This is a genomic window from Pseudoalteromonas lipolytica, assembly GCF_001306915.1.
GTDB lineage: Bacteria > Pseudomonadota > Gammaproteobacteria > Enterobacterales > Alteromonadaceae > Pseudoalteromonas > Pseudoalteromonas simplex.
The window spans coordinates 519,045-749,730 of record NZ_LJTC01000002.1; the positions used below are offsets into that span (position 1 = coordinate 519,045).

The following is a 230,686-nucleotide window of genomic DNA, read 5'->3' on the forward strand; positions in this document are numbered from 1 at the left end:
GAGTTCACCCAAGTTAAGCTTATAAAACGGGTGACTGAGAAAATAAATACTCAAAAACTCATAAAGCCAGTGTTCAAAAAAGGATGTTATTTAATCTAGTAACTTCTGTCGTTCTCTTCTTTTTTATATATGTAAGTTTGTTGAACTTTAAAACCAAGAGGTTCATCACTCACTAATTTTATTTCTCCATTTTCAATAGTTAAACCGGGTCCATTTACCCCTTTGACTTTAAATGGGCTTTCTTCACCTACGATTTTGGGTCCAACAGTCATAAATTGGCTTATCTTTATTTGCTCAATTTCACCTTCGTAGTCATCACAATAACCATTGCCGTTTGTATCTTTACAGCTGTCAGTTTCGCCAAAAAAGAGTTTTGGGGTGTCTGGTACATCTGTGCCTGTCTTAAACTTCAAGTTATCATATATTTTTGTACCGTAATGAAGATGAAATGCGTATAGGCTTCCGACACCACTTACAACCTCACATTCATTTACCTTATCTTCTAATGAAGGAGGAGTATAACTTGTAAAATAAGCAACCCCACCAATCACAGTACTAGCTGCCAGAGACTTTTCACCTGCAGACTGAAGATTGTAATACCAGCCTTTAAACTGGGCTAACTCAACCTCAAGTTTGACAAATTCATCAACCTTATCAAGTACTTTCCCGAAAGGGTCTGAATTAACATTCATTAAATCAGCTTGTGTAATATGATCAGGTGCATTACCGATGAAAGACTGTGTAACAGTGTTTTCATCTCGAATCATAAATAATTGATCGTTAGTTTCTAAAGATGTCGGTTTTGCTCGGTTACCACTACCAATTAACACTGCATCAAAAGGAGTATCCACACGTGCCGTAATTACTTTACCATTAATCTTTGTTTTTGAGACTTTGCTAAACACACTTCGTGCAATAGTTGAGTTATAAAAGAAACGTCTATCTTGGCTCTTACCCTCACCACCTAGGCTCGCAAATTTAAAGTGGGTCCAAGGTTGCTTTGCATCCTTCGGGTTGTCAGATGGCAAGTCAACACGCCAAACATCTCCTCCAGTGTCAGTAGCGTATAACCTGTCAATAAAGCCATCATAATCTGAATCTAACAGACTGATATCTGAGGCAATACTGTGTTTACCCTTGAATCCATTTTCTGATGGCGTTAAAGCCCACACTTTATTACCCGTTTCAGCATCAACGATATAAATGCCCCGCCCTTTAGTATCGTTACTACGATTCGAGTTATCTTTATTGTGGTCATAACCTGCACCAAAAACTAACAGTGGGCGATCTCTATAACCTTTTATGTCAATATACGTTACTGAAGGCTTAGACCAAGTTTGTGCTAACTCTTTAAAGTCTCCTTGCCCACCAACTATTGGCCCTTTCCACATCAATTTAGGTGAATTTGGCTTTGTAATATCCAAGCCATAATACTCAGTTCCACCTCGTCTTAGACCAAAAAACACCCAAACTCTGTCAGCGCCATTTACAACTCCATCATTATTTCCATCATCAAAGAAAACCGACATAGACCCATCTATACCGTAAACTTTAGCCCCTTCTTTATTATCTCGAAGAGGTTTAATAATTTTATACAAGCTTCGGGGTATAAAGGCCCAGCTTTCCTTGAGTACATCATTTTTATCCTGAAACATATGCAAATAGCCTGCATTGGTTCCAATCAAAATACGTACGTCATCGTTGCCATAATCGATTGTTGTTGGCTTTGAGTGAAGCGGATCTCCAAAGATATTTGGACGGGTATCATCGGTTGAACCATCACTATTTTCATCATCCACATCGCGGCCTCTAGACCAGTCAATAAGATCAAACACTTCATCTGGATCAGACTCAAAATCCTCTGCAGCTTTAAAACGATTTCCGTAATGGATAATGACCCTATAGTCAGTGAATGGAAGCATTCGACCACCAGAGACATTTGTCAAAACCTTCCTGTCTTTATTCGGTATGCTTGATTGTTGAGATAAATATGAATTGACTCCTCCATATTCAACAGCATTGCCGTCAGCTTCACCGCTACCGTCTGGCCAAAAGGTGTGAGCATCTTTGTTTATTTGCCCATTTTCATCTAGTGCTAGATTACCTTTAAAATCAACGATAGTATCACCCGATACTTTTAATTTTTTCAGATTGCCGCGCCAGCGTGCGCTGGTACTTGGGTAAAACATTGTGTAGTATAATGAATCTCTACTACGTGTTTGATCAGCGTTATTCGAAGCCACCGAAGGGGACGTAAAAGTTCCAGCTTCAGCCCTAAGACCATTAAATGTTTGCTCTAAAGAATCAGCTAATTCTTTTGGGTTTTCTGCTTTGAAGTAGCTTCCCCCCCCTTCATTCGCGGTCTTTTTTAGTAATGCTTCACCTCTTTCTAAAAGCCCATCACCAAAACCTATTGTATTGATAAATACCTTGTCTTTAATCTTCGCCGTTTTTGGAAATATGTCTATATCCACATCATCTGTGCCATGCATAACTTTAGCAAGGGCTGCTAAGTAGCTGTTTGCATTGTAATCATCAAGGATAGGCGTTGCGGGCTTTCCAAAAAATTGCCGGTGCAACAAATCTATTTCATTATTTCTAGCATCATCAAAGTAAGGGGAACCATCGGTAATAATTAAAACATTCACACTGTTATCACAACGTTCATCTTTTGTGAGTCTAGAGTCAAAAGGAGAAAGATATTTTTTACCAATTTCTGCCGAAGTATCGCGCAACGAAGGATCTATAACGCTTGCAAAATCAACTTTTTGCCCAGTTAGGTACATGTATGTTTCCCACAATGTTTCAGTAATAGGCGTGGAACCACCAGCAAACGTATCGCTTATAATTGATTTTAACTTACTATGCTCTGTGCCAACTTTGGCTCTAAAATACCCACCTTGATTTGGCGCAAATCTCACAAACCCGTAATCAAGGTCAGGGTTATTATTTATTGTTTTTATGATTGTATCTTTTGCTACCTTCATCCGGCTGTCAGGACATGGAAACCAATAACCATCGGTCGGGTGAAAACATTTGTCTCCTGTATTAGCAGATTGCATCATGCTTCCAGATGTATCTAAAATAAATATTACACGACCCTTTTCTGTAAGGTCTTTATCGTAATTAACATACAGCTCTGTATCATCGGCATAGCTTTTGCCATCCAAAAATAGAGAGCAAACAACTGAAAGACAAAGTAATAAATTTAAGCTTTTCATAGCGACCTCCTTATCAACCACCCGTATTCAGGCTCGCCATTTCCTGGGCAACCCCTGTTGTAATCGTCAAAGTATGCTTACTTTTAGTGCCATAGGTAATGGTGGTATCAACTTGAACCATGTTGCAGGAGATACCTGCAGTGAAGTTAAATTTACGCGGACAAGGTAAATCAAGAACACCGTTATTTAAATTTGTCATCGTATTGGTTGCGCCACCAACCTCTCCCATAGCAAATCCACCATCAGGGATTTCTGCTGCTTTCATTAAAAATGCACTGTTGCCACCCGCGGCAGCTTCGTTTGCAATAACTTGCTGAACAGTTCCTATTAATTCATTTTCTGCTGTTTCTCGCTCTTGGGCTGCATTAGTAATTTTAATATCTATGCTACTACTACTCATCAAGGAAACGGCAATACCTGTAACAGCTACCACCATGATCAAAGCAACGATTAACACCACCCCTTGTTGTTTCTTTTGCAAGGTTAAATGCGCCATAAATTTGCTCCAACATTATTTAAACGAATCGTTGTAGTAAACACCGCCCGACGATAATTATCTGTAAATGTTAGCTCTTTTCTGCTCGCATCTTCACCAAGCGTATATTTTTGATTTTTGACTTTTAGATTCGGGTCAGGCAATAGCGATCTAACTAATAAAAACACTTGCACTGTCAAAATACCACGGCGGTTCTCCCAGTCATTGTTCGTCATTTGACCAATACTTCTATAAGTATCTACACGGCTGTTGTTCGTAGTATCTAGACCAAATACAAAATGCATATTCTCCACGCCTTCCATCACGCTTTCAGTTCTCATCGTTTGGCTAGTAGTTAACCTTTTTCGGCGTAAAATGGGAACTTTAACTGATTGATCATTTATCGTGTATGAGTCTTCAAAGATGTAGTAAACATGATGACGGTAACGCCAAATCGTCGCATTACCATTGATAGTTGAGGCCGCGATTGGGCCTTGTCTAAATTCAGCCCGTTCTTGCTCAGCAATGAAGTAATAATAGTCATTGCTCGTCTGATTAGGTTGGATCTGCAGCCCTTCAAGAAACTTCATCTGTAAAACTTCAGTATTTTTCTTTGCATTGTTGATACAACTAAGCGCAGAACCATCTGAGTTTTCTACAGCATAAACCGAGCGAAAATTACTAGTTGCACTGTCAGCAGGGAAGCTCGCATTATTGAGGCCTTCTGAGCAGTCACCTGCAGGGTTCTTTACATTATCCCTATTGGTATTTTCATCTGAGAATGAGTCTTCATAGAATGTCCCCCAAAAGCCAATCTGTTCTATATCACGCTGCATGATATTTAAAGCTAACCGACCTGTTTCCTGCAATTCACCAATTGTCATGGTGTCTCGTGTTGTTACTTTCATACTTAAATAAGTAAACATCACCCCACCAAGCACTATGCCGCCAATGAATAAAGCGACAATCATCTCAACAAGTGTAAATCCAGTTTGCTTTTTCATCTTATGACCTTAAGTATATGTAGCTTTCAAGCACGACTAAACGGCGCTTGTCGTTTTGTGTTCCACAATCAATAGCAGCTGTCGCATTATTTGCTTTTTGCTCCTGCCTACCTTGCCAGCTGATCACCACCCTTATATTAAATTCACTCGCATTTCCTGCTGCGACTGGGGTGTTATTTATACACACAGTGGCATTATCTAAAGCACCCGTATTTTCACGAGCTTGAATTGCGCGGATCCATTGTTGTTTATCAAACTCAGCTATATTTTTTGCAGTACAAGCGGAATTAAAACATGTCTGAGCTTTGTCGGCTGCTGATTGACTACTAAACTCTCCATTGTATAAACCGGCAAAACCCGAAGAGTCGTTTGCTCTCATACGTTGGATTATGTCATTACCAAGTGCCACAGCAGCTGCACGCTGCATTGAATCAAAGCTAGCTTGTTTTGCTTTAGCTTGTAAGGCCACGGCACCTAATAAACCAAAACTCAAAATAACAAAGGCAATAAGCACTTCAATAAGCGTAAAACCTTTCTGCTCAGAATGTTTAATCATGGTGAAGTTCATTGATACTTTTACATACCATAAGAATATTACGATACAGATAAATAACAATCTGTATATGGACAAGCGGTCATAATGCGCGATAAACGGTACTGGAACTTTCTTCAGAGCAAAGTAATAAACAATAAAGAAGCTGGGACTTTAGGAGATAAGCTGCTGCATTGAGAGTTTTTATTTTTTACCCATTACAGCTTTTACATTTTTAAGCTCTCGACGACTAACAGACAAAGGCTCTTTAAACTGCTTCATCGTGACTGTATGTCCACCAGAAGAAGGACTATTAAGGCTTACAATTTGTTGCTTATTGACAAGTGTATTACGATGAATTCTAAGTAGCTGAAGCGGATAGGTTTGCTCAAGTTGTTTTAAACTTTGCTCAACAAGTGCCTCACCTTCAAAAAACACCACCCGCGTGTATTTTTGCTCTGCAATACAGCAAATAACATCATCTATATTTACTCTTCTTAATACGCCTGCAAGTTGATAACAAATATAGTTATTTTCAGGTGTTAATACTTGAGTTCGGTTTAATTTACTAAGCTGCGCCATTGCTTTTGTTAAAGCTTGCTCGGATACAGGTTTAACTAAATAGCCATCTACAGCGAGCTCAAATGCAGTTAACGCATACTCAGGATGCGCTGTTAAAAACATCACTGCTGGGGGGATCGAAAACTGTTTTAGTTCAGCAGCTACTTCAAGGCCCGACTGCTTGGGCATATTAATATCCAGCATCACTAAATCAGGCTGGAGCTGCTTACAAAGTTCAATCACCTGTTCGCCGTTACTGGCTTCACCTACTACTGTGCAAAGTTCGTTAGTAGCTAATAAACGTTTAATACGCGCCCTTGCTAAAGGCTCGTCATCAGCAATTAAAATTTTTATCATGCGTTTCTCTTAATAGGTATCACCAGTTTCACCCTAAAGATCTCATCACGAACAGTCGTACTCAGTTGCGCTTTTTGATGATAGAAAAGTGCCAAGCGCTGGCGGATGTTTTCAAGTGCCATACCGTTGCCTGCTCGTGAATGGCTCCCTTGCTTCGCTACAGGGTTAGTTATAATAAAAGTATAAGCTTTGTTCGATTGATGCATCTCGACAGAAATGTTGCCCTGCTCTGCTGACTCTACGCCATAAAAAACCGCATTTTCAATAATCGGCTGTATTGTCAGACACGGAATATCTATATCTGGCAACTCGTCAGGTAATTGCCAGCTTAATGCTAGGCGTTCGCCATAGCGCCAACGTTCAAGTGCCACATACTGCTGGCATAAAGTGATTTCATCAGCAAGCTTTATGGCTTTACCGCTGCGCATTGCGGCCTGCGACAGCGCCGCCAGCGCCAAAATTGCTTGTTCAGCCGCCTCAGCATCATAATGGGTAAGCTCAGCAGCAGTGTTTAAACTATTAAACAAAAAGTGAGGGCGTATTCTTGCTTGTAATGCATCAAGCTCAGCCTGCGCTAACGCTTTCGTTTGTTGCTCTTTTTGATTATGAATAAGCAGGAATTGGCTGAACAACGCGGTGACCAAAAATATGATCAGTAAATTACTGACAATAAAGTTAGCTCTCGACTCCATAGCGAACACATCTGAAAACACAGACAAAAACAGCCAGCTAAAAACAGAAGTTAATGTCAGTAAAGTGGATATCAAAATGAATAACTGTTTAGGGTGCGACAGCTTTGTAAGTAGAGCCCGGCATACATACAGTAACGACAAGCTTGAAAGAAAAATTAGATGTAAAAAGCAGCTAAATATAGCTAGACGTAACCAAACATCACCTGAGCTCATTGGTGAAAAGGCGAGTAAAATAGCAATGACTTGGCTGACGATCAGTGTGGCAAGGACACCACGAGATTGAAAAAGAGCCGCAATCAGCAAGCCGTTTGAATTAGGCTGTTTGCTCATGGGCTCCTCTTTTAACTGTTGACTACTATTTGCTTAGATTAGCGTAGCTCAACAGGAACGGCAAATACTATGTTCTCTTCTTCGCCAGGATTTTCAACAACTTGATTGCCACCCAATTCTTTTAGGCGAGCAATAACTTGTTGAACTAAAACTTCTGGTGCAGATGCACCTGCAGTAACACCCACCGCATTTACATTGTTGAACCAATCAGCTTCAACATTACTTGCATCATCAATCAAATAAGCCGTAGTGCCCATTTTATCGGCAAGCTCACGTAAACGATTAGAGTTAGAGCTATTTTTAGCCCCAACTACAAGCAATACATCCACTTTATCAGCTAAGTCACGCACTGCATCTTGACGGTTTTGCGTAGCATAACAAATGTCATCTTTACGCGGGCCATCAATTGCTGGAAACTTAGTGCGTAATGCATCAATCACATCTGCTGTATCATCTACAGATAACGTTGTTTGGCTACAGTAAAACAGGTTCTCAGGGTTTTTAACCGTTAAGTTTGCAACATCTTCTGGCGTTTCTACTAAGTAAATACCACCGGCTTCGTTGTCGTACTGCCCCATTGTACCTTCTACTTCTGGATGACCATGATGGCCAATTAACACACACTCAGTACCTTTACGGCTTGCACGTGTTACTTCCATATGTACTTTTGTTACCAACGGGCAGGTTGCATCAAATACTTTAAGGTCACGACGCTTTGCCTCGCTTCGAACAGCTTGTGATACACCATGCGCACTAAAGATAACAATGCTGTCGTCAGGAACCTGATCTAGTTCTTCAACAAAGACTGCACCGCGATTTTTTAAGCCATCAACAACATATCGGTTGTGAACGACTTCATGACGCACATAGATTGGCTTTTCAAAGATATCGAGTGCGCGCTCCACAATACTGATTGCACGGTCAACGCCTGCGCAAAAACCACGTGGGTTCGCTAATAAAATATCCATTAACCTGTTACCTCTAAAATATCGACTTCAAAGGTTAAGCGTTGCCCTGCTAGTGGGTGGTTAAAGTCAATCGTAACTGACTCACCTTGCACTTCACGAACAAGACCTGGTAACTCAGTACCATCAGGCTGAGTAAAGGCAATAATATTACCTACTTCAGCAGGCGTGTCTGCACCAAACTTGCTGCGGTCAACATAGTAGATGTTATCTGGATTTGGCTGACCAAATGCATCTTCTGGCTCTAATGCAAATGACTTACTTTCACCAGCCGCTAAACCGAGTAAGCACTTTTCAAAGTTTGCTGTCAGACTGCCATCACCCATTCGCAATTTTGCAGGTTTATTATGTACTTTAGTTGAATCGGCTGCTGAGCCATCTTCTAACTTAATTGAGAAATGAAAGATCACTTCAGAGTTTTCACCAATTACAGCTTGGCTCATGCTTGTTGCTCCTTAGGACTTTCGCCTGTGAAGGCATCAAATAAAAGTAATGCGGCACCGATACAAATCGCACAATCGGCAATATTAAAAACAGGAAAGTGCCAGTTTTCGTAATATACATGCAGGAAGTCAATAACATAGCCATACGCGATTCGGTCGTATAAATTGCCTATTGCACCGGCTAAAACTAACGCATAAGCAGAACATAATACCTTGTTAGACGCAGGTAAACGTTTCAGCCACCACACTAAAAGCACACTGATCGACACTGCAATCAAACTAAAGAACCAGCGCTGCCAGCCACCTGAATCACTCAAAAAGCTAAATGCCGCACCATAGTTGTGTACATAGGTGAAGTTAAAGAATGGCAGAATATCTATCGACTCTTGATAGGCCATGGTATTAACGACAAGTGATTTTGTCGCATAGTCTACTACCAAAAGCAGTAGACTAAGCCATAACCAAACCAAGCCACTTTTTCCGGCTAGTTTGCTCACAAACAACTCCTATGCGAACTGACGCTGTTCACCATCGCCGTCAACATTGCTTACACAACGGCCACAGATTTCAGGGTGTGCAGGATCAGCACCTACATCATCACAGTAATGCCAACAACGCTCACATTTTTCAGCGGTTGTTGCGGCAACTTTAATGTATAAGCCATCAATTTCTGTAGCTTGCGTATCCTCTGGCTGCGTAGTCACAGTTTCAACTGTCACGCCTGAAGTTAATAGTACAAAGCGCAGTTCATCACCTAATGCAGCTAATTTCGCGCTTAGCTCTTCACCTGCATAGATGCTTACGTTTGCTTGTAGAGTTGCACCAATAACTTCTTCTTTACGCGCCGCTTCTAGCACACGGTTTACTTCATCACGAACGTTTAGGATTGTTAACCAATCATCGTTGCTGAACTTACCTTGTGAAGAGGCTTGCAAGCCATCGTACCACACTGAGGTGAATACAAACTTGTCACGCTCACCTGGTAATGCTTCCCAGATTTCTTGCGCAGTGAAGCTTAAGATCGGTGCCATCCAACGGGTCATTGCTTCGGCAATGTGATAAAGCGCAGTTTGACATGAACGACGCGCATGGCTGTCGCTTTTCGCTGTGTATTGACGATCTTTGATTACGTCTAGGTAGAACGAACCAAGCTCACCAGTACAGAAGTTCATTAGCTTTTGCGTTACAAGTAGCATTTGGTACTTGTCGTAAGCCGCTAAGATTTCATCTTGCAGCTCAGCTGCACGGCCCACAATCCAACGGTCAAGCTCAACCATGTCTTCAATAGCAACTTGATCTGTTTTTGGATCAAAACCACTTAAGTTCGCAAGTAGATAACGGCTCGTATTACGAATACGACGATAACGGTCTGCTGAACGTTTAAAGATTTCATCAGATACAGTCATTTCAGCTGTAAAGTCAGTTGATGCAACCCATAAGCGTAAGATGTCAGCACCTAGTTTGTTCATCACGTTTTGTGGTGAAATTACGTTGCCTAATGACTTAGACATCTTACGGCCATTTTCATCAACCGTGAAACCATGTGTTAGCACTTGCTTGTATGGCGCATGACCATTGATAGCAACCGATGTCATCATTGACGACATAAACCAACCACGGTGTTGATCAGAACCCTCTAAGTAAAGATCAGCAGGACCGGTTAAATCTTCACGTGCATCAACCACACATGCGTGAGTCACACCTGAGTCAAACCATACATCTAGCGTATCTTGAACTTTCATGTATTGCTCAGCGTCATCGCCAAGCAAAGTAGCTGGGTCTAAGTCATACCAAGCTTGAATACCTGACTTTTCAACTAATTTCGCCGCTTCTTCGATAAGTTCTTGTGTATTCGGGTGAAGCGCACCAGTGTCTTTATCAACGAATAATGCAATTGGCACACCCCATGTACGTTGACGTGAAATACACCAATCAGGACGGCCTTCAACCATGTTTGCAATGCGGCTCTCGCCCCACTCAGGTAACCACTCAGTCTTTTTGATTTCGTTTAATGAATCTTGACGAAGGTTAGCTTGGTCCATACTTACGAACCACTGTGGCGTAGCACGGAAGATAATAGGTGTTTTATGACGCCAGCAATGTGGGTAGCTGTGCGTAAGCGCATGATGATGCAATAACGCATTGTTTTCAGTTAATACGTCAATAACGCTCGCATTCGCTTTAAATACGTGCTGACCTGCAAACATTGGTGTGTCAGGTAAGTAAACACCGTTAGCACCAACAGGGTTAGCTACTTCTAAACCATAAGCAAGACCTGCCGCGAAATCTTCTTGACCGTGACCTGGTGCAGTATGAACAACACCAGTACCAGAATCAGTCGTTACGTGATCAGCCACAATCACAGGCACTGTGAAGTCATAGAACGGGTGAGCAACCTGTAAGTTCTCAAGTGCAGCACCTTTTACATAACCGAGTACGTGGTAATGTTTGAAGCCATAACGGTCCATAGCATCTTTAACTAGCTCAGAACCTAAAATTAGACGTTGCTGTGCACCTTCGTCATCAATTTGAACAAGGGCATACTCAAGCTTTTCGTGAACGGCTACTGCACGGTTAGCTGGTAATGTCCACGGTGTTGTCGTCCAGATAACAGTACTAACTGCACCGGTACCTTCATGGCCTTCAGCAAGTTCAAACGCATTGATTACAGCATCTTGATCAGCAAACTGAAAACGTACATCGATTGCTGGAGACTGTTTATCTTGGTATTCAACTTCCGCTTCAGCAAGTGCTGAACCACAATCTGTACACCAGTGAACAGGCTTAGCACCTTTGTGTAAGTGACCATTTTTAATGATGCGACCAAGCACGCGAATTGCGTTCGCTTCAAAGTCAAAGTTCATTGTTAAGTAAGGCTTGTCCCAGTCACCGAATACACCAAGACGTTTAAAGTCTGTTTTTTGACCCTCGACTTGTTTTTTGGCGTATGCGCGACATTTTTCACGGAACTCAGCAGCAGACACTTTCACGCCTGGCTTGCCTACTTTCTTTTCAACCATTAATTCAATTGGTAAACCGTGACAGTCCCAACCCGGCACGTAAGGTGCGTCGAAGTCAGACAAGGTTTTTGACTTAACAATAATATCTTTAAGAATTTTGTTTACCGAGTGGCCTAAATGGATATCACCGTTTGCATACGGAGGGCCGTCATGCAAAATGAAGGTTTTTTTACCTTTTTTAGCGCTGCGAATTTGACCGTAAAGATCGTCTTCATACCATGTCTTAAGCATCTTTGGTTCACGTTGTGCCAAATTGCCGCGCATTGGAAACGCTGTTTCCGGTAAATTCAAAGTATGTTTGTAGTCGCTCATTAATCCTACTTTCCGTATCGGCTACCTAATTTAAACCAAAACACTGCTTAGCGGCGGTTACATCATCTGCAATCTGCGCCGTCAGTTGTGTTAATGTCTCGAATTTTTTCTCATCGCGAAGCTTTTTAATTAGCTCCACGTGCATAAATTGTCCGTAAATGTCTTGCGCAAAGTCGAAAATATGAACCTCTAACAATGCGCGTGTCCCATTAAATGTGGGTTTGTTGCCAATATTTGCAACCCCATATAATTCTTTATCACCCACTTTTGCTCTTACCGCAAATACCCCATTTACTGGGCATACTTGGCGTTTTAGCGCTATGTTGGCCGTTCTGAACCCTAATTCACGACCTTTCGCCCAGCCATGAATAACACGCCCAGAAATCGCATAGCCATGACCTAACATGGTTTTTGCATCTTCCAATTGCCCTGCAGCAAGCGCATGGCGAATAAGGGTACTACTTACTCTATCATTGAGTCTGCGAAAACTTGCAGTACTTTTCACATCCATGTTCAGCTCAGCGCCCATGGTTTTTAGTAACGCAAAATCGCCACGACGACGTTTGCCAAAACAAAAGTCATCACCAACAGTTAATGCTTTAACGCCTAGCTTTTCAACCAGTACTTGGCTGACAAACTGTTCTGCTTCCATGTTGGCAAATTGCTGATTGAAGCTAATACAAATCACTCGTTCCACGCCTAATTTAGCAAGCAAACTGAGCTTATCACGTAGTCGAGTTAAACGCGCAGGTGCATTATCTTTGGCAAAAAACTCTTGTGGCTGAGGCTCAAATAACATCACGGTACTTGGCAATTGATGCTTTTCTGCGTCTTGCAGCAAGCCTTTAATCACTTCTGCATGACCTAAGTGCACGCCATCAAAATTACCAATGGTCAACACACAGCCATAATGCTGCGCGCGAATATTGTGAATACCTCTAATTAACTCCATGCCACCTTTTTGCCTTTATCAGCGAGCCCAAAACATTGATATCGGGCTTGAAGCGCCGATTATAATCTTTTTTTTAGTTTGATTCAGTAGTTGCAACACTTTTTATCGTATTTAGTCGCACACCTAGAATGAATAAGGCCGCAAAGTAAACAAAAACCGCCAGCACTAATAATCCACTCAACAGCAGCACTTGCTCAGTAAAGTGCCATGCTTTCCAGGCAAATTGCTGGCCCACATACCATACAGATGCGGCCATTAATAAACTTGAAAACAAACACTTAAAGGTGAAACCAAGGCTCATCGCAGAAAACTGATAAACGCCTTCTTTACGTAGTTGATGATACAACAAATAGGCATTACAACTGGCCGACATCGCGGTTGCTAACGCTAACCCCAAATAGCCAATAAATGGAGCTAGCATAATGTTAAACACCATATTTAACACCAGTGTTTTAATACCAATTTTTACGGGGGTTTTAGTATCTTGACGCGAATAAAAGCCCGGTGCTAACACCTTGATTAACATAAAGCTAACCAGTCCAACTGAGTAGGCCATGACACCGTAACTTACCGCTTTTACATGATCAATTTCACCGTCCTGAAATGCACCATGATCAAATAAAACCGTAATAATGAGCGGGCTTATCACCATTAAACCAAACATAGCAGGCAAGCCTAAGAAAATAACAAATCTCACCCCCCAATCCAGGGTTAGCTGAAAATCTTTTGTGCTTTTAGTGCTATGTAGCTTAGACAATGCGGGTAAAATTACCGTCGCGATACCGATACCGAATAAGCCAAGAGGAAACTCAATTAAACGGTCTGAGTAGTAAAGCCACGCGATAGAACCGGTCATCAACATTGAGGCAATCATGGTGTCGAGCAACAGGTTTATTTGACTGATAGACACGCCAAACAAGGCTGGTAGCATGAGTTTTCGCACTTTTTTAACGTTTTCATCTTGCCAGCCCCATTTTGGGCGGCTCAGCATACGGGCACGGTACAAAAATGGCAACTGGAACAATAACTGTACTACCCCCCCAACAAATACGCCGATGGCAAGGGCATAAGCCCCAACTGAAAATTTATCGTGCAATAAAACTGCGCAGCTAATAATCGATATATTCAACAGCACAGGTGTAAACGCTGCAACAGCAAAGCGATTATAGACGTTCATGACCGCACCGCTCAGGGCAACCAAACTCACGAAAAATAAATAAGGGAAAGTCAGCTTTAACAGTGCACTGGCCAGTACGAACTTTTCGGCATTTTCGCCTCCTTGCCACCAATCAATAAACCAGCCAGTTCCAAATAAGGCCGCTATAACTGGAGAAGCAATAACTCCGAACAGGGTAACAATTAATAAAATAGTTCCTAACGTACCGGCTGCTTGAGCTACAAACAACCGGACTTTGTCATCGCCTTGTTGTTCTTTTATCTCAGATAAAACCGGCACAAATGCTTGGGCAAAGGCTCCTTCAGCAAATAAGCGTCTTAGGAAATTAGGAATTCGATTGGCAAATAAAAACACATCCGCAGCAGCACTGGCACCTAGGAGATTCGCCACAACCGCATCTCTTACTAACCCTAAAATACGCGAGATCATCGTCATTGCACTAACAATCATCCCAGAACGAAATAATCCTTTTGCCACCTTAAACCCATTATCAAAAAACTTCTAAGATGGGCGATTATGCCTAAAATATCTTTAAAGCACTAGGCTCGAACCCGACCCTTTGTTACAATGGCGATATTAACTGCTAAAGCGGCAAATTGATGTTCGTTATAAGGAGCAGTTTTTCTTGAGATGTCAAAATTTCGTTGACATTCATGATAAAAACAGGCATATTCCACGGCCTTTAAATTAAGCTTATTTTAAGATTGTTAGGAGCAAACCTTGGCTAACATCAAGTCTGCAAAAAAACGCGCTATTACGAGCGAAAAAAATCGTCAACATAACGCAAGCCGTCGTTCAATGATGCGTACTTACTTCAAAAAAGTAGTTGCTGCAATTGAAGCGGGCGACAAAGAAGCTGCACAAGCGGCATTCGCTGTTGCAACACCTATCCTAGACCGTTACGCAACTAAAGGTCTAATCCACAAGAACAAAGCAGCTCGTCATAAGAGCCGTTTAGCAGCTAAAATCAAAGCGCTATAATTTGTTTTTGATGAATATGAAAAACCGGCTTTTGCCGGTTTTTTTTTGTTTGTAATTTAACAAGGCACTTTTCTAAATGCCCCAATAGTTAATTAGCTAGACAATTTCTAGTTCTGGGTAAAACTTTTTCAGCATTGCCGCAATTTTCTTAGGTGTAAACGGTTTTACTACAAATCCTTTAGCGCCCTTTTCAATTGCTTCTTTAACGTTTTCTACTGTTGAATGAGCCGAAACCATCACGACATTCGCTTCGGGCGAAATTTCATTTATTTGCGTGATAATCTCTTTACCATCTCCATCGGGTAATTCAATATCTAGAAAAATTATATTGAACTCTTTCTCTTTACATGCGCTTAAACACTGTGCGGCTGTAGAAGCTTCACGTACATTATCGATACCAAGGTGCATTAATGTTTGATTTAGAAAACTGCGGACCGTACCTACGTCGTCCACAATTAGAATTGAAAGCTGCGTATCCATACTATTCCTCTTAAACTATGAAGATAAACACTCATTGCACTGTAGAGTGTAACGCATTTAAGCTATGAGTGATTTGAATTTGACTATTATATCAAAAACTTCGTTATAATCTCATTATAGAGACCTATATTTAAAAGGCCAGATAAGCTTTATGTCTAATAAAATAAAAAAACAATCTTTACTTGGTAAAGCTCCTGCACGAAAGAAACCAACACAAGCAAAGCGCCAAAGACCAGTAAACCAACAACAAGCGCGCGCACAAGCTGCTCAGCACAGTGCTCCTGAAGTAGAACTTAAGAAAAGCAAAACACGGTGGTATGCACTCGCAGCAGTTGTATTAATTCTGCTAATTACGCCAAAACCCGTGTTAATCACTTACGAAAAGCTAGGTATGGTCTCACAAAGTATATTTTGGCCCGGGGTTTTTGGTTATGGTGCAAACTTATTTGATTCTACTCTTAGCCCCCGTGCAGACCTAAGCCGCAACATTATTTACCTGTGCCAAGATAAGCGTAAACCAGACACCTGTCAGAAGTACCGAGTTACAGAACAAAATGGATTTTTTGCAGCGATGAAAAAACTGATAATGGATTAAAAAATCTAATCCGAAAATTTAAAATTACTTGGTTGAAAGCTGTGTAAAAGATCACCATAATGGCGCTCCTTTTTCAACACAGACACGATCAGATACGACCATGCTAAACGAGCTAGATTGGCTTTTAAACTTAACGTTACTTGCACTAGGACTAGGTGCATTTTTTATTAACCAGCTAACATTACTGCGTTTTGCAGCGATTAGCGCGTGTAGTTTATTATTTTTATCGTTTAGTTTAGATCTGATGTCATCAAGCGTAATATCAAACATGAGCTTGGTGTTGATCAACACATTTTATTTATTCAAGGTCTACACATTTGGCCAGTTGAATATCAATCAAGGTTAATCTTCCCCTAAGATAAATTGATAGAATAGGCTATATCATCTATCAGCATTTATGCCCAAGCAGTCCCCTGCTTGGGCTTTTTTTTTACTTACAAAATGGTTGAACTGAGATACCATTAATGGCGTATATATACCCAAGCCACCTCAAGATGCAGAATTCAGCGTTTCACAGGTGCTTAATATCAAGGCGTTACTTTGCAAGAATGGTGGTCCCTTTTAAGAAGTAACAACGATGAGAGTAAGTGCCTGTGAAACGCCCAGAGGGTTGGTTTAAAAGCGATTTATACTGCGTTATTGATTTTAACAATAGAACCACTATTATTTGCAATCAATGCCTTGCCTAAATCGCTTTTAATTCCAACTGAAACTCGCACCTTGAGGTGGTTTGGGTATAATTAATTTGGAGGTACCTTATGTCATTAAACGACTTCGACTTATTTCTCTCATCTATGGAAGACGTAAAACCTCTTAAGCATGACACTGTTCAATTTGATTCCACCAAGCAAGGCCCTTCTTTAGCGCAACAAGAAAAACGTAAAGCAGCTGAGTGTGATTTAGCAATTGATGAAAACTATTTGCGCAGCGAGTTCGTCGAGCTGTTAGATCCTCATGCCATATTGGCATTTAAAAAAGATGGCGTACAAGGCCAAGTATATAAAAACTTACGTTTAGCTAAATATCAACTCGATGCCACGCTTGATTTGCATGGTCAGCCTCTTCAACGTGCACGTAGTACGTTATTTAATTTTATCGATGACTGTCATAAACGAAATATTCGTGTCGTACTTATTCGCCATGGGATTGGTATCAAAAATAAATCACAGCCAGGTATTTTAAAGAGCTATACCAATAAGTGGCTGCAAGAAATTCCAGCGGTTTTAGCCTTTCACAGTGCTCTTAAGCATCATGGTGGTAGTGGTGCAACGTATGTGATGATTAAAAAATCTGACGAGAAGAAACACGAGAACAGAGAAATCCACTCAAAAAGAAGTTAGTTGAATAAGCGATTAAAGTGCAGCATCTAAACGTGCTGCACTCGATGAGCATGCTGTGTGGTTATGATTGACTAACTTCAATGTCCTGAACTGGTTGCTCCGATGCATTAGCTTGGTTAAACCATGCTGACACACCTAAAACGATAACTGACACGACGACCAGACTAAATTTAGCTCCACTTTGATTAGATTTCATAACGCCTCTTTTATTATTGTTTTTTTATTGAGCAACTCCAGAATAGCAAAATTACAGATGTTAACAAGACGTTTATTAAACAAATTTACAATGTGTCAATAACCTTTTGTTCTATCAACCTGATTTATTAGTTCTTTACCTTCAGTTAATCTTTTAGCATTACCTGCAATTTGCAACGAGACAGACTCTAAATCTGAAATTGCAGCACAGTGAGGCGTTAAGGTCACCTTTTGATGAGACCAGTAAGGGTGCGCCTGAGGTAAAGGCTCTTCGCTGAATACATCAAGGGTGGCGCCACGTAATTGCTCACTATTAAGTGCCTCGAGTAAATCTTCATCGACAACATGTTTGCCTCTGGCAACATTAATTAGCACCGCATGGCTTTGTAGTTTACCCAGCAGTGATTTATTGATAATGCCCTGAGTGTGTTGGTTAAGTGGTAGTAAGCACACGAGATAATCAATTTGACCAAGCATGTCATCTAACCCCTGCTGTGAGTAATAGGTGCTTACTTCAACGTCGTGTTTTTCACTATTAGACCAAGCACTCACTTGAAAACCATTTGCGAGTAAACGCTTTGCACAGGCTTTGCCTAGTTCACCGTAACCTAAGATACCCACATGTTGATGTGAATACGCTCGCTTTGGCTTCCAAGTACCCGCTGATTGTTTTAAATAATATTCTTTGAGTCTCAGCTTGTGCGCCAATACATGACCCAATACATACTCTGCCATATCATTAGCAAGGTTATCATCAACAATTCTAACAACAGGAACATGCGCTGCTATCTTTGTTAAGTCGATGCTATCAACGCCTGCACCAAATGAAGAAACTGCTTTTAAATTTACCAGCTTAGGCCATAAATCAGCGGGCGCATTCCAGGCCAGTACAAACTCTACGGCTTCGTAGTCTGTGCACTCAGACCAAAGCTGTACGTCAATCTCTGGTAATAACGCTTGTAATCGGGCAATTAATTGGCTGCAATCTCGGCCTGTTACAGCTACAAGTAAAATCATTGTCTTCTCCATTTTAGCCTCGAACACGAAGCGCTCTTTAAAAAGTCACACAACTGCAACCTAACTGTCACAGCGAACTCTTACCCTAACCTCATCGCTAAATGCGTTTATGTTTGAGGTTTGTATGATCAGTGTTGATAAAGTAATAGAAGCAAATTTACCACAATTAGAAAATTCGCCAAAAGTAAAAGGTTTAGTAAAGAAAGGCCTAGGTTATTTATTACATGAGCAAGAGTTTGTTGCCTTTGGTGATGCATACCCACACTTACAGGGACTTGAATTTGTAGAGCAAGTGCTTGATGAGCTTGACTTTGACACGCGCTACAAGCCAAAACAAATGGAACATATACCAAGTGAAGGTAATGTCGTTATTGTCGCTAACCACCCTATCGGCTCTCTTGATGCATTAGCGCTGATAAAAGTCTTATCAAGTGTACGCCCCGACTTAAAAGTCGTTGCAAACCGCATGCTGATGTCAATCACTCCGATGCACTCGTTACTCCTTCCCGTTGATAACCTCTCTGGTACGAGTAAAAAGAAAGAACTCGCTAATATCCAGCAACACTTAAAATCAGACGGTGCATTATTAATCTTTCCTGCAGGTGAGGTATCGCGCTTAAGTCCAACGGGCATTAAAGACTGTAAGTGGAACAGCGGTTTTTTACGTATGGCAAAAAAAGCCAACGCACCTATTTTGCCTATTTACATCAAAGCGAAAAACAGCCCGTTATTCTACGGCACCTCAATGATCTACAAACCCTTAGCCAGTTTGTTATTAGTCAAAGAGATGTTCAAACAACGACAAAAATCATTAGAGTTTGAAATTGGCGCGTCCATCCCACCTGAGTCATATTTAATCGAAAATTTAAAAGATAAAGAAATAGCTCAGTTGATAAGAAAACAACTGTATCGACTTATCACAAAAAAACCTCTGCCGTTAAAAACGCAAACCCCCATTGCCAGTCCTGAAGCAACGAAAGACCTTAAAAAAGCCATTGAAGAGTGTGAGCTATTAGGTGAAACCTCTGATGGTATGAAAATTTATTTATATCAATACTGTGGTAGCTCACCGATTTTCCGTGAACTAGGACGACTTCGTGAAATTGCGTTTCGGGCAGTCGGTGAAGGCAGTGGTAAACGCCGTGATATAGATAAATACGACATGGATTATCAACACCTCGTTCTGTGGGATGCTAAGCAACTTGAACTAGTCGGCGCATACCGACTTGCCTGCGCACAAGACATTATAGAAAAACATGGCCGCAAAGGTTTATATACTGACAGCCTATTTAGCTACAGCGATGATATGGCGCCGTATTTTGAAAAGGGCATTGAGCTCGGTCGCAGCTTTGTGCAACCCAAATACTGGGGTAGAAAGAGCCTAGACTATTTGTGGTTTGGCATTGGCGCATTTGTGAACCGGTACCCGCAATACCGCTATTTGTTTGGCGCAGTTAGCGTATCTAACGCGCTCCCCGAGCAAGCTAAATCGCTATTGGTTCACTATTACCAGCATTATTATGGTGCTAAAAAAGTGTTAGCTATCCCCAATAATGAATATCGCCATACCGAATCACAAAAAGAACAATGTGCTCAGTTATTTGCTGGGGATGATATTAAAGAAGATTTTGTTGAACTTAAGCATGTGCTTGCCAATATTGGTGCGCAAGTCCCAACCTTATTCAAACAATACACAGAGCTTTGCGAGCCAGGAGGCGTACAGTTTTTAAGTTTTAGCATCGACCCTGAGTTCAATAATTGCATTGATGGATTAGTGCTTGTCGACTTAGATAAAGTAAAAGCGAGTAAAGCCAAACGATACTTAGGGCAGCCACGCGAATAGTCGTTAAAAATAGCTTAAAAAAGTCGGCATATTCGCCGACTTTTTCTTTTTAATTAAAGATATTTCTAAGCGCAGCTAAGTATATTTGCTCAATAGTTTTTAAATCTGCGATAGGAACATGCTCATTAACTTGATGAATGGTATGGTTTCGCACACCACATTCAATCACTTGCGTGTGCTCATTGGCAAAAAATCGCCCATCTGATGTGCCACCACTGGTACTAAGCATAGGGAAGCTGCCTGTTACTTCATGCACGGCTTGTTCAAGCTGCTGCAACAAGCAATTGCTCGCCTGATGCAAGGTATAAAATGATTCGCACGGACGCTCCCAAACAAGCGTTAGCCGCAATGCTAAATCTGCCAATGCAAACTGAATTTCTTCTTTAACGTCTTTACTTTTGTAGCCATGACTATAACGTACGTTAAACGTGATCTCACATTGAGCAGGCACAAGATTATCGACCACATTGGCTATATTAATGCCGGTCACTTGCAGTGTTGTTGCCGAGCTTGTTTCATCTTTGTGCCAGCTAATTGCCGTTAAGCGCTTTACGACCTCTGCACTTAAATGTGCAGCGTTTATGGTGTTTTCAGGGTAGGCAACATGCCCTGCTTTACCTTGAATAGATAATCGAGCAGACAACGCGCCTCGCCTGCCATTTTTAATGGTATCACCCACATGCTGATGACTCGTCGGCTCGCCAACTAGGCAACCATCAAGCACAACACCTTGTTTGGCTAGACGCTCAGCAATTAACAAGGATCCGTATTCAGCTTCGCCCTCTTCATCTGAGGTTATTAACCAGTAAAATGTGCCGCCTTTATTGCTATTTTGCGCTAAAAAACGTTTTGTTGCGCAAAGCATCGCAGCAACACCGCCTTTCATATCTGCTGCGCCACGGCCATAGACACTGCCATCGACTATCTCGCCACTAAAAGGATCAACTCGCCAATCACCTTCTGCAGCAGGGACCACATCAATATGGCCAGAAAAAGCAACGATAGGGCCTTCACCAAAGGTGATTTTAGCAATTAAATTAGTAACATGATTAAAGCTAAATACCTCACAATCAAAGCCGAGCTGGCTTAAGTTACCTTCAAGCCAATCAATTGCACCAGCTTGAGCGGGCGTTACCGATTTAAATCGGAGCAAGGTTTGTAATGTTTCAACCACCTCAGATTGCACCGACTGGTGCGTTACTAACTCTGCATTTGATATCAAACTCATAATAACCCTAATCAGTTAGAAAGCTTAGGTTATTACAACGAGAGATTATGACCGCAGTGTGAAACTTAAATTAATGATTTCCTTCTTCAATAAGGGTTTCTTGAGTTACCTTGGCAATGTCTTTGTCTTCTTTGGTTAATTGTGTTCGTTGCCAACGACCAGCTGCGAACCAAAGATAAGTAATGATTGCCACAAGTACATTGGTGATAGCAAAGGAATACCATATGCCCTGTGGTCCCAGTGAAGTATGCTTAGACAAAATATACGCGGCAGGAAATTGAATAACACATTGTGAAAGCAGTGACACAACCATCGCATTTAGCATGTTGCCTGAAGCCCTAAATGCAGCGACTACACAAAGCTGCACGCCTATTCCGCCCCAAGTTAAGCACATAACCCGAATGAACTCTGCACCACCCGCTATCACAGACTCATCATCAGGAATGAAAAAGGCCACCAAGTATTCAGCAAACAGATAAGCAACAACACCCACTATTGTCAGGCCCAGCAGTCCCCAAAGTGAGGCTAATCGAGTTATTTGTGCTGCACGCTGTGGATTTCCCGCCCCCATGTTTTGACCAACCAAAGTCGAAACAGCCATTGAAAGACCCATTGCCGGGATCATCACCATTTGTAAAATATTAGATCCAACACCATAAGAGGCAATCGTGTGCGTACCAAAGCTAGCTACCAAAAACGACATAATAATTAAACCAAAGGCTCGCGCAGAGAGTTCAACCGAGCCAGGCGCTCCTAAAAAGAAGGCTTGCTTCATATACTGCCAGTCTGGTTTAAAACTAGAGAGTTTAAGTTGAATGCCGTGACGCCCTCGCAAAAACACCCATACCCCGATTGCAGCCGCTAAGCTTTGCGTGATAAGTGTGGCTAGTGCAGCGCCCATTACGCCAAAACCCGAAAAGTCACCAAAACCAAAAATCAGTAAGGGGTCAAGCACAAAATTGAGTAACACAGTACCGCTAACAATATAGAGCGGCACCTTGGTTTGCCCGATACCACGCATTAAGGCTTGAAACATGGCATAAATAAATACAAACACAACGCCGATAAAAGATACATGCATAAATTTAAGGGCATCACCAAACACTTGATCTTCAACACCTAATAAAGTCAAAAAATATGGTGAAAGCATATAGCCTATTAAGCCAAGTATGGTTGCGGTAATTGTCACCATTAACATAGTTTGGGCAGCAACGTGATTAACCTTATCTTGCTGACCCGCTCCCATGTATTGAGCGGATAAAATAGCGCCCGCCATTGCCAACCCAGAGCCAATAGCAATCACTAAAAAAGTGACCGGCATACTGACAGAAACGGCAGCTACTTGCTCTGCCCCTAAGCGGCCTACCCAAAATGCATCGGTCAGTTGATAAGCCGACTGCAAAATATTGATTAAGATGATCGGGATACCTAATTTAAGTAGCGCTTTTGAAATCGAGCCATGAAGAAATAAGTGCTGAGGATCAGCCATGCAAAACACCTAATAAGCAAATAACACCGTTAGTTTACCAGCCGCAACTGAATATAGAGTCAATAAGAGTCAATCTTTTTTTGATCTTCCCATTTAAAAACTTAATCTAAATCAAAAAATGGCTTCACCTAGTTCAAACATTTTTGAAACTTTGATCTAGAACAGGTTTTGTCCGCTGCAACTTAGTAATAATAGCCTCAACCAAATAAGACAAGTAGTTCGCGGAGAACAACATGAAAACTAAATTAAGCATTGCATTACTTACTTCACTATTAGCACTCTCTCCTGTTGCAAACGCAAACTTAAGCGTGAATGTAGGTGCAATTAATGTAAACCCTGATAACGACAGCTCAAAAATCAATGAAGCGCCAACGTTAGGACTTCGTGGCGATGACAATACCCAATTAGGTATTACGATTGATTACTCTTTTAATGACAACTGGGTTCTTGAATTAGTTGCAGCGACACCATTTAGCCATGATGTTCAAGGAACTGGTGGCTTAGCGGGCAATAAAATTGCCGATATTAAACAATTACCACCATCACTAATCGCCCAGTACCACTTCTTAGACTCAACTTATAAGTTCCGTCCTTTTGTGGGTGTAGGTATTAACTATACAACCTTCTTTGATGAGAAACCTTCTGCGGCTTTAAAAGCAACATTAGGTACTGACGATGTAGAAGTGAAACTAGATGATTCATTTGGCTTTGCAGCTCAAGCTGGTTTTAACTACATGATGAGTGAAAACTGGGGCCTACATGGCATGGTTTCACTAATCGACATCGATACAGACGCAACAGTTTATGCTGACGGCGCAAAGGCATTAACTTCGACGGTAGAAATTGACCCAGTTGTTGCTATGTTCGGTGTTAAATACAAATTCTAACTTTCATTTTGTGAAAGCCCATACGCACAAAAAGGCCATTTAATGGCCTTTTTTTTCATCTTCATTTAGTCGATTACAAATTTATTCTTTAACTCTGGCATCATATTTGTTAAACCCTAGTGAACAAATTATATTTTTGAAAAAAAACATTTTTTTGAGCTAAACTTCAATTTAAGACGTATTTATTTTGCTAAATTTCAAGGGACTAAGAAATATCTGAATTTTCAGAGCCAGCGGTTATTGTTCCCGATAACCAACAAAGATACAATATAGCAATAATAATATTGACCTATACAATGTAAAAAAAATGATAACGAGGCTTGCCTTTTGAAAAAGATTATCAACTATTTACTTATAATTTCATGTTTAACCTTAACAGCATGTAAAGTGAAAGACCCTGATGAAGATAAGCCGCAAGAGCAAAAGCAAGATTCCATCAGTGCTAGAGAAACTTTACTTGCTGGTAAGGCTGATTTATCCCTATCAGTGGTGGATGAGAGTAAAGCCAATTTAAGCAATGTTGTCATAAAAGTCGCAGGACAAAGCTACACATCAGATGCCGATGGCAAAGTTAACATTAGCGATTTGCCTTATGGTAACCATGCCTTAATGGTGCAACAAAACGGTTACTTTGCAAAAGCAGGGGTTATCGTTAACCAACCAAATTATGCAACTTCTCAAGTACAATTAGAAACAAAAGCTCAAAACAGTAAAAGCCTGATTTTTGCTGGAGATACTATGTTTGGACGCCGTTATTTAGATCCAAGCTTATCGACTATGGGAACAAATATCCCCGATGTTAAAAATGCACTTATTCGCCCTGAAACAGCTGGGGCAGATAGTGTTGCAATTACTGCCGATGTTGCTGAGCTATTTTTAAATGCAGACTTTGCTTCCGTTAACTTTGAATCACCAGTAACAAGCAATCCTAGTACCGTTCATCCAACAAAAGAGTTTAGCTTTTTTTCTTTACCTGATTCACTCCAAGGACTTTCAGTCATAGGCGTTGACTATTTGGGGCTCGGTAATAACCATGTGTATGACTATTTACAATCAGGTCTTGAAGACACACTTATAGAAGTAGCAAATGCGGGGTTCTTACACAGTGGTGCTGGAATAAATGACACTGACGCTCTTGCACCTGTGAATGCTAGTCTTGGGGACATTAACTTAACACTCTTTGCTGCAACCTCTATCACTGGAGATGAGCATGAATTTAATTATGTTGCAGAGCAGAGTAAAGGAGGAGCGGCAGATCTTACCAATGCAAATGCAGTAAATGATACTCTACAAGCGCTTGATACTAATAATTTTATAATTGCACAAATGCATGGCGGTGATGAATATAGTTACTCGCCAACAAGTTATATAGACGGTCGGTTCCAAGCTCTTTCTTCGCAAAATACTGATTTATTAATAGCTCATCACCCTCACGTTGCTCAGGGTTTTGCTATTTATAATGATATTCCTGCAGTACTCGGCTTAGGTAACTTTGTGTTTGATCAACCTAGATTAGACACTCTATTAGGTGTTGCCGTGATGATTGACCTAAACGCAGACACACAAACAGTAAATCGTGCCTTTGCTTACCCTATTTACATTGAAGACTACAAGCCTCGTTTTACCACTGGCTTTTTAAGTAACTATTTAGTGCGCCGTCTAGCAGAGTTCTCAGATGACTCGGTAACGTTAATACCGCGTGACAATTATGCTGAAGTATATTTCTCTAAAGACCAAGCAACAAAGCGTACTTCACAAGTGACCGTTACACTCGATAGTAGCAGTGACATAATTGACTTACGTCAATATGCACCATCATCCGCTGCATACTTGTCTAATATTGAAGTGACTAGTGGTGAGCTTAGCAATAGTATTTTAGGCCGAGACATCATGGTATTCGGCGATTTCGAAGACTGGGATAACGACTCAGAAGCTTTTGAGGTAAGTCGCTGGGATCATACTAGTGATAGCGTTTTTCCTTGCACCGATAAACCCTACGCTGGGATTCAAGCTCTTTGCTCTAGCCGCGATGAGTTTGACAATACCCCTTCAATCATTCCTTTTAGACACACTATGCGAGTGATGGAATTGATTGACGAAAATGGAGCGCCATTATTGAGTAAAGATTTCTCATTATATGGCTACTTACAATCTGAGAATGGTGGCAAGCTAGAAAGCTTGTTAACTTATACAACCGAAATTGATGATCTTACTTTTTCGGAAAATGAAGTAGTTATCAGCAACGGAGGTGATAACTCGTGGCAAGTATTTAGCCATGATTTCAGCTTACCTTCTGACGACTTTACCCTTGGCCCAAAAAACTTACCGCCTCGTGGTATTAAGCTTCAATTTAGACAATATGCGCCAAGTAATGGCGAAGCAATAACGCGCTTAGACAATATCGCGATGATCACTTGGCAAAACCCAATCAGTCTTGAAAATAAGCAATGGCAAACCAGTAAAATGCATGGATTTGACTTTTTAAAAGTCTCTGCAAGTAATGATACGAGTATAAAGCTCACTTTCACTTTACTTGACTAAGGAGGAGCAGTGGCTGTATTTCAACAATTGTTACGATTGAGGCACCAACGTGCGTTTTGGTTAACAGTTAGCTTATTTGCGATTGTAATGTTCAGCAATTTACTGAACCTATTTCAGGCAAGTAATGCTTTTTTATACCAAGCACTTGAGCCATTAGGTCAAACACAGCAAACTAATATCGTATTAGTCAACAGTGATAATTTGAGCAATAATCACCAGCAGCTGGTAAGTAAACTTCATGATTATAAACCAAAAGCGATTATTGTCTTAGCCGATGAACCTTTGCAGCCCTTACCGATAGAAAATGTATTCTATCCGTACTCAAACAAAAGCTATTGTGTCCCTCATGTAATTGCTTGGGCAACCTATCAGATTCAAATTCCTTCTCAAGAGGGTTTGAATTGCATAAGTATTTGGCAAGAAATATTTGATTATGAAAATAATCAAATAGCCTTGATTGACTTTAAGCTCGCCGTGGCCGCTTTACCAAAATTTAGTGCTCAAAGAGTGCTTAACTTTGATGTTATGAGTGAACAATTAGAAAATAAAGTCATCATTGTGGGTCAAAAAGCTTCCTCATTTAACGTGCAAATACACGCGCCAAAACTTAACGGCTTACATGACCCACTATTACTCACGGCTTACATGGCTGACAGTATTGATAAGAACACTGTAGTAACACTGCTAAAACCAACCTACTCTATTGTTATTGAATTAATTTTAGTGGTGGTTCTGCTTTTTAGTTTTCAGAAACTATCACTCTTTTACTCATTTTTCATTGCCTTCATGAGTATTTTTGTCTGGTGCACAATTGGTTATTTTTTCGTTGAATCAATGCAGATTTATATCCCAATAGGCCAGTACATTATACTTACCTTTATCACCCTTCTCTGGATCCTAGTTGTCCGCAAAGTAACAGAGGATGCAGAGCTTAATGTTGTGGTAAATAATATCCAACAAAAGATGATGGGACGCTTCATACCACAAAGCTTTATAGATCAAGCTTCGCCTTGGGACCCTATTATTCAGTTAATTAGTCAACAATTAGACTTAGAGAAATCAATTTTCCTTGCTCGCAAAGAAGATGATCACCGAGTTGTAGAAATTCGTGCAATGAATTGTAATTTAGATGACATACAAGAAATGCGCAGAGATTATCAACGAACGCCCTACAGTAATGCGTTAAAGTCATTGGGGATAGTGCAAATAACTCGACCTTTTTTTAAGCATGTTAGTGCGAATGAAATTGAATTTATGGTACCGCTTGTTTATGCCGGTGATGTACGCGGTTTCTGGGCACTTTCAGTGATCCCAAATACGCAGTTCAATCAACAAGCCTTTGAAAAGAATGTTAATAGATTTGCTGCTCAAGTCGCTGAATTGCTATTCCATTACCATATTTTTAAAGCCACTGAGAGAAAAAATAAAACTCTAATTAACCAACTACTTAACTTGAGACTGCATGAGCCTACGAGCCAGCGAGTTAAGCGCTCTATTGATGAAATGGAGCAAAAAATGACAACTTTAGAAATGGTATTCAGCCACACTCGTTCTGCTAATATTTTGTTTAACTTATTTGGCCAAGTTATTCAGACGAATGCCGCATTAGAGCAATTTGCAAAACAACATCAAATTGCTGTCTTTGAGATGACTGCATTAGATCTATTATGCCGCTGTTGCAAACTGGATACTGAGGTTGCCAAGGGCAAACTTCGTTATGTGACGTTAAACAAAGCTGAGATAAGTTTACCTGCCAAACTTAATAACCGAAACTATACGCTAAGTATTAAAGCACTGAACACCGACAGTTCGCAAACTGCCTCAGGCGAACCATTTCAAGTATCAGGTATCTTATTTGAATTTATTGATAACCATGCTGTCATAGACGAGCAAGAAGCCACTAAAGAGGACCAAAGTTAATGGACTTTGTACTCGCGCTTTTTCCTGCAGGCACAGGCTTAGGCCAGTCTGTTATTACTACCGTATGGGTAGGTACTGCGGTCGTCTGCTTGTTAAATTTGCGTTTTGGTTTCCCTCTGACGGGGCTTGTTGTACCAGGCTACCTAGTCCCTTTACTGATTATTAGCCCAACCTCAGCTGCGGTTATTATTATCGAGGCAATCGTTGTTTATGCATTAATGCGCTTTAGTGCTCATTATATGATGGAAAAGTTTGGCTATGGAGAAATGTTTGGGCGGGATCGCTTTTTCGCCATAATCTTGCTTAGTATTCTTGTGCGTGTCTGCATGGACACATTGTTTTGGCCTTTAATTGCCGCTCAGTTAAGCCAATGGGATATTACTTTTGATTATGCATCTCAGCTTTATTCTTTAGGCCTTATTATTATCGCACTAACAGCGAACGTGATGTGGAACGGAGGGTTTAAGTACGGGCTTAAAGTAACTTTCATTCAATTACTTATCACTTTCTTGCTAGTTCGTTTTGTCTTAATGCCTTTTACTAATTTTAGTATTGCTAATTTGGGCATTATGTACGAAGCCGTTGCCGCTTCAATCATCGCGGCACCAAAAGCATATATCATACTAGTCATCACTGCATTTATTGCTTCTAGAGCAAATATAAAGTACGGCTGGGAGTTCAATGGAATAATGCTACCGGCATTACTTGCACTGCAATTAACTCAGCCTTCAAAGCTTTTAACTTCTTTTATAGAAACGGCCGTTATTTTAATAATTGGTAGCTCATTGGTGCATTTTACTCGGCTAAGACATGCGAACATTGAGGGTGCCAGACTATTAATGTTCTTCTTCACTATAGGCTTTGTCTATAAGTTAATACTGAATTATGTCGTTGTTTGGTATTTTCCTACGCTCAAAGTGACAGACACATTTGCATTTGGCTACATGCTTGCAACTCTACTGGCACTAAAAATATATCAAAAGAATGCGCTTGGATTAGTAATCAGAGCAACATTTCAAACTTCGGTAATTGGCGGTATTTTCGCTATTACTGTAGGTTTCTTAGTGATGTTAGTGCCCTCTTTGCTGTCTAATCAGGATGTACATTCAGATATCGACAATCCACATGTCATCACCTTAAATCAACAAGTAAGCCAATATAAGAGCTACTTATACACAACTCGGACAGATAAAGTAACAGTCAGTAGTTATAAAGCTAATCAAGCAATTAATGATTTCAAGTATGCTGTTTACCAGTTAAATCAAGCACTTGAGAACAAGCAATCCATAGCAAAGTTTGGTTATTTATTTAGCGAGCTGGGTTTTTCGCTTGAAAGTGATGAGCAATATGTTTACTTGGTAGATACCTACGAAAGTCAGCAAAGAGGGCTATTTATTTTTAATAAAACGCCAAAGTCTCCTTTGTTGATAACTATTCCCTATCCAATTACAGAAAGTCTAGCGAGTGACTCTGCAAGCTTGATTTTTCAACATATGAATAATAAAGCAATGTTATTTGGCACTGCTAAAACGCCACAAAAGACGATTGCAACGGAAGATCAACAAAGCTTTTATTATCAAGCTTTCATTGACGCACTACAAAGTGACGAAATCTTACAAATTCGAGAAGCTAATCGCTTCACGGCAGCACTAGTTGAAAAGCCTTCTAATAAATTCGACAGCCAATATTGGATATATAACCAACTACCAGCTTCAATTAGCCAAAGAGACATTCACCAATTTGTAGGCAGTGAGGCAACTTATTTTGGTGCAGCAACACAAAGCAGTTTGCCAACAGCGAATTACTCGGGCTCTATGCTTGAACTATTTTTAGATAGTGCTAACTATACTAATATTTTGGCTAACATTTATCGCGATAACTATAAGTACAATACCCCCCAAATTAGCGTTATCAATGAAGAAATAAATACTATTGTTGACGAGTTTGCTTATCAAATTAGTAAAAAAGGTAGTTTTGAGTATCAACCTCTATCAGAAAGCCAAATAGCGCTGTGGGAGTATGAAGTTTTAAAGCCACTCTATAAATTAATTACACAGATAGGTAATGCCCCACTGACAGAAGACAAGCTTAATCAGTTAAAGCAAATCAATGGCACAACCGAACTACTTAACTATCAATTGCAACTAATCAACAATAGCAGTGGTCGATATCTATTGTTAAGCCCACTTAAAAATAATGAAGCACGCTCACAAGGGCAAGGCCTTTACGCTTTTAAATTGACTGCTCATGAAGCTATCACACTCAGTGTACCAAGGCCTTTATTTGAAAGTAATACGCTGAGTTTTGCAGCTGAATTATTCTCCGAGGCAAACACTGCCAATTTATTAATTGCGGGGGCTCACCCTTATGCGCACCCTAAAGCTAATGTACTTGGGGCTGATAATATTGACTCTTTATTTAATGTTATTCATCAAAGCTATTTGCGCTTTACAGCTAATCAGCCTAGTTTACACATTCAAATCCGCAGCCATAGCGCGCCGTCATGGGTACGCCCAAATGCAATTGCATTCTCAGCTACGCGCATCAGCGATGTGGCCTCGCCACTAATGAAACAAATCGACGGAAAACTGAATAACTTAGGGGTTGAATATCAAGTAGTATCAGGACAAAAATCAACGCGAGGTCTTGAAATAGGCAGCTCACCTCAATCAGGATACCAACAATTTAATAGCAATAGTGAGCTGGCAACATTATGGCTGGCATCAGACTTTAAAGAACAATTTTCAATCGACCAAAACAGCGTATTGCAACGATTATTGGCAATATCTACCAATACAAAGGTAAAAACTATAAATCTGGCTACCTTGTCGCCACTAAACTGGCAAGCAATCTCGACTAAAGAAAAGCAACGAATTCAAACTCTCGTTAAAAACTATATAGCTCATCAGCGTTTAACATCATTAAGCGGTTTCTGCGAGCAAATTAAAGACTGCTCTTTACACACCATTAAGCTTGAAAATGCAGACAAGTACGCGCTTATGATTAAGTACAATAACGATATTGTGGCAATCTACAATCCAACCAATAACCAGCTTATTGATCTGAGCTTATTTAATAGCATTATGGCTGGAGGCGCATATGTACTTAATTAAACGCCTACTTGCTATTTTAGCAATCACAATTGCTTTAGTGGCACTTTTTTATTTCTCACGAAACATAATGGTATGGATTGAGTCAGCTGAACCCATTGATGCGCGTACTAGTCAAGAAACACGTTCAAATGTACAGTGGCTTAGTAGTCAAAAGCCACTACAGTTTACGTTTTCAAATCAACGTACTCACTCACTACGCATTTTATCAAATGCCGTGTTTGATCAGTCAGTCGTACTTGATCAACCGGTTAATTATGCAATTAAATACGTGCTATATGATCAAGAGGGAGATGTCATTTTAGACAAAGTGTATCATCACGCGTCTAAATTAGTTACGAATTCGCAAGAGCTACAGGTAAAACAAATAATCGAAAACAAACAATCATTGAACGTCGCATCTGGTCAATCTTTCTATTTGCCAATTAGAGACTACCCTAACGCTGCGAGTCTCGATCTAACGCTTATCCCTGAACAAGCCAACTTGCAAGGTGTAGTTGTAAGGGTGCATGCTAAAACTCCAGAACAAAGTATTGATCCACTCAATAGTTGGCTTAAGCGCCCTTTAGAAAGGCGCAGACGCGCAACCGATTACCTGACAATGGGTGAAAATACCCTGACAGATGGCGAAATTCAAAATGCGATGGCCTTTTGGTGGCAAAAGATTGCACCACAGGGAATTCCTGACATAGATTTTAAATCAGACATATTGTATGAAAGTTTACCCTACAATGTAGTCACATATGACTTTAGTGAACAGCAACATGATCTAGGCTCTTATTTCACGAAACCGGGTCTTTGCGCGAGTATTCGCTTAGAGGAAACCGATAGCCTGATATTCAAAACAGACAAACAAGGGCTGCTTCCTTCGTTAATTTGGTATGACAAACTACAGTTTTCCCCTCCTTTACCTGTAAACTTTAGTGCAATAGACGAAGCTAATAGTTATCAAACTGAACCACTTAATCCGGGCTTAGTCACAATCTGCAGCGAAGATAATTTATTAACGCAATGGCGAACATTATCTGGTAATGCAATCTTAACTAGTTACTCAGGCAGTTACTTGGCTAACAGCCAATCCTCTGTCAGTTTTGATATTGAATCGCAAAGTCATTTAAATATTGAAGTTCGAGCTCTTGAGACAAGCCAACTAAATGTCACCTTGTTTGATGAAAGTAACGAGCAAATCGAGAGCTATTCTGTGACATTGAAAGGACAAGCTTCAGAGTTTGATCGTTTGATTGCCGAAAACACACAACGTCAAGATGTTGGTATGTTAGTAACTTACTATTTGCGCTCGCCAAAGAATGCAAGGCGAGTCGAAGTCAAGGCAGATAAAGATGTCTATGTTCGTCTGAAATCCCGCTTTGCTGATTTTAACTACCAAAGAACCTTAACTCACGGCTTGGTGACAGAATCAACTACAAACTTTCATGATATCGCTGCGTGGTATGAACAGCGCGCCAATAATCATTATGAACTTACATTGATGGGGCACTTTTCGAATATTCGGACTTTCACGCCACCAGCAGAGTTAGATCCACAAGTCACATACTATCAATCTAGGGAACTATTTGATCAGCTACCAATTTCAAATGTAGCACTGACACTAAGCCCCAATAAGTACTATCTACCTAAACAACCCGCTCAGGTTTTTAACTACGGTATTTATAATAAGAATAATTATACGCCGTATATTAACTCTGAAGATAACAGCCTAATTTATCGTTTAAAGGGTAATAGTGCTAAAGAAGCTAATATGGCGGATTTATCTGTTTCACAACTACAGCAAATCCAAGACAGTTCTCGCTCAATGTATCAAAATTGGTATGGTAATCGGCCTTGGGTTAAACAACGCCTGTACCAATTAAATAAAAAGACTCCTCTAACACTCAGATTTGATAAGTATCAGCGCCCTATTAGTCTTGTTTTCAAAGTTGCTAAATCAAATAATAAGGCTCCCGTTGAACTTAGTGTCAAACAAAGAGCAAAATACAAGTCAGGACTCACAAGCGAATACAGTATTAAAAAGCAAAAATATCAGCTTTATCCATCTGAACTAATTAATGCTTTTTTGATTCACCCAAAGAATAGCCGACTGAATAGCTATCCAAGTGTCACGCACTTAGTATCAAGTGATATAGATACTTTACACTCAATAACAATCGAGTCATCAGAAACAATCTGGCTATCTATTCTCGATGAATACCCTGCTCAAGAGCAAAAAGTGAGGTGGTGGAATAATGAAAATTAATGCTATGTTACTGGTTTTTTGCACTTTTATGGCGGCATGCAGTGCCGAGGAAACTAGCTTGCATGATTTAACAGAAGATTTTCATGCTTGGCTATTAAAACCGAACACTGAACTAACACACTTCAATTACAAGGATGGTGTTTTTAAAGCAAAAAAAACAATTACCTCCGGTGGCGAGATTCATTATAAGAAGACTGGTAATAACTGTATTGCTTATGCACCTCATCGCTATTTTGATAAACACACGCTAAAAATAGCCAAGGCAGTGTTTGCTGAATGTCAGGTGTTACTCACAAATTCAAAACATAGAAATACCCTTGATCAAAGTAATAATAAACTCGATTTTGGCAAATACAAAGTTAGTAGTGCGAATGCATTTATTCTTGCCTATGCTAAGACTGTAGAATCTTTTTCTATTTATCAGGTACATGGGTTTGCAAAGGAAAAGCGAAAAACTTTACAAGGGCGTAATGCAGATATCATTGTTAGCAATGGCTCTAAAACACCGTCAAAAGCAACTGTAAAAATATCTGAATGTTTAAATAATCAAGTAGGCTCTAATGTTATGCTATTTGGTCGTGATGTTTTTGAGCTCGGAGGGACAAAAAATATACTTACCGACATGGCGCCTGTTAATAGCCAGTTTTTTCATATCGAGTTAAGCCGTCAAATGCGTGAGCGTTTAATAACTAATAGCCAACTTTTAAAGCAGTTTAGCCAATGCCTTATATCATAATAGCCTTAGTCACTTTTACATTATTCAGCATCAACATGGTGTATGCTGCTAAGCCTGAGCATGCGGTTCTTGAGCCCCCTATTTGGTTACAAACCACGCCAAAACTGGCCCCTTTAACGTCTACTCAAGAGTTGCAATTTGATGCCAAGCAGCATCAGTATTTATGGCTACCAGAAGGCCATTGGCTTGAGATAAATCCCGATTTATTAAATCAATTTATTATCAGCGCCGGAAACACACAATACATTCAGCAGCGTTTACAAGTTCATCGGGATCTACTTTGTAATTCGAAACGATGCCAGCTTCCGGCAACAGGCCATAATCGTATAATTGCCATTCAGAATCACCTTGACGAAAGCGCTAGCTTTAGGGCTCTTGTCGGTCACTATCAAGCAAAAAGAGATAGTTTTCGACGTGCACTCAAACTAGCAAAACCATCTGTTTTATTGACCACACAGCAAGGCAATGAGCGTTATTATCAACTGCATAAAGATGAAGAAGTTACGCTGTTTTTTCCTGCAGCAAAAAAATTAAAGCTATCTGTTAGGCAGAATATGCAACTTCCTGATCGAAACGGTGTTGTGTACGCCTATGTTGATAACGTTTTAACAGCAAAAGTGAATACGATTAATAGTCTCGCTGTTGAATATTCAGATAAGAATGTTGGTTTAGTTAACTCAGATTATTTGGCTATCGACGCAGGCCAATACCTAACCATTAAAAGCGCAACAAATTCACTGGTTAAAATAGAGCAAAGCCACCGCGCAATTTATGATGATGGTGCAGCCGCAAAAGAACAAGAAAAGCAACTAATGCCATATTGGCTAAATACTGCCAATGATCATTTAAAATCAATTTACCAAGAGCACTCGTTGGGGCCGTTAAGTAACACTGTTTTTTCTGAAAATGACCCGCTTAACGTAAAGCGATACTATAACTTGCTTTCGATGATGAGCATCGATTCACAACTTGTTGGCAGCTATCGAAACCAATTGCCTGTAGAAAGTAAAAGTGAAACCATCACTGAGCTTGCTGAGCTGCGTTTAGTCGATCACCATTTTTACCCTCGTATCAATCATCAGACTAGACTTTTAACAGCTCTGTCTCAATCTGCACAAGTGTTTGATTTAACGGTAAAAGAACGAGCTACGCCATGGCTTACCCTAATTGCAAAAAGTAACAATGACACACAATTAAAATTCACCGCAGGTGAGCAAAGCTGGCTAGTTAACCTTAAAGCGACAGAACACTTTCAAACATTAACACTCTCTGTGCCTTTAAAAGAAAAATCACTTTCTATACAAGCACTTAAAAACACAACGGAACATATTGATTTTGCACTATACGCAAGAACTCTAGCTGATATCCCCATGGATGAAGTACTCTACCAGCAGCCGAACAAGTTAAGTGCAAAGAGCCCTACCACAGAGCTGATTATTAAAAACTACTTGCACAAGCAGCATGCGGACTATTTAGCTTCAATTGAACCTTATACACCCGCACAGCAGCAATTAAACATAACAGATTGGGAACAGTTGCTAATGACTGCTAATGATTTAGCAGAATCTGCGCCATTGGATGCCCTTCGCTTTTTGAAAAAGCTAAGCCAGCATAGTAACCATCAAGTTGCGGAAAAAGCATGGCAAGCAAGAATTGATATTTTGAGGCAGCAAAAACAATTCCATTTAGCAAATAGCTATCTAGAAGGTTTATACAAAAGTGCAAAACAGGCTCAATTGCAGCATTTTGCAAGTTTAGAGTTGATTAAAATTTACCAAGAGCAGCATCAAGACTACAAGCTATTTGCCTTGTGCGCTGGTAATTTATCGTCAATTTCCAATTGTAGAAAAATCTTGATCAGGCTTGCTGTTAAACAGCAGAAAAATCGTTTAGCGACGTGGCTAGCTCATCAGTCTGATCAGCAAAACATCGCAGAACCAAGTTTCGCAGCACTAAATTTTCAAAGTTTGGTTTCAAATACTAAACAAAATGACCCTTTATACCACTTAGTAACAGCTGAGCAAGCTGGACTTATTGATGGACAAGGCAAAATACAAAATACCGTGCTAAGTGATAAGAAACCGTGGAAATTTACTGCTACGCACCCTATTCATTTAGCGATCAAAGCTCGGGTAGCTGCGAAACAAAATGGTGAATATCAAACGGCTTGGCTAAAAGCCGATAGCCAATATCAGCATAAATTGATGCCAATTTTTAGTGATATTCCAGCAAATATTCAGTTTATAGATAATCAGCAACTAGCATCTATATCGGCAACCTTAATTATAAACTTGCAAGTCGGAGAAACTCTGACTTTGAGCGCTGATCATCTGACATATCTTGATGTAAGCCTGCTCCCTAATGATTTAGTTTCTCAATTTGACTACCAGTCTGATGCTGCCAATAACCTGACTGCAATAGACTTTATGTCATTAGTTTATTCACCTACCGCATCACAGTATGACTTATTAATTAATGGCTTATACCAATTAAGCAAAAGGCGTTTAAACGACAATCAATACACTCAGCTACTGCAACGTCTAGAGACCTTACCAGCAACAGCTAGATCGACCTTCATTCAGAATAGAATTGAAAGTTTTGGTCAGTGGCAACCTATTGAAAGCATGCTAGATTATGCTGGAACTCGACTATTTAAAATGCAAGCTCCTGCACAAAGTAGCTTTGCTGATCGTTTTACCTTGCTTAACACCCAGTCTGCGTCAGAGCAAGGGTTACAGTTACGACCATTCCATACTTTGCATATTGATCTAGCTCAAACTGCTGGACAACAAATCCGTTTTAAATTTCACTTCTCTACTGCAGAGTTAGCACGAGACAATGTCGCAAATGTTTCACTTCGCCTAGCTAATGAACTGAAAATCTGGTCAGTTTCACAACAACAAAGTGTGCCATTTACTTTTACTAAGCAAGAGCTCGATAACAACATAATCAGTATTAGATGGCTCAACCCTTACCTATCGCAATACTTAACAATAGAAGCAGAACAATATCTAGCCGGAAAATGGCAGCACTTAGAGCTACCAACCAAGTTATTATTCTACACGGTAATACCGGACACACCGCTAATAGCAACTTTATCGGCCGACAGGCTGATCAAGTTGGAAGAAATCGACGAACAAAGACGAACAGAACGTCGCTTTTTTCATCCTGCAGGAAAAATCGAAGTTAAAGCTGAAAAGTTGGAATATGTCCGCCTATACAGTTGGCAGTTAAGCGAACATAACAATAAAATTTCTGCTTACTCGCAGACTAAAGCTGCCCTGCCAGAGTTGATCACCTATCAAGCGCCTGAAAAAGTAGAAATCGTTAAGGAGCAAACAGAACTACACGCAGATGAACTCAACTGGCAAGTTTTTGCTCGTTATGATCAACAGCAAATTTTTCAAAGCGCTGAAGATATTCCCACCCGCAAAGAAACTGATATTGGCGCTAGAATTCGGATAAATGATGATAATCAATGGTATCAGTTAGAGGGATATTACTCATTCAATGATACGCAAACTGATATTATTAATTTAAATGGATATTACTCTTGGGAGGATGAAACAACGCCTTGGTATATTGATAGCCAAATTAATAGTCGCTGGCAAATGAGCCGAGAGCAATTTGATAGTCAATACGCGATTGATGCCAGCATTAGTATTGGCCAAATATGGCGACAAGACTCAGTGCATCGCCATCAATGGCAAATAACTCCTTATGTTCGCTACAGCAGCGCTGATTTAGCTGACTACCTCGCTGATGATAAGCTTAACTCAGGTATTTTTAATTTTTACAGAGAAAATCATTCATCTGGTTGGTTAGGGCTCTACCAATATAGATATCAACCCTGGGTCGATAACTACCTTAACTTTGGTGTTTCTTCCGGTTCTAATGATGATTGGAGCAGCTTGGATTATTTACGTTTTAACTCTAGTTGGAATCAATATTATGAAGGCCATATTTTCCAGGTGGGGCTAGATAGTTATTACCGCTTCGCTGATGAACATCGTGCTACTGCCACATGGCAATATATCTCTCGCTTTGCATGGCAAAAGCAGATTGACTTAGGGGGCTTCTCACAAGGCTGGCTTAAAGTAAGCTGGCAACAAGATTGGGTTTGGAATAACCACAATATTAGTGTTGAGTTTTCATCTGGCAATAACTTGCATACGGGCTTTGCTCCCTATGCACACGATGAAATTATTTTTCCAACACTTCAACTTAACCATTTGTTAGAGCTGAGTGACTATGAGCAGTAAAGTTTTAAAAGAGCGCCTTGAGTCTCTACTATTTGCCGATATAGCCAATTTTTGGTTAGACCTTTATCGCCAAAAGTATAAGCAACTCGTTAACGAATTAAGTGAGTGGGAGCTTATAAAGAACCAGCCAGATGATAATGACGAAGATGATTGGTTGTTACTCCAAGCTATTGCTTTTTTAACTCACAAAATTGATAAGCTGCAAAACCAATTAACCAAACTTGATGGCGATCATCGTCGCTTTGTTGAGCGTTTGAGTCATGCGGAATTAAAAGCCGAGAGGCAATTTCATATCCTTGATTATGCAAAAACATTAGGGGCAAGTGAGTTGCAACTGCAAAAGGATCAAGATGCTTTTCAGCGCTGGTTTGATGAAGGGGCAATGATTAATCGTTACCAAGATAAAACCTCTGAACTTGAGCAATCATTAAAGTTTTTGATAGGAAAGCTCGGTGATTTAACAAACCGTTATTTACGTAATCACCAAAATGACATGGCTCAGTCATGGTTAAGGCTCGATTTAGAAGGCTTCTTTTTAAACCTACTAGAAAAAACAGACAATGAAGCAACACGAAACTCATTATTTAGAGCGTTAGCTAATCAGGTAAATTTGCTTAATGAATATGTCGAAGATCCTGAGTTTAATGCAGATTTAGTTGAAAGCTTACTACAGTCATTAGAGAAGCCAACAACACCACACGCAGCAAAAGTCGATATTTTAGAAATACTAATTAATCTTAGACCCACTTTTACTCGCTACTTTATGCGCTCTCATATTGATCTGGACGTTGATAAAAACGGCAAAGTAGATCGCCAGCAGTTATTTTTAATTACTTCATTTGCCAAAATCATCAGCAAACAGTTTTCCTTAAATGAGGCAAACCGTAAACTGATTTTTTTACTTGCTAAACATGCTTACCCTCGTGTTCGTCAAAGTGTTATAGAGCAATGTTCCGTTTTGCCTTGGTCATGTGTAACCGATTTACTCAATGAGCGGATGCAACTTGAAAACAGCCCAGCTGTAAGACTAACATTAATTAAACAGTTATCAGACCCGCGCTTTAGTGAACAGCAATTAGGCTTTAAGTTATGGCAACAACTCCTTGAGGAAACTGATAACTTTGCAGAACAACGTCTATTACTTGAACTCACTCCGAGGATCATGTTTAACCTTCAAGTTGATAATGATAATCATGACTACACTCAAGATATATTTAAAGCGTTTATAAATGTATTAAACCGACAACTTGAAGAAAAAACTAACCTTGCAGTAAAACGTATTATTAGCCGTGTTCGAGAGCAGTTAGTCAGTTTTATGCATCAGCAACAAGTTGCACAATTAGAGGTGAGCTTAAGTTCAGACACATCCATTGACTGTAAAGAAGTAGATGAAGATTTGCTTGGCCGACTACTAAGTAAACAAGCTCAGCATTATGAAGCGTTCAATGTTATCCTGAAGAAAAAGTCATGGCAGGTGCAATTGGGTTATAAGCGTGGCTTTAGAATCTGGCGCTTATGGCATGAATTTAAGAACCCTAGTACCGGAAAAAGACAAAGCTATAACCATTTACAGGCCAGAAAGCCTAGTGCATTTATGCATGTACCAAGTTGTACTGTTGCAGAGATAAGCCAGACAGAAGTACCCGGTGAGCCTCGTTTTGATGAGTATCAATTTAGCTCACGACCACACTTGCCATTACTTGATTTCTTATTAAGTACCTTGTCTCAAGATAATTTAAAAGCGTCAGCTAAATCCTATACACCTGATGGCATTTTGATAGTTTCACCACCAACAAGTTTATTTAAGCGTTTATATGCATACTGTTGGATTTCATTGAACTACGAAAAATTGAATGAGTTACGAAATGGTACTGAAGTAGAACAACAACACTACCTAGAAAACATTCGCAGTAAGGGCTTTACGCTAGACTTCCAACCATATGGAATGTTGTTTGATGTAGCGTTCCCTGTCGAATCAGGTATTGCTAACCTTTTTAAAAAGCTCGCAATTACACCCTTTATTTTTAACATTGGGTCAAGCTTTAAAGAGTATGCGTATTCAATTTACCAAAACAGCATTGGTCAGCTAATATTTTTTGTCATTAGCTTTATCGCTTACTTTTGGGCGAGACATATAAAAATCAGCCGTCAGATTCAATCTGACAGAGCACTTATTCCTGTATCGATTGGCGGCTGGGGAACACGTGGGAAATCCGGAACAGAACGCCTTAAAGCGGCCCTTTTTAGCAGCTTAAGTCTAAAAGTAGTAAGTAAAACAACGGGCTGTGAAGCTACGATGATTTATGCAAGGGCAAGTGGTGAGCAGTTTGAAATCCCCTTATTTCGTCCATTCGATAAAGCCAGTATTTGGGAGCAAGGAGATGTTTTGCACTTTGCTAAGAATGTAAAAGCAGACGTATTTTTGTGGGAATGTATGGGGCTCACACCACGTTATGTGCGTATTCTTCGCAACTGGATGAAAGACAATTTCTCAACCATAACAAATGCCTACCCAGACCATGAAGATATACTCGGTCCGACAGGTATCGATGTTGCAAACGAAACCAGTCACTTTATTGGCGAGAATAGCTTAGTATTTACCAGCGAACAAAATATGGCTCCTATTTTAGACGTCAATGCCAAGCAGAAGAACTCAAGTTTGATCCAGGTGCATTGGGCCGATGGCTTGCAAATTACAGACGATATACGTTCTTTATACCCATACCAAGAACATCCAGCTAATATTGCGCTAGTTTGTAAAATGGCACAGCATATTGGCTTAAGTAAAGACTATGTTTACAAAGAAACATCGGCCAGAATCATTCCCGATATTGGTGTTTTACAACATTTTGAAAAAGCTAAAGTGGGTAAAGTAGAACAATCATTTATTAATAGCATGTCAGCAAATGAACGTTTAGCAACGTTAGAGAATTGGCAACGGTTAGGGATCTATGATTTAAATGACAACCCCAAAAAACAGGTTATTGCTTTAATCAATAACCGAAATGACCGTGTGGCTCGCTCAAAAGTGTTTGCAGATATTTTAAGTCACGATTTGCGTTTCGATAAAATAGTTGTAATTGGTACAAACGTTGATGGGTTTTATAGCTACTTTATTAACGCACTCATTGAGCGATTAGATAAAATTATTGCTAATAATGATCTAGAAGAATTTAATAAACTTTTATCTCAGTTCAACTTTTTAACTGAAGAACAATTAATTGCTCGTTTGAGCGACGCATACGATCTAACTCTTGCTAATAAGCTCATAAAATTAAACGGCGACTCGCTTAAGAAATCTAATATTAACGCTCTTTTGAAAGATGCTACCGGGAACTCAAATGAGGCCGAAGCATCGGCTATTTTACAAAATCTATTTGTTTATCAACAACGTCAAACATTAGAATTGCTTAAGCAAGATATCGTTAACAATAGCGAAAAGCTAAAAGAGGTTATTGTAAATACAATAAAATCTAACGTTGTGTTACATGAAAACAGTAGTTTATCTGCTGATGAACTAACGCGGTCAATTGCCCAATTAGGGTTAGTAAATAACCATCAAGTTATTGTTGGTATGCAAAACATTAAAGGCGCTGGCTTGAACTATGTTTACGCTTGGCAGCAGTGGCAGCGAATAAACCATACTCTTGAACATCTATTTGACCAACAATGTACAGCTAAGGAGTTCAGAACAGCACTAACAAACCTCAACATGATTGTTTCCTTTAATAGGTTAGAAGTGGCCACATTAAAAAAACATTTGAGCACATTGAAAAAAATGCACTTGGCGCAGAATGAGTTCTGCCAAGCAGAAATCACTAATCTACTTGAAAAACTTGAGGCATATAGTTCCGAAGATAACATTGAGAAACAGCAAGCATTGCCTATTCAATATTTAAATCAAGTGGTTGAGTCATTTCTTGATGCAGGAGCAGCTGTTAAACGTAAGAAAAGAGCAAATCAAATTTATAAAGATATAGCTGATCAGAGAATTACCTTAGAAAAGGCGATAAAAATATTAGGCAAATTAAGCCGCAATCAAAAATCAGGCTGGTTTGCTAACAAATCTAAACCCAATTAACTTTTAACCTAGCATAAAAACGCAAGGTAATCCAAAAGGATTGCTTTGCGTTTTTTATTATTTTCCCATCGAAAAATCAGAATTTTCCTACAAACTAAATTATTATTAAAAATCAAATAATTAATATAAAAAATTAAAAAAGTATAAATTTAGATCTATTCCCTATTTGATAAACACCAGCAAAAAGCAGTAAAATGATACTATTAAATATTAATTTTATGTTAACAACTTCGGAGACTGTCATGAAAAGCTTAGTTTCTAAATTAGCAGTGTTACCTTTAGCTATCGCATCTGGTATGGCAATGGCAAGCACAAACCTAGTTGAAAACGGGTCATTTGAAAATAACACTGTAACTGGCCATGGTGGACAATGGCAGTTATTCAGTAATATCGATAACTGGAGCCGTAGTAACAATGCTAAATTTGAGTTACAAACTAATAAATTAGGTATTGTTCCAGCTCAAGATGGTAATCAACTTCTTGAACTAGACTCAACTGCTAACTATTCAATTTCACAGAGCGTAGCTACTTCAGCGGGTAAAAAGTACGAACTTACTTTTTATTACTCTGCGCGTGTTGAAGGTAATGCGACAACAAATGCTGCCAAAGTTTTATGGAATGGTAATGAATTAGCGACCATTAATAGCAGCACAAAAGGCTGGACTAAATATAGCTTTACTGTAGAAGCAAACGATACTAGTTCAGTATTGAGCTTTGCTGGTGCTGGTAAATCAGACTCTTTAGGCGCATTTCTTGATAATGTTTCTCTAACAGAAATTCCAGAACCTTGTGCAGTTGAAACAGGTCTATATGGTATTAATAACTTCGGTTCAGAAACTGAGGGCTATGTTTATCATTTCAACCCAGTTTCAAGCTCTGTCACTATTGTTGCAGGCCTAAATAACACAGCTTCAAATATTGCAAGCAAAGACGGTGTGCTTTATTTCATGGAGCAACTAGATAAGAGCAGCAAAGCATCTAAAATTTACAGCTTAGATTTAGCAACTAACCAACAAGCGGAAGTAGTTGATGCGACTTCATTCCCTATTTACCGCTCAACAGTCACCGCTGATGGTCTTGCTCTTCGTGCAACAAGTAAGACATATATGTACGACTTTGATTTAGAAACAGGTGATAAGACAGTTCTTGGTAAACTATCTTACCCTGGTGATACTTTCTCAGATGGTGATATTGCTTACTCAAATGACTTTAACGTACTTTACGTGTTAACAGGTAAAGCACTTTATACGCTAGATGAAGGTAGCTTAGAATTGACACTTGTTGGTGAGCATGGTGTAAATTGGGCATCAGGTATTGCGATTGCAGATGATGGTACAATTTATGTTTCAGGCCGCGAAAGTGGTGAAAATGCTAAAATCTACTCACTTGACCAAAACACTGCAGAAGCAACGTTTGTAATGGATGGTCCTTCGCATGTTAATGACTTAACATTTGTTAGTGAAGCAGTTTGCGCTGCAGAGTAAACTGTGTTTAAAACCATAAAAATGCCAGCTTAGCTGGCATTTTTTTATTTATCTTGGGTATCACTTATTTGTGAGTTTCTTTTGCTCTAACATTTCTTTCCAGTGCATTACTTCTGTTGGCAAGATAGGAGCTACACCTTCAAACCCAGCAACTTCAAGCATTTCTTCAACGCTCACAACACCTTTCTTACGTTTAAATACCCCTCGTACATAGGCAATCGCATGCAATCCACGCTCAGAGTGAAACTTTTGTTCAATGTAAAAGTATTTATGATCCCAGCCAACTAAACGCGTACTAACAGTGTATTTTTGCATTGGTTTAATATCGCGAATATAGGTAATTGCAGTCGCATTAACGATCGGGAACCAACGACGTTTCATAATATGTTGAAACAACCCTACTCTTTCTGTCATCCAAGTGCGCGCCAAATCCATCATTGCTAAATAACGGGAATTAGTCAGGTGCAAGTTAATATCGCAATCAGTCGGCAGTGCTCTGAATTCAATATCTATCGTGTCGAGTAAACCTTGATAGTCACGATTACGTTTGATTTTAAAAAACAATAATATTAGTCGAAAATATAGATTCACAATAAAGGTCTAACCAGTTGATAATTCACAAAGTGTATCACAGCATATTGCTAAGGCGAATATTCTGCTCTAATCTGTGCATATATTATTATAAAAACAGATAAGCCTAATGAAACTATTCAGTTTGGTAACTCTATTTTCTGCAAGTTTATTTACCGGCTCAGCATATGCTGACTTCAACTTTCCAGGTAACGGTACTTTAAAATACCCAACGGGTGTGGAAAAAGATTTTAAATTTGGTTTTGCTTGGCAACAAACTGCCGAAAAATTCACTATTGGTGATAAAAGCTATGACATGTCTTTGCCTGAGTCATACTCCGTTGCGATTACACTGAGTAAAGACGAACAACAAGTTTGGGTACAAGAGTTTAATAATGGCTTTATTGAAGGCTTCAATTGGCAAATAGCAGATCACTCCTTAAAACTTGAAAAGCGCAAATTTAGCGACTCAGTCAAAGGCGATTATGTTATAAGCCTAGATAACCGAGATTACTTTTTTGCTCGCAATAACATAAGTATTGTTATCAAATTTGACAATGACGGTATCAAAAATATTGCCATTGATGGTGTCACCAAGGATATGGGTACCAAACAGTAGCAAAAAGCTTGGCTTTTCACTCAAGCTTTTTGCTTAATTAACGATTATTGTGGGGGGTTACTTTTAAACCTTCACTGTCTTACGGTTAATGCCATAATCTCGAAGTTTGTTTGCCACTGCGGTGTGGCTCAAACCTAATCGCTTAGCAAGCTGTCGAGAGCTAGGATAAGCCGGATAGAGCTTACGAAGTAAGGTCGCTTCAAAGCGTTTTACCGCTTGATCTAAAGTTCCTTCAAAGTCAGACTCAAGATAACCTAAATCATGAGTAAAGGTTGGTAACTGCAGATGCTCAATACGCAGTTCGTTATCATCTAACAACGACACCGCACGGTAAATCGCATTTTCTAATTGGCGTACGTTACCCGGCCACGGATAATCTTGTAAAAAGCGTAAACAATCTTCAGACATCACAGGCACAGAATGACCATTTTGTTGGGCATACTTTTGAATAAAGTGTTCTGCTAACGGGCCAATATCAGCTTTTCTGTCACGTAATGGCGCAATTTCTAAGGTCAAAACATTAATCCGGTAATAAAGATCTTCTCTAAATGTACCCTCTTGCACCATGGCCGGTAAGTCTTTTTGCGTTGCAGCAACAATACGTACATTCACTTTTACTTCGTTTTCATCACCGACTTTGCGAAATGTGCCATCTTGTAAAAATCGCAGCAACTTAGTTTGCAATTGAGTCGACATTTCACCAACTTCATCTAAAAACACCGTACCACCATCGGCTTGCTCCAAAACGCCACGTTTTGGTGCCGCGTTTTCTTCATAGCCCGCATAACCAAATAACTCTGACTCAGCCACGTCATCAGGTAACGATGCACACGATAAGGCAATAAAGGGTTTTACTGAACGGTTAGATGCATAATGACAAGCCCGTGCAAGTAATTCTTTACCTGTCCCCGTTTCACCAGTTATCAAAATTGGCGCTTCAAGCTGTGCCATTTTGCGAGCTTCACGAACAACACGACGCATTGCAGTGCTAAAATTATGGATTGTCGCAAAACTTTCTTGGCCATATCGACGAAAGGCACTCACTTGCTGACCAAGTCGACTTTGCGATTTAATGTTAATAACGGCGCCTGCTAACACATCCCCTTCAGCACCTTGTGGAACTGAAATAGGAAGAATATCAGCAATAAAATCTTCGCCAGCAACTTCTACACGCGTTGTTTGACCAAGTACTTCTTTACCCTCTAACCAGCGAGTAAAATTAAAGCCTTTCAGCAAGTTATTAATATTAGCGCCTATAACTTCACTTTCAGATAGCTGTAAATCGCGACAAGCTGCATCATTGCATAATCGCACCCAGCCTTTAGCATCAATAGATATCACACCATCAGGCAATGCTCGCAGTAATGTATTTAACTCATTATGCTCTCGCTCAGAAGGTAGAAATGCAGTTGTGCGAACATCCATCACGCCGTCAATTAAGCGAATAGAAGGCATGATCTTTTGGAATTGCTCAAATTCAATAGGAGGAAAACTGACATACATACGACAATTAACCGAATCTACTTCAATACCTTTTAAGTCAACCTGATAACTTACTAAGATATTGAGAATCTCTTGTGCGATACCGATTCGGTCAGCACAGTGGATATCTAAACGCATTACATCCTCAAAAAACGGGAACCTATAGTATGAGAATAATACGCTAACTACTAGCGGCTGAATAGTCTATTGTAAACAATTTTGGACAATTTAAAGTACTTGCTCAGCTATCCAGATGCCAAAAGATCCGCTTTCATTGCAATGAATTACACCTACCCAAACAAAAATAACTCATCACATAAACTTAAAATGAATTGCTAAGTATTACTGACAAGTATCAAGTAATCTTAAATTGGTTGTATTTGGTAAGGTTAAGTTAACGCAACAAATGGTGTACCTACCGCAAGATCTTCCCCTGACCAAGAGGTCTATGTATACTGTAGCGCACTTGTAGCTAGGATAAGGGTGTGTCCTATACCCTTAAGTTCATAACTTGAGCAACAAACCATTATCTTAGCTGCATCAAAAAAACATGGCCACTCATTCATCAATATTAATTAACCAATGAGCAAAGCAATAATATAAGGCCAACGACAATTAAAATTAGGAAGTATAATTCATGAGTTCTCTACCAAAAGCTGGTGACTTTATGGGTCACCCGAAAGGGCTCTTCTTACTGTTCGTTACAGAAATGTGGGAACGTATGAGCTACTACGGTATGCGCGGTATTTTCGTGCTTTATTTATCAACAATCGCAACTGCAGCTGCTATGGGCTGGGATATGGCCTACTTTGGTATTGACCCATTATCTGCAGGTGCTGATGAAGCTTACCAAAAAGCATTAAACTCTAATGCATTGAGTATTTTAGGCCTCTATGCAATGTTAGTTTACGTAACACCAGTTATCGGTGGCTGGTTTGCTGATAATGTATCTGGCCAACGTAAAGCTATTATATTTGGTGGTGTTGTGATGGCTTTAGGCCAATTTGCACTTGGTACACCTCACGGTATGATCGAAGGTCTAGAAAAAGAGTTTTTATACCTTGGTTTAGCATTACTAATTGTTGGTAATGGTTTCTTTAAGCCAAACATCTCAACAATGGTTGGTGACCTCTATACTGAAACTGATAAGCGTCGTGACGGTGCATTCACAATTTTCTATATGGGTATTAACCTTGGTTCGATTTTAGGTTATTTCGTTGTAGGCTCAATTGGTGAAAAGTTTGACTATCAATACGGCTTCTTAACCGCAGGTGTTGGTATGTTAATTGGTGTAATTTTACAGTTAGCATTATCTAATAAATATCTTGCCGATATCGGTAAAGTTCCATCAGCTAAACAAGGTGATGACGCACAGGCTGCAAACAAACCTTTAACTTCTGAAGAGCGTGATCGCGTTAAAGTTATATTAATCATGAGCTTTTTCACTATTGTATTCTGGGCTGGCTTTGAGCAAGCTGCAGGTTCAATGAATTTATTTGCAAAGTATAAAACTGACCTTGTTTTCTTTGGTTGGGAAATGCCAGCAAGTTGGTTGCAAGCTGTTAACCCAATCTTCATTATTATTTTAGCCCCAATTTTCGCAAGTGTATGGATCCGCATGGGAGATAAGGAGCCTGACTCTCCGCGTAAATTTGCTCTTGGTATGTTATTCCTAGGCCTAGGCTTCGTGTCTATGGTAGGTGCAGCCTTACAAATTGGTGATGATGCAAATACAAAAGCGCATGTAATCTGGTTAGTTATGGCATACGTATTCCACACAATGGGTGAGCTATGTCTATCACCAATTGGATTATCAATGGTATCTAAGCTCGCTCCGCTGAAGTTTACCTCACTATTGATGGGTATGTGGTTCCTATTCTCTGGTTTAGGCAACTACGCAGCAGCATCAATTGGTCAGCTTGTAGGTGAAAGTGGCCCTCTAAACACCTTTGGTGGTGTAGCAATTATGGCTTTCATCGCAGGTATTTGTTTATGGCTGTTGGCAGACAAACTTGTTGATTGGATGCATGATGCTGATACCTCTCAGGATGAGTTAGAAATTCTCGAAGAAGAATTAGAGATTACTGCTGACAAACAGTAACCTTAAGCCCCACAGTTTATGCTGTGGGGCTACGTACTTCCCGCCGTTAGATCTTTACTAGTTAACTACACTCGATATCATTTCGTACTTTCGACTTCCCTATTTAAATATTCACTGAAATTGACAACCACTAACTTTGTAAACAATTCGATACATTCACTCTAACTTTATTTGGCGAAAACAAAACGAATAAAATACAAAAAAGCTTATAAATATCAGTTCATTAAATATTTATTAACGGCGCTTTATTTACTCTTTTTGATCTTTATTTTTACTATTTTCACTTCACATGATGAAATTAAAACCATTGTCTCATTAAATTTACAAAAGGGACTTTGGCTAAATAACGCTGTGATCTTCCCCAAATTGAATTTCTGGTTAATCATCCGCTCATTACATAACAATAATTCTTTTTAGCGCAGTGCTTATAATTGCGGGAGTAATGACAATGAGCGAAGTAAATAATCCGTTAGGCCTAATGGGCATTGAATTCACTGAATACGCAACACCTGATGCAGATTACATGGACAAAGTGTTTACTGATTTTGGCTTTTCAAAGCTAAAAAAATTCAAAGGTAAAGACATCGTTTACTATAACCAGCATGACATTCATTTCTTACTAAACAATGAGCGTGAAGGTTTCTCTGCTGAATTTGCTAAAAGCCACGGCCCAGCAATCTGTTCTATGGGTTGGCGTGTAGAGAATGCACAAAAAGCATTCGAGGTTGCTGTTGAGCGCGGTGCAAAACCTGCGACAGACTCAACTCACAAAAACTTACCATACCCTGCTATTTACGGTATCGGCGACAGCTTAATTTATTTCATCGAGCAATTTGGCGACAAAGGTTCTATCTATGAGTCAGATTTTGAAGATTTAAACGAGCAAAACATTGTTGAAGACAAAGGCTTCATCCGTATCGACCATTTAACCAATAACGTTTATAAAGGCACGATGGAAACATGGGCTAACTTCTATAAAGACGTATTTGGTTTTACTGAAGTTCGTTACTTTGACATTAAAGGTCAAAAAACAGCGTTATTATCTTACGCACTTAAATCTCCGTGCGGTACTTTCTCGATTCCAATCAATGAAGGTAAAGATAACAACAACAACCAAATCGATGAGTACTTAAATGAGTACAATGGTCCGGGTGTACAGCATTTAGCATTCCTAACGAATGACCTAGTAAGTTCACTTGATAAGCTTGACCAATCAACGATTGCGACACTAGATATCATCCCAGAGTACTACGACACCATTTTTGACCGTGTGCCTTGGGTTAAAGAAGATAAAGAGAAGATCCGTAAGCATCAAATCCTTGTAGATAGCCAAAGCGAAAACTGTTATCTACTGCAAATTTTCTCGAAGAACCTATTTGGTCCTATCTTCATCGAGATGATCCAACGTGTAGATGACGGCGGTTTTGGTGAAGGTAACTTCCAAGCCCTTTTCGAGTCAATCGAGCGTGATCAAGAGCGTCGTGGTGTAATCTAAACCGCCATATTGCGCTTAAAAAGCAGCGTTTAACACGCTGCTTTTTGTCGTTTTAAATTCTGTTTTAAACTAACTGTTTAAATTGCGTTGATTGCCTCCATATAGATAACTAATAAATCAGCGCGAACCAATAAGGAAAGAGTATGAGCCTAATTAACGAAACCCACGATATTAATCTAAAAAGCTGGGTTGCATCTGCTAACGAAGCGAACTGTGACTTCCCAATTCAAAACCTTCCTTTTGCAGAAGTACGTCGTAAAAATTCAGATGAAGCGTTCCGTGGCGCTGTAGCTATTGGTGATCAAGTTATCGACTTAGCAAAAGTAAATGAACTTGGTTTATTCTCTGGTGATGCACAGATTGCCGTTAAAGCTGCAAGCCAAGCTACACTCAATGAATTTATGGGTCTTGGTCAGCAGTATTGGTCTGCACTGCGTCTAGCGTTATCAAAAGCACTTCGTGAAGGTGCCAGTGAGCAAGCGCAATTAAGCGAAGCGCTTATCGCTCAAGCTGACATCGAATTTGCACTACCGTGCCGTATTGGTGATTACACTGACTTTTATACCTCTATTTACCACGCAACAGCGGTAGGTAGTCTATTCCGCCCTGATAACCCACTTCTACCTAACTACAAATGGGTACCAATTGGTTATCACGGCCGTTCATCGTCAATTGATGTATCTGGTCAAACGTTCCACCGCCCTAACGGTCAAACTAAAGCGCCAGATGCAGAAGTCCCTTCATTCGGCCCTTGTAAACGCCTTGACTACGAACTTGAGTTAGGTATTTACCTTGGTAAAGGTAATGAATTAGGCGATGCAATTGCCATTGAAAATGCTGAAAACCACGTATTTGGATTCTGTGTATTTAATGACTGGTCTGCACGTGATTTACAAGCGTGGGAATACCAGCCGCTTGGTCCATTCCTTGCGAAAAACTTCGCTTCGACAGTATCACCTTGGATTGTTACGACAGAAGCACTGGCACCATTTAGAACAAACTGGACACGTGACGAAAACGATCCACAACCAATGGATTATTTAGAGTCAGCTCATAACCGTGAGTTTGGTGCATTTGATATCAAAATGGATGTGCAAATTGAAACTGAAAAGATGCGTGCAGCCGGCGAAGCACCAACACAAGTATCTAAATCAAGCTTCAAGCACTCTTACTGGACAGTTGCGCAAATGGTGACTCACCACACTGTAAATGGCTGTAACTTTCAACCAGGCGATATGTTAGGTTCGGGTACGCAATCAGGCCCTGAGCACGAAGAAGCAGGTTCATTATTAGAGCTTTCTCGCGGTGGTAAAGAAAAGATCACCCTTGCTAATGGTGAGCAGCGTGCTTTCTTAGAAGACGGCGACAACGTAATTATGCGTGGTTGGTGCGAAAAAGACGGTTTTGCACGAATTGGTTTTGGTTCAGTTGAAGGAACCGTGCTACCTGCTAAATAAAAGTAACTCACTATTTTTATTTACAGAACAAGTGTTAAGGGCATTTTTTGCCCTTTTTTTTGTGCTTTTTCAGCTGAGTTACAATTTTTTGCTGGCTTTTTTAACTGAGGTTGCTATCTTAACTCGGTTATTAGTTAAATTTTGTACGCCATGTTAGTTAAACTTAAGTCTTTTTATCGCACGTTTTTTCCAGCTCGACAGCTGTTGATCCGTCAAAATGGCGAAGTAAAACACTTGGTATTAGCGCCTTGGCTACAATTGACGACCTTAATGGTTATTTTAATAGCCATTGCTTGGCTTAGTATCTCAACACTTCAAATCATTTCACAAGCAGACAAGATAACCAGCATTGAGCAAAAACAGGTTACCAAGCAGCAAGAGTGGAAAAAGCAGCACTTTCAACAGCAAGCTGCCTATGAAAAACAATTAGAGCAACTAGCAATTCTTGAGCAAAAACAAGCGCTATTGCAAAGCATGATTGAATCACTACCAGAATCGATGAACAAACCCACCTTGCCAAACGATGCTGAACCTCTACTTTTACCGATTAAAGAAAATGCTGAAGATTTTCATGCTCCTTTAGAAGATGAGCAGCAACCAAAACAAGTAAAACACTTAGAAAGTATGACTGAGCGTTTGGCACGTCTTGATGCGGCTTATAATCGTAGTTTCGTAGTGCTAGATGAACAAATCAAATTACGCCATCAAGAAATTGTTGCCATGCTCGAAGGGGCTGGTCTTGATAGCAGTCTAGCCAATACCTCAATACTTGAAAGCTCAGACACAGCCCAGGGTGGCCCGTTAGACTTGTTTGACGAATCAAGAATTCCTGCTGAATTTCTAGCAATTGCCGACAACTTACTAGCGTTAAACAACCTAGAAAACTTGCTGAGTGAGTTACCACAAACACTCCCTGCTGCTGACTACTATATTTCTAGCAGTTTTGGCTTACGCAAAGACCCAATGAATGGCCGCCGTGCTTTTCATAAAGGTGTTGATTTAGCCGGTTGGCATAAAACCGAAATTTTTGCTCCAGCCGATGGCACCGTACTTCGTGCAGGTCGTAATGGCGGCTATGGCAACTTTATCGAACTACAACACAAAAATGGCTTCGTTACTCGCTTCGGCCACCTTAATAAAATTAAGGTTAAAAAAGGCCAAACAGTAACTAAAGATGATGTCATCGGTTTAATGGGTAGTACTGGCCGTAGTACCAGTACCCACCTACATTACGAAGTTTTAGTGAATGGCAAACATGTCAATCCAGTTAAAATAACAAAGGCGCTTTCTCGTGTTCGGTAAAAAAAAACAATCAACAGCTAGTTCGTCTGGCTCATCATTAAAAAGAACCAACCATACTCCTTCTATTATTTCTGAAGACGTACGCTTAACAGGTAGCCTTACCAGCCAAGGTGAGGTTCAACTTGATGGTCGTATCGAAGGCGACTTACATGTTAAACACTTAGTGATTGGTCACACAGGTATGATTGAAGGTGTTATCGAAGCAGACAGTGTGGTCGTAAAAGGTAAAATCATTGGTTCACTCATTGCCAACAAAGTGACAATTGAAAGTACTGCTGAAGTCCATGGTGATGTATTTCACGACACTTTAAGTATTGAAGCCGGAGCTATCATTGAAGGCAGCTTAAAACATCGTCACGAAGAAGATAATGTGGCGCCTATTAAGCCTGAAGAACAAACGAGTACTTCAATATTGGCTGATGATGACAACGACTTGTCGTTTGTAAACAAACAAGCCGCTGATAAGTCTTAACGTTTTTTGGCGGTTACATACATAGTAATATCCGCGGTGAAGACAAGTTCATCGCGGCTATTGTAAACCTTAACGGGCACAAGCAAATCCTGCTTTTCTAGCCACTCACTCGGCACGTCTATCTGTGCAACTGCACGCATGTCTGTATCAATTTTTGCTAGGTAGTTCACTGTCATGCCTTTTGGGATCCAGCGATGCGTTTTTGCCGGCACAGTTGCATCAACCATTAAGCCAGCACAAAGCTCTGCCACATTGCACTGTGCAATTGCATGGATGGTACCAATGTGATTATGGATTGCGCGGCGATTTTTAACAATTGCACTGCAATGCCCAGCAGTCAAATTTGTGATCAATGGCTTTATAGACCCAAAGTAAGGTGCTTTAAAGCACACGGCTTTACTAAACAACCAGTTACCTTTCGGCAATGACTGACACTTAGTCCAAATTTTTAATAATGATGATGGTGAGCTCACGACGTTTATCCATTATTTTTATGATGTAAGATAAAAAACTAACACATCAGACCAGATAGCGAAATGGAAATTTTTTGTAAGCAGTTTTAATGATTACGTATGTATTACACTTTTAGCCAAGTGAACGCTTTTCTTTTCCTTTAGGGGCACATAAAATACCGTTTTAAAGGAGAGCGAATGCAGTCACGCCAGCACAAAAACCTCAGCTTACTATTTATTCTTGGCCTTCTGGTTATCTTTAGCCCGTTAGCAATAGATATTTACTTACCCGCATTTCCGACCATTGCAGAACAATTCAGCGCTTCAGAAAAGCAAATTCAGCAAACCGTCGCTATTTTTATGCTTACCGTCGGGCTTGGACAGCTCATTGCAGGGCCATTAGCAGATAAATTTGGTCGTAAGCCTGTGGCAATCACCGGTGTGACAATTTATGGTTTAGCGGCGTTTGGCGCGTATCTGGCACCTGATTTTGCAACCCTGATGATTGCAAGAGCACTGCAAGGTTTGGGGGCCTGTGCCACATTTGTAGTAGCCTTTGCCATTGTAAGAGATCGATTTGGTAGTGAACGCAGCGGCCAAATTATTACTTATCTTAACGGTATCGTTTGCTTTATCCCTGCCCTCGCGCCAATTTTAGGCGCTTGGCTCACAGTACAGTTTGGCTGGCGCATGAACTTTTTATTCATGGCTGTATTTGCACTCATTGGTTTATTCATAACCTTGTTAATGTATAAAGAAACCCGCCCTGCAGATAGTGTATATAGTGGTCATATTCTTGACCTGCGCCGTTTTATGCCAATTATCAGCACGCCATTGTTTTTATTCCATAGCTTAATTTGCTTGGTAACTATGTCGGCTATTTTAGTCTTCGTTACGCTAGCACCTGGCTGGCTTATTACAGAATTAGGTGGCAGTGTTACCGACTTTACTTTCTGGTTTACCTGTAATGCGGTATTGAGCATTGTGGCAAGCTTTATAATGCCACTGTACATCAAACGTCAACCAAAACGCGCGCTAAAAGCAGGACTCCTGCTGCTTGTAATCGCAGGAGCCTTAATGTTGGCCTTTAGCCAACAACGTACTGCGCTTGCGTTGATGTTTCCGATGTTTATTGCTGCGTTTGGTTTTGCACTGACACTTGGCTCATCAGCAGGCCGTGCATTAAGTTTGTTCCCTAAACAAGCAGGTACGGCTTCAGCACTTATAGGCTTAATGCAAATGAGTGGCGCAAGTTTATTAGTGTTTATAACGCAATTGTTAAATTTGACTACACCGGTATTAATTGGCGTACATTTTTTAATGCTCATCCCATTTGCCTACTTATTGATCAAACATAAGCATTTGTCATAAATCAGCGGGCATTGATTGCCCGCTTTTTCTTTTTCTAGAAGCTTGTTAAAATCAACTACCTAGCTTTTTATCTTTGTGCCGATGATCAATCCAGAATTTCTACTGTCGTTTTTAGGCGCCAGCTTTTTAATTGCCGTAGCCCCCGGCCCTTCTAATGCATTTTTAATGGCACAAACCTTTGCCAATGGCCGTAAAGCCGGAATGCAAAGTGCCTTTGGTTTTGCCTTAGGTGGTGTAGTGCATACTTTTTTTGCGGTGGTGGGTTTAACAGCAATCTTAAAAGCATCGACTGTTGCCTATACCACAGTCCAGTATTTAGGTGCGGCGTACCTGTTCTATTTAGGCGTAATGACGCTAAAAGACACCTTTACACAGCCTGAGTCAGAGTGCGACGAAAAGCCTCATGTAAGTACCAGTAAAAAGCAAAATGTGATGCTTCAAGCAATGATGACCGAGGTACTCAATCCTAAAGTCGCCTTATTCTTTATTGCGTTTATTCCGCAGTTCGTCGATCCGAGCTTATCTTCAACGACCTTTCAGCTCGCTTTTTTTGGCTTACTCTACCCGCTTTTTGCTTTTCCGATCGACTGCACGTATATTTATTTCGGCGATAAGATAGCCAGTTATTTTCGTGAGCACCCACAAACCCAAATTTGGATTGATCGGATCACAGGACTGGTGTTTATTGCATTAGCAATTAACCTATTGATATAAGAGCACTTATGGAACAAAAACAACAAGCCTTACCAGCCAAAAAGAATATTGCCCTCGTAGCCCATGATGGCAAAAAAGCAGCTCTTCAGGCGTGGTGTGAAAAACACCAAGACATTTTAAGTAAGCACACGCTGTACGGTACGGGTACAACCGGTCATTTAATCGAACGTACAACAGGGCTTGAAGTGATTAAGCTGCTAAGCGGCCCTATGGGTGGCGATCAACAACTCGGTGCTAAAATTGCTGAACATGAAGTGCACATGCTGGTGTTTTTCTGGGATCCACTTGCATCGCAGCCACACGACCCAGATGTAAAAGCATTACTGCGTTTAGCTGCGGTTTGGAATATTCCTGTTGCTTGTAATGAAGTCAGTGCCGATATGCTATTAAGCTCACCTATGATGGAAACTGAGTTGTGCCGCACGTTGCCAGATTACGAAAAATACCTCGCAACGCGCCAAGTGACTCTTTAGTTCTATAAGTCGATATATCAAAGTGGGGGCTATTAGCTATAAAGCTTGTGCGCCCACTTAGTTAAACCTGCAGTCACACTACCAAAGTGATCTCCGTTCAGCATTGCAATATCACCTAAATGGGCTTTTAACGCAGCCTTGATAAGCGGTGATTGTGCACTACCGCCCGTTAAGTAAATGACATCAGGCGTTGTGCCTGCTTCTTGAATCGCTTGTTTAGCTAGGCTTACTATCTGGCTTATCGAATCATCAACGGCTAAAGCGAGATCTTTTAGCGTTAAGCACTGCGTTAAGTCTGAATCTAAGAAGCGTAAATCTGTAGTAAATTCATTCGCTGACGAGAGCGCAATTTTTGCCGCCTCGCCTTGCTGCACTAATTGATGACCTTGCTTATTTTGCTGCAATTGAATTAAGCGTTTAAAAAGCGCAGGCTCTTTGACTTCACGAAGTTGAGTCAGTAACTCACGATGATGGGCATCGCTATAAAACTGGCTTTGCAGATTTACATCATTGATTTTACAGGCTTGCCAAAACGGTTGATTCGGCAGCGGAAGACCCGATTTAAACTCTGTGCCTAAACCTAGTAATGGCATTAAGCCATGAAAGCTCAGCGCAATATCTAAATCATTTCCACCCACACGCTTACCACTGTGAGCTAAAAAGTCATTGTCACGGCATTGCTTGTCACGAAAGCTTGGCCCCATTTGTACAAATGAGCAATCGCTAGTTCCTCCGCCAATATCGACAACCAACACTTTTTGGTCTTGCTGCAATGAGGTTTCATAATCAATCCCCGCCGCTAATGGCTCATATAATAACGACACCTCTTTAAAGCCTGCGCGTTTTGCTGCTCGCTCTAATATGCCGAGCGCTTGTCGATTAGACTCTTCACCACCGACTGATTGAAAGTTTACCGGTCGTCCAATGACCGTTTCTGTTAATGTGTCTTGCAAAGATTGCTCGGCGCGTTGTTTAATTTTTAAAATCATCGCCGTGGCAATGTCTTCAAAGAAGTTTATTTGCCCTTGCTTTAAGCCTACTGCACCAAAGAATGACTTAGGTGATTTTACAAAGTAACCTTCTTCAGGAAATTGCACATACTCGCTAATTGCTTCGCGACCTATAAATAAGGTCTCATCACCAGCTTGAATATCGAGGTCAGATTTAATACGAGGAATGGTATTTAAAAGCGCTTGTCGCTCAGTTTTAAAATCGTGCTCAAACGGACTACCCGTAAGGTGTTTTGTCACAAAATCGACAACTAATGCACTGTGATGAGTATAAAGTGTTGAGGGTAAATATTGCTTGCCCTGCTCAAGCGGCACTAAAGAGACTTGTTGCTCATTATCCATTACACCGATTGCACAATTTGAGCTACCGTAATCAAAGCCTGCAAACATTCTAACACCTATACATCAATAAAAAGGCCGCGAAATTTACCATAGTCGCAGCCGTTTTTGAATGACGCTATGGCGTTTCATGCAAAAAGCTTGCAAAACGAGGTAGGCCATTTTTAGTAAAGCCATGATATTTGTAGGTAATAGTACTTCCTATCGCTGGAGGTGATGATCTTTGTTGATCGGTAAACCCCGAGCCAATTTTAAACTCGGTCCCATCACTGCTGCGCACCTTGAGTGCACCAAGCATATTTTTATACTTACCCTTTCCTGCGATATAACCGATTACAACCGCTTCAGCGTCAAAATAAGGCTTTAACTTTAACAATGCATCACTACGCCCTGCACTATGCTTTGCAGCTGCTAGATGCAGCATGACGCCCTCAGCACCTTGTGCGATTAGTTCATCCATAAACAAACTAAGTTGCTTGTTATCATTAAAGTGCATTTGCGCAACGGCTTTAATATGCTTACTTTGCAGCTTGTTTACTAACCTTGTGTAGTTTTCATAGCGTTGACTAAATGGCGTTGTCGCATCCGGCATATCAAATATCATGTAATTGACGGTTTGCCATTCTGATTCTACAGGTATGACTTTTCGAACGATCCCGCTCACATTGGCAAAATCTTGGTGCTTAGTCCAAAGCTCGCCATCAAGCCAAACATCTGGCAGCGGCGCGGTAAACCACTTGGGTGCATAAATTGGGTTACCATTTCGGGTTACTAATTGACTCCCAGTCCAAATAGCTCGAATGCCATCATATTTTTCACTAACTAAATAGTCGCTTACATTCACCTTTTCGGCTTGATAGACGTTTGCTAAAAGGACTGAAGGAGCTTGTTGCGCTTCGGCTAAAAAGCCTATAAATAACGTGATTGCGCACAAAAGCGCACGAGTGAATTTAACCATTATTGCTTCCTTGCAAATTTGTAAGTTTTAAAGTGGCTATTCCTGCTTAATCATAACCACTTAACAATAGCTGTTTTGTGATTGCCAGCTAATTATAGTTTAGTTTGTAGCCATTTGAAGAATTCGTTCAAATCAGCAAACACGCCTGCCGCTTTACTAAAATCATGCTCTAACGTGAAATGATTCGGCACAGCAAACACAGCAACACCGGCATTGCTCGCAGCGGTGACACCGGTATAGGTATCTTCAACTGCTACGGCTTCATTAGCTGTAATATTTAACGTATCAAGAGCTAGTTGATAAGGGTCACCAGCAGGTTTAGGATTGTTAACATCATCTTTGGTAACCACACAATCAAACCAATCAAAAATGCCATAGCCTTTTAAAATAGGATAGGCTTCATTTTTTGCACTGCCTGTTACTAAAGCCATTTTTAAACCACTGGCTTTTACTTTCTCTAGCACTTCTTTAGCGCAAGGCATATAGGCGGGTAAATGAGTACTAACAAAACGGCCAAATGCCGCGTACTTATCATCCGTTAACTGCTCTGGATTGATACTAAGCCCATAACTTTCAACAACCTCCTTTGCGGCTTCAAATGTTGGTCTCCCAGAGAAGCGCTTACAAAAAGTAGCTTCATCATACTGCACACCAAAAGGAGCTAATAAATCATTCCAAATATTAAAATGCACACTTTCAGAGTCCACTAAAGTGCCATCCATATCAAACAATACTGCTTTTAAAGTCATCCTCATTCCTTCAAAGTAAAAAGGTGCCATAGGCACCTTTAAATATGATTATTCAGTTAAGCCCGCAGGAGGTTCAGCAAACGCTTCCTCGCCGGTTTCTACATCAACCAGCTCGTAGCCACGTTGCTTTCTTACCACTTTTAAAATTGGCTTAGAAAACGCTGTTTTTAAACGATCTGCATCTGCTTCAAGTTCTTCGACTGTATTACCAAATGGTGCGGCACCGGTTTCTGACCAGTTAGTCACTTTACCATTTAAGTTATATTCAACTTCATGAATTTGATATTGTGCCGCTTCATCTTTTGTTGCTTCACAAAAAATGACACGGTAGTTCCAAAATCCAGCCATAGCTATTCTCTTTCTCTTTAATTAATCCTGCCACTTTAGCAGTTACCAACGCGATTATAAACGAAAAAACCCGCTATACAGCGGGTTTTCATAAGACTTATTTTTCAGCTTAGAAGAAGCTTACTTTAAACTCAGCACCGATGTAACGCTCTTCGTTCACCATTGCTGTGTTGTTATTGAAGTCGATAGCACCGATTGATTGCTGCTCATCGAACATGTTACGTACGAATGCTGATACTTCATATTCGTTGTCGCCTTGTGCCCAAGCATAGCCTGCACGTAAACCAACTTCAGTTAAAGGCTTGCCTTCAAACTCAACTGACTCGTATAAGAAGTAGTTGATTTCGCTGCGGTAAGACACGTCAGCGTAAGTGAAGAATTCACCATCAGCTACTTCGCGGCTATAACGTAATGTAAGGTTAGAGATCCACTCAGGTGCGTGCGGTAAGCTGTTACCGTCAAGAACAGCTTGACCTGCGCTGTTTAATGAATTTGTTACAGTACACTGCGCACATACGTCAACAGCTAAGTCTTTATCTTTAAGCTCAGTGTTGTTGTAGCTTAAGTTAAATGTAGCATTTAGGTTGTCAGTTAATACCCACTCAGTGTCTAACTCAAAACCGTAACCAGTTGTCTTATCAGCATTAACTAAACGGTTGAAGTTTGCACCACCGCCTACAGCTGTTAATTGTTGGTCATCCATTGTGTAGTAGAACACAGTTGCGTTTACACGACCTTGACCGTCAAGTACGTCTGATTTGATACCTGTTTCGAATGACGTCACAGTTTCAGACTCAGCAACAGTAACTTCATCACCGAATAAGATACGACCTTGGATACTTGGTGCACGGAAGCTGTTAGCAACACGCGCGTACCAGTTTACGTCATCGTTGATCTTGTAGTTAGCAGATAAATCCCAGCTAACGTGGTCGTCACTTGGGTTTTCTGTTAGGAATAACGCACCGCCACCTGCTGGGCTTAAAGTACGGTTTGCAGAGAATTCTTTTTCGTCATCTGAGTAACGTAGTCCTGCAGTGATTTTTAAATCATCTGTGATTGTGTAATCTAATGAACCGAATACCGCCCATGCTTTAGTATCTTGCTGCTGGATAACATAGCCGTTTAACTCACCCGGTGTTGAACCGTATGTATCGTAGCTGAAGTTTTCGATTGTTAACGCTTCGTCAAAGTAGAATACACCTACTTGGAAGTTTACGTCGCCAGCATAGTTGCTAGATAAACGGAGTTCTTGCGTATATTGGTCTTGATCTGGAATGCCGTCAGCACTTTCAGAGTAGAATGGGATAAAACCAGGGCCCATATCTGGTAAGTAGCTTGCACCGTAACCACCGTCGATGTCAGCGCGAGAATAGATTTCAGCACTTTCCCACGCAGAGATTGACGTAAGAGTTAAATCATTGATATCCCACTCAAGCTTTAAGCTTGCGCCTTGAGATTCAACTTGCTGTGTCGCACGAGAAGCCGCATCGTGGTAAACCACATCGTGCTCAAAATTATCTACTAAGTCATTTGTACCCGCTTTAATAGCGTTACCACGGAATGCGATTGGCTTACCGTCCATATCACGAACGTGGTAGTTGAAAAGACCTGTGAAATCGTCACCTTCGTATAAAAACTGAATACGTGCCGCTTTTTCAGTGTAACCACCTAAAACGTCATCTTGTTCAAAACCTGGTGCACGATTATCAATATAATCGTCTTTTTCTTGCCAAAGTACAGAAACACGCGTTGATAAACGGTCAGTTAAGCCACCGCCAACAGCACCTTCAAAGTCAACTGCGCCACGGCTACCGTAAGATACTGAACCATAGCCTTCAAATTCTTGTGATGGTTTAACTGTATCAAATTTAACAAGGCCTGCCGGTGTGTTACGACCAAATAAAGTACCTTGTGGGCCACGTAGAACTTCTACACGTGCTACGTCAAATACAGGGAAACCTTTTAAGATTGCATTCTCTTGAACAACTTCGTCTACAACTAACGAAACTGGTTGAGAAGCATTTAGGTCAAAGTCAGTGTTACCTAGACCACGAACATAAAAGCGTGGGAAAGAACGACCAAACGAAGATTCGATTGATAAGCTTGGGATCTTCGCGTTCATAAAACGAATATCCATACCAGCTGAGCTGTAAGCGTCTAAGTTGTCACCTTGTAATGCAGATACAGCAACAGGTACTTCCTGAGCATTCTCTACACGTTTACGTGCGGTGATTTGAATAACTTCTAGTTGGTTGTTTTTTGCTGCTGGCGCTTCGTCTGCAGCAAGAGTTGAAAATGAAGTACCTGCTACGGCAGAGAACAACGTTGCATTGATAAGTGTTGCTAACGTAGATCTTTTCATTGCTTTCATGTCGGGTTTTAACCTTTTTTATGCACTCTTATTCAACGGTGATGATGTTGCGTCAATTCATTTGACGGGCTCGGCCAATTTTTCGCGCCTTGTAATAAGCTGCGCGGACCTCTAAATCGAGAGTGCAAAACGAAGTGAAGAGGCTGAACGAACGCTGACGATTATAACACTTTATGACACTTTTACTGCATTAAAAGTTAGAAATATACAAATTTTTTACAACAATTAGCGGCAACATCGACGCATTTAGAAGATTTTATGCAATTATTTTTCAATAAAGCGGACATATGTCCTGTGCATCTAATTACAACAATGTGTAGACATTATGTACAAATGAGAGCCACTTTCATTTGCTCCTTTTTCAGTAACTAATCGGTAACTCGTGCGAATTCTGGGTTAGCTAATTCGCATTCATGCTCATTTAATAAGCCTAACACTGCTAAATTTAATTCTTCGATTACTTCCATATAGAATGCAAAGTCGACGGTCTCTACGTAGCTTAGTACATCCACTTGTAAAGCCCAAGGCGTAAAGCCTTTAAAGCGAACCCGACACGGTTCAAAGGCGATATGCTTATGTTGTTCTAATAACTCTCTTAGGGCCTGCATAAACGACATAAGATTTTGTTGCTTGGTGTTGGCACTGAGCATCAGTTTAGGTCGATAAGAAATTCGCTCTCGTTCAGAGACGTTCTCAAGCTGCATATCAACAAACTTAGCATTTGCTACATAAATGACAGAGCGGTCAAGGGTTCGGATACGCGTGGCTCTTAAGCCTATTTCTTCCACAGTCCCCAACTGACTGCCAAATTTACATAGATTACCTATTTTTACCGGCGCAGAAATATAAAGGGTGATTGCAGCAATGATATTCTCAACAGTTTTTTGCGCTGCAAGGGCAATAGCAAGCCCACCAATGCCTAAGCCAGCTAACAAGGTAGTAGCATTAAAGCCTAAATTTTCAAACCACATAAATAGCAATGAAATGACAATCAGAGTTTTTGCTACATTGCTTATAGGTCGTAATAAGAAAATCGCTTGTGGCTTATCTTGTTTAATAAAACGCTGGCTTAATCTGTGTTTGGCAAGATCCACAGCACGTAAACAAATCCAACCCCACGCAATTAATAACACAGTTGCGCCATGGAATAGCGCCATTACAGCAATAGTGACATTTGATTGGTCGTTCAATGAACGCGCCATAAACACAGCAAGTAACAGGCTAATTGGCCCATTAATAAAACCAATAACGTCATTTTCTACAGGTACTTTCAAATGTGCTAGGATAAATGTGATTAAGCGAGTAATGATTATCGCGACTAGCAAAAACAACACAAATGAGAAGGCAAAATAAATCCATTGCCAAAGCATCACCCCCAAAAATTCGATGTCTGGCAGGTTATCATATAGCCATTCACCTACTTTGTTATAACCATACTCTTTGGTGAGTAACGGTATTTGACTTACCGTTGCATTTGATATTTTCCAGATCCGATTATCTGTTTTATCATCAGGTACTAGTTGTAATAAAATTTGTACCTTACCTTGTGATGTACTGATTTCCCCCACCAAATCACGATAGCTAGGCACACTTTCTTTTTGTTTACCTTCAGGCTTATTACTCAAGTTATCAACATCAACCCATAAGGTACGATCCAGTACCACCGATAAATTTTCAGCAAGTTGAATTTTTCCTAATGCCTCAACTTCTTTAGGTAAGTTACGATAATCAAGATAATGGCTGGCCAGTTCAAAATCGCGAGCGCGAGCCGCTTTTAAGTAACCCTGCATTGAACTACGTGGCGTTATCCGGTCAAAGGCATCATAGGGCAAGTCATCTTCGAGAGGTTCCTGCGCTTTTTCAGCTGTTGCAGGTGTATTGGTTTCTGATTCTTGTTTGACGGGCTTTTGTTCGACTTGTTCTTCCTTGCTGTCTTTTTCAATTAAGGATTTAACGGTCACTTCTGGTGTGGTTGTTGCCCATAATGGCGCGTTAAACAACAGTAAAAAACACACTAATAATTTACTAAATTGTAATGAAAACTGGGTATTACAACGGCTCACGCTTTATTCCTTGTTAGATAAACATTAAATCGCTGAAATATTCAGCTAATTAAATTAGAGCATGGTTTGTGTAACTGTACAAAAAATAATTAAAAATCTTTGCAAGTAAGCGCTGAGATGTTAGTTATATAGAGACTAAAGCAAAGGAAAACGATAATGCAGATTTCAAGTTCACTCATTCCTCATTGGTCGTCATTGATGATCCATGGCGCCATTGCCATCGTTTTTGGCTTGTGTGGTTGGTTTGCCCCAGAAGCTTCACTAGCGATTCTGATGTTTATTTTCGCCGCTTACTTTTTTGTCGATGGTGCCATTAGGACTTGGTTAGCTATTGCTTCAAAAAATGAAAACCCACTTTGGTGGATGCTATTAGTGGGTGGTTTGATTTCAATTGCTGCTGCACTTGTAACCCTGTTTGCTCCCAACGTAACGGCTATCTTAATGCTCTACTTTATTGCCGCATGGGCCATTGCTATCGGTGTAATTGAAATATTGATTGCGAGTAAACTACGTAAAGAGATCAGTAATGAGTGGCTGCTAATTGGTAGCGGTATTATTTCAATAATCTTTGGTGGCTACCTGATATTTAACCCAGGCGCAGGCATAATCACCCTCCTGTGGCTAGTTGCAAGCTATGCAATCGTGTTTGGCATAATGATGGTGTTACTTGCTTTGAAGCTGAAAAAACTCAATGAACAAGCATAAAAAAGCGGCTTAGCCGCTTTTTTTATTTTTGGCTGTTACGCCTTGTTAAAGCAATTTCACCATCAATATGAATATCGCGCTGCGGGAATGCGATAGTAATGTTGTTTTCAGCAAATACTTTATAGATGCTAAAACGCAGCTCACTGCGCACTTGGCGAAGCGGTGCTTCTGATTCAGCACATACCCAGAAAATAGCGCTAAAAGTTAAAGAGCTATCAGCAAAGTCATCAAACAATACTGACGATGCAGGTGTTTTTAAAATGGCTGGGTGCTCATTAAGAATTTGCTTCATCAACTTTTCAACCAATACCACATCTGAACCATAAGCAACGCCAACATTTACAAACGAACGAGCATTACGGTCAATTAAGGTCCAGTTAGTTACCGTGTTTTCTAATAAATGGCTATTAGGTACCAGCATATGCACACCATCGTTACGACGGATACGGGTTGAACGGGTATTAATAGTCTCGACAACCCCTTTTGCTGTACCTACTTCTAAAAAGTCACCAATACGAATTGGCCGCTCCCACATTAATATCCAACCACTAATAAAGTTATTAATAATGTTTTGCGCACCAAAACCAACACCGATAGCAATGGCACCAGAAACAAATGCAAACGCCGTCAGAGGAATATTGAGCACCTCAAGCGAGGTAAACACGAGCACAGCAATAGTAACAACAAGATAAATACGCGTGAACAGGTGAACTGTGTCAGGACCTAGGTTTTTTGCCTGCAATGCTTTTTTAATTAATCGACCAATCCAGGTGACCACAAACCACATTAAAAACAGTACCAAAGGTACTTGAATGACTTTTAGTACAGTAATTTGCACATCGTTGTAGGTGAACAAGACAAACGATAGTGCAGATTGCAGATCAGCAAGGGTCATAAATTAACATTCCTAGTAAAAAATGAGTTTGATTCAGTTGTGACTAAGTTTAGCACGGCATAATAGGTGAAAACTTGGTAAATACTAAGTTCTTTATGCGCAATATGCGCTAATTATTAACTATTTTAGACTACAGCTGCTATATACATAGAGAGAGCTTGAGGTTTCACAGGCTTTGAATAGCACGAGGAGAACACAATGTCACAAATGACGCTCACACAAAAACTTGCCACTTTACAACCCTTGGTCGATCTAAACTTATTTGAATCAAGTTTAGAGTACCGTAACCGCATCTTAAACTTACTTGCTGAGCAAGAACACTCACTGACTTTAATTAACAAAGAGTTTGGCAACGCTATGCCAGAAAGCTTTGGCTCAGAGAGAAAGTTTGTGTTGGGTTACAACTAACCTATGGTGATTTATTACCAACAAGATTTAAACTGGCAGCTAGTGCCACTTTTTACTTAAGTGAGCCATTAATACACAATTGATGGCTTTTTACGCACATTTATCCCCTCCATCACATTATTTGCGTTCAAATTCCCCATTCAGACGACAAACTTGATTGTTTCTAGCCAAAAATTTGATAAGTTAGAAAAGATTTATCCACATTTTTGGAGCTCTCATGCGTAAGACCTTAGTAGCAACTACGATTGCTAGTGTGCTTTTATTATCTGCTTGTAGTTCACAACAAGCCGACACTCAAACTCAAGTTGAAACTGCCGCTGAAACACAAACAGCTAATGTTGAAAACGTTCTTTTCAAGCCAAGCCCTTTACAATACATGGCCCCTGAGTTTGATAAAATTTCGACCAAAGATTACGAGCCAGCGTTTGAAGCAGGCATCGCACAGCAAAAAGCTGAAATTGCAAAGATTGCAAACAACCCAGAACCAGCAACATTTGAAAATACCCTTGTTGCTATGGAGTACTCTGGTGAGCTATTAGACCGTACATCTGCGGCATTTTTTAATCTATCGGGTTTAATCTCTGACAGTGAGTACCAACGTATCGCCGCGAAAATGGCGCCGATTATGTCAGCTCACACAGATGATATTTACTTAAACAAAGCTTTATTTGCTCGCGTACAAAGCATTTACGACAACAAAGCGTCTTTAAATGCTGAAGATCAACGTCTTGTTGATTACTACTACAAAAAGTTCGTTAACGCAGGTGCAAAACTAACTGAAGCTGAAAAAGCAAAAATGCGTGAAATCAACGCAGAGCTTGCCAAGCTTTCAACTGAGTTTTCACAAAACATCTTAAAGTCATTCAAAGAAGATGTGATTTTAGTTAAAGATAAAAGCGAGCTAGCTGGTTTATCTGAAGGTGAAATTGCAAGCCTTGCAGCTGCTGCCAAAAAAGCAGGTAAAGAAGGTTACATGATCACACTGGTGAACACGACTCGCCAACCTATCTTACAAAGCCTTGAAAACCGCAAGCTTCGTGAAAAGATTTGGACAACGTCTTCAACGCGTGCACAAGCAACAAACAGCCCTATCATCATCAAAGAAACTAAGCTACGTGCAGAAAAAGCGGCATTACTTGGTTATAAAGACTGGGCTTCGTATGTAATGACTAACCGTATGGCGCAAACAACTGAAAATGTTTACGGCATCCTTGATGACTTAGCACCGAAAGCGGTTGCTAAAGCAGAGGCAGAAGCAGAGCAAATCCAGCAAGTAATCAAAAAGTCAGGTGAAACGTTTGCGCTTCAACCTTGGGACTGGGCGTTTTACGCTGAAAAAGTTCGCCAAGAGAAGTACGACTTAGACCCAGCTTTAGTTAAGCCTTACTTTGAAATGCAGTCAGTGATCCACGACGGCCTATTTTTTGCGATGAACAAACTTTACGGTATTACCTTTAAAGAGCGTAAAGATCTACCGGTTTATCACGAAGACGTCATGGTGTTTGAAGTATTTAACGAAGACGGCAGCGCTATTGGTCTATTCTACATGGACCCTTACGCACGTGAAGGTAAACGTGGTGGTGCCTGGATGAGTGCTTATGTTAGCCAAAGCGGTCTTAAAGACACTATGCCTGTGATCTACAACGCACAGAACATTCCTAAGCCAGCTGAAGGTCAACCTACACTCATGACTTTCTCTGAAGTAACGACTATGTTCCATGAGTTTGGTCACGCTGCACACGGTTTATTCTCTGACGTTAAATACCCAAGTTTAGCAGGTACAGCCACTGCTCGTGACTTTGTTGAATTCCCTTCACAAGCACACGAAGACTGGAATATTGAACCAACAGTACTGGCAAACTATGCCAAGCACTACAAAACAGGTGAGCCAATTCCAAAAGCGCTTTTAAATAAAGTACTTGAGTCACAAAAATTCAACCAAGGCTTTGATACAACTGAGTATTTAGCTGCGGCACTGCTTGATATGGAATGGCACTCATTTGGTGTTGATGCTGACGTTACAGACGTTCAAAAGTTTGAACATGATGCATTAGACAAGCACGGTATTGCTTACTACCCAGTACCACCACGTTATAAGTCTTGCTACTTCAGCCACACCTTTGCCGGTGGTTACTCAGCGGGTTATTACGCTTACCTTTGGACTGAAGTATTCGCAGCAGATGCGTTTGCACACATGACTGAAGAAGGTGGTTTAACACGTGAAAACGGTGATAATTTCCGTAAAGAGATTTTATCAAAAGGTAACAGCCGCGACTTAATGCAAAGCTACATTGAGTTCCGTGGTCAAAAACCAACAACAGACGCACTATTAAAGCGTCGTGGTTTAGTTGAATAATCTAAAATTATTCGCAAAATGATGAAAGCCCGCAATTAATGCGGGCTTTTTGTTATAGTGCAATTTTTAAAATTACAAATTAATCGAACATGACCTACTTATTTGCTGTAACCCTGCTTTGGGCCTTTTCGTTTAGTCTTATTGGTGTCTATTTAGCAGGCCAAGTGGATGCATGGTTTAGTGTATTAATGCGTATTGGCTTGGCAACTTGCGTATTTTTGCCCTTTTTACACTGGCGTAAAACGCCTAAAGCCTTAGCCCTAAAGCTCATGGCAATTGGCGCAGTACAACTTGGTGTGATGTACAGCTTCTATTACCATTCGTTTTTGTACCTTAGCGTGCCCGAGGTACTGCTATTCACGGTAATGACGCCACTTTACATCACTTTGTTAAACGATTTGCTTGAAAAACGTTTTAATGCCAAGTTTTTATTCGCCGCATTACTGGCTATTTTAGGCGCCGTTGCTATTCGCTATGAAGGCGTCGATGAGAACTACCTTATTGGTATGTTAATGGTGCAGGCTGCCAATATTTGCTTTGCCACTGGGCAAGTAACCTACAAACGTTTAATGCAAGATGAGCAGCTCCCCCACTCTCGGGTGTTTGCTTGGTTCTTTATTGGCGCTTTAATTGTCGCGCTGATTTGTTACGGTTTATTTGGTGATACCAGTAAGCTACCCACCACAACGACACAATGGGGCGTGTTAATTTACTTAGGCACGATTGCTTCAGGGCTTGGTTATTTTGCTTGGAATAAGGGCGCGACCATCGTCAATGTAGGTGCCTTGGCTGTCATGAATAATCTACTGATCCCAGCAGGGATCATCGTTAACATTGTGATATGGAATCGTGATGCCGATATCATCAAGCTTACCATCGGCGCAGCGATTATCTTATTAGCACTTATTATAAATCAGAAACTTAATAAAACTGCCATGGAGCAATGATAGGCTAAACTCTATTAGATTAGAGGAATGCTGTTATGCGCGCACTGGTTTTATGTTGTTTAGTTTTAATTATTCAAGGTTGTAAGAATCTGCCTGAGGAGCAGGCAGTGCAAGTGGGTGCTAGGCCTTACTATTTAATCGACAAGATGACTGATGGACCTTTAAAGCAGCAACTTGCGACATGCGCTAATGGCCCTTTCTATAAAACTGATTTTGTAATTGGTCATCGCGGTGCCCCCATGCAGTTTCCTGAGCACAGCAAAGAGTCATATTTAGCCGCTGCAAGAATGGGCGCTGGCGTACTTGAATGTGACGTCGCCTTTACTAAAGACAAACAACTCGTGTGTCGCCATTCACAGTGTGATTTACACACCACTACCAACATTTTAGCGATTCCTGAGTTGGCTGCAAAATGCAGCCAACCTTTTACCCCGGCCAAAGGCGGCCAACCAGCTCAGGCTAAATGCTGCACCAGCGATATCACCCAAGCTGAGTTTTTAACCTTAAAAGCTAAAATGGATGGCGCCAATGCAAATGCCAAAACCGTCGCAGAATATATGCAAGGTACACCAAGCTGGCGCACTGATTTATACGCAAACAGTGGCACTGTTATGACCCACCAGCAAAGCATTGAGTTATTCAAATCACTAGGTGTAAAAATGACACCCGAGCTAAAAAGCCCAGAAGTTAGCATGCCATTTAACGGTTTTAGCCAGCAAGATTATGCGCAAAAAATGCTTGATGAGTATCGGGATTTAGGTGTGAATAGCGATGATGTGTATCCGCAATCATTTAATCTTGAAGATGTGAAGTATTGGCTAAACAATCACCCTGAATTTGCGAGCAACAGTATTTATCTTGATGGCCGAGATGAGCAAGCAGACTTTGATGCGATGGATGAAACAACTTGGCAGCCATCAATGCAGGCTCTGTATGACGATGGAGTACGCATTATCGCACCGCCAATGTGGATGCTTTTAAGCCTTGATGAGTCAGGTGCAATAGTGCCATCGCTTTATGCTATTAAAGCTAAACAAGCCGGACTGAACATCATTACTTGGAGTTTAGAGCGCTCTGGTCCATTAAATAATGGCGGTGGTTATTATTACCAGTCGATTGCCCGTGTAATTAAACAAGATGGGCAAATGATGAAAGTGGTAGACGTCCTTGCTAAGCAAGTGGGTGTGATGGCTATTTTCTCTGACTGGCCTGCGACTCTTACCTATTACGCAAGCTGTATGCAGTATCCTGCCTCAAAGGAATAACTGAGCATCAATAAATTTCAAGGGCTTTGACTCGTCCAAAAGGTGGGGCTGAGGTATTATTAGCTAAACCGTTTTTTACAAGGATAAACATGATTATTCAGCACCAGAGCCACGACATAGCGACCAACACAGGCGCAATGCGCACCAGTATTTATCGTCCTGTAGAAGAAGGTAAATACCCGTGTATTATCTTCTATTCTGAGATTTTCCAAGAAACAGCACCAATTGCACGCTCTGCGGCAATACTTGCTGGCCATGGTTTTGTCGTGTTAGTGCCAGAAGTTTTTCATGAGTTAAATCCTATTGGGACAGTACTTGCCTATGATGATGCAGGTAAAGACAAAGGCAATGCCGACAAATGGGCAAAACCGCTTGAGAGCCATGACTCAGATACTGACGCTTTAATTGCATTTGCACGCCAACAAGATTACTGCACAGGGAATGTAGGTGCGATGGGCGTATGTATTGGTGGTCACCTTGCATACCGTGCTGCATTAAACCCAAGTATCAAAGCCGCTTTTTGTTTATACGCGACAGATATACACAGCGATACCTTACCAGCGCAAGCGGGTAATAACTCATTTGAGCGCATGGCAGATATTAAAGGTGAGATCCACTTTGTTTGGGGTAAACAAGACCCTCATGTACCAAAAGAAGGCCGCCTTAAAATTTACCAACAAGCGGTGGCAACAGGCATTAATTACCAGTGGCAAGAAGTGAACGCCCAACATGCGTTTATGCGCGACGAAGGCGACCGATACGACCCAGCTCTTGCCATCAGCATGTATCAACAAGCAGTCGCTTTATTTAATCGCACACTTGTTTAAATCGTCATAGTGGCTACTTGATTAGTAAAATAATCCTTCAAGTAATCAAGTAAAACCCGCAGCTTTTTACTTCCCGCCGCCCCTGGCGGGAATACGCCATAAAGTTCAATATCAGCAGTTTTGTAATCATCTAAGATTGTGCGTAACAATCCTGCTTTGATCCTGGGTAGTGCATCATAAACTGGGATTTTCGCTAAGCCATGCCCAGCTTCTACAAAGGCAGTTCGTGCAGCAGCGTTATTGGTACTTATGCCACCACTAACTGCCACCTCAAAGCGGCGTTTATCTTTTTCGAGCGTGACAACAGCACTACTTGGTTGATACACCACCCATGTATGCTCCGCTAAATCGGCGATGCTCTTTGGTATAGGGTATTTTGTAAAGTAATCGACTGAGCCACATAAGCAAGTAGCCATACTTGCAAGTTTAGTGGCTTGTAAGTTTGAGCTTTCAAGGGCCACGCCTCTAATCGCTAAGTCATAACCTTCTTTGATGATATCAACTACATCATCGCTAAGCTGTAAATCAATATCAATTTTAGGATACAAACGCTTAAACTGAGCCAGTGCCGGTACCACAAGTTGCAAACCAACATTCACCGGACAACTCAATTTAATAACCCCAACCGGTTCACTCTTTAAGTTCTCAAGGTGTAGGTTAGCAGCCTCAGCCTGCTCGGTGATAGCCTGACAACGTTCATAATAAGCCATACCCGCTTCGGTAAGGGTCATGGTGCGCGTTGAGCGATTAAGTAACGTCAGCTTTAATTGCTGTTCTAATTTCTTTAAATGATAACTAACAACAGCCCTTGATAAACCAAGTTGTTGAGCCGCTTTAGTTAAGCTGCCTTGCTGCACAATGTGGGCAAACACCACCATACTTTTTAGCTGCTCAAACGATACTTTCATACAAACTCCTAATCTAACCTGAATCATTGTATCAATTATTAAACCAATGAAGTCAAATTTATCTGCGTTGTTTAATTCAATTCTCACCCCTATAGTGTTATCAACGATGTTTAATTCACAAAAAGGGATTCACTATGTCAGCTAAGAAAATTTTAATGGTACTTACTTCACACGATCAGCTTGGCGATACAGGCCATAAAACGGGTTTTTGGGTCGAAGAATTTGCAGCACCCTACTACGCCTTTATTGATGCTGGTGTAGAGGTAACTTTAGCCTCTGTTAAAGGTGGCCAACCTCCGGTTGATCCAAACAGTGCAGCCCCTGATGCGGCAACCGATGCCACAAAACGTTTTGAGCAAGACAGCGCAGCAAAAACTTTAATGGCTAATACTAAACCTCTTGCTGAAGTTAAAGCCGATGATTTTGATGCGGTATTTTACCCAGGTGGCCATGGTCCGTTATGGGATTTAGTTGATAACCAAGATTCGATTAGCTTAATTGAGCAATTTCTTAACTCAGATAAGCCAGTCGGTGCAGTATGTCACGCCAGTGCCGTATTACTGAATGCGAAAAATGCCGCTGGTAAATCTGTGGTATTTGATAAAAAAGTAACAGGCTTTAGTAATTCAGAAGAAGATGCCGTACAGCTTACCAAAGTTGTGCCATTACTTGTTGAAGATGAATTAATCAAACAAGGTGGTCAGTATCAAAAAACTGATGACTGGGGCGAGCTTGCGATTGAAGATGGCCTACTAATCACAGGGCAAAACCCTGCAAGTTCTGAGCTTGCTGCGAAAAAACTATTAACCAAATTAGGTTAAAATAGGTCAACATCCCCTAGACCTTTAGTAAACACCTTGCATATCAAGGTGTTTACCTTCACTTTTAATAAGTTATACTCATTCGGTCACATTGATTTAAGAGCTGCCCATCATGACTGAAAAAAAAACTGTCAAAATTCCTCCTATCAGTAGTAAGCGATTCGCAATTTTCGGCATTATACTGGTGTGCTTGGTACTGCAAATAGTTAATTCCCTACCCGGCATAAATTTAAACGGTTTAGGTATATTACCAAGGCAGATGTCTGGTTTATCAGGGGTATTTTTTGCGCCATTTTTACATGGTGGCTGGGCACACCTTTTTAGTAACCTAGTGCCATTTGCTATTCTCGGCTGGCTAGTTTGCCAATTTAGCGTTAAACGCTTTTGGCTGGTGTTTGCCGGTACTGCGCTCATTGGTGGATTACTAGTATGGCTATTTGGCCGCAGCAATATTCATGTAGGACTAAGTGGTGTTATCTACGGTTTATGGGGCTATTTAATTAGCTACGGCATTATGCACCGCTCATTCAAAGCCATTTTAATCAGTATTGCGGTTGTTGTGTTATACAGCGGCCTGATTTGGGGTGTTTTTCCGCAGCGCGTTCATATTTCATTCGAAAGCCATTTATTCGGCGCAATCAGCGGCGCATTTATCGGTTATATTATGGCAAAACGTGATAAACAAAAGAGCCCTAAGCTTTAAACTGACAGCTTAAAGCTATAAGTTAGTCTCTTAACTTCATTGTCACCATCACGACGCCATGGTCGGTACTTTGATCATCATAGGCAAACTGTGGGTTGATTAAGTGCTGATCATAGGTGTGATAATCAACTACCTCGAAAAAGCTGCTCTGAAACCCGGCATCAAACTCACGGGATAACAAAATATAATCAAATACTGAGCTGCTACTACCAAAATAGTGGGTGGCTTCTCTGTCGTTCTCAGTGACAACATGGCGCTGATAGAGTTGCCAACTATCTTGTAGTTTAAACTCTGAACGAGATGGGCTATTTTGGCTATGACCGCTAAAACGAAGGTGGTCAGCGATTAAATGGTTAAGCACACCATCGTGTAACTCATTATTAAAGTCCCCCATCACAATCACAGGGTTATTGGTGTGCGCTCTGCGCTTAATAATTTCAACGAGTAACAGCGCTGCTTCACTGCCACGCTGCATACTTGATGCCCAGCGCCCAAGGGCTTGCGATTTTAACTGCATAACTAAGTTTTGCTGTTCGCTGTGGCTTTCATCATTTTGGTGATGGAGCATGCTGCGCTTAGATTTAAAGTGCACTACATAGCAATCGACATGTCCTAAGTGAGGTACTTCAAGTGTTGCGCGAATAATACTGCGGCTAAAGTTAAAATTATCGCTCAAGCCCATCGCTAAAATATCATCTTGCTCTGCCTCAACCTGACTGACAGCAATAATTTTATAGCGTGAGGCAATGGCCACAACCGGATCGCGATAAATAAAGTCATCAATCACCGTTGGCTCATCAACCACTGCAAAATAAGGGTAACCCTCTGCGTTAACTTGTTGTTTTAGTTCATTGATACTGAACACTTCTTGAAAGCCAATAATATCTGGCTGCTGATTTTTAAGGTAATCGGCCAGCCAGCGCTGCTTTTTGGCCCACTGCTCAGCGCTATAAATGCGCTGAAAATCATAAAATGCGTCAGGTGGCGCTAAATAATTATATAAATTAAATGTCGCCACCTTTAATTGGCTGTTTTCTATCACTTAATTCCTTATTCGTGTAACCACTCAGAGGCAATAATCGGGTCTTCAAAGTATTTCACTTCGCCACTGATAAACCAGTTACCCACTTTGCTTGCCACTTGTTGCCAGTGTTTGTTACCAACTACTGCTATACGGCAAAACTCTTTGTTGTGTTTAAGGCCTAGCTTAAAATCATCCCACGCGGCTTGTAACTCCCAGCCTTCTAGTTCAGTAATATCAACATAGGCTCTTATTTTTGCACTCGGAACTGCCGCTACAGCATTATCTATAAGCGGAGTGAGAGTTTTATAATCCTCGTGGGTAAGCTTCCCAACAATTTTCATTGTGAGATAAAAAGTCGTGCCAGTGCGCTCAAGGCCAATGGCTAAACCATGCTTTTTCATGTCATCCTCCTTGTTATTCATAATTAATAACTGTACTTCCCTTGCTCTATCTGATCAACTAGGATGGTAGTCTCGTAATGACATTCATTAAAGCACAATTTAGGAGTTTCAATGAGTAATACCGACAGTTATACGCCACCTAAAGTGTGGCAATGGGATGCAGAAAACGGTGGTGAATGGGCGAAGACGAATCGTCCGGTCTCAGGTGCAACCCACGAGCAAGACTTGCCCGTTGGTAAACATGACCTACAACTCTACTCGCTTGCGACACCAAACGGCCAAAAAGTCACTATCATGCTCGAAGAGCTATTAGAGCTTGGTATTGATGAAGCCGACTACGATGCATTTTTAATTAAAATTGGCGATGGTGACCAGTTCTCTTCAGGGTTTGTAAGTGTTAACCCTAATTCAAAAATCCCAGCCTTAATGGATCACAGTACCACACCCGTTACTCGCGTGTTTGAGTCAGGTGCAATTTTACAATACTTGGCAGAAAAGTTTGATGCGCTGATCCCAAGCGATCACGCCAGTAAAACAGAATGTCGTAATTGGCTGTTTTGGCAAATGGGCTCTGCTCCATACTTAGGCGGTGGCTTCGGTCACTTTTATAGTTATGCCCCTTTCAAAATGCAGTACCCAATTGACCGTTTCACCATGGAGGTAAAACGCCAGTTAGACGTATTAAACCGTCATTTAAGTGACCATGACTACATGGCTGGTAGCGAATATTCAATTGCCGATATCGCTATTTGGCCTTGGTATGGCAGCTTGGTACTTGGCAATTTATACGATGCGGCAGAGTTCTTAGATGTTGAGTCATACAGCCATGTGATGCGCTGGGCAAAACAAATTGAGCGCCGCCCTGCTGTAAAACGAGGTCGTAGAGTCAATAGAACTTGGGGTGATGAAGCTGAGCAATTAGCAGAGCGCCACTCTAAGGAAGATTTTTAAGGGCTTAACGGCCCTTTTTCATAAAAATAAACAGTATGAAAAAGCTCAGTAAAGAAGATATCTATCAACGTCTTAGCAATACCGAAGATGCCCGTGCCTGTAAAGCGATTGATGAAGCTGCTTGTAAAGTGGTACCCGGCAATTTTATTACTTTATTAGTGAGCCAACTATTTAGTAAGTTTGCAGATGCCCTGCTAAACCCTAAAGTGACTCTGCCTTGGCTACTGCAAAGCATTAATGTACCAAGTAGTTTTATTGCTTGGCTTGTGCCTATTCGTGAGTCAGGCTCAATGTTGCCACAACTGGCCATCGCCAGTGCTATTCGTAGGCTCCCAGTTAGAAAGTGGGTTTGGGTGATTGGCGCCATAGTGCAAGCCTTGTGTATTGTAGGCATGCTTATTTGTGCTTTAACACTTCAAGGTGCAACAGCAGGTTTTGCTATCATCGCTATTTTGATTATCTTTAGTCTTGCTCGTGGCTTTAATTCCATTGCTGCAAAAGATGTATTAGGCAAGGTCATACCTAAACAACAACGAGGCAGCATTAGCGGTCTTGCTGCGAGTTTTGCCGGATTTGCAACGCTCACCTTTGGTCTTGGTTTATGGTATCTTCAAAGTCTTGGCTATGAAAATGGGGTGTATGTTGCTTTAATGCTGGCCGCTTTAATGTGGCTGTTTGCAGCGCTCAGCTATAGTCGCATTCAAGAATACAAGGGCGCAACCGAGGGCGCTGAAAACGGCTTTTTGCATGCTTTATCAAAATTAAAACTGCTTTACCAAGATAAGCAATTTGCTCACTTTATTATCACTCGTGCGTTGTTGCTATGTTCTGCTTTGAGCGCCCCGTTTTATATCGTTCTTGCCAGTGAACAGGCTTTCGACTTTTCACTACTTGCTACGTTTATGGCGCTTTCTGGGCTTGCCAGCTTAGTCTCTGCGCCTATCTGGGGTCGACTAAGTGATTTATCGAGTCGCAAAGTATTAGTGTTTGCTGCAATGCTAGTCACTCTCAACGGGTTTGCCGTTTATTTAGTTGCTTATCTGAGCCCACAAACGCTCAATGAGTTTTGGCTATTACCGCTCTGTTATTTTTTACTCACCGTAGCTCATCAAGGGGTTCGCCTTGGTCGTAAAACCTACCTTGTTGATATGGCTGAAGGAAACAAGCGCACTGACTATGTCTCTGTTAGTAATACGGTGATCGGAGTTATATTATTACTGCTAGGTAGCGTCGGCTTACTAAATACCTACTTAACGACTGCTGAGTTAATTTTTTTCTACAGTATCTTAGGCTTACTTGGTGCAATTAGTGCGTGGTTTTTACCCGATGCCTAGACCCTCGGGTAAAAAAAGCGCATAATCGCGCTGATTTTATTTCCAAAAAGGACTTACTATGAAAAAGGCAGCGCTTGCACTTTTTACCCTACTTACACTTTCTGCTTGTAGCACCAGTGTGCCTATTCGTAACTTTGACGCAAACCCTGTACCGCAAATGGCGTCTGGCCAACATGACCTTGAAAGTATCAAAACCAATATTTTAAAAGCATGTATGAAACTAGGCTGGACGTGTCGTTCAAATGCCGAAGGCCAAATCTTAGGTAAACTTGATATTCGTAAACACCAATTACGCGTTGATATTACGTTTAACGAGCAAGAATATTCTATTGATTACAAAGATTCGATCAACCTTGATTACAATGGCAAAAAAATCCACCGCCAATATATCAATTGGGTTACCAACTTAATGCGCAATATTGATGCTGAATTAGCTTATAAATAAAATTGACGCAGAATCAGGTATTAAAAAAGGCGACCTAGGTCGCCTTTTCTTTGCTAATTCTAGTTTTTCAAGTTCTTATCGAAGAACTCTAAAAACGCTTTCAACGTTTTAATTCTGTATGGCTGGTGCGATAAGTAATGATCGCCATCTTCAAGCTCAATGTAAGTAACATCTTTACCTTCGTCTTTAAGTTCATCATCCATTTCACGGCTATGATAAACAGGCACTACATTATCATCAGAGCCATGAACCAATAGCACCGGACGATTAATTTGCTTTGCAAAATTAACTGGTGAAACCTTTTCAAGTTTATCGCCATCAGTTCCAAATTGCTTACGCACAATTTCTTTATTAGTGAAATAACGCGCTTTACTAACAATACGCTCAAGATCAGTAACGCCTGCAAAGCTTGCTGCACATTTGAATGTTTCTGGGTGTTTAACCACCGCCATTAATGCAGCATAACCACCATAACTTGCCCCGCCAATACAGATTTTATCTTTATTAGCGATACCTTCCTCAACAAGCCAATTCGCCGCATCTTGCAAGTCATCTTGCATTTCTTTACCAAAACCTTGAACTGCAGCCATCTCAAATTCATGGCCATAGCCACTAGAACCACGGAAGTTTGGTTGTAGTACTGCATAACCATTATAAGCAAGTAATGCAGTCCAATAGTCAAAACCAGCGTAATCACGAGCCATTGGCCCGCCATGCGGGAACACAATAGTGGGTAGTTTATCGCCTTCTTTGTAACCCACAGGTAAAGTTAAATACCCTTCAATAGTTAAACCATCACGGGCTTTATAACTGATTTTCTTTTTACCGCTGTAAACTGTTTCATTTACATCTGGGAATGCGCTTGCAAATACCGTTAGCTCACTGGTATCGCGATTCCCAATCATGTAAGTTCCAGCACTATCATCACTTGTTAAATAAAGCACATATTGGCGCTGATCTTTACTGGTATCAATGATATCTATGTCAAATTTATCTTTTGGTAAAACAGCGCGTAAACCTGTATAGAGCTTATTTAAATCTTCATTCCAGTAACGGATCCCTTCATCTAATTGAGAGTGTGTAAAGCCTGCTACTTCACCTGTAAGTGGTGAGTAGAAAATATGACCGTCGAAGTCATAATTATCATCGCTGAACACTAACTCTTTTTTCATGGTCGTTAGGTCCATTTTATAAAGCGCATCATAGCCATCTTTAAGAGCTTTGAAATAAAGAATATTAGGGTCTTTATCGAAGCCCAAAACAGTCACTACATCAGGGGTAAATGCTTTATATTTAAATAACGTTTTACGGTTATCTCTATCTTCATCGTAAAGAATATATTCGAATTCGTCTTCATCCATTTTAAGGGCAATACGCACATTACCTTGGCGGTCTGCTGTCCAATCAATCACTTTACTGCGTGAGCGCTGAATTTTTTTCTTACGAAGTGTATTTAAATTAAGTTCATACACGCCAGGGGCATTGGCAACATCAAAGTCACCTTGAACTAAAATTTTATCTTTTTGATCGGGTAAAAAGCTGATGACCTGATCACCAAATTGCGGTTGGCGTTCATCACGGTTAAAGTTCGGCTTTATAGCTAGTTTTGCCTTACCATCACCATTTATATTGTATGTATATAAACGCGTAGAGGTATATTTAGGGCCGCCAAATTGGCGTTGAATGTAGCGGGCTCCAAGTAACAGAACGTCATCATTCGCCCACTCATACCAATCGAAGAAAATAGTGTGATTATCTGAACGAATAACAGCATCTGCTTCTTTAGTTTTGCGGTTATAAACCATTAAAACCAACTCACCATTCACATTTCGAATAAACGATATGTGTTCACCACTAGGCGAAAATTTTACTTGGCTAAAAGCCCGTAAAGAGGCAAATGATTCTACAGGGAGTTGCGTGTTTTCAGCAGCACGGGGCATTAAGCTCAGCACTGCAAAAAATGTAAGCAGTAAGTACTTCATAGTAAAGTCCATTTTTTTATTGTTCCGACAATATTAACATTAAATTACAAAAAAAGACTAACTCAAAAAAACTTAGGCATATCTTTCATTCGCTTAAAACGAACATAACACTCGATTAATAGCATTATTAATTTATTTTTTGATAATTATAATGGCTGCACTACTTCAGTTTTCTTAGGTGACATGATGAAAAAAGTACTTGTGTTAAATTCATCTTTAAATGGTGAACAAGGTAATTCAACCAAACTTAGCCAACAATTTGTTGAGCAACTTGCTAACAACCAACAAATTTCAGTAACAACGCGCGATTTAAGCGACAATGCGATTGCTCACTTAACGCAGACAGAAATGGCTGCTTGGATGACTGATACAAACGAGCGTAGCGATGAGCAAAAAGCACTTGCTGCAATTTCTGACGATTTAATAGCTGAACTTAACGATAACGAACTGATTGTTATTGGTATGCCAATGTACAACTTTGGAATTCCATCAACATTCAAAGCTTGGATTGATCGTATTGCTCGTGCTGGTATTACGTTTAAATACACTGAGCAAGGCCCTGTAGGTTTAATTGCAGACAAGAAAGTGGTGGTACTTGCAGCACGTGGTGGTTTGTATCAAGGCACTGACATAGATACACAAACTAAATACTTAAAAGATGTACTTGGTTTTGTGGGTATGACTGACGTTGATTTTATTTATGCCGAAGGTCTTGCGATGCCGGGTGCAGAGCAAAGCTTAGAAGCAGCACAAAACGAAATAAAGACTTTTGCTGCAGCACTGTAATTAGCAGAGCATAAAAAAGCGGTCATCATGACCGCTTTGTGATTTACGCTGTGACCGATAACAGCGATTCACCTTCAGATAAACCAAACTTTTCTTGCACAGAGGCTAGAATCGCTTCTTTATCTTCTTCTCCCAGTTGATCAGAATATTGCGCTAACAACTCATCTAAATAACTGACAACTTCTTCAGTATCAACCTGCTCAAGTGAGTTACCACTAGGCGGAGGTGGTGGCGGACCAGGAGGACGCTCACCTTCAGGACGACCTAATTCACCGACTTCAGCGGCATCAAAGCCTGCTTCAGCCATAATTGCTTCCATTTCTTGACCCGGTTGAATACCCGCATCTTTAAATGTTTGCATAATAGATTGTGCATCTTCTGCAGTTAAGTTTTCAGGATCAAACTGAGCTAAAGTTTCATTCATTAACTCTGTCTGTTCACTGGTTAACGGCTCTGCTTGCGGTCGTTGCATGGGCTGAAAATTCGCACCCGATGAGACATTGTTGATCATCGTTGATTTTCCTTACGTTTTGGTGGTTTATGGTTGTTGAACTCGTCTTCAGTTACTTCACCATTTTGATCAGTATCCATGTCATTAAAAATGGTTTGCAGCATATCTTCTGGCATAGGCTGTTCACTAAACTCAGTAAAATCAATCACCCCATTGCCATCAATATCAATCGTCGTAAAGTCAGGTCGCTGGGGTGGACCGCCTTGATGGTCGCGAGCAAAGCAAGCGGGCGCTGTGACTAACAACGAAATAGCTAAAACAGAAAGTGCAGATAAATGCTTCATAGCGAACCTCTTATGTCATTCAATTGACCATAAGCATAATCTGAATATCATTCAAAAGTGTGTGGGCAATATGCTACAAATGTGGAAACTTTGTGGATCGTTGTAGCAATTAATCGAAGTTGTAACTTGTTACGTATTAAGAGCAAAACACTTTTTCAACTCCACGTTTATGGCAGACTCAAAAAAACAAAAAGTAAATCTTGTTTGGTTCAAACGTGACCTAAGACTGTCTGATCATCAACCACTTGCCAGTGCGATTGCATCAGACCTGCCTTGCTTACTCATTTATAATTTTGAGCCTCTATTACTCGACGACCCTCATTACAGCTTAAGGCACTGGCGTTTTGTTGCTCAGTCACTAAAAGACATCAACCAACAACTTGAAAAATACAACGCTGAAATCGCCATTTATAATCAAGAAATGATTACCTTGTTAGAAACCCTCAGTGAAGATTTTGATATTGCAGGGGTTTATAGTCATCAAGAAATAGGCCTAAACAATACATTTGAGCGAGATAAACAGGTCACACGCTGGCTAAACAGTAAAGCAATTCCATGGCACGAAACGCCACCTGGAGGTGTAAAACGAGCGCGGCCAAAACAGTTTGATTGGCAAGCACATTGGCATGGCGTGATGAACCAACGTCTTGTAACGCCAAATTGGCAAGCCTTTAATGCAGTGCTGCCTCATAATTACCAAGCCGCGACCTGTGTTAATGATTTTCTAAAGCACGACCCGCAGTTTCAATATGATGGCCCTCATGCAGCTAGAGCTTGCCTACAGAGCTTTGTAGAAGAGCGTGCAAAAAACTACCAAAGTGGCATCTCAAGTCCTTCCAAAAGTAGAGGTTCATGCTCTAGGCTTTCGCCTTACTTAGCTTTTGGCAACCTGAGCCTCAGACAAGTTTATCAAACCCTAAAATACTATTTAGTAAAGCAGCCTTTAAGCTGGCGTCGCTCATTACATGCTTTTGAATCTAGGCTTCATTGGCATTGCCATTTTATGCAAAAGTTCGAAACTCAATGCAGCATGGAGTTTGCACCGCAAAACGCGGGCTACCTACACTACCCCTATCGCGATGATGAACTCGTTGCAGAGCACTTAAAGCGCTTTGAGCAAGGTCAAACAGGTATTCCTATTATTGATGCGTGCATGCGCTGCCTCGCAGCAACGGGTTACATTAATTTTCGAATGCGCGCTATGCTAGTCAGCTTTATGACTCATCATATGAACATTCATTGGCAATCAGTCAGCTTTATTTTATCGCGTTATTTTTTAGATTTTGAGCCGGGTATTCACTACCCACAAATCCAAATGCAAGCATCGGTCACAGGAACTAACACCATTCGTTTGTATAACCCAATAAAGCAATCTGAAGACAAAGACCCAGATGGTATATTTATAAAAACATGGTGCCCTGAGCTTAAAAACTTACCCAAAGAAGATCTCCACCAGCCATGGCAACAACCGCCAATGGAAGCCTTGTTTAATAATTTTAAACAAGGCGAAGACTACCCAGAGCCCATGGTCGATATTGAACACGCAGCCAAACAAGCACGTGAGCGGTTATGGTCATTTCGAGAACGTGATGACGTAAAACGTGGCACAAAAGCCGTACTGAATAAGCATGTGATAAGCCTTAAAAGACAACGCCATGGCTCATAAAAAGCTGAATTTACCCAGCAAAACCTGCCCCGTTTGCGACAGGCCATTTATGTGGCGTAAAAAATGGCAACGTGATTGGCAGCATGTTAAATACTGCTCAGAACGTTGCAAGCGTGAGGCAAAAAGAAATATTGGCGTTTAAGTTGCACTTATATCGTGAACTCACCGTTTTCGGCACAAAACCCTGAAAGCCTTTCACGGTCGTCGAAAAAATTTACAAAGGAGATGACGATGACAATTAAAAAATCTGCACATACGAGTTGGTCTGGTGATATTAAATCTGGCAAAGGCTATATTTCTAGTCAAAGTGGCGCGCTTGAGAAACAGCCATTTGGCTTTAACACTCGCTTTGAAGATAAGCCAGGTACTAACCCTGAAGAACTGGTTGCAGCGGCACACAGTAGCTGTTTTAGCATGGCGCTATCGCTGGCACTAACTGAAGCAGGCTTTGTCGCTGACGACATAACGACCAAAGCAACAGTGAGCCTTGATGAGGTTGATGACGGCTTCGAAGTGAGCCACATTGCACTTGATGTCAGCGCAAAGATAAAAGAAATCTCACTCGAAAAGTTTGAGCAACTTTGTGAGCAAACCAAGCAAGGCTGCCCTATTTCTAAACTGATGAATGCCGAAATATCACTCACCACAACGCTTAATTAATCTCTGTAGGCCAAGCACTGCTTGGCCTTTTCACAAACTAACAGACCCACAACACTTTATTACATTCTTTTTACCGCCTCGTTGTATTATCTTTATAAAGCAAAACCAAATACAACAAGGATATGTATGATTAAAAAATTAGCCCCGATCGCTCTTGCAACACTTGCTTATTCAAACTGCTCAATCGCCACAGAACAACAAGTAAGTAAACAATGGTTCAACAGTATCGAATACACTCATATTAATAATGACTATTATGACTTTGATGGCTATCAATTAGTAAGCCATTACTACTTTGAAGAGCAGCAAAGCTCGGGGGTGCTCGATGATTATGGTTACCTAGATACAGATACAAACTTTCGAGTGAATTACTCAGGAGGAGACTATTACAACGATATTGGTTTATCAGGCGAGTATTTTTTTAACAACTGGTTTGCTGTAGCTGATATGAGGGACGTGAGGGATTTAGACAATTACACGCTAGGACTTGGCTACTTATTTGCCGATGCCTTAAAAGTCTCTGTAAATAGGGATGTGCGTAGCTATGGTGATGATTATTTCCGCTTGAAAGCGCAGTATAACCTCCAAATCAACGATAAGGATTACCTTGGTTTTAGCGCAGAAACAGATGATGAACTCGACGTTTGGAATGTCTCTGCCAGATACTTTAATCATTTAAGCGGTAGCCATTACATTACCGTCGATGTTGGCCATCAAGACAGCCTTTATAATTCAGCAAGCAATGCCATGATCAGCTACTACTTCGGCGATCACTATGCCATAGGTGCAGGGTTGGATGATTCTGAACTCGTTTTACAAGGTAAGTACTTTATTAATGATAAATACTATTTAACCGCGAATTACACTGAAAGCGGCTCTGCTGAACTTTATAACCTTAAGTTTGTTGCCCAATTCTAAATAGGAATGAGTCACCAGTTTTAAACAAAAACGCCGCTATAAAGCGGCGTTTTCAGTTTATAGAATTACATATTACCTAGCTTCATCATCATTGCAGTATACATTTTTAAGTTCAGTGCTAACTGCTCTTCAGTAATAAACTCATGCTCTGAGTGACCTGTGTACTTTTTACCTGGCATTGATGGACCAAATGACACCGCATTATCAAACAGCTTAGCATTTGTGCCACCACCAATTGACACAAAGCCCGCGTCCTTATCGCCGGTAAAGTGCTTAAAGATATCGAGTAATGCTTCTGCATGAGGTGCACCATCTAACAGCATTGGCGTACCAATAATAACTTTAGTGTCTTTTAACGTAGCACCATTAGTGGTTTGCCAAGCACTAAGCGCTTCATTAATTTGCTGCTTAAGCACCGCTTCTTGTTTACCTACCGGACGACGCATATTAATCGACAGTTTAATGTCGTTACCGTCGCGGCTTAATAAGGTAGGCGAAACAGTCATCGGGCCCATAAAGTCATGCTTGTAACCAATTTCACCGAATTGCGCGCCGTATAAATCAAGGCCAATTAGTTGATTGATAAACTCAATGGCTTGACCATCACTATTGTTCTCAAGATCAATACCTTTAAAGATTTCTGCAAGGTGCGCAATGGCATTTTCACCCGCTTCTGGCTCAGATGAATGCGCTGAAATCCCCTTCACTTGGACTAACAAGCCATTGTCTTGCTCTGTCATCGCCACTTTGACGTTTTTAAGCTTAGCGACATTGTCGTGTAATTTAGCCACTGTCGCCACATCAGCGTTATGCACTAACACGCTGGCATCTTCAGGGATTTGGCTAACAAAGGCGCCGCCTTTTAAATCACTGACATATAAGCCTGTTTGTGCTGAGGTCGCAGAGAAAGTCGGCGCAATTAGGCTCCAGCCTTTTTCTGCAACAACCACAGGGTATGAAGCATCAATAGTGACAGCATATTTTGGTTGCTGATAGGTTTTCATGAACTCTTCGAGTGGTGCCCAGTCAGACTCTTCTGCAAGGTAAACCATTAATTCAATACGGTTATTTAAGGTAATACCCTTGTCTTTAATCGCCTTCATTGCATACAGTGCAGTCGCAATTGCGCCTTTATCATCTTCTGTACCACGAGCTATTAGCTTTCCTGGCTCAGAGGTTTTATCCATTTTAAAAGGACTTTGCTGCCATTTACTGGTATCTGCAGGTTGCACATCACCATGGGTTACTATGGTTACTTTGTCAGCTTGGTTACCCATGCCAATTAACACTGTGTAGCCTAAATCTTGATAATCAAAACCAAACTGCGCCGCTTTCATTTTTAAGAACGACTTAAAGCCAATAAAATCTGGGTTATCAGGAGTCGCTAGACCTTCTTTATTTACCGTTGGATACGAAACTAAATTCTCTAAGGTATGAATTTGCGCTTGTTGATATTGCTCTACCGCGTAGCTAGCCAGCTTTTCACTTTGCTCAGACACAGTTGCCTGACTAGAGAAAGCACTTAATAAAAATGCAGCAAGTAATGAATGTTTCAAGATAAGCTCCAGAGTTTAAGAAGGTTTTTAGAAAGTCGCCTTGATTGTAACGCTTATAACGCCGACATAACATCTCTAATTAAAGCAAAATAGATCGCTTAAAAATACCAACAAGGTACAATAGCCACTCACCCTATTAATTCGTTTGTTAGACTCATGAACCGCAGAAAAAAGATCTTTACTAAACTTAAGCAAAAAGATAAGCGTGCCAATGCAAAATTGCATAAAAGCAATAAACCGGCCTACATCTCAAAGGCAGAACGCGAAAAATTAGCACAGCAAGAAGCTGAGCAGGAAAATTAAAATACCTAGCGGTCAGGGGTAAAATTGTAGGCGCGATTTTATATCGCGCAACACTTCTATGATTCACAAAGAGGATAAGAGACGCTTCGCTTTAGAGAAAAACAAAAAAAGTTTTAATATTACTTCCTCATTTTCTTCTCATTAGTTTCTCTTTGTGCAATTTGTTTTAACGCGAAATAAATTTCACGTCTACGGCAAAGACATTTTTTCACAAAGAGGATTAGAGACGCTGCGCTTTAGAGAAAACAACAAGTAATCCAGTGTTTTCCCTCATTACCTTCTCATTCTTTTCTCTTTGTGCAATTTGTTTTAACGCGAAATAAATTTCACGCCTACGTCAAAGACATTTATTTTCACAAAGAGGATAAGAGACGCTGTGCTTTAGAGAATACAACAAGTAATCCAGTGTTTTCCCTCATTACCTTCTCATTCTTTTCTCTTTGTGCAATTTGTTTTAACGCGAAATAAATTTCACGCCTACGTCAAAGACATTTATTTTCACAAAGAGGATAAGAGGCGCTGCGCTTTAGAGGAAAACAACAAGTAATCTATTGTTTTTCCGCATTGTCTTCTCATTCTTTTCTCTTTGTGCAATTGGTTTTATCGCAAAAGAAATTCCACGCCTACGACAGCTTATGTAACATTTATATCGGACACGTGATCTGACTCGCTAACTTTACTCTCGTAACTAGAAACTCTGGTTTTAATCTGAAAGCTGACAGCTCTCTTCACTCTTTACCCTAGCAGCTTGCTAACTTTACTCTAGCAACTCGCTAACTCCCTAACCTAAAACCTATAACTCACACTGGCATTATACGAACGGCCTTGTCCGGCAAGTTGCTCAAAGCCATTGCTCATATCTTGCTTGTAATTAGCAATGCTTACACCGCCAAGTGGCTGTTGGTAATATTCATCAAGTAAGTTGGTAATTGCTAACTTAAAGGTTAAATTTTGCCACGTTTTCTGGCTTGAGATAGCCAGTAACTGATAACTGTCGGTTTGGTTTTCTAAACGGCGCTCATCAACATGAGTTTTACTATCAACCCATTGCCAGCTCAGTGCGTTTTGCCAGCCTTTGTATTCGTGCTCTAGGCTCAGCTCAGTGTGCAGTGGCATAATTTGATATAAGTCTTCATTGCTATCATCACGCTCACCATGAGTACTGGTTAGTGAGCCTTTTAATTGCCATTTTCCTGCTTGCTTTGAGTTGTAAAGCTCTACCAAGCCCGCCAGTTTTGCACCGTAAAGAGTGGCATCTAGGTTCGTAAAAGTAAGAATATTACGCTTGGTATGCGCCATGTCGGTGCGATTAAAGCTCTTAGTCACTTCAGCATCAATATAATCATTTACTTGCGTGTACCAAACATTTGCCGTTACTTGCCAGCTATCGTCTTTGGCAAGTTTGGTGTAGCTAGAGCTTAACGTATGAGCTGTTTCGGCGTCTAAATCTGGGTTACCAATATAACCATTACCATCACCAAACCAACCAATCATGGTGGTTGCCATCGTACCTACACCCCAGCTATAACGCTCATATAAATTAGGGGCGCGGTTTTTACGAGCTAAACCAAATTGTAGCTCATCGTTGTTCGATAATTGATAGCGAGCAAGTAAGCTGATATCAACTAAAGTGTCGTCACGTTTACGGTCTAATTGGTTAAATTCCATCGCAGCTTGGGCGTCGGTTTTTGACATACCCATCATTGAGCCCATATTAGCCATACCGCTCATGCCACCTTCGTTATAAGCCTGCACTTCGCCAGTATCTGTTGTGACTTGCTCAACTCGAACACCTGCCGACACCCACCATGCTTGGTTTACTTGGTTTTGGTACTCAGCAAATGCCGCAAGGCGATCACGTTTGCCATCGTTAATGTTTACGTATTCATTTGGGCCCATCATCATTGACCCTGCAACCGCCGGCCACCAATCATCAATTCGATAACCGTAATATTCTTGCCCTAGCATTAATGATGACTGTTTTGATAAATCAGTGCGCCAATGAACTTGATAACTGTAATCTTGTGCATCGGTATTCATTGGCATCATGCCGGTTTTCTCATTACTGAAAAAACCCATTTCGTGTTTTACATCATGCGCATTCACTTGCACCTGCAAATCACCATTTTCAAGCTCACGTTGATACTGAGCAACGAAACCATAACTGGTGTTATCGGTCATATCCATGTATTGATTAGGAAAGCCTTGGTACGGAATTTTTTGATGCGTCAGCTTAACTACAAGCTGTTGTTTCTCATCACGAACAGCACCCGTTAAGGCATGATTTTGCACTCGATATAAGGTATCAAGTACACGCTCACCATGCCCATCATCATAGCTGTTAGCATCTTCAAAGCTGCCTTGGTAAGACAAGCTAAACTGTTTGCTCGCAAGGCTGGCACCTAGCGCGTATGCTTGGCTATCGTTAACGCTTTTGTACTGGGCGGTAACATAGCCTGCGCGCCAGTTCACTGAGTCTGAATCACTAAATTCAGGGGCAATCGTATTTACCCTAATAACACCGGCAATATTATCCCCGCCACTGCTTACCGGTGATACACCAGCAACAACACTGTAAGAGGCAATTTGATTTGCCGACACATAAGAGAGTGGCGGGTTCATTTGGTTAGCACACGCTGCTGTGACATCAGCACCATCGACTAAAACTTTAACTCTATCGCCCATCATGCCGTTCATTACTGGCAAATTAGACACACCTCCGGCTGCTGAAAAATCAACACCTAAATCTTTCAGTAACGCATCTGCAGAGCCAACTAGTTGATGGTTATTTTGGGCATGACCTTGTACTTCTATCACTTCAATAGAATCATCAGCAAAGGCAGAAATACTTAAAACACAGCTAAGTGCTGCAGCAATTTTGGAAAATAAAAAACCAGGGCGAGAAGATTGCGTGTTCATAACTCTTTTAAAATCAACGGCTATCTTCAAGCATTTTTAAGGTCGTGCTGCCTAAAAAGAACTGCCGCCATTTAGAGTGACCAAATGCGCCCATCACCATTAAGTCAACGGCGTGGTCACTTTTATATCGCCACAGCGCTTGGTAAACATCGCCATCGAGCATACGCGCTCTCACATTAAAGCCGTTTTCAGCCAACCTTGCTGAGGCAGTATCGAGTTTGTCTTGGCTGTGACCGTCTTGTTTATCAACCATCACCAAGTGGCAATCTAAGCCGGATAAAATACCGCCTTTGATAATTTGTGTAATCGCTTTGTCGGTACTTTCGCTGCCATCATAAGCCAGCATAAAGTTTGTAGGCTCATGAAATTGCGGCGGCACAATCGCAACCGGGGTATGCACCTGACTCAAGTAAAGCATCAACAAGACTCATTGAAAGCTGCTGTTGCTCAATCTCGTTTAAGCCTGCATGCTCAGCTTTTTTCATTGCTTCATCTAGCAATAATTGACCATGCTGCGACGCTACTTTGTTGCGCTCTTGTTCAAGTTTTGCCAATTGCTCTAACAATGAAGTTTGCGAACCTAAACCAATAATTGCGGTTAAATCATCACTGCCCTGCGGCAAAGGTGGCTCTAAAGCATGCAGAAAATTAATTGGATGGCTGGAGCGCTTAGAAATCCAAATAGCCGCTTCTGTCACCGCATCGGTCATGCATGAACCGTCGATACAAGCAAATATCTTTTTCATTACACTCTCCTTTAAACCAATTTAATTCACCAAGTATAGTTGGCTTTTTCTCTGTATTTATTTTGAACAGCAAAGACTTAAGAAGTTCAGGTTATTTTCTTATAGCAAACAAATATAGAACGTTCCAAAAAGTACTGTATCAACCCCATTAATTTGTATTACAATAGCGCTGGGCACACATCTCTACTCCAGAACAAAGTATTTGTTACTGGCACTTTCAATTATCAAAAATCTATTTTGTTTTTAAATTTATTTTAAAGGAATTACATGACTAACGTAGCCAACTCCCAAGGCAACGCAAGCACGTTTACCATTCTGATAGTATTGGCTTTAGGCACATTCATTTTAGGCCTATCAGAATTTTCTATGATGCCAATGTTGCCCCTGATCAGCGAAACATTTTCGTCTACGCCAGCGCAAAGTGGTTATGCCATCAGCGCTTACGCGATAGGCGTCGTCGTCGGTGCACCGCTATTTATGATCACAACCGCCAACATGCGTAAGCGCAATGCACTGTTGATGTTTGTCAGTATGATGTTTTTATTCAATGGCTTAAGTGCTTTTGCAAACTCGCTTGAGCAACTTATTTTATTTCGCTTTTTAAGTGGTTTACCACACGGTGCCTACTTCGCCGCTGCTATTTTATTGGCTGCCGACATCGCCCCTGCCGATAAACGCGCAAGCTTTATGTCAAAAGTGTTTATGGGTTTAACCATTGCCACTATCGTTGGTGTGCCCATGGTCACCTTAGTGGGGCAAAACTTTAGCTGGCGTTATTGTTTGGCAGGCACCGCTGTACTTGCGTTAGTTGCCTTGGTATTGATTGTGAAATACGTACCTAACGTAAAAAATACCGCGCCAACATCGATTCTCGATGAGTTAAGTGTATTAAAGAACAAGCTCGTATGGACCATTCTAGGTATCATCATTATTGGTTTTGGTGGTGTATTTTGTGTTTACACTTACATTGCCGACACTATTTTAGAAGTCACCCATACCCCTGCTTACACTATCTCTATTGCTATGATCATGTTTGGTATTGGTTGTACTTTAGGTAACTACCTATTAGGTAAAGCCGCCGACCACTCACCGCTGAAAACCACAGGGGCTGCGCTAATTGGTGCTGTAGTATTTGCAGCCAGTTATGTAAGCGCAAGCCATAATATTTGGCTGTTATACGCGGTGATTTTCTTTATTGGTTTTAGTGTTGGTTTAGGTACCGTGATCCAATCGCTATTAATGGATGTATCACCACAAGGGCATGCCATGATTGGTGCGCTGGTGCAGTGTGCGTTTAATACAGCTAATGCGATTGGCCCTTGGCTTGGCGGCATGGCTATTGCCGAAGGCGCACTCCCTAGTCAAACAGGCTATGTTTCGGCGGCATTATTCTTAGGTGGCTTTTTAATGTGGTCGTTAAGTGCGATGCAGATGAAAAGACAAAGCTGTAAGCCTTAAGCTCTCAGTCTGATAGCTGAAGGCTGAAGGCTATCAGACTTACTCATCCTGAAATATCTCTTCGATACTCAGGTTGAATAAACGCGCGGCTTTAAATGCTAGTGGCAAACTTGGGTCAAATTTACCTTTTTCTATCGCATTAATAGTTTGCCTAGACACATCCAAAAGCTCTGCGAGTTTCGCTTGGGTATAGTTGTGCTCAGCACGAAGCACTTTCAAGCGGTTTTTCATTCTTCGCCCTCGTCGTTTAACTGCTTATTCATCATTAAAAGACTCACCAAATAGGTTAAGCCCATAAAGAGCACGAGGTGCGATATATCTTCTTTAAAGCTTATTAAACCACTTGATTGCACCACCGAGTAAGCTAAACCAAATACCAAGCTTGCACCCAAGGTAATGGCCATTGCATTAAGGTGCATACGCTGCTGCAGCTCATCCATTCCTTGAAGTTGTCGTTTGTTCGATAAAATCATCATGATGCCAACTACTACATTAATTAAGATTGCTACAACACTAAAAATAGCCTGCTCTTGCCATAAAAAATGCGGCCCAAATGAGGCAATTGCTAATGTAATCACCCATGCTGATGTCCATTTAGCGAGGTTTAGCGTGTTCTGCTTATTACGTTGTTTAAAGGTTAATCCTGTTTGATTCATTATTCTCACCTTAAAAGTAAAGTAAACTTGACTAAAGATTAACCTAGCAACACAAAAAGTCAAACAAACTTTACAAAAAGTTTTATATACACGACATCAATATGATTTTTTAATGTCAGAAAAGGCAAGGCGCTTGCTGTTGATCTCATAATATTGTATTAATCAAAGTATCCCGTAATCTAATATAAAATCGGTCCAATCGGACTGCGTTTCTAACAATAACAATGAAGATAACACTATGAATACGGCGCTGTTTTTCGTTGGCGAATGGCAAGTTACTCCGGCTACTAATTCAATCAGACGCGGTGAACAAACAAAGCATCTTGAACCCAAGGCGATGGATGTATTACTGCTGCTTTGCGAAAAACAAGGTGAGCTACTAACAAGTGAAGAAATTATCAGCCACTGCTGGCCAAATGTGGCGCTCGGTGACAACCCCCTACATAAAGTGATCACCCAATTACGTAAAGCCTTTGATGATAAAGCAAGCGATCCGCATTACATAGAAACCATTCGTAAACGCGGTTATCGGGTTATTGCCGAAATCAACTTTCCACTCAACGAAGAACAAAAAGCCAGCCAAACCAGTTGGCAAGGTGATTCGCCCTTTGTTGGCTTAAGTGCATTTGCACCAGAGCAAGCCGATGTGTTTTTTGGTCGTAACAAACAAATTGCCACTTTGCTACAGCGGGTATCGGCTCAAATAGAGTTTGGTCGCGCATTTTGCTTAATTTTGGGAGCCAGTGGTTCAGGTAAATCGTCGTTAGTTAACGCAGGTGTATTGCCCGCTTTAATGTCGAGTAATGGCTACGATGGCATTAGAGTACATAGTTACTGCCAACTCGACTTTGCCGATGTCAGCAAAGAGCGCTTACTGCTTGATTTAGCCTCAACCTTGCTCGATTTAGAAATAAACGACGCACCTGTACTTAGCGATATAAGCGCCAATGCGTTGGCTGAATTGTTATTAAAAGACCCAGAACATGTTATTTCTCGCTGTAAAGCAGCACTTGCAGCGCTAAATGCAGAGCGCACTACGCCCTATTTATTTTTATTTATCGACAGGCTCGAAGTGCTATTGTCATCGCCTTTATTTAGCGATGACGAGCGCAACCAGCTGTTAGCACTTATTGAGCGCTTAGCAACAAGTGGCTGCATGATCATTTTTAGTGCCTGTCGTAATGACTTTTACCCGCAAGTAGTGAGTCAACCAAGTTTAATGGCAGGTAAAGCCAATGGCGCACACTTTGATTTATTAGCGCCAACTCGCTCTGAGCTTAAGCAAATGATCCGTTTGCCAGCACTTGCAGCAGGCTTAAGTTGGCAACATCACCCAGAGCATCACACACCGCTTGATGAACAACTTTGTAACGATACTGCCAATAACCCTGATGCATTGCCGATGCTGCAATACACCTTGCAGCAGCTTTACTTGCAGCGCAGCCCAGACAACGAATTATTGTTTTCTGAATACCAAGCGCTTGGCACCATTGAAGGAGCCATCGGCCAAAAAGCCGAACAGGTATTTTGCCAATTACCCAAAGACCAACAAACTGAACTTGCCGTTGTGCTTTCAAGGCTGATCACGCTAAACCCAGACGGCGAAACACTCACCAGCCGCGCTGCACGTTGGAACGAGCTTACAAACCCCGCACAAACTAAGCTTGTGCAAGCAATGGTCGATAGCCGCTTGTTTGTGTCGCACCTTAAAAATGAGCAAGCCTGTTTTAGCCTTGCCCACGAAGCGCTGCTACGCCATTGGCAACGCGCCATAGATTGGGTGCAAGAACACCAACAAAGCTTAGCAATTCAAAGCCGTGTGCAACTAGCCACCGAGCGCTGGCTGCTTGAACATAAACACAGCGACTTTTTATTAGCGCAAGGCAAACCGCTGCAAGAAGCACACAGCCTAGTTAAAAACCCGATGTTTAGCTTATCGAGCGACGAACAAGCGTTAATTAAAGCTTCTAACAACAAAGCCAAACGTAAAAAACGCATGTTACAAATAACGGCGGCTGCACTTGTTTGCTTAACCTTTATTGCTACATTTATGAGCGTGCGCAGCTATCACGCCGAACAAATAGCAAAACAAAAACGCCAAGAGGCCGAGAGTTTATTGGGTTTTATGGTCGGTGAATTTGCCGATAAACTGAGAAGCGTTAAGCGTATGGATTTACTGGATGGTATTAGCAATAAAGCCCTTGAGTATTTTACCAATCAAGACGAAGAAGCGGCCTCGTTGTTTGACTTTAGCGATAAACAAGCCGAGTTTAATAACCGTTTTCAATACGCTCAAACCTTAGAGGCCATGGGCGAAGTGGCGTACTCGCGCGGCAAAACCGACGAAGCCTTCACCGCCTTTGAAAATGCGCGAACGCGCCTAGAATCATTACTAAAAATTCAACCCAACAACCTTGATGTTTTAATGCTTGCAGGGGCCAATGCCTTCTGGCTTGGGCAATTAAACTTTTATAGCAGTGACTACAATGCCGCCGAGCCTTGGATAAAACGTTACCAAGAGTACAGTGAAAAAATGTACACATTAGCACCCAATGACTTTAACTCGATTGTAGAGCTATCTTATTCACACAATTCACTTGGCTCGCTGTATTTAAAACAGTTTAATTACGCACTTGCAAAACAAAGCTTTACTGAGTCTTTAAAACTTAAAAACCAAGCCCTTGAGCTTAAACCTAATAACAAAAATTTATTACGCGATAAAACAGACACCATTAGCTGGATTGCAAGCACAGAAGAAAGGCTAGGAAATTTAAGCGAAGCATTGACCATGCTTGAGCAAGCTATTAATCAATTAGATTCTGTCCTAAAAATAAGACCTGATGATGCCAGTCTTCTTAGCGACATTTTTAATATTTATATGCAACAAAGCTATCTTTTAAGTTACTTTCCAGATAAACAAGATGCTTATAGGAAAGTAGAAAAAGCATTGTTTGCAATAAACAAAGCACGTTTACAAGATCCTGAAAATGAAAATTTCAAACGCAAATATTATAGGGCTCTTTCATTTCAATTAATGCTATCAGAAGAAAGTAAAACAAATATCGATGAAATAGTTAACTACACTGATAGCAATGGCTTTGAAAAATCTCAAATTATTGAAATCCAATTAAATATCATAAATTACTTAATAAACGTAAAAAACTTCTCCCAAGCAGAGATCCTCTTACTAAAACTTGAGAATAATACTGACTATAAGGAAAGAGAAAGTAATAAAGAAAAAATAGAAAGTAACATTGATTTTATAAAAGTAAGTTTAATAAAAGCAAAACTATCAAAAGATAAACTAGTTAAAAGTTCTATTTGCCGAGATATCATTAATTCAATAAATGAAAACCACTACCGCAGTAAAAGCATAAGAATAACTCACCCCCTTATACAAGCTTACACATGTTTGAATAGGGAAAGTGAAGTCAACAAAATTAAAAGTAAACTAATAGAGTTAGGTATTACTAACTTTGATCTATAAAAAACAACTAGAAGGTAATAACAATGAGCGAAAGTCAAACTTACAACTTTACAGTGAATGTTACACTTAACACTGAAAATGAAGCTGTATTCACATACTTCCAAGACGGTCAGCAAGTTTCTGGTGGCGGTACTGTCAATGAAAGAAACAGCCTAGGTATTTATACACTTGATGACGCAACTGTTGATGCTGGCTTTCAATTTACAGGTGCTAAATTTGCAAACCTTGAAGGTGATTGCGAGCAAGACTTTAGCTTTAAAGTCACTAATGATGGTCAAGCAATTGAAATAGCGGATACTGATGAAAATAGCGGCACTGCGTGTATGATTTTCATCGTTGAGTGCAATGGCACAAGCTATGAAAGTGCCGACCCGCAAATAAAAAATGAAGACTAAAACTAAAAAAACTTCATAAAAAGCTCCTTTCAAGGAGCTTTTTTACATTATAAAACAACAAATTAAAACCAGAAGATTACCGGAAGGTTAATTTGCACTTTTTTAAGTAACTTTATAGACACCAAAATCGTTTGCATCAGCAAAAAGGAAACGAACGTGTCTACTAATAAAAATGAAAAACCAAGCACTGCAAAACCAGAAGCGAAAAACGCACTACCGCAGTCTATCAATTCAGAGCAACTTGCACTGATTGCACAAATGTTTCAGAACATTCCTGAAGGAGTGTTTATCATTAATGGCCAAGGCACGTTTGAATTTGCAAACCCGATGGCAGCACAGCTTTTAGGTGACAACCAAGAAGCGTTAATCGGGCAAAACATTTTACATTACCTACACGACACCGACCGTGATAAATACATGTATAGCCTACTTAGTTGGTTAGACCATAAAGACTCGCCGATAAGCCTTGGGCCAAACGAAGTTAAAATAAACCGCGTCGATAATAAAACCCTTGAGGCGGATTTATGTATATCGAGCCTGCCAAAAAACATTGCCGTTGCAGAAAATTTATTTATTTGTGTATTACACGATTTATCATCACACAAAGAAAAATATAACCGCTTAATTAAACAGGCTACCACTGACCATTTAACCGGCCTTGCAAATAGATTAACCCTTGAAGAGTCATTAAAAGAGCATTGGCAAGAAAGCGTACAAACCAATCAGGCTATTAGCACTATATTAATCGACATTGATTACTTTAAATTATTCAATGACCGATTCGGTCATGTGAAAGGCGATAAATGCTTACAAAAAGTAGCAAGTATAATCGCAGAGTCACTCCCTTCTCGCGATTGTTTAGCAGCCCGTTATGGCGGTGAAGAATTTGCTATTATATTACCCCGTTGTCAAAAAGACACAGCCGCCGCTATTGCTAAACATATTCAAATAAAAATAAATAACATGCCATTTACTGACATAGGATTACCGAGTGATTTTAGAATAAGTGTAAGCCAAGGAATTGCTTGCGAGTTCAATAATCAATATCGTACTTCAGAAGCATTAATTTGCGCTGCAGATACTGCTTTATACCGAGCAAAAACAGAGGGCAGAAATAAAATAAGCATTAGCGCGTAAACATATCAGCAACAATAAAAACATAAATTCAACAACAATTATAAGTAACACATATACTATATTTTAATGTTATTTGTTTGTTCCCGTTTCGTATTATAGACTAAATTCAGTTAGATAAGTCAGATGGGAACAATAATGACATTATTCAAAAAATTACCTTTGCAACTTGCAATCGCAAGTACGTTAGCTGCATCAGCGACTGCAATCGCTGCTGAGCAAAATACAGAAGATACAGCAAAAGATATTGAGGTTATCTCTGTTACAGGCACACGTAGGAGTTTACGTAGCCTTTCTGAAAGTACAGTGCCAGTTGATCTACTAACAAGCCGCGACTTAGCAAGTACTGGTCAGCTTGAAATTAGCCAAGTACTTGCTTCACAGTTACCAAGTTTTAATTACCCTAGCGCCACTCTTGCCGATGGTACTGATCATGCAAAACCAGCCGTTTTACGTGGCCTTGCTCCTGATCACACTCTGGTATTAGTAAACGGTAAACGTCGCCATGCAGGTGCACTATTAAATTTAGGTGGCACAGTGGGTCGTGGCTCGACGGCCGTTGATTTAAACAATATTCCTACTTCAGCTATTAAGCGCGTTGAGATTCTTCGCGATGGTGCTGCAGCACAATATGGCTCTGATGCCATTGCTGGCGTGATCAATATTGTACTAAAAGACGCTGATGAGGGCGGTAGCGTTAGCTACACTTACGGTGAATACGACACGCAAATGGCTGGCTCGCCGCAACTACTAAGCACAAGTGCTGATAACGATGGTAACTTGAGCTTTGCAAAAGGCAGTGATCGTAAATTAAACGATGGTATTTCGCGAACAGCAAGTGCGAATGCCGGTTTTGCTTTAAGTGATAGCGGCTTTATAAACATCTCTATTGAATCTCGCAATAACGAGCCAACAAACCGCTCGGGAATTGATCAACGCGAGCAATACAGTCGTGATGAAAATGGCAACCTAGACTCACGTGAATTTGATTTCGACCGTTACAATCATCGTTTTGGTAAAGCCGATATCGAAGACTATGCACTTTTTTATAATCTAGGTTACGAGTTTGATAACTCACTATCACTTTACTCGTTTGCTAGTTACTCAAACCGTAAAGGTAATTCGGCAGGCTTTTATCGCCGTGCCAAAGACTCTCGTAACTTAACCGAAGTATACCCTAACGGCTTCTTACCTGAAATAGATACGGATGTTGATGACTATTCATTTGCGATCGGTGTTAACGGCGAAACCAATGACTGGGCATGGGATGTAAGTACCAATTATGGTCGCAACGATTTCGGCTTAGGGGTCAGTAATAGCTTAAATACGTCGATGGGTGTTAGCAGCCCAACTGAATTTGATAACGGCGCCCTTGTTTATGAGCAATACTTAATTAACATGGATGCCAGCAATACTCTTGACCTTGGCTTACCTGATGATGTGTTTGTTACCGTGGGCGCTGAGTATCGTCACGAAAATTATCAAATCAAAGCAGGTGAAGAGGCTTCATACATCACCGTATTGGATGACGATGGCAACCCTGTTGCTGCTGGTGGCGCACAAGTGTTAGCTGGTTTCTCTCCAGAAAGTGCAACTAACGAAAGCCGCCATAACATTGCGGTATTTGCTGAGTTTGATACTTACCTAACAACAGATTGGAATCTAGTGTTGGCTGGTCGTTTTGAAGATTACAGCGATTTTGGCAGCACTTTTACCTCTAAACTAGCTACGCGCTACAGCATTAACGAGTCATTGTCGTTACGCGGTGCAATTAGCACAGGTTTTAGAGCGCCTTCACTTGCACAAACTTCTTATAAATCAGTAAGTACTGTATTTGAAAACGGTATTCCAAGTGAGGTCGGTTTATTCCCAGTTGATGAACCTGCAGCCCAAGCTCTAGGGGCACGCAAACTTGATGCTGAAGAATCAGTTAATATGACGGCGGGTTTTATCTTTACGCAAGGCGGTTTTAGCCTGACGCTTGACGCATATCGCATTGAAATTGACGACCGTATCGTATTGTCTGAAAACTTAAGTGGCCCCGAAGTTGAAGCGATTCTAGCTGCAGCTGGTGAACAAAACACTCAAAGCGTTCGATATTTTACAAACGCTATTGATTCACGTACGCAAGGTGTTGATATTGTAGCTACCTACTCATTAGGTTTAGAAAACTATGGTGATTTACGCTTAAGTGCTGCGGTTAACTTTAACGACACAGAAGTCACACACGTTAAAGAAAACCCTGAAGAACTTGAAGCACTAGGTGATAATTATCAATACTTCGCACGTCGTGAAATCACTCGCTTTGAAGAAGGCACTCCTGCTGATAAGTGGAACCTATCTGCAACATGGGATTATAAAAACTTCCAAACGACATTACGTGCAACCCGTTATGGCGAAGTCGTTGACACTTCAAGTACGCCTGAAGGTGATGAAATTATTGATGCTAAATGGATCACTGACTTAGAGGTAGCTTATCGTCCCGATGAGCAGTGGAAATTTGCATTAGGCGCTAATAACCTATTTGATCAGTACCCTCAAGATACTGTAAGCAATATCGGTTATAGTGATTTCAATCAAATTTTTACCTACAGTGCATTTACGCCATACAGTTTAGATGGTCGTTTTGTTTACGGTAACATCACTTATAGCTTTTAAAAAATAGGGCGTGAAAGCAGTAATTGCTAACACGCCCTAACCTACAATGATAAATGAATAAATTAACTAATTTGAATAGTGTGATACGCCAATAAAGTGCCATCGCTATTTTGTGCTGTGTTTAAAATAAACTGCTCATAATCACTACCAAACACATTATCGTTGCTAGCAAGGGTTGTATCTTGTTCACCTCGTGATTTGTACTCGCTGTGAGTAGTACAAATTTCTTTAGCGAACGCATCTGTAAAACAAAACTGACTAATTACATAGTCGTTATTGTTGTTCGACACTTTAAAATGAATATGAATAGTTCGCCCCGAATACCAACCTGGAAAATGCGTTTTAAAGTTCACACGACCACTACTATCTGTGATCAATGAACCTCGGTACCAGGTGCTTCCCTCAGCTTCGGTATCGCCATCAGTACAGAAATCACCCGCAAAACGTGAGCTATCAGAACTACTACTTGTATCACCCGAGTAAATACCGCGGGTATCACAGTGCCAAACCGATATTTCGTAATTTGCTAGTGGGTTACAGTCACTATCAATTAACTGTAAACAAAGCATCATAGGCAAACCGGTTAAGCCATCCGAAATATCTTCGTCTGAATCAGCTTGGAAGTAACAGGGGCCTTCTGTTGTTGCTTTAGTTAGTGCTAACACACATGCGGTGGATGTTTCAAAAAAACTGTCATCCGGAAAGTCATCAGTAATAAGCGCTGTTGTGCCCGATACATATTCACTGTCGTTCGTGGTTGTTGTATCGCCTGTATCAGTGCTGGTGCCTGTGCCCGTTGATGTGTCGGTGCCTGAGGTTGTGTCCGTTGACGATATTGTGTCTGAGTTACAGCCTAAAAATGCCAACATAGGCACAGTAGCAAGAGAAACCCCTAATGTTTTTAGCATTTTCCTACGAGTATATAGTTCAGGTTTTAAAGTCACCTAGTGCCCCTTCGTTAACTTGAATAATTAGCGTCGAGTATAAAGAACAAATGTAGAGACTTTGTGTAGAAAAAGTGGTGCTTTTATAGAGTGATTAGGATGCACATGCCAAAAAATAGACATTTATAGTATATTCAATTTTGGCTATTACATTTTACTATGATACCTATGAAGTTAATTCACAAACTCTTAATTACCAATCTTATTATTACGTTACTGCTGGTACTGACCATGTTTAGTCTTAATGCAATAACTAATAAGCGTATGCTCAATAATGTATTTGAGGATATAGACAACGAAGCATTTAACCTTATAGCCACTGAAATTAGCCAGCAGTACCAGCAAACGGGTTCGATTGGTATGTTTATCGATTCTAAAGCTCTGTGGTATGAGCTAATTAACCGCAATTTTCACTCAAGCCGTTTATTGTTTTCGCCGAACAGACCAAAACCAAGAGAGCCCAGACCTTTTTCACTAGAAGGCCCCCCTCAAAAGCACATGCAAAATGAGGGAATGCCACCACCTCGCAATAAACCGATGGCTGATGACTTTATGCCTTTTGAAAAACGCCTCAGCTTGCTTGATGCAAAAGGCAAAATATTGATTGCAGGCAATACCGATACTGAGGTCGTGAACGAGCAAGAAATCACTCACAATGGTGCCGTTGTTGCAGTGCTGCAGTTGCATGCTAACGGTAACCATGTCAGCGCGCTTACTCAGCATTACCTTAATACACAAATTAATATCAGTTTGTGGACAGCGGGGATTGGTTTATTAATTGCTTTATTGTTTAGTTACTTACTCGCACGTCATTTTACTAATCCTATTTCACAACTAAAAGAAGGCGCAAAAGCCCTTGCTGAGCGCAAGTTTGAGACCAAAATTACAGTAAATAGTAGTGATGAATTCGCCACCTTAGCGGAAGATTTCAACCGTATTGCTACAGAGCTTAGGCGTTTTGAATCGCAGCAAAGTCAATGGATTATGGATATTTCTCATGAACTGCGTACGCCTTTAACTATTTTAGAGGGCGAACTTGAAGCAATTAACGATGGCATTATCGAACCCAACCAAAAAGCGATAAGTTCACTACAAGAAGAAGTGGCGCTGTTAAGTCGACTTGTGAACGACTTACATAAAGTCAGCACACTTGACAGATACAGCTTCAACTACCAGATGGAAGAGATTGATTTTAATACCTTAGTAACTTTACAAGCGCATAAATATGCCTTTAAATTTCAATCAAAAAACATCACCCTCAATGCCACCTTATCTGAGCAACCCGTAATAATTTTGGCTGATCAGAATCGTATTACACAAGTACTACAAAACATTTTAGAAAATAATTTACGCTATACCGATGAACAGCAAAAAGTCTGGTTAGATTTAACCGTGTCTAAGCATCATGTATTTTTGTCGATAGAAGATTCTGGCCCCGGTGTCCCCGATGAAGCCCTTGAAAAACTGTTTGATCGTTTATATCGCACCGATAGCTCTCGCAACAGAAAAACCGGCGGTTTTGGCCTAGGCTTGGCGATTTGCCAAACAATTATTGAAGCTCACCATGGAAGCATAGATGCAACTAAAAGCCGTTTAGGCGGTCTGTGTATAACGTTAAAACTCCCGCTTGCAGAGGCGTAATAATATGTCAGAAACCATAGCAAAACAGCATATTCTCGTTATTGAAGACGAAGTTAAAATTGCCGAATTAATAGAAAAGTATTTATATCTTGAAGGGTTTAAAACAAGCTTAATTCACGATGGTACCTGCGCACTGGATGCTGTTAATGAGCTAAACCCTGACCTCATTATTCTCGATATCATGTTGCCAGGCACTAACGGCATCGAGCTGTGTAGCAAGATAAGACAATACAGTGATGTGCCTATTATTATGCTTACGGCACGGGTTGAAGAAATTGACCACTTAATTGGTTTTGATGTCGGTGCCGATGACTATGTTACTAAACCATTTAAACCAAAAGAGTTAATGGCACGTGTAAAGGCTATTTTAAAGCGCCGCCGAATGCCAACTACCGCACCAAATACGCTCAAAGCGGGCAATATTATTGTTGATCCGAGCGAATACAAAGTACTGGTAAATAATGCAGAGCTAAAACTAACAATTAATGAATTTAGCTTATTAAAAATATTAATTGCCTCACCCAATAAGGTTTTTTCACGCCAAGATTTATTAACCATGACCCAAGGGAAGTACTTTGAGAGCTACGAGCGTAGTATTGATTCACACATTAAAAACTTGCGTAAAAAGCTGACACAAGCCGACCCTAATAGTCATTACATTGAGTCAATTTATGGTGTGGGATATAAATTTAAAACTTAAACAACCTTTTTCATACTTGCGACGACTAACTAAATAACATAACCCTGTAGGATATCATTATGAATTTAGTACGCATCAGCGCAAGCGCACTCTTAATTGCTGCCACTACCGCTTGTATCGGCCTCTCTAATGCCAGTACAGCGAACGACCAAGGTGATTATCGCGTTATCACTTTTAAAGACTGTAAAAAGGTGAGCGAAATTACCCTCAATAACGAACAGATTGCTGCATACCTAGAGCTTAAACATGAGCAAGTAAAACTAGAAGCGCTAGAGCAACCAATTAGCAACATAGAACAACAAGTGACTGAGTACTCTGAGCAAATAGAAGCGATCGCCGAAAAAGCTATTATTGAAAACGAGAATCACCTGCGAATTAATAAAAGCTTATTAAAAGAGCAAGATAAGTTGGCTACAGAGCTCAATAAACTGATGGCTGCTCATGATGCCGATTTTAAAGCGCTAGAGCAGCAAGCAAAGTTAATTGAACATGCCGCTAAGCAGTTTGATAAAACTATGAAACCTTTGATGGAGCAAGGCGATTCAACCCATCTACAAATTTTAGCGCCAGGTGAAGATGAAAAATCTGGGTGTTTTTACACTATCTAAAGCACATTACTAAGATGTGCATAAAGTTTCGCATGTGATTGACGAATGTCTTCTTTATGCACTTGTTTAAACCACTTTAAAGCCTGTGCTGGCTTGCCAGCTTGCCAATTGATTTCAGCAAGGCGTAATTTATAAATAGCAACTGCGTTGCGATCTGAGTCCGTGTCCATGAATTTGAGTGACTGCACATAAACATGATCAGCTTTCACATAATCAGCAAGAAGTTGATGAGTACGGGCTAAGTTACCTAATGCTACAGAAATCTTACGATTATGATTAGTTTTTAAAATCCAATCAGCTGCAATTTGTCGGTTTACAAGTGCACCATCTATATCCCCTAATGAATGAAAAACATTCGCTTTATTCGACGCTAATTCAAAATGAAAAATGGGGTCTTTGCTTTTGCCAAAACGGCGCTCTGCCCTATCAAGAATTTGCAACGCTGTTTCTTTATTACCAAACACAAATTGCAAATTGGCCAGTTCGACCATACGCATCGGATTACCAAACGAATCAAAAATAGCTTGTAGCTTTTCAAACGCTTTCGTCGCATATTTATGACCAGTTTCTGAGTCACCTAAATAGTGTGTTGATTTTGCGTAATAAAAGTAAACTTGTACTTGAAAGACGACTGGCAATTCTTCACTTGTAATAAAAGGCTCAGCGCTTTCCTTTAAAGCTTGAAATTCCATTTTGTCGTAGAAGTAATCTAACTGATACGATTTAATCTCATACCAACGCGCAGAGCCAATCTCGCTGCTGGCAAGCTGCTGATTAATGTAATCTAGACAACTAATTTGCGATTGCCGCTCACAAAACATCTCATGATCACTAAAGTTTTCAGAGGCTGAGGCATTAAAACTAGATAACCCCAGCAATAACATGGCTAACTTTTTCTTCATCCACAATTATCTCAGTGATAACACCTTCAGAAAGCTAACAAAGTTTAATGCTTTATAACAGTATTTTTTAACTAAATTAATAAATGTAACCGACAATAGTTCTAATCCAGTATCTTAATAGAGACGCTAAATAATGAATAAATTCGAATAGTCACTTGTATAAGTTAGAACAATTCAACTTGGACCTTTGATGGCAAAACAAAACGTCGTGATATTGGAATTGTAGGTAATTGCAACCAATACCCGTAAAGAAACAGCATAATCGAAATGAAGCTGGCTAATTATCTTAGCCAGCGCATTAACCACTTAAAGTAAAAGAAGACTACCCAGGCCAAGGAAAGTGACAAAACCAACAATATCGGTGACTGTGGTAAGGATCACAGAACCTGAAAGGGCTGGATCAATTTTAAGCTTATCTAAAATCGATGGGATCACCACCCCTGATAACGACGCGGCAACTAAGTTAAGTAAAATAGCGATAGTGATTGTTAAACTTAACATACCATCGTTGAACCAAAAATAAGTGAGTACACCAATCACAAAGGCCCAAACACAGCCGTTTAATGCCCCTACTCTTAGCTCTTTCTTTAACAGTGCTTTGCGGTTGGAGTCGGTAACCTGACCAAGTGCTAGACCGCGTACAATAACCGTTAACGTCTGACTACCTGCAATCCCACCCATAGAGGCAACAACTGGCATCAGTACCGCCAGCGCAACCACTTGCTCTATGGTTGCGCCAAACAAACCAATAAACCAAGATGCTAAAAATGCCGTTGCTAGGTTTATACCAAGCCAAATACCGCGGTTTTTTGCCGACTTAGTGACACTTGAGAACAGATCCTCGTCTTCACGAAGACCACCGGCTTTTGCAGCGGCTTCGTCGGTCACTTCTTGACGCAATTCATAAGCAGATGACACTGACAATCGGCCTAATAATTTGTTATCGGCATTCACAACAGGCATCGCCATTTGTTCACTATGAATAACCACTTCAGCAGCTTCGTATAGGTCGTCATCAGCATGTAAAGCCGATACATCAAGGTTCGCGTAATCAAGCAGGCTGTCGTTATCATTGGCTTTGAATAATGCATTAATTGCCACTTCACCAATTAATGTACCTTTGCGACTGACCAAATAAATCACCTCGGTGTATTGCGGTAAGCCTTTTTGAAAAATTTTACGCGCGCCAGCCACGGTGAGTTTTTCTGATACTTTTAGCGCATCAAAATCGAGCCAGTGACCTAACTGCTCTGGGTTATATTGCTGTGCAAGGTCGTACTGCTTTGTTTGAACTTCATCAAGTTGTTTACGTGCATAATCAACAAAGCGCTCAGGAATAATTTCTTCGAGTTCAAGTAATTCTTCTACGCTCACTTCGTCAAGTAGCTTAAAACCTTCAGCTTCATCTAAGCTTTGCAATAACCAGCGACAGCTATCACCGCCTAAGTTAATGAAGATTTCATGTTGCGTGTCTTCATCGAGTAATTGCCAAATCTCTAGACGTTGCTCTTTAGGTAGCGCTTCAAACAATAAAGATAAATGTTCTGTAGAAAGCTTTTCTTTAGCATCAGCGAGTAACTTATTTTTACGCGTTGTAGTGTCACACTGAAGCAAGTCATCAATTAACTGGGGGAGTTGGTCAACAGGATACTCAATCATTTGAGACCTCGGTTAATTACATCAATAACAATAGTCTAACGCAGCTCGGGAAAAATAACTGCTATGAATTAGCTTTAATTTTCAATGATGCGATTATTCTCAGATGGAAAACATAGTTTCTACCTAAGCTTTCAAGTCTGAGTCACTACAGTTGCATAAAAATGCACAAATAAACGCTATTAAGATCTATTATCATTCGTATTATAATGATAACATTCCCTCCCTTTTGAAATTACCAATAATAAATGCGGGTATAAACATGACTAATAGAATAAAGTATTTACCACTTGTGATTGCATTTGCACTCACTGGCTGTGGCGGTTCAGATAGTAATAATGCACCTGAGTTCACCAGCAACTCAGCGTTCACTCTAGATGAAGATACATCTATTACAGGTCAAGTTGTGGCAACAGGTGATAATGCTGTTAGCTATACCCTCGGCTCTGCAGCAAGTAACGGGATATTTGCTTTAAATGCTGATGGTAGTTTTAGCTATACCCCAAAAGAAGATTTTGCAGGCCAAGACACAGTAACCGTTACCGCCACTGATGGCAGCTTAAGTACTGATGCAGTACTTACTTTTACGGTTAATAACGTTAACGATGCACCAACGCTTACGAGCCAGTCAATCACTGTAACCACCTCAACAACGACTGAAGGCACATTAGTATTTAATGATGTTGACGGTGACACTGTGACTGTTTCTTTAGTAACGGCCCCTGCCAACGGCACCCTTACTCTAGATGAACAAACGGGTGAATTTCTATTCACAGCTGATACGTTGTCAGAAATTAATGACAGTTTTGTTATCGAATTTACCGATGGCATTATTAGCTCGCCTATCAGCGCAACCATTGAATTAAAACCGTCCTATGTGACTAACGAAGATAAACTTAATTACTACTACAGCTCAAATAACTCTCATTTAAAACAAGCACAAGCGATTAGTGACAATATCAATGATGATGTTTACATGGACGAAGTAAACACACAATTAGCTATTGGTTATCTTATTGCAGGCTTTGCTGAGAAAGCAGACGAACACTTCAGCAAAATTTCAGCAATAGACACAAAAGCAAAAGCCTATTTAGATGCAGCTAAATCTCTTGATTTAGTAAGTTTAAGCGAGAGGGCTTTAACGTTTAGACAAGATGCTGCAACTCTTTACAATCAGTACCTTGCTGAAAAAGGCCTAGATAACATCAGCAGCTCAGATCCGGGGTTTTATCTGACTCTAACCAATCAATACAACACAGCTGGCCAAACCGAATACGCTCAAGCCATGTTAGACACACTTAAACTTTATGCAAATGAGGTTTATACAGAAGAATATAATGCGACTTATATTAGATTTATATCTGCAATCAAAAAAACCGTTGAATCTTCTAAAGATCAATACGCAGCGACTCACACAGAAACAGTAAGAAATGAAGGAGTAAAAGTCACCCAAGCCATGGCCGAGTTAAGTGAAAAAATCGGTTATTTTACTCAAAAATCAGGTGACTACAAAGGCCAACCAACTGAGCGTATGAGAGTGCTTTACATTGCATGGGCTGCTCAATCTTTTATACAGCTCAATGAAGTTGATTTGGCAAAATATTATACGAACTTAGCGCTTTCATATTATGGTGTTGTTGGATTCGATAATACATATAGCTTTACTGCAAGCCCATATGCAGAAGCAACTTTAGCGACATACACCTATCCATTAGAAGTGTTAACAGCAAATATTAAAGCTTTATATGATGTAGAGCTTTCAAATAACCCAGCCTTTGCTTTACTTACAGATCAAGATGACAAAGATGATGCTATTGAATTTTCTTTTGCTTATGAAGTAGCTAACAAACTACAAGCGGGTATCTCCATAGAGGATGCGGTGCAAAACGCTAAAGAATACTTTATGAGTGGCGAAACACCTAATGCAAAAAGTTTCTATCAAACACTTATAACTTCATCAGGCCAACCAGGTGCTGCTGATATTCTTCGAGTTCGAGGTGAAAATGAACTTGGCCTAATTCTGACGGATTACGCCGCAAACATCCTATTTTCTGAAGAGTATGTGTTAAATGAAACTAACGCATATTATGTCACCGGAATATTCGGTTGTGGCGGCCTTGTCGACTTTACCCTTAGTTTAGGTGGGGAAGAACAAGCAAATATTTTTGCACAACGCTGTGCTGAGGTTATAGATTCTTACTTTATAGAAAATAACACTAACTTTAGTACTTCCTCTGCTGCTTATGCTTTAAATCAGCAGTTAGCTATTTTTGGATTTGTATCTCAGAATGACTCGGTAGCCATCACCGCAGAAAGACTTAACACTCAAATTAACTTAATTGAAGAAAAACAAACACAAATAGAATGGCGATTGAGTTCACTCGGATACCTTGTGCAAGCTGGGCTAATTGATATGGCGTTAAATTGGTTAGATATCAGTTTAACCACACTGCAATCAGAACAATCAAACCTTGATATTAATGACTATAAAACTCTACTTGATAAAGTACTTTACGCGACACTTAGTACTAGCGAAACAAGTGGTGGACTATTCAAAAGCTATTCTCTCACCTCATCATTAGCTAGATTCCAAGTAAATAACGAGCAGTATGCTTCAGCTTATGCTGAAACAATTGAAATGTTAAAGCCATTCGTAGCCAATGCAAATACGTTTGTACTCTTACAAACCGATAAAGTTATTCAAAGTAACCTTGAAACATTGCTTACTTTTCAGGCCCGACTTGGCAATGATGCCGCAGTAAAAGAATTAATCGATCACTCAGTCAATGCAGAAGCAGATAAGCTATCACTTACAGCCCTTTATGCTAACTTAGTAGCTAAAAAAGATGACTTCCCTGCATCTTCGATCGCAAGTATCGATACAGACCACGATGGCAAACCTAACTTCTTCCTATCCAGCGCATCAGAGCAAGCAATTGCTGAATCGGGCTTAATTGCTGATAACGATGCCGACAATGATGGTATTGAAGATAGTATCGATGTGACTCCTTTAGGAGAATAACACCATCACAATAATGCGAGGTCGCCTTGCCTCGCATTATTATTCAATAACATTAAGAAAAAAATTTTATATTCAATAGAAAGTCAAACTTTAAAACACATCCGAAATCTCTTCGTATGTTTAGCATTGTAATTTTTCATCATTTACTTTTATGTGTAATGCGCAATAAAAGCAGCATTTAAAAAATGCAATGAAGCCTTACAAGTCATTTGACTGTTCCTATTTTAATCTAATCACTTGTATTTCAGGAGTTTTACCATGCAAATGCGCTACTTATCAGCGTGTTTGATGCTTTTACTTAATGCCCCTATACACGCTAATGAAGTAAAGCAACAAGCAACAAATCCTCAATGTAATGATAAGAACAATAAGCAATGCTCAGATCAAGAGGTAGAGCGCATTACCATTAAAGGGCAATACATAGGGATTGAAGTACCTGAAGTAATTGGTCGCGCCTATTTAGATAGAAACTTTATTGAAGCAACTCCAAAAGGTAATGGTGATATCAACGAATTGATTGCCTTACTGCCGGGCGTGCAATTAAGTGAAGACTACTACTCGATTGATAACCTTGCGGAAATTAGTGCCCCTGAAATTAGTATTTCGGGTGCAAAGCCTTGGCAAACAGGCTTTATGATTGATGGCATGAACTATAACAATCGTCTTGATCCTGCCAGTGCGAGCCGCATTGGCGCCTCTGAAAATGAGGTGTCAGGCGGTGTGCAAAGCATGAATATTAACAGTCAAATCGTAGAGTCAATTACTGTGTACGATCACAACATTCCAGCAGACTTTGGCGACTTTTCTGGTGGCGTGATTGATGCCGAAACGATATCTGCTTTCTCTAGAGAAACACGTGTAAGCTTAGGTATTCGTGGTAATCGCAGTGATTGGGGGGAGTACCATATAATCGATAATGATGAGCCAGATGACACCGCTGAGGGCAAAGACGCCCTTGAGCCACCAACCTATGAAAAAACCAATATCGATTTTTCAATTCAAAAAGAGTTGACTGACAAGCATGCCTTATTGCTAAGCGTAAGCTATTTAAAAAGTGATATCTCAGATGTTTCGCTTTCAGCACAAAAGGTCGAAAGTAGAGAAAACATCAATGCATTACTTAAATACAGCTATCGCGATGGCTGGGTTGATTCACTCGATTTAAGCGTTATGTATGCCCCTTATACTTCAGATTCATACTTGAAAGACGTGCTTAATAGTGACTACCAAGTCGAAGGAGGAAGCTTTGGTTTTACGGCTAATTTAGGTGAAGAAACACGCTTTGGTCACTTCAGCAGTAAGTTTAATATGAGCCAAAGTGATAATAATCGCACAGGGCCTGCGCATTTTTATACTTGGCTTCAAGCAAAAGGCAAAGAGTGGGGTCAATTAGCCGATCAGAGCCCTGATTCAACTCCTGTTTCAAGATACGGCGGTTATGGCAATCTTGATAACACGCAAACCAGCTTTAATTGGCGAAATTCCCTAACACTTGAGCGTAAAAGTTGGGGCAATACTGAGCACGCAATTCGCGTGGGCGCTGAACTCAACCATCAAAACTATGAGCGTACCCGCCAACAAAACTATTATAAGTATGACTCGCCAATTCAATACTCATCAACCAACGCACAACTAAACTGTAGTGGCTATACCCTTGATTGTGTTGAGCAAAATTTTTATGTTGATTTAGATACCCTTGCCGAGCAATTAGGTGGCAGTATCGATTTTAATAATCCAGAGCACTTGCTTGCCTACTCGAATAACGTAGCGACAACAGCTCAGTATTTTAACTCACGTTTGGTCACACCCAGTGAACAAATAGACGTAAGCTTAAATAAAGCGGCACTATATGCCACCGATGTGATCACCTGGAAACAGTTTGATTTTCATTTAGGTGTTAGATACGACTACGATGATTTTTTCAAAAATCACAATATCGCGCCACGCTTATCAATGGGTTATGACGTATTTAACGATGGCAATACACTATTGACCGCGGGTTTAAACCGTTATTACGATGCGGGCCTACTCGGTTATAAAATTAAAGAGCAACAAAAGTTTGCTTATCGTGAGTATCGCCCTATTCAAAACGGTTATTTACAAGCTTGGCTTCCTTCTTCTTACACAGGTAACTTCCGCTATATCTATGACGACGTAAAAAGTCCTTACGATGATGAAATTGCCTTAGGTCTTCGTCACGCGACAGAAGATTTCGGTAACTTTGCATTAAAATATGTGCACCGTAACAAAAAAGAACAATTAGCGAGAAACGAAGAAACCAACCTAAAAAATGACGGTTTTAAATATATTACTATTTATAATAATGGTACAGGTGAAAGCGAGCGTTACTCGCTATCTTGGGATGCCAAATTTGGCGACCATTCAATATGGGCTAATGCATCTTATAGCCAAAACAGTGAAAGCAATAGCGACTACACTGCAACACCCGATAACACGCCTGTTGAAACACTGGTTTACTATGAGGGTGAGCTGATGAGCTTATCTGAGTTAGATACCCTTAAAGCGAATTTTGGTCGCCCAGTAACTGCTAACTTTGGTTGGAATGCCAACTGGACTGATACTTTTTCAACTGGTCTAACAGCAACCTACAGCGGTAGTTATACAACCGCTATTAAGTCTAGTAACGATCAAAGAATAGGCATTGGAAGTGAATGTGCTGCGTGTGGTTCGACCGATATATATATATCCAAATATGAAGCTCATACCTTTGACGCTCGTATTATATTTGCCTTAAGTAGCCGTTGGGAGTATCAAGTTAGTCAATCTCAATCTCTTGAAGTTCGCCTTGATATCAGCAACTTATTTAATGCCAGAAGTCACGCTATTACAGAAGGAAATTCAGGTATTGAACCAGGTAGAATGTTTTGGTTAGGGGTATCTTATAACTATGAATAAATGGTTATTTCTCTTAACTTGCGGCATTTTTACAACGAGCGCCTTCACACAAGAGCAATCATTACGCAAGTTATACGCAAAGCCACAGCATGAGTGGCCTGCGATTATTAGCAGTAAAGATGTGCCAGCTGCCCCGCTCAAACCTTTAAAAGCTAAACCGTTTAATCAAAGTGATGAGATCATCACATTAGGCGAAAAGCTATTTAACGATACCCGTTTGTCACGAGATAACACGGTAAGCTGCGCAAGCTGTCATGAGTCTCGTTTAGCATTCTCAGATAGGCGAAAACTAGCTGTCGGCATTGATGGCCAAGTGGGCACCCGAAATACCCAAGCCATTATTGGTGTTGACCATTGGCAAAGTTTCTTTTGGGATGGCAGGGCTAAAACTGCGACAGAGCAGGCATTAATGCCGATTGAAAACCCGATAGAAATGGGCACTTCCGTTGATCTTGTGCTTAACAAAGTAAACAGTGCTGAGGACTATAAAAGCCCAATATTCAATGCCTTTGGCAAAGAAGCACTAAACAAAGAACTATTGGCTCTTGCGCTTGTTGCCTTTGAACGTACCTTTGATATTCCAGAATCATTATTCACGCGCTTTATCGATAAAGCGCAAACGAGTCCTAGTGAAGCGGTTGCACTTTTAAACGATCAACAACTTGAAGGCTTGCATCTTTTTAGAACCAAAGCAAGGTGTATGACTTGCCATGAAGGTGCTTTACTCAGCGACAATGAATTTCATATTACGGGGCTGCATTTTTATGGTCGAAAACTTCAAGATTTAGGACGTTTTGATGCCACCCAAGACCCAGCTGATATAGGCAAGTTTAGAACCCCTTCTCTTTTAGCGTTACAACAAAGTACACCTTGGATGCACCATGGTGGCTTTCAAAGTTTGCTGGGGATAGTCAACTTTTATAATGCAGGTGGAGCAAGGCCAAAACCGAGCAAAAAATTTAAAGATGATCCAAACTACCCACAAACAACAGAGTTACTGCATAAGTTAGCACTTAGTAAAGATGAAAAAAATGCGCTTATCGCATTTTTAGAAACCCTTTAACTGCACGCTCGCTCTTAGCGATAAGAGCGGGCTTTCTTACCCTTTCAATTGACTTGGCGTAAGCCCGGTCCAGCGTTTAAACGCTCGTCTGAAATTAGCAATATCATAAAATGATAAGCGCATGGCAACTTGCTCATTGCATTGCTCGCGCATGGCAAGTAGGTAAATCGCTTTGCGCTTACTTTGCTCATCATACAAGGTAGAAAAACGTACGCCATGAGCTTTTAATTTACGCTTGAAGGTTGCAGGGCTCATGGCAAATTGGCTAGCTACTTGGTCTAAATTTAACGCCGGATTTTGATAAATTAATCGGCTTACGGCTTCCACAAAAGTGCTATTTGCTGAATCTAATGCCGCTAGCTGCGAGTTAATTTGTGAGAACCGAAAACTACTAAACGCGGGGTTAGTAAGCCTAAGCGCGTGTTTATTTAATACCCAGCGGGTTATAGGCTTTTCAAAAGCAACTTTAAGGCCCAAATGCTGCTCGTATTCTTGGCTATGTCTGGCACGTTTATAGGCAAACTCAAACTGACAAGGTACTCGCTCACCCGCCACTTTTTTAAGAACTTGGTAAAACGCGGCGCTGTAAATTTCCATAACGTACTGGCTTATTTCATCATCCAAGCCCACAGCATTTTGCAGCACAATGTAGTACTGCTCGTTGTGTACATAACTGTAACTAAATAACAAAGGGGCTAGTTGCATGCGTAAATTGTGTAACTGCTTTAAAGCTTGGCCGATATGCGCTGCATGTAACACGCCTTGGGCGGCAACAGAGGTATCGTTTGCTAGTTGACTGCCTAATAAAAAGCCACTGTCGGCGGATTTCATCAACTGCTTAAACTGCGTCAATAAGCGTACTTGCTGCGAAATACTAAACTGATGCTGCACACTCATTAAGTCTTGCTCAAACACCCCTGTGCCTCTGAGTAACTTATGCAGTGCAATGCCGCGACTTAAGGCCAGCTCCACCAGCGTGGTGATCAGTCCCTGTGCGGTGAGGTATTTGTCATCTTGATTAAGATACGGCTTCACAATGGATGACTCTTTGTTGTTTTTGTTGTTGTAACTTAGCGTGTAAACGCGAGCTTAAACTTTGTGGTGTATCGCCATGCATACTGCCCACTAAGGCCGCTGTTACATCTTGAAACTTAGCGTGTTTTTCGCCTTCGACCTTAAATGCACAATGGCTCAGCGCCGAGGTAATTTGCGCCACCAGCTCTTTCGCTTGTACTGCGCTGGTGTTTGGCATTAGCACCATAAAGCAGTCTCCTGCATAGCGGCACACCACATCGCTAAGGCGACAATTCATCAATAAAAGCTCGCTTACTTCACCTAGTAAGCGGTCGCCTTCGATAAAGCCAAATTCAGCGTTAAAATCAGCAAAACCACGAATATCAATAGCGGCCAGTTGCAGAGGCTGTGGCTCACTTAATTGCTCTTTTAACACAGCTTGTAAGTAATCAGCCTTATACAGCCCTGTTATTGAGCATACTAATTCATGCTCACGATGCTGAGCTTCACGGCGTTTTAGTTGCCTGTTAAGCACGTATTGCTCTTGGTGCCACTGATACAGCCCAAGGCTTGTGAAAATCATGCCTATCGGCGCAGGCAATGATTCAATCCAAGTAAGCCACGTATTGGTTGGTTGATGTAACCACTCATCAAATAAATCAAGGGAAGCTGAAAACATAAAAAGCCCTAGCCCAAGCACTAAAAAGCTGGTGACTTTGCCGGGCGGCCTCGAAATAAGTAGCGCAGCTATCCAAGTCAGGGTCATTAGCACAATGCCACCCTCGCCTAAAATATCTAACCAAGCAATATCGGCAAAAGGCTTTAACTCTCCTGCTTGTGCGCTTAGCAAAAACGCAATCACAAACAAAGCAATAACGGCATTGGTTAAAAATCGATGATGAGTAAAAGGGTTATATCGCATTCTCAGTACCTAACAATAATTCACGCTGCCATGCTAACTCGTTAGCGCTTAAAGCAGCAGGGTCATATTAGCTCAATGATGTGACAGCAAAACGACAGTCATACCTTGTTAAACCCCTTCAGCACTGTATTTACCTTAAAAAGGTGGGGTTATTACAGCTCAAAAGCACTTTTAAAACCCGCTAATCACTTGTTTTTACTGGTTGTTAGCGATTTTCTGTCACATTTGCGTCATTTAAGCTGCGTACTTTGCTCATCAAACCAAGGACAACCAGGAGCAACCCCATGAAACAATTTAAAACGAAGGCGTTAGTAAGCGCCCTCGCCTTATGCCAATTTGCCGCTTACGCACAAGACGAACAAAGCAGCGATGAGAAAAAAGTAAAAGTCTCTGAAGAGCTTGTTGTATATGGCGAAATCGGCTATCGCAACCGCTCACAAGAGCTGGCACCGACGCTTGAATACTCACAAGAATACTTTCAACGTTTTGAACCGCTGACTGCCGGTGATGCATTAAAACGTGTACCGAGTGTCACGTTTTTATCGGATGTTTTAGAGTCTGATGGCGCACGTATGCGTGGCTTAAGCCCAGCTTACACAAAGGTACTTATTAACGGTGAAGAAGTCCCTGGTGCAGGTGCTGACCGCTCATTCTTTGTTGACCGTATTCCTGCTGAGCTAATTGAGCGTGTAGAAATTATTCGTGCTTCAAGTGCAAACCGCTCTGCCGATGCCATTGCCGGTACGCTAAACATTGTATTGCGTGACGGTTACAGCCTAGATGGTGGTTACTTGCGTGCAGGTGGCCTACGTTATGACGATGGCGAATTAAAAGAAAGCTTTGCAGGTGTTTACGGCACTGAGTTTGCTGGTGGCCGTTTACTACTTGGTGCGAACGTACAAGGCCGTTATAACCCAAAACAAAAATCAAGCCTACGCTATGGCGACAGCCCAGAGAATAACGCCAATTACAAAACCGAAGAATTCGATAACCGCGAAGATCAATCAGACACCCGTGACGGTGACGACACCTCGCTAAACGCCAGCTACGAAATAGCTTTTGATGACGGCAGCAAGTTTGATATCAGCGCGATTTGGGTTGATACCGACCGTACTGAAGATGAGCGTTCATTCGAATATGACGACCCAACAGCAATCAATAATTCAATTGTTGAAGGCGGTAACCTTGAGACCGACAACGCCAATGTATCTTTCATCGATCAAACCAACTACAACATCAACTCGGGTTATGAGTTACCCCTTTTTGGTGGCACCAGTAAATTTAAGCTTGGTTTTGCAAGCTTTGAAGAGTCTGTTTACGAGCAAGAAGTAGAAATCGATACCTCTGAGCTACCTATGGTGTTTGAGGAAGAAGAAGAAACCGTAGACCTGGATGACAAAGAATGGTCATTACAATGGCAACATAGCTTATTTGCAGGCGAGAACAAAACGATTCAATTCGGTGCCTTTGTACAAGGTAAAGAGCGCGATACTGCTGTTTATCAAGCCGAAGGTGAAAGCGAACAAAGCTTTACTAGCTGGGATCAGTTCAACAAAACACCACTGTCACTGGCAGGCTTTAATAACGAGTTTGAAGCAGCCGCTGGTGGTGTCAATAAACTCGAGGAAGACCGCCTAGATGTATTTGCATTAGTTAAGCACGAAGACCAAGACTTCTCATGGGAGTTAGGTGTGCGCTACGAAACAACTGATTCAACCATTACTGACAAAGTAGAAGGTGTAAGCGCTAAAAACGATTATGACTTCTTCTTACCATCGGCACATTTACGCTATAACGTCTCTGAAAACGGCCGTGTTAGTGCATCGGTTGCACGTAGCTTACGTCGTCCTGACTTTGATTACATCACCCCTGCTCTACTTGAAAAAGAGCTAGGCGATAACGACTTTTTAGGTAACCCAGACCTACAACCAGAATCATCGTGGGGTATGGACTTAGGCTATGAATATCGCTTAGGTAAAAGCGGCGTCGTGGGTATTAATGTGTTCTATCGCGATGTCACTGACCTTATCGAAATAGCCAATACAGGCCAACAAGGCTCAGAAGGTGATGGTACTTACATTTTGCAACCGCGTAACACCGGTGATGGCAACGTAAAAGGTATCGAGCTTGATTTATCAACGCCGCTAAGCGCTATTAGCATGCCAAACACAGGGGTATTCTTTAACTACTCATGGCTTGATTCAGAAGTAGATGACACTTTCGGTAGCCGTAAATTCAACGACCAATCTGACTACGTGTTTAACGTTGGTTTTATTCAAGACCTACCTGATTTAGGCGCTTCGTTCGGTGCAACTTACCGTAAACAAGGTGATGCTTATGGTCGTATCGTGGGTGAAGAAGTAACCACACACTACGGTGCAGACCTTGAAGTATTCGTAGAAAAACGCTGGCAAGACGTCACGCTTCGTTTAGTGGGCTCAAACCTACTTGATGCAAGCAAAGACGAAACCTTCAACAAGTTCGACACGGTTGATGACCAAATCAACCGCGACTTTGACGAGTATGAACTGGAGTCTGAAGAAGCAGGCCCTGTTATCCAGTTAATGCTGCGCTACGCGTTTTAATACACATAAGAGTTATTAAGGCAGCGCATTGCTGCCTTGTTGTATATTTGGGGATCCCATGAATTTTAAAAAACCACTTAATCTTGTTGCCAGTGCAGTGATGCTAAGCACCCTAGCAGCGTGTAGCCAAACAACGGCAAACGAGGCACCAAATAAAAACCAATTAACAGCCTTTGGCACAACTGAAAATATGCAAGGCTCACAAGCAGCAGCCCTTGCTGATGACGCTTGGCTATTAAGCTCACAAAGCCAAGGCCTACAACTTATTGATGTCACTGGTAAACAGCACGCATTACAAAAAGGTAACTTCGAAGCGCTATCTGTTAAGGCGATCGACAAAAACAGTTACCTTGTTGCCAGCATCGACAACGAAGCCGACCAAGCGGTGATTTTTAGCTTACAAAAAGCAGCTAAATGGCAGCTAACTGAAATTAGCCGTATCAGCCCACCAAAAGCAAAACCTGAGGCGGTGTGCTTATTTGCCAACCCGACCACTCAAGCCGTGTCGGCATTTGTGGCAGACGCTCGTGGTCTTATCCGCGAAACACTGGTGTTTGATATGGCAAACAAAAGCGCGTTAAACCTTGAATTACGTGAGTTTGCTGGCGTAAGTGAAACATCAGGCTGTGCGGTTGATGATAACAGTAAAACTCTTTATTTAAGTGAAGGCGAGCTAGGCATTTGGCAAATTAATGCCGACGCTGAATCACGCGCCGATAAAAAGCCCCTTGCTATGATGTCGCCATTTGGCAGCTTAGCGCCTGAAGTTGGCGGCTTAAGCACAACAGAAGATGGCAGCTTATGGTTCACCACTTCTGAAGATAACCAATTACATCGCTACGAAAATAGCACAAAGCGTTTTAGCAGCTGGCAATTTGCTGGTGAACTGGCGATTGAGTCTGCCGCAGTGCGCTTTAACAATAATCAAGCTGACATCGTGTTATACGATGATGAATCAGGTCATTATGTAAAAGGTCAAATAAATGGGCAGGCTAAACAACACACTAGCGCTAAAACAGCGGCTGTTACTTACATCAATGCACAAGCGCAAACCGATGCAGTACGTGCTTTTGGTGATGCCGCCGATGACCCTGCAATTTGGGTAAACCCTAATAATGCAGCTAAAAGCTTGATCTTAGGTACCGATAAACGCCGTGGCTTAATGGTGTATGACCTTGCAGGCAAAGAGCTACAAGCACTAGAAACAGGCCGTTTAAATAATGTTGATGTGCGCCAACATGCCAGTATCAACAACGCAACGAATACCTGGATTGCAGGTAGTAACCGTACTCATAACAGCATCAGTGTTTACAGCGTCGATACTCACAATCAGGTGCAACATTTTGCTGAGCTGCCAACGACTCTAAACGAAATTTACGGTATGTGTATGTACTCATCAAACACAGGCAACTATGTGTTTATGAATGACAAATCAGGCCTGTTTCAGCAATACAAACTAACAGGTGATAATGAGAGCGTATCAGCACAACTAGTGCGCGAGTTTAGTGTTCCAAGCCAACCAGAAGGTTGCAGTGCTGATGATAAAACCGCACAGCTATTTTTAGGTGAAGAAGACGAAGGTATTTGGTTTATTGGCGCTGAGCCAACAGCAGGAAATAAACCTGTAATGCTACAAACCGTGAACGATATGCTGGTTGATGATGTAGAAGGCATGGAAATCTACCACGCAAAAGATGCTCGATATTTAGTGGTTTCTAGCCAAGGTGATTACAGCTATGTGCTTTATAAAATTATTGATGGCAATACCCCAAGCCTTGAGTTTGCGGGTAAGTTTGCAATCAGTAATAACCTAGAGTTAGCAATAGATGGCGTATCAGAAACCGATGGCCTAACGGTCACACCGGCTGCACTACCGGGCTACCCTGAAGGGGTGCTAATTGTGCAAGATGGTTACAACCGTATGCCACAGGCACCGCAAAACTTTAAGATTATTGACTGGCGCGAGGTAAAAAAAGCTATTCAATAAGTTACTATGTAGGGTGCTCGGTTTATCTGGGCACCTTTTTTATCTGAACATGTTTAATCAGTAAAATAGATAACTAAAACATCCTACAATTGCACCGTAAATCAGCATAGGCAAAAAGGTTTTCTTAAGCACGGGCCCTTCTTGATTATTCACTCCAACAATACTGGCTACAGCAATAATATTGCTAATGCAGATCATATTCCCCATCGCCGCCCCCGTTGATTGCAACGCAAGCACTAAGGTTTCTGACAAGCCCACTTGCTGTGCAATACCATATTGAATACCGCCAAAGGTAAGATTAGATACGGTTGCCGAACCTGAAAAGAAAGTGCCGAGTGCCCCCAAGTATGAGGCAAATAACACCCAGTGCTCACCGCTTAAATCTGCAAAGGTGCTCGCCATATAAAATATGGGCGCATTATGGCCGCCTTGCATTAAAACATTCACCATCACCAGCGCCCCGATCAAAGCAATACATGGCATAGCTATACGGCCTAAGGTGTCGGAGCACATTTGCTTTACTTGTGGCTTGCTCATTTTAAGTAACGGCACGCAGATCAGCACCACCAATACAAACGGGATCAAGGCTGGTACAAACAAGGTTTTATACGACCACCCCACTGAGGTACCAAATATCTCATGTAAAGATAAGATCAGTGCTTTGCTTAATTCAAATTGTGCGAAGCCCAAATGAATACTCACCCATAGCGTTTCGTCGTTAAGCAATGCTTTAATTCCCAACTGATGAATACGGGTTATCACCAGCACAACAATCAAAAGTAATAACGGGAATAATGCTAAAAATAGCGCTTTGGGTGTGAACTCAGCTTTGCCTTTCGTGCTTTGTGCATTTACAGCTGAGTTATCTAAACCCACTCCCCGACTTGCTAAATAGATAGTGACTAATAGACCCACTGCGCCACCTATCAGTGATGGAAATTCATAGTTCCACTGGGCAAACAACCAATAAGGTAAGACACATGAAAACACACTTAAATAAATGAATACGCTATTTTGACGCACCTTTTTTAGTGGTAAAACAAGACACAGCGCAATCATAGGAATAACCAAAGCAGCAATAACATGACAAAGCGCCGTCCATCTTGAAATAGCCAGCACTTGCCCATCATCTAATTGTAGCGCTGAAAAGCCAAACCATGTTGGTGTGCCAACTGCACCAAAAGATACGGGGATCGAGTTTAAAATAAGAGTGAAAATAATCACTTTAAAAGGCGAGAAACCAAGCCCGACCAAAATGGGCGCCGCGATGGCCGCTGGCGTGCCAAATCCCGATGCGCCTTCGAGCATAAATGCAAACGCCCAACCAATGATCATCAACTGCGCAACTTGATTACTGCTAATTGATTCGAGCCAATGTTTAATCGTGGTTTCGGCCCCTGATATTGCCAACATGCGGTTAAGTAAAATAGCCCCAGCAATAATCGAAATAGGCGTCATAACAGACAATACACCAGCAAACGAATTAGCAAGCAACAGCCTTAAATCAGCTTGAAAGTAAAACAGTTGCAGTAAAGCAGCGAGTAGCGCTGTTATGGGTAAGGCAATATAAGAGGCGATGGGGCTGCTTTTTACCATCATCCAGATCAGCACCAAAATAGGCAGTGCAGCCACTAGGGTATTCATGGGTCATCCTGTTGTTTTTATTAAGCGCTTTCCTTAATTAAAAGTATAGACAGGATAACCCTAATCAGTATTTTTTATTTGTTAAATGAGTGTATTAAATGAGCGTACTTAGCCACCAAAGTAACAGTACTAACACAGAAATAGCCACTAAGGCTTTGGTTTTGTGCTTTTGAATAATTCGCTCAGCCTGATTACCCGCGTAATAAACAACGGCAGCTAGAGCAAAGTAGCGAATTGAACGCGCAATGACCGTTGCCAGTAAAAATAGAAAAATCGAATACTTAGTAGCCCCAGCGGCAAGCATGGCAATTTGAAATGGGATGGGCACAATACCGAGCGTCAATACAAACCAAAAGCCTTGTGCCTGCATTTTTTGCTTAACTTGCTCGAATTGCTCAGGGTTTGAGAAGGTATTAATCACCCAATCGCCCACTACATCAAATAGATAATAGCCAAGGGCATAGCCAAAAATAGCACCGATTATACAACCTATGGTCGCCATTAAGGCAATTAACCAAAGCTTTTCACGGCGGGCTTGCATTAACGGAATAAGCACAGCTTCAAGAGGAATAGGCACTATGGTTGACTCTAAAAATGATGCCACCGTAATCGATTTAAGCATATGTTTTGAGTCAATAAACTGCCGTGTTTTTTGCTTAAGCTTTTTTGCAATCGCCATTATTCATCCTTAATCGTTTTGTTGCATTTTAGGTTACAACAAAAAGTCTTAACCGTCCCTTACGGTTTATGAACATAGCGACTACGACCCTGATTTTTAGCCAAATAAAGCGCTTGATCAGCACGTTTCAAGGTACTACTAAAGGTCTCAGTAGCACGTTTGATCGCTGAACCAACACTCACGCTGAGCGTTTTACTCGGTGTCACCATCACATTACTGGCAAGGCTCAGCAGTTGCTCGCAGGTAGCATGTAATTCATCTGCATCATCTGTGGCAACATACATTGCAAACTCCTCACCACCAATTCGCGCAAATAGAACGTCTTCTCCTAATGCTTGGTGACACTGATAAACAAAGTCTATCAATACCTGATCGCCTACATCATGGCCATATTCATCATTAATCGCCTTAAAATGATCAATATCGGCGATCACTAAACTATGTGGTTTACTTTGGTTTTGCTGCACATAATGGTAAAAATAACGACGATTGTACGCCTTTGTTAATACATCGGTTTTTAGCTCTTCTTCGAGCTGCTCTCGGGTTTTAGCTAAATCAGTAAGCGCTAAATAAAGACCAAACCCAGTGATAAGCATCCCTAAGGTGCGGGTAATATCTTCGATATAAATGCCGACCCAGATTGGTTGGAACACCAGCTCATCTAAAAAATCAAATGTAAGTCCGACGCTCCAAAGGAAGATACCCACACTTAAAAATAAGTAACTGCGCTTAGCAACCACCGAAGTTTGCACAAACGCAAAAATACAAATCAAAATGAGCAAATTAATAGCATCACTGAGCACACCATTTAAGTAAACATCACTTTCAAGCCGATTAAAGTTATACAAATAAGTCACGACTATCATCAATAAAACGACAACAAAAAAGCTAATAAAGAATTGCTTTACTACAAGAGGTACTGAATTTAACTCAGCCTTTACTTCTGGAGGGGGTGCTTGCTTATTCATAATTAATCACGACAACTTGCTGCAATGAATTAAACATTAGCAAAGCAAATTTAAAAGTGCATGATAAAGCCACTATAAAGGGGAAAAACCAGCGTTTTTACTGGAGTAAATATTCTAAACATAAGCCGTTTTAGTCAGTAAAAAAGTCTAAGTTCATGCCATTTGCCACTAACGGTCGCAATTTTGTCGTTATTTTTTTATTATCCCAGCCAGTTTTAATGACATTACACAAATCTATGAGCAACGCGCGATTCATCCCTTTTCGAAAACACGACATCATAAATCTTTGCCAAGCTTACTTGGGTGAGCCGCAATTAGCTTCGTTTATGGAGTTTGCTACTCTTTTGCAAAGCGTGACTCATTATCAATATCACGAGCTGCTGGAGTCTTTAAAAAACAACTATGCGCCATTTGACCCAAATAGCGACACCCGCACGCTAACACCGATTACCAACGAGCAACGTGCCAGCTACCAATCTGCCTTTGCAAAAAACTTTGCCACCGTACTCAATGCTGCCAATTTTGAAACCATTACCAATCAAGACTTACAAGATGCACTGAATGAAGAGTCTTTATTTAAAGTACGTTTAGCCGTTGAGTTTGATGACTTTGCAGAAGTGGTCTTTTACCGTCGCGGCGAATCACAAAAAACCGAGACGCTACGCAGTTTTTGGGGGCTTAAGAAAAAGCAGATTCAGTTTACTAACTATGACCGCGTTGCCATATTCATCCGCTTTAAAGACGAGCAGTACTTTTTAGAAAAAGGCAAAATGCCGGTAGGCTTTGAGCCAAACTCAACCATCGTCAAATTATTCCAGAATGTGCCAAAAGCCGATTTAGAAATGCTGTTTCCGAATAGCGAAGTAAAAATGCGTCCAATAGATAAACTGATTATTGGTTCATCAGCACTGATTGGTGGAGCTGTGGTACTGGTCACAAAATTAGGTGCGTCAATTTTACTCCTGATTGCTATGATTGCCTTTTGGGGTGGTTGGCGTAGTGAAGAAGTGCATATGAGTCAGCAACACTTTATTACCTTTGCAATCGGCATGGGGGTGTTTGGCAGCTTTATATTCAAAGAGTGGAGCAAGTTTAAAAACCGCAAAATTCGTTTTATGAAAGCACTGGCCGACAATTTGTATTTTAAAAACCTCGATAACAACGCCGGGGTTTTTCATACCCTAGTCGATGCAGCTGAAGAAGAAGATGTTAAAGAAGCGCTGCTCGCCTATACCTTTTTACTAAAAAGCGAATCAGCGATGACTGCACAGCAATTAGATAGTCAAATTGAGCAATGGTTTAACGAACAACATCATTGCCAGCTCGACTTTGAAATTGATGACGCTTTAGACAAGCTAGTAAGGCTTGAGCTGATTCATCAACAAAATGACGTTTATACAGCCGTTGATTTAACCAAAGCCAAACAGCGTTTAGATGCGCGTTGGGATGACTATTTTAAGTTTGCCTAAGCCTTTAAAATCAGCTACTAGCAAGTACAAATCGAGTTTGAGTCTATTTAACTCTCGTTACGGCATTTTGGTCTCAATGTGCTTGCGCAGTAAATGGTCTGCTTTTAGGATAAAATTTTACGGCTAAAAAAAGACCATTCCATGCAATTAAAAAAAACAATTCTTATTGGAGCAAGTTTGCTGTGCGCAGCAACGACGGCTCAAGTATATGCTAACGACAAGTTTGTCTCTGAAGATATTTTTCAACTTGAATACGCAGGCGACCCACAAATAAGCCCTGACGGTAAAAAAATCGTTTATGTGCGCAGCGGCTACGACATCATGAAAGATGGTAACAAGCGTAGTTTTTGGCTGTACGATTTAAAGTCAGGTCAACACACACCGCTGTTTTCAGATGAGCATAACTACAGCCAACCTACTTGGTCTCCTGATAGCAAGAAAATTGCCTTTACCAGCAATTCAAGCGGCTCAAATCAACTTCACGTTTACTGGTTAGCGCAAGATAAACAAGCATTATTAACGCAACTACCAAAATCAGTACGAAACTTAACGTGGTCGAATGACTCTGCACAAATTGCTTTCACTATGAGCATTCCTGAAGGTAAATCTGCGTTCGCTAAATCAGTCAAATTACCGAAAAAACCAAAAGGCGCTGAGTGGTCAAAACCAGTGAGAGTGTTTGAAAAAGCACGCTATCAAGCTGATGGCGCTGGCTTTTTAGAGCCTTCATATCGTCACGTTTTTGTTATTCCGGTTTCGGGTGGCACACCACGCCAATTAACATCGGGTGATTATCAGCATTATGGCCCACTGGCATGGGATCCAAGCAACACAAAACTAGCTTTTTCTGCTGATCGCAATGATGAGTGGGAATATCGCACAACTGAGTCAGACCTCTATGAAATCAATGTAAAATCAGGCGAGCTTACGCAACTAACTGATTTACCAGGCCGTGAGAGTAACCCGCGTTACGCTGAAGACGGTGATGAACTAGCCTTTGTTGCGCGTGACAACGCCCCTGTGCCTTACATTAACTCAACACTATCTATGCTCGATTTAGACGATAAATCAATCAAGCATATTACTGAAAAATTAGACCGTTCAGTGGCTGATTATAAGTGGTCAGGCGACGGCGACTTTGTTATTCAGTACGATGATTTTGGTAAGCGTAAGCTTGCTAAAGTAAACAGCCGCGGTAAGGTCACTGACTTAACGGATACGGTATCGGGCACTTCAATTGGTCGTCCGTATATCAGTGGTAGTTTCAGCATGGCCAATAATGGCGCTATTGCGTACACCACAGGCAGCGAGTACCGTCCAGCTGATTTAGGCTACCTATACAAGGGTAAAAGTAAAACGCTAACTTCATTAAATGAAGATGTGTTAGGCCATAAAAAGCTTGGTAAAGTGCACGAACTAAATGTTAAGTCACAGTTCGATGGCCAAGCTATTCAAGGTTGGTACATTACGCCACCTGATTTTGATGAAAACAAACAATACCCATTAATGGTTGAAATTCACGGTGGCCCACACCTAGCCTATGGCCCAAGCTTTACTGCTGAATTACAACGTTATGCCGCTGAAGGTTATGTGGTTGTGTATGTGAATTACCGTGGTTCAACAAGTTACGGTAAAGACTTTGCACTACTGCTAGATGGTAAATACAGTTCAGAAGAAGACTTTGCTGACCACAACTCAGCAGTTGATGCCATGATTGCTAAAGGCTTTATCGACAAAGATAACCTATTTATTGCGGGTGGTTCAGCAGGTGGTATTGCAACGGCTTATGCGGTTGGTTTAACAAACCGCTTCAACGCTGCGGCAATTACCAAGCCTGTGATCAACTGGTTAAGTAAAACGCTTTCAGCTGACAGCTATATTGGTCAAATTCGTAACCAGTTCCCTGGCATGCCTTGGGATAATGTTGAGCACTACTGGAAACGTTCGCCGCTTTCATTAGTGGGTAACGTCACCACACCATCATTGATCATGACAGGTGAAGAAGACCGCCGCACGCCAATTTCAGAATCAGAGCAATTCTATCAAGCATTAAAACTGCAAAAGGTAGATACCGTGCTTATTCGTGTACCGGGCTCACCCCATGGTATTGCGGGTCGTCCATCACGTATGATTTCGAAAATTGAATACACGCTTGCGTGGTTCAAACAATATCAGAAGTAATGAATTAAGTAGGAGTGAGGTGCTCACTCCTCTTAAAAATAATGATGACTAAGCGCAAGTTGAGCAGAACCTATCGACTGCGCTTTTTCCCCGCACACGCCTAAACCCACTTCACAGCTACGTAGTCCACGACTATCTAAACGTGCAAATTCGGCAATTGATAACTGCTTGAGCTGTTCAAGTGCTTTACTCGGTAACGGCGAATCAATAATCACAGCTTGCATATCTAATAAACTTAAACTGTTATGCATGGCAATACTGATAGCCTCAGCGGCTTTTTCAAGCCAAGGCTGAACAAGTCGTTTATGATCTGAAAACTGACTGTCTGTTAGCTCATACACTGAAATACCCAACTGCAGCTTATCAAACTCGCTTTGCAGTGAAAGTAATGAACATTGGCTAAGTAACTGTTCACGATCAGTGTTTAGCATTGAGCCTATAGCACCGGCATTACCACTTTTACCTTCGAGAAGTTGCTGGTTAATCACCACAGCCCCACCTAAAAAAGCCCCCAAATAAACATACAAAAAATCGCTGTAGTTATTAGGGTTACCAAGGCTTAGCTCTGCACAGCAGGCAGCGTTATTGTCGTTACTAATATAAACAGGGAGCTGGAACTGGCTTTCTAAGTAACCTTTTAAGTCGAAGTTTTGCCACTGACTAAGTGTATTGGTTGCTGAGCCTGAAGCGGCTTGCCATTGCCAAATATCAAACGGCATAGCGACCCCAAGCCCACACACATGTGAGCGCAGCTCAGGCTCTAATTGACTGATTAGCTTTGGGATATGTGTTTCTAAAAATGATTTAAGCTCTTCAACCGATGCTTCATGCACCTCAACAGATACAGACGTCCTTTGCGTGCTTTGTAAGTCAACGAGTATCAGGTCAAAGCGTCGTCGCCCGATTTTCAAACCAAAACTAAATGCACCATCTGGGTTGAGCCTAAACGGCACACTTGGCTGCCCTACTCGGCCTTTAACAGGTGCATCACGAAGCAATAGCTTATCTTCTTCAAGCTTATTGATATTCACTGTTGCCGCCTGAGCAGACAAGGCTAACGCTTTTGCTATTTGTGCTTTAGGCATGCTTTGCTGTTGCCTAATTAAACTTAAGATTGCGCGCTCGTTATTGCTTCTTAATGCTCGCGATAAACTGCTCTTCATAACATCCTTCTTGATACAAGCTTGATAAGCGGCCTATTAGACCTGTTTGCAGTACTATCTACCAGTCAAAATAATAAATCAACTAGGTTGATTTATTATTTATAGTCGTGAATACTGTCGGCCACAACAATATGAACACATTAACCTGGTGAACTATGCAAACACAGTCCGCTATTGTATCGCGCCAAATGCTTTGGCCTTTTATTCTGCTTACGATTTGCTTTGCTGCTTGGGGTACTGCGGCCAATATGACAGACCCATTAGTGAAAGTTTTTAGCAAAACATTTTCTATGAGTGCGTTGCAATCAGCACTGGTGCAGTTTAGTTATTACGGCGCGTATTTTTGCTTAGCTTTACCGGCGGCCATGATCAATAGACGGTTTAATTATAAAACAGGGCTGTTAGTGGGTTTAGCCATGGCCGCTTGTGGTGCCTTATTGTTTTACCCTGCTAGTCAAACCATGCTCTATAGCCACTTTTTATTGGCCTTGTTTATTCTTGCTGGTGGTTTGTCTATTTTAGAAACCTCTGCCAACCCCTATGTCATGCAGTTAGGATGCGAGCAAACAGCCACCCGTAGACTTAACCTAGCACAAGCCTTTAACCCTGTTGGTACTAATATTGGTGTGTTTTTAGCGGCGACGTTGATTTTACCGAACTTAAATCAAGCTGATAGCGCAAGCCGTGCCCTGATGAGTGAAGCGCAATTAAAAACCGTTGTGAGTGCAGAGCTCGATGCTGTGATGGTGCCGTATGTGGGTATGGCCTGTTGCTTAATCTTACTATGGCTATGTATCTTCTTTAGCCGCTCTCCTGCAACAGAAACAAAAGTAACATCGCAGCCGCGTAAACTTAAAAAGACCTTTCAACATTTGTATCAAAACAAGCATTATCGATTTGGTGTGCTGGCACAATTTTTTAATGTTGGCGCGCAAACCTGTGTATGGACCTACACCATTGGCTACACCATGGAAGCACTTAACACTACAGAAGTTACCGGCGGCCAAGTCTTACAATATTCGATGTTGGTGTTTTTAGTATCTCGTTTCATTATGACATGGCTAATGCGCTTTATTAGCGGCGCTAAATTACTGCGTTTTATGGCTTTAATTGCAGCCGTGCTTTGTTTTATTGTTACCACACAAGTGAATTTAGTGGGCGTAGTCGCACTTGTAGCTATTTCAAGCTGTCTATCTTTGATGTTTCCAACCATCTACGGCACAGCACTTGAAGGCCTTGGCGAAGATGCAAAAGTTGGTGCAGCTGGTTTAGTAATGGCAATTTTAGGGGGCGCATTTTTACCTCTGATCCAAGCCGCAACCATAGATGCTTTTAACACTGCGGTTTCGTTTGTTGTACCACTTGGATGTTTTCTTATCGTATCTCTTTATGGGCACCACAGCATTAGGTCACCACGACACCAGCAATCATAATTTTTAAAGGCATCTTGCAAAGTCAGATGCCTTTTATAATTGTACTTTGTGGTTAGATAATGTGAAAATCACTATCTTTCTAACTACCTATAAGTGAGTATGAAATCACTTAAGCTTTTTATCTTAAATTACACAGCAAAGCTTAAAAACATGAGTAGCTTTGAGCACTTTCGGTTTTTTTTAATAAAGTATATTTGTTTCTTTTTTGGCTGCTTTATCTGTTTCGTCTTACACGAATATTTTCGTGTTCCTATTGTTGTAGCCGCTGCTGCGACAGGCTTAATCGGTACGTTTTTACCTTTTTCAAGAACGTTAAAATCACACCCTTATGCGGCCATTTACGCTGGTAGCTTTGCTGGCATGTGCTCTTCAAGTTTAATAAACAGTTATTGGGAGCTAAGTCTTATTTCATTGATCGGTGCCAGTCTTTATATTTTGACTATGAATCTATTTGCAGGTTTTGGCGGCCGACTTGGTAGTGTGGCTTTTGCCAGTGTGGCGCTTTATATGCTTGCAAAAGGGATTTTTTGATGAATATATTTATTGCGATAACAGCGTTATTAGGTGCTTACTCAACCTACTTTTTAGCACATCATAATCGCTTCGACGGCATTCGCGCATCAGCGGCCACCAGCATTATTGCATTTGCGATTTTGAGTCTATTTCCCGTTGATGTTGAGCTATACAGCGTGGCATTTTTCGGTGGTACTTTCATCGGTATGAGCGCACCAAAACGCTTTGGCATTTTTACATTAGCCATTGCGTCATTACTATTTGCTTTGTTGTTTGAGTACCTCGTGCCGCGCTTACATGGCTACGGCGGTGCATTAGGATTGAGTGCGTTTTTATCTGTCTGTGTTTGCCACATCGGTATTTTACTCGGTGCGCCACGAAGCAAAAAGAACAACTAATTCCGACTCACCGATTAAAAACCTATACCTTTTTATTAATATTCATTACTATGTTAACAATATGTTTAAAGGTGTAGGTTCTTTATGCTTCTTCGTTCATTGCTGATTGTTATTATCTTCTGCTTTATCAGTAGTGCTACAACGGCGAAAACACTGACCTTTATTGCCGAAGATTTACCCCCATACCATTTTAAAAATCAACAAGGTAAAGCCGATGGTGCGCTTGTTGAAGTGATAAAGTCTGCCCTAGCGAAAACAAACATCGCTGGCGAATTCGCAATTATGCCAATGGCCCGAGCTTTTCATGAGTTTCAAAATGACCCAAGCATATTGATGATTTCATTGCTAAAAAATGAGTCTCGTGAATATAAATTCCAATGGCTAGCACAAACCTATTTTGCCGATGCTTATTTAGTTGGGCTTGCCAAACAAAACCACGAACTAAAAAGCTTAAAACAAGCAAAGAAATATCGTGTGGCAACAATTCGTGGCTATTCAAGTGAACATTATTTGAAACAAGCCGGCTTTAATGAAAATAAAAATTTGGTGCTGGTCAGTCATTACCATCAACTTTGGCAAATGCTAGAGAAAGGACGAATTGATTTTGTACTAACCAACACCCTGACCTTACAAAACGAACTCGCGTTATCAGGAGTTCTCCCTAGTGACATTAATAAGAGCCTCCACTTAGACGACTACCCATCAGGCCTTTATTTAGCCGCGAATCTAAAATTGGACAAACAACTTGCTATGCAATTGAGTGATGCCATAAAAGCATTGAAACAAAACGGTCAATACCAAGCAATTTTACAAAAATGGCATCTGCCTTTACCTAGATTATAATGAAAAACACGCAATCATCTTACAAAGGCTTAGCTTTAGCTATTTTGCTTAGCTGCTTATCGCTAAATACCCTTGCTATTACCCCTGAACAAGCCTTAGAGAAGCTTAACGAAGCACAATTGTTACGTAACAGTAATCCAAACCAAGCCACTAAAATATTTGAGCAATTAACTAACGACTCGACCCTTTCCAATGAACCTAACATCATACAAGATGCATTCGAATCGCTGGCATTTATGAATATGGGCAGTGGCGATTATGACCAAGCTCTTAGCTATGCAGAGCAGCTGCTTGATTACGGGGAAAAGCACAATAACCAGTCAGTAACAGTACGAGCAATGCTTATTCAAGGTTACGCACAAGGCAGAAAAAGTAACTTTCTTAAGGCAGAGCAACACTACCGCGATGCATTATCCATTGCCAAACAGATAAATAACTCAGTGCTGATCGCCCAGTCCTATGAGCGATTAGCAGCCATTTTACGCTGGCAAGATAAGTACATAGCTGCCCTCAATGAAGCACAAAAAGCAGTCAATATTTTACAAGAGTTTGATGACGATAAATCTTATGCCTCTGCATTGCAGAACTTAGGTATTATTGAAGCAATTATTGGTGACCACCACGACGCACTAGCCAATCTTACTTTGTCGTTTTCTTTACATCAAAAACTTGACGATAAAAAAGGCATTGCTGATGCACTTTATGAAATTGGCGAAGTTTATCGACGTATGGGTGACAGTGCCCAATCGTTAAAGCACTTTAAAATGTCGCACGTTCTGGATTTAGAAATTGGCTCTAAAGTCGATATCGGTAATAGTGCCATGAAGGTCGGCTATGCAGCGCTAAAACAAGGTGAGCTTACAACAGCCACAGACTATGCTGAAAAGTCGATTAGCTATTATCTAACCTCATCTTCAAACACAGGATTGTGCCGTTCATATAATTTAATGGCGTTAATTGCTCTAAAACAAAATAACATTAGTGAAGCGCAAGCCTATATTGATCGCGCCATGGCAATCGCCACTGACTTTAATTTCCGCTCCCATTTAGTGTCTTTAGCGATCACCCAAACACGTATCTATCAAGCTCTTAATGACCATGCAAAAGCAATTAAAACCGCAGAACAGGCCTTAAACCAGGCTAATGAGTTACAAGATGTCGAAGATCAAATTAGCTTAAATAAATTACTCACTGACTCTTACCTTGCATTACAACTTTATAAACAGGCATTTGAATCGCAAAGCCGCTATCAAACCCTTGAAAATAAAACGGGTAAAAATCAGCACGACTTAACTGTGGCCGCGATGCAAAGCCAAGTCGCCTTTATGCGAAATCAGCAAGAAATAAACCAATTAAGTGCAGATAAACAAATTCAAGCAGCACAACTAAGCGAAAGTGAATGGCAATTTAAAGCCTGGTTACTCGGCCTAAGCTGTGTGATTTTATTGATATCAGGCTTTGGTTACCGCTCATTTAAAAAGCGTAAACTTGCCAGCGAGCGAGCACAACTATTACAAGAAGTCGTTGATAAGAAGAACCGCTTACTAGCCGATGTATCCCATGAAATTCGCACACCACTCACAGCGCTACAATTGCAAGTTGAAGCATTGCAATACAATATCGCAAAAGACGTTGATGCCTCTTACGATGCAATTAATCGAAAGCTAACCGATATCAATGTACTGATCCGTGATATCCACCAACTAGCACAAGCAGACTCAGATAGCCTATACCTAAACCTAAAACCCTATTTACTTGCTGATGTATTATCCGTTTGGCAGCAAGACTTTGCTGCTTTTGTACAAAGCAAAGGCTTTGAATTTACCAGTGACATTCATGTTACTGCTGATTTAAAGGTGACATGGGATATCGATAAAATTAAGCAAGTACTGGCTAATCTTTTATCAAACAGCACCTTTTATACTGATAAACCCGGCAAAATTAAATTTGTAGCGACAGCCTCAGCGCAGAGTATTACTTTTAGTATTGAAGATACCCCACCCGGTGTGACCGACAATCAGTTAGTTGAAATATTCGAACGTTTATACCGCGTTGATAAATCACGTAGCCGCCAAACGGGTGGCTCAGGCCTAGGACTGGCGATTTGTAAAAGCCTAATAGAAACGCACAAAGGTACTATCAAGGCTGAGCACAGTGAGTTAGGTGGCGTTAAGATCATTATTTGCTTACCGCTTATTAGTGAACAACAGGTTTAATTAGCATCTCGATTCCCTGAAATCGCCCCAAATCCGGGCGATTTCACGACATTTAGCCCCATTAATGCCGACCAAGGTCGCATATTATTTAATCAAAAACCGCCCTATATTTTTTAGTACGTTGTACAAATCTCTCACTAAAAAGTATAGGAGCCTCACAATGGCGGGCGAATATCAACAACAATACCAACAGTTCCAGCGCGATCCGGGTCAGTTTTGGCTTGAGCAAAGTAAACGAATTCCTTGGTTTAAAGAGCCAAGTGCCCCTTATCAATATGACGATAATGATTTTTACCATTGGTTTGCCGATGGTCAACTAAACACTTGTTATCTAGCCCTCGACCAACATGTCGAAGCAGGCTATGGCGACCGAACTGCACTAATTTACGACTCCCCTGTTACCAATACTAAACAACAATACACTTATGGCGAGTTACAAACTCAAGTTGCTAAATTTGCAGGACTCATGCAATCCCTTGGCGTAAGCAAAGGTGACCGTGTAGTCATTTATATGCCAATGATCCCACAAGCGGTTATTGGTATGCTAGCGTGTGCTCGCCTTGGTGCCATTCACTCCGTTGTATTTGGTGGTTTTGCACCGCACGAACTCGCGGTGCGTATTGATGATGCAAAGCCTAAGCTTGTGCTTACTGCGTCTTGCGGGGTCGAAATCAATCATGTGATTGAATATAAACCACTGCTTGATGAAGCACTCGAAAACGCCCAGCATACTGTTGAACACTGTATTGTCTTTCAGCGTGAGCAAGCCATTGCCGAGATGCAAGATGGCCGAGACATCGATTGGCAATCAGCCTCTGATGCAGCAAGTTCAGTCGATGCCGTGCCGGTTGCAGGTGACGACCCGCTTTATATTCTTTACACCTCAGGCACCACAGGCACACCTAAAGGGGTGGTTCGAGAAAACGGTGGTCACGCTGTTGCAATGCATTACAGCATGGAGACCGTGTATGGCATGAAACCCGGCGAAGTATTTTGGGCTGCTTCTGATATTGGCTGGGTGGTAGGTCACTCATACATTGTATATGCACCGCTTATTTATCGCTGCGCTACCGTACTTTATGAAGGCAAACCCATAAGAACCCCTGATGCCAGTGCGTTTTGGCGTGTTGTAGAAGATTATAAAGTCACCGCCTTATTCAGTGCTCCTACTGCGTTTCGCGCTATTAAAAAAGAAGACCCTACCGCCGAGGGCTTTAAACAATACGATACTTCGAGTTTAAAACGTTTATTCTTGGCCGGTGAACGCCTAGATCCTCCCACTTATGAATGGCTAAAAGACAACACCGGCTTACCCGTACTTGACCATTGGTGGCAAACAGAAACAGGTTGGGCCATTGCGTGTAATCCAATTGGTATTGAACAGCTTGCCACTAAGGCGGGTAGCTCAACAGTGCCAACACCGGGCTTTGATGTACAAATTCTTGATATGAATGGGCAGCAGTGCTCAGCAAACGAAAATGGTGCGGTGGTAATTAAACTGCCCTTACCTCCTGGCTGCTTACCAACAATTTGGCAAAACAATGAACGCTTTCAAGCGGGTTATTTAAGCGAGTATCCGGGTTATTACCTCTCTGGTGATGGTGGCTATATTGATGACGATGGTTATCTATTTATTATGGGTCGTACCGACGATGTAATTAACGTTGCGGGTCATCGCTTATCAACCGGTGAAATGGAAGAAATTGTTGCAGCCCACCCTGCTGTTGCTGAATGTGCAGTATTTGGCGTTAACGATGCACTCAAAGGGCAATTACCTATGGCGATGATAGTGCTCAAAGACGATTACCTTGGCGATAGCAAAGAAGTCGAGCAACAGCTAGTCCATTCTGTAAGGCATCAAATTGGTGCCATTGCCTGCTTAAAGAATGTTTTGCATGTTGAGCGCCTACCAAAAACCCGTTCAGGAAAAATACTCAGAAAGAACTTACGCCAATTGGTCGATGGTGAAGAACTACAAATTCCATCTACCATTGATGATGCGAGTATATTTGATGAAATCAACCAACAACTTAACAATCGCTGATCTGCGTTTGTAATTTTGTAATGTTACCAAAGGCCTTGTTTAAGGCCTTTATTCGTTTTGGCCTATGGCTTGCAACTTTACTAATAAGTTAGCAAACGAAAAGGTGGTTAACATGGCTATTATTGCAGGTTATTTCCAATTCAATGATTCAGATAAAACTGACTTTAAGTATATAAATCAACTAGCTAATGTATTTAGTAACTATGAAGAAAAACATGTTCGTTTTTTTAATTGCGAGTATGGAGCCATTTTTCAGTATGATTTTGATGCCTATCAGCAGGCGAGCTGGTTGCGAACTGAGTCGCAAATTGCAACACTCATTGGACACCCTCTCATATCAAGCTCTAGAACACAGGACCTAATTACACTTGCGGGCTGCGAGTCTCTCGACTTTTCTTTGCAGCAATGCGAAGGAGTATTTAGCTTTTGTCAATTTGATCTGCAGAGCCAGCGCCTAACATTAGCGACTGATCCACTTGGATTAAAACCTTTTTATACCTTACAAACACAGTATGGTTTACTATTTTCCACTAACCTTAATTTATTCAAGCAGTTGGATATCCAACTACAGAACAATCCGGATGCATTAACTGAGCTTGCCGTGCTTGGTTATCCTCTTTTAGATCATACGCCGTTTAAAGACGTAAAATGCTCATACCCAAGTGAAATGCTATGCTTTAATGCAAAACAGGGTGTAACTAGAAAAAGATATTTTGATTGGGTATCACTTGCAAAACAAAAGCTCGTTGCACCAGATGCAATTGAAGGGATCTCAAAGGCTTTTAAAACTTTAGTTGCAAAGGCAAAACATAAAGATAAAACCATTCTTAGCACTTTATCTGGCGGTTTAGACTCTAGGCTTATTAACAGTGAGTTATTGCGCCAAGGCGTGCAATTGAAGTCGTTTAACTTTTCGCAATCTGATAGCCAAGATCTATTTTGTGCTAAACAATATGCATCACAAAATGCAGTACCATTAGAAGTAATACAAGTTTCAGACACCCAGCGGCTATCTGTCGAACAGCGCCTTGGCAAATATTGGCGTAAAGCGAAACATCAAGATTTCACTAACGTATGCAGACCACAAATAAGCTGGTCAGGAAATGGCGGTAGTGTTGGGGTCGGGCTTATTTATTACGGTGATGAAATTTATGCTGCAGCAAAAGAAAACAACTTAGATAAACTAATCAGTGCTTACCTCAAACAACAATACGCTTTTTTACCTAAGTCAGTTGTTCATAATGCTGAACAATTACAACAAAAACTGATAGCTAACTTAAAAATTAGCTTCGAACCACTCGCTGAATTACCACTTGAAAAAGCATTTCAATTATTCTTGCTGCTTAACGATCAACACCACCATTTGAGTGTTCCTAACGAGCAGGTTTGCGAATTTAAAATGGAGTTTTTCCATCCATTTTATTCGTGGAAGGTCCTACAGTATCCGTTGGGTTTACCGGTGGAGTATGTTCGCAAACACCGTTTTTATCAACGATGGTTAAAAACCGATTACCCACGAGCTTTACTTGCGCCTTGGCAAACTTACCCAGGACACTTGCCTTGCCCAATAACCGTCAAGCATCAAACCCAATGGCAATTGAATAGCGCAAAACTTATGTCGCCCACAGAACTATTAAAGCTATGGTTTAAAATTATGTTTTTTGACCGCCATTTATTGATAAAGCGCTGCCATTTCACTTTACTTTGCATCTTACAGTTAACTCATTTAAAGAATGTTCAGCCTAATTTACGTGTTGCTCAGAAATTCTGCCAATGGTGAATGAAGTTCAGGCCATCCATTTTGAATTAATTGCTTTGAAGTAAAAACAGCTTTCTAACAACGAACTTTTCGGGCTAGAATCTATTCAGTTATTAATATCATAAGCTGAGATTTTAATGAGAAAATGGACTCTTCCTCTACTGCCACTAATCGTATTAGCAGGCTGCACCTCGGTTAGCAAAAATGAATGTTTACAAGCTGACTGGTATGGTATTGGTTATAAACATGGTGCAGATGGCACTGAGTATCGCGATGGCATAGATGCACTATCACAATGCAGTGAGTATGGTGTAAATGCTGACATTGCTAAATATAAAGTGGGATACGATCAGGGCCTCGCTACATACTGTGAACCAGAAAATGGCTTTACGTTAGGCATGCAAGGCGCATCATACAATGGTGTCTGTAATAGCACAGCGTTTCGTAAAGCATGGCAAGAAGGTAACGATAGATATCAAGTGCAACAAAGACTGAGTTATATTGATAATCGTATTGACGATATCGACCGTCGATTAAAAGATATTCGTGGCGAGCTAAACAGTAACCACCTTAATAATACTCAGCAAAAAGAGCTTTATCGAGAACGCAAAGATTTAGAAAACGAGCGTATAGATTTGCGCAAAGAACGCGCATTACTTCCGCTTTTGAATAAACTGCCTAGTGTTGAAATATCAACCGAGTGGTGAGACTTTTAGAGCCAATTTCATTTCATACATTTGTTTATCAGCGATGGCCAAAAGTTCCTTTGCACTGTGTCCGTGTAAAGGATACATGGCGATACCAAAGCTCGCACTTACCGGCTGAACCGTTTCATAATCTTGCGCTACTTTTTTAACCGCCTGCTGACATCGTAGCGCTATATCTTGGCACAAACTAGCCTTTGTTAATGAAGGTAAAACAATAACAAACTCATCACCACCAATGCGCGATAGCACATCTTTATCTCTCATTTGTAAACGCAATTGCTGACTAATGTCCAGTAATAAATTGTCACCCTGTTCATGACCATATGTATCATTAACGAGTTTGAAATTATCAAGATCAAGATAGATCAATGCAAATTGGTTATGCTCTGCTGGCGTTCTTTGTGAGAAAGCACGCAATTGAATATCGAGTCCTCTGCGATTCAATAGCTTAGTAAGTGGATCTTGATTAACTAGCTCATTGAGAAGCTGGCGCTTTTCTACCGCCGAAGAGATATCATCAAATGCACCGATATAATGAGAAACTAAGCCATTTTCATCATACAGTGCATCTATGGATAATTGCTCAGGAAACACCTCTCCTGACTTTCGCTTATTCCATACCTCTCCTTGCCAACAGCCTTTATCAAGCAACTCAGTCCACATTTGTTGATAAAACTCATCTGGTTGCTTCTTTGCAGAAAGTATTGAAGGTTTTTTACCTATTACCTCATGCTTCTTAAACCCTGTTATTTGCTCAAAAGCAGGATTTACATCAACAATCACAGACTCAGCGGTGGTGATCAGAATCCCTCGGCTAGTTGTAGAAAAAACAGCCGTTAATAGTTTAATTCGTTCATTACTTTTAACTTCCTCTGTAACATCCTCAGAATAACCATTCCATTCTACACTGCCATCAGCTCGGGCTATCGGAGATGATTTTGCCGAAATCCAGATCTGTCCTTTTTTGGGGTGGTTAACGCGAAACACTTCACACCAATCAGTTAGCTCTGCGCGTGAATGCTCAATACTTCGTACAATACGTTCCAGATCATCTTGATGTATCGCTTGCATAACTCTATCTGCTGATGACTCAATATCTTTGGGAGAGCAGCCATAGATATCAAATACTTTTGATGTAGCAAATGGGAAAAACGCTTCATCTTTATTGTCTATTACATATTGATAAACAAAGCCTGGGAGGTTATCAGTGAACTTTTTTAGTTCTTGATGTAGGAATTCAATTTCGCGTTCTTTTTGCCATTGTTCCGTAATATCAATATGTATTCCAACCATCCATTCTGGATTACCGTTTTTATCCCACGTTTGTACTTGGCCTTTATCAAGCACTTTAACCCAGTGGCCTCGTTTATGTTTCATACGCGCTTCACAAACATATCGCGCTGATTCACCTTCGAAGTGCTCATTTAATAATTGCTCAGATTTCACTAAGTCTTCAGGGTGAGCAAAGGTAAGCCAAGTATCAATTGAAACGGGTTCTAGTTCGCACAGAGAATAGCCAATGATATCTGCCCATTTATCATTAAAAATTGTTTCGCCTGTTTGCACATTCCAGAGCCAAACTCCCACATCACCACTTTCGAGAAGCAACTGTGCAATATCTAGTCCTAGCTGCGACTTTAGTTCATTGTAAGCTTCACTAAATGCCATAATCTGCCTTAATAACTAGCCTAATGATAAACAATTAAGTCTTATTCATTATTTTAGTTAAAAAGGCAAAAAATACTAAAATATAATCAAATAAATATACTCTTACAGATTTATTGCGGATTGGTATTTTTCACCTTGACGGCCAGTCAACCTCATCAACCGAGTCAAAAAGCGTTGTGGTCGTTTGCTCGCCATTCCATTTGCGAATGTAACGTGACAACGGATCATAAAGCGCTGTTTGCTTATTGATATGAAAGTGACGCCCACCTCTAGGGTCGACACCGACACCCGCAATATATTGCCAATTGCCCCAATTTGCAGCCACATCATAATCAATAAGTTGCTGTTCGAAGTAAGCAGCACCATAGCGCCAATCAAGAGCTAACTCATTAACCAAACAACTTGCCGCAATCTGCCGCGAGCGGTTAGATATAAAGCCTGTTGTGTTGAGTTCATGCATTATCGCATTTACCAATGGAAATGGAGTGCAGCCATTACACCAAGCAGTGAAACGCTGGCTGTTAAACGTTGTTAGCGGCGCATTTTGCTTTTGACCTTTGAATAAAAAAAGCTTTGCTCCCGCTTGCAGTGCATGCCATTTGAAATATTCGCGCCATAGCAATTCAAACTTTATCCAATAGCTCGACTCATTTGCACCGTTTTGATGCTCATATTTTTCAACTTCGTTATACAGTTGTTTAGCACTAATTGTGCCTCCAGCAAGCCAAACACTAAACTTAGTGCTGTTGCTAAAGCCATCTAACTCATTGCGAGTCTCTTTATAGCTGCTTGGTGCTTTTGAGGAAAAGTACGCACTGCAATGTTGCTGAGCTGCAAATAAACCTCCTTTGAAGCTAGCTGACTGGGTAACTACGTCAGCAATATTGTGTTCAGCACATAACTGTACTGGGTGAGGTAATCGGCTGACCGCAGGTCGCGGTGCAGCTATAAAGGTTGGCTCAGCTTCTACTTTTTTACGAAAGGCGGTAAAATTTTTTGGTAATTCATCAAGCTGAAATGGTAAGTCCGCTGCTTTAAACAAGGTATCTTGCTGATAAGTTTTCACGGCAGCTTGAGGGCATATAGCTTTAATTTTTTCGAGCTGTTTTTGCTCATAAACGCCAACTTGCTCGGTACAAACCAATGTTTCAATATTATATTTTTGCAAACGCTGGCTGATTACATACTCAGGCTCACCTGTGATCACATGAAGTGTTTGGCCAAGATTCTCAACTGCGTTTGCAAATGCAGATAGGCTCTCAAGTAAAAAGTTGTACTTATGTTCCCCATATGGCTTCTGTTGGTAATTAGTTTGCCTAAACCAACGCGGTTCAATCACAAACACTAAATCAAGCTCGCCAGCAAAATCTGCTAATTCAGATAAAATTTCATTATCAGCTAGGCGTAAATCATTTTGTAGCCAATATAAAACTCGTTTTTTCATGGGATAACTCATATGTTTTAACATACATACGAATACCCTTCTTATCCGGATTTGAATATCAGAACAAAATGATTAACTATAATTTGCAGATAGGTATTAAGCATCTTGCTCTTTACTCATAAGCTCGCTCATACGTTGCATAAGCTCTTGCTCACTGAGGTCTTCTTTGTGTGTCCCTATAGTCCAAATATGACCAAAAGGGTCCTCTAGAGTCCCTGACCTATCGCCATAAAATTGGTCATGTACTGGACGCAGCTCTTTCGCCCCAAGCGATAAGGCTTTAGCAAAAACAGCATCGACATCTTCAACATACAGCATAATGCTCACCGGCGTACCGCCAAGTTGTTGCGGCGACTTAAATTGCACATCAGGGCAATTATCAGAAAGCATAATATGAGAGTCGGCTATTTTTATTTCAGCATGTGCCACCCCACCATCAGGCAGAGGCATTTGCATTACAAGTTCAGCAGCAAAAGCTTGTTTGTAGAACTCTATCGCCTTAGTGGCACCTTCAATAACCAAATACGGGGTTACCGCATGGTAACCTTTTGGGATTGCAGAAACAGCCATGTTACACCTCAACGTTAAATGTGTGAGTTATAAAGGTAGCAGTTGTAGCTAATTTCACTAATCTAATGATAAAAACGCCAGCGAAATATTTCGCTGGCGTTTTAAATACGAATACCAATCAACTTAACAACGCGGTGTATTATTCAGGCCAGCTTTGCGTCCCATCAATTGCAACTTCTGTTTGATTTAACGTCGTACAATAGCCGGTGGCAGATGAGGCATAGTAAACATCACCTAATACCATGTAGTTTTTCGCTTTAACCTGCTGTTTTGCTTTGTCTGACGTTGCCATGCCCCACATGCTGAAGTAGTTGCTCAAATCGAGCTCGGTTGCTTCTGAAAGCGCTATTAATAGCCAATCATTGTTGCCTATGCTTTGTGCCTCTGACAAGCTGTAGCTTGAAAAGCCAAGTGTATCTTTTTGTGCCTGCCAATTAGTCTCGCTGTTATCAGCTAGATTAAACGCACGCTCCAAAATGTGTAAGCGAGGGTATAAATGCCAGCCGTTTTCAAGCTTATTGTGTGCCTGTGCGGCCATCATAATTTGTAAATAAATAGCGTGGCTTTGCGACCACTCTGACATCGCTAAAGCTTGCATATAAGCAAATGCATCTGCGCTTTGTTTACTGGCTTGCAAATGATCAAACAAGTTCTCGAATGGCAAGTTTTGGCACGATGCCGAAAAGCCGGTTTCATCTTCAAACTTCGACTTACTGTAGTAGGAGTAAAAGTTGGTATTTGAATGGCCACCAAACCCTTCGATACGGAAGCGCCCTTTCTCAAGACCATGCCCTAACTCATGGATATCGCCATGCCCTGTTGGATTAAAATTCCAACCTGCGTCATACGGATTGCCCGAACAGCCCCAACCACAGGTCGGCTGGTCAGCATTCATATGTTTTACAATATCAATTGTTTGTACTTCAATATTGCGTTCACTCGCAAAGTCATGAATTTCGCTAACCACATCGATGCCCGGCCCTTTGAAACCAGCAAGTACATGCGGATAGTTATGGGTATAACGCTCTACAGCATGGGCGAAGTCAGACGCTACAGGCCAATAACCATCGTTAATTGAAATACGCATTTTCTCGAGCTTTGAATGCACCTCAAAACCACCGGTTGCCACCTCAGCCCAATCATAATCCCCTTTTTCAAGCAACTCAGCAAAGCGCTCATCATCACTGCTGCTACGCCAATACGGGTGCTCACCTACATTGCTAAATTCAAAGCTGACATCTAAATCATTTTGATCAAACTCAATTTGAATTGGCCCACCATAAGGTGACGTAAAATAGACCGTTTCATTTGTCTCTATAGGGACATGAACCGACTGCAATTTAGCGGGTCGATTATAGCCATTGCTGCTCATATAATGTGTTGCGCCATCGCGCAGAGTATTAACAAACACCTTGGTATTCACTGCTTGATTATCGGTGCGTTTTATAGCAAACGTTTGCCCCGGCAAGGCATACACACCCGTTGAGCGAAAATACGCCTTACTCTGCATATTCACGGTGACTGTTTTAGGTGTTACATGACTAAAATCACTACGGCTGAAATTACCCATATCAACTTGAAGTGGATTAACTTTACGTATATTTAATACTGCATGATCAGTAAACAGGGCACGAAAGAAGCTTGTATTATCGGTGCTTAGTTTATCCATCGGGAAGCTCACTACTTGGCGATAATGATCTGCAAGCAGCGCCAGTAACTGATAAAAACGATAGCCTTGCTCAGTAAAGATATCTGTTTTAGCTTGGTCAAAACCTCTAAACACCGAATTAATGATCGTTGCCGCATCACTAAACTGTTGCTGATATTGGCTTTCAGCTGGACAGCTTCGATTATCGCAAGCACTTAAATCAACACTAAATTCGCTGCTTTTAAAGCGGCTAAGTAAGTCTTTAATAGTTTGCGCATCAGTTGGCAAGCTGTCGTTGATAGCAATTGGGTTCCAATTTGCCAATTCTAACCGGTGCCAGTAGTTATCACCTGCAACGCTCACATGGAGTAACTCAAATAGCGCTTTACCTAGTGCCGTTTGACTACCATCACGCTGAATATAGATCACTGCAATATCATTTGCTTGCGCTTGCTTTACTGCAGCCACAACATTATCAATATTTAATCCTTCACGCTCATGCTGAGAGATAATCAGGATATCCGTGTCAGATGTTAAACACGCTGCTAAAGCGTCGTTGTCACAACTTGCATTGTCGTTATAGCTCACCATGCCTTCATATTGACTATCAAACCACTCTCGCGTTTTGATCCTATCTTGAAAATAATAGCTTTGATCTAGTTGTGCTAATACAAGTTTGAGTGGCTGCTCTGCGGTTATTTCTCTGCCAGCTAACCATGTGGTGCTGTTTTTCAAAAACTGAGTCATTTGCTCGTTAATGGTATTTCGATAAGGATTACTACCAAATACCAAGTAACGGCCTTGCTCACCATCACTAGTCCCGACTACAGCAAGATTTCTAATTTTTGTCTCGTAGCCATCTTGCCAACTATTGTTGGTAAGTAGTAGCGGCTCATTGAATGGATACGTGGCATTTAATAGCGTTGCATCCCAGGTTGGATACCAGCTTAATTCATCAAGGGTGGAGCTTGAGCCAAACCCAAATAAGCTATTTTTAATGCTTTGAAAGCGCGCTTTGTGGGTATCAATTTCATTAAGTGTCGCATCAAGAAGTAATTCGCTGTTTGGCACAACCAGCGCATTACCCGTTTCGAGTGCCTCGGCCACATAACTTTGAGTAATGTTTAACACAAACTCGAAGCTAGTCTCTGTACGTGAATCAGAGGCTGTGATTGTGAATTTATGTTCACCAAGTTCTTCATTACTAGCGGTGCCAGATAAGATGCTAGTTTGCTCATCAAAACTTAGCCACGTTGGTAAACCTATTACGGTTAAGCTCACATCATCGTTGTCTGCATCGTTGCTGATTAACTGCACACTCAATGCCTTCTCAGCACGCACTTCACTACTCAGTGGAGAAACCACTGGCGCTGAGTTTGCTCTGGCAGCGATGTTAAATGTTTGCTCTGCCTGCTGCGTCACTTCGCCATCTGAATAACGAAAACGAATTTGCTGTTCGCCCGTATTCGCAAACAAGGGCGTGCCGCTAAAACTGAGGTTAGTCGCATCAAAGCTAAGCCAATCAGGTTTACTAACTTCACTTATTACCACAGTGTCATTTTGTGCATCAGTAAATGTTAGCTGGTAAGTATAAGCTTGGCCTTCATTGCTATCCGATGGTGTAGACGTGAGCGTTGGCGGCGTATTTTCGACAAGCTTGGCTTCTACATTAATATCAATCAAAAGCTGGGCAGACAGCTGCCCATCAGTGACCGTAAACTCAATGTTTGCATACTTACCTGCTTGCTCTGGCGTGCCACTGATACTTGCTGAGACTTCATTAAAACTTAGCCAACTTGGTAAGTTTGTTACAGACAAAGTAAGAGGGTCATTATCTGGATCAGAGACTTCAGGACTAAAGCTTAGGGTTTCACCAACACGTAAAGTCTGTGATTGACCGCTGATTTGCGGCGCTTGATTTTGTAGTGTTTCGGTTACAGGCGGTGTTGTTGTTTGTTTTTCATCTGAGCCTGAGCCGCCACAAGCCGCAAGTGTTAGCAATACAGCCGAGCATAATAGCGAGCGTTTGCACAAATAGTAAGGTGCGTTCATTGAGTTCTTATCGGTATGGTAAACAATTTTTTAACATTATAAGCCGATACTACAAACTAATATCTCGGAAAAAATACGTAAATTGATATCGCTGTCATTAATTGTTTATACCAATCCGCTTAATTAAGTAGTCTATTTTGAGGCAATGAAACCTCGTTGATAACAAGGCAAAAATTTCGTTATTTAGTTGTTCTAAATGAGAAATTTTTAACGCAGTTAGCGACAGGTTTAATCCCTCAAAATGATTAAGTATTATTGCGGGTTGGTATTAAGCCATAAAAAGCCCCATGAAGGGGCTACTTAAAGGTTATGACGGGTTTGCAAAATCAGGTCTGGGTAACTTTTCGAGTATGGCGTATAAATAAATCACCACAAGGCAAAGGCCTCCTGCTACAAAGAACAAGGTTGGGCCATTGTAATAATCTAAAATTAAACCACCTCCGAGTGGCGCTAAAGCAAACCCTAAATCATAAAACGAAGCTGCGCCAAAGTAGGCACCACGAAGGTGAGAAGGCGCCAGCCTATCAAGGTGAACGTTCATCGTCGGAAACAAAATGGTTTCGGCCAAACTCATCACCACTATCGCACCAATCCAGCCCCAGAATAAATCGATTGGATTAAGTGCTAGCCAAAACTGCGACACCATCAATAGCACCAAGCCAATTTGAATGCGCACCGTTAGGCTAAATCGCGCCATCATTTTTAACAGCAGAAATTGACTTGAAATGATCACTAACGCATTGGTAAAAATAAGCGCAGAAATCAATGCAAGTAGGTCGGGAGCCTCTGCACGAGTTAAGTATTGTATGAGTGAACTATCCATTTGCGCATAAATAAACATGCACAAAATATTGGCTAAAATTAAACACTGCAACAGCTTATCTGCAAATAAAATACGTAAAATTTGCTTGCCCTGTACAGCTGGTTTTTTCTCTTCAGGCTCGTCGATTGCGGCAGTATTTTTTGCAGCTTTATCACTAAAATTAAAGCCCCAAACAAGCAGCACCAATAAAATAGCGAATGCCCCTGCGGTAATATAAAAGCTCGACTGCTCACCGGTTAAACCTAGCCATACTCCGGCTAATGGGCCCACCGCACAGCCCACATTAACAATAAAGTACAGCGACTGCATGGCAAGCTCGCGAGTTTGTGCATCCTCAATAATATCACCAATCGCCGCACTGGTTAATGGTCGCCAAAGTGCAGTCGCAATCGAGCATAAGGTCATCACAATCACATAACCGGCCACGGTTTCTACCTCAGCCAACAGCGAGAAAGAAATGATATACAGCACACCGGTGATGTACATCAGCGTATGCCGGCCCACTTTATCTGAGAGGCTGCTACCAATAAAACTGGTAAACACCGAAATCACGGCGGCACTAGTAAGTACCAAACCGACTTCAGTTGCCGATAAAGCAAACTTTTCGTACAAGATTACCGCAAGAAATGGCCACACCATGTAATAGCTGCCACGGGTAATAAACGAGCCAAATAAGAAGATCCACATAAGCACTGGAAACTGCTTAAAGCGCGCTAAAGAGATGTCTGAATTCATTATTTTAATTTTTATGGTGATGATGGAAGCACTATACATTAACAGGCTTTAAGATTGTAAATTGACTTCGCTTTAATCACCTTATTTTACTAATCAACAAAAACATAAATAGAAAAAAGTTGTAACAACTGTAAATGCAACTTGAAAAAGATTAATCTAAATAAGAATAGTTATTGATTGTATTTTTCATTTCTGTACTATACGCAGCGTCCCTCAAAGGGATAACCTACAAAAAGAACTGGAACCCTACAATGAAATCAATAAAACCAAGCTTACTGGCACTTGCCATAGCAACACATTTTTCAGCCTTTGCTGATGACGCTAAGCCGAAACAAGATATGGAACGCTTAGTAATCACTGCAACAGGTTTTGAGCAAAAAGTTACCGAAGCACCTGCAAGTATTTCAATTATCACCAATGAAGATATTAAGTCTCATGCCTTCACCTCAGTACTTGATGCTGTGCAGTATTTAGAAGGTATCGACATTGGCACAACTCGTGATAAAACGGGCCAAGGCAGTGTGAGTATGCGTGGTTTAACAGGTGAATACACCCTGTTACTAATTGATGGTAAACGCCAAAATAACCATGGCGACATTTACCCAAACAATTTTGGTGGCAACGCGTTTAACCACGTACCACCGGTTGATGCGATTGAGCGAGTTGAAGTAATTCGCGGTCCTGCATCAACACTTTATGGTGCAGATGCGCTGGGTGGTGTAATCAATATCATCACTAAAAAGCATACTGACAGCTGGAGTGGTGCAGTATCTTTTAGCCGTTCACTACAGCAAAACGATGATTTTGGTGATGACATTACCACTGACTTTAGTGTGATGGGCCCGCTAATTAAAGACGTATTAAGTTTAGGTGTGCGCGGCAGTGTTTACGAACAACAAGCATCATCGCCAACATTTGAACCTGCGACCGATCCTAACGGTGTTGTACATACTCGTTCATTAGGCTTTGGCAGTGGCGGTCGTACCGTTGATAACACAAATGAGCAGTATGGTTTTACGTTAACTTATACCCCGTTTGAATCTCATCATTTACGTTTTGATTATGATAATTCAAGCCAAGTGTACGACAACACACCTAGCTACGACATTGAATCAGGCACCATTACTTACCCACTTGGTACTAAAGATAACATTGAATCAATTTGGCAAGATCGCCGCGGCCAAGTAAACCCGCGCGCAGGTTACGCGGCAGACCAAGAGTTTGACCGTGAATGGTGGTCACTCAGTTATGATGGCGATCTTAACTGGGCAACGGTAAAAGCCTCTGTGTCTTATGTTGATACGCAAAACAATGGCCGTACTTTACCACTGAGTGTAAGCGAGCGATTAGAGCTGCAAGCTATGTACGATGGTACTGGCGAATACGAAGGAATGGACGAGCAAGCACGTAAAGACTTAGCTGAAGAAACATTCTTACCACGCCCTGCTCGCCCACTTGAAAGCAGCCAATATACCTATGACTTACGTTTTGATATTCCAATCGAGGGGCGCTTTGGCAGCCATAACCTAGCAATTGGTGGCCAGCTTATCGACGGTGAATTAAAAGACGGTGTATTTGGTCTTGAAAGTGATCAAGCTGGCAAAGTACAAGAGCAAAACATGTACTCAATCTTTGCCGAAGATAACTGGATGGCAACTGATAACTTCACCTTTACACTTGGTGCTCGTTACGATGACCACGATGTATTTGGTAGCCAAGTATCACCTCGTGTTTACGGTGTATATAACTTATCTGACACTTGGACCTTAAAAGGTGGTGTAAGTACAGGTTACAAAACACCAAAAACAACTGACCTTTATGACGGGATCACCGGGTTTGGTGGCCAAGGCACAAGCCCATTTGCAGGTAACCCTGAATTAGAACCAGAAACCAGTGTTAACTCAGAAGTTGCACTTTACTGGACTTCACTTGATGGCGATCACAACATTAACGTGACTTACTACAACACCAAGTTTGAAGACAAAATTGCCAGCGGCGATACAATTTTAAGCTGTGAACAAACTAACGACGTACGTCCATGTGTGAACCTAGGTCAATATGATCAGCTTGGCTACGATAGCTACAGCCAAAAGATCAATATCGACGAAGTAGACCTTCAAGGTGTTGAAATTGCTGGTCAATACACAATCACTAAAACAGTGTCTGTTAACGGTAACTACACCTGGACTGATAGCGAACAAAAGAGCGGTCCTGAACAAGGTCAACCATTAACTAACTCAGCTGAGCACATGGCAAACCTTACCCTAAACTGGGAAGCGACAGACTTTATGAACTTATACCTACAAGGTGTATATCGTTCAGACCGTTACCGCGGTTGGGATAACGTGCACGATAAAGCGCTGTATTACAAAAACTACAACCTACTTAATTTAGGTGCGCAGTTTTATGTAAATGAGTACGTGCAAATCAATGCCCGTGTAAACAACCTATTAGACGAAGATTTCACCTCTTATAGCACAAGCTATACCGACCTAAATGGCGATGGTGAGTACGAATACCTAACAGGTCGCGGTGTAGTTAGCGAAGTTACATTCACAGACGACTACAACGTTAAAGATAAAGGCCGTAACTTCTGGATTGGCGTTACCGCTTACTTCTAAGTAAACTCCCTGAAAATAGACAGCATGTAGTCATATGCTGTCTATTTTTCTTACCGTCCCTATTACTGCTCCTATTATCAGTATTCTTTTTACTGTCACTAAATTGCCAACTTCACACATTAAGCTGATGGTACCTGCGTAAGCCTATTTGTCAGTCTATGGAACATATCCTTACAGCCAGCGGTATCTGTATTAGTTATCAAGATGAAGGCGATAAAAATGCGCCGGTGATCATCTTAATTATTGGCTTAGGTGCTCAATTTACCGTTTGGCCAGAGTCGCTATATTTTGGCTTGGTCGAAAAAGGCTTTCGGGTTATTCGTTTTGATAATCGTGATGCAGGGCTATCCTCATCGTTAGATGAGTTAGGCAAGCCGAGTCTAGTAAAGCATTGGCTTAGCCGCCGATTACCCATTCGCGCAAAGCTGCCCTATTCGCTCGATGACATGGCTCGCGATGTAAAAGAATTAATGGATGCACTGGCTATCAAAAAAGCGCACTTAGTGGGGGCGTCGATGGGTGGCATGATTGCGCAAATTGCCGCGGCAAAGTATAAAAAACGTGTACTGAGCTTAACTTCAATTATGTCGAGTAGCTCGCCGTTATCGTTTTCGGGATCAAACATTAACCTGTTGGTAAAGCTCGCAAAAATACGCCCCCGAAGCAGTAATAAAGAAGCCGCGATTGACTACAATGTTAGGCTCAACCAACTCATTGGCAGCCCAGCCTACCCACAAGATGAACACGCTTTATACGCCAACGCTGAACGCTATATTGAGCGGGCCCACACAAATCAAACAGGCTTTAAACGTCAGCTTGCAGCCATTGCCGCAACGCCTTATCGCGAGCAATTACTAAAAAAGATTAAAGCGCCCACGTTAGTAATTCACGGCAGTGCTGATCCTGTTATGCCGCTGTCTGCGGGTATCAACACCGCCCTGTTAATAAAGCGCAGTAAGTTAAGAGTCGTGCCCGGAATGGGCCATGATTTTCCGCCCGCTTTAATGAAAAAAATGACTAAGTGGATAGCTAAACATGCCGCTAAAGTCAGCGCCAAAAAAGCCGCTAAAAAACCCTAAAAGCATGATAGAATTATCATATAATTTATAAGGTTAGCGTTTTATGTTACGTGTATTTTTTAGTCTATTTTTAATCATCCCTTGGTTAAGCTTTGCCGGTGTGTCACTGAGCGAGCAGCGCATTATTTATCAAGGCGAAATTAATGCCAAAAACAATCAACATGTTGCACAGCTTTTGGCTGAGCAGCCAAACATAAACAGCATACAAATCACCAGTGGTGGCGGAAACATTGATTTAGGTATGGATCTCGCCGAATTGATTTTGGCGCATAATTTAAAAGTTCATGTAAAACAATTTTGCTTTTCGTCGTGTGCTAATTACGTATTACTTGCAGGAAACCCTACCACCATAGCTAAGAACGCGATTGTCGGTTGGCACGGCGATGCCGCTTCAGCTCGCTGGCGAGATAGCGATATTGATGCCATGGTAAGTCATTTAAAAGAGCCAGAAAAAACAACCAAGTGGCAGGCTTTACGCACTCATTACGATGAAATAATCGCAAAAGCCATCGCTCGTGAAAAAGCCTTTTATGCAAAACGCGGGGTTAATCATGACTTGCTAACGATTGGTTTATCTAAAGAGCTAAAACGTGCAGCTGTGGCACAAAAAGCCAGAGGCTGGAGCTACTCAAAAAAAGCACTCAATACACTGAATGTGAGTAATATTGAGTTTGCAGATTGGCAGCCCCGCTCAGCAAAGAACTTTCCGTTACTAATAATTAGTGACCTTGGGGATTAGCTTTTGTAATCACGGATATAACGGTAATCAAATTCGGTGTCATCTAGAATGTCGCAATAATCACGAAAATCATTACTCTGCATTTGCTGAATATCGATGATCACCGACTGCTCTGTTACGAGTTTTTTAAAGCTTTGCAATAGCGTACGTCCTTGCTTTGCATCTATATGGCAACCGAATTGATAAATGTCATATAGCCGAGCGAACTGATCACCGCTCTGCCTTGAGCTTGCCATGAGTGCTTCACCACGCTCAAAAGCAAGCATTCTTCCCAGAATAAATTGCGCTCTAGGTTCATTTTTATGTTCAACGAGATAACGTAAAATAGTTTCTGATTTAAATGTATCTTGTGGAAAATTCCCCTGATAAACGCCTCGCTCATCAAAGTGACGACCCGAATAGTAGGCAAAAGCATAGCTAAATGCTTTTTTGTCAGACAAGGTTGCAAGAAACTCATCATCTGTTGGAATATGTTTTGCTCTAAACTTAGCTGCTTGATGATGCTCTTGCTCCACCTGTTTTTCAACAAACAAATACTGCTGGTGAGCAAATGCACCAACGGCGCCTGCAAAACTCAAACATGATGTAGCAATTAGGGTACTCGGTAATACTACCAACCAATGATTTTTAATTTTTTTATACCCTGCCAGCTCCCCCGATTCATACACCTCAGCAAATAACTTATGGTCAATAAATGGAATGCTTTTACGTGCAATAAATGCTGCTGACCAAGAGCCAAGTGCAAATAACAAAGCATAAATTGATAAAGACAATGAACCGCTGATCAAAACCTCTGAACTGAGCGCAACAGCGATTACAGATAGGTATGCAATAAGTGAAATAACTGAAAAGATACGATCATAGCCACGCCCATGAATACGAACGGCTAGGCCAACGAGTACGCCGCTAATCACTAACATTACTGGCCCAATAGCACTTTTAATTGAAAATACTGTGATCCATAAAATAATGATTGGGATACTCCAGCACGCTACGCCGATTGCGGCTGCAAGTGGACTTTGCTTAACTAGTTTTGCTTTAACTTGCTCTCGACTCTGCTCAGTAACAGACATATCAACTCCGTTTTCGTTTTATTATTATTTTCCTGTGAAACAAAGTGATTCTAACTAGAACAGCTGATTATAAAAAGAGGAACATAAATTTTCGTGATACAAAATAAGCCACCTCGCAGTGGCTATTTAAAATAGACTTTAATTAAACACTAAATTGATGCCATGGGCCTGTTATAGCAAGTGTTTTTGAAGGTGAGTAAACGTTCACAAACAAAGTGCTACCATCGGGTGAAAAACAGGCACCAGCCAGCTCGGTTTGCGCCACTAAGCGGGCAAAATTATAAACTTGGCCTTGGGGTGTCACACCACGAAGATGATTATCAACCACATCGGTGTATTGGTCTTCACAAACAATTAAGTGACCATTAGGTGACACGGTTAGGTTATCGCCAAAGTTGTAGAGAGTTTTGCTAGTACTTTCTACAAACAACGAGATCTTACCAGGTTGCTGTGCTTCTTTATCTGTGCCCTCAAATTCTGATGGCTGATATTTCATAACCTGACCAAGTTGTTTTTTACCACCATTGGTACAGCAAAAATAAAGCTCTTTATCACCCCAGTGAATACCTTCACCGCGAGCAAACAATACTGCACCTTGTTTGTATCCGCGCAGGCGTAGGTCGTCTTTCGGGCTTTCAGGGTTATCTAGATTGACCCACTCAACCTCAAGCTCTTGATGTAGCCCCATGGCTTTATTATTCCAGTTACGGCTATCGAATTGTGGCTTACCTTTTACCACCATCGCTTGTAATTGCCCGCCTTTATGCAGCTTGCCATATTCATTTGGAATAAAACGATAAAAGACGCTATCACCTTTATCTTCAGTTAAATAAACAATGCCCGTACGCGGATCAACGGCAGCCGCTTCGTGGTTAAATCGACCCATGGCTTTTAATGGCTCAGGTTTAATTAAGCCTTTGCTATTTGCGGGTACTTCAAAAATATAACCATGATCTTGGTTAAATCCATCGGCTTTGGTATCTGTGGTTTCTTCGCACGTAAGCCAGGTGCCCCATGGCGTGATACCGCCAGAACAGTTACGAATAGTGCCGACCAATGACAAGTACTCTTGCTCTTTTTGATGGGTTTTTAAGTTATACACGATATGACTTGTGCCACCCGGTAACGCCACACCGTCACTGTTAGTATCAAAAGCCAGAGGTGTTTTATGATTGGCAATACTTGCTTCAGCTTTCGCTAAGTCTTTTGGTTTCAGCTCATGGTTTCGCACTAATGCAACACGGTCATCACCAAGCGCTAGACAGCCCATGCCATCAGCTTTGTCCGGTACTGTAAACCCATCAGACATTTTCTCACCTAGGCTTGAAACAACTTGATAACTAAAACCCTCGGGTAAGTCGAGCAATTTATCTGGATCAGGAATTAACGGACCAAAGCCCACAGCCGTTGTTTTTAAATCACCTAACGACACTTTACCTATTGCACTTTTTGATAATCCTAAAAAGGCTAATGTGCCCGCCCCTACTAAAAATTCTCGACGTGAAACCATGCTAACTCCAAGCTCAAAACCAGCTTTATCATACAAATAAAAAAGGCATTATAAAGCAATGAAACGATAAAAAGTTACATTATCACAATATTCACGAAATTGTCATAAAGCACTACTCTTTGATGATTGCTAGTTGCTCATTAGGTAGCAGCACAATTAGGTAACCACGCTGCTCTAAGTTACAAAAATCAAATTCAAAACCGGCAATTTGTAAGTCACTAGCGCAATGAGTTAGCGGTATATAAGCTGTTGCTGTTGCTTCAGTTAATTCACTATTAGCAAGTTTATAGCTGTAGTTCGTATTGCCGATAAAACTAACCAGCCTAACCACAGGGTAATCACCACTATCTACAGCCTCAGTGCGTGCTAAAAAAGCCAGTTTCAGCGTTTCGCCATCCATATAAATGATCACATAATTAGCTATATCACTAACAACCCACTTTTGTAGATGAGCTTTTATTTCAGCATCATAAAAAGCTGCAAAGCCAACCTTTCCGACCACAGAACGCTTAAAGTTAAGCTTTTCAAAACCACCGTAGCCATCGATTGATTGTTGGAAGTTCTGCTCCTTATAAATTGCGCTTGTTGGTGTGTTGTTTCGTAGGTTCATCATATAAAAATCAACCGGGTACTCGCTAAAGTTATAAACATAATAGTCACTTTCATAGACACCTTGGTATAAATCGTCTTCGTCAAACACTTCCTCTTCAGCGCTATTGCAACCAGTTAGTAAGAGTAAAATGCATAATCTCAGTAGATAATTCATTGCTCATCCCTTTTTCTAAAAACGATAATTTATAGTTGCAGTGAATTGCTGCTTGGCAGTTTCTCCCACGAGCGGGCTTTTTTGATAGTTGAGTCAAGTTGCTCATACCGCAAGCTCGTAAAAACAGACCACTGCTCATTAAAAACATAAGTCAGGTTTAGCGAGGTGAATGGGTTAAGGGCTGCACTTGGCTGATATTCATATCTGCCAAACTCAGGGGCGATATTGCCATTAGCTATGCCATACAGGTATTGAGTGTATTTTTTATCTTGCCAATAAAAACCGAGATCAGCACTTAGCTGTAACCCTAATCCTTGGCCATAAATCGGTAGGTTATAGCGGGCAAGAAACGTAAGTCCATCGGAGTGATTCGAAATATCTTGCGCTAAACGAACAAAAAGCTGTTTATATTGCAGCTGAGTTCTGAAAGTTAGCTCACCTTTGCCGTCTTTATAGTCAGTGAAAACCTCATCATCCGACAACTCATCACTAAAGATTAAACTGCTATCGTAGGTTTCATCTCGGAGACTAAGCCCCATTGACGCTTCAAATTCTGCGCCTTGTAAAAAGGCATATTGCACTAAGCCATATTTAGGCCCTATGCGCCAGTTGCCTTTTCGGGCGTTGAAGTATGGCAAGACCATGGTTTGAATATCGTGATCTCGCCATGCTGTATCAATAGCCAATTGTGCAGCACCGACCTCCATTTGCCATTGCTGTGATTGCTCATCGGCCTTGGCATCATCAACAAATAATGCTGCTAAACAATAAGCTACTATCAACAGATAAGAAAAAAGACTATTTCGCAGAAATTCATGTTTGGTCATGATAATGTCCCTATATTGGTGTTTTAATGCAGTTTAACGCCTCACCATTAGGACTGACTTGCTGCAAATGTCACATATTTAATCGTGACATTTGTCATATACATAAACGAATAATTGCGGATTAAACTAAGCGTATGAACAAACTCTTGCAAACGTTGATACATCGAAGCGATTTTATACTCTCAGCAATCACCTGGGGGTTTGTGTTTATTTATACTCTGCACGCTTGGTCGCAAAGAGCAGAGTCAGCGCAGCTAAGTTTTAGTACAATAAATACGTTTTTGATCAGTGTTTTATTTATAAGCTTTTTTGCTTTTTTAATTTACTTTGAGTTTTTCAGATCACGATTTAAGCACTATCAAACCCGTATTTTGAACTTCACTATCGCTAATGTTGTGCTATTGATGTGGCTATTTAATATTGGCTTTGTTGCAATTCTATTGATCATCTTCTTAGTTAAATTCAGCGATTACGAGCCAAACAAAGTCAGCCTCTATTTACTCATTTGCCTGCCCCTTTTGATGGCGCTGACGCTTCACTATGGCTTTGATAAGCAATTTGTATTGCTCAACGGGTTGGCTTTCACTTTATACAATAGCTTTGCCTATCGCTTTGCTACTCGGCTTATTTCTGAGCGTAAAGCCAAAGAACAAGCAGCCCATTTATTACGTGAATTGAAAGCAACTCAAGCGCTTTTAAACGACACCGCAACTCGCGATGAACGTATTCGTATTGCCAGAGATTTACATGATACCCTTGGCCACCACCTTACAGGACTCAGTATTCACTTAGAAGTCGCCAATCATTGTGCTAATCATGAAGCACCAAAACACATAACTAAAGCACAGCAAATTACCCGCTTGTTATTAAATGATGTGCGTGACTCTGTGTCGTCAATGCGAGAAAACCAAACCATTGATTTACATGCATCGCTTAATTCACTGTGCAGCCATGTTACAGGCTTAAATGTCACACTCAATTACGATGAAAATATAAAAATAAGTGATACGTTATTGGCACAAACGTTATTTCATACTGTGCAAGAAGCGATTACGAATTGTATTAAACACAGTGATGCGACCGAGCTGTCGGTAAGCTTAGACCTCCAAGCTGATTCAGTGCATCTCACTATTTATGATAACGGCGGCGAAATGCCCAAGCTGAACTTAGGCAATGGCTTAACAGGCATGCAAGAGCGCTTAGCTTTAGTGCGAGGGGCAATCGAGTTTGAACAAAATAATAATGGGTTTACGATTGCTGCAACGTTACCTCATAAACTTAATCCACATACTTTGGCGTAAAAAATGATTAGGGTATTACTCGTTGATGACCAAACATTATTAAGAGAAGGCTTAAAAAGCTTACTCGCCCTTAAAGCAAGTATTCAAGTCGTGGCTGAGGCTGACAATGGCCAAACGGCTCTTGAGATGCTCAAGCAACATTCTATTGATGTTGTACTCCTTGATATTCGCATGCCTATTCTAGACGGTATTGGCGTACTGAAAAGTATGCAAGCACAACAGCTGAGGCAACCAGTACTGGTACTCACGACCTTTGATGATAGTGAACAAGTGCTAGAATGTATTCGCTATGGCGCTAAGGGTTATGCGTTAAAAGATATTAATTTAGAGCGCTTGGTCAGCGCCATCGAAACACTTGCTAAAGGTGGCTCAGCGCTAGCTCCTGCGATCACCGAGCGAATTTTGAATAAGCCCACTAAAACAACCGATACTTCTTTAGCAACTCCTGATAAATTAAGTAAAAGCGAGCTTAGAGTGCTCAATTTAATCGCTGCAGGCTATTCAAATAGTGAAATCGCCGAGGCACTTTATAAGTCTGAAGGGACTATCCGTAATCAAGTGTCTTTTATTCTCAGAAAGCTAGATGTACGTGATAGAACCCGTGCAGCATTAAAAGCAATTGATCTAGGCTTGATATAATTGCAAATCATTTTTAATCTCATTAAACTTTTATCATACAAGTAAATCGCTTAAACTAAGGCTTAATTTTTTTAAAGAAGCAACCGCTATGTTCCTAAAATCAAAAACATTTATTGCATTTTCATTGGCGCTTTTAAGCTTTAGCCAACACGCCTTTAGCTTACAATTTGGCAATCAAGTCGACAGTGACAAACTCATTAAAATTTCGACTGTTATGGCCTCACCAGACGATTACCTTGCAAGTCCAATTACCGTGGAAGGGACTATCACTGGGGTTTGCGAAAAACGTGGTTGCTGGATGACGCTCGCATCAGACAAACGCTTTGAAAACTTACGTATCAAAGTTGAAGATGGCGACATGGTATTCCCGATGACGGCTAAAGGCAGTAAAGCTATCGTAACTGGTAAGCTCGATAAAATTCAGCTTAGCCTTGGCCGCACTAAAGCGTTACTTGCTCACAAAGCGCAACAAGCCGGCGAAAGCTTTGATGCAAATTCAGTGACTGAAGCAATGGCTATTTATCAGCTCGTACCGAGCGGAGTTGAAATCATTGAGTAATAAATCAAGTATCAACTGGTTTAAGTTAAACAGAAACTTACACCGCGATATTGGTTATTTTTGTGTTGGTTTAGTGATTATCTTTGCGGTTTCTGGCATTGCAGTGAACCACAAAGATGATTGGAACCCAAACTACAAAGTAAGCCACCAGCAAATCAGTGTGAGCGATGAAACTTGGCAATTAGATAATGACGAGTTGCTGATTGAACAAATTATCTCTCATGCTGATGTAAGCGAGCCGGTAAAGGCCTCTTATTGGGTGTCGCCGCAAGAGTTTAAGGTGTTTTTAAAAAACGGTAACAATCTCAGCCTTAAACTTAATAAAGATATCATAAGCTATGAAGCCATTGAGCCTCGTCATGTATTTCAAGCATTTAACCGTTTACACTTGAACGAGACAAACGAATCGTGGGTTATTTTTTCTGATATTTTTGCAGGGCTGCTGCTGTTTTTAGCGATCAGCGGCTTGTTTATGATCAAAGGTAAAAATAGCCCATGGGGCAGCCGCTCAGTTTTAGTCATTGGCGGTATGCTGCTCCCCGCTGCTTATGTGTTTTTATAAACTAAAGTTCCCTGTTGCCATTCTCGCTAAGAGCGATGGCAACTTTTTTAATTAATTTAATACTCACCAAATTTGTAACACAGTCTTTCTTAAAATAACTATTCGCAGAACCCTCCCTTTGCTTACGCATTTTATAGCAGCTCAAAGTGTGTTTACTTAGCTCTTAAAACCTCTCACCTACCTATTATTGTTTTTTTAAATGATGGCTTTATTGCTTTTATTTGTGAGCATTTTCATCGAAAAAGCAAAAAATGCTGTCAAACAGAACCTGAAAAAGGGACTAACTTAGTCATAATTTATGACTAAATGGCAATTATTTATTACTAGATAAATTTAAAAACAAAACACTTTCAACTTATTAAAGGTAATTAAATTGTAAAGTAAATTAATGATTTATTATTATTGATATTGATAATCACTATCATTACGATCCCGATTCAAATTAACCAAGAAGGAATTGAGTCGTGAATCAATTAGCCCCCGTGCTTAATGCTCATTCATCAATAAACGTTGATGAACAGCCCCATGCGTTTATTTTTAACGAAAATAATTTACTCAAATATGAGATGGCTTCAATGCAAACAATGTCGCTCATCCATCAAGCGCTGCGTTCTGCAAAACAAGTTCATTCTGGCGTCTGCCACAAAGAGCTCAGTAAACAAATAGCCAGAGTAGAACTAAATCAACCTCTCAATAACGTTGAGCAAGCGCTAAATGAAGTAAAATCGTTGTATTTAGATCATGCTGTCTATTTTCATCATCCAAAGTATGTTGCCCATCTAAACTGCCCCGTTGCTTACCCTGCGGTGATAGCCGAACAGTTATTAACTGCTATAAATTCTTCGTTAGACACCTGGGACCAAAGTGCTGGCGGGACGCTCATTGAGCAAAAGATAATTGACTGGAGTATCGAACGCATTGGCTTAAGTGCTACTGCCGATGGCATATTCACAAGTGGCGGCAGTCAATCTAATTTAATGGCATTGTTACTTGCTAGAGACCATGCAGCAGAGCGCTTATCAGGGCACCTTATTCGCGATTTTGGTTTAGGTCCAGATGCTCATCGCTACCGTATTTTTTGCTCTGAAGTCAGCCATTTTAGTATTCAAAAGTCAGCCGCTTTACTGGGCCTTGGCTATAACGCGGTTGTTCCGGTTACAGTTGATAAAGAGTTTAAAATGGACCTAGCCGCACTAGATGCAGCGATTGATGAATGTAAAGCACAAGGCAATATTCCGATAGCACTTGTTGCCACCGCAGGCACAACTGACTTTGGTTCAATAGACCCTATCGATAAGCTAAAAACGCGGTGCAAAGCTGATAATTTATGGCTTCATGTCGATGCCGCTTATGGCTGTGGACTACTTGCCGCTGATGATCACCGTCACTTACTCAATGGCATTGAACTGGCTGACTCGGTGACGTTAGATTACCACAAATCATTCTTACAACCTGTCAGCAGCAGTGCATTTATTGTTGCTGATAAAAAACAATTTAAACATTTAACTCATCATGCTGATTATTTAAATCCGTTTAACGACAACCCACAAGCAGCGCCAAACCTTGTTGATAAAAGCATTCAAACTACTCGCCGTTTTGATGCCTTAAAACTTTGGCTAACTTTACGCATTATGGGCCACGAACAGATTGGCAAAGTGTTTTCTTCTGTTATGGCATTAGCCCGTAGTAGTTATGTGGCGCTCAAACAAGACCCTGAATTTGAGCTAATTCACCAACCTGAACTGAGCACTTTAGTGTTTCGCTTTAAGGATAAAAACCTCTGTGATGAGCAATTAAACCTGCTTAATTATCAAATTAAAGATGAGCTATTCAAACAAGGTGAGTGTGCCATTGCTCGCACCAAATTTAGAGGTATCAACTACTTAAAGTTCACGCTACTTAATCCAAACACACAGATTGAAGACATTAAAAGTATTGCAGCTGATATTAAAGCCTGCGCCTACAGCATCAAGGCACGCCTAAAAGTTGAGGAAACTAGTCATGAATAAAGTATACGATTTAATTGCCGTGGGCCTTGGTCCGTTTAACCTCAGTTTGGCATGTTTAGCTGAGCCAATTGAAAAACTTGATTCGTTATTTTTAGAACAACGTGATGAATTTAATTGGCACCCAGGGCTGATGCTCGATGGCGTTACATTACAAACACCGTTTATGTCTGATTTAGTTACATTGGCAGATCCAACCAATCCATACAGCTTTTTAAACTATGCGAAACAACAAGGTAAGCTGTATCAGTTTTATATTCGAGAAAGTTTCTTTTTACTGCGCGAGCAATACAACCAGTATTGCCAGTGGGCAGCAAGCCAATTAAGTAACATACAATTTGGTCATAAAGTCATTCATAGCCAGTTTGATCACACTAAGCAGCTCTATGTACTCACTGTCGAATCTGCAAAGCAAACTAAAACGCTTTATTGTCGTCACTTGGTACTGGGCACAGGTCCCTCACCTTATTACCCACCCGCTGTTCAGGCAGAAGATACACAGCTCTGCCATGCCACTGAATATCTGTATAAACGGGATGAATTAGTAAATAGCAAGAGCATTACTGTAATTGGCTCAGGGCAAAGTGCTGCTGAAGTATTTTATGATTTGTTGTGTGACATTAAACAGCATAACTACCAACTCAATTGGGTAACGCGAGCGCCGCGTTTCTTTCCTCTTGAGTACACGAAACTCACGCTTGAAATGACTTCTCCTGAGTATGTTGATTACTTTTATAACCTAGAACAGGCCACCAAACAGGAGTTACTAGCCAAGCAACGTAATTTATACAAAGGCATCAACTCAGAGTTAATTAATCAGATTTATGATCAGCTCTATCAACTTGATATTCAAGGGGTAAACCGCGCAAGGTTATTGACCAACAGCGAGCTCATTAAAAAACAAGGCAGTAAACTAGTTTTTAGACACAGTGAACAGCAGGCTGAATTTAGCTTACATAGTAATCACGTCATCATGGCTACGGGCTTTAGTTATCAGCTACCCGATTTTCTAAGTGGCTTAATGAGCGAGATAAATTGGCTAGATAACGGGTGCTTTGCTGTTGAGCGGAATTACAGTATCGACAAGCTACAACGGCTGTTTGTACAAAATGCTGAGCTGCACAGTCATGGTTTTGTAACGCCAGATCTGGGCATGGCCTGCTATCGAAACAGCCATATTTTGCGCTCAATTTTAGGTTATGCCCCCTACCCTGTTGAAACACAAATTGCCTTTCAAGAGTTTGGTTTACCCGATGTTGTCAACGAAAAACAGAAGCAAATAGCATGAAACAACCCGCATTAAAATCAAGCTTGGTGCTGCTGACGATTATATCTGTTGTTTGCGACACCATGATTTTGCCCTTTTACCCGCAGTTTTTTAGTGCCCAATTTGGTTTGCAATCAAGTAATCACATTGGTGCCTATATCGCTGTTTGCTGCATCACTGTGATGTGTGCTTTTCCTGTATGGGCGAAAATAGCGCAGCACGTGCACGAGCTGTATTTATGGGTGATCACCCAAATAATGGCTGGGCTATTGGGTGTTGCGTGCTTTTACAGCGAAAACGTTTGGAGCTTTTGGCTGTTATCACAGCTGATGCTGGTATTTAAAGCAAGTTACCTGCTTATTTACCCCTTTGTTCTAAGTATCGAAGAAAAACAACAGCACCTCGGTGTCGTTGCTTTATTTAGCGTGCTTTTACACTTTGGCGGTATTGGCGGTGCTTTATTAGGTGGCTTGATCATTCAAAGTATTGAGCCGCGCTTTTTATATTTAGTAATGGCTGCGGGCGACTGCTTACAGGTTATGCTCTGCTTGTATTTAATTTACTTATTAAAAGTAAGCTACAAGCCAAGGGAATTAACCGCATCATCAGTAAAACGGCAGCGTTTCCCTGGCTACATTATTCGCTTAGGGGTTATATCTATGGGCGTGTACTTCAGCATGTTCTTAGCAACGCCATACTTTACGCTACTTTGGCAACAAGTAAGTGATTTCAGCAATGCACTGTTAGCTGGCGCTGTGTTTGCTATCCCTGCTTGGGTTGCACTTGTCATTTTGATTGCAACCAGAAACAAACCTGCAACCAATAAGCACAGTAAGACAATCGCCTATGCACTTATGTTAAGCAGTATAGGCCTATTTATACAACTTAGCTCACACTGGCAATGGCTTGTGCTCGGCCGTGTTGTATTTGCTATTGGGCTATTTTTACTGACCGTGCGTCTGCAAGTCATGTTGTTTGCAATGAGCGAACCACGCTTTTACTCAAGCGACTTTGCCAAGCTTCATTTTATGCAAAATATCGGCGTCATCTGCGCCTCATTTTTAGCGGGAGATTTAGTCTCTCGCTTTGAACTAAACACCCCATTACTGACGGGCTCTGTTGGCTTTGCCATCACTTTATGTTTGTTTTATCTGCTTTTTTTACGCAACAAACATACCTCAACAGACCCTATTCACAGTTATTAATTTTTAAGAGAACACGACTATGAAAAATATTACTGAAACTCATATTAAGCACGCTTTGCTTGGTGATGTAAAAATCAGAACATTAAACCCTGAACACGATCTAACGACGATTACCCCTTGGCTTAAACATCCCCAAGCTCAATTTTGGGGAGCAATGGAACATTCTCCCGAAGAGATTTTAGATTTTTATACAACACTTAATAAAGATGAGGCTCAACAAGCCTATTTGCTTGAAATAAACCAAACACCGATTGCTTTAATTGAGATTTACAAACCACACATACTAAAACTTGAGAACCACCTAGCGCTTAAAAACGGCGATTTAGGCATGCATATTTTACTCGCTCCAAAGCAGTTCTCTGTGGCAGGGTTTAGTCTTGCTGTTATGCAGTCGGTGTTAGAGTTTATGTTTAATACCCTCTCATGTGAGCGAGTGATTGTGGAACCAGATGTAGCCAATCATAAAATTCATCGCCTTAACTTAAAGGCAGGTTTCAGCCATCATAAAGTTATTAAATTAGGTCAGAAAACTGCATTACTAGGTAGTTTAGAAAAAGATCATTTTAATTACTTACAGCATCTTTCGTCTCGCTTCGACACTTCACAGCAAGGTCCCGCAGTGCAACAAGCAACGCCATCTTGCAGTACCTCACATCTAGACCAACAAGCGTGGCAATACGCAAACCGTTTACTGATTGCCAAAATGCTCAGTGAGTTTTATCACGAACGACTATTTAGCTACGACAGTGAAAAACCAAACCATTACGTGTTGCATACCATGGGTGGGCAAAGCTATCAGTTTAAAGGTGAATCAATGCTGCTTAATCACCTACAAGTTGAGCCAAATAGCATTACTAAAATGGCGCTTAACCACAGCCAGCCATTAGACGCTATCGCGTTTGTACTTGAGTGTAATGACAAGTTAAACATAGACAAATCAATGCTTGGCACCTATCTCGAAGAACTCGCGAGCACACTCAGTGGCTTTACATTTAAATTTAAAAATAATCGCTATAGCGCTCAGCAATTAGCAGACGCAGATTTTCAAGTGATCGAAACCCAAATGACCATGGGTCACCCAAGCTTTATTGCCAACAATGGCCGGATTGGTTTTAACTCACAAGATTTTCACCAATATACGCCAGAAGCCGCAAACCCATTTCAAATTATATGGCTTGCCTGTCACAAACAGCACACCACCTTTAAAAGTACCGATGATTATAAATACGAGAGCTTGATTGCCGATGAGCTTGATTTAGCTGAGCGTTTACGCTTTGAAAAAGCACTAACTGAGCAAGGTTTAAAGCCAAGTGACTATCTGTTATTTCCTATGCACCCATGGCAATGGTTTAACAAATTAGTCCATGTTTATAGCTATCACATCTCGCAAAAACATATTGTCTGTTTAGGCTACTCACAAGATAGTTATTTACCGCAGCAATCAATTCGTACCCTGTATAACATCAGCAAACCGCACAAATGCTATGTTAAAACCGCCTTATCGATTTTAAATATGGGCTTTATGCGGGGCTTATCGAGCGCCTATATGAAAGTAACTCCGGCAATAAATCAATGGTTGTTCGACTTAGTAAACCAAGATAGCTATTTAAAATCTCTGAAGTTTCAACCTTTAAGAGAAGTCGCAACCCTTGGCTTTGATGAGCAGTATTACACTCATCCAGCGCTTGGCGATAATCCTTATAAGAAAATGATGGCGGCTCTTTGGCGTGAAAATCCAGCTCAATACATGGACGAGAATGAAAGCCTTGCCACTATGGCAAGTCTGCTTCATATCGATAGCGAAGGCCGTTCATTTGTAAGCGCTAAAATTGCCAAGTCGGGGCTAAGTGCTGATAAGTGGCTAGCCCACTACTTACAGGCTTATATGACACCATTGCTACATTGTTTTTACCAGTATGATTTAGTCTTTATGCCACATGGTGAAAATCTCATCGTTCGATTTAACAATCATGTTCCGGTAGGCGTATTCATTAAAGACATTGGTGAAGAAATTGCCTTATTAAATAGTAATATCGAGCTGAATGATGAAATAAAGCGGATTAAGGTAACCATTCCAGAAGGCGTTGCCGTGTTGTCTATTTTTACTGATATTTTCGATTGCTTCTTCCGCTACCTTTCGGCAATTTTAGTAACTGATGGCCTTTTGACCGAACAACAGTTTTGGCAAGCCGTCGCCGATACAATTGTTCAGTATCAGGCGAGTCATCCCGCACTTAAAGACAAGTTTGCTGAACATGATTTATTTGCTGAGTCATTCCCATTGTCGTGCTTAAACCGCTTACAGCTGCGTAACAATCAACAAATGGTTGATATTACCGACCCAGCTTCAAGCTTGCAGTATGCAGGTGATTTACAAAACCCATTGGCGCAATATGCACTTGCAAACACAACAGCATAATAAGCTTGAGTTAGCCTTACGTCAGCAGTGCTCACTGCTGACGTTCTTAACTCCAACAATCGATGAACAATGGTTTAGCAGTCAATGTTTAACTAGCAAGCAATTAACTGATTTAGCTAACGCTATAAAATTAAGAGGAGCAAATGTTACTGAGGGATATGTCGCAATCAATCTCTACTTACAACTGAACTGGCAAGTTATTTACTTATTAGTAGCCTGTGTAGAGCAGCTTGGTTGCATTCCTGATCTGGTCAATATTAAGCAGCGGGTAACAGGCTCACATATTTATGGTTTGGCTAATTTAAATATCATGGCTCAACAAGACTCTTTTAATAATGCAGATTTGATTGAACTGGCAGCCAATCATTTATTTGACCACCAGCAAGCTTGGTATAATAACTTGCCATTGCAATACAGGCTAAATAAAGGATTATTAAAACGTTTACAAAGTGATACTTTCCACGCAGCGTTAATCGCTTGCTGGCCAGACAAATCGATAAAATTTATAGCAAAGCGTTTTCAACCATGGCAAAAGCTATGTGGTAAACATCGCTTTAGTGATCAAAACAATAAGCTGACATTTATGCGTAAAACCTGCTGCTTACACTACCAACTTGTAGCCGCTGATTATTGCGCTAACTGCCCGTTAAACAAAAAAGGCACTAGCGCTTGCTAATGCCTTTTTCCAAACGTTTTCTATATAAAGGCTCTAAACCTATTCACTAAGCGCGTTCATCCTTCGGCGATTCCATCACTACATGAGTTGTAATGGTTCGTACTTGTGGGATTGAGCCAAGTACATCAGCATGAAATGCTTTATAGGACTTGAGATCCGCCGTCTCAACTCTCAACAAATATTCAAACGAGCCAGTTACATTGTGGCACTCTTTTACTTCATCAATAAACTCAAGAGCGTGTTCGAATGCTCGCTGAGAGACGGTTGAGTGCTCATTTAAACCAACCCCAACATAAGCGATAAACCCAAGGCCAACAGCCTGATTATTAATAACCGCCCGATACCCCGCAATAACCCCAAGCTTTTCTAGCTCTTGCACTCTACGAAGGCATGCCGATGGCGATAAACCCACTTTATCTGCCAGCTCGGCATTGGCAATTCGGCCATTGCGTTTAAGCTCATGCAATATTCTGTCGTTAATTTTATCTTTTTTCATTTTTGATTGTGAACTTTAAATATACACAACAACATTAAGCGCAAAAATTGCGCGCATTACAACTTATAATTGCATCTAAATTCAAATGGAGAGATAGCGATGAGTTTTGAAATTTTATCAGCCTTGGCATTATTTGCTTTGGTGTCATCAATTACCCCTGGGCCAAATAACTTAATGTTGATGAGCTCAGGTGCTAACTTTGGCTTTAAAAGAACCACACCACATTTACTTGGCGTGACGCTTGGCTTTATGTTGATGCTGGTTTTGGTGGGCCTTGGCATCATGCAGCTATTTGACTTGTTTCCACCAAGCTATTTGATATTGAAAGTATTTTGCATTGCTTATTTGCTCTATCTGGCGTTTAAAATTGCCACAAGTAACGCACAACAAAAAGCCAGTAGTGAAAGTAAGCCGTTTACTTTTATTCAGGCTGCACTATTTCAATGGGTGAACCCAAAAGCGTGGGCAATGGCATTAAGCGCGGTTAGTTTATATGCCCCAGATAAAAACCTCACCTCAGTGTTAATCGTAAGCCTCGTATTTGGTTTAATTAACCTGCCTTGTGTCAGCTCGTGGACACTACTTGGCGAAAAGCTACAACACTGGCTTGCCAGCCCAAAGCGCTTAAAAGCATTTAACTACCTAATGGCAATTCTATTAATCGCTTCAGTGATGTTTAGTTTGTTTTAAATGATTATTAAGATTGAAATACCAATTCACTTGAGTAAGTGAATTGGCTTGGATCTAAACTACATAAATTCAAACTGCTCAACAGTTGCGAGCTTTAATTTGTCTATATCTTTTTTGGCCGCTTTACAATGACGACGTAACTTTGAAGGAACATCTTTATCTGCAACAAGGCTTTTTAGCATAGCTTGATAACGCATCGTTTGTGCATTGGCAATAATTTTACAATAGTACGCGACACCATCTAGCATACGCCCATCGACAGTATATTTATTTTGCCAGAGCTTATTCGCTAATGCGTCTAGGTATTGCTCTTTATAAACACCGATATTATAAAATTTCTTACCAAGGATTTGAGTTTCGGTACCATCAGCTTGGTTCACTACATCAACAAACTGATAATGCTCTTGGCTATTAACATTATAAGTTAACTTTGAGTAAAACTGCCCATCTGCAGGTGACTTAACCATTTGAACACTGCCAAGATCTGTGAAATGAAATATTTGTATTTCAGGCTTGTTATTAAAAAAGCCTTTTTCAATATAACGAATATGATCAGGCTCACCTAACTTCTTAATAATAGCTTCTGCGCTTAGCCCCTGCTCAAGAAAAAACAATGGGTTATCAAATGACTCTGTTGTGATAGCAACCTGCTTTTTAATAGTCGCTTGCGTTTTTGGCGGCTCGGGAAGTACAACTTTACCCTTAACTAATTTGGCGATTACAGCTGTACTCTTATCAGGATCACCTTTTAAAACAACAGCATCAGATACTTGCTCACCAGCGCTATTTACAAGCCAAACAGACGAAAAGTCACTACTCAAATATCCCTTTACTAGATAGCTTTGTCCTGCTTCTGGAATAAAAGATACATCACCTGTAACAATGTAATTCGTTCCTGAATTAAACATATAGTTAATAGGTGCGGCATGATGGACCTGCGCTACTAGTGTTAGTGTCATTTCCTCTGCTGGTACTTTTCGACTAAACCCCACTGGTGACAGAACCATACCTTGTCCATAAGTAGCTTGGTTTGTTGCCCTAATAGCGTTATTGACATCTTTACCATTCACTTTACTCAAGTAAAAGAAGCGACCTGTACTAGTTGCCATGGTTCTGAAGGTGTCATCTATAGTTGCTGTTTCGCCCTGATATCCTTGAGGAACAGGGTTATAAGTTGTCATACAAGCAGATAAAGTTGATACAAAGAATAAAATAGCAAAGATTTGTATTAATTTTTTCATATTTTTAAATTCTATATTTAATAGTAAATTCTAAATTAAAATGCTTAAGCTATGTGCATAGTGAGGCTTTAAGCATATTAAATACAAACAGAGGCATGATTCTATTTTTCTTAAAGAAAACGTGAGGGACTTACTTAAAAGTGGCACAAGTTGAAACATCCATGTTTTGCGCAACGTACTTTATCAGCTTTCAGCTGCTTGTTCACTAAAACCGTATAATCTAATTAACAATTCTAACCGTAATGAATTGAAGACTATTTTTCACACGGCACTAAAAAATCAACATGGTAATGCTCATCATGTCGCACCCAGGATGGTTTAGTCGAAAACTGAATATGCTCTTTTAAATAGTCGGCATACTTGGTTTTATAAAGCCCAGCTTGCAGTGTTGGGTCAAAGATCACTCGCCAAAGGTCGTAACCTTTTGCTGTTGCCGATTTATGCAGCTCAACAATATGAGCTGCTAAAGCAGTGTAATCAATCTTAAACTGTTCAAACCGGCCTTGTTTATCAAATTCAATATCGTAGCCAAAACGATTAAATACATGAGTTGGCAAATGAACTGATTGCCCCTTTTCGTTAACAACAGGTGTCATAAAATCAACCGACAAACCATTTTGATGGGTTTTATGCGGGCTAAATTTCCCGCCATTTTCTAAGCCCGTTTCAGCGTATTTGTATCGTTTATCAGGATGGGATTTCTGGAGCGCTTGGTAGGTATCAACAATGATGTTTTTTACCTGCGAATGAACATACGTACGCCCTGCCAGCTCTGCCATTTTGCTGTAACTGGTAAAGTTATCACCCTTGCTGGGTAGTTTTACTGCATTACGCACATAGCCATTGGCAGTCGTTCCACCACAGACGCTATTAGCCAAAACCGATCCAGAGCAAAATAATAAGGCTAAAACTAAACATGTTTTCATTGCAGTAGCTTCTTTAAAAATTTAAAGCTTAGTGACCTGTGAATGAACAAAAAGTGAAAATAGAACCTACTTTTAATCCTTATAAATCAATCAAATGTTCTAGCCTTTCTAAAATTATCTAGACACTAAAACAGCTTACTCATTATCACTCGGAGAGAAACACTAATTGCTGAAGCTCGGTGTAACCAAGCTCTAACGGAATATGGAGTGTTTGCATATTCTTACGACTCAATGCGGCGTGCAGAGGGAGAACAGCTAACCCTTTTATAGTGATATTAGCTACATCCGGGGTTTTTATAAGTCTAACAACCTCTCTGTCTCCATATTGCGAGATAGAAGGTATAAAAGGACGTAACTGCTTAATTAATTTCTCTAATAAAATTTCATTCACATCACCACCCATAATGATAGTTTGCGTATTTAAAAGAGATTCAAGGGTATGAATTGCAATACGAAGAGGCTCTGATGCTTGCTCTACCCACAGATCTAACTGCTTATTTACAGCACAATGAGCTATAAGCTCTTCTTGAGTTACCCCATTTAGATTTAACATCGTTCTTAAAGACGCCATTGACGCAAAGTCATTTAAACGCCCAAGCTCAGCTGTTTTTTCATCAGTTTCTGGCGTAACAAAAATATCGCCAAGTGCTCCAGTTAAGCCATTTTGACCCAGCAGAATTTGTCTGTCATAAACGACTGCCGATTCGACTCTTAAGCCTAAGTGGATAAAAATAAAGTTATGTAATTGCTGAGCTTCACCAAATAACATATGGTATGCCGCACAAGCAGACGCTGACGTCTCTAAGGCGATGGGTAATTGTAATTTATTAGCGAGCTTGTGCTGCAACTGTTTATTAAATGTATAACCATTTATTGCGCTATCATCACTCGTTTCTACAGACAAACCAGCACCTAGAATCAATGATTTATCGATATCATCGACTTGAACTAACGTATCAACTAAGTAGGCAGTTTTGTCTAGTAGGTTTTCTGATTCAACGAGTGTATGTAACCGATTTATTTGCTCACCATTGAGGTAAAAAAGACCTACCTCTAGCTCGTTATTAGCGACTCTTATCGCTATTGTGTAAGCTGCTTTTTTATTAAGGACAAGCATTTTAGAGGGTTTTCCTGCCCCTTCAGCTTTTTTAATCCCTACTTCTTCTACTAGTTTTGCAGCTAAGAGCTCTTCAACCATGTTGGTGATTGTTTGCTTTGTCAGCTGCGTATTTCGCGCTATTTCCACACGAGAAACGGGGCCTTGAGTAACAATTTGCGAGAGCACAAGACGCAAATTTATCGCTTTATTTTGCTTTGCGTTAGATCCTTTCACTTTAAGCCCACCTTTTTACATCTTTTATAACGTCTTACGCAGTTTAAGCCATCCTAGCAGGAAACCGAATAAAAATTAATTAGTAAAAACATTTGACATATTTATATTCATAGACAAATATGATTATAAATAAAACAATTAAGAAATGTTATTTTTACTTTACTCTTACATAACAAAACCAACTTACCTAACAATTACATATAGTTATAGTAAGTTATTACTATTAAGTAAAAATGCATGAATTAAACAGGACTGTTTAATATGTCTACAACTAGAAAAAACAAAAATCATAGCGCATTAAAGTCACCAAACATCGTCTTTTTGAGCCTTTTATATATACTTTGCTCTTACAGCTTCTCTTTATCTGCGAAAAATATACAAGAGATAGACTGGTCAAAAGCCGCTAACTCTAGCGATATCAACCTCTCAGCTGAGCAAATAAACACAATAAAAGATAAAAAGCTCACTGCTGCTCTCGTTTGGCACGGCGCGAGCCCTTGGATCAATGCTGTTAGCCGAGGTGCAGAAGATGAATTTAAAAAACTAGGCGTGAGGGTCATTGCTCAGACAGATGCGCAATATGACCCTGCAAAACAAGTAGCTGATTTAGAGAACATTTCAGCATTAGAGCCTGACTTAGTTTTATCTCTGAGTATTGATGGCATAAGCACAAAGTTAAGTTATCAAAAAATACTCGCTGGTGGCGCTAAACTCGTCTTATTAAGTAACCCTATCCCTGGCTTCCAACATAACAAAGACTTCGCCGGAATTGTCACTGATGATATGTTTGGTATGGGCGAAGCTGCCGCAACGCTTGTTGCACAGGCATCAAATGACACAGGGAAAATAGGGATCATTTTCCATGATGCTAACTATTTTATAACCAACAATCGCGATCAAGCCTTTCGAAAAGCTTTAACACGTTACAGCAATATTAAAGTGATTAGTGAGAAAGGCTTTGTAAAGGAACATGAAACCAGCAATATTGCCGCAGCAATGCTGTTACAACACCCTGAAATAGATACTATTTATGTGTCATGGGATACTGCCGCAGAAGGTGTAATTGAAACACTGCGCTCAATTGGCCGTAAAGATATAAAAGTAGTCACTCACGATTTGGGAGTAAATAACCTGCTTGATATGGCCATGAATGGCAACTTATACGGCACGATTTCAGACCGCCCATACGACATTGGTAAGACCATGGCTCGCATTGCTGCAGGTGCCGAAATTGGTATTCAAGCACCTGAATTTACTCTGGTCCCTTTCGATTCGGTAACCCACGAAAATATAGCCTCAATTTGGCACAAAGCATTCAAAGCACCGCTGCCTAAACTACTTGATTTAGCATTAAAACAATAAGGAATGACATGAGCATAAATCAACTAACACTTGATCAAATAAAGGGGCTTGCGTTAAAGCGAGAGTTCTTTATTTACTACATATTTCTAACCGTGATGCTGTTATTTACTGTGACGCTTCATGACAGTGGCTTCTTTAGCCTAACTAACTTCATGAATATCGTAAGACAAACAGCCCCCGTCACTATTATGGCAATTGGACTAACATTTGCGTTAGCTGTTGGACACATTGATTTATCAATAGGCGCTGTCGTCGCACTGTCGGCCTTAGTTGGTGCAATTTTACTACAGCATGTTGGTATTCCTCTTGCAGTAGTTGGCGCCTTAAGCGTAGGGCTGATTGTAGGTCTGATTAACGGCTTACTAATCGAGCGTTTACAGGTCTCGTCTTTGCTTATTACCTTAGGAACTATGGGTGTAATCACCGGCGTTGCAAGACAAATTACTAATTTAGAGTCTGTACCAATTATTGACCAAACTTTTACCGCTTTTTTTGGTGCCGGCGAGCTATTTGGTGTGCCATCTTTGCTTATTTGGACCCTTGTTATCGCAGTTATTGCCTATGTAGTTTTAACTAAGCTTTCTTTTGGTCGCCACTTGCTTGCTGTAGGCGGTAGTCCAAAAGCAGCACTTGCTATGGGCATTAAAGTAACCCGAATTCGACTTTATGCATTGGTTATATCTTCTTTAGCCGCTGCCCTTGCAGGTCTGTTATATGCAGGTCGCTTACATGGCGCACGTTACACACTCGGTGAAGCAGACTTATTAACGGTTATTGCCGCCGTAGCTATTGGCGGAACCAGTCTTTTTGGTGGGCGCGCTTGCATAATTGGCGCAATTTTAGGCTCTTGGTTAATGGGCATGATTAATAATGGACTTATTCTTTCTGGTTTTTCAACCAATGAACAAATGATTGCACGCGGTGTAATTTTAGTTATTGCCGTAGCTATTGGCGTCAAGGAGTTAAAAAATGGTTAGAACAGCACTCGATCAAGTCGCCTTAGAAGTTCGAAACATTAGAAAAAGTTTTGGCGGTGTTCACGCACTTCAAGGAGTTAATTTTACCATTAATAAAGGCGAAGTTGTTGGCTTACTTGGAGACAACGGCGCAGGTAAATCAACTTTAGTTCGCTGCGTTTCAGGCATTCATAGCCCTGACGAAGGAGAGATTATTGTCAATGGTCATGAGGTCAATATTAACTCCCCTCTTGATGCACGAAACGTTGGAATCGAAACTGTTTTCCAAGACTTAGCTATGGTGCCTGAGTTTAATATTACGGAAAACTTATTCCTTAATCGTGAAATAAAACACAAAAACCCAATTCTTCGTAAACTTGGCTGGCTAGATAAAAAAGCGATGGAGAAAAAAGCCAAGAAAGCATTGAACCGGCTTAATAGCCGTATTCCGAGCTTCGAAGAACAAATTTACCGTTTATCGGGAGGCCAGCGTCAAGCAGTTGCTATTGCACGAGCAGTAAACTGGGGAGCTGATATCGTTATCATGGACGAACCAACAGCCGCTTTAGGTGTGGAACAAAGTGCTCAAGTCAACGAGCTTATTAACCTCATCAGTTCGCAAGGTGTTGCCGTATTACTGATCAGTCATAATATGCAGCATGTCGTCGAAACATGCGACAGAGCTGTTGTACTTTACCAAGGTCGATCAGTCGCCGATGTTGCAGTTTCAGAGGTAACTAAAGAAGACTTAGTAAGCTTAATCACAGGCGCTAAAACAGCGGCATAAAGGAGTATGAGAATGAGTATAGAAAAAAAAGTAGCCCAGTTAATCGACACACTTCCCTTAGCCGAAAAAGTTGGCCAACTGTTTTTACTCGCATTTGCAGGAAAAGACTACGATTACGCAAAAACATTAGTCAAACAGTTTCATGTTGGTGGTTTTTATATCACAGATGACAACGCTGCCAATCAAAAAGAAGCAACCAACATGGCTGCTATGTTGCAGCAGGAAGCTGCTTTAAGAGCATGTGATGTCCCATTGTTACTTGCAGTCGATCAAGAAGGTGCCTGGGGCATACTTACACACTATACAGATTTAGGCCCCGGAAACCTTGCGCTTGGGCAGGTAAATGACCGCTCATTAACAGCTGACATGTATCAAGTGTATGGGGAACAAATGCAACACATTGGCTACAACACTCTGCTCTCGCCTTGTGCAGATGTTAATGCAAACCCTAATAACCCGATTATTGGTTTGCGCTCTTTTGGGGAGGAGCCCGTGGCGGTTGCTCAACATGTCGGTGCAGCAGTTGAAGGGGCAAATAAGTCAGGTAATCTCTGTTGTGCAAAGCATTTTCCAGGTCATGGAGATACACACAGTGACTCGCATCAAACTTTACCTTCTGTGGATAAATCTTTTACCGCCCTCATGCAGCAAGATCTAGTACCATTTAAAGCCGCTATTGAACAAGGTGTTGGGCTTATAATGACAAGCCATATTTGCTACCCGCAGATAGACCCCGACAACCCAGCCACATTATCAAAGATAATTTTGCAGGATATTCTACAGAAACAATTAGGCTTTAAGGGGCTTATTATTACAGACAGCATGAATATGTGGTCTATGAGGCGTAATTATGAGCCAAGCGAGGCCGCAATAAAGGCACTTAAGGCAGGGGCTCATATTGTCATGTTAAGTGAAGAACATTACGAAAACAGTACAACTCCCTACAAAGAAATTCAAGCTGCCACGATTCAAGGTGTTATCGACGCCGTTAACAATAACGAGTTATGTGAAACCGTGATTAATGACAGGCTTCAACACGTATTAGTGTTTAAATATACGCACTTTGCAGATGCAATTAGAACGCCATATAGCCTAGTTAATAAAGCCTCAGATATTGCAAAACTTGCAGCAGAGAAAGCGATAAAAGTGCTGAGAAATGAAAATGGACTTTGGCCACTCGACAAACACCAATTTACCTTAGCTTTTGCAGCGAACCCGCAAGGTTACGATAAAATAACTAATGACAGAGGGATTGGTCCTAACGATCCCTTATCTGCTCAACATGTCATAGTAAATAAACTAAAACAGCGAAAAACACCACATACTCTTCTCAGTTATCAACAACTACTGGCTGCGCTTAATAGTGAAGAGTTTCGGCTTAAAGAACCATTAGTACTAGTAACCGAAGATTATCCTTTGCCAGGCGAGTCATTCGATGTTTTAGACCAACAAAACATACTCAAAATGGCCGTTGAAAAGTGGCCAGATCAACTTGTAGTCATTGGGATGCGCTCTGATTACGAGCTTGCTAATCACCCACGTTTAAAAACCTATATTTGCGCATACTCTAGCCGAGCTATTAGTGCTGAAATAATTGCAAAGCTGCTTTAACACGCTCATAAAACAACCAAATTAAACTTGACAATTAGTCAAAATGATTTAATAAATAATTAGTAAATCAATTTTATTAAACATAATGATAACAACAAAGGGGTAAACAAATGAAAACCACCGCGGCTTTAAAAACTCATTATTTAACGCTATGTATTATGACAGCGCTATCAAGCGCGTCATTATCAACCTATGCTCAACAGAATGAAACTCAAGCGCAAGAAAACAAGGAAATGGAAACCATTGAAGTCCGTGGTATTCGTCGTAGCCTTACTGAAGCATTAAACACCAAGCGCTTCGCAGACTCAGTTGTTGATTCAATTTCAGCAGAAGACATTGGTAAGTTTCCAGATAAAAATATTGGTGATGCTATGCAGCGCATCCCTGGCGTTACGGTAGTGCGTACTTTTGGCGAGGTTGCGGGCGTAACAGTACGTGGTACTGCACCAGAACAAAGCATGGTGTTACTTAATGGACAAAATGTTGCCAGTGTTGGTTGGTTTGACTTAGGCGGTATGAATCGTAGCTTCAACTTTGAGATGCTCGCAGCAGAGCAAATCTCTGGAATGGATTTATACAAATCAGCAGAAGCTGACATCAATGAAGGCGCAATGGGGGGTACTGTTAACCTAAAAACAAGAAAACCGCTTAACCTAGATAGTGGCACCGTATACGCCTCTGTTGAAAACAGCTATCACGCCAACGCTGAAACTTGGTCTCCTGCATACTCTGGTCTTGTTAGTTGGAAAAATGACAACGAAAACTTCGGTATTTTAGTCGCTTACTCAAACGAAGAGTCAAAAGTATATCGTGAAACGTTATCAAACTTTGGCCCAGCGGGTAATGCCACATTTGTTGATACAAATGGTGTCGAACGTCAATCATATGGGGCAATGTCATCAATTCTATTTGATGAAGATAGAGAGCGTAGCAGCTCACAAATCACTCTACAATATGCTCCTAGTGATGCGTTGAGTATGGATTTAAATTACAACTTGTTTGAACTTGAAAACAGCCATGTAAACTCTGCTCAATTTGCCATTGTGGGATTTGGTCAAATGCAAGGTGACTCTGTTGTGGTTAATGACCAAGGTATTGTCACTGCAGCAACGTCACTTGCATCAGGCCCAGGCCCAGCTCCTTTGTTTAATAACACCGTATTACGAACTCCGAAAATGCAAACCGATGCCCTTAACTTTTCACTTAACTACAATGCGGACATTTGGTCTGCTGACTTTGTAGTTGGTCGTTCTGATGCTAAAGGCCGTACTTTACAATCAAGTACTTGGTGGGGCGATATTACAGATACAGCAAACTCGAGTTTCAGCTTTGATGTTGCAGGCCCATTAGAGTTGGTGCCTACGAACCCAGACTACATGAAAGATCATAACAATTTTGCACTATTCCAAGAGTTCACATACATCAACTACAAGCGAGACAATACTATTGACTATGCACAGGCTGACTTTACCTTTCAACTTGAATCGGGCTTATTCACATCTGTTCAAGCAGGTATAAAGATCCAAGAGCAGGTGTTTTCATCGCAAGGTGATTTCCAAGATTTAGATGTAGTAGCGGCACAAGCTGACAACTTAACTTTAGCTGATTTTAATGGCGGTTTTGTATCTGGCTTACACAGCGCTGAAGGTCGAGCAGGTAGTTTGTCAGCATTCCCTGTTGCTAGCACCGCTATCTGGGATTACGCACACAAAAACAAGCCTTCTGAAATTACAGTAAAAGATGCATTCTCAATTGAAGAAGACATCACTGCCGCCTACGTGAAAACTAATTTTTCTGGTGAAGGCTTTAGAGGTAACATCGGCTTACGTTATGTCGATACAGATATCCTCTCAACCGGCAGTATAAATGGCGAGCCTGACAAAATCAGTAAAAACTACAGCAACTACTTACCTAGTTTAAATTTGGCGGTTGATTTATCAGAAGATATGATTTTCCGTTTTGCAGCAGGCTCTGCAATATCACGTCCTGATTATGACGATATGAAAGTTGCCGATATCATTTCACAAAGCTTTCAAACTGCCAATGTAGGTAGCCCAGAGCTAGACCCTTATAAATCAGATCAGTATGACATGGGTGTTGAGTGGTATTTCAGTCCCTCTTCAATTATCGGTGCAACATTCTTCATCAAGAATATAAGTGATTATATTGAGCAAACCACAGTAAAAGAAAACTATCCAGGCTGTGGCCCTGAATGTCTTGTAACGCGTTCAAGAAATGTCGGTACAGCAGATGTTCGAGGCATAGAACTGCAATATCAACAAGACATTGATAATGGCTTTGGTATACAAGCAAACTACACCTACACAGACAGTAGCCGTACAAATTCAGCGGGAGAAGAAGTTCCAATTGAGGAAGTTTCACAAAACTCATTTAACCTATCTGGTTACTATGAAAATGATATGTTCAGTGCGCGTCTAGCCTACAACTACCGCGATGACTGGGTTCGACAATATAATGGTAGTAGCCTAGACAGTATGAACGACCCATACGATCAATTAGATGCATCCATTGTTTGGCATGCCACAGATTATCTAGATATCACCCTTGAAGCAGCAAACATATTGAATGAAGCCCTCGTCTTACGTCAACCAAAAGCAGGCAATATTGTTCATAGCGTAGATGAGTTTGGTACCCGTTACTTTGTTGGCGCAAGCATACGATTCTAAAAACCTATTTATGGAGTTATTTGCTTATACCGGGTGAGGTTTCAGTTTCCTTACCTTGTACTTTTAGCTAACACAGAGCTCCATGTTCAACCATAAGGCAAGTTGCCCAGCTTGCCTTACTTTCCAACCAAAAGCTAAACCCACCATATTAGTAAAAACATTTGACTTATTTTTAAGGTACAACTACCTTTAACTTTGAGGTGAATAAATCGTTAACAAAAAAGCACCTTAAATCCAATTTCATGGATAGCAAATATCATACTTTTTAACTTCTGCAGTAAAGGCTAGGTATGTGTTGAAGGCCATGAGTAACAACATTATCAACAGGAATAATCGAATGAAAATTACAAAAACAGCAGCAATAGTTGGCCTAGTTCTCAGTAGTAACGCATCAGCTGGTACCGGTGTGCAAAGCTTTTTAGACAGTCTAAGGGACTTCGAATCTGGTATTAACCCAAACCTTGCTAACTTTTACAGTGATAACCTAAATAATCCTGTTTACACGTATGCAAAAGTATCTGCACCAGGTCGAATGATCAGGGACTGCGCAACAGGCAGTATGATCCCTGAACCAACCACTATCAGTGAGTTTTTTACTAAGCTCGGAATTGACGACATTTATAACCCACAAACGCCAAACGATCCTCAAATGTTCAAAAATATGCAATATAACTCAATGAACGCATGGGGTTTTGTTGGTTATCAACTAGGTGAAGCGGTCTTAATTGACGCGGGATACTACAGCCCAAAAGTTGTTGAAGTTGATGGTGTCGAATACGACAGTTTCTATGTATTTGTAGATGACTCAACTTGGATAGGCTGTGAAACAGAAGCGCTTGTCGAAATTGTTGGATCAGGCGGTAACATGATTCTAGCGACAGATGTAAACAAGTGGGAAGGTAATTTTGTAGGTAAAAATGGCGTTAATTCATTTCAAGACCTGCTCATTCCAGACAATCAAGAATTAGTCATGCGCGATGCAATGCGCTTTAACTACGGTGTTATGACACAGTTATTGCAAGACGCTAACATGACATGGTCACAAGCATTAGCTAAAAGTTGGCCCGGCACTGACGATGATGGTAATGCTATTCAAGTTCAAGCAACCATGTCTGGATTATTAGCTGCAGCCCACCTACGTGGGGCATGGGGAACAGCTAGGCTACTTACCAACGATGAAATCACTTGTGATGAATTAGGCACTTGTATTACTAAGTATGTCGATAAATTTGGTGGCTACAATACAATTTTTGATACCCCTGCAAATGATACGATCGAAGGCTCACAGTATGATGAAAGACTATCTGCAGGCTGGGGCAATGACGCCGTTATCACTGGCGGCGGAAGCGACATTATTGAACTTCACGAACAAGCAGGTTCTATCACGACGCTGAATGACTTTACTATAGGAGATGATTTAATCGTACTGAGAGATTGGCAAACTGCGAGCCCGTTAGCTAACTTAACTGTTGCAGATGTAGCACAAGGGGTTGAGCTAACATTTTCGGGTCAAACTATCTTAATCAAAAATACGACTGCCGGCCAAGTAAACCAAAATACAGCCAATGTTATTGCTGAATCCAAAATATACGAAATAGCTTGGTCAGGTACGCAAACAGTAAATGGCTTTAACCCTCTACTAGACAAAGTTCGCGGCACAGCAGGCATTGGCTTCAAACATTTAAAAGCCTACGAAACTGACACATCGCTTGTTGTCGGTGTTCAAGCACAAGACGGAGGTATTTACAGTTCGATTGAGTTAGTAGGCTTAACTTTGTCTGATCTTACACCTGAAATGTTCGATAACGTGACGGGTGGCTTTGACCGTTTAGGTTATATTGTCCCATTAAGTAACCAAAACTGGGGTTGGAATGTTGAGTTAACAATTAATAATTTTGATATTGATAAAACAGTAATCAGTATGCCGTTATTTAACTACAGTTACTCTATGTTGGTGCTAACACAAGAAAATAATGACACTGTTATTACGCTGAATGAATCTTCATCACAGGGAGATCAAAAACGTTTAATATTGAAAAACATTGATGTTACGAGCCTAACAGCTGCTAACTTCGAGTTTGTGTCTGGTAGCTTTAGTGACGCATCAATTGAAATTCCTGTTTACTTTGATATATCTGCTCAAGTGATTGGCAGTGGTGGCGCAATCTCACCAACTCCTGATGCTAGTAATGTAATTGCCGCTCAAGGTAATCAAGATTTCACTATCAACTTTATCCCTGAAGCAGGCTATCGTGTGGCTTCTGTAAAAGTGGATGGCACTCTTATCGCGAATCCTCAAAGTTCATATACGTTCAGTAATTTATCAGCTACTCACTCAGTTGAGGTCACATTTGAATTAGGAAGTAGCTGCCCTACTGCTTGGGACTCAACAGCAATCTATGTAGGCGGAGATCAAGTTACCTACAATGGTCAAACCTATGAAGCCAAATGGTGGTCTCAAAACCATCAGCCAGATTTAGGCGACCCATGGAAACTAGTTACTCCATGTAATTAAGTCATACTCATGCCGAGGCACTTCACCTCGGCATATTTTTAAAAAATAGCTATAAATTTAAATTTTTTGGAATAAACCTTTCACCCACTCGTTACCTCTATGTCAATTCGCAAAAAAGAGGACGAGACAATGACAAACTTCAAACAATCACTTATCGCAATCTGTGTCGTAACTGCAACAGGCTTTTCAGCGGCTTCATCAGCAGCTGACGTGCAACTATCAGTAGCATCTGAGCAGCAAACAGCAAATAATAGTCAAGTTTCGACTGATTCAAACCAAGCAACGTCGAATACGACACTGATACAATCAACTCAAGTGTCGGGCTCGGCAACAACACAAAATTCATCAGCTGGTGTGAATACTGAAAGCTCAAATAGCGGCCAAGCAAATAATCAAACAACGCTTGAAAACGATGAGCAGCAGCCTGCGGAAACTATGCCAGAGCTTGGTTTAACAAACTCGGTATCAAGCGCTTCTCAAGCTGCCAATACCGTAGCGCTAGCTGGTGAATCAATGCTGTCAACTGCGACATCTGCTGTTAGTAATGTAGCCGTCGCGAACACTAATTCGAACACAACTAACGCAATGCAAAATCAATTGAGTCAGCAAACAGATGTATTAGCGTCTTTAGAGCCTAGTGAGCTAAGCTCTGCTGGTCTAAGTCAAGCCTCGCAAATCACTAATGACCTGCAATCATCACTGACTAGTAATGTACAACAAGCTGCAATGAGCTCTGTACAAAGTAGTGTTGAGCAAACCATTTCATCAACTGTTAGCAACAGCGTCAATCAACAAGTTGCTGAGCAAGTATCCGCAGCGACGACTACCGAAGTCGTTAATAACATTCAAAACAGCTTGAACTTAGGCCTTTAACCAATAGCGTGCCGGGTTATCCCCCGGCGCTCCTTTAGGAGATTATTATGCGTTCAATTAATAAGCTCATCACTTTAAGTGCGTTAACCACAAGCATTCAAGTATTTGCTTCAGATGCAACTTTTCATGCTGATGCACAAATTGGCTTAACGAATAACTCCGATTTAGCCATTAAAGAGTTAGATGATATTTCTTCACAAAGTGATACGGGTTCAATACTTAAAGCTGGCGTTAGCGCTGAGTTACATGCAACTGACAACCTTAAGTTCACACCAAGTTATCGATACGAGCAAACCAATTATAATCAGCTTGACCAGTACGACTTGGCATTGCATCAATACAGCCTTGATTCTAGCTATAGCCTTTCTGGTACTGATGTAGGTATTCGTTATGACGGCGCTTTAGCAAAAGTAGCAAAAGAAACATTTTTAACCTTGGATCAAGCAAGTTTGTATGTGGGCCACTACTTTAATCCAACAACCTATCTGCGTACTGCAATTAGGGCATCAGATAAACAATTCGCCACACAGTCAATGCGCGATGCAAAAGGGTTAGGGCTTGATTCGAACCTGTATTACTTTATTAATCAGGGTAAAACGATGCTGCTTTTAGGCGCTAGTTTAGATAAAGAAAATGCTGATTCAGAGCAATTTAACTTTAAAAGTTGGGGCTTAAATACGGGCATCACTCATCGTTTTAAAGCGTTTGATATAAGCAATAAAGCAGGATTAAGCTGGCGCTATCAAGATAAAAACTACCAAGAAGTTATCAACCAACCACTTACACAAAGCGAGCCATCTCGGGATGAAAGTCGCAGTGTAGTCAGCGCATTTTGGCAGCTTTCTGTTTTTGACTCTTTGCAAATTGTTACTGAAGCAGAGTACGGCGATTATCAATCTAAGCTGGCAGCAAACACCTATACCCAAAGCATTGCTTCGCTGTCATTAAAAGCCAGCTTTTAATTGATTACGCCATGTCCAAACACCGCATCTTTGCCTACTTCACCTAAATCATTCGCTTGTTGCTGTAACGCCTGATAAATGTTTTTAGGAGAAGCATTTGGCTTTGCCGATAAGCATGCAGCCGCCGCTGAAATACGCGGCGCGGCAATAGAGGTTCCAGATTCCCGACCAAGATACCCCCCAGCTTTTAACGTCATGACATTGACGCCTAATGCCGCAAAATCAATATAATCACCTTTATTTGACCAGCGATAAATTCGGTTTTGGCTATCTAGTGCCGTGACAGCAATGACATGTTGGTATGCCGCAGGATAAAGTGGCAGCGCAGCAGGTCCTTCATTGCCTGCAGCCGCCACTAAAGTTACTTGTTTAGCCGCTGTAGCATTGATTGCTGCCGCTAAAATAGCGTTGTCGGGCCCAGTAAAACTCATATTGATAACAGGCACCTCGTTAGCAACCAACCAATTAAGTGCTTCAACTATTGCAGCTAATGTCGCCCCTTGTGAAAAATCAGACTGCTGATAAAACACCGCCGCGCTGTATAATGTTGCCTCAGATAATAACGGCATGAGCTGCCCATACTTACCTACCAAAACGCCAGCAACCGCAGTGCCGTGCAAATAGGGGGGTACTAAGTCATTTGCAAGAAATGACTGCATTTTTATCTGTGTGTTACTAAATCCCGGATGAGTCGTATCTATCGCACTATCAATCATGCCAATTTTTACAGACCAGTCACACATTGCTGTAAGCTTTTTTGTAGACGCATCTTGCTGAGAACCATTTTGTGCTTGATAAATATGATTTCTGTCCAATAACGCTGCATCATCGAGTGAAAGTAAACGTTGCAAATGCGCTTTTGAATCGTAATTGGTCGGGACAACAAACCGCACTAATGACAAACCCAATGACGTGTATTGTTTAGTGACGATAATTTGCGCGCCAATTTGCAACAGTTTTGCCTGATGCTGTTCATTCGCAAGCATTATCCATTGCCTTTCAACTGCACGAAAACCATGCTCAACGTCGACTTCAACAAATGCAGGAGCCTGTAACTGATTGAGTATCTCTAGCCTTTTGGGTAGCGAGGTCACAATGGCTGTTGCGTCGTCGATTAACTCATGTTTGCGTATGCTTTCTACTTGGCTAGTGATGCGCGGTTCAAGTTGATTAATAACAGGATCTACCTGTTCTATCACACCATTTATTGGCTTGATAATCGCAGCTGATAGCGTACTTGAAGTAAACAGCAAACTACTTAAAATGACTGATTTCAATTTCATGTTACAGTGACTTCTCATTTAGTTAGGTACTACTATAACGTTTCAGTGAAAGAAAAATTGCATTTATTGGGAATAAAACTTTTTCTTGCTCGTTATAGTAGTGTGAGTTGGCTGAATCATTGATGAGTTATTTCATTAATCGGCCCTTACCCTAACCAATAAGGGAAACTATGACAAATACAGTAACCAGTTTATTACCAGCGCTGCGACGTTTTGCATTTTCGCTTACCGGCAATCAAGCAGATGCCGATGATATTGTACAAATGACCATCGAGAAACTTTTACAAAAAGGCATGCCCGATGATATTGAACCACTAAAATGGGCTTTCAAGATCTGTCGCAATGTTTGGATCGACGAATACCGCTCGCAAAAAGTGCGCTTAAAGGCAGTTCAAAATACAGAACTTCAAGAACCCATCTGTGACGATGAACAAGAGAGTTTCGCAACCCAAGAGACTTTGCAGCGGGTAAATAACGCTTTAACAACCTTGCCAGATGAACAACGCGCTATTGTATCCCTCGTGGCAGTGCAAGGTATGGCTTACAAAGATGTTGCGCACATCCTCGAAATACCTGTTGGCACCGTGATGAGTAAATTGTCACGAGCCAGAGCTGCACTTTATCAATTAATTAAGCCTGATTTCACTAAGGAAAACGCATGAAGATTGATGACCAAACACTCAGTGCTTTTTTAGACAATGAATTACCAGCAAACGAAATGGACGCAATACGTAATGCAATTGCTGAAGATGAGCAACTCGCTTTACGCCTAGCTGAACTATCTGAAGTTGACATGCTAGTTAAACAACACGCAGCACAGATTGATGCAATGCCCTTGTCTGATGAACTTGCACAAACAATCGAGCAACATAATAAAGAGAATGTCGTTTCGCTATCTAAATGGCAGCAAATTAAACTAGCTGGTCGTAAACAAATGGCCGTTGCAGCAAGTATTGCGGTGCTTTTTACAGTCGCTATTGCTAGCTTTGTTCAACAACAAGGTTTGGAACAACCCATTGCCAACGCATTAGATCAACAACTGAGTGGCGACAACACACTATTAGATACAAACAGAAGCCTAACTGCACAGCTTAGCTTTGTTAATACTAATGGCGATTTTTGCCGCCAATACACGCTGTATTCTAAAACTACCCAGCAAACACATATTGCTTGTAAACAACAAGGAATTTGGCAGCTTCATGCATCGAGCGAGCAACGCGCAATTTCAAGCCAAAGCTATCGCTTAGCAAGTAAAACACCTGCGCTTGATAGTTACATCGACGAGCACATTCAAGGCCAACCGTTAGATCGTAACGCCGAACAACAAGCACTAACTAACCATTGGCAATAAGCGAGACAATCATGAAACACGTATTATTAGCTTATATTGCCATTGTATTAATTGGCTGCACCAGCAGCCAACATTCGAATGATAAAAACATTCCTGGCTTAACAACTAAGCAGCTTGCAGATAATCAATATATCCTTCGATACGAGACTCGTCACGGTTCAAAGCGCTCAGCGCTTGAGCAAAGTATGCTGCAAGCCGCCAAAGTTACGATAGACACCGGTTATGACTGGTTTCTCGTTGCCGAGCAGGCAATTGATGTTGAACGCACCAAGCCCACTAACAAACCACGTTTTGAGCAAAGAGCACACTGCGGTTTATTAACCTGCACAAGTCAAACTTCGCCAGCACTGCATGAGTCAACGTTATTAGAGCGCACAATCGTCATACAATTAACAATCATTTTAGGAAAAGGCATAAAACCAAGTGAAAAAGCGCATGATGCTTATACGCTAATTGAACAAGCTAATAATTCATAAAATTAATATTTAAAGGTAAAAATTATCCTCATTACATCTTTTTACCTACGGCTGAACTGCATAAGTAATTACACCGTTAATCACTAATACTTTGATCTCACTTAAGTGAAATTAACTAGATAAGCGCTAAACTTACCACAACTTGATTAATTGTAAGGATGTAGCCATGACACACCTAGTTAGTGATTTAATGACGCCAGACCCATTTGCTATTAGCGCGCAAAATACCCTGCATGATGCTCATAATCTAATGAAAGAGAAAAATGTTCGTCATATCCCCGTGATCAATGAGCACGGTGGTTTGGTGGGCATGTTAACGCAAAAAATCATGATTGCTCAGGTAATGAATATCATGGCTAATTACAGTGCCAGCGCCCTCGAACGCAAGGAAAAGCAAACTAAAGTGGTTGATATTATGGCTACCGATTTTACCAGTATCTCGCCAGAGCAACCGCTACACGAAGTTGCTAAGTTTTTTGTTGAAAACCGTCATGGCTGCATGCCTGTGGTTGATAAAGATAACAACCTAGTGGGCATTCTAACCTCATCTGATTTTGTTCGTTTAGCAGCGGCTTTACTTTCTTAAGTCGTAACTTTGTATCTGCACACTGAATTTTTTACAGAAGGTGTGCAGAGTTTTCATACTTCTTCTTAACTAGTACCACCCTCACTCAAGACTTAAATAAAATTAATCTTTTAAATTCAGATCCTTATAATTTAAAAATTATTAGGCACAACGCTTGCTTCTGTGTAATTACACATGCTTTTTAGATTAAAAGCGAAAGGAAATTTACAGATAATCTCGGAGGAGTAATGAGTAATTCATCATCAAAAATCGCAGAATTTACAGCACCGGGTGTTAAAGACCAAGCTGCAGCGGACACGATTGCTATTCTAGACCAACGCATGGTCGCTTTAATCGATTTACACCTCACTTTAAAACACATTCATTGGAATGTTGTTGGTCCTAATTTTATTGGTGTACACGAAATGTTAGACCCACAAGTAAGCGCAGTGCAAGAGATGACTGACACGATTGCAGAGCGTATTGCAACCATGGGCGGCGTACCTGTTGGCACACCTCAATCAATTGTAGAACGCCGTACTTGGCAAGATTATTCAATTGGTAAAGGCTTAGTGACTGACCACCTAACAGCGCTTGATAAAGTGTATAACGGAGTCAATAAAGACCACCGTGCAGCTATCGATAAGCTTGGCGAGCTAGACCCAGTTTCTGAAGATATGATCACTGGCCAACTGGCTGATTTAGAACAATTCCAATGGTTTGTTCGTGCACATATCGAATCGTCTACCGGCGAATTGAAAGGTTAAACCCCATTTAAAGGTTAAACCCCCTAGGTCTATCCGAAGACCCCTTGCCCAGCATTTGCTGGGCTTTTTTATGCTTTGTTACAACCAACCTTTATGTTTAAAGAACAAGTAAGGTGCAAAGCCAGACAGCAACATAATGCCAATTGCAAACGGGTAACCCCATGCCCATTGCAGTTCAGGCATACTGTTAAAATTCATCCCATAAATACTGGCGACAACGGTTGGAGGTAAAAACACCACTGAGGCGATAGAGAAGGTTTTGATAATTTGGTTTTGTTCGATGTTAATAAAACCCTGAGTCGAGTCCATTAAGAAATTCACCTTATCAAACAAAAATGTACAGTGAGACATAAGGGTATCAATATCGAGCACAATTTCACGTAGTGATTCGCGGTCTTCTGTCGGCGCTCCTAGGTGGCGCAGTAAAAACGAAATATTCCGGCGCGTATCCATCAAACATAAACGCACCTTACCGTTATTATCTTCAAGGCGAGAAATTCGGCTAACGGCTTCTTCTAAGTCAGAGTCATCCTCTTCAAGTACATAGGCACTGAGTTTTTCTAACTGATGATGCATGTCTTCAAGCATATCAGCGTGGTTTTCGACTTTTTGGTCAAATAAAGTCACCAAAAGTTGCTTTGGATTATCACAAGCCACTTGCCCTTTCCGAGCACGTAGTCGTAATAGACGAAAATCGGCTAGTTCATCATCGCGGATTGTCAGCAAACAGTTGTCTTGTAACAAACAAGCTACGGTTACCGTGTTAAAGCGCCCTTCGTTTGGTGACATGAAAAGCGCATGCACATGCAAGCCTTCATGGTCGATAAAACAACGGGAAGAGGCCTCGATTTCTTCAACATCATCAGCGCCGGGTAAGGTGATATTAAGGGTGCTTGCCAGCGCTTGTCGTTCTTCTTCAGTCGGATTTATAGTATCAATCCAATGGGCATTCTTAATAGCGGTTGCAAGAGGCATATCAGCAGCTGGCTCTGTTTCTGTGATCACACCTTGGTCTATAGAAAAAAATCGTAACATGCGCCCTACTTAAAAAATAAAATTATTTAAAGAATTTAGATGTTTCAAAGACAAACAATATATCAGTGTTTTTATGGAGCAAGCCATTAAAATAGCTTGGCAAATGCAAGCTGGTTTCGCCCAGATGATTTAGCACTATACAGTGCATTATCAGCTCTTTTCATTAACGATATTAAGTTTTCTTCATGAGGACGGTCCCAATCAGCTACCCCTAAACTAACTGTAATCTTTAGCGGTTGCTCAGCGTAATTAATTGTCATCTTTGCGACAGATTTACGGAGCAATTCTAGCTTCTGTTTTGCCTCTACCACTCGCGTGTTTACCAAAATTAGAGCAAACTCTTCGCCCCCTAAACGACCTAGTAAATCCTCTTGCCTTAAAGTTTTCTTGACTAGGTTTGCAAAACTTACCAATACCTCATCTCCAGCAGCATGACCGTATGTATCATTAATTTTTTTGAAGTGATCTAAGTCTAAATAAGCAAATACAACTGGTTGATTATTACTTTGACACATTTGCAATAGTTCATTCCCTTGAGCTAGAAACTCTCGACGAGATAGCAATCCTGTTAAATGATCATACATTGCTAGTTTTCGATGTGTTTCCTCTAATTTTTGAACTTTAATCATCAAACCACTAATAGACCATGAAACGATTGGTGCAGTAACTGCAGGAGCAATTGTCGCTATAATAAAAATGATAGGCATCATTTCTGTCCCTGTAGCAAGAAGAATCAAGAAAGTAATCAGTAAAGAAATTGCAATACTAATCACAGTAATAAAAAGCATCCTAAGCCAACGGCTTTTTTCTCTTTCTCGATAATCCATTAAAGTTCGTTCTGTTTCATAAAAACGCCTCATGCAAGCCTCCCGCCCTCAAAGTAATAGATGATCGAGTATAATCTAAATTTCATCCAACAAGACTAGCACAAAGAGTTGAACTACGAAGTTACACCCCCAAACACATATTGATTGTGATAACTATTTTCATTTGCATTTAATTAATTATAATAGGGCTACTATCATTCAAGTGAGTGCAAATATGAAATACTTAAGCGTCATGTTATTACTGCTTTCAAGCTCAGTCTTCGCTGAGCAACGAATAGTAAGTGCCGGAGGAACATTAACAGAAATTATATTCGCGTTAGGTCAGCAGCAAGAGCTAGTAGGTGTTGATCAATCGAGTATGTATCCAAAAGCGGCCACAGAGTTACCTCAGGTTGGGTATTACCGCGATCTTGCTGCGGAAGGTGTACTTTCTTTACGCCCAACGGCACTTTTTGCACTTGAAGGAACTGGCAGACCTGAAGTATTGAAACAAATCAGTTCGACTGGTGTAACGTTAAAAACCTACCCTAAGCCAGACTCTATCAGTGAGCTAAATAGCTTAATTACTAATTTAGGTAATGAATTAGGTGCGCAAGAGCAAGCACGTGCTTTAAATCAAAAAATCCAAAATAGCTTACCTGAAAAATCTTCGCTTACTGGTAAAAAAGCACTTTTTCTATTATCGGCCAATGATAGAGGCTTAGTTGCTGCCGGTACTGATACCGTGCCGCAAATGTTGTTTGAATATACTGGAATTAAAAACTTAGCGCAGACTCACTCAGGCTTTAAACCATTAAATAGAGAGATCCTTGCCGTAGAGCAACCCGATTTTATTATTGCACCTGCTCATGTCGTTTACTCATTAGGTGGTAAAGATGCATTTTGTAAGCTGCCCGCTTTATCTTTATTAAAAGCAGCACAAAACTGTAAGTTACTGGTTATGGATAGTTTATTATCATTGGGGTTAACACCAAGAATAGCGATTGCCATTGAGCAAGTTAGTGAATATCGCAATAAGCTATGAACGGTTCAATTACTTTACCAATAGTGCTAAGAACAAGGCTTTTTCCTAATAAATGGATAGTCCTTTGCGTTCTGAGTATTGCCGCCTTATCTTTACTAAGTATTGGTTTTGGCCCCGCCGGCTGGGACTGGCGTTTAGCTATTGCTTGGCTTGCGCCAGAGCACTTTACACAGTTTGACCCGTTACAAATTAATGTTGTTACGCAAATTCGTTTACCACGTTTTATGTTAGCTGTAATGATTGGTTTAGTGCTGGCTCAAACAGGAACGGCGACTCAAGCCCTGTGCCGTAATCCACTTGCCGACCCATCTATTATTGGTATTAGTTCAGGCGCTGCAGTTATTGCAGTGGCATTTATCGCACTGGGTGCGAAATTTGATTTTCAAGCCGATAAATATTTACCTTATGCCGCATTTTTAGGTGCATTGGCTGTCACGCTTTTTGTTTACCTGATCGCTAAACAGGCCGGTCAAGTTAATGTGACGACCTTGATTTTGGTCGGTGTAGCAGTAAACGCTCTTGCCTTTGCATTAATAGGGTTATTAAGTTTTTATGCTGATGACAGTGCGCTGAGGTTAATAAACTATTGGACTATGGGCTCACTTGGCGGTGCTACGTGGGCTAATTTAAATCAAGCATTACCACTGCTACTTATCAGTGCAATTGGCCTGTGGTATTTAAAAGAACCAATGAATTGTTTACTGCTAGGTGAATCACAAGCTCAGTATTTAGGAATAAACACGCAAACTCTTAAATTTCAAATCATTATTTTAGTTGCATTAGGTGTGGGAGCAAGTGTCGCAATGACAGGCTTAATCGGGTTTGTTGGTTTGGTTGTTCCGCATATTGCAAGGCTTATGGTGGGTCCCCATTTACGGGTTATGATGCCTTTGTGTATGTTGCTTGGCATTATCGTTTTATTACTCTCTGATTGGCTCGCACGCACATTAGTCATGCCAGCAGAACTTCCTATTGGGATTATCACCGCCCTACTTGGTGCGCCTTTGTTTATCTACCTTATTTTAAAAAGTAAGCAAGGAGGCGCAATTGCTTAGTTTTAATCACTTAAGTGTTAATTACGGCGAAAAAGCCATCTTGCAAGATTTAACTGGTGAGATTAAAGCAGGTCAATGTGTGGGCTTAATTGGTGAAAATGGAGCTGGAAAATCCACCTTGCTCCACACTCTAGCCGGAAGTCATCCTTATCAAGGTGAAATACTGCTCCACAACCACCCCTTAGCAAAATTTAGCCAAGCTAAACTGGCCCATCAACGTGCCGTTGTTATGCAGTCTCAGCAGCTAGGTTTTGCATTCACAGTGCAAGAGCTTGTCGCAATGGGGCGCTACTCTTACAAAGAAACAACGCAGCACTGTGCTAAAAAAGTAGCTCAATACATTGATTTTATGGAGCTGGGTCACTTGAGAGATCGTCGTGCCACGGCTTTATCGGGCGGCGAGTTACAACGAGTGAGTATGGCGCGTTGTTTAGCGCAACTCGATGCATTTAGTGATGATGCTCAGCCGAAGCTCATGTTATTAGATGAGCCAACTTCAGCGCTCGATATGCGCCTCCAGCATGCTTTATTGGGTTGTGTTAACAAGTTTGTTGAGCAAGGCAATGCCGCCATTATTGCAATCCACGACTTAAATTTAGCAAGTCTTTATACCAGCGACATTATTATGTTGCATCAAAAACACATTTTGGCGTCTGGCAGAACATCAGATGTCCTCACTGAACATAATTTAAAACACATTTACGCCATGCCTTTGTATGTTAAGTCACATCCACTGCATGACGCCCCAATGATTTATTCTCAACGTCAGGAGTTTTCATGAGAACACAAGCCGTCAACGACGCCAAGCAATTGGTATACAAAAAAAATAGCGGAGTAATGTCTACCCTTTCATATAATTTACGCGGCTATCCATTTGGCTCTGTAACTCCTTACATGTGTGATGAGCAAGGAAAACTGTATTTTTTTATCAGCGATATTGCTCAACACACTAAAAACCTAGTTCACGACAAGCGCATGAGCCTAACAATATTTGATGCAGCGCAAACAGGCGATCAAAACGAACATGGTCGAGTAACCATCGTGGGTGATGGCTCATTAGTTCCAGCAGAAAATGCTGAAGTATTACTCAACAAATATATTGCTTTATACCCAGAAGCTGACTCTTATCGTAGCGCTCATGACTTTAACTTATGGCAATTAGACCCTGTTCGCATTCGCTATATAGGCGGCTTTGGCAAGATTTTTTGGATTGAAAAAGATGAATGGCTTACATCAGAAAAAGCATGGGATGACAACCAAGAGCTGCATATGATCAATCATATGAACGAAGACCACAAAGATGCAATGTCCTTAATTCTAAACCATCACTACCATGTTGACGACACAGCACCAGTAATGAATGGTTTGCTACCGCAAGGCTGCTACATCAGAAGCCATAACAAGAACTACTACATCCCTTTTAATGAGGTATGTGATAACCCTCAAGCAGTACGAAAAGCACTTGTTCAACTAACTAAAGATGCACGTGCCACTGTGTAAATATGTTCATTTAAGGAGAATACCATGAAGAAAATTTTAGGCTCTATTTTGTTTATTCTTGCAGCTTCAGCAAATGCTAATGAATGTGAACTAACAATTGAATCAAACGATATGATGCAGTTTTCAACTAAGTCATTAACTGCCCCAAAAAGCTGTAAAGAAGTGACGGTAACACTAAAACATACTGGCAAATTACCAAAAAATGCCATGGGCCATAACTGGGTGCTTTCTAAACAAGCAGATATTCCAGATATCGCCAGCGATGGCATGGGCGCAGGGCTTGACAAAAATTACCTAAAAGAAGGTGATAGCCGTGTACTTGCTGCAACTAAAATTATAGGGGGTGGCGAACAAACCAGCGTAACCTTCGCAAGCAACCTTTTAAAAGAGGGCGAAAATTATGCATTTTTCTGCTCATACCCTGGTCACTACGCAATTATGCAAGGGACGTTTACCTTAATTTAAACCTTATATTTTCACCAATAGATAGCCAGCTAGTTTGCTGGCTTTCTTGACTTAAGTTAATCCCTATTCACCCCAATTGCAGGTTTTAATATTGCCGATAGAATACCCAATAAAAATATACCACCAATTGTTAACTGATGTGTTTTGTAACATTTATCTCGTTTCCTTTTGATTTTAAATCACCTAATCTGGGCACATATCTGCAAGGAGAGAACAATGAAAGACTTACAAAAATTAGTGGGTAATTTAAATAAATCAGGCGCGCTGAATGGCTTTTTGGGTGGAGTTGCCGGCGGTGGGCTAACGAGCTTGATGGGCAGAAAAAGTAAAAAGAGCAGTAAAAAAGCCGTTAAATACGGAGCATTGGCTGCTGTAGGTGGTCTTGCCTGGAAAGCCTATAAACAATATTCAGAGCAAAAATCAGCCCCAGTTCAGCAAACTAGTTCACGTGGTTTTGATTTTACTCCCGCCACGCTGCCTGAGCAGTCATTCACTGATGCAATCGACGATAATCACAGTGATGGGCAATTATTACTCATGCGCGCTATGATTGCAGCTGCCTATGCTGATGGCCACATTGATGAAACCGAAAGACAAAAAATCTTCGCACAAGTAGAAACAATGCAATTGTCAGTGCAAGAAAAAGCCATGCTGTTTGATGAGCTAAGAAAACCAATGCAACTATCAGAGTTAGTTGCCGCTGTGCCAAACGCACAAATGGGTATTGAAGTATATGCAGCCAGTGCCAGTGCAATTGATTTGAACCAAACAGTTTCTAAACACTACTTAGACACATTGGCCAATCAGTTATGCATTCCTAGCGAACTGGTAATGAGTATTCATAGAGAACTTAACACTATTAGCTAAACCATTAACATTATTAGTTATTAGATACAAAAGAACGCCAGCAAAAATTAAACTTAGTTCTGTTTATATGGATATTTTGCAAGTGACGTACAGCAGCGTCATCGCACAAAATAAAATATCAAAATACAATCAAAAAAAATGGCCACAATTAACATGTGGCCATTGAAACGCTAAAATACTATAGAGCTTATTGCAGCCACTAATTCATTTTATTGTATTAGTGCTATTTCTTTGAATATCACGAATCCCTTGCTTACCTTCTTTTTCCAAAGCAGCAATTTGTTCTGGTGTACGACACACGCGAGTAGCAATATTGCTGCCAGTCGGTTTTTCCATTTTACAAATTAAGCCATCGTTACTTGCTTGTTCTTTACCTGAGTTTGCGCATCCAGATAAAACTAAACCAACCAAGGCCAACATTAAAAACCTCATAAACAAACTTCCTTTTAAAACTAACTAAAACTAATAGATAATCATGAAAACGAGCCGCCACTATAGCAATTCATTATCAACATGAAAAACGCTAATGTGCTTTTTTAGTCCCATAACGGATCATATCTTTACCGTTTTCATAAACATCATTACTTACGTAACGACCCAATAGCAGCTTATGACTATCATCAAGCACCGCAACAAATGGGCGACCATCACTATTGTTTGTAGCAAGTGCAACTCCGGCTACGTTCTCAAGCCCTAAACCGCCATTTTCAACTAGGCGTAAAAACGTTTCTAACTCATCTAATGTTTCAATTACATCGTTATCGTTAATCATCTCAAATACTCAGTGTTGCAAATGCGCGTAGCATAGCAGGATTCAAAATAAGGTGCTAATTGGCGTGTCTAAGAAACTCTATAAAATGTCGTTTTTTTGCAATATTAAACAATGCATAAGCACTAAGCTCGTTGAAAATATTATTTAAGGATCATTTATGAAACGAGCTAACTATTTTTCTTTACAACCACTGCTAATAAAGCACCTAATGGAACAAGAGCAACTTATAAAACAGGCTGCCGAAACGACTTTCAGCTTAAAAACATGGGAGCTTATTAAATTAAGAGTGTCGCAACTTAATCAATGTGCTTTTTGTATTGCGATGCACACACAACAAGCAAAAGACTATGGTGAAACTACGAACCGTATTATTGGTTTATGTGCTTGGAAAGATATGCCCTTTTACACTAACCAAGAACAACTTGCGCTAACTTTGTCAGAAAAATTGACACAAGCACAGCCAATTGATGATACTTTCTACCAATCGCTAGTTAAAGAATTTACAGACGAAGGGTTAGTCGCTCTCACAATCGCTATTAATGCCATTAATAGTTGGAACCGTATTGTGAAAATATTTAAACCTGAAGTGGAGTTTAATGAGTAACCACCTTACCTTAGAACTGATGACCCCTAAAGGTGATATTGCCCAAAGTATTCAAGCTATTTGGTTTGCCAAGGCAAATTTTCAAGGGGAGCAATGGCTTGCTTGTGACGGAGCTACAGGTGTTATATTTCCTGTTGCAGGTGAGCTACTGCTTGATGACCATCAGTTGCTCCCCCCTTATGCATTCCAACAAACATCTACACATGCTTCTAAACTTACTTTTTCAGAAAATGCTGTGTTCTGTGGTATTCGTTTTAACCCGACCGTATTACCTGAACTTGAACGCTCTGCACACCCTATCGTCGCAAAGAGCTCATTAAATGCTATAGCAAAAACCTTGCAACAGAGTGCCAACCTCGAAAAGTTTGTGACCTTGGTCAAATCGTATTTCACTAGCCAGCACAGATTAAATCAACATAATAAACACTCAAAACATTTAATCCGTAATCTCATTGAGTTAACGCCTCTCGAAACGGCTTATCAGCGTGCCCCACTGAGTCAACGTCAACTTGAAAGGCAGGTTAAGGAGCAATGTGGTGTCACACCTAAATATTTTGAACGTATTTACCGAGTAAAACTGGCTAAACAAGCAATTAAGGAGAACCCTGAGCAAAGCTTTGCAGATATTGCTGTAGAGTGTGGCTTTACCGATCAGCCCCATTTAATCAAAGAGTTCAAAGCAATAATGCACGTCACCCCGGCAAAATACCGCAAGTTATTAAAAGACGCTCAAACTAAACAAACAAAACTCATTTTGCGTTAGTCATCTTCAAAACGCAGAATATCACCTGGCTGACAACCTAAGTGCTTACAAATTGCATCTAAGGTTGTAAAGCGTACAGCTTTAGCTCGCCCAGCCCTAAGAACGGATAAGTTTTGTGGCGTAATACCTATCGCTTCAGCTAATTCTGTAGATTTCATTTTTCGCTTAGCTAACACAACATCTAAATCAATAATAATCGCCATTAAATCACTAACTCTTGCTCTTCTTGTAGTTGCTGTGCTTGGCCCATAATCCAACCAATAACATAAATAATCAACCCCACCACTAAACCTATAATATCAGTATCTTGTATCGTCACGACTCTTCCCATATCAGTTCCTGTTGCAAAATTAAGAAGAGTTATAAGTAGTGATGGATAGCAGACAACTAGTGCAAATTGCGCTAATAATACGCCACCTAACCATTTAAAACATTGGATATTTTCAATAGTGAAAAAAGATCCACATCGGTAAAGCAGAAATAACCGAATCAAAATTATATTGATAAGAAAAAACGGCAGCAATTGCACAAGACCCAGCCATAAAACACTATCAAAGCCATGCTCACCCAATGTCTGAGCGATTCCTTGCCAAGATCCACTGACTTCAAGGCCAATCCACAAATGCGCACCGTTACTTTGCGTAAAACTTAACACATCACTGTCACTGAAAAGGACAATAATGCTTGTTACTAACAAACTAATAAGCGTAAAAAGTAGCAAGCTTAGGATCAGCGTACTCATCCACACTATTTTTTTCATGACGATTTACTCAGTGTTATTTGTTTTAAAAGTTGCTCATAGTGAGTCGCTAACTGCTTACCTGTCAACGCATTTGAATGATGCTTACCTTTTGCAATGTAAAGCTGCTTTTGCTGAGATTTTGCATGTTGATATAAATCTTCCGCTAACTCAGGTGGCGTTTGTGTGTCTTTTTCACCGGTGATTATTAATAGCGGTGCTTGGTAAACTTGTAATACTTTTAAATTATCAACTTGATTAATCTCTTCACTAAATTCAACACTAACAAACGGTTTAGCAAACCACGGAATTCGTGCTGCTGTCATCTGCTCAACATTTGTCACACTGCCTTCGAGTACGAGAGCATCGACGTTGCGCTGACTGGCAACATAACCTGCGATCATACTTCCTAAAGAATGACCATGGATCACCACAGGCAAAGTACTTAGATCAGCTCTGCCTTTCACATAATCAAACACCAGTAATGCATCAGCTTTTAGGTTAGCCACACTGGGTACTCCAGAACTCAGCCCATAACCGCGATGGTCCATCATTAGAATATTTACCTGAAAAGGTAAAAGTAGCTTGGCAGGATCCCCGCCTGCGGCACTAACGCGAAACTGGTTGCCACCAAAGTAAATAACTGTTGCGCGTGCATCTGCAACTTTAATTAGGGTGCCTTTAAGAGTGATGCCTTCATCGGTGGATAAAGTAACTTCTTGCTTTTTAGCTGTCGCATCAACATTTTGTATTTCCCGCATCGTTATTTTTTTATCCGGATACAAAAAGTGAGACTCCTCAACTTTAATTGTCGTACAACCAGTTAATAACAACACAATCAGCGAAACGATTGCTATAGAACCAAATTTCATTTTCACGATCCTTCTAGTAAAAAAACTAATATGGCACTGAAAAAGTTAAAAAACAAACCAAAATTACCGAAAAACGATAATTAATTAACCCATATCGAACATTTAAAGTCCTTCCTTTGAGGTAAAGTATTGAGCAAAAGCGCTATCTCTGTTCATTCATTATTTCTCTAATTCTGTTTTGAGCGATTTTATTTGCGCTCAGCTTTTATCCATAGGATAGTTAACTCAAGCCTACAAAACCTGCTGTAACTAAATAGGATAATCATGAAAAAAGTTTTACTTGCCACTAGCTTAATCGCCTCGTCATTTACTGCATTTGCAGCCAATTTAACCGTTGAAGAACTGCGTATTGAAAAAGCCAGCAAAGCCATGCCAAAGGTGTTGAGTGCTTTTTCTGATGAAGTAAATCAATTTGAAAAACAATGGCAAGCTGCCACCAGTTATCAGCAAGCAAGTGACCTTATTGATGATTACGCCAAACAATTATGGCGCGATGCCAAAGCGCGTATAATTAAAACCAACAGCTTCGACGACCGAGAGCTGTATTGGGCACGTTTACTTTCAAGCAAGATTATTCGCACCAGCAAACCTCAGTTTGCAATGACCGACAGTGAACAAACCGCGTTATTAACCATGCTTGAAAATGGCAGCCGAGGCCGAACCGACCTTGATTACAGTAAAAAAACCGATAAACGCATTTTAATTACAGGTTTTGATCCGTTCCTTTTAGATAGAAATATTAATCAAAGTAACCCATCAGGTGTTGCGGCATTATTACTTGATGGCCAAGTGATTAATTACAATGGCATTAGCGCTGAGATCAATACGGTAATGGTGCCAGTACGCTACGAAGACTTTGACCAAGGTATTATCGAATCATTACTTGCGCCCTATTACGCACTTAACAATGTCGATATGATTGCCACTATCAGTATGGGCAGCAAAGACTTTGATCTTGAACGCTTCCCGGGTAAACGCCGTAGTGTAACGGCACCCGATAACGCCAATATTGTGTATGGCGGCACAGCCACTGCACCGAAAATTTCGAGCCTAAACGACCGCCCTCTTCCGGGCAATGAGTTTGTCACTTTTAGCTTACCAGTTAAGCAGATGCAAAAAGCCAAAGGGCCATTCCCAATCAACGACAATCATAAAGTCGTTACGCTTGAAAAAGCATTTGAGCCACAATCTCTTAAAGAATTAGAAGGTGCGATTGCTGTCAAAGGTGGTGGTGGCGGCTACTTATCAAATGAAATTTCGTATCGTAGTATTCGACTGCGTGATGAGCTTAATTCAGACATCCCTACAGGGCATATTCACACCCCACGTATTCAGCAATTTGAGCCCGAGACAGAAGCTAAAATTGTTAAGCAAATTAAAGCGATGCTGGAGCAAAGCTTAGTTGCAATTTAAAACGTTAAGCTCAGCTATTTAGTAATAGCTGAGCTTTTTCCAACTCACAATAAGTATTTATTGTGGGCCTGTTCCGCCATTCACTTTACTGCCCAAAGAATTTGGATCATCTAATCGATATGGATAGCGTTGAACATCACCAAATACCGCTGCTCCGCTATCACGATATTGATCAGTTGCTGATCTTCCAGTGTAAACATTTCCTGAGGCACTAAAATAACCCGAGCCTTGATTCCAGTGCGGTTTTGCTGAATTTTCAAAGTAATTGTTTTCTACTAAAACCTCAGCGCCATTACCTGCACTAATTGAGAAGTAAGTAATGTTCTTCCAGTAATTATTAAACATATGCACACGTGAATTATAGCCATCGACTTTAGGATTTCGCCCTGCTGCTGTATCCCAAAAATTGTGATGCGCTGTTATTTGAGAGTTTCTGAATAAATGAGTATACCAATGCTGGTTAGCGCAAACTTGCGTGTTATGCCCGTAAAAACGATTCCAACTTAAAGTAACGTTTTGACTATTGTCTACATCAATATATCCATCACTTATTTTATTAAATGCCATGTGATCAACCCATACATGACTACTATCATCTATTGAAATAGCATCACCAGCTTCAACAAGCGCAGGGTTAATATCCTCAAGCATAATGTTCTTAATAATAATATTTCGCTGCTTGCTAATAACGAGGCTGGCACCAATTATTTTCGAATTTTTACCTAACCCTTGCAGCGTTTTATTTGATTGCACAATAATACGTCTATCATTGCGGGTAACATTCACGGTTGAGTTTGAGCTACTTCCCAACTCACTACAGCTTTGATTACCAACAGGTATTCTGTACCAAGTTTTACCGTAATCACCCCATTGGCCACAATCAAGTGGGCAAGCTGGCACCGTTCTATTGGCGGTTCTACAATCAATCACGGTGTTATCTGGAACCTGAATAACCGCAGCAGAGCCAGAACTCAACGCCGTACTTAAATCATCACAGCTATATACTGTGATGGCTGTGTTATTCCCACCACCGGTCGTTGTGCTCAATCCATCTTGGCCTGCTTGAGATGCAAAGCCTATTAAGTCACTAGGAGTGGTTCCTGTAGTCCCACAGTCGCCATTTACTGGATTAATAAACCATCTTTGTGAACTGATCCCAGCATCATCATTTTGATAAACATTTGCAGTATTATTTGAGCCTGCAACTGTCAAAGATTTACCGGTTAACTTATTAACGATATTGAAGCCGCCCGATGAAGATGCTTTTAACAACCAACGTTGATTTGCTCCTTGCCAATCATCATAAGCAATTATATTTGCACCATTTGATTGCGATGAGTTCAACACATCAAGAACTTTATTATTAAATTTAGAGCGAATAATCCAATAGCCATCTGCTTCTTGAATAAGCTGAAACTTTTGGTTATTTCCACCCCAGTATTCGTAGCTAATAATATTCGGGGCTGAGCTAGAATCACTGGTATTTACATCAAGTGCAAGGCCAGACCCCCTATTAATTACAGAGTATACATTGCCAGATTCTGGCATAGCACTACATTCTCGTGCCTGTAAGGTATGTTGAGTAAAGCACAAAAGTACTATTAATGTTTTCACTAACAACTTAGTTGAGCTGTAAATCTTCAAGACTATCTTCCTTAACTATTTATAATATTAAATTACCTATAAAGATAGACTACCTGCATGTACCCAAAAACACAATTAATGTTTATTTTTTGTAAAGAAACTAGTAAACCATCTGAAAACTACATGGCTACAACTCCCGACAAAGTCTGTGTTATTTAAAGCAAAAAACTTAATAGCTGATTTTATCGCTAGCCATACTAAAGTTTGATACATAAAAATTGTAAAACTCTTGTTTATATCTAAACTTTAAGTATGAAAAATCATTAGGCCAATTATATGAAAGGTATCGTCTTTACCGAGTTTTTAGAAATGGTCGAAAATGAGTTTTCTTATGAGGTCGCAGACAAAATCATTGAAGAAAACTCACTTACTTCAAACGGCGCTTACACCAGCGTTGGAAACTACGACAATAAAGAGCTATTAATGTTGGTCAGCTCATTAAGCAATCACATAAATAAGCCCGTTGATGAACTAGTTCATGCTTATGGTAAGTATTTGTTAAAGCGTTTTTTTGTTTTATTTCCACACTTTTTTGATAGTGTCGAAAGTACTTTTGAATTCCTTGATACCATTGACCAACACGTACATATTGAGGTTAAAAAGCTCTACAACGACGCTGAATTACCAAGCTTTGAAACTAAACGAATTAGCCAGAGCGAAATGCAAATGTTTTATCGCTCTGGTAACCCATTTGCATGTCTAGCTGAGGGCTTAATTGAGGGCGCATGCGAACATTTCAATGAAGTTATTACCATTAAAAGCGAGATTGAGGATAACTATCAATCTGCCACTTTTACTCTAACAAAAGAAGCTTAATGTGGATGAAGAACTCTACAAACGTAGAATAGAACGAGAGCGCCAGGCTCGAAAAGAAGCCGAAGCGCTTTTAGAACAGAAGTCCTTAGAGTTATATGAAGCCAATATGACGCTAAAACATGCCGCCGAAAATCTAGAACAAGAAGTCATCATTCGCACCCAGGATTTAAATAAAGCCAAAGAGTTAGCCGATGCCGCCAACCAAGCTAAATCGATGTTTTTAGCGAATATGAGTCACGAAATCCGCACGCCAATGAATGCAATTCTAGGCATGGCCCACCTCGCCCTTGATACAGAATTAACCGACAAACAATATGATTACATTGAAAAAATCCAACTCTCGGCCAAATCACTGCTTGGTATTATCAATGACATTCTCGACTTTTCTAAAATAGAAGCCAATAAGCTCGAACTTGAAAACAGTGATTTTAATCTAAACAACTTTCTCGCTAACCTAGCTAATTTAGCCAGTAGCTTAATTGAGAAAAATAACATCGAAGTCATTTTTGAAATTGACGATGATATTCCTGAATTTTTAATCGGTGATGCACTTAGGCTCAATCAAGTTTTGTTAAATTTACTGAGCAATGCTATTAAGTTTTCAAACCAGCAAAATGTCACGCTAAAAATGACAAAAGAGTCACAAACCGATACCTCTCTTTGTATTAAATTTCAGGTCATTGACCAAGGCATTGGTATGTCTCAAGAGCAAGTAAATAGTGTGTTTAAGCCTTTTTCACAAGCCGATGTTTCAACAACACGTAAGTTTGGCGGTACAGGTCTAGGTCTTGTTATCAGTAAAAAGATCATCGATCTTATGGGTGGTCACATTGAGGTAAAAAGCCAATTAAACAAAGGGAGTTGCTTTAGTTTTGATGTGTCATTTGCGCTATCGGGTATGCAAAGCTGCCACGACACAAACATTTTCAAACATAAGCGAGCTCTTATTATTGAGCAAAGCGGCCAACCTGAAGCTATTCTCCAAAGCATGCTCAACACATTAAGCATCAATGTAAAAACTATTGATTGCATGGATGAAAAACTCTCTGAGGTCGATATTAGCCATAGTTACGACTTTATTTTTTTAGATTGGCACGTTTTAAACTGTGAACAAAATAACATTTTAGAAAACCTCAAAAAACAGCTTTCTATCGACATTAAAAAAACCATTATTCTCGCATCTTTTGAAAACCAAGAAGTTAAAGACACGCTAAGTACGCTAGATAAAACCGTTGAAGAAATACTTTTAAAGCCGATTATAAAGGGGAACCTGTTGAAAACCCTTGAGCATGTGATGGGGATCGCTACTAAAAAGGAAAACAAAGTAGATAACACCTGTTTTAAAACGCTCGCGGGCTCAAAAATACTTCTCGTTGAAGACAACCCGCTAAACCAACAAGTCGCATCGCAAATATTGCGTTCAAATGGCTTTATTGTTGATATCGCCGAAGACGGGGTTGCAGCGATTGAAGCAGTAGAAAAAGGCACATTCGATTGCATTTTAATGGACTGTCAAATGCCAAGAATGGATGGTTATACCGCCGCGAATAAAATTAAACAGCAATCAAAGTTTGCCCATATTCCAATCATCGCCATGACCGCCAACACCATGGAAGCCGACCTAACTAAAGCAAAAGAATCTGGCATGCAAGGCTACATCGCCAAGCCAATAGAAGTGCAAACCATGTTTGAGGTCATTGCTGAGCATTTAACGCAAAAGCCTCTGTAACTTTTAGTCAGTAAGCTCTATGATTTTTTGTTCACCTATTGAGTTGTTCTGCTTACGAAACTCGTTAGGGTTAACCCCAACGATGCTTTTAAAAACACGGTTGAAGGTAGCAAGCGAAGAAAAACCACTTTCCATTGCAATACTGAGTATACTCCAATGACTTGCTTCGTCTTTTAGTAACAACCCTTGCGCATGCTGTATTCGGTACTGATTAATAAATAAATTAAAATTTGTAGCTTTAAAGTGGTAACGAATTGCCCGGCTGATCTTATACTCAGGTACTGCTAATGCTTGGGCAAAATCAGAAATTTTCAAATTAGTTTGCAAATAAACCTGCTTATTGATGAGTGCTTCTATACCAGTAATAAGCTCAGCCTCTACCTCATTATTTTCAGATTGTTCAGCCTGATTGGTAGCTTTCACTACCTTTTCAGAGTTCACCACTTTGCTATCAACAGCTTCAGGCACGCTGTTGTGGGCACGTTTTTGCAAGAACATTACTAGCTGCATGGCAAATACAATCAACAATGCAGATGAGGTAATTATAAGCGGCTCAAATTGTCGAAACTCGCTCTCACTGAATAAAAATTTAGGCAAAATGCTGGCATTAAATACAGCTAAGAAGTAGCAGCTAGCAAAAATCTTTGCCTGCAACTTTTGCGTTTCTGTTTTACCTTTATAACCCCGTAATGCTTCCCAAAAAGAGAGCACCAGAATACTAGACGATAGCAACACCGTTATTTCGGCCATACCTTGCTTTAAACGCCACATAAATTGGCTATCAGGGAAAAGCTTTACATCAATATTCACCAAATAATGCCACGTCTGGTTAAACATAATTAACCCCGCAATAACAGTTGCCACTGCAATATGCACCTTAGAAATAGGCTTTTGCTCTCGAAATAAAGTCCGTGAGATAAGCCAAGCCATATTACAAGTTGCGCAGGTAAATAAGCCAATTAAATAACTGTAAACACCAATACTGGGCGCACTAATTTGTTGCACCCCAACCATGCAAAGCGAGCCACAAAATACAGCAAACAGATAATGAATAAGTTGCTTTTCTTTTTTCATGCCATTTAGCAGCATGAGCCCCATACAAACGAAAACGAGTAAGTAATAAGGGGATGTATTTTGCATAACTCTTCATGCCTTAAATTGGGTGATTGATGAATTTTTTACCAATCAGATAAGTGTACTTTTTCAAAATCAACATAGCAAAAAGAGTTTGTTAGTGAATGTGTCAAACCCTGTGTGAGTTCTCATAAATAATCACAATATTTTATTGATCAAATTTCGAATTTGAGAAGAGTTTCTTCTCTAGCCCTTTATATTTGCGGTATTAGAAAAATATAATGGATTTGATGATGTTTAACAAAAATAGCAAACTCACGCCTTTAAAGGCGCTCGAATACAGTAAAAAGCTTTGGTTTATTAGCCTGATAATGGCGCAAACTTGCTTTGTGATTTACCTCATTCTTGGTTATGGAGTGACAGGGTTAACTACAGGTCTTTCTGGTTGGAACCGACTTAATAACACCGCTTATGTTGCCAATGATGCAACGGGGAATTTGATGTATGCAGTGCATGTATTATTTGCTGTCGTGATGATCCTTGGCGGAAGCTTACAGCTGATTGAAAAACTGAGAACAAAATACCGAACATTTCATCGCTATAATGGCCGTGTATTTGTTGTTTTAGCTTGCTGTATTTCATTTGCTGGCATGTATTTAATGATAGTAAGAGGAACGGTTGGTAATACCTTGATGCATGCGCTGACAATGTTTGGCGGCTTAGTGGTTATCGTATCAAGTCTATTTGCGGTTAAAACCGCAAGGGCTCGTAACTTCAACGCCCATCAAGTATGGGCCATACGCTTATATCTTGCCGCTAACGGTGTGTTGTTTTTTAGATTACTCATATTTGCATGGTTTTTAGTATTTGGCACCTTAGGCGTCGATACCGCTACATTTACAGGGCCTGCCGTGCTTGCCGTTAGCCTTTGCTCTTACTTAGTCCCCCTTTTAATAGCCGAACTTGTCCGCTATGCAGCTCGAACGAATATTACCTTTATCACTATCGGCACCGCCTGTTTGATGACGCTAATATCAATCGTGTTCTTAATCGGCTTATTTGGGGTGACTATGGCAAACTGGTACCCAGCTATTGTTAGCTAACTAAACCTCATACAATAAAGCCACCTGAGTAGATGGCTTTGTAAGCGAATTTTGAATCACTGTAAAATTAATACAATTCAAATAGCGGACGACCATTTTCGTCGTATTTTACTTCCATCACACGAGCGTGGCGGTTTGGATCGTAAAGTGGATCTTTTACTATTTCCTCAAGTGGACGAGTGTCTGTTTTTGGCACCACACTTGGTTCACCAACTGCGTGCTCATAGTCTCGGGCATGGTAAATACAAAGTGGTGTTTCACCATCTTCAGCTACTGTAAAACAGTTATGACCTGGGCCGAAAATTTTCTTATCAACACTTGTTTCAAGTACTGGCATACGTGTTTTGGTCCACGAATTACGATCAAGTAAATCGCTGTTTTCATCCGCTTCCATATAGCCCATACAGTAACATGCACCTGTTGCGCTTGCAGAGAAAGCAATGAAGATTTTACCGTTATTTTTAAGTACTGCAGGGCCTTCGTTTACCCAAAAGTCGACACGCTCCCAATCGTAATCAGGTGTCGTCAGCATAAACTGCGCTGTTTTTAGCTTAATTGGAGATTCCATCTCAGCTAAATACAGGTTGGATGCCGCAAATTGACCACCCGTTTTCTCTGCCCAGCAGAAGTAACGCTTACCGTTATTTTCAAAAATAGTGGCATCTAGAGAAAAATCAGTGAATGACTTTTCATCGCCCTCAGCCGCTTGCATCATGCCAAGCTCAACCCATTCATCATTTAACGGATCTTGACCTTTACACTCAAGCACATACGGGCGTAATGCCCAAATATCACTTTCTTCACTCGCTGCAAAATAGATATACCATTTGCCATCGAGGTAATGAATTTCAGGTGCCCAGATATGACGACTCATCGGGCCGCTGTCATGTTTGAACCAAATATCAAAGGTTTCAGCGTCTTTTAGGCCCTCTAATGTAGCAGCCCTACGAAGTTCAATGCGATCATAAGTTGGTACAGAACCGGTAAAATAATAAAAACCATCGCTGTGCTTATGCACAAATGGATCGGCACGCTGCTCTACTAACGGACTATTTGTTTGTAATGTCATCTTGAAACCTGATCGTTAAATTTTAATTTGTATTATTTTATTACTTTTTGATGAGAATACAAATATAACATTATTTTTAACAGACAGTAATCATAAACCTTTCATACCTTCAAGCAGCACATTTGCATTATTAACTTCACGGCTCGTTTCAGAAAGTCCTACCTTTGTGGCGCCACCCACTAGCCAAATTTGGCCGTTTAACGTAACAGCTCCTAAACCGTGGCGTGGCGTTTGCCACTCGAAAGATTTGCGCCATTGCTGCTTAGACAAATCATAGCTAAAAACCTCACGATCAACTCCTTTGCTATGTTCACCGCCAAACACAGTGATAGCATTATCAATAACCGCTGCCGCATGCCCTGCCCGTGCTTTAGGGAGTGCTGCATGTGCTTGCCATGTGTTTGTATTGGGTAAGTATTCGAGCATGTCTGAGTTAGGCTCACCGCCAACGGTTCTGCCACCTAGCACAAACCAACGACCGTTTACTTGAGCACTCGCCGCACTGTTTCTAGCTGAAGGTAAAGGAGCCGCTTCTGTAAATGTGAAGCTATTAGGATCAAAGACTAAATGCTCACTCACATCTAAACTATGTTGCCATTGCCCATTTTTTTCACTGTTTGGGCTGCGGCCACCAGCTAAATGCACTTTACCATCAAGCACTGCGCCCACCGTTTCACTTAACGCAAAAGGTAAACTCGCCACCTTTTGCCATGCATTAGCGCCTTTATCTAGCATTAACACATCACGGCTATTGGTCCACTGGCCTTGGCTATTAACAAAGCCTCCAAAAGCAAATAGTCTGTTTTCTACTGCGATTAAATACGTGTGATGACGCCCTTCAGGCAAACTAGGTGCTGATTGCCAACTTGCATACTCGGGTGACCAAAAATGAACTTTTGCTGTCATCTTACCCGCTGATGCTGGCAGCTCGGTAGAGATACCTCCTGCAACCCAAATCTGTTGATTCATGACTGTAGGGTAGATTTCTTGTATAGCCTCAGGGAGCTTTGGTGCTAACGGCTCTTTTGCCGATAACGTATAAGGTAAACAAGTAATAGAAAATGCTAACAACAGTTTGGCTAAGCGCATATAAATCCTTAATAAGCAGTTGATTAGCTAAAGACTAAGCCAGCTGTACCTATTCGTACACTGCCAAATAGTCTTACTCGAACAACGATTACTATTCCTAAATGACATTAAATTGATATATTATAACAAAACGTTTAGCGTATTTTGTTTAATCTTATTAAGGGTCACTACCATGAGCAAACTCCCCGTCACCGTGCTCTCTGGCTTTTTAGGTGCAGGTAAAACCACTGTGCTCAGCCATATTTTAAATAACCGTGAAGACAAAAAAGTGGCTGTAATCGTCAATGATATGAGCGAAATAAACATCGATGCAGCGACAGTTAAAAACGATGTTTCGCTTAGCCGCGGCGAAGAAAAACTAGTAGAAATGAGCAATGGTTGCATTTGCTGCACACTGCGTGAAGACTTACTCATTGAAGTACGCGCTTTAGCGCAAACAGGCCAATTTGATTATTTGGTTATTGAGTCAACCGGTATTTCAGAGCCCCTTCCTGTTGCCGAAACATTTACCTTTGCCGATGAAGATGGCGTGTCACTGTCTGATGTTGCAAGGCTTGATACCATGGTCACGGTCGTTGATGCCGTTAATTTTTTAAACGACTTTAACGAAGCCAAATTCTTACAAGAAACCAACGAACACTTAGGTGATGAAGATGAGCGAAGCGTAGCCGACTTACTCATTGATCAAGTTGAGTTTGCTGATGTCATTTTAATTAGTAAAACAGACCTAATTAGTGCCGATGAACTTGAGAGTTTAAAAGCCATTTTAAACTCATTAAATACTTCTGCAGAGCTAATTGCCATTGAAAATGGCCAAGTTGATATCAATACAATTTTGGGCACGGGCCTGTTTAACTTTGAAAAAGCTCAGCAAGCACCTGGCTGGCTAAAAGAACTGCGCGGCGAACATACCCCAGAAACCGAAGAATACGATATTAGCAGCTTTACTTACGGGGCCCGCCGACCTTTTCACCCTGAAAAATTTTATAACTTTATTCATAACAATCAGCGCGAAGGCAAATTACTTCGTTCCAAAGGCTACTTTTGGTTAGCCTCTCGACCACAATTTGCTTGCCAATGGAATCAAGCTGGCGGCATAGCCCGCTATGGTTTTGGCGGAATTTTTTGGAAAGCCTTACCGCAAGATCAGTGGCCAACAGATAGCGACTACTTAGATTCAATTAACCAAGTATGGCAAGAGCCCTTTGGTGATATGCGCCAAGAGCTGGTTTTTATTGGTCAAAACCTCAATCAAGCAGCGATCATTCAAGCTCTCGATAACTGCTTACTTAGCGACGATGAACTATTAGCAGGCAAAGCGCTTTGGCAAACCCTGCCCGATCCATTTCCTGTTTGGGAGGAAGCATAATGACAGCCTACGCATTAGAACATGACACTGATAACCTACCATCAGCGGCAGCAACAGCGCTAAGCCCTGTGGTGTTTTCACAAATTTATAAACCTGAGCATAACATTGCAATTTGGCAGCGTAACTTAACTGAACAGCTGCAATCAGAAGTAGCTGAGAGTATTACAGCCAACCCAGAGCTCAGTATTAACGCTGTGATCAATCAAAACAGCATTGTGGCTGACATTGATAAAGCCCTTGAAAAACTACCTCAAGCAAAAGAGCTTAAAGCCGACCTCGCTCAGCTTGTTGATATGTTTTGTTATTTATTTGAGTTAAAGCGCACCGGATTACGCCTAAGAGTTCTTGAACGTGCCATGTGCCCACGTTTTCATGTTGATAAAGTCCCTTGCCGGTTAGTCAGCACATATTATGGTAGTGGTTCGCAGTGGTTGCAAAATGCAGGACTTGATCGCACCAAACTTGGCGCTGGTCATCAAGGATTAAGCGATGAAGAATCAGGATTAATGACAGCAAATGCTAAAATTCACTCTCTAAATGTGGGTGATGTAGCCTTATTAAAAGGCGAAACTTGGCAAGATAACGAAGGCAAAGGCCTTGTGCACCGCTCACCAGCACTCGCTGCTGGCGAAAAACGACTACTTGTAACCCTTGACTTTATTGCTTAATTCGAGCGTACCTGTTGCGTCTATTGATTTTAATAGGCGCTATTTCATTCAAGAATACACAACAACTGCTCATGGCTTTAAATTAACGAAAAGCATACTAAGCGCACTTGCAATTGCTGATAGAGCAAACATCCTTAGTAACAAAATTAAGACATTCCCTGCACCACCAGCAAAAGTGCCTTTAAAGCTTAATGGATAGCCATGAAAAACCATTAAATATAATACGTTAAAAAGCCCTACCCGCATCCCGTCAATTTCATGGGTATCACCATTTTTTAAGTGAATTTCACACACATGCAAAGTAGGTAATCTAACTCGGGGTTCGCCAAACTTTCGTTTGCGTTTTAGATCCATCGTATAGTGAAATAACACCTCTGCGATTTCATTTTTAGCAATTGTGATGGGACGATTTTGGTGCTTTTTAAACGTCAACTTATCAACTTTAAGCTCATCCTTGCTTATGCTCATTGCCCATTTAGAACCAAAGCCATACTTCTTGTAAGTCATGATGCGTTTGGTAATAAACACCAATAAAAAGCTTGTAAGGCAAATTAAAAAAGCCAACCATGGTTTAACAGCATCTACTAAATAAAAACTAGATAGTGAAATTGCGCATACCATAAGCGCAAAAAACACTTCGGCCCACCCAGATAACGTCGCTAAGCCTGGCAAAGATTCTAGTTCTGTTAATGAATCTTCGGTTAGTGACGATTTTCCTTTAAAGGCAGCATATCGAAACCATTTTTTATCATTTAAATCCAGTTCCAGTGAGTGCTTAGCCATAGAACCCATAAACATCCCTTTTAAAATAAAGCTTAATAAGAACAACCTTCATTGTTCCTTAAACTTATACACAACCCGACCTTACGAGTAAATACTCAAAGAACTAATAAGTTAGGTTTAACTTGGCATATAATATGTTCAGTAATTAATCAAAAACGAGCTAAACTACGTATATTAAAGAAATTAATTTGTGTGAGTTGATATGGAGCGCATTTTTCAAAATAGCCGGTTTTTAGTTATTATCGCGATTCTCACCACGGCCATTTCATCGTTACTCGTTTACATTGCCTGTGTGAATATCGTTTTCAATGTTGTTAAAGTCACCATCACCGCGCTACCTGACTCAGCAAAAGGAGGGAAAGAGTTAATTGTCGAGCTTTTAAAAATTCTCGACCTATTACTCATCGGCATTACTCTTCAAGTCATTACCATCAGTCTGTACCGGCTATTTATATCGCCCTCAACAACAAAAAGCAGCCAGTTTTTGGCCGCCTTTCATATCGAAGATTTTCATGACTTAAAAATTACTTTAGTGCAGGTAACATCTGTGATTTTGGTGATTCTGTTTTTAGAACACGCCGTTGAGTTTGGCGGCACAATAGAAACCCTCTACCTTGGTATTTCTATTGCGATTGTGGTTGCCGCCTCGACCTTTGCATGGCGCTCAATGAAATAGTGAACACTCACATACGTTAGTTTATTTTTCAGGGTAACGTAGCTGATATTGCTCTTTCATCGCGGCATTAAACCGCTCAAGTAAACTGCCCTTTTGGGGTTCTTTAGCCAGTTCGAGCAAATCAATTTTTAAGTGGTTATGTTCATTAAATTGGCTAGCAAACGTGCCCATCATTGCTGATTCAAACTTACCATCAGTGAGCAGTTCAAGTACCTGATTACCAAATTGAAACGCCTCGTACTCATTAAGTAGTGTTAAAAAATCACTAAATGATGCGCCCGATAAGTTACTCTGCGTTTTAAATGCGCTTAAGTAACCTTTTGCTAATAAGTTTTGCTCTTTAAAGGCTAGCTGAAATTGGTATGCATGGCGGGTTTCGTGTAATAAAAACGCTAATGGCGCATAAACTTCCATCTCTTTGAGCTTATCTGGGTTTAAATAAACTAATCCTGCACCTGGGTAACGTACATCAAACACAAAATTAACTGCTCTTTGCGGATACAAGGTGTTATTTATCACCAAGGTTGGTGCTGTAATAGCAAAGCTTTTAATTTCAATTGCAAACACCTCTGGTAGTAAAGCCATTCGCTGCTCAAACGATAGCGCTTCCCAGTTCATTAACTTTTTATAAAGCGCTTTATTTTGCTTTAAGGCGTTGACCAGTTTTTCTGCATCAAGTTGTCTTTGCTTATGTGCTTGCTCTAACCAAGGAATATTAGATTCACTGAGCGCGTATGCTGTTGGCGTTTGTTTCTGTAGTGCTTCATTAGCATAAAACTTTTCAGGTTCTGCATAGACAAAGCAAGATAGAGCTAAACAAGCGCTTGAAAATAAATGGGTAAGTTTCATGGTGTGATTTTTATCGATAATTTATTGCCTAGATTTTACTAGCTTATGCAATAGAATTAAACGTCTTCAATTTTTTAAAAAGGCGTAACAGCTTATGTTACGCCTTTAAATTTAACCCCTAAAGTGCCAGCGCTAATATTTGCTTAACTTTCGCTAAATCAATATCACCGTGTTCACCTAGCGTAGTTAACTCATTCTTTTCTAAGTTATTAACAACCGCGTCGATTGCTTGTTCATCAAGGTCATAATCAGCAAGGCGTGTTTTCACAGCCATTGCTTCGAAGAAGTCTTGCACTGCTTTAATCGTTTTATCGATTTGTTCAGCTTCATCGCTATAATTAAAACCAAACACTCGCTCACCAAGTTGCTGTATTTTAATAGACTTCTGCTCTTTTTGAACATGCATTAGTGCAGGTAAAACAATCGCTAGTGTTTGTGCGTGATCAAGATTATAAAGTGCTGTTAATTCATGACCAATCATATGTGTAGACCAATCTTGCGGTACACCCTGACCAATCAAACCATTCAGTGCCATTGTAGCCGACCACATAACATTGGCTCTTACATCATAGTTTTGCGGTTCGCTCAGCGCTTTAGGTCCTTCGCTGATCAAAGTTTGTAAAATACCTTCTGCAAAGCGGTCTTGTAATGGCGCATTTACTGGGTAAGTTAAGTACTGCTCAATAACGTGTACAAATGCATCTACAACACCATTACTTACTTGGCGCTCTGGTAACGAAAAAGTATATTCAGGATCAAGTACTGCAAAAACTGGTTGCACACTCGGTGATGAAAAAGCACGTTTCTGCGACGTCTCTTTTTTAGTAACCACTGAGTTGCCGTTACTCTCAGAGCCAGTTGCAGGTAAAGTTAATACTGCACCAATAGGAAGCGGGTTACTAAACTCAGCACCTTTAACAAGGATATCCCACGGCTCACCTGCAAAGTTATAAGCTGCTGCAACAAACTTAGCGCCATCAATAACACTGCCACCACCAACAGCTAAAATAAAGTTAACATTATGCTCTTTAGCACTTGCCACAGCTTGCATCAGTGTTTCGTATGTTGGGTTAGGTTCAACACCACCAAACTCTATAACATCAACATCGGCTAACGCACTCATTGCTTGGTCGTAAACGCCGTTTTTCTTTATTGAGCCACCACCAAAAAGTAATAGTACTTTAGCGTTTTCTGGTAAACGTGACGTGATCTCACTCATTTGACCTTTACCAAACAAAATTTCGGTTTGATTTTTATAAATAAAGTTCAACATTTAAATGCCCCTTAAATTAGGTTTAAATTGCTAATTAGCTAATTAGCTAATTTACTTAGCTAACATTTCTAAAAGCTTTTCTGCTAATAATTTATCTGAAAACGGGTTTTGCCCCGTAATGAGTTCGCGGTCAACAACCACGTTTGGCTGCCACTCACTAGCGAATGCCATATTTCCACCGGCTTTTTCCATTGCCATAGCAGGATAGAACTTAAGCTTTTTACCTTCTAAACTGCTTTCAAAAACACGCTCTTCAGGGTCTGAAAAAATAGTCATTTTATAGCCGTCATAAATCCAGTTGTTGGCCACTGCCTTTTCGCCATCTTTTATCGCTTGATAATAAGAACTTGGCTGAACTTGAGCCGACAACAAGGTAATTGGGCCATGGCAAATTGCCGCTGTTGGTTTACCTTGCTTATTAAAGTGACGCAAAATTTCACCCACTTCTGGGTTGTTTGCTAAATCAATTAAAGGTGCATGGCCTCCAGGGATAAACACAGCCTCATATTGGCTTAAGTCACCCGCTAAAATTTCGCTCAAACTCGCGGTATCATTGATATCAGGAAGTGATGCTACAAAACGCTGAATGCTCTGCATTTTAGCTTCATCACCATCAAAGTAATCGGTGCTCACTGATTTTTTATCTACTTGAGGCGCATTACCTTTAGGTGTTGCAAGTACAAGCTCATAACCCGCATCAACTAATGCTTTTGCAGGCACACCAAACTCATTTAGGTAGTAGCCTGTTTCAATGCTCTGGCCGTCAGCTAAATCCATAGTTGTTTCACTTGATAAAATAACCAACACTTCGCCTTCACCCGCCACTGCAAACATCGACATAGTTGATGCAGCAACAAGCGTTAGTCGCTGTAATATCTTTTTCATAATTCGTCCTCTTAGAAAGTGAAGCTATCATAGTTGGTTTGCGGGGCGAGTAGAATTCGGATAAATTAAGAGGAGCAATCAGAATATTTATGGCTCGTACAGTTACATGTCTTATCTCACGCAATTAAAAACCTTTGTTGAAGTTTATCGTTGTAAAAATATTACGAAGGCTGCGGCTAATTTAGGCTTATCTCAGCCTTCAGTGACTTCTCATATTCAAGCAATGGAAACTGTAGTTGGTAAATCTTTATTTGAGCGCAAAGCCCGCGGTGTTACCCCCACTGCAGCAGCACATGATTTAGCGCTGCAGGTTTCTGGTCATATCGATATATTAGAGCAAAAAATCATGTCGATACGGGCACGTTCTGATGCCGCACATGGCACTGTTAATATTGCAGGACCTGCCGAATATATTAGTAGTGTATCGGGGCCACAAATTGCCAACTTACTGCAATCTGGCAATGTAAATCTTGTTCTGCATATTGGTAATAAAGTGAGAATTTTTGATGCCTTGCAATCAGGTACTGCAGATATTGCTATTGCCGCATCAGCGCCTGATCCAGCACTATTTGATAGCCTTGTGCTCGACAAAGAAAAGCTCATTTTGGTGATGAACCGTTTACATGGCCGAGAAATCAAAGACAGCGCCATTACCGCAGATTTACTCTCAAGCTACAATGTCGTTGCTTATGATGAAGAACTGCCTTTGATAAGACAATACTTTGAAGCTGTATTCAACGCAAAATGCCACTCAAACGTCATTGCTATTTGCCCAGATATACGTGCTATTAGCAATATTATTCGTTCAGGTATTGGTTATTCTGTATTACCCGATTACCTTTGTCGCGATCAGATAAAAGCCGGGGAGCTTGTGCAACTAGGGCCCGAAGGCCCAGAAAACATAATTTACTTAGTTTGGAACAAAGGGGCATTAAAACACCCCCGTATTGCATTTGCCAAAGATGTTATTTCGGCCTTTGCAAATATTAATTACTTTGCAAACTAAGCAAGGCTTGCTTTGCGTCTAGCAGTTTTACTCGTGGGGCAAGCGCATTTAGTGCGATTAAATGTAGCATTTCAGATACTGTGGTACACACATCTGTTAAAACTGCCACATCGTACTCTTTAGCTTGTTCTGAGATAGCTGTATGAGTCACACAGTTTTGCGTCATCATGCCAGCGATCAATAGTTTTTTAATACCATGCTGGTTTAAGACATCTTCTAAATTAGTTTGATGAAAGCTGTCTGCATAGTGTTTTACAACCACAGGGGCTTCTGGTGCTGCATTTAAAATATCAGGATGAATATCAACACCTTCTGTACCTCCATTAAAAAATGGCGCTAAACCCTGAGAAGGATCAGCAACATGCTGAATATGAATAGGTAAAACCCCGCGCTCTGTGGCTTGTTTTATCACATCGACGAGCTGATCTTTTACTTGTTTAGCCTGCCATAAAGGAAACGCGCCATCCTCAAAGTAATCATTCTGTAAGTCGATAATTAGTAATGCTGTGTTTGTCATTGTATAAACCCTTTTTCATTGTATTAACGCCTAGTTTGCTGAATTTTTAACGTATCAAACAGTGACCCAAACACCATTTATCGATAATATTGGGCCAAAGTGTTTGATAAGGCTTTACCATGAATGTTGCAGTATTCGCATTTCCAAATATCAGTCCATTTCATCTTGCAGTACCATGTATGGTGTTTGGTGAGGGCGCTCGCTCAGCTGGTATTAAAGAATTTAACTTAGCAGTGTGCAGCGAAAGTAAAGCTGTAATGCCCTCAAGCGCGGGGTTTGATATTCAAGCGCATCACTCAATAACAAAGTTTGATCAAGCAGATATTATAATTATTCCGTCTTGGCCATCACCTGAAACAGCCCCCTCTAAAGAATTAGCAACCAGTTTGCTAAACGCGCATAGCCGTGGCGCTATAATTGTAGGGCTTTGTTTAGGCGCTTATGCGTTAGCGCACATTGGGCTTTTAGATAATATTGAAGCAACTACCCACTGGGCATACAGCGATGACTTCAAAGCGCGCTTTGCAAAAGTGAAGCTTAACAATCAAGTGCTTTACCTTGAACATAATCGGCTATATACATCGGCAGGAACAGCGGCAGCCATTGATTGTTGCTTATATTTAGTTCGCAAATTTTTAGGAAGCGAGCAAACTAATGCTATTGCCAGAATGATGGTAACTGCGCCGTATCGCACTGGCGGGCAAACACAATTTATTGCCCTACCCGTCCCGCAAAATGTTGCTGATGAGCGTTTAGCAAGCTTGCTTGAACAGATGCAAAAAAACTTAGCTAGCAACCATACGATTGATACACTCGCAGAGCAAATGCACATGAGCCGACGCACCTTTACCCGCCACTTTCAATCGCTTACTGGGCAGAGCGTTGGGCAATGGCTATTAAATCAACGTTTAAACCACGCGCAGCGACTTCTTGAGTCAACTGATTTACCTCTAGAACATTTAGCCGAGCAATGCGGCTTTGGCTCATCTGTTACTTTACGTCACCATTTTCGCTCTCAGTTTGGTTTATCACCGCGAGATTGGCGTAATGCATTCCGCCAAGCATGAAGCTTAGGTATAATTAGTTTTTCGACTCGATTTTGGTTTTTAAATGAAAAAGCTTTCTAAAGTACAATTAAAATAGCAAGCCCTTGTATTAAATGTTGCCGACGCCCTTGAAGAGCAAGGTCGCGCAGAACTTGAAGGCATGCTGCAATGCTGGTTTGATGTGGAATACCACTTATTCCCAGGCTCATTGCTATTATGTTTTCAATTTGAAAACCAGCAAACACTCGATGCAGCGACCCCAGAGCTATTAAAATGGCAAAAACGCCTAAGTGGCGCAATGCTGAAAAAAGGCGTGATTTTAAAAGACATGCGCAGGCATTTAGTGTTTACCCTAAAAGGCCCAGACGATTAAATGAGGTGAGTTGCGAGTTAGCAAGTTGGCAAAATTGTAGCAGCGATTTTATATCGCGTAGGAATGATCACAGGTGCTAGGTGCTAGGTGCTAGGTGCTAGCAGCATAGTATTGGTTTTGGATTCGTAAAAAGGGGTTCCCTATCCAATCGACTTTTTTCGGCGTTAAAACGCCTCCTATAACTCGCATCTCGTTCCTCGAAACTCGTAACTTTCCCTTTAACTCGATAACTTGTTGGGTTTCACTCCGTTCTACCCAACCTACCAGCTTAAAGCTTTTGCTTTTCCACACCCATTTGCTTCACATGCTCAACCAGCTCAGGGAAAAACGTTAAAAACACCGCGTCTAATTGTTGGTAGTGGCGGGCTATATCGTCAGCGGCTCCTGCAAAGTTATTAGCAAAGCGAATACGCTTGGCGATGTTATCAAGGGCAAGGCCGACCCCATCGAGTGTTTCATATTCTTTAAACCAATCATTGTTGGTCATACTAGTCACAACTTGCTGCATACGCGAAGGCATCATGGCTTGCCTAGCATTTAAAAGCCCATAACTGTGCTGTTTGAATTCAGCTAATGGTTGGTCATTAAACCGCTGCCAATGCTGAATTAGAAAGTGATCGAACGCTACATCAATGGCGACACTTGCAAAGCGTTTACGTGCTGGCGAAAAGTACTGCTTAGCCTCTTTTACAAGGGGATGTGAGTCAGTAAACCTATCAACCAAATAATGATTTTCAAGGCCATTTTTAACCGTATTGGGTAACTGCGCAGAATACCGACGCCCACCAAAGTCCCCCAGCAAATTACCAAAATGTGAATCAGCCGTCGGTTGTGCTAAATAAAGGTGAGCCAAGTAGTTCAACGCATTCTCTAAAAAAAGTCATTTTATGCATTGTAAAAGAATACAGGTGAAAGGGTCTAGGGGCACGAGTTGCGGATTAGCAAGAGTGTAGCGGCGATTTTATATCGCGTAATCCACTGAATACTCACAAAGAGGAAAAGAGACGCTGCGCTTAAGAGGAATTATTAAAAAATTGATGGTTTTGTTGGGTTACTCATTCACTTCTCATTGTCTTCTCTTTGTGCAAATAATATTGAACCACAGAGTAAACCGAGGCGCTTCGCGCTACACAGATAAAACTGTAAATTACGCGGGGTAAACCCGCTGCTACCTGTTCAGTGTTAAAACGCCTCCTGCACCTCGCATCTCGCTAACTTTTCAATCTGATAGCTGACGGCTGAAAGCTGATGGCTCCAAAGTTGGGTTTCGCTCCGCTCTAACCAACCTACGAGCTAATGAATCAAGCACTGTAGGTCGTCATTTATGGCGACACATAATCGCTAACATTGACGGGCTAAAGCCCGACCTACATCTTGCTTCTGTGGTTTAGATAAGCATCGCGCGAAATAAATTTCACGCCTACGGGTATGCATTTCACTGAAACTGCGTGCAGGCTGATCTGACTTATAGCTTAAAGCTCTGTTGTTTTAATCTGACTTCTAACGACTGATATCTAATATCTTCTAACGCCTCCTACACCTCGCATCTCGCTAACTTTTCAATCTGATAGCTGACGGCTGAAAGCTGATGGCTCCAAACGTTGAGTTTCACCCCGCTCTAACCAACCTACCAGCTAATAGCCATACAAATAACTCACCATTATGACTTTAAATTAAATGCCAACATGACAAGAGCCGATATGATCGCAGAAAGAGAAATTAACCGCATAATCAAAATAACTATATTACCTGCACCGCTTGAAGTTGTACTTCTGAATAGTAGCGGGTATTCGTGGAATTTTAAAAGGTACAGCACATCAAAAAGACCTACTCGCATACTATCTAGCGTAACAACATCGCCACTTTTTTGATGAATTTCACAAGCGTGTAAATTGGCCGTTTTTTCGTTCACAATATGACCACTTCTACCGTGAAAAGTATAATTAAAAATGATTTCTTGGATATCGCCCTTAGCGATTTGCATAACTTTTGAAGCTTTACCCTCTATTGCTAACCTATCTATTTCGAGTGAGTCTTTAGATATACTCATAACCCACTTACGACCAAATCCAAATTTGTTATAAATCACAATTCGCTTGATAACAAATACACAAAGATAACAACTCACACAAGTTACAAAAGCAGGTATCGGCTGCATCGTTTCTTGAAGCACTAGGCTCATTACAGCAATAGCGATAGTCATAAAGAAAAATAAAAATTCAGCTCCGCCCGACAGCACAGCTAGGCCCGGTAGCGACGTTAGTTTTGTATTAGAATCAGCCTGCAATACTGGCTTTTTATAGTAAGTTGAATACCTAAACCAAACTCGGTCGCTCAGGTTTAAATCTAGGGAGTGCTTCGAAAGTGGCTGATTATAATCCATTATCTAAGTTTCCATTTTTAAAACACAATTTTGCCATTACTTTCCTATTAAGCCAACCTATGTACTTGATAGTATATTTACTTTACCTTCATGTACTAAACTAACTGCCCAACAAAGTTAACCATATTGTGCGCCACAATTGGAAAAACAAGGCTGCCAGTACGCTCTCTTAACCACAGCAAAATAAATCCATAACTCCCAGTTAATACGATTCTGAATGCAGAAAAATGCCACTCACCATCTATATACATAACCCCATGAACTAGACCAAATAATAAAACCAAAAGTAACCCTGCAATGTTTATTGGCGAGCCAAAAAAGTTAATGCGCGATGAAACAACAGCCAACGAAAAACAAAATAATAAAACTCCTCTAAACATTGGTTCTTCATCTAACCCAGGAATAAGAGCTTGATAGAGTAGCGTTTCAAAATCGAAATTTGGTCCGTTACCAAGGCTAAGCGTTACAATAATCTGCAACGCAACAAACAGGGTTAAAACAACGAGTGCAGGCTTAATAGAGCCTTCATTTTGTCTAAGAGTAAAACCAGCGTCCTTGATTTTAAAGTCACTTTTAAAAGCTGCTAATAAAGCCAAAACCAAAGCCCAAAGAGTAATAGCGACAATTTTACCTGACCAATTCCATTTGAGATCTGTAAAAAGTAAATCTAAGGAAATGAACTCTTTACCTTTGAATAAAGCTAAGAAATAACAAAATAGAATTAACAGAGTAGCAAGCAGCCAAGTTAAGTTTATAGTTACTTTACTGAATGCTTTTAAAATTAAAACGAGTAATAGAACCACGCCTAAATTGGCGAGTATTCCAAAATACATATCTGGCATAACCGTCCTTGGTGAGCATAAAGCTCAAACTTTATTATTGTTTAATTTCTATGATAAACACAAAAACAACCTATTAAACAGATATTTGTTTGAGTTTAAATTCCCATTGAGCATATTTTTATTTTCAAAGTATATGAACCACAGAGAGCACCGAGGCACTTCGCGCTACACAGAGAAAAACAGCATTTAAAAATAATATTCACAAAGAGGATAAGAGACGCTGCGCTTTAGAGGAAAAAACAAAATACTCTTTTGGTCTATCTCATTTATTTCTCATTCTCTTCTCTTTGTGCAAAACAAATTGAACCACAGGGTTCGGCGAAAAAACGCCTAAACTCGTATCTCGCAAACTTTTTCGTCTGATAGCTGACGGCTGAAAGCTGATAGCTCCTTCCCCTAGCAACTCACTAACTTGTTGGGCTTCGCTTCGCTCCACCCAACATAAGATAAGAGCTATCCTTTACTCTCCCGCAAACTTTAACATTCGCGTTTGGTCGGTAAGTTCAATATCCACCAGCTCATATGGAGCTTTGGCTGCTTGAGTGACCGCAAAAGGCATGGTGAAACTACCATAGCTATCAATCTGTTTTGCTACTTCAACCGTTGCCAGTTTGATGCGCTCACCTTTATTACCTTTGCCAGTTAAGGTTGCACGAATGGCATAGCGGCCTGAGTCGGTCACTTGCACCGGTACTTTAGCTTGGTATTTGTTATTGCCAAGCGCAGTTACTTTGGCTTTATCCATACTGATGGTTTGTGAGCTATGTACAAACGGCATTTTTATAGAGCGTTTTACCGTTTGGCCATTCACTTTAGTGTCTACACTGGCCTCAAGCTCATAGTAACCATTTATTGCTCCTAAGGTTTCAAGCGGGTAATTAAATACTGCTTCACCATTTTCGTAACGTACATCTAGTTTTTCGCCATCAGGGCTTGAAAGCGTTAACTTCACATCACTATCTTTAAAGCGCTTTTTACCCATACTAAGCTGCATAGCAACACGCTGTTGCTGATCTTTCACTTTAAATTGCGATTTAGCATGCAAAGCATTGCTCGAGCCTTTTTCAATCACGTGCAGCAAGTAGGTGTCGTTATCGTTAAGGGCTTGGCTTGTTCTTAGCATTGCTTTGCCATTTACCTGACCTAGCTTGAGCCCAACACTGCCATCGCTAAATCCTGCATTTTCCATTTGCTCACGTGCAACCATGGCTTGCATTGGCATTTGTCTAAAGCTGTCATCTCGCACCGACAGTTTATCTAGCTGTAAGCCATGAGGCTTAAATACTTCGCCACTATCAAAGCGTGCTTTTGGTGCAATGCGAATAAAGTTATCAGCTTGGTTTACAAAAACAGGCACACCACGCTTAAGCTCTTTACCCGAAACTTTCTGCCAATATTCAACACTGTCTTTTTCAAGTGTTTGTAGTTGAGCGCTTGATGCTGGTTGAACTTGAGGAAATTGATAAACCGTTTGCTCATTAGCATTTGCGGCTGTGCTTACAAGCACAATTGCAGCTGCAATTGTGGTTAACTTATTAATCATAGCGGGCTCCTAAATTCGATTTTTAAGCATGTTTGGCAAGCCAAAACAGTTACGTCGACTTTGCTGATGACTCAAAGGCTCACCACCTTGGGTTCGTGATTTATCGGTAAACCACACCACCCCAGCTAACGACTGAGAACTGCAATTTAAAAAGCCATCTGAGCAGCTATCTAACCAGTTTTGCGTTACTTCAAGGCCCACTTGATTTTGATAACCGCCACAATAGCTGTCGCTATCCCATACCGCTGATTCAACATCACTGCCCACCACGGTTTCGAATCGAGACGGTAAACTTGGGCGGTTCGGTGTGCCATACAGCCACTGTGCGTTATACGATTCCATCCAAGATACTTGTTGTTGTTTTACTGCATCGCTGCCGTAACCTAAAAGCCAACCCAAGCTTTGCTCGAATGAATTACCCGCAATAACCGCATCAGCCAACGGCGTACCACCACTTGAAGGAGCCAAAGCAATAGTACGCGTGACTTTGCTAATAATATTTGGATAACGGCTATCCCATGTTGGGTTAGATAAAATCCAGCGCACCACATTGCCACCGTTAGAGTGAGTGATCAGAGTTAAATCTGTGATGTTTTTATTATTGATAAATGTAGTGAGCTGCCCTGCTAAACAGCCAGATGCCGCGTCTGCCCACATGTATTGCTCGAAGTCACAATTAATAACGGTGTAATTACTACTGTTTGGCAAACCTTGGCGAACTGTGTCAACAAAACTGCCTGTCCAATAGTCATTATAAGCATCGCTTTGTTGGCCTGTACCGTGCACAAATGCGACTCCTTGCGCAGCAAAAGCACTGTGGCTGATACCCGCTGCCAACATTAAAGCTGGCACTAGTGAGAGTGTTTTTATTTTCATGTGTGTTCCTGTTGATTGTAATTTTATCTATCAGGTTGGAGGAGTGACCTCCGACCAAAAACATAGACCAAACAGGTACGAAAGCAAGAATGAATTTACATTAATTTAACTTTTGTGCGTTTTTTAAGTACAAATTATTAGATTTTAGGAGAAAAAGAGGGGGTGAGATGCGAGGTGCGAGGTGCGAGTAAACTTTCCCCTTTACTCTTTCTAACTCGCTAACTTTTCAAGCTGATAGCTCTTTTGTTCATCGCGCGAAATAAATTTCACGCCTACAGTGCTAGCAAAATAAAACGATATAAATTGCACAATGCGAAATAGTATCGCTGCACGAAAGTACTATATCCAGCCCTGTTTAAATTTCATACGTTGTAAATTAAATGTTAAACAGGAGAACACACAATGAAACGCCTATTGACGATGATTGCGCTATGCGCAGGTATGAGCACAACTGCTTTTGCAGCATGTAGAGATAACGTTCTACTGGTACATGGTAATACCGCCTCCCCTTCGAGTTGGAATAACACAATCAACGAATTAAAACGAAAAGGGTATGTCGACAGTGAAATTTTCACCCCAGATTGGGGCTCTAAATCTTGCGCGAGTTGCAACGATCATAACGGCAGTGAAGAAACGCCCGTACGTAACGCCATTCTTACTGCAATCAACCAATCTTGCACAGGTAAGATCGATATTATCGGCCATTCAATGGGGGTTACACTCGCAGCTCAGCAAATTTATAAGCTAGGAATGGCATCAGATGTTGATACCTTTGTTGGTGTTGCAGGTGCCGCGCGCGGCCTACTTAGTTGCGGTGTTTACCCATATAATGTGTGGAATAACACATGTGGTTACTATGGCTTATCGGTTGGCAGCCCGTTATTAAATAGTATTTATGGAGAAGCATTAGGCAACAAAGTGTATTCCATAAAGAGCTACTCGGATCAAATCGTCTGCTCAACTGGCACTTGTTATGTGTACGGCATTCACAGCAGCCGATTATGGAATGAAAATGCCACCTACACCTACGTTCTCGGCCACTTTGGTTTGCAAACCGATACGTACGTAAAACAAGTGAGTTTGATTCAGTAGGTTTGAGTTAGCGAGATGGTAGCAACGATTTTATATCGCGTAGGAATGGTTATAGGTGCTAGGTGCTAGGTGCTAGGTGCTAGGTGCTAGGTGCTAACAGCGTAGTGTTAGTTGCGCCTCCCCTATGACTTTTTTCGGCGTTAAAACGCCTCCTACAACTCGCATCTCGCTAACTTTTCAATCTGATAGCTGACGGCTGAAAGCTGATAGCTCTTTTGTTCATCGCGCGAAATAAATTTCACGCCTACGGATGAGCATTTCAATTTAACTATACGCAGGCACAATCCAATCTAACTTCTGACGACTGATATCTCTTTTTTCGGCGTTAAAACGCCTCCTACACCTCGCATCTCGTTCCTCGAAACTCGTACCTTTCCCCTTTACTCTTTCTAACTTGCTAATTAGTTGGGTTTCTCTCCGCTCTACCCAACCTACCAGCTGATAGCTCTACGAACCATACAGCGCTTTCATTAATTGACGCAGGTTCTTTTGATTAGTTTCCGTCTTAACCAGCGCTTTTAAACGGCTTTTAACCTCTGGTTTTGACTTCGCTTGTTGACTTAACGCCGATATAGCGGCACTGCGAATATCTTTCGGGTTACTAGCGTCAGCAAAGGCATAAATACTATCGACTTGTTCTGCGTCTAACTCATTATTACCCATTGCCTTTAATATCGCCCCTCGCGGTTTACTATCAGTTTCTTGATTTAGTTGATTACTCAAGTAATTCAAACTGGTTTTACTTGGCATTTTTGCCAGAGCCTCTGCCGCATTTAGTCGTAATCTTGGACTGTCGCCAGCTAAATAATCACCAATAAGCTGTTGATGATCATAGTCTCCACTATTACCTAGTGCGGTGATTAGGGCTGATGCTTTTTGCTCCGTTGCACTAGAGCTCAATGAATCAGCTAACTTTTGGGTTAACTGAGTTGAAAACTCACTGCCCTGCTGATTTTTTGCAATCGCCCCCATTACCATTAAAGCACTATGAGCCAGCTTAGAATTTTCTTCATCAAGACCATATGACATGGAATACTCAAAAATCGCCTCAACCTGCATGTCAGTTAACGGTTTTTCACTGTATTTTAGTGCCATTAAACTTCTAAAGCGCTGATTTGGTGAAAATAAACCAGGCTCAACAAATACCTCTGTCAGTAACTGTTTTGAGTTAACTGAGTCATGTTTACCTAGGTACATAAACAATTTACTTTCCAAAGGATCTGCAATTGATTTAGTTGAAATAAGCTCTTTTAAGCTCAGCAAATACTGATCATTGTCATAAAGAAATTGCAAAAGCGTTTTTCGGTCTCCCTCTAGCCAATCCATACTTTTTAAAGCAGTGATAAACGCTTCAGTATTTTTTAAGGGTTGAGGCGGCGCTTTAGGGTAAACCCAATCTGTGCTTAAATTTTCCCATTGATTAGGGTCTTCGGGTAATTGTAGTAACCTTGCCCCATCGGGTATCGATTGATTTGAACGATTTAAACTTAGTGTTTGCAGTACTTCAATATTCATACTTCCATCACTACTACTGACTTGAATATGACTATTTCCGAGGGTTTTTGTTAACCAGCATTTATCGTTTTCAAAGATAAACTCATCACTAATAATGTTCGCCGTTTCTAACTGCATTAGCTTTTTCGCAGCGTTAGTACTTTGCCTAGTGTCAGTTGGTTCTAAGTAACTGAGTTTATTTCGCTTTAGTTTATTATCAGCTAACACTGTGTAGAGTGATTTGTACTGACCGATATCATCTCGCTCTTTAACCCAATACTTATCCCCCTGTAAATTTTCAGGGGGGTTTGCACGGTGAAAGGCACGGTATAAAGCAATCAGCTTTTGTTGATCAGCCGCTTTTAATTTAGCGTTAAACCGATAATCTAAAACTTCACCTGAGTTATTGCTAACTTTCACAGCAAAAGGCACAGCATACTCATTGCTGGTACTCACTGTTTTATTCAACTTTGCTTGAGCTTGGTATAGCTCAAAACCCAACCAGTGAAATTTTTCTGCAACTAACAAAGGCCGATAAATTAACCGCCCTTGCAAGTCAAACTGGCTTTTTGAGGGACTATTCATCGAAACAATATTCGTATCAGCTTTTGATTGAAGTTCACCCCAAACAGTACAATGAGGCACTGCATAAGCAGCCGAAGCATAGCCTAATAAAGTGCCAAATAATAAACTCAGTTTAATTAAACGCATTATACCTATGCCTTCATACTAATAATTTAAGGTTGCTGATTCGTCTAAAATTGTCCAGCTTTTATCGTACAAGGTACTAGTATCGTAGATAGTTTGAGTTTTGGTTTTTGTCTTAACCGTGCAACACCACTTGTATTTAGGGTATTTCACATAAACATAAAATTCGCCGGAAATAGCCTCAATATCATTCGTTACATCAATCCCTAAGGTGATTTTAGAATCAGTGATAGCTTTAGCTAAATCTGCATAAAGTGTGGCATTAAATGTATCTGCAATAATCAAAAAGTCTATACCAACACCGCCACTTGCAATACCTAAGTTTATTTCTGCAGTGGCATACGCATCCATGCTGGCAGTAACAATATCTCCCCCTAAGTCAATTCGGCTATTGCTGTAAGCTAAACCAACCCCTAAATCCAAGCTGCCACTAACACCAGCCTCAACGGTCACCGGAACAATTACAATGGTGAACGTTGTTTCAACCACTTTTTGTTCTTCGCTCCAGCTATACCCTAAAGACTTGTCTAAGGCCGTTAACGTGTCGCCCTCGTCAATTAAAGTGTCACCCAGCACACTAAAGTTTGCTGCATAGGTAATCTCACCATCACTTACATTTGCACTCGCTTCAGCACTGGCACTAACCAAACTCGCTGATTTATCAAATAGGTAAAGATCTAAATCTGCTTCAACTAGCCCCTCAGCTGAACCACCATTACTAGAAGAAACATTCATATAGCTATAAAAAGAAGGGCTGATTGCCACAGCGTCACTGTCACCATAGGTAGCACTCCAACTGCCAACTTTGGCCAAGGTTGTTGCTGATGAAGCTGTAGTCTGCATCGCTGATGCTGACGCTATTGTTGTTTTATTACTATTTAGCTCTACCGATTCTGCAGTACTCACTTCATCATGATAAAGCGCATAAGGTACTTCAACGGTAATACTATTATTGTCACTGTGAGCTTCAATTTCTTCTGAGTTATCATGGAAGGTAAATGTCATGCTAAAACTGTTTTCACCACCATCGTGATCAAAATCATCGTGTATCGCTTTTAGCAATACGCCATTTACTGCAACATCCCAAGGAAAGTAATGAGATTGCTCATGATCAGGAAACTTAATACGCATCGTCTCCATATAAGCTTGCGCTTGCTCATTCCATAAGTGAGCATGATAAGTCGTTTCGCCGATGGTTATTGTTGCACTGATGTCAGCCTCGTTGACTGAATTACCAAATTTGGTGGCATTAATAAAACCTATTAAATCAGGTACTTTCTGTGTTGGCTCACCTGTACCTGTGGTATCTCTTTTACCCGGGCCAGGAAAAATAGCAAAGCCGTCGCCCACTTTAAGTTTATCTAAAACAAAATCATGGTAATGACCATCGCTAATGGTTACTGAGCTGTAGGTGCTTTCGTCACCAGACTCAATGCCACGGGATTTATTATCTGTAACATCAACTTCGTTTGAGATCACACCACTTGTGTCAACAAAAGCGGCAATGACAAATTCACCCGCAGCGAGATCTTCATTTGGCAAAATTAGTGTTGCCGTATGATTTTGCTCGCCTTCTTGTAACTGCTCGATATAAAACTCACCCAAATCGTAGCCATCAGGCTCATCTTCAGTTTCGAGCTCAGCGACTTTACTTCTTTCAATTAAAATAAATGAAACACCAACATGTTCATTCGTTAATAAGGTTGTTTCGGTACTGAAATCAACTGTGATCTGTTGTCCTGGTTGATAAACGTCATCAGACACTGGGGTCATAGACTTCAAAGCTACATTAGCAACAGCTTCTTGTTCGGCAGAGTCATCATCAGAACACCCAACTAATGAAAGTAGGGATAAAGCCAACACAGCACTAATCCTTTTACACTGATTCATATTACGATTCCTAATTATTGATTGTAATTTCGACAAACTATTAATTAATAAAACTCATACTTCTACTCAAAGTCCGACCGACTTATTTTCGAAACGGTTAAGCTTTAACCCACCCAAATTGGGGTACAAAAGGTTCATATTTCAAAGGGTAAATCACAATAATGGATGAATTATGGAGGGATGCAAAACAACCAAAATTATTAAATGCGAGGGACGAGGAAGGAGATATTAGATATCAGTCGTTAGAAGTCAGATTAGATTGTGCCCGCACATAGTTAAATTGAAATGCTCATCCGTAGGCGTGAAGTTTATTTCGCGCGATGAACATAAGAGCATCAGCTTGTAGGTTGGTTAGAGCGGAGCGAAACCCAACATTTGTAGCTATCAGATTACGAACACAAGTTAGCGAGTTAGAAAGAATACAGGGGAAAGAAGCGAAATTCGAGTCGTAGGAGGCGTTTTAACGCCGAGGAAGGAGATATTAGATATCAGTCGTTAGAAGTCAGATTAGAATGTGCCCGCACATAGTTAAATTGAAATGCTCATCCGTAGGCGTGAAACTTATTTCGCGCGAAATAAATTTCACGCCTACGATATCGGGATTAGCCATAGCAATGTACAGGCACAATCTAACCTAAACCTTATGGCTTAAAACTCTTTTGTTTAAATCTGATAGCTGACGGCTGAAAGCTGATAGCTCCTTTCCCCTTTACCCTCGCTAACTTATCGAGCTTCGCAGTGCTCTGCCCAACACGCTGTTATTAATACCCTTCAAACCTTGTTGCACAACCTATGCCTATGCACTCAACACGGCTGTCGAGTTCTAACAGCTCTAAATTATAACTTTTGCTTACATCTACTTTTTTTAGTGGATTATTAAAAAGGCTGATATCTACTAAATTTGCATGTTCACGTAAATCAATGTTTTTTAATTTGTTATTTGACAAAAAGAGCACTTGAAGCATGGGGTTTGCTGTTAAATCGATAGTGCTTAACTGGTTATTACCGGCGTAAAGTGCAGTTAACTTTTTATTATGGCTTATGTCTAAAGAGCTAAGCTGGTTGGCATCTAGGTTTAGTTCGCTGAGCATCTTGAACTTGCTTAAATCTAGGTTTTTTAACTGATTATTTGCAAGCTCAAGGTTACGAATACCACTCGGTATATTTACTTTTGTGAGCTTATTGCCCGACAGGTTAAGTTGATATAGTTCAGAATTAACAAGCGTCAATTCACCTGTCAGCTTATTATCATTAAGATCAAGCCATGTAAGTTTACTGTTAGTGCTTACATCAAGCTTTGAAAGCTTATTACCACTCAGCATTAAAGTCTCTAACTCTTCGTTGTTACTTACATCAATACTCGTAAGGCTGTTTTGGCTTAAATCAACACGGAAAAGCTGGCTGTTGTGACTTATGTCGATTTCGGTCAGCTGGTTTGGCACTTTCTTATCGGCAGGTCTACTTGTAATGCCACCAATTTCACCAACTATGAAGCTATCCCCTTCATTACTGAGGACGAGTTTTGTTAAGTTACTAAAATGCTCAAGCCCTTTGGCTGAAGTAATACCGCGATCTCTGCAATGTATTTTTGTCACCTCCCCCACAGTTTTATAGCCACTTTCTTGTAAACACGCTAAGAAGTTAGCATCTGCAACCACGCTCTCTATTGGTGTATCGTCATTAGCCGAAGCACCAGCAACCCCAAGATTTAATACAAGCAAACAGGCCAAAGCCCTTTTAATGCGCGCAAAGTTCCTTTTTAGCATTATTTCACCTTAAAATTTCAACAACATAATCAGGTGGTTAATTAAGAGGTTCCACCACCCAACAACAAAGCATGCATAATACAGGTTATTTGATGTTTGTACCTATATAAATACAAAAATTCTTCCGAAGTTGTTTTTTAATGGGTTCGCGCGAAATAAATTTCACGCCTACAGTGCAAGGTGCTAGGTGCTAGGTGCTAG

The 230,686-nt window shown here is 40.8% G+C and carries 193 protein-coding genes and 1 pseudogene; 108 read left to right on the forward strand and 86 right to left on the reverse strand.

All coding sequences use genetic code 11. The features are described 5' to 3' along the window. Positions 1 to 95: 95 nt before the first annotated feature. The 12 genes from AOG27_RS04295 to murJ form a co-directional block, all read right to left on the reverse strand. Positions 96 to 3,221: a PilC/PilY family type IV pilus protein gene (locus tag AOG27_RS04295; RefSeq protein ID WP_054551753.1), complete on the reverse strand. Its 3,126-nt coding sequence runs from the start codon at positions 3,219 to 3,221 to the stop codon at positions 96 to 98. A gap of 13 nt (positions 3,222 to 3,234) precedes the next feature. Continuing rightward, a complete protein-coding gene (locus AOG27_RS04300) occupies positions 3,235 to 3,717 on the reverse strand; it encodes a pilus assembly PilX family protein (protein ID WP_054551754.1) in 483 nt (160 codons plus the stop codon). Beyond that, positions 3,705 to 4,700, reverse strand: a complete 996-nt coding sequence (locus tag AOG27_RS04305) for a PilW family protein (protein WP_054551755.1) — start codon at positions 4,698 to 4,700, stop codon at positions 3,705 to 3,707. Before AOG27_RS04305 ends, AOG27_RS04300 begins: the two co-directional genes overlap by 13 nt. A gap of 1 nt (position 4,701) precedes the next feature. After that, entirely contained in the window at positions 4,702 to 5,256 is a 555-nt protein-coding gene (pilV, locus tag AOG27_RS04310) for a type IV pilus modification protein PilV (protein ID WP_054551955.1), read from the reverse strand. 180 nt (positions 5,257 to 5,436) lie between these two features. Further along, entirely contained in the window at positions 5,437 to 6,150 is a 714-nt protein-coding gene (locus tag AOG27_RS04315) for a LytR/AlgR family response regulator transcription factor (protein ID WP_206769726.1), read from the reverse strand. Continuing rightward, on the reverse strand, positions 6,147 to 7,172 hold the full coding sequence (locus AOG27_RS04320; RefSeq protein WP_054551756.1) for a sensor histidine kinase: 1,026 nt from the start codon (positions 7,170 to 7,172) through the stop codon (positions 6,147 to 6,149). Before AOG27_RS04320 ends, AOG27_RS04315 begins: the two co-directional genes overlap by 4 nt. Before the next feature lie 38 nt (positions 7,173 to 7,210). Beyond that, positions 7,211 to 8,140, reverse strand: a complete 930-nt coding sequence (gene ispH, locus AOG27_RS04325; RefSeq protein WP_054551757.1) for a 4-hydroxy-3-methylbut-2-enyl diphosphate reductase — start codon at positions 8,138 to 8,140, stop codon at positions 7,211 to 7,213. Beyond that, a complete protein-coding gene (gene fkpB / locus AOG27_RS04330; protein WP_054551758.1) occupies positions 8,140 to 8,580 on the reverse strand; it encodes an FKBP-type peptidyl-prolyl cis-trans isomerase in 441 nt (146 codons plus the stop codon). Before fkpB ends, ispH begins: the two co-directional genes overlap by 1 nt. Then, the gene (lspA, locus tag AOG27_RS04335) at positions 8,577 to 9,077 is read right to left on the reverse strand and encodes a signal peptidase II (RefSeq protein WP_054551759.1); all 501 of its coding nucleotides are present in this window, start codon (positions 9,075 to 9,077) and stop codon (positions 8,577 to 8,579) included. The genes fkpB and lspA overlap by 4 nt, the downstream gene beginning before the upstream one ends. Before the next feature lie 9 nt (positions 9,078 to 9,086). Beyond that, the gene (ileS, locus tag AOG27_RS04340; RefSeq protein ID WP_054551760.1) at positions 9,087 to 11,912 is read right to left on the reverse strand and encodes an isoleucine--tRNA ligase; all 2,826 of its coding nucleotides are present in this window, start codon (positions 11,910 to 11,912) and stop codon (positions 9,087 to 9,089) included. Between the two features lie 25 nt (positions 11,913 to 11,937). Then, positions 11,938 to 12,864: a bifunctional riboflavin kinase/FAD synthetase gene (gene ribF, locus AOG27_RS04345; RefSeq protein WP_054551761.1), complete on the reverse strand. Its 927-nt coding sequence runs from the start codon at positions 12,862 to 12,864 to the stop codon at positions 11,938 to 11,940. 73 nt (positions 12,865 to 12,937) lie between these two features. After that, the gene (gene murJ / locus AOG27_RS04350; RefSeq protein WP_268795023.1) at positions 12,938 to 14,518 is read right to left on the reverse strand and encodes a murein biosynthesis integral membrane protein MurJ; all 1,581 of its coding nucleotides are present in this window, start codon (positions 14,516 to 14,518) and stop codon (positions 12,938 to 12,940) included. 243 nt (positions 14,519 to 14,761) lie between these two features. Here murJ and rpsT point away from each other — a divergent pair, with 243 nt between their 5' ends. Further along, positions 14,762 to 15,022, forward strand: coding sequence for a 30S ribosomal protein S20 (gene rpsT, locus AOG27_RS04355; RefSeq protein ID WP_036967030.1), 261 nt, complete (start codon positions 14,762 to 14,764; stop codon positions 15,020 to 15,022). A 96-nt stretch (positions 15,023 to 15,118) separates the two neighbouring features. Here rpsT and AOG27_RS04360 read toward each other — a convergent pair whose 3' ends face one another. Beyond that, entirely contained in the window at positions 15,119 to 15,502 is a 384-nt protein-coding gene (locus AOG27_RS04360) for a response regulator (RefSeq protein WP_054551762.1), read from the reverse strand. 151 nt (positions 15,503 to 15,653) lie between these two features. On the opposite strand from AOG27_RS04360, the gene AOG27_RS04365 reads away from it, so the two are divergent. The 3 genes from AOG27_RS04365 (at position 15,654) to smrA (ending at position 17,437) form a co-directional block, all read left to right on the forward strand. Next, complete coding sequence (locus AOG27_RS04365) at positions 15,654 to 16,097, forward strand: hypothetical protein (protein ID WP_054551763.1); 444 nt, start codon at positions 15,654 to 15,656, stop codon at positions 16,095 to 16,097. A gap of 100 nt (positions 16,098 to 16,197) precedes the next feature. After that, on the forward strand, positions 16,198 to 16,443 hold the full coding sequence (locus AOG27_RS04370; protein WP_054551958.1) for a hypothetical protein: 246 nt from the start codon (positions 16,198 to 16,200) through the stop codon (positions 16,441 to 16,443). A gap of 412 nt (positions 16,444 to 16,855) precedes the next feature. Next, a complete protein-coding gene (gene smrA / locus AOG27_RS04375) occupies positions 16,856 to 17,437 on the forward strand; it encodes a DNA endonuclease SmrA (protein ID WP_054551764.1) in 582 nt (193 codons plus the stop codon). 61 nt (positions 17,438 to 17,498) lie between these two features. On the opposite strand, the gene AOG27_RS21845 is transcribed toward smrA, so the two are convergent. Together AOG27_RS21845 and AOG27_RS04380 are read right to left on the reverse strand one after the other, a co-directional pair. After that, complete coding sequence (locus tag AOG27_RS21845; RefSeq protein ID WP_262387613.1) at positions 17,499 to 17,633, reverse strand: hypothetical protein; 135 nt, start codon at positions 17,631 to 17,633, stop codon at positions 17,499 to 17,501. Between the two features lie 95 nt (positions 17,634 to 17,728). Beyond that, positions 17,729 to 18,649: a 2-hydroxyacid dehydrogenase gene (locus AOG27_RS04380; protein ID WP_054551765.1), complete on the reverse strand. Its 921-nt coding sequence runs from the start codon at positions 18,647 to 18,649 to the stop codon at positions 17,729 to 17,731. Between the two features lie 124 nt (positions 18,650 to 18,773). Here AOG27_RS04380 and AOG27_RS04385 point away from each other — a divergent pair, with 124 nt between their 5' ends. Beyond that, positions 18,774 to 20,492 (forward strand): lysophospholipid acyltransferase family protein, encoded by a 1,719-nt coding sequence (locus AOG27_RS04385; protein ID WP_054551766.1) that lies wholly within the window; start codon positions 18,774 to 18,776, stop codon positions 20,490 to 20,492. 49 nt (positions 20,493 to 20,541) lie between these two features. Here the strand turns inward: AOG27_RS04385 and dapE are convergent, their stop codons facing one another. Next, positions 20,542 to 21,720 carry a succinyl-diaminopimelate desuccinylase gene (gene dapE / locus AOG27_RS04390; RefSeq protein ID WP_054551767.1) on the reverse strand — a complete coding sequence of 393 codons (1,179 nt, stop codon included), beginning with the start codon at positions 21,718 to 21,720 and terminating at the stop codon, positions 20,542 to 20,544. A 70-nt stretch (positions 21,721 to 21,790) separates the two neighbouring features. Next, positions 21,791 to 23,209, reverse strand: a complete 1,419-nt coding sequence (locus tag AOG27_RS04395; protein WP_054551768.1) for an MATE family efflux transporter — start codon at positions 23,207 to 23,209, stop codon at positions 21,791 to 21,793. A gap of 233 nt (positions 23,210 to 23,442) precedes the next feature. Here AOG27_RS04395 and AOG27_RS04400 point away from each other — a divergent pair, with 233 nt between their 5' ends. From AOG27_RS04400 to AOG27_RS04440, 9 genes are all read left to right on the forward strand, one after another. Next, the gene (locus tag AOG27_RS04400; protein WP_054551769.1) at positions 23,443 to 24,096 is read left to right on the forward strand and encodes an OmpW/AlkL family protein; all 654 of its coding nucleotides are present in this window, start codon (positions 23,443 to 23,445) and stop codon (positions 24,094 to 24,096) included. A 327-nt stretch (positions 24,097 to 24,423) separates the two neighbouring features. Continuing rightward, complete coding sequence (locus AOG27_RS04405; RefSeq protein ID WP_152967108.1) at positions 24,424 to 26,637, forward strand: CapA family protein; 2,214 nt, start codon at positions 24,424 to 24,426, stop codon at positions 26,635 to 26,637. Positions 26,638 to 26,646: 9 nt separating this feature from the next. After that, positions 26,647 to 28,557: a hypothetical protein gene (locus tag AOG27_RS04410; protein ID WP_054551770.1), complete on the forward strand. Its 1,911-nt coding sequence runs from the start codon at positions 26,647 to 26,649 to the stop codon at positions 28,555 to 28,557. After that, complete coding sequence (locus AOG27_RS04415) at positions 28,557 to 31,670, forward strand: poly-gamma-glutamate biosynthesis protein PgsC/CapC (RefSeq protein WP_054551771.1); 3,114 nt, start codon at positions 28,557 to 28,559, stop codon at positions 31,668 to 31,670. Before AOG27_RS04410 ends, AOG27_RS04415 begins: the two co-directional genes overlap by 1 nt. After that, positions 31,657 to 33,921, forward strand: a complete 2,265-nt coding sequence (locus AOG27_RS04420) for a hypothetical protein (protein WP_054551772.1) — start codon at positions 31,657 to 31,659, stop codon at positions 33,919 to 33,921. Before AOG27_RS04415 ends, AOG27_RS04420 begins: the two co-directional genes overlap by 14 nt. Beyond that, positions 33,911 to 34,657 carry a hypothetical protein gene (locus AOG27_RS04425; RefSeq protein WP_054551773.1) on the forward strand — a complete coding sequence of 249 codons (747 nt, stop codon included), beginning with the start codon at positions 33,911 to 33,913 and terminating at the stop codon, positions 34,655 to 34,657. The genes AOG27_RS04420 and AOG27_RS04425 overlap by 11 nt, the downstream gene beginning before the upstream one ends. Then, positions 34,642 to 38,919 carry a hypothetical protein gene (locus tag AOG27_RS04430; protein ID WP_054551774.1) on the forward strand — a complete coding sequence of 1,426 codons (4,278 nt, stop codon included), beginning with the start codon at positions 34,642 to 34,644 and terminating at the stop codon, positions 38,917 to 38,919. Before AOG27_RS04425 ends, AOG27_RS04430 begins: the two co-directional genes overlap by 16 nt. After that, positions 38,909 to 43,000 carry a hypothetical protein gene (locus AOG27_RS04435; protein WP_054551775.1) on the forward strand — a complete coding sequence of 1,364 codons (4,092 nt, stop codon included), beginning with the start codon at positions 38,909 to 38,911 and terminating at the stop codon, positions 42,998 to 43,000. Before AOG27_RS04430 ends, AOG27_RS04435 begins: the two co-directional genes overlap by 11 nt. A gap of 242 nt (positions 43,001 to 43,242) precedes the next feature. Further along, the gene (locus tag AOG27_RS04440; protein ID WP_054551960.1) at positions 43,243 to 44,484 is read left to right on the forward strand and encodes a DUF642 domain-containing protein; all 1,242 of its coding nucleotides are present in this window, start codon (positions 43,243 to 43,245) and stop codon (positions 44,482 to 44,484) included. 60 nt (positions 44,485 to 44,544) lie between these two features. On the opposite strand, the gene AOG27_RS04445 is transcribed toward AOG27_RS04440, so the two are convergent. Continuing rightward, complete coding sequence (locus tag AOG27_RS04445; RefSeq protein WP_054551776.1) at positions 44,545 to 45,075, reverse strand: thioesterase family protein; 531 nt, start codon at positions 45,073 to 45,075, stop codon at positions 44,545 to 44,547. A gap of 109 nt (positions 45,076 to 45,184) precedes the next feature. Here AOG27_RS04445 and AOG27_RS04450 point away from each other — a divergent pair, with 109 nt between their 5' ends. After that, complete coding sequence (locus AOG27_RS04450; RefSeq protein ID WP_054551777.1) at positions 45,185 to 45,673, forward strand: hypothetical protein; 489 nt, start codon at positions 45,185 to 45,187, stop codon at positions 45,671 to 45,673. Positions 45,674 to 45,736: 63 nt separating this feature from the next. Here AOG27_RS04450 and tyrR read toward each other — a convergent pair whose 3' ends face one another. Next, on the reverse strand, positions 45,737 to 47,293 hold the full coding sequence (gene tyrR, locus AOG27_RS04455) for a transcriptional regulator TyrR (protein WP_054551778.1): 1,557 nt from the start codon (positions 47,291 to 47,293) through the stop codon (positions 45,737 to 45,739). Positions 47,294 to 47,792: 499 nt separating this feature from the next. Between tyrR and AOG27_RS04460 the strand changes: the two genes are divergently transcribed. The 5 genes from AOG27_RS04460 (at position 47,793) to AOG27_RS04480 (ending at position 53,982) form a co-directional block, all read left to right on the forward strand. Beyond that, the gene (locus AOG27_RS04460; RefSeq protein WP_054551779.1) at positions 47,793 to 49,256 is read left to right on the forward strand and encodes a peptide MFS transporter; all 1,464 of its coding nucleotides are present in this window, start codon (positions 47,793 to 47,795) and stop codon (positions 49,254 to 49,256) included. A gap of 448 nt (positions 49,257 to 49,704) precedes the next feature. Beyond that, a complete protein-coding gene (hppD, locus tag AOG27_RS04465) occupies positions 49,705 to 50,751 on the forward strand; it encodes a 4-hydroxyphenylpyruvate dioxygenase (RefSeq protein WP_054551780.1) in 1,047 nt (348 codons plus the stop codon). Between the two features lie 143 nt (positions 50,752 to 50,894). Continuing rightward, positions 50,895 to 52,208 (forward strand): fumarylacetoacetase, encoded by a 1,314-nt coding sequence (gene fahA / locus AOG27_RS04470; protein ID WP_054551781.1) that lies wholly within the window; start codon positions 50,895 to 50,897, stop codon positions 52,206 to 52,208. A 150-nt stretch (positions 52,209 to 52,358) separates the two neighbouring features. Further along, positions 52,359 to 53,510 carry a M23 family metallopeptidase gene (locus AOG27_RS04475; RefSeq protein ID WP_054551782.1) on the forward strand — a complete coding sequence of 384 codons (1,152 nt, stop codon included), beginning with the start codon at positions 52,359 to 52,361 and terminating at the stop codon, positions 53,508 to 53,510. Beyond that, positions 53,500 to 53,982, forward strand: coding sequence for a bactofilin family protein (locus AOG27_RS04480; RefSeq protein ID WP_054551783.1), 483 nt, complete (start codon positions 53,500 to 53,502; stop codon positions 53,980 to 53,982). Before AOG27_RS04475 ends, AOG27_RS04480 begins: the two co-directional genes overlap by 11 nt. Here the strand turns inward: AOG27_RS04480 and AOG27_RS04485 are convergent. Continuing rightward, on the reverse strand, positions 53,979 to 54,455 hold the full coding sequence (locus AOG27_RS04485) for a hotdog fold domain-containing protein (RefSeq protein ID WP_054551784.1): 477 nt from the start codon (positions 54,453 to 54,455) through the stop codon (positions 53,979 to 53,981). The two genes, AOG27_RS04480 and AOG27_RS04485, sit on opposite strands and share 4 nt — an antisense overlap. A 177-nt stretch (positions 54,456 to 54,632) precedes the next feature. Here AOG27_RS04485 and AOG27_RS04490 point away from each other — a divergent pair, with 177 nt between their 5' ends. From AOG27_RS04490 to AOG27_RS04500, 3 genes are all read left to right on the forward strand, one after another. Beyond that, positions 54,633 to 55,805: a multidrug effflux MFS transporter gene (locus tag AOG27_RS04490; protein WP_054551785.1), complete on the forward strand. Its 1,173-nt coding sequence runs from the start codon at positions 54,633 to 54,635 to the stop codon at positions 55,803 to 55,805. 81 nt (positions 55,806 to 55,886) lie between these two features. Beyond that, on the forward strand, positions 55,887 to 56,519 hold the full coding sequence (locus tag AOG27_RS04495; RefSeq protein WP_054551786.1) for a LysE family translocator: 633 nt from the start codon (positions 55,887 to 55,889) through the stop codon (positions 56,517 to 56,519). A gap of 8 nt (positions 56,520 to 56,527) precedes the next feature. Then, entirely contained in the window at positions 56,528 to 56,992 is a 465-nt protein-coding gene (locus AOG27_RS04500; protein WP_054551787.1) for a methylglyoxal synthase, read from the forward strand. A 32-nt stretch (positions 56,993 to 57,024) separates the two neighbouring features. Here the strand turns inward: AOG27_RS04500 and yegD are convergent, their stop codons facing one another. The 6 genes from yegD to AOG27_RS04530 form a co-directional block, all read right to left on the reverse strand. Further along, positions 57,025 to 58,392: a molecular chaperone gene (yegD, locus tag AOG27_RS04505; RefSeq protein WP_054551788.1), complete on the reverse strand. Its 1,368-nt coding sequence runs from the start codon at positions 58,390 to 58,392 to the stop codon at positions 57,025 to 57,027. Positions 58,393 to 58,459: 67 nt separating this feature from the next. After that, entirely contained in the window at positions 58,460 to 59,299 is an 840-nt protein-coding gene (locus AOG27_RS04510) for a DNA ligase (protein ID WP_054551789.1), read from the reverse strand. A 92-nt stretch (positions 59,300 to 59,391) separates the two neighbouring features. After that, entirely contained in the window at positions 59,392 to 60,048 is a 657-nt protein-coding gene (locus AOG27_RS04515) for an HAD family hydrolase (protein ID WP_054551790.1), read from the reverse strand. Positions 60,049 to 60,096: 48 nt separating this feature from the next. Next, a complete protein-coding gene (locus tag AOG27_RS04520; protein WP_054551791.1) occupies positions 60,097 to 60,396 on the reverse strand; it encodes a hypothetical protein in 300 nt (99 codons plus the stop codon). A gap of 109 nt (positions 60,397 to 60,505) precedes the next feature. Further along, positions 60,506 to 62,767, reverse strand: a complete 2,262-nt coding sequence (locus AOG27_RS04525; RefSeq protein WP_054551792.1) for a TonB-dependent receptor — start codon at positions 62,765 to 62,767, stop codon at positions 60,506 to 60,508. 368 nt (positions 62,768 to 63,135) lie between these two features. Continuing rightward, positions 63,136 to 64,830, reverse strand: coding sequence for a mechanosensitive ion channel family protein (locus AOG27_RS04530; protein ID WP_054551793.1), 1,695 nt, complete (start codon positions 64,828 to 64,830; stop codon positions 63,136 to 63,138). A gap of 156 nt (positions 64,831 to 64,986) precedes the next feature. Here AOG27_RS04530 and AOG27_RS04535 point away from each other — a divergent pair, with 156 nt between their 5' ends. Next, on the forward strand, positions 64,987 to 65,535 hold the full coding sequence (locus AOG27_RS04535) for an HdeD family acid-resistance protein (protein WP_054551794.1): 549 nt from the start codon (positions 64,987 to 64,989) through the stop codon (positions 65,533 to 65,535). 22 nt (positions 65,536 to 65,557) lie between these two features. Here AOG27_RS04535 and AOG27_RS04540 read toward each other — a convergent pair whose 3' ends face one another. Continuing rightward, entirely contained in the window at positions 65,558 to 66,430 is an 873-nt protein-coding gene (locus AOG27_RS04540; RefSeq protein ID WP_054551795.1) for a mechanosensitive ion channel family protein, read from the reverse strand. Positions 66,431 to 66,628: 198 nt separating this feature from the next. Between AOG27_RS04540 and AOG27_RS04545 the strand changes: the two genes are divergently transcribed. From AOG27_RS04545 to AOG27_RS04565, 5 genes are all read left to right on the forward strand, one after another. Next, positions 66,629 to 66,838, forward strand: coding sequence for a hypothetical protein (locus tag AOG27_RS04545; RefSeq protein WP_054551796.1), 210 nt, complete (start codon positions 66,629 to 66,631; stop codon positions 66,836 to 66,838). A 217-nt stretch (positions 66,839 to 67,055) separates the two neighbouring features. Beyond that, positions 67,056 to 69,194, forward strand: coding sequence for a M3 family metallopeptidase (locus AOG27_RS04550; protein ID WP_054551797.1), 2,139 nt, complete (start codon positions 67,056 to 67,058; stop codon positions 69,192 to 69,194). Between the two features lie 89 nt (positions 69,195 to 69,283). Further along, positions 69,284 to 70,141: a carboxylate/amino acid/amine transporter gene (locus AOG27_RS04555; RefSeq protein WP_054551798.1), complete on the forward strand. Its 858-nt coding sequence runs from the start codon at positions 69,284 to 69,286 to the stop codon at positions 70,139 to 70,141. Positions 70,142 to 70,176: 35 nt separating this feature from the next. Continuing rightward, on the forward strand, positions 70,177 to 71,406 hold the full coding sequence (locus AOG27_RS04560; protein ID WP_054551799.1) for a glycerophosphodiester phosphodiesterase family protein: 1,230 nt from the start codon (positions 70,177 to 70,179) through the stop codon (positions 71,404 to 71,406). An 89-nt stretch (positions 71,407 to 71,495) separates the two neighbouring features. After that, positions 71,496 to 72,233 (forward strand): dienelactone hydrolase family protein, encoded by a 738-nt coding sequence (locus tag AOG27_RS04565; RefSeq protein WP_054551800.1) that lies wholly within the window; start codon positions 71,496 to 71,498, stop codon positions 72,231 to 72,233. Here AOG27_RS04565 and AOG27_RS04570 read toward each other — a convergent pair. Further along, a complete protein-coding gene (locus tag AOG27_RS04570) occupies positions 72,230 to 73,141 on the reverse strand; it encodes a LysR family transcriptional regulator (protein WP_054551801.1) in 912 nt (303 codons plus the stop codon). The genes AOG27_RS04565 and AOG27_RS04570 overlap by 4 nt on opposite strands. Positions 73,142 to 73,275: 134 nt before the next feature. Between AOG27_RS04570 and AOG27_RS04575 the strand changes: the two genes are divergently transcribed. Both AOG27_RS04575 and AOG27_RS04580 read left to right on the forward strand, forming a co-directional pair. Continuing rightward, positions 73,276 to 73,962, forward strand: coding sequence for a type 1 glutamine amidotransferase domain-containing protein (locus AOG27_RS04575; RefSeq protein ID WP_054551802.1), 687 nt, complete (start codon positions 73,276 to 73,278; stop codon positions 73,960 to 73,962). Between the two features lie 112 nt (positions 73,963 to 74,074). Further along, positions 74,075 to 74,665 carry a rhomboid family intramembrane serine protease gene (locus AOG27_RS04580; protein ID WP_054551803.1) on the forward strand — a complete coding sequence of 197 codons (591 nt, stop codon included), beginning with the start codon at positions 74,075 to 74,077 and terminating at the stop codon, positions 74,663 to 74,665. Between the two features lie 22 nt (positions 74,666 to 74,687). Here AOG27_RS04580 and AOG27_RS04585 read toward each other — a convergent pair whose 3' ends face one another. Both AOG27_RS04585 and AOG27_RS04590 read right to left on the reverse strand, forming a co-directional pair. Then, positions 74,688 to 75,707 carry an endonuclease/exonuclease/phosphatase family protein gene (locus AOG27_RS04585; protein ID WP_054551804.1) on the reverse strand — a complete coding sequence of 340 codons (1,020 nt, stop codon included), beginning with the start codon at positions 75,705 to 75,707 and terminating at the stop codon, positions 74,688 to 74,690. 8 nt (positions 75,708 to 75,715) lie between these two features. Further along, entirely contained in the window at positions 75,716 to 76,090 is a 375-nt protein-coding gene (locus tag AOG27_RS04590; protein ID WP_054551805.1) for an STAS/SEC14 domain-containing protein, read from the reverse strand. Positions 76,091 to 76,201: 111 nt separating this feature from the next. Here AOG27_RS04590 and yghU point away from each other — a divergent pair, with 111 nt between their 5' ends. From yghU to AOG27_RS04605, 3 genes are read left to right on the forward strand one after another with little or no spacing between them, the layout of a single operon-like run. Further along, a complete protein-coding gene (gene yghU, locus AOG27_RS04595) occupies positions 76,202 to 77,041 on the forward strand; it encodes a glutathione-dependent disulfide-bond oxidoreductase (protein ID WP_054551806.1) in 840 nt (279 codons plus the stop codon). 35 nt (positions 77,042 to 77,076) lie between these two features. Beyond that, positions 77,077 to 78,375 carry an MFS transporter gene (locus AOG27_RS04600; protein WP_054551807.1) on the forward strand — a complete coding sequence of 433 codons (1,299 nt, stop codon included), beginning with the start codon at positions 77,077 to 77,079 and terminating at the stop codon, positions 78,373 to 78,375. Positions 78,376 to 78,433: 58 nt separating this feature from the next. Next, the gene (locus tag AOG27_RS04605; RefSeq protein WP_054551808.1) at positions 78,434 to 78,820 is read left to right on the forward strand and encodes a hypothetical protein; all 387 of its coding nucleotides are present in this window, start codon (positions 78,434 to 78,436) and stop codon (positions 78,818 to 78,820) included. Between the two features lie 59 nt (positions 78,821 to 78,879). On the opposite strand, the gene AOG27_RS04610 is transcribed toward AOG27_RS04605, so the two are convergent. Beyond that, the gene (locus AOG27_RS04610) at positions 78,880 to 80,802 is read right to left on the reverse strand and encodes an alpha/beta hydrolase family protein (protein WP_054551809.1); all 1,923 of its coding nucleotides are present in this window, start codon (positions 80,800 to 80,802) and stop codon (positions 78,880 to 78,882) included. Positions 80,803 to 80,988: 186 nt separating this feature from the next. On the opposite strand from AOG27_RS04610, the gene AOG27_RS04615 reads away from it, so the two are divergent. Beyond that, entirely contained in the window at positions 80,989 to 81,588 is a 600-nt protein-coding gene (locus AOG27_RS04615; protein WP_054551810.1) for an FMN-dependent NADH-azoreductase, read from the forward strand. 43 nt (positions 81,589 to 81,631) lie between these two features. Here AOG27_RS04615 and AOG27_RS04620 read toward each other — a convergent pair whose 3' ends face one another. Continuing rightward, on the reverse strand, positions 81,632 to 82,099 hold the full coding sequence (locus AOG27_RS04620) for a hypothetical protein (protein ID WP_054551811.1): 468 nt from the start codon (positions 82,097 to 82,099) through the stop codon (positions 81,632 to 81,634). Continuing rightward, a complete protein-coding gene (locus tag AOG27_RS04625) occupies positions 82,096 to 82,383 on the reverse strand; it encodes an EF-hand domain-containing protein (protein ID WP_054551812.1) in 288 nt (95 codons plus the stop codon). The genes AOG27_RS04620 and AOG27_RS04625 overlap by 4 nt, the downstream gene beginning before the upstream one ends. A 169-nt stretch (positions 82,384 to 82,552) precedes the next feature. On the opposite strand from AOG27_RS04625, the gene AOG27_RS04630 reads away from it, so the two are divergent. The 4 genes from AOG27_RS04630 (at position 82,553) to AOG27_RS04640 (ending at position 85,627) form a co-directional block, all read left to right on the forward strand. Then, the gene (locus tag AOG27_RS04630) at positions 82,553 to 84,049 is read left to right on the forward strand and encodes a cryptochrome/deoxyribodipyrimidine photo-lyase family protein (protein WP_054551813.1); all 1,497 of its coding nucleotides are present in this window, start codon (positions 82,553 to 82,555) and stop codon (positions 84,047 to 84,049) included. Beyond that, entirely contained in the window at positions 84,039 to 84,191 is a 153-nt protein-coding gene (locus AOG27_RS21165) for a DUF2256 domain-containing protein (RefSeq protein WP_082389187.1), read from the forward strand. The genes AOG27_RS04630 and AOG27_RS21165 overlap by 11 nt, the downstream gene beginning before the upstream one ends. An 89-nt stretch (positions 84,192 to 84,280) precedes the next feature. Continuing rightward, a complete protein-coding gene (locus AOG27_RS04635) occupies positions 84,281 to 84,709 on the forward strand; it encodes an OsmC family protein (RefSeq protein WP_054551814.1) in 429 nt (142 codons plus the stop codon). 126 nt (positions 84,710 to 84,835) lie between these two features. Beyond that, complete coding sequence (locus tag AOG27_RS04640; RefSeq protein ID WP_152967109.1) at positions 84,836 to 85,627, forward strand: putative porin; 792 nt, start codon at positions 84,836 to 84,838, stop codon at positions 85,625 to 85,627. A 65-nt stretch (positions 85,628 to 85,692) separates the two neighbouring features. Here the strand turns inward: AOG27_RS04640 and AOG27_RS04645 are convergent, their stop codons facing one another. After that, positions 85,693 to 87,183 carry a dipeptidase gene (locus AOG27_RS04645; RefSeq protein ID WP_054551815.1) on the reverse strand — a complete coding sequence of 497 codons (1,491 nt, stop codon included), beginning with the start codon at positions 87,181 to 87,183 and terminating at the stop codon, positions 85,693 to 85,695. A gap of 156 nt (positions 87,184 to 87,339) precedes the next feature. On the opposite strand from AOG27_RS04645, the gene AOG27_RS21170 reads away from it, so the two are divergent. Beyond that, positions 87,340 to 87,486 (forward strand): DUF2986 domain-containing protein, encoded by a 147-nt coding sequence (locus tag AOG27_RS21170; protein ID WP_082389188.1) that lies wholly within the window; start codon positions 87,340 to 87,342, stop codon positions 87,484 to 87,486. A gap of 786 nt (positions 87,487 to 88,272) precedes the next feature. Here AOG27_RS21170 and AOG27_RS04650 read toward each other — a convergent pair. Genes AOG27_RS04650 through AOG27_RS04660 form a run of 3 tightly spaced genes read right to left on the reverse strand, consistent with a single transcriptional unit; the run spans position 88,273 to position 91,151 of the window. Beyond that, the gene (locus AOG27_RS04650) at positions 88,273 to 90,405 is read right to left on the reverse strand and encodes a TonB-dependent receptor (RefSeq protein WP_054551816.1); all 2,133 of its coding nucleotides are present in this window, start codon (positions 90,403 to 90,405) and stop codon (positions 88,273 to 88,275) included. Between the two features lie 13 nt (positions 90,406 to 90,418). Then, positions 90,419 to 90,823: a universal stress protein gene (locus AOG27_RS04655; RefSeq protein WP_082389189.1), complete on the reverse strand. Its 405-nt coding sequence runs from the start codon at positions 90,821 to 90,823 to the stop codon at positions 90,419 to 90,421. Next, on the reverse strand, positions 90,765 to 91,151 hold the full coding sequence (locus AOG27_RS04660; protein WP_054551818.1) for a universal stress protein: 387 nt from the start codon (positions 91,149 to 91,151) through the stop codon (positions 90,765 to 90,767). Before AOG27_RS04660 ends, AOG27_RS04655 begins: the two co-directional genes overlap by 59 nt. Positions 91,152 to 91,418: 267 nt before the next feature. Between AOG27_RS04660 and AOG27_RS04665 the strand changes: the two genes are divergently transcribed. Continuing rightward, a complete protein-coding gene (locus AOG27_RS04665) occupies positions 91,419 to 92,609 on the forward strand; it encodes an MFS transporter (RefSeq protein WP_054551819.1) in 1,191 nt (396 codons plus the stop codon). Between the two features lie 39 nt (positions 92,610 to 92,648). Here the strand turns inward: AOG27_RS04665 and AOG27_RS04670 are convergent, their stop codons facing one another. Then, entirely contained in the window at positions 92,649 to 92,840 is a 192-nt protein-coding gene (locus AOG27_RS04670) for a helix-turn-helix transcriptional regulator (protein ID WP_054551820.1), read from the reverse strand. Next, positions 92,837 to 93,265, reverse strand: a complete 429-nt coding sequence (locus AOG27_RS04675) for a hypothetical protein (protein WP_054551821.1) — start codon at positions 93,263 to 93,265, stop codon at positions 92,837 to 92,839. The genes AOG27_RS04670 and AOG27_RS04675 overlap by 4 nt, the downstream gene beginning before the upstream one ends. 238 nt (positions 93,266 to 93,503) lie before the next feature. Here AOG27_RS04675 and AOG27_RS04680 point away from each other — a divergent pair, with 238 nt between their 5' ends. From AOG27_RS04680 to AOG27_RS04695, 4 genes are all read left to right on the forward strand, one after another. Further along, positions 93,504 to 96,752: a winged helix-turn-helix domain-containing protein gene (locus AOG27_RS04680; protein ID WP_054551822.1), complete on the forward strand. Its 3,249-nt coding sequence runs from the start codon at positions 93,504 to 93,506 to the stop codon at positions 96,750 to 96,752. Positions 96,753 to 96,775: 23 nt separating this feature from the next. After that, complete coding sequence (locus AOG27_RS04685) at positions 96,776 to 97,147, forward strand: DP-EP family protein (RefSeq protein WP_054551823.1); 372 nt, start codon at positions 96,776 to 96,778, stop codon at positions 97,145 to 97,147. 156 nt (positions 97,148 to 97,303) lie between these two features. Further along, positions 97,304 to 98,284, forward strand: a complete 981-nt coding sequence (locus tag AOG27_RS04690) for a GGDEF domain-containing protein (RefSeq protein WP_082389190.1) — start codon at positions 97,304 to 97,306, stop codon at positions 98,282 to 98,284. A 135-nt stretch (positions 98,285 to 98,419) separates the two neighbouring features. Beyond that, positions 98,420 to 100,939, forward strand: a complete 2,520-nt coding sequence (locus AOG27_RS04695; RefSeq protein ID WP_054551824.1) for a TonB-dependent receptor plug domain-containing protein — start codon at positions 98,420 to 98,422, stop codon at positions 100,937 to 100,939. 62 nt (positions 100,940 to 101,001) lie between these two features. Here the strand turns inward: AOG27_RS04695 and AOG27_RS04700 are convergent, their stop codons facing one another. Then, positions 101,002 to 101,847: an intradiol ring-cleavage dioxygenase gene (locus AOG27_RS04700; protein WP_200909085.1), complete on the reverse strand. Its 846-nt coding sequence runs from the start codon at positions 101,845 to 101,847 to the stop codon at positions 101,002 to 101,004. 204 nt (positions 101,848 to 102,051) lie between these two features. Here AOG27_RS04700 and AOG27_RS04705 point away from each other — a divergent pair, with 204 nt between their 5' ends. The 3 genes from AOG27_RS04705 to AOG27_RS04715 are packed head-to-tail and all read left to right on the forward strand — an operon-like array spanning position 102,052 to position 104,832. Next, positions 102,052 to 103,524: an ATP-binding protein gene (locus tag AOG27_RS04705; protein ID WP_161804339.1), complete on the forward strand. Its 1,473-nt coding sequence runs from the start codon at positions 102,052 to 102,054 to the stop codon at positions 103,522 to 103,524. Between the two features lie 4 nt (positions 103,525 to 103,528). Further along, on the forward strand, positions 103,529 to 104,224 hold the full coding sequence (locus AOG27_RS04710; RefSeq protein ID WP_200909086.1) for a response regulator transcription factor: 696 nt from the start codon (positions 103,529 to 103,531) through the stop codon (positions 104,222 to 104,224). Between the two features lie 59 nt (positions 104,225 to 104,283). Next, positions 104,284 to 104,832, forward strand: a complete 549-nt coding sequence (locus AOG27_RS04715) for a hypothetical protein (RefSeq protein ID WP_054551827.1) — start codon at positions 104,284 to 104,286, stop codon at positions 104,830 to 104,832. Here AOG27_RS04715 and AOG27_RS04720 read toward each other — a convergent pair. Then, the gene (locus AOG27_RS04720; RefSeq protein WP_054551828.1) at positions 104,829 to 105,734 is read right to left on the reverse strand and encodes a tetratricopeptide repeat protein; all 906 of its coding nucleotides are present in this window, start codon (positions 105,732 to 105,734) and stop codon (positions 104,829 to 104,831) included. The two genes, AOG27_RS04715 and AOG27_RS04720, sit on opposite strands and share 4 nt — an antisense overlap. 306 nt (positions 105,735 to 106,040) lie before the next feature. Next, positions 106,041 to 107,393 carry a magnesium transporter gene (locus tag AOG27_RS04725; RefSeq protein WP_054551829.1) on the reverse strand — a complete coding sequence of 451 codons (1,353 nt, stop codon included), beginning with the start codon at positions 107,391 to 107,393 and terminating at the stop codon, positions 106,041 to 106,043. A gap of 259 nt (positions 107,394 to 107,652) precedes the next feature. On the opposite strand from AOG27_RS04725, the gene AOG27_RS04730 reads away from it, so the two are divergent. The 3 genes from AOG27_RS04730 (at position 107,653) to AOG27_RS04740 (ending at position 114,391) form a co-directional block, all read left to right on the forward strand. Beyond that, complete coding sequence (locus AOG27_RS04730) at positions 107,653 to 110,412, forward strand: cadherin-like domain-containing protein (RefSeq protein ID WP_054551830.1); 2,760 nt, start codon at positions 107,653 to 107,655, stop codon at positions 110,410 to 110,412. Positions 110,413 to 110,670: 258 nt separating this feature from the next. Then, complete coding sequence (locus AOG27_RS04735; protein WP_054551831.1) at positions 110,671 to 113,328, forward strand: TonB-dependent receptor plug domain-containing protein; 2,658 nt, start codon at positions 110,671 to 110,673, stop codon at positions 113,326 to 113,328. Continuing rightward, positions 113,321 to 114,391 carry a cytochrome-c peroxidase gene (locus AOG27_RS04740; RefSeq protein WP_054551832.1) on the forward strand — a complete coding sequence of 357 codons (1,071 nt, stop codon included), beginning with the start codon at positions 113,321 to 113,323 and terminating at the stop codon, positions 114,389 to 114,391. Before AOG27_RS04735 ends, AOG27_RS04740 begins: the two co-directional genes overlap by 8 nt. 36 nt (positions 114,392 to 114,427) lie before the next feature. On the opposite strand, the gene AOG27_RS04745 is transcribed toward AOG27_RS04740, so the two are convergent. After that, on the reverse strand, positions 114,428 to 115,426 hold the full coding sequence (locus AOG27_RS04745) for a helix-turn-helix domain-containing protein (RefSeq protein ID WP_054551833.1): 999 nt from the start codon (positions 115,424 to 115,426) through the stop codon (positions 114,428 to 114,430). Continuing rightward, on the reverse strand, positions 115,410 to 116,327 hold the full coding sequence (locus AOG27_RS04750) for a GGDEF domain-containing protein (RefSeq protein ID WP_054551834.1): 918 nt from the start codon (positions 116,325 to 116,327) through the stop codon (positions 115,410 to 115,412). The genes AOG27_RS04745 and AOG27_RS04750 overlap by 17 nt, the downstream gene beginning before the upstream one ends. Before the next feature lie 284 nt (positions 116,328 to 116,611). Between AOG27_RS04750 and AOG27_RS04755 the strand changes: the two genes are divergently transcribed. Together AOG27_RS04755 and AOG27_RS04760 are read left to right on the forward strand one after the other, a co-directional pair. Continuing rightward, positions 116,612 to 118,912: a TonB-dependent receptor plug domain-containing protein gene (locus AOG27_RS04755; RefSeq protein ID WP_054551835.1), complete on the forward strand. Its 2,301-nt coding sequence runs from the start codon at positions 116,612 to 116,614 to the stop codon at positions 118,910 to 118,912. Positions 118,913 to 118,970: 58 nt separating this feature from the next. Continuing rightward, positions 118,971 to 120,899, forward strand: a complete 1,929-nt coding sequence (locus tag AOG27_RS04760) for a phytase (protein WP_054551836.1) — start codon at positions 118,971 to 118,973, stop codon at positions 120,897 to 120,899. Positions 120,900 to 120,956: 57 nt separating this feature from the next. Here AOG27_RS04760 and AOG27_RS04765 read toward each other — a convergent pair whose 3' ends face one another. The 3 genes from AOG27_RS04765 to AOG27_RS04775 all read right to left on the reverse strand — a co-directional run bounded on the left by AOG27_RS04765 (position 120,957) and on the right by AOG27_RS04775 (position 124,190). Next, on the reverse strand, positions 120,957 to 122,543 hold the full coding sequence (locus AOG27_RS04765) for an L-lactate permease (protein ID WP_054551837.1): 1,587 nt from the start codon (positions 122,541 to 122,543) through the stop codon (positions 120,957 to 120,959). 94 nt (positions 122,544 to 122,637) lie between these two features. Then, positions 122,638 to 123,222, reverse strand: a complete 585-nt coding sequence (locus AOG27_RS04770) for a YqaA family protein (protein WP_054551838.1) — start codon at positions 123,220 to 123,222, stop codon at positions 122,638 to 122,640. Positions 123,223 to 123,281: 59 nt separating this feature from the next. Beyond that, the gene (locus tag AOG27_RS04775) at positions 123,282 to 124,190 is read right to left on the reverse strand and encodes a GGDEF domain-containing protein (protein ID WP_054551839.1); all 909 of its coding nucleotides are present in this window, start codon (positions 124,188 to 124,190) and stop codon (positions 123,282 to 123,284) included. 236 nt (positions 124,191 to 124,426) lie between these two features. Between AOG27_RS04775 and AOG27_RS04780 the strand changes: the two genes are divergently transcribed. Both AOG27_RS04780 and AOG27_RS04785 read left to right on the forward strand, forming a co-directional pair. Continuing rightward, complete coding sequence (locus AOG27_RS04780) at positions 124,427 to 125,659, forward strand: TMEM143 family protein (protein ID WP_054551964.1); 1,233 nt, start codon at positions 124,427 to 124,429, stop codon at positions 125,657 to 125,659. A 141-nt stretch (positions 125,660 to 125,800) separates the two neighbouring features. Beyond that, the gene (locus AOG27_RS04785) at positions 125,801 to 127,840 is read left to right on the forward strand and encodes a prolyl oligopeptidase family serine peptidase (RefSeq protein ID WP_054551840.1); all 2,040 of its coding nucleotides are present in this window, start codon (positions 125,801 to 125,803) and stop codon (positions 127,838 to 127,840) included. 32 nt (positions 127,841 to 127,872) lie between these two features. Here AOG27_RS04785 and AOG27_RS04790 read toward each other — a convergent pair whose 3' ends face one another. Then, positions 127,873 to 129,003, reverse strand: coding sequence for an ROK family transcriptional regulator (locus tag AOG27_RS04790; RefSeq protein WP_054551841.1), 1,131 nt, complete (start codon positions 129,001 to 129,003; stop codon positions 127,873 to 127,875). A gap of 155 nt (positions 129,004 to 129,158) precedes the next feature. On the opposite strand from AOG27_RS04790, the gene fucP reads away from it, so the two are divergent. The 8 genes from fucP to AOG27_RS04830 all read left to right on the forward strand — a co-directional run bounded on the left by fucP (position 129,159) and on the right by AOG27_RS04830 (position 138,916). Next, positions 129,159 to 130,436, forward strand: coding sequence for an L-fucose:H+ symporter permease (gene fucP / locus AOG27_RS04795; protein ID WP_054551842.1), 1,278 nt, complete (start codon positions 129,159 to 129,161; stop codon positions 130,434 to 130,436). A gap of 150 nt (positions 130,437 to 130,586) precedes the next feature. Beyond that, positions 130,587 to 130,967: a hypothetical protein gene (locus tag AOG27_RS04800; protein WP_171041543.1), complete on the forward strand. Its 381-nt coding sequence runs from the start codon at positions 130,587 to 130,589 to the stop codon at positions 130,965 to 130,967. After that, the gene (locus tag AOG27_RS04805) at positions 130,967 to 131,347 is read left to right on the forward strand and encodes a hypothetical protein (RefSeq protein WP_054551843.1); all 381 of its coding nucleotides are present in this window, start codon (positions 130,967 to 130,969) and stop codon (positions 131,345 to 131,347) included. Before AOG27_RS04800 ends, AOG27_RS04805 begins: the two co-directional genes overlap by 1 nt. A gap of 84 nt (positions 131,348 to 131,431) precedes the next feature. Beyond that, positions 131,432 to 132,190 (forward strand): substrate-binding periplasmic protein, encoded by a 759-nt coding sequence (locus tag AOG27_RS04810; protein ID WP_054551844.1) that lies wholly within the window; start codon positions 131,432 to 131,434, stop codon positions 132,188 to 132,190. Continuing rightward, positions 132,190 to 134,406, forward strand: coding sequence for a tetratricopeptide repeat protein (locus tag AOG27_RS04815; protein ID WP_054551845.1), 2,217 nt, complete (start codon positions 132,190 to 132,192; stop codon positions 134,404 to 134,406). Before AOG27_RS04810 ends, AOG27_RS04815 begins: the two co-directional genes overlap by 1 nt. A 160-nt stretch (positions 134,407 to 134,566) precedes the next feature. Beyond that, positions 134,567 to 136,450 (forward strand): propionyl-CoA synthetase, encoded by a 1,884-nt coding sequence (locus AOG27_RS04820; protein WP_054551846.1) that lies wholly within the window; start codon positions 134,567 to 134,569, stop codon positions 136,448 to 136,450. Between the two features lie 112 nt (positions 136,451 to 136,562). Further along, positions 136,563 to 138,230, forward strand: coding sequence for a hypothetical protein (locus AOG27_RS04825; RefSeq protein ID WP_054551847.1), 1,668 nt, complete (start codon positions 136,563 to 136,565; stop codon positions 138,228 to 138,230). Between the two features lie 116 nt (positions 138,231 to 138,346). After that, the gene (locus AOG27_RS04830; RefSeq protein ID WP_054551848.1) at positions 138,347 to 138,916 is read left to right on the forward strand and encodes a DUF2799 domain-containing protein; all 570 of its coding nucleotides are present in this window, start codon (positions 138,347 to 138,349) and stop codon (positions 138,914 to 138,916) included. Here AOG27_RS04830 and AOG27_RS04835 read toward each other — a convergent pair. From AOG27_RS04835 to AOG27_RS04855, 5 genes are all read right to left on the reverse strand, one after another. Further along, entirely contained in the window at positions 138,902 to 140,584 is a 1,683-nt protein-coding gene (locus tag AOG27_RS04835; RefSeq protein ID WP_054551849.1) for a sensor domain-containing diguanylate cyclase, read from the reverse strand. The genes AOG27_RS04830 and AOG27_RS04835 overlap by 15 nt on opposite strands. 130 nt (positions 140,585 to 140,714) lie before the next feature. Beyond that, positions 140,715 to 142,028, reverse strand: coding sequence for a DASH family cryptochrome (locus AOG27_RS04840; protein WP_054551850.1), 1,314 nt, complete (start codon positions 142,026 to 142,028; stop codon positions 140,715 to 140,717). Positions 142,029 to 142,124: 96 nt separating this feature from the next. After that, positions 142,125 to 142,598 carry a VOC family protein gene (locus AOG27_RS04845; RefSeq protein WP_054551851.1) on the reverse strand — a complete coding sequence of 158 codons (474 nt, stop codon included), beginning with the start codon at positions 142,596 to 142,598 and terminating at the stop codon, positions 142,125 to 142,127. A gap of 139 nt (positions 142,599 to 142,737) precedes the next feature. Beyond that, positions 142,738 to 146,298 carry an ImpA family metalloprotease gene (locus AOG27_RS04850; RefSeq protein ID WP_054551852.1) on the reverse strand — a complete coding sequence of 1,187 codons (3,561 nt, stop codon included), beginning with the start codon at positions 146,296 to 146,298 and terminating at the stop codon, positions 142,738 to 142,740. A 307-nt stretch (positions 146,299 to 146,605) separates the two neighbouring features. Then, positions 146,606 to 147,856, reverse strand: a complete 1,251-nt coding sequence (locus AOG27_RS04855) for an MFS transporter (protein WP_054551853.1) — start codon at positions 147,854 to 147,856, stop codon at positions 146,606 to 146,608. A gap of 251 nt (positions 147,857 to 148,107) precedes the next feature. On the opposite strand from AOG27_RS04855, the gene AOG27_RS04860 reads away from it, so the two are divergent. The 3 genes from AOG27_RS04860 (at position 148,108) to AOG27_RS04870 (ending at position 152,295) form a co-directional block, all read left to right on the forward strand. After that, positions 148,108 to 150,477 (forward strand): TonB-dependent receptor domain-containing protein, encoded by a 2,370-nt coding sequence (locus AOG27_RS04860; RefSeq protein WP_054551854.1) that lies wholly within the window; start codon positions 148,108 to 148,110, stop codon positions 150,475 to 150,477. A 158-nt stretch (positions 150,478 to 150,635) separates the two neighbouring features. Further along, entirely contained in the window at positions 150,636 to 151,556 is a 921-nt protein-coding gene (locus tag AOG27_RS04865) for an alpha/beta fold hydrolase (protein WP_054551855.1), read from the forward strand. 43 nt (positions 151,557 to 151,599) lie between these two features. Further along, positions 151,600 to 152,295 carry an ATP-dependent Clp protease proteolytic subunit gene (locus tag AOG27_RS04870; protein ID WP_054551856.1) on the forward strand — a complete coding sequence of 232 codons (696 nt, stop codon included), beginning with the start codon at positions 151,600 to 151,602 and terminating at the stop codon, positions 152,293 to 152,295. Here AOG27_RS04870 and AOG27_RS04875 read toward each other — a convergent pair. From AOG27_RS04875 to AOG27_RS04890, 4 genes are all read right to left on the reverse strand, one after another. After that, positions 152,292 to 153,368: a hypothetical protein gene (locus AOG27_RS04875; RefSeq protein ID WP_054551857.1), complete on the reverse strand. Its 1,077-nt coding sequence runs from the start codon at positions 153,366 to 153,368 to the stop codon at positions 152,292 to 152,294. The two genes, AOG27_RS04870 and AOG27_RS04875, sit on opposite strands and share 4 nt — an antisense overlap. Positions 153,369 to 153,510: 142 nt before the next feature. Then, entirely contained in the window at positions 153,511 to 154,878 is a 1,368-nt protein-coding gene (locus AOG27_RS04880) for an alkaline phosphatase PhoX (RefSeq protein WP_054551858.1), read from the reverse strand. Positions 154,879 to 154,990: 112 nt separating this feature from the next. Continuing rightward, entirely contained in the window at positions 154,991 to 155,644 is a 654-nt protein-coding gene (locus AOG27_RS04885) for a hypothetical protein (RefSeq protein ID WP_054551859.1), read from the reverse strand. Between the two features lie 29 nt (positions 155,645 to 155,673). After that, positions 155,674 to 156,471, reverse strand: coding sequence for a MipA/OmpV family protein (locus AOG27_RS04890; RefSeq protein ID WP_054551860.1), 798 nt, complete (start codon positions 156,469 to 156,471; stop codon positions 155,674 to 155,676). A gap of 203 nt (positions 156,472 to 156,674) precedes the next feature. On the opposite strand from AOG27_RS04890, the gene AOG27_RS04895 reads away from it, so the two are divergent. From AOG27_RS04895 to AOG27_RS04935, 9 genes are all read left to right on the forward strand, one after another. Continuing rightward, entirely contained in the window at positions 156,675 to 157,772 is a 1,098-nt protein-coding gene (locus AOG27_RS04895) for a sensor histidine kinase (RefSeq protein WP_161804340.1), read from the forward strand. Between the two features lie 3 nt (positions 157,773 to 157,775). Next, positions 157,776 to 158,411, forward strand: coding sequence for a response regulator (locus AOG27_RS04900; RefSeq protein ID WP_054551862.1), 636 nt, complete (start codon positions 157,776 to 157,778; stop codon positions 158,409 to 158,411). Between the two features lie 88 nt (positions 158,412 to 158,499). Then, positions 158,500 to 158,970 carry a DUF4920 domain-containing protein gene (locus tag AOG27_RS04905; RefSeq protein ID WP_054551863.1) on the forward strand — a complete coding sequence of 157 codons (471 nt, stop codon included), beginning with the start codon at positions 158,500 to 158,502 and terminating at the stop codon, positions 158,968 to 158,970. Further along, on the forward strand, positions 158,963 to 159,532 hold the full coding sequence (locus AOG27_RS04910) for a PepSY-associated TM helix domain-containing protein (protein WP_054551864.1): 570 nt from the start codon (positions 158,963 to 158,965) through the stop codon (positions 159,530 to 159,532). Before AOG27_RS04905 ends, AOG27_RS04910 begins: the two co-directional genes overlap by 8 nt. Before the next feature lie 464 nt (positions 159,533 to 159,996). Further along, positions 159,997 to 161,541: a pyridoxal phosphate-dependent decarboxylase family protein gene (locus tag AOG27_RS04915; protein ID WP_054551865.1), complete on the forward strand. Its 1,545-nt coding sequence runs from the start codon at positions 159,997 to 159,999 to the stop codon at positions 161,539 to 161,541. Further along, the gene (locus AOG27_RS04920) at positions 161,534 to 162,826 is read left to right on the forward strand and encodes a lysine N(6)-hydroxylase/L-ornithine N(5)-oxygenase family protein (protein ID WP_054551866.1); all 1,293 of its coding nucleotides are present in this window, start codon (positions 161,534 to 161,536) and stop codon (positions 162,824 to 162,826) included. The genes AOG27_RS04915 and AOG27_RS04920 overlap by 8 nt, the downstream gene beginning before the upstream one ends. Then, a complete protein-coding gene (locus AOG27_RS04925; protein ID WP_054551867.1) occupies positions 162,823 to 164,010 on the forward strand; it encodes an MFS transporter in 1,188 nt (395 codons plus the stop codon). The genes AOG27_RS04920 and AOG27_RS04925 overlap by 4 nt, the downstream gene beginning before the upstream one ends. A gap of 19 nt (positions 164,011 to 164,029) precedes the next feature. Next, positions 164,030 to 166,429, forward strand: coding sequence for a GNAT family N-acetyltransferase (locus tag AOG27_RS04930; RefSeq protein ID WP_054551868.1), 2,400 nt, complete (start codon positions 164,030 to 164,032; stop codon positions 166,427 to 166,429). Further along, complete coding sequence (locus AOG27_RS04935) at positions 166,404 to 167,105, forward strand: (2Fe-2S)-binding protein (protein WP_054551869.1); 702 nt, start codon at positions 166,404 to 166,406, stop codon at positions 167,103 to 167,105. Before AOG27_RS04930 ends, AOG27_RS04935 begins: the two co-directional genes overlap by 26 nt. 46 nt (positions 167,106 to 167,151) lie before the next feature. Here AOG27_RS04935 and AOG27_RS04940 read toward each other — a convergent pair whose 3' ends face one another. Further along, positions 167,152 to 167,601 carry an Lrp/AsnC family transcriptional regulator gene (locus tag AOG27_RS04940; RefSeq protein WP_054551870.1) on the reverse strand — a complete coding sequence of 150 codons (450 nt, stop codon included), beginning with the start codon at positions 167,599 to 167,601 and terminating at the stop codon, positions 167,152 to 167,154. 99 nt (positions 167,602 to 167,700) lie between these two features. Here AOG27_RS04940 and AOG27_RS04945 point away from each other — a divergent pair, with 99 nt between their 5' ends. Next, entirely contained in the window at positions 167,701 to 168,291 is a 591-nt protein-coding gene (locus tag AOG27_RS04945; protein ID WP_054551871.1) for a LysE family translocator, read from the forward strand. A gap of 59 nt (positions 168,292 to 168,350) precedes the next feature. Here the strand turns inward: AOG27_RS04945 and AOG27_RS04950 are convergent, their stop codons facing one another. From AOG27_RS04950 to AOG27_RS04960, 3 genes are all read right to left on the reverse strand, one after another. Continuing rightward, positions 168,351 to 169,532 carry a hypothetical protein gene (locus tag AOG27_RS04950; protein WP_054551872.1) on the reverse strand — a complete coding sequence of 394 codons (1,182 nt, stop codon included), beginning with the start codon at positions 169,530 to 169,532 and terminating at the stop codon, positions 168,351 to 168,353. Positions 169,533 to 169,786: 254 nt separating this feature from the next. Then, on the reverse strand, positions 169,787 to 170,410 hold the full coding sequence (locus AOG27_RS04955; protein ID WP_327077876.1) for a penicillin-insensitive murein endopeptidase: 624 nt from the start codon (positions 170,408 to 170,410) through the stop codon (positions 169,787 to 169,789). 193 nt (positions 170,411 to 170,603) lie between these two features. Then, a complete protein-coding gene (locus AOG27_RS04960; RefSeq protein ID WP_054551874.1) occupies positions 170,604 to 171,791 on the reverse strand; it encodes an ROK family transcriptional regulator in 1,188 nt (395 codons plus the stop codon). A 261-nt stretch (positions 171,792 to 172,052) separates the two neighbouring features. On the opposite strand from AOG27_RS04960, the gene AOG27_RS04965 reads away from it, so the two are divergent. The 8 genes from AOG27_RS04965 to AOG27_RS05000 all read left to right on the forward strand — a co-directional run bounded on the left by AOG27_RS04965 (position 172,053) and on the right by AOG27_RS05000 (position 183,544). Then, positions 172,053 to 173,153, forward strand: coding sequence for a substrate-binding domain-containing protein (locus tag AOG27_RS04965; RefSeq protein ID WP_082389194.1), 1,101 nt, complete (start codon positions 172,053 to 172,055; stop codon positions 173,151 to 173,153). Between the two features lie 8 nt (positions 173,154 to 173,161). Beyond that, on the forward strand, positions 173,162 to 174,130 hold the full coding sequence (locus AOG27_RS04970; RefSeq protein WP_054551875.1) for an ABC transporter permease: 969 nt from the start codon (positions 173,162 to 173,164) through the stop codon (positions 174,128 to 174,130). After that, complete coding sequence (locus tag AOG27_RS04975) at positions 174,123 to 174,896, forward strand: ATP-binding cassette domain-containing protein (RefSeq protein WP_054551876.1); 774 nt, start codon at positions 174,123 to 174,125, stop codon at positions 174,894 to 174,896. The genes AOG27_RS04970 and AOG27_RS04975 overlap by 8 nt, the downstream gene beginning before the upstream one ends. Before the next feature lie 12 nt (positions 174,897 to 174,908). Then, on the forward strand, positions 174,909 to 176,507 hold the full coding sequence (locus tag AOG27_RS04980; RefSeq protein WP_054551877.1) for a glycoside hydrolase family 3 protein: 1,599 nt from the start codon (positions 174,909 to 174,911) through the stop codon (positions 176,505 to 176,507). A gap of 110 nt (positions 176,508 to 176,617) precedes the next feature. Then, the gene (locus AOG27_RS04985) at positions 176,618 to 179,194 is read left to right on the forward strand and encodes a TonB-dependent receptor (RefSeq protein ID WP_054551878.1); all 2,577 of its coding nucleotides are present in this window, start codon (positions 176,618 to 176,620) and stop codon (positions 179,192 to 179,194) included. Between the two features lie 337 nt (positions 179,195 to 179,531). Continuing rightward, positions 179,532 to 181,709 (forward strand): carbohydrate-binding protein, encoded by a 2,178-nt coding sequence (locus tag AOG27_RS04990; RefSeq protein ID WP_054551879.1) that lies wholly within the window; start codon positions 179,532 to 179,534, stop codon positions 181,707 to 181,709. Between the two features lie 129 nt (positions 181,710 to 181,838). Further along, positions 181,839 to 182,582: a hypothetical protein gene (locus AOG27_RS04995; protein ID WP_054551880.1), complete on the forward strand. Its 744-nt coding sequence runs from the start codon at positions 181,839 to 181,841 to the stop codon at positions 182,580 to 182,582. A gap of 47 nt (positions 182,583 to 182,629) precedes the next feature. Beyond that, positions 182,630 to 183,544 carry a hypothetical protein gene (locus AOG27_RS05000; RefSeq protein ID WP_054551881.1) on the forward strand — a complete coding sequence of 305 codons (915 nt, stop codon included), beginning with the start codon at positions 182,630 to 182,632 and terminating at the stop codon, positions 183,542 to 183,544. On the opposite strand, the gene AOG27_RS05005 is transcribed toward AOG27_RS05000, so the two are convergent. Further along, positions 183,541 to 184,827, reverse strand: a complete 1,287-nt coding sequence (locus AOG27_RS05005; RefSeq protein ID WP_235523672.1) for a S8 family serine peptidase — start codon at positions 184,825 to 184,827, stop codon at positions 183,541 to 183,543. The genes AOG27_RS05000 and AOG27_RS05005 overlap by 4 nt on opposite strands. A gap of 170 nt (positions 184,828 to 184,997) precedes the next feature. Between AOG27_RS05005 and AOG27_RS05010 the strand changes: the two genes are divergently transcribed. The 5 genes from AOG27_RS05010 (at position 184,998) to dps (ending at position 187,986) form a co-directional block, all read left to right on the forward strand. Then, on the forward strand, positions 184,998 to 185,489 hold the full coding sequence (locus tag AOG27_RS05010; RefSeq protein ID WP_054551883.1) for an RNA polymerase sigma factor: 492 nt from the start codon (positions 184,998 to 185,000) through the stop codon (positions 185,487 to 185,489). Beyond that, positions 185,486 to 186,178 carry a hypothetical protein gene (locus tag AOG27_RS05015; protein ID WP_054551884.1) on the forward strand — a complete coding sequence of 231 codons (693 nt, stop codon included), beginning with the start codon at positions 185,486 to 185,488 and terminating at the stop codon, positions 186,176 to 186,178. The genes AOG27_RS05010 and AOG27_RS05015 overlap by 4 nt, the downstream gene beginning before the upstream one ends. Positions 186,179 to 186,189: 11 nt before the next feature. Then, complete coding sequence (locus AOG27_RS05020) at positions 186,190 to 186,654, forward strand: CC0125/CC1285 family lipoprotein (RefSeq protein ID WP_054551885.1); 465 nt, start codon at positions 186,190 to 186,192, stop codon at positions 186,652 to 186,654. 166 nt (positions 186,655 to 186,820) lie between these two features. Beyond that, positions 186,821 to 187,240 carry an HPP family protein gene (locus AOG27_RS05025; protein ID WP_054551886.1) on the forward strand — a complete coding sequence of 140 codons (420 nt, stop codon included), beginning with the start codon at positions 186,821 to 186,823 and terminating at the stop codon, positions 187,238 to 187,240. Between the two features lie 227 nt (positions 187,241 to 187,467). Further along, positions 187,468 to 187,986, forward strand: coding sequence for a DNA starvation/stationary phase protection protein Dps (gene dps, locus AOG27_RS05030; RefSeq protein ID WP_054551887.1), 519 nt, complete (start codon positions 187,468 to 187,470; stop codon positions 187,984 to 187,986). A 78-nt stretch (positions 187,987 to 188,064) separates the two neighbouring features. Here the strand turns inward: dps and corA are convergent, their stop codons facing one another. Both corA and AOG27_RS05040 read right to left on the reverse strand, forming a co-directional pair. Beyond that, complete coding sequence (gene corA, locus AOG27_RS05035; protein WP_054551888.1) at positions 188,065 to 189,021, reverse strand: magnesium/cobalt transporter CorA; 957 nt, start codon at positions 189,019 to 189,021, stop codon at positions 188,065 to 188,067. 86 nt (positions 189,022 to 189,107) lie between these two features. Next, positions 189,108 to 189,881 carry a GGDEF domain-containing protein gene (locus AOG27_RS05040; protein ID WP_082389195.1) on the reverse strand — a complete coding sequence of 258 codons (774 nt, stop codon included), beginning with the start codon at positions 189,879 to 189,881 and terminating at the stop codon, positions 189,108 to 189,110. Positions 189,882 to 190,062: 181 nt separating this feature from the next. Here AOG27_RS05040 and AOG27_RS05045 point away from each other — a divergent pair, with 181 nt between their 5' ends. From AOG27_RS05045 to AOG27_RS05070, 6 genes are all read left to right on the forward strand, one after another. After that, positions 190,063 to 190,872, forward strand: a complete 810-nt coding sequence (locus AOG27_RS05045) for a heme/hemin ABC transporter substrate-binding protein (RefSeq protein ID WP_054551890.1) — start codon at positions 190,063 to 190,065, stop codon at positions 190,870 to 190,872. Then, the gene (locus AOG27_RS05050; protein WP_054551891.1) at positions 190,869 to 191,927 is read left to right on the forward strand and encodes a FecCD family ABC transporter permease; all 1,059 of its coding nucleotides are present in this window, start codon (positions 190,869 to 190,871) and stop codon (positions 191,925 to 191,927) included. The genes AOG27_RS05045 and AOG27_RS05050 overlap by 4 nt, the downstream gene beginning before the upstream one ends. Beyond that, positions 191,920 to 192,708: a heme ABC transporter ATP-binding protein gene (locus AOG27_RS05055; protein ID WP_054551892.1), complete on the forward strand. Its 789-nt coding sequence runs from the start codon at positions 191,920 to 191,922 to the stop codon at positions 192,706 to 192,708. The genes AOG27_RS05050 and AOG27_RS05055 overlap by 8 nt, the downstream gene beginning before the upstream one ends. After that, on the forward strand, positions 192,705 to 193,427 hold the full coding sequence (locus tag AOG27_RS05060) for a HugZ family protein (RefSeq protein ID WP_054551893.1): 723 nt from the start codon (positions 192,705 to 192,707) through the stop codon (positions 193,425 to 193,427). Before AOG27_RS05055 ends, AOG27_RS05060 begins: the two co-directional genes overlap by 4 nt. A 24-nt stretch (positions 193,428 to 193,451) precedes the next feature. Beyond that, complete coding sequence (azu, locus tag AOG27_RS05065; protein WP_054551894.1) at positions 193,452 to 193,892, forward strand: azurin; 441 nt, start codon at positions 193,452 to 193,454, stop codon at positions 193,890 to 193,892. A gap of 216 nt (positions 193,893 to 194,108) precedes the next feature. Next, positions 194,109 to 194,759: a tellurite resistance TerB family protein gene (locus tag AOG27_RS05070; RefSeq protein WP_054551895.1), complete on the forward strand. Its 651-nt coding sequence runs from the start codon at positions 194,109 to 194,111 to the stop codon at positions 194,757 to 194,759. Positions 194,760 to 194,963: 204 nt separating this feature from the next. Here AOG27_RS05070 and AOG27_RS05075 read toward each other — a convergent pair whose 3' ends face one another. After that, positions 194,964 to 195,191: a hypothetical protein gene (locus AOG27_RS05075; protein WP_054551896.1), complete on the reverse strand. Its 228-nt coding sequence runs from the start codon at positions 195,189 to 195,191 to the stop codon at positions 194,964 to 194,966. A 91-nt stretch (positions 195,192 to 195,282) separates the two neighbouring features. Then, on the reverse strand, positions 195,283 to 195,531 hold the full coding sequence (locus tag AOG27_RS05080; RefSeq protein WP_054551897.1) for a hypothetical protein: 249 nt from the start codon (positions 195,529 to 195,531) through the stop codon (positions 195,283 to 195,285). A 157-nt stretch (positions 195,532 to 195,688) separates the two neighbouring features. On the opposite strand from AOG27_RS05080, the gene AOG27_RS05085 reads away from it, so the two are divergent. Together AOG27_RS05085 and AOG27_RS05090 are read left to right on the forward strand one after the other, a co-directional pair. Continuing rightward, positions 195,689 to 196,135 (forward strand): carboxymuconolactone decarboxylase family protein, encoded by a 447-nt coding sequence (locus AOG27_RS05085; protein ID WP_054551898.1) that lies wholly within the window; start codon positions 195,689 to 195,691, stop codon positions 196,133 to 196,135. Beyond that, positions 196,128 to 196,898, forward strand: coding sequence for an AraC family transcriptional regulator (locus AOG27_RS05090; protein ID WP_054551899.1), 771 nt, complete (start codon positions 196,128 to 196,130; stop codon positions 196,896 to 196,898). Before AOG27_RS05085 ends, AOG27_RS05090 begins: the two co-directional genes overlap by 8 nt. Here the strand turns inward: AOG27_RS05090 and AOG27_RS05095 are convergent. Genes AOG27_RS05095 through AOG27_RS05105 form a run of 3 tightly spaced genes read right to left on the reverse strand, consistent with a single transcriptional unit; the run spans position 196,895 to position 198,509 of the window. Continuing rightward, a complete protein-coding gene (locus AOG27_RS05095) occupies positions 196,895 to 197,101 on the reverse strand; it encodes a helix-turn-helix domain-containing protein (RefSeq protein ID WP_054551900.1) in 207 nt (68 codons plus the stop codon). The two genes, AOG27_RS05090 and AOG27_RS05095, sit on opposite strands and share 4 nt — an antisense overlap. Further along, complete coding sequence (locus AOG27_RS05100) at positions 197,101 to 197,658, reverse strand: DUF2975 domain-containing protein (protein WP_054551901.1); 558 nt, start codon at positions 197,656 to 197,658, stop codon at positions 197,101 to 197,103. The genes AOG27_RS05095 and AOG27_RS05100 overlap by 1 nt, the downstream gene beginning before the upstream one ends. Beyond that, entirely contained in the window at positions 197,655 to 198,509 is an 855-nt protein-coding gene (locus AOG27_RS05105) for an alpha/beta hydrolase (protein ID WP_222938019.1), read from the reverse strand. The genes AOG27_RS05100 and AOG27_RS05105 overlap by 4 nt, the downstream gene beginning before the upstream one ends. A gap of 264 nt (positions 198,510 to 198,773) precedes the next feature. Between AOG27_RS05105 and AOG27_RS05110 the strand changes: the two genes are divergently transcribed. Beyond that, on the forward strand, positions 198,774 to 199,922 hold the full coding sequence (locus AOG27_RS05110) for a hypothetical protein (RefSeq protein ID WP_054551903.1): 1,149 nt from the start codon (positions 198,774 to 198,776) through the stop codon (positions 199,920 to 199,922). A 57-nt stretch (positions 199,923 to 199,979) separates the two neighbouring features. On the opposite strand, the gene AOG27_RS05115 is transcribed toward AOG27_RS05110, so the two are convergent. Next, positions 199,980 to 201,566: an RICIN domain-containing protein gene (locus AOG27_RS05115; protein WP_152967110.1), complete on the reverse strand. Its 1,587-nt coding sequence runs from the start codon at positions 201,564 to 201,566 to the stop codon at positions 199,980 to 199,982. A gap of 276 nt (positions 201,567 to 201,842) precedes the next feature. On the opposite strand from AOG27_RS05115, the gene AOG27_RS05120 reads away from it, so the two are divergent. Both AOG27_RS05120 and AOG27_RS05125 read left to right on the forward strand, forming a co-directional pair. Then, positions 201,843 to 202,382, forward strand: coding sequence for a heme NO-binding domain-containing protein (locus AOG27_RS05120; protein WP_054551905.1), 540 nt, complete (start codon positions 201,843 to 201,845; stop codon positions 202,380 to 202,382). 1 nt (position 202,383) lies between these two features. Further along, on the forward strand, positions 202,384 to 204,111 hold the full coding sequence (locus tag AOG27_RS05125) for a response regulator (protein ID WP_054551906.1): 1,728 nt from the start codon (positions 202,384 to 202,386) through the stop codon (positions 204,109 to 204,111). 3 nt (positions 204,112 to 204,114) lie between these two features. On the opposite strand, the gene AOG27_RS05130 is transcribed toward AOG27_RS05125, so the two are convergent. Continuing rightward, positions 204,115 to 205,251, reverse strand: coding sequence for a helix-turn-helix domain-containing protein (locus AOG27_RS05130; RefSeq protein ID WP_235523673.1), 1,137 nt, complete (start codon positions 205,249 to 205,251; stop codon positions 204,115 to 204,117). A gap of 224 nt (positions 205,252 to 205,475) precedes the next feature. On the opposite strand from AOG27_RS05130, the gene AOG27_RS05135 reads away from it, so the two are divergent. Further along, on the forward strand, positions 205,476 to 206,288 hold the full coding sequence (locus AOG27_RS05135) for a DUF2306 domain-containing protein (RefSeq protein WP_235523674.1): 813 nt from the start codon (positions 205,476 to 205,478) through the stop codon (positions 206,286 to 206,288). A 67-nt stretch (positions 206,289 to 206,355) separates the two neighbouring features. On the opposite strand, the gene AOG27_RS05140 is transcribed toward AOG27_RS05135, so the two are convergent. After that, the gene (locus AOG27_RS05140) at positions 206,356 to 207,357 is read right to left on the reverse strand and encodes a family 43 glycosylhydrolase (RefSeq protein ID WP_054551908.1); all 1,002 of its coding nucleotides are present in this window, start codon (positions 207,355 to 207,357) and stop codon (positions 206,356 to 206,358) included. 90 nt (positions 207,358 to 207,447) lie between these two features. Next, the gene (locus AOG27_RS05145; RefSeq protein ID WP_054551909.1) at positions 207,448 to 208,446 is read right to left on the reverse strand and encodes a Kelch repeat-containing protein; all 999 of its coding nucleotides are present in this window, start codon (positions 208,444 to 208,446) and stop codon (positions 207,448 to 207,450) included. Positions 208,447 to 208,618: 172 nt separating this feature from the next. Between AOG27_RS05145 and zigA the strand changes: the two genes are divergently transcribed. Then, a complete protein-coding gene (gene zigA, locus AOG27_RS05150) occupies positions 208,619 to 209,815 on the forward strand; it encodes a zinc metallochaperone GTPase ZigA (protein WP_054551910.1) in 1,197 nt (398 codons plus the stop codon). Beyond that, positions 209,815 to 210,483 carry a DUF1826 domain-containing protein gene (locus AOG27_RS05155; RefSeq protein ID WP_054551911.1) on the forward strand — a complete coding sequence of 223 codons (669 nt, stop codon included), beginning with the start codon at positions 209,815 to 209,817 and terminating at the stop codon, positions 210,481 to 210,483. The genes zigA and AOG27_RS05155 overlap by 1 nt, the downstream gene beginning before the upstream one ends. Positions 210,484 to 210,552: 69 nt before the next feature. Here AOG27_RS05155 and AOG27_RS05160 read toward each other — a convergent pair whose 3' ends face one another. Continuing rightward, a complete protein-coding gene (locus AOG27_RS05160; RefSeq protein ID WP_054551912.1) occupies positions 210,553 to 211,275 on the reverse strand; it encodes a hypothetical protein in 723 nt (240 codons plus the stop codon). Positions 211,276 to 211,468: 193 nt separating this feature from the next. On the opposite strand from AOG27_RS05160, the gene AOG27_RS05165 reads away from it, so the two are divergent. Next, entirely contained in the window at positions 211,469 to 211,942 is a 474-nt protein-coding gene (locus tag AOG27_RS05165; protein ID WP_054551913.1) for a YqhA family protein, read from the forward strand. Between the two features lie 21 nt (positions 211,943 to 211,963). On the opposite strand, the gene AOG27_RS05170 is transcribed toward AOG27_RS05165, so the two are convergent. The 3 genes from AOG27_RS05170 to AOG27_RS05180 form a co-directional block, all read right to left on the reverse strand. After that, complete coding sequence (locus AOG27_RS05170) at positions 211,964 to 212,791, reverse strand: hypothetical protein (RefSeq protein WP_054551914.1); 828 nt, start codon at positions 212,789 to 212,791, stop codon at positions 211,964 to 211,966. 118 nt (positions 212,792 to 212,909) lie between these two features. Further along, positions 212,910 to 214,064 carry an iron-containing alcohol dehydrogenase gene (locus AOG27_RS05175; RefSeq protein WP_054551915.1) on the reverse strand — a complete coding sequence of 385 codons (1,155 nt, stop codon included), beginning with the start codon at positions 214,062 to 214,064 and terminating at the stop codon, positions 212,910 to 212,912. A gap of 51 nt (positions 214,065 to 214,115) precedes the next feature. After that, on the reverse strand, positions 214,116 to 214,949 hold the full coding sequence (locus tag AOG27_RS05180; protein WP_054551916.1) for a type 1 glutamine amidotransferase domain-containing protein: 834 nt from the start codon (positions 214,947 to 214,949) through the stop codon (positions 214,116 to 214,118). A 106-nt stretch (positions 214,950 to 215,055) separates the two neighbouring features. Here AOG27_RS05180 and AOG27_RS05185 point away from each other — a divergent pair, with 106 nt between their 5' ends. Then, positions 215,056 to 215,955 carry a LysR family transcriptional regulator gene (locus tag AOG27_RS05185; RefSeq protein ID WP_054551917.1) on the forward strand — a complete coding sequence of 300 codons (900 nt, stop codon included), beginning with the start codon at positions 215,056 to 215,058 and terminating at the stop codon, positions 215,953 to 215,955. Here AOG27_RS05185 and AOG27_RS05190 read toward each other — a convergent pair. Next, positions 215,936 to 216,472, reverse strand: a complete 537-nt coding sequence (locus AOG27_RS05190) for a cysteine hydrolase family protein (protein ID WP_054551918.1) — start codon at positions 216,470 to 216,472, stop codon at positions 215,936 to 215,938. The two genes, AOG27_RS05185 and AOG27_RS05190, sit on opposite strands and share 20 nt — an antisense overlap. A 119-nt stretch (positions 216,473 to 216,591) precedes the next feature. Between AOG27_RS05190 and AOG27_RS05195 the strand changes: the two genes are divergently transcribed. Then, a complete protein-coding gene (locus AOG27_RS05195) occupies positions 216,592 to 217,539 on the forward strand; it encodes a GlxA family transcriptional regulator (protein ID WP_054551919.1) in 948 nt (315 codons plus the stop codon). 43 nt (positions 217,540 to 217,582) lie between these two features. Next, positions 217,583 to 217,891 (forward strand): annotated as a pseudogene (locus tag AOG27_RS05200) (hypothetical protein). Between the two features lie 268 nt (positions 217,892 to 218,159). On the opposite strand, the gene AOG27_RS05210 reads toward AOG27_RS05200, so the two are convergent. The 5 genes from AOG27_RS05210 to AOG27_RS05230 all read right to left on the reverse strand — a co-directional run bounded on the left by AOG27_RS05210 (position 218,160) and on the right by AOG27_RS05230 (position 223,535). Beyond that, positions 218,160 to 218,753 (reverse strand): ACP phosphodiesterase, encoded by a 594-nt coding sequence (locus tag AOG27_RS05210; protein ID WP_054551921.1) that lies wholly within the window; start codon positions 218,751 to 218,753, stop codon positions 218,160 to 218,162. A gap of 798 nt (positions 218,754 to 219,551) precedes the next feature. Beyond that, positions 219,552 to 220,274 carry a hypothetical protein gene (locus AOG27_RS05215; RefSeq protein ID WP_054551922.1) on the reverse strand — a complete coding sequence of 241 codons (723 nt, stop codon included), beginning with the start codon at positions 220,272 to 220,274 and terminating at the stop codon, positions 219,552 to 219,554. Positions 220,275 to 220,369: 95 nt separating this feature from the next. Next, complete coding sequence (locus AOG27_RS05220) at positions 220,370 to 221,116, reverse strand: type II CAAX prenyl endopeptidase Rce1 family protein (RefSeq protein WP_054551923.1); 747 nt, start codon at positions 221,114 to 221,116, stop codon at positions 220,370 to 220,372. A 460-nt stretch (positions 221,117 to 221,576) separates the two neighbouring features. Then, entirely contained in the window at positions 221,577 to 222,659 is a 1,083-nt protein-coding gene (locus AOG27_RS05225) for a DUF4785 domain-containing protein (protein ID WP_054551924.1), read from the reverse strand. 9 nt (positions 222,660 to 222,668) lie between these two features. Beyond that, a complete protein-coding gene (locus AOG27_RS05230) occupies positions 222,669 to 223,535 on the reverse strand; it encodes a hypothetical protein (protein ID WP_054551925.1) in 867 nt (288 codons plus the stop codon). Positions 223,536 to 223,937: 402 nt separating this feature from the next. Here AOG27_RS05230 and AOG27_RS05235 point away from each other — a divergent pair, with 402 nt between their 5' ends. Beyond that, positions 223,938 to 224,627 carry an esterase/lipase family protein gene (locus AOG27_RS05235; protein ID WP_054551926.1) on the forward strand — a complete coding sequence of 230 codons (690 nt, stop codon included), beginning with the start codon at positions 223,938 to 223,940 and terminating at the stop codon, positions 224,625 to 224,627. Positions 224,628 to 225,074: 447 nt separating this feature from the next. On the opposite strand, the gene AOG27_RS05240 is transcribed toward AOG27_RS05235, so the two are convergent. The 3 genes from AOG27_RS05240 to AOG27_RS05250 all read right to left on the reverse strand — a co-directional run bounded on the left by AOG27_RS05240 (position 225,075) and on the right by AOG27_RS05250 (position 230,485). Next, the gene (locus tag AOG27_RS05240) at positions 225,075 to 226,832 is read right to left on the reverse strand and encodes a HEAT repeat domain-containing protein (protein WP_054551927.1); all 1,758 of its coding nucleotides are present in this window, start codon (positions 226,830 to 226,832) and stop codon (positions 225,075 to 225,077) included. 18 nt (positions 226,833 to 226,850) lie between these two features. Then, on the reverse strand, positions 226,851 to 228,719 hold the full coding sequence (locus AOG27_RS05245) for a hypothetical protein (protein WP_054551928.1): 1,869 nt from the start codon (positions 228,717 to 228,719) through the stop codon (positions 226,851 to 226,853). Positions 228,720 to 229,480: 761 nt separating this feature from the next. Next, positions 229,481 to 230,485: a leucine-rich repeat domain-containing protein gene (locus AOG27_RS05250; RefSeq protein ID WP_054551929.1), complete on the reverse strand. Its 1,005-nt coding sequence runs from the start codon at positions 230,483 to 230,485 to the stop codon at positions 229,481 to 229,483. Positions 230,486 to 230,686: the final 201 nt, after the last annotated feature.

Coding starts and splice junctions, on each gene's coding strand:
- AOG27_RS04425 (WP_054551773.1), top strand. CDS start 33,911: ATGAAAATTAATGCTATGTTACTGGTTTTTTGCACTTTTATGGCGGCA.
- AOG27_RS05155 (WP_054551911.1), top strand. CDS start 209,815: ATGACAGCCTACGCATTAGAACATGACACTGATAACCTACCATCAGCG.
- AOG27_RS04845 (WP_054551851.1), bottom strand. CDS start 142,598: ATGGCTGTTTCTGCAATCCCAAAAGGTTACCATGCGGTAACCCCGTAT.
- AOG27_RS04675 (WP_054551821.1), bottom strand. CDS start 93,265: ATGAATCAAACAGGATTAACCTTTAAACAACGTAATAAGCAGAACACG.
- AOG27_RS04695 (WP_054551824.1), top strand. CDS start 98,420: ATGACATTATTCAAAAAATTACCTTTGCAACTTGCAATCGCAAGTACG.
- AOG27_RS04565 (WP_054551800.1), top strand. CDS start 71,496: ATGATTATTCAGCACCAGAGCCACGACATAGCGACCAACACAGGCGCA.
- AOG27_RS04900 (WP_054551862.1), top strand. CDS start 157,776: ATGATTAGGGTATTACTCGTTGATGACCAAACATTATTAAGAGAAGGC.
- AOG27_RS04855 (WP_054551853.1), bottom strand. CDS start 147,856: ATGAATTCAGACATCTCTTTAGCGCGCTTTAAGCAGTTTCCAGTGCTT.
- AOG27_RS04525 (WP_054551792.1), bottom strand. CDS start 62,767: ATGAAAGCAATGAAAAGATCTACGTTAGCAACACTTATCAATGCAACG.
- AOG27_RS04730 (WP_054551830.1), top strand. CDS start 107,653: ATGACTAATAGAATAAAGTATTTACCACTTGTGATTGCATTTGCACTC.
- AOG27_RS04400 (WP_054551769.1), top strand. CDS start 23,443: ATGAAAACTAAATTAAGCATTGCATTACTTACTTCACTATTAGCACTC.
- AOG27_RS04510 (WP_054551789.1), bottom strand. CDS start 59,299: ATGGTTAAATTCACTCGTGCGCTTTTGTGCGCAATCACGTTATTTATA.
- AOG27_RS04600 (WP_054551807.1), top strand. CDS start 77,077: ATGAAAAAGCTCAGTAAAGAAGATATCTATCAACGTCTTAGCAATACC.
- AOG27_RS21165 (WP_082389187.1), top strand. CDS start 84,039: ATGGCTCATAAAAAGCTGAATTTACCCAGCAAAACCTGCCCCGTTTGC.
- AOG27_RS04680 (WP_054551822.1), top strand. CDS start 93,504: ATGAATACGGCGCTGTTTTTCGTTGGCGAATGGCAAGTTACTCCGGCT.
- AOG27_RS04840 (WP_054551850.1), bottom strand. CDS start 142,028: ATGAAAAAACGAGTTTTATATTGGCTACAAAATGATTTACGCCTAGCT.
- AOG27_RS04380 (WP_054551765.1), bottom strand. CDS start 18,649: ATGATTTTACTTGTAGCTGTAACAGGCCGAGATTGCAGCCAATTAATT.
- AOG27_RS04615 (WP_054551810.1), top strand. CDS start 80,989: ATGAAAAAAGTACTTGTGTTAAATTCATCTTTAAATGGTGAACAAGGT.
- AOG27_RS21170 (WP_082389188.1), top strand. CDS start 87,340: ATGAACCGCAGAAAAAAGATCTTTACTAAACTTAAGCAAAAAGATAAG.
- AOG27_RS04905 (WP_054551863.1), top strand. CDS start 158,500: ATGTTCCTAAAATCAAAAACATTTATTGCATTTTCATTGGCGCTTTTA.
- AOG27_RS04765 (WP_054551837.1), bottom strand. CDS start 122,543: ATGAATACCCTAGTGGCTGCACTGCCTATTTTGGTGCTGATCTGGATG.
- AOG27_RS04520 (WP_054551791.1), bottom strand. CDS start 60,396: ATGGCTGGATTTTGGAACTACCGTGTCATTTTTTGTGAAGCAACAAAA.
- AOG27_RS04435 (WP_054551775.1), top strand. CDS start 38,909: ATGAGCAGTAAAGTTTTAAAAGAGCGCCTTGAGTCTCTACTATTTGCC.
- AOG27_RS05025 (WP_054551886.1), top strand. CDS start 186,821: ATGACACACCTAGTTAGTGATTTAATGACGCCAGACCCATTTGCTATT.
- AOG27_RS04495 (WP_054551786.1), top strand. CDS start 55,887: ATGATCAATCCAGAATTTCTACTGTCGTTTTTAGGCGCCAGCTTTTTA.
- AOG27_RS05130 (WP_235523673.1), bottom strand. CDS start 205,251: ATGCAAAATACATCCCCTTATTACTTACTCGTTTTCGTTTGTATGGGG.
- smrA (WP_054551764.1), top strand. CDS start 16,856: ATGTCATTAAACGACTTCGACTTATTTCTCTCATCTATGGAAGACGTA.
- AOG27_RS04740 (WP_054551832.1), top strand. CDS start 113,321: ATGAATAAATGGTTATTTCTCTTAACTTGCGGCATTTTTACAACGAGC.
- AOG27_RS04305 (WP_054551755.1), bottom strand. CDS start 4,700: ATGAAAAAGCAAACTGGATTTACACTTGTTGAGATGATTGTCGCTTTA.
- AOG27_RS04945 (WP_054551871.1), top strand. CDS start 167,701: ATGAGTTTTGAAATTTTATCAGCCTTGGCATTATTTGCTTTGGTGTCA.
- AOG27_RS05240 (WP_054551927.1), bottom strand. CDS start 226,832: ATGCGTTTAATTAAACTGAGTTTATTATTTGGCACTTTATTAGGCTAT.
- AOG27_RS04545 (WP_054551796.1), top strand. CDS start 66,629: ATGTCACAAATGACGCTCACACAAAAACTTGCCACTTTACAACCCTTG.
- AOG27_RS04625 (WP_054551812.1), bottom strand. CDS start 82,383: ATGAAGCATTTATCTGCACTTTCTGTTTTAGCTATTTCGTTGTTAGTC.
- dapE (WP_054551767.1), bottom strand. CDS start 21,720: ATGAGTTTGATATCAAATGCAGAGTTAGTAACGCACCAGTCGGTGCAA.
- AOG27_RS04775 (WP_054551839.1), bottom strand. CDS start 124,190: ATGAATAAGCAAGCACCCCCTCCAGAAGTAAAGGCTGAGTTAAATTCA.
- AOG27_RS05020 (WP_054551885.1), top strand. CDS start 186,190: ATGAAACACGTATTATTAGCTTATATTGCCATTGTATTAATTGGCTGC.
- AOG27_RS04655 (WP_082389189.1), bottom strand. CDS start 90,823: ATGCTTTACTTGAGTCAGGTGCATACCCCGGTTGCGATTGTGCCGCCG.
- AOG27_RS04930 (WP_054551868.1), top strand. CDS start 164,030: ATGAAAAATATTACTGAAACTCATATTAAGCACGCTTTGCTTGGTGAT.
- AOG27_RS04415 (WP_054551771.1), top strand. CDS start 28,557: ATGGACTTTGTACTCGCGCTTTTTCCTGCAGGCACAGGCTTAGGCCAG.
- AOG27_RS04870 (WP_054551856.1), top strand. CDS start 151,600: ATGTTACGTGTATTTTTTAGTCTATTTTTAATCATCCCTTGGTTAAGC.
- AOG27_RS04755 (WP_054551835.1), top strand. CDS start 116,612: ATGAAACAATTTAAAACGAAGGCGTTAGTAAGCGCCCTCGCCTTATGC.
- AOG27_RS21845 (WP_262387613.1), bottom strand. CDS start 17,633: ATGAAATCTAATCAAAGTGGAGCTAAATTTAGTCTGGTCGTCGTGTCA.
- AOG27_RS04805 (WP_054551843.1), top strand. CDS start 130,967: ATGAATATATTTATTGCGATAACAGCGTTATTAGGTGCTTACTCAACC.
- AOG27_RS05095 (WP_054551900.1), bottom strand. CDS start 197,101: ATGGCGATTATTATTGATTTAGATGTTGTGTTAGCTAAGCGAAAAATG.
- AOG27_RS05070 (WP_054551895.1), top strand. CDS start 194,109: ATGAAAGACTTACAAAAATTAGTGGGTAATTTAAATAAATCAGGCGCG.
- AOG27_RS04555 (WP_054551798.1), top strand. CDS start 69,284: ATGACCTACTTATTTGCTGTAACCCTGCTTTGGGCCTTTTCGTTTAGT.
- AOG27_RS04770 (WP_054551838.1), bottom strand. CDS start 123,222: ATGGCGATTGCAAAAAAGCTTAAGCAAAAAACACGGCAGTTTATTGAC.
- AOG27_RS04540 (WP_054551795.1), bottom strand. CDS start 66,430: ATGACCCTTGCTGATCTGCAATCTGCACTATCGTTTGTCTTGTTCACC.
- AOG27_RS04610 (WP_054551809.1), bottom strand. CDS start 80,802: ATGAAGTACTTACTGCTTACATTTTTTGCAGTGCTGAGCTTAATGCCC.
- AOG27_RS04665 (WP_054551819.1), top strand. CDS start 91,419: ATGACTAACGTAGCCAACTCCCAAGGCAACGCAAGCACGTTTACCATT.
- AOG27_RS05170 (WP_054551914.1), bottom strand. CDS start 212,791: ATGAAACTTACCCATTTATTTTCAAGCGCTTGTTTAGCTCTATCTTGC.
- AOG27_RS04835 (WP_054551849.1), bottom strand. CDS start 140,584: ATGGCATTTAGTGAAGCTTACAATGAACTAAAGTCGCAGCTAGGACTA.
- AOG27_RS05190 (WP_054551918.1), bottom strand. CDS start 216,472: ATGACAAACACAGCATTACTAATTATCGACTTACAGAATGATTACTTT.
- AOG27_RS05185 (WP_054551917.1), top strand. CDS start 215,056: ATGTCTTATCTCACGCAATTAAAAACCTTTGTTGAAGTTTATCGTTGT.
- AOG27_RS04760 (WP_054551836.1), top strand. CDS start 118,971: ATGAATTTTAAAAAACCACTTAATCTTGTTGCCAGTGCAGTGATGCTA.
- AOG27_RS04575 (WP_054551802.1), top strand. CDS start 73,276: ATGTCAGCTAAGAAAATTTTAATGGTACTTACTTCACACGATCAGCTT.
- AOG27_RS04935 (WP_054551869.1), top strand. CDS start 166,404: ATGCACTTGCAAACACAACAGCATAATAAGCTTGAGTTAGCCTTACGT.
- AOG27_RS05050 (WP_054551891.1), top strand. CDS start 190,869: ATGAACGGTTCAATTACTTTACCAATAGTGCTAAGAACAAGGCTTTTT.
- yegD (WP_054551788.1), bottom strand. CDS start 58,392: ATGTTTGCAGGCTTTGATTACGGTAGCTCAAATTGTGCAATCGGTGTA.
- AOG27_RS05040 (WP_082389195.1), bottom strand. CDS start 189,881: ATGAGGCGTTTTTATGAAACAGAACGAACTTTAATGGATTATCGAGAA.
- AOG27_RS05230 (WP_054551925.1), bottom strand. CDS start 223,535: ATGAAAATAAAAACACTCTCACTAGTGCCAGCTTTAATGTTGGCAGCG.
- ileS (WP_054551760.1), bottom strand. CDS start 11,912: ATGAGCGACTACAAACATACTTTGAATTTACCGGAAACAGCGTTTCCA.
- AOG27_RS04990 (WP_054551879.1), top strand. CDS start 179,532: ATGAAAATTACAAAAACAGCAGCAATAGTTGGCCTAGTTCTCAGTAGT.
- AOG27_RS04965 (WP_082389194.1), top strand. CDS start 172,053: ATGTCTACAACTAGAAAAAACAAAAATCATAGCGCATTAAAGTCACCA.
- AOG27_RS05195 (WP_054551919.1), top strand. CDS start 216,592: ATGAATGTTGCAGTATTCGCATTTCCAAATATCAGTCCATTTCATCTT.
- AOG27_RS04315 (WP_206769726.1), bottom strand. CDS start 6,150: ATGATAAAAATTTTAATTGCTGATGACGAGCCTTTAGCAAGGGCGCGT.
- AOG27_RS04660 (WP_054551818.1), bottom strand. CDS start 91,151: ATGAAAAAGATATTTGCTTGTATCGACGGTTCATGCATGACCGATGCG.
- AOG27_RS05000 (WP_054551881.1), top strand. CDS start 182,630: ATGCGTTCAATTAATAAGCTCATCACTTTAAGTGCGTTAACCACAAGC.
- AOG27_RS04515 (WP_054551790.1), bottom strand. CDS start 60,048: ATGACTTTAAAAGCAGTATTGTTTGATATGGATGGCACTTTAGTGGAC.
- AOG27_RS04815 (WP_054551845.1), top strand. CDS start 132,190: ATGAAAAACACGCAATCATCTTACAAAGGCTTAGCTTTAGCTATTTTG.
- AOG27_RS05245 (WP_054551928.1), bottom strand. CDS start 228,719: ATGAATCAGTGTAAAAGGATTAGTGCTGTGTTGGCTTTATCCCTACTT.
- AOG27_RS04395 (WP_054551768.1), bottom strand. CDS start 23,209: ATGGCTGATCCTCAGCACTTATTTCTTCATGGCTCGATTTCAAAAGCG.
- AOG27_RS05075 (WP_054551896.1), bottom strand. CDS start 195,191: ATGAGGTTTTTAATGTTGGCCTTGGTTGGTTTAGTTTTATCTGGATGC.
- AOG27_RS04780 (WP_054551964.1), top strand. CDS start 124,427: ATGAGCAACGCGCGATTCATCCCTTTTCGAAAACACGACATCATAAAT.
- AOG27_RS05110 (WP_054551903.1), top strand. CDS start 198,774: ATGAAAAAAGTTTTACTTGCCACTAGCTTAATCGCCTCGTCATTTACT.
- AOG27_RS04500 (WP_054551787.1), top strand. CDS start 56,528: ATGGAACAAAAACAACAAGCCTTACCAGCCAAAAAGAATATTGCCCTC.
- dps (WP_054551887.1), top strand. CDS start 187,468: ATGAGTAATTCATCATCAAAAATCGCAGAATTTACAGCACCGGGTGTT.
- AOG27_RS04825 (WP_054551847.1), top strand. CDS start 136,563: ATGGCTATTATTGCAGGTTATTTCCAATTCAATGATTCAGATAAAACT.
- AOG27_RS05235 (WP_054551926.1), top strand. CDS start 223,938: ATGAAACGCCTATTGACGATGATTGCGCTATGCGCAGGTATGAGCACA.
- AOG27_RS04620 (WP_054551811.1), bottom strand. CDS start 82,099: ATGATCAACAATGTCTCATCGGGTGCGAATTTTCAGCCCATGCAACGA.
- AOG27_RS04560 (WP_054551799.1), top strand. CDS start 70,177: ATGCGCGCACTGGTTTTATGTTGTTTAGTTTTAATTATTCAAGGTTGT.
- AOG27_RS04985 (WP_054551878.1), top strand. CDS start 176,618: ATGAAAACCACCGCGGCTTTAAAAACTCATTATTTAACGCTATGTATT.
- AOG27_RS04570 (WP_054551801.1), bottom strand. CDS start 73,141: ATGAAAGTATCGTTTGAGCAGCTAAAAAGTATGGTGGTGTTTGCCCAC.
- AOG27_RS04785 (WP_054551840.1), top strand. CDS start 125,801: ATGCAATTAAAAAAAACAATTCTTATTGGAGCAAGTTTGCTGTGCGCA.
- AOG27_RS05105 (WP_222938019.1), bottom strand. CDS start 198,509: ATGAAATTTGGTTCTATAGCAATCGTTTCGCTGATTGTGTTGTTATTA.
- AOG27_RS04710 (WP_200909086.1), top strand. CDS start 103,529: ATGTCAGAAACCATAGCAAAACAGCATATTCTCGTTATTGAAGACGAA.
- AOG27_RS05085 (WP_054551898.1), top strand. CDS start 195,689: ATGAAACGAGCTAACTATTTTTCTTTACAACCACTGCTAATAAAGCAC.
- AOG27_RS05160 (WP_054551912.1), bottom strand. CDS start 211,275: ATGGGTTCTATGGCTAAGCACTCACTGGAACTGGATTTAAATGATAAA.
- AOG27_RS05250 (WP_054551929.1), bottom strand. CDS start 230,485: ATGCTAAAAAGGAACTTTGCGCGCATTAAAAGGGCTTTGGCCTGTTTG.
- AOG27_RS05215 (WP_054551922.1), bottom strand. CDS start 220,274: ATGGATTATAATCAGCCACTTTCGAAGCACTCCCTAGATTTAAACCTG.
- AOG27_RS04720 (WP_054551828.1), bottom strand. CDS start 105,734: ATGAAGAAAAAGTTAGCCATGTTATTGCTGGGGTTATCTAGTTTTAAT.
- AOG27_RS04850 (WP_054551852.1), bottom strand. CDS start 146,298: ATGAACGCACCTTACTATTTGTGCAAACGCTCGCTATTATGCTCGGCT.
- AOG27_RS04975 (WP_054551876.1), top strand. CDS start 174,123: ATGGTTAGAACAGCACTCGATCAAGTCGCCTTAGAAGTTCGAAACATT.
- AOG27_RS04860 (WP_054551854.1), top strand. CDS start 148,108: ATGAAATCAATAAAACCAAGCTTACTGGCACTTGCCATAGCAACACAT.
- AOG27_RS05165 (WP_054551913.1), top strand. CDS start 211,469: ATGGAGCGCATTTTTCAAAATAGCCGGTTTTTAGTTATTATCGCGATT.
- AOG27_RS04880 (WP_054551858.1), bottom strand. CDS start 154,878: ATGGTTTCACGTCGAGAATTTTTAGTAGGGGCGGGCACATTAGCCTTT.
- AOG27_RS04650 (WP_054551816.1), bottom strand. CDS start 90,405: ATGAACACGCAATCTTCTCGCCCTGGTTTTTTATTTTCCAAAATTGCT.
- yghU (WP_054551806.1), top strand. CDS start 76,202: ATGAGTAATACCGACAGTTATACGCCACCTAAAGTGTGGCAATGGGAT.
- AOG27_RS04370 (WP_054551958.1), top strand. CDS start 16,198: ATGCTAAACGAGCTAGATTGGCTTTTAAACTTAACGTTACTTGCACTA.
- AOG27_RS04320 (WP_054551756.1), bottom strand. CDS start 7,172: ATGAGCAAACAGCCTAATTCAAACGGCTTGCTGATTGCGGCTCTTTTT.
- corA (WP_054551888.1), bottom strand. CDS start 189,021: ATGTTACGATTTTTTTCTATAGACCAAGGTGTGATCACAGAAACAGAG.
- AOG27_RS04980 (WP_054551877.1), top strand. CDS start 174,909: ATGAGTATAGAAAAAAAAGTAGCCCAGTTAATCGACACACTTCCCTTA.
- AOG27_RS04420 (WP_054551772.1), top strand. CDS start 31,657: ATGTACTTAATTAAACGCCTACTTGCTATTTTAGCAATCACAATTGCT.
- AOG27_RS05225 (WP_054551924.1), bottom strand. CDS start 222,659: ATGATTAATAAGTTAACCACAATTGCAGCTGCAATTGTGCTTGTAAGC.
- azu (WP_054551894.1), top strand. CDS start 193,452: ATGAAGAAAATTTTAGGCTCTATTTTGTTTATTCTTGCAGCTTCAGCA.
- AOG27_RS04440 (WP_054551960.1), top strand. CDS start 43,243: ATGAAAAGCTTAGTTTCTAAATTAGCAGTGTTACCTTTAGCTATCGCA.
- AOG27_RS04300 (WP_054551754.1), bottom strand. CDS start 3,717: ATGGCGCATTTAACCTTGCAAAAGAAACAACAAGGGGTGGTGTTAATC.
- AOG27_RS04995 (WP_054551880.1), top strand. CDS start 181,839: ATGACAAACTTCAAACAATCACTTATCGCAATCTGTGTCGTAACTGCA.
- AOG27_RS04725 (WP_054551829.1), bottom strand. CDS start 107,393: ATGATTGAGTATCCTGTTGACCAACTCCCCCAGTTAATTGATGACTTG.
- AOG27_RS04830 (WP_054551848.1), top strand. CDS start 138,347: ATGAGAAAATGGACTCTTCCTCTACTGCCACTAATCGTATTAGCAGGC.
- tyrR (WP_054551778.1), bottom strand. CDS start 47,293: ATGCGTTTAGATATCCACTGTGCTGACCGAATCGGTATCGCACAAGAG.
- fucP (WP_054551842.1), top strand. CDS start 129,159: ATGCAAACACAGTCCGCTATTGTATCGCGCCAAATGCTTTGGCCTTTT.
- AOG27_RS04890 (WP_054551860.1), bottom strand. CDS start 156,471: ATGACCAAACATGAATTTCTGCGAAATAGTCTTTTTTCTTATCTGTTG.
- fahA (WP_054551781.1), top strand. CDS start 50,895: ATGAGCCTAATTAACGAAACCCACGATATTAATCTAAAAAGCTGGGTT.
- AOG27_RS05120 (WP_054551905.1), top strand. CDS start 201,843: ATGAAAGGTATCGTCTTTACCGAGTTTTTAGAAATGGTCGAAAATGAG.
- AOG27_RS05220 (WP_054551923.1), bottom strand. CDS start 221,116: ATGCCAGATATGTATTTTGGAATACTCGCCAATTTAGGCGTGGTTCTA.
- AOG27_RS04715 (WP_054551827.1), top strand. CDS start 104,284: ATGAATTTAGTACGCATCAGCGCAAGCGCACTCTTAATTGCTGCCACT.
- AOG27_RS05010 (WP_054551883.1), top strand. CDS start 184,998: ATGACAAATACAGTAACCAGTTTATTACCAGCGCTGCGACGTTTTGCA.
- AOG27_RS05175 (WP_054551915.1), bottom strand. CDS start 214,064: ATGTTGAACTTTATTTATAAAAATCAAACCGAAATTTTGTTTGGTAAA.
- AOG27_RS04430 (WP_054551774.1), top strand. CDS start 34,642: ATGCCTTATATCATAATAGCCTTAGTCACTTTTACATTATTCAGCATC.
- AOG27_RS04535 (WP_054551794.1), top strand. CDS start 64,987: ATGCAGATTTCAAGTTCACTCATTCCTCATTGGTCGTCATTGATGATC.
- AOG27_RS04630 (WP_054551813.1), top strand. CDS start 82,553: ATGGCAGACTCAAAAAAACAAAAAGTAAATCTTGTTTGGTTCAAACGT.
- AOG27_RS04735 (WP_054551831.1), top strand. CDS start 110,671: ATGCAAATGCGCTACTTATCAGCGTGTTTGATGCTTTTACTTAATGCC.
- ribF (WP_054551761.1), bottom strand. CDS start 12,864: ATGGAGTTAATTAGAGGTATTCACAATATTCGCGCGCAGCATTATGGC.
- AOG27_RS04950 (WP_054551872.1), bottom strand. CDS start 169,532: ATGAAAAAATTAATACAAATCTTTGCTATTTTATTCTTTGTATCAACT.
- AOG27_RS04550 (WP_054551797.1), top strand. CDS start 67,056: ATGCGTAAGACCTTAGTAGCAACTACGATTGCTAGTGTGCTTTTATTA.
- ispH (WP_054551757.1), bottom strand. CDS start 8,140: ATGGATATTTTATTAGCGAACCCACGTGGTTTTTGCGCAGGCGTTGAC.
- AOG27_RS04640 (WP_152967109.1), top strand. CDS start 84,836: ATGATTAAAAAATTAGCCCCGATCGCTCTTGCAACACTTGCTTATTCA.
- AOG27_RS04580 (WP_054551803.1), top strand. CDS start 74,075: ATGACTGAAAAAAAAACTGTCAAAATTCCTCCTATCAGTAGTAAGCGA.
- AOG27_RS04885 (WP_054551859.1), bottom strand. CDS start 155,644: ATGAATTATCTACTGAGATTATGCATTTTACTCTTACTAACTGGTTGC.
- AOG27_RS05045 (WP_054551890.1), top strand. CDS start 190,063: ATGAAATACTTAAGCGTCATGTTATTACTGCTTTCAAGCTCAGTCTTC.
- AOG27_RS04800 (WP_171041543.1), top strand. CDS start 130,587: ATGAGTAGCTTTGAGCACTTTCGGTTTTTTTTAATAAAGTATATTTGT.
- AOG27_RS04820 (WP_054551846.1), top strand. CDS start 134,567: ATGGCGGGCGAATATCAACAACAATACCAACAGTTCCAGCGCGATCCG.
- fkpB (WP_054551758.1), bottom strand. CDS start 8,580: ATGAGCCAAGCTGTAATTGGTGAAAACTCTGAAGTGATCTTTCATTTC.
- AOG27_RS05090 (WP_054551899.1), top strand. CDS start 196,128: ATGAGTAACCACCTTACCTTAGAACTGATGACCCCTAAAGGTGATATT.
- AOG27_RS04920 (WP_054551866.1), top strand. CDS start 161,534: ATGAATAAAGTATACGATTTAATTGCCGTGGGCCTTGGTCCGTTTAAC.
- AOG27_RS04670 (WP_054551820.1), bottom strand. CDS start 92,840: ATGAAAAACCGCTTGAAAGTGCTTCGTGCTGAGCACAACTATACCCAA.
- AOG27_RS04295 (WP_054551753.1), bottom strand. CDS start 3,221: ATGAAAAGCTTAAATTTATTACTTTGTCTTTCAGTTGTTTGCTCTCTA.
- AOG27_RS04385 (WP_054551766.1), top strand. CDS start 18,774: ATGATCAGTGTTGATAAAGTAATAGAAGCAAATTTACCACAATTAGAA.
- AOG27_RS05100 (WP_054551901.1), bottom strand. CDS start 197,658: ATGAAAAAAATAGTGTGGATGAGTACGCTGATCCTAAGCTTGCTACTT.
- AOG27_RS04865 (WP_054551855.1), top strand. CDS start 150,636: ATGGAACATATCCTTACAGCCAGCGGTATCTGTATTAGTTATCAAGAT.
- AOG27_RS04635 (WP_054551814.1), top strand. CDS start 84,281: ATGACAATTAAAAAATCTGCACATACGAGTTGGTCTGGTGATATTAAA.
- AOG27_RS04685 (WP_054551823.1), top strand. CDS start 96,776: ATGAGCGAAAGTCAAACTTACAACTTTACAGTGAATGTTACACTTAAC.
- AOG27_RS04490 (WP_054551785.1), top strand. CDS start 54,633: ATGCAGTCACGCCAGCACAAAAACCTCAGCTTACTATTTATTCTTGGC.
- AOG27_RS05145 (WP_054551909.1), bottom strand. CDS start 208,446: ATGCGCTTAGCCAAACTGTTGTTAGCATTTTCTATTACTTGTTTACCT.
- AOG27_RS04705 (WP_161804339.1), top strand. CDS start 102,052: ATGAAGTTAATTCACAAACTCTTAATTACCAATCTTATTATTACGTTA.
- AOG27_RS04970 (WP_054551875.1), top strand. CDS start 173,162: ATGAGCATAAATCAACTAACACTTGATCAAATAAAGGGGCTTGCGTTA.
- zigA (WP_054551910.1), top strand. CDS start 208,619: ATGAGCAAACTCCCCGTCACCGTGCTCTCTGGCTTTTTAGGTGCAGGT.
- AOG27_RS05015 (WP_054551884.1), top strand. CDS start 185,486: ATGAAGATTGATGACCAAACACTCAGTGCTTTTTTAGACAATGAATTA.
- AOG27_RS04940 (WP_054551870.1), bottom strand. CDS start 167,601: ATGAAAAAAGATAAAATTAACGACAGAATATTGCATGAGCTTAAACGC.
- AOG27_RS05135 (WP_235523674.1), top strand. CDS start 205,476: ATGATGTTTAACAAAAATAGCAAACTCACGCCTTTAAAGGCGCTCGAA.
- AOG27_RS04460 (WP_054551779.1), top strand. CDS start 47,793: ATGAGTTCTCTACCAAAAGCTGGTGACTTTATGGGTCACCCGAAAGGG.
- AOG27_RS04750 (WP_054551834.1), bottom strand. CDS start 116,327: ATGCGATATAACCCTTTTACTCATCATCGATTTTTAACCAATGCCGTT.
- AOG27_RS04360 (WP_054551762.1), bottom strand. CDS start 15,502: ATGGATACGCAGCTTTCAATTCTAATTGTGGACGACGTAGGTACGGTC.
- AOG27_RS04875 (WP_054551857.1), bottom strand. CDS start 153,368: ATGTCTGTTACTGAGCAGAGTCGAGAGCAAGTTAAAGCAAAACTAGTT.
- AOG27_RS04590 (WP_054551805.1), bottom strand. CDS start 76,090: ATGAAAAAGCATGGTTTAGCCATTGGCCTTGAGCGCACTGGCACGACT.
- AOG27_RS04605 (WP_054551808.1), top strand. CDS start 78,434: ATGAAAAAGGCAGCGCTTGCACTTTTTACCCTACTTACACTTTCTGCT.
- hppD (WP_054551780.1), top strand. CDS start 49,705: ATGAGCGAAGTAAATAATCCGTTAGGCCTAATGGGCATTGAATTCACT.
- AOG27_RS04810 (WP_054551844.1), top strand. CDS start 131,432: ATGCTTCTTCGTTCATTGCTGATTGTTATTATCTTCTGCTTTATCAGT.
- AOG27_RS04450 (WP_054551777.1), top strand. CDS start 45,185: ATGAAACTATTCAGTTTGGTAACTCTATTTTCTGCAAGTTTATTTACC.
- AOG27_RS05140 (WP_054551908.1), bottom strand. CDS start 207,357: ATGACATTACAAACAAATAGTCCGTTAGTAGAGCAGCGTGCCGATCCA.
- AOG27_RS04700 (WP_200909085.1), bottom strand. CDS start 101,847: ATGCTAAAAACATTAGGGGTTTCTCTTGCTACTGTGCCTATGTTGGCA.
- pilV (WP_054551955.1), bottom strand. CDS start 5,256: ATGATTAAACATTCTGAGCAGAAAGGTTTTACGCTTATTGAAGTGCTT.
- AOG27_RS04790 (WP_054551841.1), bottom strand. CDS start 129,003: ATGAAGAGCAGTTTATCGCGAGCATTAAGAAGCAATAACGAGCGCGCA.
- AOG27_RS05060 (WP_054551893.1), top strand. CDS start 192,705: ATGAGAACACAAGCCGTCAACGACGCCAAGCAATTGGTATACAAAAAA.
- AOG27_RS04365 (WP_054551763.1), top strand. CDS start 15,654: ATGTCTAATAAAATAAAAAAACAATCTTTACTTGGTAAAGCTCCTGCA.
- AOG27_RS04475 (WP_054551782.1), top strand. CDS start 52,359: ATGTTAGTTAAACTTAAGTCTTTTTATCGCACGTTTTTTCCAGCTCGA.
- AOG27_RS05005 (WP_235523672.1), bottom strand. CDS start 184,827: ATGAAATTGAAATCAGTCATTTTAAGTAGTTTGCTGTTTACTTCAAGT.
- AOG27_RS05180 (WP_054551916.1), bottom strand. CDS start 214,949: ATGAAAAAGATATTACAGCGACTAACGCTTGTTGCTGCATCAACTATG.
- AOG27_RS04925 (WP_054551867.1), top strand. CDS start 162,823: ATGAAACAACCCGCATTAAAATCAAGCTTGGTGCTGCTGACGATTATA.
- AOG27_RS05080 (WP_054551897.1), bottom strand. CDS start 195,531: ATGATTAACGATAACGATGTAATTGAAACATTAGATGAGTTAGAAACG.